The 226,991-nt window shown below is 58.7% G+C and carries 211 protein-coding genes, 3 tRNA genes, 1 other RNA gene and 1 pseudogene (2 of these 216 cut by a window edge); 114 read left to right on the forward strand and 102 right to left on the reverse strand.

Going from position 1 to position 226,991, the window contains the following annotated elements; all coding sequences use genetic code 11:
* The 10 genes from GRI41_RS01010 to rimO form a co-directional block, all read right to left on the reverse strand.
* Positions 1-1,996, reverse strand: the 5' portion of a protein-coding gene (locus GRI41_RS01010; RefSeq protein ID WP_160602795.1) for a phosphoenolpyruvate carboxylase. The gene continues 779 nt to the left of window position 1, outside the view; the window shows 1,996 of its 2,775 coding nt (coding positions 1-1,996); it begins with the start codon at positions 1,994-1,996; its stop codon lies beyond the left edge, outside the window.
* On the reverse strand, positions 1,993-2,607 hold the full coding sequence (gene eda / locus GRI41_RS01015) for a bifunctional 4-hydroxy-2-oxoglutarate aldolase/2-dehydro-3-deoxy-phosphogluconate aldolase (RefSeq protein WP_160602796.1): 615 nt from the start codon (positions 2,605-2,607) through the stop codon (positions 1,993-1,995). Before eda ends, GRI41_RS01010 begins: the two co-directional genes overlap by 4 nt.
* A complete protein-coding gene (locus GRI41_RS01020) occupies positions 2,604-3,584 on the reverse strand; it encodes a glucokinase (RefSeq protein ID WP_160604563.1) in 981 nt (326 codons plus the stop codon). The genes eda and GRI41_RS01020 overlap by 4 nt, the downstream gene beginning before the upstream one ends.
* Positions 3,584-5,395, reverse strand: a complete 1,812-nt coding sequence (gene edd, locus GRI41_RS01025; RefSeq protein ID WP_160602797.1) for a phosphogluconate dehydratase — start codon at positions 5,393-5,395, stop codon at positions 3,584-3,586. Before edd ends, GRI41_RS01020 begins: the two co-directional genes overlap by 1 nt.
* On the reverse strand, positions 5,388-6,827 hold the full coding sequence (gene zwf / locus GRI41_RS01030; RefSeq protein ID WP_160602798.1) for a glucose-6-phosphate dehydrogenase: 1,440 nt from the start codon (positions 6,825-6,827) through the stop codon (positions 5,388-5,390). Before zwf ends, edd begins: the two co-directional genes overlap by 8 nt.
* 259 nt (positions 6,828-7,086) lie before the next feature.
* Complete coding sequence (locus GRI41_RS01035; RefSeq protein WP_160602799.1) at positions 7,087-8,301, reverse strand: YadA-like family protein; 1,215 nt, start codon at positions 8,299-8,301, stop codon at positions 7,087-7,089.
* 273 nt (positions 8,302-8,574) lie between these two features.
* Positions 8,575-9,312, reverse strand: a complete 738-nt coding sequence (locus tag GRI41_RS01040; RefSeq protein WP_160602800.1) for an anti-sigma factor — start codon at positions 9,310-9,312, stop codon at positions 8,575-8,577.
* Positions 9,305-9,874, reverse strand: coding sequence for a sigma-70 family RNA polymerase sigma factor (locus tag GRI41_RS01045; protein WP_160602801.1), 570 nt, complete (start codon positions 9,872-9,874; stop codon positions 9,305-9,307). The genes GRI41_RS01040 and GRI41_RS01045 overlap by 8 nt, the downstream gene beginning before the upstream one ends.
* A gap of 116 nt (positions 9,875-9,990) precedes the next feature.
* Positions 9,991-10,548, reverse strand: coding sequence for a hypothetical protein (locus GRI41_RS14210; RefSeq protein WP_202388624.1), 558 nt, complete (start codon positions 10,546-10,548; stop codon positions 9,991-9,993).
* Between the two features lie 399 nt (positions 10,549-10,947).
* Positions 10,948-12,333 carry a 30S ribosomal protein S12 methylthiotransferase RimO gene (gene rimO / locus GRI41_RS01055; protein ID WP_160602802.1) on the reverse strand — a complete coding sequence of 462 codons (1,386 nt, stop codon included), beginning with the start codon at positions 12,331-12,333 and terminating at the stop codon, positions 10,948-10,950.
* A gap of 79 nt (positions 12,334-12,412) precedes the next feature.
* On the opposite strand from rimO, the gene GRI41_RS01060 reads away from it, so the two are divergent.
* Positions 12,413-12,826 (forward strand): DUF1761 domain-containing protein, encoded by a 414-nt coding sequence (locus GRI41_RS01060; protein ID WP_160602803.1) that lies wholly within the window; start codon positions 12,413-12,415, stop codon positions 12,824-12,826.
* 18 nt (positions 12,827-12,844) lie between these two features.
* On the opposite strand, the gene GRI41_RS01065 is transcribed toward GRI41_RS01060, so the two are convergent.
* The 4 genes from GRI41_RS01065 to serS are packed head-to-tail and all read right to left on the reverse strand — an operon-like array spanning position 12,845 to position 16,760.
* A complete protein-coding gene (locus tag GRI41_RS01065) occupies positions 12,845-13,900 on the reverse strand; it encodes a potassium channel family protein (protein ID WP_160604564.1) in 1,056 nt (351 codons plus the stop codon).
* Positions 13,901-13,951: 51 nt separating this feature from the next.
* Positions 13,952-14,725, reverse strand: a complete 774-nt coding sequence (locus GRI41_RS01070) for a peptidoglycan DD-metalloendopeptidase family protein (RefSeq protein ID WP_160602804.1) — start codon at positions 14,723-14,725, stop codon at positions 13,952-13,954.
* A complete protein-coding gene (surE, locus tag GRI41_RS01075) occupies positions 14,722-15,480 on the reverse strand; it encodes a 5'/3'-nucleotidase SurE (RefSeq protein WP_160602805.1) in 759 nt (252 codons plus the stop codon). Before surE ends, GRI41_RS01070 begins: the two co-directional genes overlap by 4 nt.
* Entirely contained in the window at positions 15,480-16,760 is a 1,281-nt protein-coding gene (gene serS, locus GRI41_RS01080; protein ID WP_160602806.1) for a serine--tRNA ligase, read from the reverse strand. Before serS ends, surE begins: the two co-directional genes overlap by 1 nt.
* A 61-nt stretch (positions 16,761-16,821) precedes the next feature.
* On the opposite strand from serS, the gene GRI41_RS14215 reads away from it, so the two are divergent.
* Entirely contained in the window at positions 16,822-17,082 is a 261-nt protein-coding gene (locus GRI41_RS14215) for a hypothetical protein (RefSeq protein ID WP_202388625.1), read from the forward strand.
* Here GRI41_RS14215 and GRI41_RS01085 read toward each other — a convergent pair.
* Positions 17,079-19,424 carry a TonB-dependent receptor gene (locus GRI41_RS01085; protein ID WP_160602807.1) on the reverse strand — a complete coding sequence of 782 codons (2,346 nt, stop codon included), beginning with the start codon at positions 19,422-19,424 and terminating at the stop codon, positions 17,079-17,081. The two genes, GRI41_RS14215 and GRI41_RS01085, sit on opposite strands and share 4 nt — an antisense overlap.
* A gap of 100 nt (positions 19,425-19,524) precedes the next feature.
* On the opposite strand from GRI41_RS01085, the gene GRI41_RS01090 reads away from it, so the two are divergent.
* Positions 19,525-20,178: a TetR/AcrR family transcriptional regulator gene (locus tag GRI41_RS01090; protein ID WP_160602808.1), complete on the forward strand. Its 654-nt coding sequence runs from the start codon at positions 19,525-19,527 to the stop codon at positions 20,176-20,178.
* Positions 20,179-20,231: 53 nt separating this feature from the next.
* Here the strand turns inward: GRI41_RS01090 and sppA are convergent, their stop codons facing one another.
* A complete protein-coding gene (gene sppA / locus GRI41_RS01095; protein ID WP_160602809.1) occupies positions 20,232-22,121 on the reverse strand; it encodes a signal peptide peptidase SppA in 1,890 nt (629 codons plus the stop codon).
* 112 nt (positions 22,122-22,233) lie between these two features.
* Between sppA and GRI41_RS01100 the strand changes: the two genes are divergently transcribed.
* Both GRI41_RS01100 and GRI41_RS01105 read left to right on the forward strand, forming a co-directional pair.
* Positions 22,234-23,280 carry an aspartate carbamoyltransferase catalytic subunit gene (locus tag GRI41_RS01100; RefSeq protein ID WP_160602810.1) on the forward strand — a complete coding sequence of 349 codons (1,047 nt, stop codon included), beginning with the start codon at positions 22,234-22,236 and terminating at the stop codon, positions 23,278-23,280.
* Positions 23,277-24,509 carry a dihydroorotase gene (locus GRI41_RS01105; RefSeq protein ID WP_160602811.1) on the forward strand — a complete coding sequence of 411 codons (1,233 nt, stop codon included), beginning with the start codon at positions 23,277-23,279 and terminating at the stop codon, positions 24,507-24,509. The genes GRI41_RS01100 and GRI41_RS01105 overlap by 4 nt, the downstream gene beginning before the upstream one ends.
* Here the strand turns inward: GRI41_RS01105 and GRI41_RS01110 are convergent.
* Entirely contained in the window at positions 24,499-25,791 is a 1,293-nt protein-coding gene (locus GRI41_RS01110; protein ID WP_160602812.1) for a DUF418 domain-containing protein, read from the reverse strand. The genes GRI41_RS01105 and GRI41_RS01110 overlap by 11 nt on opposite strands.
* Positions 25,792-25,843: 52 nt before the next feature.
* Positions 25,844-27,061 (reverse strand): SPOR domain-containing protein, encoded by a 1,218-nt coding sequence (locus tag GRI41_RS01115; protein ID WP_160602813.1) that lies wholly within the window; start codon positions 27,059-27,061, stop codon positions 25,844-25,846.
* A 232-nt stretch (positions 27,062-27,293) separates the two neighbouring features.
* Here GRI41_RS01115 and GRI41_RS01120 point away from each other — a divergent pair, with 232 nt between their 5' ends.
* The 5 genes from GRI41_RS01120 (at position 27,294) to bfr (ending at position 31,080) form a co-directional block, all read left to right on the forward strand.
* Positions 27,294-28,010, forward strand: coding sequence for a ParA family protein (locus GRI41_RS01120; protein ID WP_160602814.1), 717 nt, complete (start codon positions 27,294-27,296; stop codon positions 28,008-28,010).
* A gap of 24 nt (positions 28,011-28,034) precedes the next feature.
* On the forward strand, positions 28,035-28,673 hold the full coding sequence (locus GRI41_RS01125; RefSeq protein WP_160602815.1) for a hypothetical protein: 639 nt from the start codon (positions 28,035-28,037) through the stop codon (positions 28,671-28,673).
* 21 nt (positions 28,674-28,694) lie between these two features.
* Entirely contained in the window at positions 28,695-30,095 is a 1,401-nt protein-coding gene (locus tag GRI41_RS01130; RefSeq protein WP_160602816.1) for an SPOR domain-containing protein, read from the forward strand.
* 168 nt (positions 30,096-30,263) lie between these two features.
* Entirely contained in the window at positions 30,264-30,455 is a 192-nt protein-coding gene (locus tag GRI41_RS01135; RefSeq protein ID WP_160602817.1) for a (2Fe-2S)-binding protein, read from the forward strand.
* 136 nt (positions 30,456-30,591) lie between these two features.
* Positions 30,592-31,080, forward strand: coding sequence for a bacterioferritin (bfr, locus tag GRI41_RS01140; protein ID WP_160602818.1), 489 nt, complete (start codon positions 30,592-30,594; stop codon positions 31,078-31,080).
* Here bfr and GRI41_RS01145 read toward each other — a convergent pair whose 3' ends face one another.
* On the reverse strand, positions 31,081-33,099 hold the full coding sequence (locus GRI41_RS01145) for an acyltransferase family protein (RefSeq protein ID WP_160602819.1): 2,019 nt from the start codon (positions 33,097-33,099) through the stop codon (positions 31,081-31,083).
* An 18-nt stretch (positions 33,100-33,117) separates the two neighbouring features.
* Positions 33,118-34,614 carry a ribosome biogenesis GTPase Der gene (der, locus tag GRI41_RS01150; protein ID WP_160602820.1) on the reverse strand — a complete coding sequence of 499 codons (1,497 nt, stop codon included), beginning with the start codon at positions 34,612-34,614 and terminating at the stop codon, positions 33,118-33,120.
* A 150-nt stretch (positions 34,615-34,764) separates the two neighbouring features.
* Between der and GRI41_RS01155 the strand changes: the two genes are divergently transcribed.
* Positions 34,765-35,523, forward strand: coding sequence for a CHAP domain-containing protein (locus GRI41_RS01155; protein WP_328600493.1), 759 nt, complete (start codon positions 34,765-34,767; stop codon positions 35,521-35,523).
* A 269-nt stretch (positions 35,524-35,792) separates the two neighbouring features.
* Here the strand turns inward: GRI41_RS01155 and GRI41_RS01160 are convergent, their stop codons facing one another.
* A complete protein-coding gene (locus GRI41_RS01160; RefSeq protein ID WP_160602821.1) occupies positions 35,793-36,107 on the reverse strand; it encodes a DUF3297 family protein in 315 nt (104 codons plus the stop codon).
* 193 nt (positions 36,108-36,300) lie between these two features.
* Here GRI41_RS01160 and GRI41_RS01165 point away from each other — a divergent pair.
* Together GRI41_RS01165 and tig are read left to right on the forward strand one after the other, a co-directional pair.
* Positions 36,301-36,385 (forward strand) — tRNA-Leu (locus GRI41_RS01165).
* A 58-nt stretch (positions 36,386-36,443) separates the two neighbouring features.
* Positions 36,444-38,015, forward strand: a complete 1,572-nt coding sequence (gene tig, locus GRI41_RS01170; protein WP_160602822.1) for a trigger factor — start codon at positions 36,444-36,446, stop codon at positions 38,013-38,015.
* A 59-nt stretch (positions 38,016-38,074) separates the two neighbouring features.
* Here the strand turns inward: tig and GRI41_RS01175 are convergent, their stop codons facing one another.
* Positions 38,075-39,601, reverse strand: a complete 1,527-nt coding sequence (locus GRI41_RS01175) for an amidase (RefSeq protein WP_160602823.1) — start codon at positions 39,599-39,601, stop codon at positions 38,075-38,077.
* A gap of 42 nt (positions 39,602-39,643) precedes the next feature.
* The gene (locus GRI41_RS01180; protein ID WP_235901018.1) at positions 39,644-41,770 is read right to left on the reverse strand and encodes a TonB-dependent receptor plug domain-containing protein; all 2,127 of its coding nucleotides are present in this window, start codon (positions 41,768-41,770) and stop codon (positions 39,644-39,646) included.
* 274 nt (positions 41,771-42,044) lie between these two features.
* Here GRI41_RS01180 and GRI41_RS01185 point away from each other — a divergent pair, with 274 nt between their 5' ends.
* From GRI41_RS01185 to GRI41_RS01195, 3 genes are all read left to right on the forward strand, one after another.
* A complete protein-coding gene (locus GRI41_RS01185; RefSeq protein WP_160602824.1) occupies positions 42,045-42,752 on the forward strand; it encodes an ATP-dependent Clp protease proteolytic subunit in 708 nt (235 codons plus the stop codon).
* 224 nt (positions 42,753-42,976) lie between these two features.
* A complete protein-coding gene (gene clpX, locus GRI41_RS01190; RefSeq protein WP_160602825.1) occupies positions 42,977-44,245 on the forward strand; it encodes an ATP-dependent Clp protease ATP-binding subunit ClpX in 1,269 nt (422 codons plus the stop codon).
* Positions 44,245-44,604 (forward strand): hypothetical protein, encoded by a 360-nt coding sequence (locus GRI41_RS01195; protein WP_160602826.1) that lies wholly within the window; start codon positions 44,245-44,247, stop codon positions 44,602-44,604. The genes clpX and GRI41_RS01195 overlap by 1 nt, the downstream gene beginning before the upstream one ends.
* A gap of 68 nt (positions 44,605-44,672) precedes the next feature.
* On the opposite strand, the gene GRI41_RS01200 is transcribed toward GRI41_RS01195, so the two are convergent.
* From GRI41_RS01200 to GRI41_RS01215, 4 genes are all read right to left on the reverse strand, one after another.
* On the reverse strand, positions 44,673-45,614 hold the full coding sequence (locus tag GRI41_RS01200) for a cation diffusion facilitator family transporter (RefSeq protein WP_160602827.1): 942 nt from the start codon (positions 45,612-45,614) through the stop codon (positions 44,673-44,675).
* A 208-nt stretch (positions 45,615-45,822) separates the two neighbouring features.
* The gene (gene mtgA / locus GRI41_RS01205) at positions 45,823-46,491 is read right to left on the reverse strand and encodes a monofunctional biosynthetic peptidoglycan transglycosylase (RefSeq protein ID WP_160602828.1); all 669 of its coding nucleotides are present in this window, start codon (positions 46,489-46,491) and stop codon (positions 45,823-45,825) included.
* A 141-nt stretch (positions 46,492-46,632) separates the two neighbouring features.
* On the reverse strand, positions 46,633-47,535 hold the full coding sequence (gene rpoH / locus GRI41_RS01210; RefSeq protein WP_160602829.1) for an RNA polymerase sigma factor RpoH: 903 nt from the start codon (positions 47,533-47,535) through the stop codon (positions 46,633-46,635).
* Positions 47,536-47,645: 110 nt separating this feature from the next.
* A complete protein-coding gene (locus tag GRI41_RS01215; RefSeq protein WP_328600494.1) occupies positions 47,646-48,599 on the reverse strand; it encodes an RluA family pseudouridine synthase in 954 nt (317 codons plus the stop codon).
* Positions 48,600-48,727: 128 nt separating this feature from the next.
* On the opposite strand from GRI41_RS01215, the gene GRI41_RS01220 reads away from it, so the two are divergent.
* The 4 genes from GRI41_RS01220 (at position 48,728) to rnpB (ending at position 51,049) form a co-directional block, all read left to right on the forward strand.
* Entirely contained in the window at positions 48,728-49,117 is a 390-nt protein-coding gene (locus tag GRI41_RS01220; RefSeq protein WP_202388627.1) for a Mov34/MPN/PAD-1 family protein, read from the forward strand.
* Between the two features lie 150 nt (positions 49,118-49,267).
* The gene (locus tag GRI41_RS01225; protein WP_160602832.1) at positions 49,268-49,927 is read left to right on the forward strand and encodes a histidine phosphotransferase family protein; all 660 of its coding nucleotides are present in this window, start codon (positions 49,268-49,270) and stop codon (positions 49,925-49,927) included.
* The gene (locus GRI41_RS01230) at positions 49,928-50,632 is read left to right on the forward strand and encodes an N-acetylmuramoyl-L-alanine amidase (RefSeq protein WP_160602833.1); all 705 of its coding nucleotides are present in this window, start codon (positions 49,928-49,930) and stop codon (positions 50,630-50,632) included.
* Positions 50,633-50,639: 7 nt separating this feature from the next.
* An RNA gene (gene rnpB, locus GRI41_RS01235) (RNase P RNA component class A) lies at positions 50,640-51,049 on the forward strand.
* A gap of 182 nt (positions 51,050-51,231) precedes the next feature.
* Here rnpB and GRI41_RS14495 read toward each other — a convergent pair.
* A pseudogene (locus GRI41_RS14495) lies at positions 51,232-52,347 on the reverse strand (FMN-binding glutamate synthase family protein); the annotation flags it as partial.
* A gap of 414 nt (positions 52,348-52,761) precedes the next feature.
* Between GRI41_RS14495 and aqpZ the strand changes: the two are divergent.
* The 3 genes from aqpZ (at position 52,762) to GRI41_RS01255 (ending at position 55,653) form a co-directional block, all read left to right on the forward strand.
* Positions 52,762-53,475, forward strand: a complete 714-nt coding sequence (gene aqpZ / locus GRI41_RS01245) for an aquaporin Z (protein ID WP_160602834.1) — start codon at positions 52,762-52,764, stop codon at positions 53,473-53,475.
* A gap of 79 nt (positions 53,476-53,554) precedes the next feature.
* Positions 53,555-54,208: an aquaporin gene (locus GRI41_RS01250; protein ID WP_202388628.1), complete on the forward strand. Its 654-nt coding sequence runs from the start codon at positions 53,555-53,557 to the stop codon at positions 54,206-54,208.
* Positions 54,208-55,653, forward strand: a complete 1,446-nt coding sequence (locus tag GRI41_RS01255) for a flavin-containing monooxygenase (protein WP_160602836.1) — start codon at positions 54,208-54,210, stop codon at positions 55,651-55,653. Before GRI41_RS01250 ends, GRI41_RS01255 begins: the two co-directional genes overlap by 1 nt.
* Here GRI41_RS01255 and GRI41_RS01260 read toward each other — a convergent pair.
* Entirely contained in the window at positions 55,633-56,943 is a 1,311-nt protein-coding gene (locus tag GRI41_RS01260) for a UDP-glucose dehydrogenase family protein (protein ID WP_160602837.1), read from the reverse strand. The two genes, GRI41_RS01255 and GRI41_RS01260, sit on opposite strands and share 21 nt — an antisense overlap.
* 6 nt (positions 56,944-56,949) lie before the next feature.
* Complete coding sequence (locus GRI41_RS01265) at positions 56,950-57,762, reverse strand: metallophosphoesterase family protein (protein ID WP_160602838.1); 813 nt, start codon at positions 57,760-57,762, stop codon at positions 56,950-56,952.
* A 272-nt stretch (positions 57,763-58,034) separates the two neighbouring features.
* Between GRI41_RS01265 and GRI41_RS01270 the strand changes: the two genes are divergently transcribed.
* Positions 58,035-58,784, forward strand: coding sequence for a TorF family putative porin (locus tag GRI41_RS01270; RefSeq protein ID WP_160602839.1), 750 nt, complete (start codon positions 58,035-58,037; stop codon positions 58,782-58,784).
* A 157-nt stretch (positions 58,785-58,941) separates the two neighbouring features.
* Positions 58,942-59,379 carry a VOC family protein gene (locus GRI41_RS01275; RefSeq protein ID WP_160602840.1) on the forward strand — a complete coding sequence of 146 codons (438 nt, stop codon included), beginning with the start codon at positions 58,942-58,944 and terminating at the stop codon, positions 59,377-59,379.
* Positions 59,380-59,391: 12 nt separating this feature from the next.
* Here the strand turns inward: GRI41_RS01275 and nhaA are convergent, their stop codons facing one another.
* Positions 59,392-60,603, reverse strand: a complete 1,212-nt coding sequence (nhaA, locus tag GRI41_RS01280; RefSeq protein WP_160602841.1) for a Na+/H+ antiporter NhaA — start codon at positions 60,601-60,603, stop codon at positions 59,392-59,394.
* Between the two features lie 103 nt (positions 60,604-60,706).
* Here nhaA and GRI41_RS01285 point away from each other — a divergent pair, with 103 nt between their 5' ends.
* From GRI41_RS01285 to GRI41_RS01305, 5 genes are all read left to right on the forward strand, one after another.
* Complete coding sequence (locus GRI41_RS01285; protein ID WP_160602842.1) at positions 60,707-62,104, forward strand: glycosyl transferase family protein; 1,398 nt, start codon at positions 60,707-60,709, stop codon at positions 62,102-62,104.
* Entirely contained in the window at positions 62,101-63,225 is a 1,125-nt protein-coding gene (locus GRI41_RS01290; RefSeq protein ID WP_160602843.1) for a hypothetical protein, read from the forward strand. Before GRI41_RS01285 ends, GRI41_RS01290 begins: the two co-directional genes overlap by 4 nt.
* Before the next feature lie 46 nt (positions 63,226-63,271).
* Positions 63,272-64,186 carry a sulfite exporter TauE/SafE family protein gene (locus GRI41_RS01295; protein WP_160602844.1) on the forward strand — a complete coding sequence of 305 codons (915 nt, stop codon included), beginning with the start codon at positions 63,272-63,274 and terminating at the stop codon, positions 64,184-64,186.
* Positions 64,183-64,938, forward strand: coding sequence for a TIGR02186 family protein (locus GRI41_RS01300; protein ID WP_160602845.1), 756 nt, complete (start codon positions 64,183-64,185; stop codon positions 64,936-64,938). The genes GRI41_RS01295 and GRI41_RS01300 overlap by 4 nt, the downstream gene beginning before the upstream one ends.
* A 105-nt stretch (positions 64,939-65,043) precedes the next feature.
* Positions 65,044-66,864: an ATP-binding protein gene (locus GRI41_RS01305; protein ID WP_235901021.1), complete on the forward strand. Its 1,821-nt coding sequence runs from the start codon at positions 65,044-65,046 to the stop codon at positions 66,862-66,864.
* A gap of 259 nt (positions 66,865-67,123) precedes the next feature.
* Here GRI41_RS01305 and GRI41_RS01310 read toward each other — a convergent pair whose 3' ends face one another.
* From GRI41_RS01310 to GRI41_RS01320, 3 genes are all read right to left on the reverse strand, one after another.
* Positions 67,124-67,861: a 7-carboxy-7-deazaguanine synthase QueE gene (locus GRI41_RS01310; protein ID WP_160602846.1), complete on the reverse strand. Its 738-nt coding sequence runs from the start codon at positions 67,859-67,861 to the stop codon at positions 67,124-67,126.
* 396 nt (positions 67,862-68,257) lie between these two features.
* Positions 68,258-69,136 (reverse strand): M90 family metallopeptidase, encoded by an 879-nt coding sequence (locus GRI41_RS01315; RefSeq protein ID WP_235901022.1) that lies wholly within the window; start codon positions 69,134-69,136, stop codon positions 68,258-68,260.
* Positions 69,137-69,224: 88 nt separating this feature from the next.
* Complete coding sequence (locus GRI41_RS01320) at positions 69,225-72,068, reverse strand: valine--tRNA ligase (protein ID WP_160602847.1); 2,844 nt, start codon at positions 72,066-72,068, stop codon at positions 69,225-69,227.
* 90 nt (positions 72,069-72,158) lie between these two features.
* On the opposite strand from GRI41_RS01320, the gene GRI41_RS01325 reads away from it, so the two are divergent.
* Genes GRI41_RS01325 through GRI41_RS01340 form a run of 4 tightly spaced genes read left to right on the forward strand, consistent with a single transcriptional unit; the run spans position 72,159 to position 75,736 of the window.
* Positions 72,159-73,271, forward strand: a complete 1,113-nt coding sequence (locus GRI41_RS01325; protein WP_160602848.1) for an ABC transporter permease — start codon at positions 72,159-72,161, stop codon at positions 73,269-73,271.
* The gene (locus GRI41_RS01330) at positions 73,271-74,140 is read left to right on the forward strand and encodes an ABC transporter ATP-binding protein (protein WP_160602849.1); all 870 of its coding nucleotides are present in this window, start codon (positions 73,271-73,273) and stop codon (positions 74,138-74,140) included. The genes GRI41_RS01325 and GRI41_RS01330 overlap by 1 nt, the downstream gene beginning before the upstream one ends.
* Before the next feature lie 22 nt (positions 74,141-74,162).
* Entirely contained in the window at positions 74,163-75,113 is a 951-nt protein-coding gene (locus GRI41_RS01335) for an MlaD family protein (RefSeq protein WP_160602850.1), read from the forward strand.
* Positions 75,114-75,145: 32 nt separating this feature from the next.
* A complete protein-coding gene (locus GRI41_RS01340; RefSeq protein ID WP_160602851.1) occupies positions 75,146-75,736 on the forward strand; it encodes an ABC-type transport auxiliary lipoprotein family protein in 591 nt (196 codons plus the stop codon).
* A gap of 6 nt (positions 75,737-75,742) precedes the next feature.
* Here GRI41_RS01340 and GRI41_RS01345 read toward each other — a convergent pair whose 3' ends face one another.
* From GRI41_RS01345 to crcB, 6 genes are read right to left on the reverse strand one after another with little or no spacing between them, the layout of a single operon-like run.
* Complete coding sequence (locus GRI41_RS01345; protein WP_160602852.1) at positions 75,743-76,438, reverse strand: ATP12 family chaperone protein; 696 nt, start codon at positions 76,436-76,438, stop codon at positions 75,743-75,745.
* A complete protein-coding gene (locus tag GRI41_RS01350) occupies positions 76,435-76,659 on the reverse strand; it encodes a hypothetical protein (protein WP_160602853.1) in 225 nt (74 codons plus the stop codon). The genes GRI41_RS01345 and GRI41_RS01350 overlap by 4 nt, the downstream gene beginning before the upstream one ends.
* Complete coding sequence (locus GRI41_RS01355; RefSeq protein ID WP_160602854.1) at positions 76,656-77,309, reverse strand: HAD-IA family hydrolase; 654 nt, start codon at positions 77,307-77,309, stop codon at positions 76,656-76,658. The genes GRI41_RS01350 and GRI41_RS01355 overlap by 4 nt, the downstream gene beginning before the upstream one ends.
* Positions 77,306-77,905 carry an FMN-binding negative transcriptional regulator gene (locus GRI41_RS01360; RefSeq protein WP_160602855.1) on the reverse strand — a complete coding sequence of 200 codons (600 nt, stop codon included), beginning with the start codon at positions 77,903-77,905 and terminating at the stop codon, positions 77,306-77,308. The genes GRI41_RS01355 and GRI41_RS01360 overlap by 4 nt, the downstream gene beginning before the upstream one ends.
* A complete protein-coding gene (locus GRI41_RS01365) occupies positions 77,905-79,125 on the reverse strand; it encodes an RluA family pseudouridine synthase (RefSeq protein ID WP_160602856.1) in 1,221 nt (406 codons plus the stop codon). The genes GRI41_RS01360 and GRI41_RS01365 overlap by 1 nt, the downstream gene beginning before the upstream one ends.
* Positions 79,122-79,532, reverse strand: coding sequence for a fluoride efflux transporter CrcB (crcB, locus tag GRI41_RS01370; protein ID WP_160602857.1), 411 nt, complete (start codon positions 79,530-79,532; stop codon positions 79,122-79,124). The genes GRI41_RS01365 and crcB overlap by 4 nt, the downstream gene beginning before the upstream one ends.
* 141 nt (positions 79,533-79,673) lie before the next feature.
* Between crcB and GRI41_RS01375 the strand changes: the two genes are divergently transcribed.
* The 10 genes from GRI41_RS01375 (at position 79,674) to GRI41_RS01420 (ending at position 88,316) form a co-directional block, all read left to right on the forward strand.
* Complete coding sequence (locus GRI41_RS01375) at positions 79,674-80,216, forward strand: DUF4287 domain-containing protein (protein WP_160602858.1); 543 nt, start codon at positions 79,674-79,676, stop codon at positions 80,214-80,216.
* A 153-nt stretch (positions 80,217-80,369) separates the two neighbouring features.
* Complete coding sequence (gene rpsU, locus GRI41_RS01380) at positions 80,370-80,573, forward strand: 30S ribosomal protein S21 (protein WP_160602859.1); 204 nt, start codon at positions 80,370-80,372, stop codon at positions 80,571-80,573.
* A gap of 157 nt (positions 80,574-80,730) precedes the next feature.
* Complete coding sequence (locus GRI41_RS01385) at positions 80,731-81,321, forward strand: FKBP-type peptidyl-prolyl cis-trans isomerase (protein ID WP_160602860.1); 591 nt, start codon at positions 80,731-80,733, stop codon at positions 81,319-81,321.
* Between the two features lie 39 nt (positions 81,322-81,360).
* Positions 81,361-83,091, forward strand: coding sequence for a DUF4153 domain-containing protein (locus GRI41_RS01390; protein ID WP_160602861.1), 1,731 nt, complete (start codon positions 81,361-81,363; stop codon positions 83,089-83,091).
* A 58-nt stretch (positions 83,092-83,149) separates the two neighbouring features.
* Positions 83,150-83,452, forward strand: a complete 303-nt coding sequence (gatC, locus tag GRI41_RS01395) for an Asp-tRNA(Asn)/Glu-tRNA(Gln) amidotransferase subunit GatC (protein ID WP_160602862.1) — start codon at positions 83,150-83,152, stop codon at positions 83,450-83,452.
* Positions 83,453-83,571: 119 nt separating this feature from the next.
* Positions 83,572-85,056, forward strand: a complete 1,485-nt coding sequence (gatA, locus tag GRI41_RS01400; RefSeq protein ID WP_160602863.1) for an Asp-tRNA(Asn)/Glu-tRNA(Gln) amidotransferase subunit GatA — start codon at positions 83,572-83,574, stop codon at positions 85,054-85,056.
* Positions 85,057-85,065: 9 nt separating this feature from the next.
* Positions 85,066-85,362, forward strand: coding sequence for a hypothetical protein (locus tag GRI41_RS01405; RefSeq protein ID WP_160602864.1), 297 nt, complete (start codon positions 85,066-85,068; stop codon positions 85,360-85,362).
* Positions 85,359-86,855 (forward strand): Asp-tRNA(Asn)/Glu-tRNA(Gln) amidotransferase subunit GatB, encoded by a 1,497-nt coding sequence (gene gatB / locus GRI41_RS01410; RefSeq protein WP_160602865.1) that lies wholly within the window; start codon positions 85,359-85,361, stop codon positions 86,853-86,855. Before GRI41_RS01405 ends, gatB begins: the two co-directional genes overlap by 4 nt.
* Before the next feature lie 136 nt (positions 86,856-86,991).
* Positions 86,992-87,705, forward strand: coding sequence for an OmpA family protein (locus tag GRI41_RS01415; RefSeq protein WP_160602866.1), 714 nt, complete (start codon positions 86,992-86,994; stop codon positions 87,703-87,705).
* Positions 87,706-87,815: 110 nt separating this feature from the next.
* Positions 87,816-88,316 (forward strand): hypothetical protein, encoded by a 501-nt coding sequence (locus GRI41_RS01420; RefSeq protein ID WP_160602867.1) that lies wholly within the window; start codon positions 87,816-87,818, stop codon positions 88,314-88,316.
* Between the two features lie 74 nt (positions 88,317-88,390).
* On the opposite strand, the gene GRI41_RS01425 is transcribed toward GRI41_RS01420, so the two are convergent.
* From GRI41_RS01425 to GRI41_RS01445, 5 genes are all read right to left on the reverse strand, one after another.
* Complete coding sequence (locus GRI41_RS01425; RefSeq protein ID WP_160602868.1) at positions 88,391-89,428, reverse strand: hypothetical protein; 1,038 nt, start codon at positions 89,426-89,428, stop codon at positions 88,391-88,393.
* Positions 89,403-90,104, reverse strand: coding sequence for a hypothetical protein (locus tag GRI41_RS01430; protein WP_160602869.1), 702 nt, complete (start codon positions 90,102-90,104; stop codon positions 89,403-89,405). The genes GRI41_RS01425 and GRI41_RS01430 overlap by 26 nt, the downstream gene beginning before the upstream one ends.
* Before the next feature lie 252 nt (positions 90,105-90,356).
* Positions 90,357-90,659, reverse strand: a complete 303-nt coding sequence (locus tag GRI41_RS01435) for a hypothetical protein (protein WP_160602870.1) — start codon at positions 90,657-90,659, stop codon at positions 90,357-90,359.
* Positions 90,660-90,691: 32 nt separating this feature from the next.
* Positions 90,692-93,643 carry a M16 family metallopeptidase gene (locus GRI41_RS01440; protein WP_160602871.1) on the reverse strand — a complete coding sequence of 984 codons (2,952 nt, stop codon included), beginning with the start codon at positions 93,641-93,643 and terminating at the stop codon, positions 90,692-90,694.
* Positions 93,644-93,696: 53 nt separating this feature from the next.
* On the reverse strand, positions 93,697-95,949 hold the full coding sequence (locus GRI41_RS01445) for a penicillin acylase family protein (RefSeq protein ID WP_160602872.1): 2,253 nt from the start codon (positions 95,947-95,949) through the stop codon (positions 93,697-93,699).
* 134 nt (positions 95,950-96,083) lie between these two features.
* Between GRI41_RS01445 and clpB the strand changes: the two genes are divergently transcribed.
* Positions 96,084-98,663, forward strand: a complete 2,580-nt coding sequence (gene clpB, locus GRI41_RS01450; protein WP_160602873.1) for an ATP-dependent chaperone ClpB — start codon at positions 96,084-96,086, stop codon at positions 98,661-98,663.
* Between the two features lie 5 nt (positions 98,664-98,668).
* Here clpB and GRI41_RS01455 read toward each other — a convergent pair whose 3' ends face one another.
* On the reverse strand, positions 98,669-99,235 hold the full coding sequence (locus GRI41_RS01455; protein ID WP_160602874.1) for a hypothetical protein: 567 nt from the start codon (positions 99,233-99,235) through the stop codon (positions 98,669-98,671).
* A 246-nt stretch (positions 99,236-99,481) separates the two neighbouring features.
* Here GRI41_RS01455 and GRI41_RS01460 point away from each other — a divergent pair, with 246 nt between their 5' ends.
* Entirely contained in the window at positions 99,482-102,427 is a 2,946-nt protein-coding gene (locus GRI41_RS01460; RefSeq protein ID WP_160602875.1) for a TonB-dependent receptor domain-containing protein, read from the forward strand.
* A gap of 114 nt (positions 102,428-102,541) precedes the next feature.
* Here the strand turns inward: GRI41_RS01460 and GRI41_RS01465 are convergent, their stop codons facing one another.
* Genes GRI41_RS01465 through GRI41_RS01475 form a run of 3 tightly spaced genes read right to left on the reverse strand, consistent with a single transcriptional unit; the run spans position 102,542 to position 105,890 of the window.
* Positions 102,542-103,456 carry a class I SAM-dependent methyltransferase gene (locus GRI41_RS01465; protein ID WP_160602876.1) on the reverse strand — a complete coding sequence of 305 codons (915 nt, stop codon included), beginning with the start codon at positions 103,454-103,456 and terminating at the stop codon, positions 102,542-102,544.
* Positions 103,453-105,150, reverse strand: a complete 1,698-nt coding sequence (locus GRI41_RS01470) for a tetratricopeptide repeat protein (protein WP_328600495.1) — start codon at positions 105,148-105,150, stop codon at positions 103,453-103,455. Before GRI41_RS01470 ends, GRI41_RS01465 begins: the two co-directional genes overlap by 4 nt.
* Positions 105,147-105,890: a 2OG-Fe(II) oxygenase gene (locus tag GRI41_RS01475; protein ID WP_160602877.1), complete on the reverse strand. Its 744-nt coding sequence runs from the start codon at positions 105,888-105,890 to the stop codon at positions 105,147-105,149. The genes GRI41_RS01470 and GRI41_RS01475 overlap by 4 nt, the downstream gene beginning before the upstream one ends.
* Before the next feature lie 196 nt (positions 105,891-106,086).
* Here GRI41_RS01475 and GRI41_RS01480 point away from each other — a divergent pair, with 196 nt between their 5' ends.
* From GRI41_RS01480 to GRI41_RS01495, 4 genes are all read left to right on the forward strand, one after another.
* Positions 106,087-107,259 (forward strand): acetyl-CoA C-acetyltransferase, encoded by a 1,173-nt coding sequence (locus tag GRI41_RS01480; protein WP_160602878.1) that lies wholly within the window; start codon positions 106,087-106,089, stop codon positions 107,257-107,259.
* Between the two features lie 77 nt (positions 107,260-107,336).
* Entirely contained in the window at positions 107,337-108,122 is a 786-nt protein-coding gene (locus GRI41_RS01485) for an SDR family NAD(P)-dependent oxidoreductase (protein WP_160602879.1), read from the forward strand.
* Positions 108,123-108,194: 72 nt separating this feature from the next.
* Positions 108,195-109,067 (forward strand): crotonase/enoyl-CoA hydratase family protein, encoded by an 873-nt coding sequence (locus GRI41_RS01490; RefSeq protein ID WP_160602880.1) that lies wholly within the window; start codon positions 108,195-108,197, stop codon positions 109,065-109,067.
* Between the two features lie 61 nt (positions 109,068-109,128).
* Positions 109,129-109,566, forward strand: a complete 438-nt coding sequence (locus GRI41_RS01495; RefSeq protein ID WP_160602881.1) for a MarR family winged helix-turn-helix transcriptional regulator — start codon at positions 109,129-109,131, stop codon at positions 109,564-109,566.
* A gap of 101 nt (positions 109,567-109,667) precedes the next feature.
* Here GRI41_RS01495 and GRI41_RS01500 read toward each other — a convergent pair whose 3' ends face one another.
* From GRI41_RS01500 to GRI41_RS01530, 7 genes are all read right to left on the reverse strand, one after another.
* A complete protein-coding gene (locus GRI41_RS01500) occupies positions 109,668-110,672 on the reverse strand; it encodes a type II secretion system F family protein (protein WP_160602882.1) in 1,005 nt (334 codons plus the stop codon).
* Positions 110,673-110,688: 16 nt separating this feature from the next.
* On the reverse strand, positions 110,689-111,660 hold the full coding sequence (locus GRI41_RS01505) for a type II secretion system F family protein (protein ID WP_160602883.1): 972 nt from the start codon (positions 111,658-111,660) through the stop codon (positions 110,689-110,691).
* Between the two features lie 99 nt (positions 111,661-111,759).
* Positions 111,760-113,043 (reverse strand): pilus assembly protein CpaE, encoded by a 1,284-nt coding sequence (locus GRI41_RS01510; RefSeq protein ID WP_160602884.1) that lies wholly within the window; start codon positions 113,041-113,043, stop codon positions 111,760-111,762.
* 3 nt (positions 113,044-113,046) lie between these two features.
* The gene (locus GRI41_RS01515; RefSeq protein ID WP_328600496.1) at positions 113,047-113,697 is read right to left on the reverse strand and encodes a CpaD family pilus assembly protein; all 651 of its coding nucleotides are present in this window, start codon (positions 113,695-113,697) and stop codon (positions 113,047-113,049) included.
* An 11-nt stretch (positions 113,698-113,708) separates the two neighbouring features.
* Positions 113,709-115,283 (reverse strand): type II and III secretion system protein family protein, encoded by a 1,575-nt coding sequence (locus GRI41_RS01520; protein WP_160602886.1) that lies wholly within the window; start codon positions 115,281-115,283, stop codon positions 113,709-113,711.
* Between the two features lie 80 nt (positions 115,284-115,363).
* Positions 115,364-116,458 (reverse strand): Flp pilus assembly protein CpaB, encoded by a 1,095-nt coding sequence (cpaB, locus tag GRI41_RS01525; RefSeq protein ID WP_160602887.1) that lies wholly within the window; start codon positions 116,456-116,458, stop codon positions 115,364-115,366.
* Positions 116,459-116,543: 85 nt separating this feature from the next.
* Positions 116,544-117,035: an A24 family peptidase gene (locus GRI41_RS01530; RefSeq protein ID WP_160602888.1), complete on the reverse strand. Its 492-nt coding sequence runs from the start codon at positions 117,033-117,035 to the stop codon at positions 116,544-116,546.
* A 123-nt stretch (positions 117,036-117,158) separates the two neighbouring features.
* Here GRI41_RS01530 and GRI41_RS01535 point away from each other — a divergent pair, with 123 nt between their 5' ends.
* The 3 genes from GRI41_RS01535 to GRI41_RS01545 all read left to right on the forward strand — a co-directional run bounded on the left by GRI41_RS01535 (position 117,159) and on the right by GRI41_RS01545 (position 119,461).
* A complete protein-coding gene (locus GRI41_RS01535) occupies positions 117,159-118,106 on the forward strand; it encodes an alpha/beta fold hydrolase (RefSeq protein WP_160602889.1) in 948 nt (315 codons plus the stop codon).
* Entirely contained in the window at positions 118,103-119,203 is a 1,101-nt protein-coding gene (locus tag GRI41_RS01540) for an NAD(P)/FAD-dependent oxidoreductase (RefSeq protein ID WP_160602890.1), read from the forward strand. The genes GRI41_RS01535 and GRI41_RS01540 overlap by 4 nt, the downstream gene beginning before the upstream one ends.
* A 78-nt stretch (positions 119,204-119,281) precedes the next feature.
* Complete coding sequence (locus GRI41_RS01545; RefSeq protein WP_160602891.1) at positions 119,282-119,461, forward strand: YegP family protein; 180 nt, start codon at positions 119,282-119,284, stop codon at positions 119,459-119,461.
* 62 nt (positions 119,462-119,523) lie between these two features.
* On the opposite strand, the gene rnhA is transcribed toward GRI41_RS01545, so the two are convergent.
* From rnhA to ispH, 3 genes are read right to left on the reverse strand one after another with little or no spacing between them, the layout of a single operon-like run.
* On the reverse strand, positions 119,524-119,958 hold the full coding sequence (gene rnhA, locus GRI41_RS01550; RefSeq protein WP_160602892.1) for a ribonuclease HI: 435 nt from the start codon (positions 119,956-119,958) through the stop codon (positions 119,524-119,526).
* A gap of 18 nt (positions 119,959-119,976) precedes the next feature.
* On the reverse strand, positions 119,977-120,969 hold the full coding sequence (thrB, locus tag GRI41_RS01555) for a homoserine kinase (protein ID WP_160602893.1): 993 nt from the start codon (positions 120,967-120,969) through the stop codon (positions 119,977-119,979).
* A 13-nt stretch (positions 120,970-120,982) separates the two neighbouring features.
* Entirely contained in the window at positions 120,983-121,957 is a 975-nt protein-coding gene (gene ispH / locus GRI41_RS01560) for a 4-hydroxy-3-methylbut-2-enyl diphosphate reductase (protein ID WP_160602894.1), read from the reverse strand.
* A 111-nt stretch (positions 121,958-122,068) separates the two neighbouring features.
* Here ispH and GRI41_RS01565 point away from each other — a divergent pair, with 111 nt between their 5' ends.
* From GRI41_RS01565 to tatC, 9 genes are all read left to right on the forward strand, one after another.
* Entirely contained in the window at positions 122,069-122,719 is a 651-nt protein-coding gene (locus tag GRI41_RS01565) for a hypothetical protein (RefSeq protein ID WP_160602895.1), read from the forward strand.
* A gap of 76 nt (positions 122,720-122,795) precedes the next feature.
* Positions 122,796-124,556: an arginine--tRNA ligase gene (gene argS, locus GRI41_RS01570; RefSeq protein WP_160602896.1), complete on the forward strand. Its 1,761-nt coding sequence runs from the start codon at positions 122,796-122,798 to the stop codon at positions 124,554-124,556.
* A complete protein-coding gene (locus tag GRI41_RS01575) occupies positions 124,556-125,284 on the forward strand; it encodes an SPOR domain-containing protein (RefSeq protein WP_235901023.1) in 729 nt (242 codons plus the stop codon). The genes argS and GRI41_RS01575 overlap by 1 nt, the downstream gene beginning before the upstream one ends.
* 109 nt (positions 125,285-125,393) lie before the next feature.
* Positions 125,394-126,413 carry a beta-N-acetylhexosaminidase gene (gene nagZ, locus GRI41_RS01580; protein WP_160602897.1) on the forward strand — a complete coding sequence of 340 codons (1,020 nt, stop codon included), beginning with the start codon at positions 125,394-125,396 and terminating at the stop codon, positions 126,411-126,413.
* Positions 126,410-127,228, forward strand: coding sequence for a segregation and condensation protein A (locus GRI41_RS01585; protein ID WP_160602898.1), 819 nt, complete (start codon positions 126,410-126,412; stop codon positions 127,226-127,228). The genes nagZ and GRI41_RS01585 overlap by 4 nt, the downstream gene beginning before the upstream one ends.
* A gap of 11 nt (positions 127,229-127,239) precedes the next feature.
* Positions 127,240-127,932, forward strand: a complete 693-nt coding sequence (gene scpB, locus GRI41_RS01590) for an SMC-Scp complex subunit ScpB (protein WP_407985539.1) — start codon at positions 127,240-127,242, stop codon at positions 127,930-127,932.
* Between the two features lie 40 nt (positions 127,933-127,972).
* The gene (gene tatA / locus GRI41_RS01595) at positions 127,973-128,215 is read left to right on the forward strand and encodes a twin-arginine translocase TatA/TatE family subunit (protein WP_160602900.1); all 243 of its coding nucleotides are present in this window, start codon (positions 127,973-127,975) and stop codon (positions 128,213-128,215) included.
* 25 nt (positions 128,216-128,240) lie between these two features.
* Positions 128,241-128,651, forward strand: a complete 411-nt coding sequence (gene tatB / locus GRI41_RS01600; protein WP_160602901.1) for a Sec-independent protein translocase protein TatB — start codon at positions 128,241-128,243, stop codon at positions 128,649-128,651.
* Positions 128,652-128,654: 3 nt separating this feature from the next.
* Positions 128,655-129,446, forward strand: coding sequence for a twin-arginine translocase subunit TatC (gene tatC, locus GRI41_RS01605; RefSeq protein ID WP_160602902.1), 792 nt, complete (start codon positions 128,655-128,657; stop codon positions 129,444-129,446).
* A gap of 105 nt (positions 129,447-129,551) precedes the next feature.
* On the opposite strand, the gene GRI41_RS01610 is transcribed toward tatC, so the two are convergent.
* From GRI41_RS01610 to GRI41_RS01620, 3 genes are all read right to left on the reverse strand, one after another.
* The gene (locus GRI41_RS01610) at positions 129,552-129,779 is read right to left on the reverse strand and encodes a hypothetical protein (protein ID WP_160602903.1); all 228 of its coding nucleotides are present in this window, start codon (positions 129,777-129,779) and stop codon (positions 129,552-129,554) included.
* A gap of 322 nt (positions 129,780-130,101) precedes the next feature.
* Complete coding sequence (locus GRI41_RS01615; protein WP_160602904.1) at positions 130,102-131,757, reverse strand: amidohydrolase; 1,656 nt, start codon at positions 131,755-131,757, stop codon at positions 130,102-130,104.
* A gap of 19 nt (positions 131,758-131,776) precedes the next feature.
* On the reverse strand, positions 131,777-132,667 hold the full coding sequence (locus tag GRI41_RS01620) for an NAD(P)-dependent oxidoreductase (protein WP_160602905.1): 891 nt from the start codon (positions 132,665-132,667) through the stop codon (positions 131,777-131,779).
* Between the two features lie 99 nt (positions 132,668-132,766).
* On the opposite strand from GRI41_RS01620, the gene GRI41_RS01625 reads away from it, so the two are divergent.
* The 4 genes from GRI41_RS01625 to GRI41_RS01640 all read left to right on the forward strand — a co-directional run bounded on the left by GRI41_RS01625 (position 132,767) and on the right by GRI41_RS01640 (position 141,458).
* Entirely contained in the window at positions 132,767-134,041 is a 1,275-nt protein-coding gene (locus GRI41_RS01625; protein WP_160602906.1) for a threonine ammonia-lyase, read from the forward strand.
* A gap of 214 nt (positions 134,042-134,255) precedes the next feature.
* Positions 134,256-135,116 (forward strand): arginyltransferase, encoded by an 861-nt coding sequence (locus tag GRI41_RS01630; RefSeq protein WP_160602907.1) that lies wholly within the window; start codon positions 134,256-134,258, stop codon positions 135,114-135,116.
* Positions 135,117-135,126: 10 nt separating this feature from the next.
* Complete coding sequence (locus tag GRI41_RS01635; RefSeq protein ID WP_235901024.1) at positions 135,127-137,268, forward strand: autotransporter assembly complex protein TamA; 2,142 nt, start codon at positions 135,127-135,129, stop codon at positions 137,266-137,268.
* Positions 137,268-141,458, forward strand: a complete 4,191-nt coding sequence (locus GRI41_RS01640) for a translocation/assembly module TamB domain-containing protein (protein ID WP_160602908.1) — start codon at positions 137,268-137,270, stop codon at positions 141,456-141,458. Before GRI41_RS01635 ends, GRI41_RS01640 begins: the two co-directional genes overlap by 1 nt.
* Here GRI41_RS01640 and GRI41_RS01645 read toward each other — a convergent pair.
* From GRI41_RS01645 to GRI41_RS01680, 8 genes are all read right to left on the reverse strand, one after another.
* The gene (locus GRI41_RS01645) at positions 141,452-141,829 is read right to left on the reverse strand and encodes a hypothetical protein (protein ID WP_160602909.1); all 378 of its coding nucleotides are present in this window, start codon (positions 141,827-141,829) and stop codon (positions 141,452-141,454) included. The two genes, GRI41_RS01640 and GRI41_RS01645, sit on opposite strands and share 7 nt — an antisense overlap.
* A complete protein-coding gene (locus GRI41_RS01650; protein ID WP_160602910.1) occupies positions 141,826-142,476 on the reverse strand; it encodes a lysozyme in 651 nt (216 codons plus the stop codon). Before GRI41_RS01650 ends, GRI41_RS01645 begins: the two co-directional genes overlap by 4 nt.
* A gap of 220 nt (positions 142,477-142,696) precedes the next feature.
* Positions 142,697-143,740 carry a hypothetical protein gene (locus GRI41_RS01655; RefSeq protein ID WP_160602911.1) on the reverse strand — a complete coding sequence of 348 codons (1,044 nt, stop codon included), beginning with the start codon at positions 143,738-143,740 and terminating at the stop codon, positions 142,697-142,699.
* A gap of 313 nt (positions 143,741-144,053) precedes the next feature.
* The gene (glnA, locus tag GRI41_RS01660; RefSeq protein ID WP_160602912.1) at positions 144,054-145,463 is read right to left on the reverse strand and encodes a type I glutamate--ammonia ligase; all 1,410 of its coding nucleotides are present in this window, start codon (positions 145,461-145,463) and stop codon (positions 144,054-144,056) included.
* Positions 145,464-145,514: 51 nt separating this feature from the next.
* Positions 145,515-145,853, reverse strand: coding sequence for a P-II family nitrogen regulator (locus GRI41_RS01665; RefSeq protein ID WP_160602913.1), 339 nt, complete (start codon positions 145,851-145,853; stop codon positions 145,515-145,517).
* A gap of 230 nt (positions 145,854-146,083) precedes the next feature.
* Positions 146,084-147,016, reverse strand: a complete 933-nt coding sequence (gene argC / locus GRI41_RS01670) for an N-acetyl-gamma-glutamyl-phosphate reductase (RefSeq protein ID WP_160602914.1) — start codon at positions 147,014-147,016, stop codon at positions 146,084-146,086.
* Positions 147,013-147,363, reverse strand: coding sequence for an SH3 domain-containing protein (locus GRI41_RS01675; RefSeq protein ID WP_160602915.1), 351 nt, complete (start codon positions 147,361-147,363; stop codon positions 147,013-147,015). Before GRI41_RS01675 ends, argC begins: the two co-directional genes overlap by 4 nt.
* A gap of 96 nt (positions 147,364-147,459) precedes the next feature.
* Positions 147,460-148,845, reverse strand: a complete 1,386-nt coding sequence (locus GRI41_RS01680; RefSeq protein WP_160602916.1) for a leucyl aminopeptidase family protein — start codon at positions 148,843-148,845, stop codon at positions 147,460-147,462.
* Positions 148,846-148,917: 72 nt separating this feature from the next.
* Between GRI41_RS01680 and map the strand changes: the two genes are divergently transcribed.
* Positions 148,918-149,745: a type I methionyl aminopeptidase gene (gene map / locus GRI41_RS01685; protein WP_160602917.1), complete on the forward strand. Its 828-nt coding sequence runs from the start codon at positions 148,918-148,920 to the stop codon at positions 149,743-149,745.
* Positions 149,746-149,840: 95 nt separating this feature from the next.
* On the opposite strand, the gene GRI41_RS01690 is transcribed toward map, so the two are convergent.
* Both GRI41_RS01690 and ccmA read right to left on the reverse strand, forming a co-directional pair.
* Positions 149,841-150,506 (reverse strand): heme exporter protein CcmB, encoded by a 666-nt coding sequence (locus GRI41_RS01690; RefSeq protein WP_160602918.1) that lies wholly within the window; start codon positions 150,504-150,506, stop codon positions 149,841-149,843.
* The gene (gene ccmA / locus GRI41_RS01695; protein WP_160602919.1) at positions 150,503-151,087 is read right to left on the reverse strand and encodes a heme ABC exporter ATP-binding protein CcmA; all 585 of its coding nucleotides are present in this window, start codon (positions 151,085-151,087) and stop codon (positions 150,503-150,505) included. The genes GRI41_RS01690 and ccmA overlap by 4 nt, the downstream gene beginning before the upstream one ends.
* 63 nt (positions 151,088-151,150) lie before the next feature.
* Here ccmA and GRI41_RS01700 point away from each other — a divergent pair, with 63 nt between their 5' ends.
* Positions 151,151-151,453, forward strand: a complete 303-nt coding sequence (locus GRI41_RS01700; protein ID WP_160602920.1) for a 4a-hydroxytetrahydrobiopterin dehydratase — start codon at positions 151,151-151,153, stop codon at positions 151,451-151,453.
* 11 nt (positions 151,454-151,464) lie between these two features.
* On the forward strand, positions 151,465-152,613 hold the full coding sequence (locus tag GRI41_RS01705) for a hypothetical protein (RefSeq protein ID WP_160602921.1): 1,149 nt from the start codon (positions 151,465-151,467) through the stop codon (positions 152,611-152,613).
* 7 nt (positions 152,614-152,620) lie between these two features.
* On the opposite strand, the gene GRI41_RS01710 is transcribed toward GRI41_RS01705, so the two are convergent.
* Positions 152,621-153,424 (reverse strand): SDR family oxidoreductase, encoded by an 804-nt coding sequence (locus tag GRI41_RS01710; protein ID WP_160602922.1) that lies wholly within the window; start codon positions 153,422-153,424, stop codon positions 152,621-152,623.
* A 149-nt stretch (positions 153,425-153,573) separates the two neighbouring features.
* On the reverse strand, positions 153,574-155,511 hold the full coding sequence (locus GRI41_RS01715) for a S9 family peptidase (RefSeq protein WP_160602923.1): 1,938 nt from the start codon (positions 155,509-155,511) through the stop codon (positions 153,574-153,576).
* An 869-nt stretch (positions 155,512-156,380) separates the two neighbouring features.
* Between GRI41_RS01715 and GRI41_RS01720 the strand changes: the two genes are divergently transcribed.
* Positions 156,381-156,707, forward strand: a complete 327-nt coding sequence (locus GRI41_RS01720; RefSeq protein WP_160602924.1) for a hypothetical protein — start codon at positions 156,381-156,383, stop codon at positions 156,705-156,707.
* A 12-nt stretch (positions 156,708-156,719) separates the two neighbouring features.
* Here GRI41_RS01720 and GRI41_RS01725 read toward each other — a convergent pair whose 3' ends face one another.
* Entirely contained in the window at positions 156,720-157,337 is a 618-nt protein-coding gene (locus tag GRI41_RS01725; RefSeq protein ID WP_160602925.1) for a DNA-3-methyladenine glycosylase family protein, read from the reverse strand.
* A 94-nt stretch (positions 157,338-157,431) separates the two neighbouring features.
* On the opposite strand from GRI41_RS01725, the gene GRI41_RS01730 reads away from it, so the two are divergent.
* From GRI41_RS01730 to GRI41_RS01865, 28 genes are all read left to right on the forward strand, one after another.
* Complete coding sequence (locus GRI41_RS01730) at positions 157,432-157,749, forward strand: 2Fe-2S iron-sulfur cluster-binding protein (RefSeq protein WP_160602926.1); 318 nt, start codon at positions 157,432-157,434, stop codon at positions 157,747-157,749.
* Between the two features lie 77 nt (positions 157,750-157,826).
* Entirely contained in the window at positions 157,827-158,837 is a 1,011-nt protein-coding gene (locus tag GRI41_RS01735) for a cysteine synthase A (protein ID WP_160602927.1), read from the forward strand.
* A gap of 46 nt (positions 158,838-158,883) precedes the next feature.
* The gene (locus GRI41_RS01740; protein ID WP_160602928.1) at positions 158,884-159,228 is read left to right on the forward strand and encodes a hypothetical protein; all 345 of its coding nucleotides are present in this window, start codon (positions 158,884-158,886) and stop codon (positions 159,226-159,228) included.
* Positions 159,229-159,267: 39 nt separating this feature from the next.
* A complete protein-coding gene (locus GRI41_RS01745) occupies positions 159,268-160,014 on the forward strand; it encodes a Gldg family protein (RefSeq protein ID WP_160602929.1) in 747 nt (248 codons plus the stop codon).
* A gap of 376 nt (positions 160,015-160,390) precedes the next feature.
* Entirely contained in the window at positions 160,391-160,855 is a 465-nt protein-coding gene (locus GRI41_RS01750) for a division/cell wall cluster transcriptional repressor MraZ (protein WP_235901025.1), read from the forward strand.
* The gene (gene rsmH, locus GRI41_RS01755; protein WP_160602930.1) at positions 160,852-161,829 is read left to right on the forward strand and encodes a 16S rRNA (cytosine(1402)-N(4))-methyltransferase RsmH; all 978 of its coding nucleotides are present in this window, start codon (positions 160,852-160,854) and stop codon (positions 161,827-161,829) included. The genes GRI41_RS01750 and rsmH overlap by 4 nt, the downstream gene beginning before the upstream one ends.
* Positions 161,826-162,362, forward strand: a complete 537-nt coding sequence (locus tag GRI41_RS01760) for a hypothetical protein (RefSeq protein ID WP_160602931.1) — start codon at positions 161,826-161,828, stop codon at positions 162,360-162,362. The genes rsmH and GRI41_RS01760 overlap by 4 nt, the downstream gene beginning before the upstream one ends.
* Positions 162,359-164,071 (forward strand): peptidoglycan D,D-transpeptidase FtsI family protein, encoded by a 1,713-nt coding sequence (locus GRI41_RS01765; protein WP_160602932.1) that lies wholly within the window; start codon positions 162,359-162,361, stop codon positions 164,069-164,071. Before GRI41_RS01760 ends, GRI41_RS01765 begins: the two co-directional genes overlap by 4 nt.
* Positions 164,071-165,546 carry a UDP-N-acetylmuramoyl-L-alanyl-D-glutamate--2,6-diaminopimelate ligase gene (locus tag GRI41_RS01770; RefSeq protein ID WP_160602933.1) on the forward strand — a complete coding sequence of 492 codons (1,476 nt, stop codon included), beginning with the start codon at positions 164,071-164,073 and terminating at the stop codon, positions 165,544-165,546. The genes GRI41_RS01765 and GRI41_RS01770 overlap by 1 nt, the downstream gene beginning before the upstream one ends.
* On the forward strand, positions 165,543-166,997 hold the full coding sequence (locus GRI41_RS01775) for a UDP-N-acetylmuramoyl-tripeptide--D-alanyl-D-alanine ligase (RefSeq protein ID WP_160602934.1): 1,455 nt from the start codon (positions 165,543-165,545) through the stop codon (positions 166,995-166,997). Before GRI41_RS01770 ends, GRI41_RS01775 begins: the two co-directional genes overlap by 4 nt.
* 21 nt (positions 166,998-167,018) lie before the next feature.
* Positions 167,019-168,089, forward strand: a complete 1,071-nt coding sequence (gene mraY, locus GRI41_RS01780) for a phospho-N-acetylmuramoyl-pentapeptide-transferase (protein WP_160602935.1) — start codon at positions 167,019-167,021, stop codon at positions 168,087-168,089.
* Entirely contained in the window at positions 168,086-169,420 is a 1,335-nt protein-coding gene (gene murD, locus GRI41_RS01785) for a UDP-N-acetylmuramoyl-L-alanine--D-glutamate ligase (RefSeq protein WP_160602936.1), read from the forward strand. Before mraY ends, murD begins: the two co-directional genes overlap by 4 nt.
* Positions 169,417-170,643, forward strand: a complete 1,227-nt coding sequence (locus GRI41_RS01790) for an FtsW/RodA/SpoVE family cell cycle protein (RefSeq protein ID WP_160602937.1) — start codon at positions 169,417-169,419, stop codon at positions 170,641-170,643. The genes murD and GRI41_RS01790 overlap by 4 nt, the downstream gene beginning before the upstream one ends.
* The gene (gene murG, locus GRI41_RS01795; protein WP_160602938.1) at positions 170,640-171,818 is read left to right on the forward strand and encodes an undecaprenyldiphospho-muramoylpentapeptide beta-N-acetylglucosaminyltransferase; all 1,179 of its coding nucleotides are present in this window, start codon (positions 170,640-170,642) and stop codon (positions 171,816-171,818) included. Before GRI41_RS01790 ends, murG begins: the two co-directional genes overlap by 4 nt.
* Complete coding sequence (gene murC, locus GRI41_RS01800) at positions 171,815-173,218, forward strand: UDP-N-acetylmuramate--L-alanine ligase (protein ID WP_160602939.1); 1,404 nt, start codon at positions 171,815-171,817, stop codon at positions 173,216-173,218. Before murG ends, murC begins: the two co-directional genes overlap by 4 nt.
* Positions 173,215-174,147, forward strand: a complete 933-nt coding sequence (gene murB, locus GRI41_RS01805) for a UDP-N-acetylmuramate dehydrogenase (RefSeq protein WP_160602940.1) — start codon at positions 173,215-173,217, stop codon at positions 174,145-174,147. The genes murC and murB overlap by 4 nt, the downstream gene beginning before the upstream one ends.
* Positions 174,144-175,130, forward strand: a complete 987-nt coding sequence (locus GRI41_RS01810) for a D-alanine--D-alanine ligase (protein ID WP_160602941.1) — start codon at positions 174,144-174,146, stop codon at positions 175,128-175,130. Before murB ends, GRI41_RS01810 begins: the two co-directional genes overlap by 4 nt.
* Positions 175,117-176,022: a cell division protein FtsQ/DivIB gene (locus GRI41_RS01815; RefSeq protein ID WP_160602942.1), complete on the forward strand. Its 906-nt coding sequence runs from the start codon at positions 175,117-175,119 to the stop codon at positions 176,020-176,022. Before GRI41_RS01810 ends, GRI41_RS01815 begins: the two co-directional genes overlap by 14 nt.
* Positions 176,022-177,302, forward strand: coding sequence for a cell division protein FtsA (ftsA, locus tag GRI41_RS01820; RefSeq protein ID WP_160602943.1), 1,281 nt, complete (start codon positions 176,022-176,024; stop codon positions 177,300-177,302). The genes GRI41_RS01815 and ftsA overlap by 1 nt, the downstream gene beginning before the upstream one ends.
* Positions 177,303-177,424: 122 nt before the next feature.
* Positions 177,425-179,119, forward strand: a complete 1,695-nt coding sequence (gene ftsZ / locus GRI41_RS01825) for a cell division protein FtsZ (RefSeq protein ID WP_160602944.1) — start codon at positions 177,425-177,427, stop codon at positions 179,117-179,119.
* A 115-nt stretch (positions 179,120-179,234) separates the two neighbouring features.
* Positions 179,235-181,100 carry an SPOR domain-containing protein gene (locus tag GRI41_RS01830; RefSeq protein ID WP_160602945.1) on the forward strand — a complete coding sequence of 622 codons (1,866 nt, stop codon included), beginning with the start codon at positions 179,235-179,237 and terminating at the stop codon, positions 181,098-181,100.
* 150 nt (positions 181,101-181,250) lie between these two features.
* Positions 181,251-181,757: a type III secretion system chaperone family protein gene (locus GRI41_RS01835; RefSeq protein WP_160604573.1), complete on the forward strand. Its 507-nt coding sequence runs from the start codon at positions 181,251-181,253 to the stop codon at positions 181,755-181,757.
* 29 nt (positions 181,758-181,786) lie between these two features.
* Complete coding sequence (locus GRI41_RS01840; protein WP_160602946.1) at positions 181,787-182,587, forward strand: pyrroline-5-carboxylate reductase family protein; 801 nt, start codon at positions 181,787-181,789, stop codon at positions 182,585-182,587.
* Between the two features lie 129 nt (positions 182,588-182,716).
* The gene (locus tag GRI41_RS01845) at positions 182,717-183,463 is read left to right on the forward strand and encodes a Bax inhibitor-1/YccA family protein (protein ID WP_160602947.1); all 747 of its coding nucleotides are present in this window, start codon (positions 182,717-182,719) and stop codon (positions 183,461-183,463) included.
* 156 nt (positions 183,464-183,619) lie between these two features.
* Positions 183,620-184,702: a hypothetical protein gene (locus GRI41_RS01850; protein ID WP_160602948.1), complete on the forward strand. Its 1,083-nt coding sequence runs from the start codon at positions 183,620-183,622 to the stop codon at positions 184,700-184,702.
* 51 nt (positions 184,703-184,753) lie between these two features.
* Positions 184,754-185,809 (forward strand): GTPase ObgE, encoded by a 1,056-nt coding sequence (gene obgE, locus GRI41_RS01855; protein WP_160602949.1) that lies wholly within the window; start codon positions 184,754-184,756, stop codon positions 185,807-185,809.
* A gap of 54 nt (positions 185,810-185,863) precedes the next feature.
* Positions 185,864-186,997 (forward strand): glutamate 5-kinase, encoded by a 1,134-nt coding sequence (gene proB / locus GRI41_RS01860; RefSeq protein ID WP_160602950.1) that lies wholly within the window; start codon positions 185,864-185,866, stop codon positions 186,995-186,997.
* On the forward strand, positions 186,994-187,902 hold the full coding sequence (locus GRI41_RS01865; RefSeq protein ID WP_160602951.1) for an NAD-dependent epimerase/dehydratase family protein: 909 nt from the start codon (positions 186,994-186,996) through the stop codon (positions 187,900-187,902). The genes proB and GRI41_RS01865 overlap by 4 nt, the downstream gene beginning before the upstream one ends.
* Here GRI41_RS01865 and GRI41_RS01870 read toward each other — a convergent pair.
* The 9 genes from GRI41_RS01870 to GRI41_RS01910 form a co-directional block, all read right to left on the reverse strand.
* Complete coding sequence (locus GRI41_RS01870; protein WP_160602952.1) at positions 187,899-188,684, reverse strand: phosphoadenylyl-sulfate reductase; 786 nt, start codon at positions 188,682-188,684, stop codon at positions 187,899-187,901. The genes GRI41_RS01865 and GRI41_RS01870 overlap by 4 nt on opposite strands.
* A complete protein-coding gene (locus GRI41_RS01875; protein ID WP_160602953.1) occupies positions 188,677-189,153 on the reverse strand; it encodes a DUF934 domain-containing protein in 477 nt (158 codons plus the stop codon). The genes GRI41_RS01870 and GRI41_RS01875 overlap by 8 nt, the downstream gene beginning before the upstream one ends.
* Positions 189,146-190,774 (reverse strand): nitrite/sulfite reductase, encoded by a 1,629-nt coding sequence (locus GRI41_RS01880; protein ID WP_160602954.1) that lies wholly within the window; start codon positions 190,772-190,774, stop codon positions 189,146-189,148. The genes GRI41_RS01875 and GRI41_RS01880 overlap by 8 nt, the downstream gene beginning before the upstream one ends.
* A gap of 1 nt (position 190,775) precedes the next feature.
* Positions 190,776-191,072: a DUF2849 domain-containing protein gene (locus GRI41_RS01885; protein WP_160602955.1), complete on the reverse strand. Its 297-nt coding sequence runs from the start codon at positions 191,070-191,072 to the stop codon at positions 190,776-190,778.
* Complete coding sequence (gene cobA, locus GRI41_RS01890; protein WP_160604574.1) at positions 191,069-191,881, reverse strand: uroporphyrinogen-III C-methyltransferase; 813 nt, start codon at positions 191,879-191,881, stop codon at positions 191,069-191,071. Before cobA ends, GRI41_RS01885 begins: the two co-directional genes overlap by 4 nt.
* A gap of 129 nt (positions 191,882-192,010) precedes the next feature.
* Positions 192,011-193,141 (reverse strand): mechanosensitive ion channel family protein, encoded by a 1,131-nt coding sequence (locus GRI41_RS01895; protein ID WP_160602956.1) that lies wholly within the window; start codon positions 193,139-193,141, stop codon positions 192,011-192,013.
* Positions 193,138-194,346, reverse strand: a complete 1,209-nt coding sequence (metC, locus tag GRI41_RS01900) for a cystathionine beta-lyase (RefSeq protein WP_160602957.1) — start codon at positions 194,344-194,346, stop codon at positions 193,138-193,140. The genes GRI41_RS01895 and metC overlap by 4 nt, the downstream gene beginning before the upstream one ends.
* A gap of 2 nt (positions 194,347-194,348) precedes the next feature.
* The gene (locus tag GRI41_RS01905; RefSeq protein WP_160602958.1) at positions 194,349-195,197 is read right to left on the reverse strand and encodes a sulfurtransferase; all 849 of its coding nucleotides are present in this window, start codon (positions 195,195-195,197) and stop codon (positions 194,349-194,351) included.
* Positions 195,198-195,224: 27 nt separating this feature from the next.
* Positions 195,225-196,481 carry a hypothetical protein gene (locus GRI41_RS01910; protein ID WP_160602959.1) on the reverse strand — a complete coding sequence of 419 codons (1,257 nt, stop codon included), beginning with the start codon at positions 196,479-196,481 and terminating at the stop codon, positions 195,225-195,227.
* A gap of 120 nt (positions 196,482-196,601) precedes the next feature.
* Here GRI41_RS01910 and queF point away from each other — a divergent pair, with 120 nt between their 5' ends.
* Positions 196,602-197,081, forward strand: coding sequence for a preQ(1) synthase (gene queF, locus GRI41_RS01915; protein ID WP_160602960.1), 480 nt, complete (start codon positions 196,602-196,604; stop codon positions 197,079-197,081).
* A gap of 12 nt (positions 197,082-197,093) precedes the next feature.
* On the opposite strand, the gene GRI41_RS01920 is transcribed toward queF, so the two are convergent.
* The 4 genes from GRI41_RS01920 to GRI41_RS01935 form a co-directional block, all read right to left on the reverse strand.
* Complete coding sequence (locus GRI41_RS01920) at positions 197,094-197,885, reverse strand: hypothetical protein (protein ID WP_160602961.1); 792 nt, start codon at positions 197,883-197,885, stop codon at positions 197,094-197,096.
* A 134-nt stretch (positions 197,886-198,019) separates the two neighbouring features.
* Positions 198,020-198,095, reverse strand: a tRNA-Thr gene (locus GRI41_RS01925).
* A gap of 53 nt (positions 198,096-198,148) precedes the next feature.
* On the reverse strand, positions 198,149-199,036 hold the full coding sequence (locus GRI41_RS01930; protein ID WP_160602962.1) for a hypothetical protein: 888 nt from the start codon (positions 199,034-199,036) through the stop codon (positions 198,149-198,151).
* Positions 199,033-200,355, reverse strand: a complete 1,323-nt coding sequence (locus GRI41_RS01935) for a replication-associated recombination protein A (protein WP_160602963.1) — start codon at positions 200,353-200,355, stop codon at positions 199,033-199,035. Before GRI41_RS01935 ends, GRI41_RS01930 begins: the two co-directional genes overlap by 4 nt.
* Positions 200,356-200,478: 123 nt before the next feature.
* Here GRI41_RS01935 and GRI41_RS01940 point away from each other — a divergent pair, with 123 nt between their 5' ends.
* From GRI41_RS01940 to GRI41_RS01955, 4 genes are all read left to right on the forward strand, one after another.
* On the forward strand, positions 200,479-201,093 hold the full coding sequence (locus tag GRI41_RS01940) for a PadR family transcriptional regulator (protein ID WP_235901026.1): 615 nt from the start codon (positions 200,479-200,481) through the stop codon (positions 201,091-201,093).
* Positions 201,094-201,212: 119 nt separating this feature from the next.
* A complete protein-coding gene (locus GRI41_RS01945; protein ID WP_160602964.1) occupies positions 201,213-202,073 on the forward strand; it encodes an SEL1-like repeat protein in 861 nt (286 codons plus the stop codon).
* 100 nt (positions 202,074-202,173) lie between these two features.
* Complete coding sequence (locus tag GRI41_RS01950; RefSeq protein ID WP_160602965.1) at positions 202,174-202,596, forward strand: hypothetical protein; 423 nt, start codon at positions 202,174-202,176, stop codon at positions 202,594-202,596.
* Positions 202,593-203,024, forward strand: a complete 432-nt coding sequence (locus GRI41_RS01955) for a hypothetical protein (RefSeq protein WP_160602966.1) — start codon at positions 202,593-202,595, stop codon at positions 203,022-203,024. The genes GRI41_RS01950 and GRI41_RS01955 overlap by 4 nt, the downstream gene beginning before the upstream one ends.
* Here the strand turns inward: GRI41_RS01955 and GRI41_RS01960 are convergent.
* Positions 203,021-204,175, reverse strand: a complete 1,155-nt coding sequence (locus tag GRI41_RS01960; RefSeq protein WP_160602967.1) for a glycosyltransferase family 4 protein — start codon at positions 204,173-204,175, stop codon at positions 203,021-203,023. The genes GRI41_RS01955 and GRI41_RS01960 overlap by 4 nt on opposite strands.
* 185 nt (positions 204,176-204,360) lie before the next feature.
* Between GRI41_RS01960 and GRI41_RS01965 the strand changes: the two genes are divergently transcribed.
* The 3 genes from GRI41_RS01965 to GRI41_RS01975 all read left to right on the forward strand — a co-directional run bounded on the left by GRI41_RS01965 (position 204,361) and on the right by GRI41_RS01975 (position 208,389).
* Positions 204,361-205,512 (forward strand): phosphoserine transaminase, encoded by a 1,152-nt coding sequence (locus GRI41_RS01965; protein ID WP_160602968.1) that lies wholly within the window; start codon positions 204,361-204,363, stop codon positions 205,510-205,512.
* Positions 205,513-205,610: 98 nt separating this feature from the next.
* Complete coding sequence (gene serA, locus GRI41_RS01970; protein WP_160602969.1) at positions 205,611-207,194, forward strand: phosphoglycerate dehydrogenase; 1,584 nt, start codon at positions 205,611-205,613, stop codon at positions 207,192-207,194.
* A gap of 55 nt (positions 207,195-207,249) precedes the next feature.
* Positions 207,250-208,389 (forward strand): ATP phosphoribosyltransferase regulatory subunit, encoded by a 1,140-nt coding sequence (locus GRI41_RS01975; protein ID WP_160602970.1) that lies wholly within the window; start codon positions 207,250-207,252, stop codon positions 208,387-208,389.
* On the opposite strand, the gene GRI41_RS01980 is transcribed toward GRI41_RS01975, so the two are convergent.
* Positions 208,386-209,402 (reverse strand): alpha/beta hydrolase, encoded by a 1,017-nt coding sequence (locus tag GRI41_RS01980; RefSeq protein WP_160602971.1) that lies wholly within the window; start codon positions 209,400-209,402, stop codon positions 208,386-208,388. The two genes, GRI41_RS01975 and GRI41_RS01980, sit on opposite strands and share 4 nt — an antisense overlap.
* A gap of 85 nt (positions 209,403-209,487) precedes the next feature.
* On the reverse strand, positions 209,488-210,954 hold the full coding sequence (locus tag GRI41_RS01985) for a spinster family MFS transporter (protein ID WP_160602972.1): 1,467 nt from the start codon (positions 210,952-210,954) through the stop codon (positions 209,488-209,490).
* 272 nt (positions 210,955-211,226) lie between these two features.
* On the opposite strand from GRI41_RS01985, the gene GRI41_RS01990 reads away from it, so the two are divergent.
* Both GRI41_RS01990 and GRI41_RS01995 read left to right on the forward strand, forming a co-directional pair.
* On the forward strand, positions 211,227-212,516 hold the full coding sequence (locus GRI41_RS01990) for an adenylosuccinate synthase (protein ID WP_160602973.1): 1,290 nt from the start codon (positions 211,227-211,229) through the stop codon (positions 212,514-212,516).
* On the forward strand, positions 212,516-213,025 hold the full coding sequence (locus GRI41_RS01995; protein ID WP_160604576.1) for a L,D-transpeptidase family protein: 510 nt from the start codon (positions 212,516-212,518) through the stop codon (positions 213,023-213,025). Before GRI41_RS01990 ends, GRI41_RS01995 begins: the two co-directional genes overlap by 1 nt.
* Here the strand turns inward: GRI41_RS01995 and GRI41_RS02000 are convergent.
* Both GRI41_RS02000 and GRI41_RS02005 read right to left on the reverse strand, forming a co-directional pair.
* A complete protein-coding gene (locus GRI41_RS02000; RefSeq protein ID WP_160602974.1) occupies positions 213,015-213,404 on the reverse strand; it encodes a DUF6768 family protein in 390 nt (129 codons plus the stop codon). The genes GRI41_RS01995 and GRI41_RS02000 overlap by 11 nt on opposite strands.
* Positions 213,401-213,982: an RNA polymerase sigma factor gene (locus GRI41_RS02005; RefSeq protein ID WP_160602975.1), complete on the reverse strand. Its 582-nt coding sequence runs from the start codon at positions 213,980-213,982 to the stop codon at positions 213,401-213,403. The genes GRI41_RS02000 and GRI41_RS02005 overlap by 4 nt, the downstream gene beginning before the upstream one ends.
* 129 nt (positions 213,983-214,111) lie before the next feature.
* On the opposite strand from GRI41_RS02005, the gene GRI41_RS02010 reads away from it, so the two are divergent.
* Entirely contained in the window at positions 214,112-215,113 is a 1,002-nt protein-coding gene (locus tag GRI41_RS02010) for a helix-turn-helix domain-containing protein (protein WP_160602976.1), read from the forward strand.
* A gap of 11 nt (positions 215,114-215,124) precedes the next feature.
* On the opposite strand, the gene GRI41_RS02015 is transcribed toward GRI41_RS02010, so the two are convergent.
* The 4 genes from GRI41_RS02015 to argH are packed head-to-tail and all read right to left on the reverse strand — an operon-like array spanning position 215,125 to position 218,787.
* On the reverse strand, positions 215,125-215,898 hold the full coding sequence (locus GRI41_RS02015) for a precorrin-2 dehydrogenase/sirohydrochlorin ferrochelatase family protein (RefSeq protein WP_160602977.1): 774 nt from the start codon (positions 215,896-215,898) through the stop codon (positions 215,125-215,127).
* The gene (gene lysA / locus GRI41_RS02020) at positions 215,895-217,154 is read right to left on the reverse strand and encodes a diaminopimelate decarboxylase (protein ID WP_160602978.1); all 1,260 of its coding nucleotides are present in this window, start codon (positions 217,152-217,154) and stop codon (positions 215,895-215,897) included. Before lysA ends, GRI41_RS02015 begins: the two co-directional genes overlap by 4 nt.
* 5 nt (positions 217,155-217,159) lie before the next feature.
* Positions 217,160-217,402, reverse strand: coding sequence for a hypothetical protein (locus GRI41_RS02025; protein ID WP_160602979.1), 243 nt, complete (start codon positions 217,400-217,402; stop codon positions 217,160-217,162).
* A complete protein-coding gene (gene argH / locus GRI41_RS02030; RefSeq protein ID WP_160604577.1) occupies positions 217,399-218,787 on the reverse strand; it encodes an argininosuccinate lyase in 1,389 nt (462 codons plus the stop codon). The genes GRI41_RS02025 and argH overlap by 4 nt, the downstream gene beginning before the upstream one ends.
* Before the next feature lie 16 nt (positions 218,788-218,803).
* Between argH and GRI41_RS02035 the strand changes: the two genes are divergently transcribed.
* The gene (locus GRI41_RS02035) at positions 218,804-219,388 is read left to right on the forward strand and encodes a TlpA family protein disulfide reductase (RefSeq protein WP_328600497.1); all 585 of its coding nucleotides are present in this window, start codon (positions 218,804-218,806) and stop codon (positions 219,386-219,388) included.
* An 84-nt stretch (positions 219,389-219,472) separates the two neighbouring features.
* Here GRI41_RS02035 and GRI41_RS02040 read toward each other — a convergent pair.
* Positions 219,473-219,548: transfer RNA gene (locus GRI41_RS02040), tRNA-Val, on the reverse strand.
* A 101-nt stretch (positions 219,549-219,649) separates the two neighbouring features.
* Here GRI41_RS02040 and GRI41_RS02045 point away from each other — a divergent pair.
* Complete coding sequence (locus tag GRI41_RS02045) at positions 219,650-220,630, forward strand: asparaginase (protein WP_160602980.1); 981 nt, start codon at positions 219,650-219,652, stop codon at positions 220,628-220,630.
* 9 nt (positions 220,631-220,639) lie between these two features.
* Here GRI41_RS02045 and GRI41_RS02050 read toward each other — a convergent pair whose 3' ends face one another.
* From GRI41_RS02050 to fmt, 4 genes are all read right to left on the reverse strand, one after another.
* Positions 220,640-221,749 carry a zinc-binding dehydrogenase gene (locus GRI41_RS02050; protein WP_160602981.1) on the reverse strand — a complete coding sequence of 370 codons (1,110 nt, stop codon included), beginning with the start codon at positions 221,747-221,749 and terminating at the stop codon, positions 220,640-220,642.
* Between the two features lie 79 nt (positions 221,750-221,828).
* Complete coding sequence (gene truA, locus GRI41_RS02055) at positions 221,829-222,578, reverse strand: tRNA pseudouridine(38-40) synthase TruA (RefSeq protein WP_160602982.1); 750 nt, start codon at positions 222,576-222,578, stop codon at positions 221,829-221,831.
* Between the two features lie 27 nt (positions 222,579-222,605).
* On the reverse strand, positions 222,606-223,100 hold the full coding sequence (locus tag GRI41_RS02060) for a hypothetical protein (protein WP_160602983.1): 495 nt from the start codon (positions 223,098-223,100) through the stop codon (positions 222,606-222,608).
* A 38-nt stretch (positions 223,101-223,138) separates the two neighbouring features.
* Positions 223,139-224,044, reverse strand: coding sequence for a methionyl-tRNA formyltransferase (fmt, locus tag GRI41_RS02065; RefSeq protein WP_160602984.1), 906 nt, complete (start codon positions 224,042-224,044; stop codon positions 223,139-223,141).
* A gap of 113 nt (positions 224,045-224,157) precedes the next feature.
* Between fmt and recR the strand changes: the two genes are divergently transcribed.
* The 3 genes from recR to rmuC all read left to right on the forward strand — a co-directional run.
* Entirely contained in the window at positions 224,158-224,754 is a 597-nt protein-coding gene (gene recR, locus GRI41_RS02070; RefSeq protein WP_160602985.1) for a recombination mediator RecR, read from the forward strand.
* Positions 224,755-224,792: 38 nt separating this feature from the next.
* Entirely contained in the window at positions 224,793-225,371 is a 579-nt protein-coding gene (def, locus tag GRI41_RS02075; protein ID WP_160602986.1) for a peptide deformylase, read from the forward strand.
* A 415-nt stretch (positions 225,372-225,786) separates the two neighbouring features.
* Positions 225,787-226,991, forward strand: the 5' portion of a protein-coding gene (rmuC, locus tag GRI41_RS02080) for a DNA recombination protein RmuC (RefSeq protein WP_160602987.1). The gene runs 199 nt beyond the window's last position; the window shows 1,205 of its 1,404 coding nt (coding positions 1-1,205); its start codon is at positions 225,787-225,789; the stop codon falls past the right edge of the window.

Below are 226,991 nucleotides of genomic sequence, written 5' to 3' on the forward strand. Positions count from 1 at the left end.
GGCGCAGATTCATATCGCGGTCGGCGCTAAGATCGCTTTGCCGGCGCGAAACGCGGCTGCCGGTGCTGTTGAGCAGGCCCAGTCCGAACGCGGTCAGCGCGCGGCTGTATGTCTGGCTTTCCAGATGGTGGCGCTGGTGCGAACGGACCGCGCGGTAGAAATCGAGGCTGAGATCGGTGCGCCGGTAGAACGGATCGGTCGGCGCGTCGGGATCGGTCAATTCGGGATTGACCGTGGCAATGCGGGTGAGCGTGGCCAGCGCCAGTTCGGGCGTGGCGAAATGCAGATATCCGTCACCGCCCTGGAAGCTGACTTCGGGCTCCAGACGGATGCCCGCGCGGACAAAGCGCCGCCGCGCCCACGGGCTGAGCGGCCATGCGAGCCGGTCGGCAAATCCGCCCGGATGCGCGCCGCGCCCCATGCTTTCGCCATGGGTGTTGAAAATCAGCGCGGCGACATCGGTCATGGCGTTATCGCGCATCGCATCGGCCAGCCGGCCTTGCAGCCGCTCGATCGCGAGGCTCGCCGGAATTTGCCCGACAAAGCGGCCCGCATCGGAAAAGCCGGTCTGGATCGCCACGCGGCCGCGCGTGCGGGCATAGTCCTGATACACCGGCTCTGCCAGCAGCGCGTCGAGGAAGCGTCCGCCATGCTCCAGCGCGCTTTCGGTTTCGAACAGCGGTGAAACATCGACTTTGTCGGCAATCCCGAACAGCTTGGAGAAATAGAGTGCCGCGAGAATGGTCGATGGCTGTTCGCATTCGGCGATCAGCATCCGGATCGGCGCATCGCCATCGATATGATTGATGATCTGCGCCATCGCGAGAAATTGACGGATCGCGGTGCTGCTTTCGATAGCAAGTGCCGCGAAATTGGACCGCAATGGCTTCACCTTCTCCAGCAATTCGCGCAATGTCGCCATCGCGCCCTTGCTGCCCAGATCGAGCGTATTGTCGGGGTCGATCCGGCGGCGGATTGCGTTGTGAAGCTGGCTGGAATTGACCCGGAAATGGATCCAGCCCATCCCCAAGCCATCTGCCCGCATCGCTGCGGCGAGCGTCTTGAGGCCGATTGCGCGCTTGGCATCGGCGCCCACCGCCTCGCCCTCGAGCAATTCGATGATCGGGGTGAGCGACAACAGCTTGTAAGGGTGGTCAGCTGTGAGCGTGTTTGCTGCCGCCGATAGTGCCGCGGGGTCGGACAGGTCCTCGCGGAAATCGGCCGCGCGCTCTTGCGCATAGCCGAGCGCGTTGCGCAACGTTTCGAGCAGCGGATGCGTGTCGTCTATGGCTTCGAGCGAAGCGACATAGCGTTCCAGCCTTTGCGCCTTTTCCGCCAGACGAAAGCCGATGGAATCGAACCATTTGATATCGGTCCGGCCATCCATGTCATAGCCGACCCAGCTGGCGAAGCGGAACGGCAGCGGCTTTGCAGCAAGCCATTGGTCGGGAAAGCGGTCGGACGCTTGCTGCAAAGCATTGCCGACGATCCGGTCGCGCGCGTCCTGCGCATTGGCAATCGCCATCATTGCGCGATCATGTTCATAGCCGAGCGAAATGGTCGGCCGCTGCGATGCGGCGACGCAGGTGTCATCGGTGATATCGGCATCGCTGCTGGCTGATCTTGCCACCGCTTCGGTTTGTTCGGGCGTCAGCAGGAATGTGGGATGCGCGGTGAACACCGCATGCATTCCGGGATTTTCCCACTGCGCACGAAAGGCGTCGAAATCGTCACCGCCCAAACCGGCAATCGCGGCGTCGTTTGCTTCGGGTGCGACCGGCGCGAGGTTGCTGCGCAGCCGTGTTGCGCGGCTTTTGAGCGAACCGCATTCGAGCTCGGCAACCATGTTCTCGATATCGTCGAGACTGATCTCTTTGGCTTCCAGTTTGCGCGACAGATCGAGCGATAGCTGGAACACCGGATTGAACAGCGGTGTTTCTTGTGTCCGCTGGTGCAAATCGCGCAGCCGCGCGGTCAGTTCGGCAACTGTTTTCATGCTTTCAGCCCTGCTGCCTCGCGCGCCATTGCTTCGATCATCGCGGTATCGGGTTCACCCTTGGGCGCGACCCAGCTGCCGCCGACGCACAGCACCTTGTCAAAGGCCAGCCATTCGGGCGCATTCTCCAGATTGATGCCGCCTGTCGGGCAGAAACGGCATTGGCCGAAAGGAGCCGCCATGGCTTTCAATGCAGGCAGTCCGCCTGCCGCCATTGCCGGGAAGAATTTGAAATGCGTCAGCCCCAGATCGAGCCCGCGCATGATGTCGCTCGAACTGGCGATGCCGGGTAGAAACGGGACATTGTGTTTGACCGCGGCCTTGCCCAGCGTGTCGGTAAGCCCCGGCGAAACGATGAATTCGCAGCCTGCCTCCAGCGCATCTTCCAGCTCTTCTTCATTGGTTACAGTACCTGCGCCCATGATCGCGCCGGGGACCTGCTTCATCAGCTTGATCGCCTCCAGCGCTTGCGGGGTGCGCAAGGTCACTTCGAGACAGCGCAGACCGCCCGCGACCAAAGCCTCTGCCAAGGGCACGGCATGTGCGACATCCTCTATCACGATGACCGGGACTACCGGCGCAGTGCGCATGATTGTTTCGATATCGGTCATTGATTGTCTCCGTGATATTTGGCGGCAAAGGCAGCGGCGGCGCCAAACAGGCCGGGCTGCGGATGGATGATAAGTTTGACGGGGATCGCGGCCATCATCGCGGCAAAGCGCCCCTTGGCGCAGAACCGCTCTGCAAAGCCCGATGCGGCGAGTGTTTCGCGAATACGGTAGCCCAGACCACCAGCGATAACGACGCCCGCCGCGCCTTGCGCCAGTGCAATGTCGCCCGCGACGCTGCCGAGCGACAGGCAGAAGCGGTCAACCGCTGCAGCTGCGATGCTGTCGCTGCCATCCTGCCCGCGTGTCCAGATGGAAATGTCATCCTCTTCGGGGACTGCTTTGCCTTCGAGTGCGGCAAGCGTTTGATAGATATCGGTGATTGCCGGGCCTGACACAACGCGCTCTGCCGATACGCGGTTGTGCCGCTTGCGCAGGCGCGCAAGGATCGCGTCCTCGATCGTGTCGAGCGGGGCAAAATCGATGTGCCCGCCTTCGGTGGCCTGAACGCGATATTCGCCCGCCTGTTCGCGATAAAGATGCGCCACGCCAAGCCCGGTGCCGGGGCCGAGCACGCTGATCCTGCCCGTTGGCGGAAGCGGTGTGTCGGGGCCGGTCAGATGGACGAATTGTTCTTCATCCGCGCGCGCAACGGCATGCGCGACCGCTTCAAAATCATTGACGATGGTGAAACGGTTGCAGCCCAGTTTCTCCCCGATCAGCGCGGGCCGGATGGTCCAGGGGTTGTTGGTAAAGCGGATAACATCGCCATCGGCGCGCCCGGCGATCGCCATCGAAACGGCATCGGGCAAGGAGCCGCCCTTGCGGGCGCGGAAATCTTCCCACGCGGTCTGGAAACTGACGTGATCGCTGGTGTGCAGCGTTTCAGGCTCCTCAAGCGTGATCGCGCCATTGTGCCCGATGGCGGCGATGGCAAAGCGCGCATGCGTGCCGCCAATATCGACCGCAACAAGCTCCATCACAGCCCCGCTTGCGCGAGCATTGACGATCCGCCTTGCTCAGCCCCATCGGCATGCGTGCGGAACATGGCGAACAATTCGCGCCCGAAACCGTCATCGCTGACCGGATCGGGCATGGCTGTCCGGCTATCCAGATCGGCGCTGGTCGATAGCGTGCCGGTTTTCGCGCACAGCTTCACCACATCGCCGGTCTGCAACTTTGACAGCGGGCCGCCGCCCAAAGCCTCGGGAGTGCAGTGGATCGCCGCCGGGACCTTGCCAGATGCGCCCGACATCCGCCCGTCGGTTACCAGCGCGACCTTGTAACCGCGATCCTGCAGCACCGCGAGCGGCGGGGTCAGCGAGTGCAATTCGGGCATGCCATTGGCGCGCGGCCCCTGGAAACGCACGACCACGACAATATCCTGGTCAAGCTCGCCGGCCTTGAACGCCGCGCTGACATCTTCCTGACGGTCAAAAACGCGGCATGGCGCCTCTATTGTGTAGCGTTCTTCGGAGACCGCGCTGGTTTTGAAACATGCGCGGCCCAGATTGCCTTCGACCAGCTTCATTCCGCCGTCGGGCCGGAACGGATCGCTGGCGGGGCGCAGCATGGTGTCATCGCCGCTCGGGCCAACCTCGCGCCAAGCCAGCGCGTCTTCATCGAGGCCCGGCTCCTGCGCATAAAGGCCAAGGTCGCTTTCGCAGACGGTCAGCACATCGCGATGCGCCAGCCCTGCGTCCAGCAATTCGCCGATCACATATCCCATCCCGCCGGCATCGTGGAAATGGTTCACATCGCCCGCACCGTTGGGATAAACATGCGCGAGCAGCGGGACAGCGGAAGACAATTCGGACAGGTCGTTCCAGTCAAACTGGACACCCGCCGCGCGCGCCATTGCCGGAATGTGGATCGCATGATTGGTGGATCCGCCCGTCGCGAGCAGGCCGACTGCAGCGTTGATAATCGCCTTTTCATCGACGCAGTGGCCGATGGGGCGGTAATCATTGCCGTCGATCCCGATCGCCGCAACACGGTGCACCGCCTCGCGATCGAGCGCCTGACGCAGCTTGGTGCCCGGCTGGATAAAGGCCGCGCCCGGAATGTGCAGCCCCATCATTTCCATCATCATCTGGTTGGAATTGGCAGTGCCGTAAAATGTGCAAGTGCCGGGCGAGTGGTAAGAGCCAAGCTCGCTGGCGAGCAATTCGGCGCGCGTCGCCTTGCCTTCGGCATAAAGTTGCCGCGTGGCCTGTTTCTGCTTGTTCGAAATGCCGCTGGGCATCGGCCCGCTGGGTACGAAGATCGTCGGCACATGTCCGTAACGCAGCGCGCCGATCAGTAATCCGGGCACGATCTTGTCGCAAATGCCCAGCATCAGCGCGCCGTCATACATCGCATGGCTGAGCGCGATACCGGTGGACAGCGCGATCACGTCGCGGCTGAACAGGCTCAGCTCCATTCCCGTTTCGCCCTGCGTCACGCCGTCGCACATCGCCGGCGTCGCGCCCGCGACTTGCGCCGTGGCGCCCACTTCGCGGGCATAGATTTTCAGCCGTTCGGGATAGCGTCCATAGGGCTGATGCGCGGACAACATATCATTATAGGCGCTGACGATCCCGATATTGGGCCCGCGATGCGCCATCAGCGCTTTCTGGTCCTCCTCTGCCCCGGCATAGGCATGGGCGAGGTTGGAACAGCTGACCTGACCGCGATCGGGCTGGTTCTCCGCTTCCCGCTTGATCAGTTCCAGATAGCGCGCGCGGCTGTCGCGCGAATTCTCGATCACCCGCTGGGTAACGCGGTGGAGCGTGTCGTGAAGGCTATTCATGCCAGCTCACCCCGTCCTTTTCGGCCAAGGCAATCGCCGCGCTCGGGCCCCAGCTTCCGGCGGTGTAGCTTTGCGGGGACAGCGCCTGATCGGCCCATCCGGCACGGATGGCATCAACCCAGTCCCATTGCGCCTCTACCTCGTCGCGGCGCACGAACAGCGTCTGGTCACCTTCGACCAGATCGAGCAGCAGCCGTTCATAGGCGATCCGCCGTACCGTTCCCGAAAACGCATCGGGCATCGCGATATCAAGCGGGACGGAGCGCAGACGGATCCCGTCGCGGTCCAGGCCGGGCACTTTGGCCATCATCGAAAGCTGGACATTTTCCTCGGGCTGGATTCCGATCACCAGCCGGTTGGGGATCATCCGCGCGCCTTTATCGGCAAAGATCGAATGCGGCACATCGCGGAATTGCACGACAATCTCCGTCACCCGTTCGGGCAGACGTTTGCCGGTGCGCATATAAAAGGGCACGCCTTTCCAGCGCCAATTATCGACATGCGCCTTGATCGCGACAAAGGTTTCGGTGCCGCTTTCCTTGCCCAGCTCGTCATCATAGCCGCGCACGGCCTCGCCATTGATCGCGCCCGCGCGATATTGGCCGGTTACCGTTTCACCCGCCTGCACCTGGCGCAGCGCGCGCAGCACTTTGACCTTCTCATCGCGCACCGCAGTCGCATCAAAATTGCCCGGCGGTTCCATCGCCACCAGCGCGAGCAATTGCAGCATATGGTTCTGCACCATATCGCGCAGCGCCCCGGCATCGTCATAGAAATCGACGCGGCCTTCCAGCCCGACCGTTTCGCTCACGGTGATTTGCACATGGTCGATATGCGCCGCATTCCACAGCGGTTCGAACATGATATTGGCAAAGCGCAGGGCCAGCAGGTTCTGCACCGTTTCCTTGCCCAGATAGTGGTCGATGCGGAAAATCCGGTCTTCGGGGAAAGCGGCGGCAACCGCATCATTGATCGCGCAGCTGCTTTCCAGATCGGTGCCGAGCGGCTTCTCCAGACACATCCGGACATTTGCGCCGTCCAGCCCCGCGTGCTGCAGCCCCTTGATCGTGGGTTCGAACAGGCTGGGCGCGGTGGAGAGGAAAATCGCCAACCCGCGATCGGGCGTGCCGACTTTCTCCGCCAGCGCGTCAAATCCTTCCAGCGTGGTCGCATCGAGCGGTTGGTAGCTCAGCCGGCCCAGGAATTCGGCCATCCCGCTGCGCCGGTCAGCGGGGAGGAATTTTTCCAGAGCTTCACGCGCAAAGCTGCGGAATTCGGCATCGGTGAGTTCAGAGCGCGCGGTACCGATAATTTTCACATCTTCGGCCAGCAATTCATCCGCATGCAGCGCCGCGAGCGAGGGCAACAGCATCCGCTGCGACAAATCACCGGTCGCCCCGAATAGTAACAGCTTGTCCGCTGTGAATGTCATGCGCGCGTTTCTCCCAAGGAATATCTCCCAATAATCGCTTGTGGTTACCGCACGACCCTAGCAGCGGGCAGCGCACCATGCACGCGGCATGATGCCCGATTCAGCCTGCCGCATATGTATTCATTGGGGGTGGGGTCGGGGGAGTCTGTGCGCGGTGACTGGTCCTGGCCCCAGAAGAAAGGGAAGGAGCAATGCGCTTTAGCCGAAAAAAATGGGGCCGGACACAAGGCCCGACCCCATCCTTCCGGTCCAATGGAAGTTACCAGGCGACTTGGAAACCGCCGCGCGCACCCACTTCACCGCTGTCAAAGCCGACACCTACGCCAGCCGAGAACGCCGCGTTTTCACCTGCGCGAACGGTCATGGCGATCGTTCCAGCCCCTTGATTTTCAAAGTAGCCAACACCGCCCGAAAGCGCGAAGCTGGTGCCGGGTGGCAGCATGGGCGATTCCATTGCTAGCGCCATCGCAACACCTTCATTGGCCCGATCGATAGCGGCGCTATTCGCCGCAGTCCGACCGAACAGATCATCGATCCGTGCGGATTGATTGGCTGTCAGCGTTTGTAGAGCCGTAATGTTGGCGGAGTTCGCACTCACGGCCGCATTGCTGGCGAGGCCGGTTGTCAGGCCGAGCGTTCCGTTCTGGTCAGCGGTAACGACCGAAATCGGTCCCATCTGGCTGGCGGTGCTTGTTCCCAAATTGGCAATTACCACTTGCCCATCATTTGTCGCCGTGGCCCCGTTACCAATTGCGATAGAGTCGACTCCGTCGGCACTGGCCTCGTTACCAATCGCGATTGCGCCATCGGCACCGGCCCCAGCCGCTTCGCCGACCGCAACCGAGCGAACGCCATCAGCTTGCGCCAAATGACCTAGAGCCGTGGCGCGTTCGGCATTTGCGCCGGAACGCCAGCCAAAGGCAGTCGCTCCCGGACCGGTGGCGACACTTTCACCGCCAACCGCTGTGGTCGAATTGCCGGTGGCATTCGCCGTGTCACCAATCGCAAGCGCATCGATGCCGTTCGCGATCGATTCATTGCCGATGGCCGTCGAGAAGTCGGTTTGCGCATCGGCATTCTCGCCAACTGCAAGAGAGCGGATACCCTGCGCGGTTGCCAAATGCCCGAATGCTTGCGCGCGTTCAGCGGTGGCCATCGCACGCCAGCCTATTGCGGTTGCGCCCGGACCGGTTGCAACGCTTTCGCCGCCAACTGCCGTTGTGGAGTTTCCGTTGGCGGATGAATCGGTGCCGACTGCCAATGCGTCTATGCCATTGGCTTCGGCAACCACACCGCACGCCAGCGCTGTTGGATTGTCGCTTGTTGCTAGGCCATCGGTGTCTAGCGGATCGGCAACGCCGTTATCATTGGTGTCGAGAATACACTCAGTTGCTGCCGCCGGCGAAGAGAACGCGATTGTTGCGCTGCCTGCCAGTAGTACTGCTGCGATCGGCTTTGAAAATTGCTTTATCATTTTGTTTTCCTTACCCATTTTTTGGACCAGAGTGCCGATCTACGTTGGTTCCTCTCCAATGGATCCGAGCGGTGCAATCCGGAAATGGATGGCGCTCAAACCCGCGTCCCAGACGTTTAGCGGCCTGTCATCCTGATTGATGACGGGAGCAGCTACCCAGCAGCACCCCGATTGGATGCAGGGGGGACAGGAATTTTTTTGGAATTGGCTTCGATAAACCAGTAGTTACTGATTTATCGATAAACAAACTTCAGAATTTGGCTGTTGATCAGCTCAAACGGTGTCCAATGGACCGACAAGAACGATCGGCAGGGTCGGCTGGGTGTGCAGCCTGCCGGTGTCTTCTTCGAACGTCACCGCCAGCGACGCGCCCTCGACAAGCATGGCGGTTTCGGAGTCCGTCAGATCGCGCGTAATCGATCCTTCTGCTGGCAAGTAGCCAAGCGATCGGGGTGCGCCCTCGGCTGGAACAACCCAAAGTTCCGCAGTCTTGCCGGCTTCTGCGTCCAGTCCGGAGGTAGTGACCGTGATCTTGCCTTGAGCACTGTCGATAATGCTGGCAATTTTCCGGCCTGACGTCTCGTCGGCAACCTGTGCGATCAATTGCGGTGCAGGTACGGTTTGCACGGGCGCTTCGACCGCAGGCGTGGCCAAGAACAGTACCAAAGCTGCTGCGGCGGCGGTTAATCCGAATGTTGCCAAGCCGATGCTCCACCGCGACGCAGTGCGCGGGCCGTGAAGGACAGGCAAAGATCCCGCTTCACCATGCTCCAACAGGTCGAGCCGAGCATGGACTGCGCTCAGCAAACCTTCCGAAGGATAATAGCTTCCTGCGGTTTCGCTCGTGGCCGCTAGTGTATGCTTCCACCATGTAACGGCATCGGCAAGGGGCGGTGACGACAATTGCATCCGCTGTGCAGCAGTCAACTCTTCCCCTTCAAGCACACCCAGAGCCAATTCGCCCGCAGTCAGGAAATCATCTTCGGAAAGGCTTGTATGCAGATCAACCATTGAGACACCTTTTCAGTCCTTTCAGACCGCGCCGAATCCAACTCTTCAAGGTGCCGAGCGGAACATCGACTTTTTCAGCCAGCTCGGAATGACTTAGCCCGTCGAAAAAGGCCAAAAGGATCGATTTGCGATGGTCTGCTTGCAATCCTTTAAGGCAGCGATGCAATGCTTCGGCTTCCTGAGAGTCGCACAGCCAATCTTCGGCCTGTTTTGTATCGTCGGGGATCTGGTCAATCGCATCATCAGAAATTTCATTGCTGCGACCTGTGCGGCGGACTTCGTTCAATGCGGTGTTTCGGGCAATGGTGCACAGCCATGCAATGGGGCTGCCTTTCGCCGGGTCAAAGCTGTCAGCGCGCCTCCAAATCTTGACATAACTGTCCTGAAGTATGTCTTCGGCCCGTTCGCGGTCCCTGGCAATTCGGATGATTGTTGCAAACAATTTTGCAGATGTCAGTTCGTAAACAGTATCAAGCGCCTGACGTTTTCCCACGGCCATCTCGGTCATGGCATTGGCGAGCGCCTGCTGCCTGTTCTTCCGAGAAGATGTCGCTTTTGCCATTATATCAGTTGGTTGCCACGCCCTGTCTCTAAGAGCAAGCGCTACTCAAGGCAATCGGGCTTTGAGTCTCTCGCGCACTGGAGCATGCTCGATCTCATCCTTCTCACATCGGGCCGCTAGTCCACTGTTACAACAACGCGGTTTCCAGTGTCGCCTTCGCCGTAGATTTCTACGAAGACCACCGCGCCACCCCTGACAAGGCGGTTTTTGGCGACAGGAGAAATCGATCCGCTGCGGACCAAGCGTTCCATGATTTCTCGGTTGCGACCGCTGGCGAAGAATTCGTCAGAAGTATCGCCGCGTTGCGAAACGCCGAAGCGGTGAAAATTCGCGCGGTCCTGACGCAGGATTTGCCACGGTTGGTCGAGACGCTTGCCACTGCTGTTATACAAATCATCCCTGCCGATAAAGGCACGGTAGCTGCCGATACGGCGTTCATTCGCACGGACTGTGCTCGCAGATGTTTCGCGAACAGGGGCATCTCTTACGACTTCAGCTTCCGGCTTGGTTTCCGCTTCATCGGTTGAATTCGCAAGGCTGTCGTTGCGCGCTTTCTCTTCTGCCAGCCGTTCTTCGGCGTATTTCAGCCGTTCCTCTGCGCGAATTTCGCCTTCGCTCTTGCCGCAGGCGGTTGTCATCAGCAGTGCGGTTCCAAGAATGAGAATTCTTTGCATTTAAATGGCCTCCCTCGACGCTTGTTTTAGCGCGCCAATCGCGCGTCGCAACCTGTCAATGGAGAGGAAGTTGCTCCCCGCCTGTGCAGCGACGGCTGGGCGTTTTCCTACATCACGTCCGCTTGCTAGCACCGCATTGCCTTTGTTTGCGCAGGGCATGCTCTTTCTCACTGTCGATCCAATTCCCGCGCTTTCGTGCATTGCGGGTGACAGAATGGCCTCCGGTTCCCTGTCCGTCCGCCTGTTGAAGCTGCTATTATTCCCGGCAATATCAGCAGGGCAGGCGGCAAAAGCGAAAGTGACGCAGTGTCACCTTTGTCCGCTTTTTGGTGCTTGGACCGTGGTCCATGTGGTCCATGTGTTCAAGGTTTTGGCCGCGAAGCTGAACGCGCCGCCTGTTCAGCAAGGCACGCCGAACAAATCATGCGCATCGGCATCTTCGATGGTCACATCCGCGAAATCGCCCGGCTTCATTTCCGCCGAGACATTGCGCAGATAGACCGCGCCGTCGATTTCGGGTGCGTCGGCCTGACTGCGGCCGGTGGCACCGATATCGCCGTCTTCGTCCGGCTCGCCCACTTCATCGACGATGACCGGCAATGTCTTGCCGATCTTGGCTTGCAGCTTGGCCGCGCTGATGCGCTCGGTCACTTGCATGATCCGTGCGTAGCGTTCTTCTTTCACTTCTTCGGGTACCGGATCGGGCAGGGCATTGGCCTGTGCGCCTTCGACCGGTTCGAAACGGAACGCGCCGACACGGTCAAGCTGCGCTTCTTCCAGCCAATCGAGCAGATAATGGAAGTCTTCCTCGGTCTCTCCGGGGAAGCCAACCACGAAACTGCTTCGCACCGCGATTTCGGGGCAGATTTCGCGCCAGTTTTTGAGACGTTCCAGAACCTTTGCCTCGTTTGCCGGGCGCTTCATGCTTTTGAGAACCGCCGGGCTGGCGTGCTGGAACGGAATATCAAGATAGGGCGTCAGCAGGCCTTCCGCCATCAGCGGGATCACCGCATCGACATGCGGATAGGGATACACATAGTGCAGCCGGGTCCACGGGGTGTCGCCTTCGGGCGTGCGCAGCTTGCCCAATTCGCGCGCCAGATCGGTCATATGCGCGCGGACGGGGCTGCCTTTCCAGTCGCGTTCCTCGTGCCTTGTGTCGACTCCGTAGGCTGAGGTGTCCTGGCTGATCACCAGCAGTTCGCGCGTGCCCGCGGCAACTAGCTTCTCCGCCTCGCGCAGCACCGCGTCGATCCGGCGGCTGGCAAGCTTGCCGCGCAAATCGGGAATGATGCAGAACGAACAGGAATGATTGCAGCCTTCGGAAATCTTGAGATACGAATAATGGCGCGGGGTGAGCTTGATATCGGGCTGCGGGATCAGGTCCACGAACGGGCCTTGCGATGGCGGGGCGTGGGTATGCACCGCTTCGACGACCTGTTCATACTGATGCGCGCCAGTGACTGCGAGGACTTGCGGATGCGCGGCGCGGATTGCGTCGGCTTCCTCGCCCATGCAGCCGGTCACGATCACGCGGCCGTTTTCGGCAATCGCTTCGCCAATCGCCTGAAGGCTTTCTTCCTTTGCGCTGTCGAGGAAGCCGCAAGTGTTGACCAGCACCACATCCGCACCGGCATAATCGGGCGACATGGCATAGCCGTCTGCGCGCAATCGGGTGAGGATGCGTTCGGAATCGACCAGGGCCTTGGGGCAGCCGAGACTGACCATGCCGACCTTCTTGGCTTCGGGCAGGTTCTTCGGGGGAAGAGTGGTTGTAGCGCTCATGATGGGCGCGCCCCTACACCCGAATGCGGCTTTGCGCTATAGAGAGCGTGTAGGGTCGCTTCTACGGGGAGAGGAAACGATGTTTGAAGTGAACTGGTTGGCCATCGTATTGGCCGCAGCATGCGGATTCATTGTCGGCGGGATCTGGTACGGCCCGATCATGGGCAAGAAATGGATGGGCGCGGTCGGCCTGACCGAAGAACAGATCAAGCAAGGCAATATGGGCCTGATCTATGGCGGGGCGTTTGCGTTCTCGCTGCTCGCAAGCTGGACGCTGGCGCATACTTTCGCGACTTATGATTTCTGGGGCGATCCGGTCTCGTTCCAGGGCAAGGTTCTGACCGCATTCGGTGTGGCGCTGGGCTTTGTCATTCCGGCGATCGGGACGAATTACCTGTTCAGCCAGAAGAGCAAGACGCTGTTCTTCATCGATGCCGGATATTGGCTGCTATTCTATATCGCGATGGGCGTGGTTCACGCCTATCTGCCGTAACGCACTGGGGCGCGCGGCCTATTCTTCGCCATTATGGCCATCGCCGCGCGCTTCACCATTTTCGGTCGGGACGATTTCGACCACGATATCGCCCGGTCGAAGACTTTGGCATTCGTCCTCCCAAAATCCGATGACTTTGCCGCCGCGATAGACGCGCAATCCGCGACCGCCGGTTTTGAGGTCGGAAATAGACTGCCCGCATTCTTCGGTGGTCACTTCGCGCTCGACCAATTGAACGCGGCCGGTGACCGAAGCGAGGTCGGCCAGATAGTCGGCAATATGCGCGCCTTTGGCTGAACCGGCGAGCAGCAATCCGGTAAAACGCACCGGGTTGATGACATTGTTTGCCCCAGCCTGCCGGGCGAGAAACTCGTTATCGTCGGCGCGCACGACCACGCTGATCGGAACATCGGGCGCAAGGTGGCGCACGGTCAACACGATCAGGATCGAAGTGTCATCGCGGCCGGCGGAAACCAGAACGTTCTGCGCCTTGTCGATCCGCACATTGTTCAGCGTGTCATCGCGCGTTGCATCGGCGGCCATCACATTGCAGCCGAGCTTCTCTGCATCTTTGAGCCGGTCCTCGGACGGATCGATCACGACAATATTCTGCGGATCGGTGCCGCGTTGGATCAGTTCGTCAACCGACTCTGATCCCGACACACCATAGCCGAGCACGACAATGTGATCGGACAGCTTTTCCTGAATGCGGGCCATCCGGAACTTCTCCCAACTGCGCTTGATGATAAAATTATAGGCTGTCCCGACGAAAATGAAAAACACTGCAAAGCGTATCGGCGTCACGATAATCGCTTCTACCATGCGTGCCCTGTCGGTGATCGGCACGATGTCGCCAAAGCCGGTTGTGGTGACCGAAATCAGCGTGAAATAGACGACGTCAGAAAAGCTCACTTCGCCATCGAGATTGTCAACCAGTCCGCCCCGATCCCACCAGTGGATCATGATCACCAGGAACAGCAGGAATATGGCTGATCCCAGCCTGATCGAAAGATCGCCCCAAATCGGCACCTGAACCGTGCGGCGCAGCGGTTGGAATGTCGATTTGCGCTGCATGATCTCTGCCGGCGCGTTCGACTTTCGGTTTCGGGAGCTACTCATTGAGGCCTAACGTTGCGGCAGCTTGCTCGCCGGGTCAATCCGCTTGTTATCCTTCATGATTTCGAAATGCAGTTCGGGCCGCGTAGCCACGCCCGCATCGCCGGCCAACCCGATGCGTTCGCCGGTTTTGACCACATCGCCCAGCTTGACCGTAATCCGCGCCAGATGGCCATAGCGGGTGCGCCAGCCATTGCCGTGGTCGATAACCACCAACCGGCCAAAGCGCTTGGGTTCGTCATCGGCGAACACGACCGTTCCTGAAGAGGAGGCGCGGACCATGTCGAGCCGGTTGGCTTCGATGTCCAAACCGTCATGGCCCTTGCCATCGTCGCGCAGGCTGAAACCGGCCATCACGCGGCCGTCATGCGGCCAGCGGAAATAGGGCTCTGTCCGTGCAGGTTGCGCCGGTTCGGGCGCGGCCTTCAACACGGCAGGGATGATCAGCCGCTGACCGGTAGAGATTGCATACGGTGGTTTCAGACCGTTGGCGATTGCGATGTTGCTGAAAGGCACGCCGTAACGCTGGGCTATGCCAAATCCGGTATCGCCGTCCTTCACAATGTGGATGCGCTGGCGCGGTATCTGCAGGACTTGGCCAGCGCGCAGATTGTAAGGTTCCTGAAGGCCATTGGCCGCAGCAATCACAGCAGCCGGGACTTTGGCGCGATTGGCAATCCCGCCCAGTGTTTCACCTTCTTCGACCGTGTGTTCGGTTTCGGTCGCAGGGTCGCCTGCAGCAAGCAAAAACGGCGCGGCGAGCAACAATGCCCATTTCTTCATGACGAGTATCTCCCAGCCAAGGCTTCGAGAGAAGAATGATGGGTGAGGTCGAGTTGAAGCGGCGTCACCGACACAAATCCCTCGTCAATAGCCTCCAGATCAGTCCCGTGATCAAGCGTATGCTCGATCGCGTGCAGCCCGAACCAATAATAGGGAAAGCCACGTGGGTCTTTGCCCTCGACTACCGAGCCGCGCGAATAGTCATGGAAACCTTGCCTGACTGCGCGAATCCCCGCAACTTTTTCACCCGGAAGTGGTGGAAAGTTTACATTTATTAATGTCCGTTCGGGCAGCGGCGTATCAAGCAAGGGCGCGATTGCCTTTGCCGCCCAGGCGCGTGTCGCAGCGAATTCCTCATGCGGAGCTTTGCGATCCAGAACCTGGCTAAGCGCGATCGAGCGGATCCCCGCCAGCGCGCCTTCGATGGCCGCGGAAACGGTGCCCGAATAGGTGATGTCATCGCCCAGATTGGCCCCGCGATTGACGCCCGAAAGGATCAGGTCGGGCGGACTGTCCATCACTTTGCGCAGGCCCAGCGTAACCGAGTCAGTGGGCGTGCCGGTAACCGAAAAGCGCCGGTCGTTATGCTTGTGCAAGCGAACCGGTGCGTTGAGAGTTAGAGAGTGCCCAGCACCCGATTGTTCTTCATGCGGCGCGCAGACCCACACATCATCGCTAAATTCCGCTGCGATATCTTCCAGCACCTTTAGGCCCGGTGCAAAAATCCCATCGTCATTGGTTACCAGAATGCGCATCAAACAGGGGGCTCCAGCTTCGTTGTTCCGCCCATAGAGGGATGCAAAACATCGGGAATTGTGACACTGCCGTCAGCCTGTTGGTAATTCTCCAACACCGCCACCAAAGTCCGCCCGACCGCAAGGCCCGAACCGTTGAGCGTGTGCGGGAACTCAGTCTTCTTTTCGCCTTCGGGACGGAACCGCGTGTTCATCCGCCGGGCCTGGAAATCGCCGGTATTCGAGCAAGAGCTGATCTCGCGATAGGCGCCCTGTCCGGGCAGCCAGACTTCCAGATCATAGGTCTTACGCGCGCCAAACCCCATATCGCCGGTGCACAGCAGTACCTTGCGATAGGGGAGCTTCAACGCTTGCAAAATGCGTTCGGCACAATCGGTCATCCGCTCGTGCTCGGCCTCGCTCTCTTCGGGGCGGACAATGCTCACCAGCTCGCATTTTTCGAACTGGTGCTGGCGGATAAAGCCGCGCGTGTCTTTGCCTGCAGAGCCTGCTTCGCTGCGGAAACATTGGGTGAGCGCGGTCATCCGCATCGGCAGCGCGCTGTTGTCGATGATTTCGCCTTGTACAGAGGCAGTCAGGCTGACCTCAGCGGTCGGGATGAGCCAGCGGCCATCGGTGGTCTGAAAACTGTCTTCTGCAAATTTGGGAAGCTTGTCGGTCCCGTACATGGCTGCATCATTGACCAAGACCGGGGGGGCGCATTCGGTATAGCCGTTCTCGCCCGTTTGCTGGTCGAGCATCCATTGCCCCAGCGCGCGGTGCAGCCTCGCCATTCCCCCGCGCAGGAAAGTAAAGCGCGCACCGGAAAGCCGCGCACCGGTTTCGAAATCGAGCCCCAGCGCGGGCCCTAAATCGGCATGTTCCAGAGGCTCGAAATCAAATTCGCGCAATTCGCCCCATTTTGTGATCTCGACATTGTCCGCTTCATCTGCGCCATCGGGCACATCGTCGGCGGGGATATTGGGGATGATGGCCAGCGCCTGTTGCAATTCCACAGAAAGTTGGCGGTCCTCTTCCTCCAGTTCGGGCAACACTTTCTTGAGTTCGCCGACTTCGGCTTTCAGCGCTTCGGCTTTCTCTGTATCGCCTTGGCCCATTGCCTGACCGATGGCTTTGGACGCTTCATTCCGGCGGCTTTGCGCCTGCTGCATTCGGGTGGCGACGGCGCGTTTGCGCTCGTCCAGTTCCAGTATCGCGGCAGAGGCAGGCTCTGCCCCGCGTCGCTTCAACCCGGCGTCGAAAGCCTCGGGATGTTCACGGATATATCGGATATCATGCATAGGCGCGGCTATGGACTCGTTTTGGTTTGGTCTCAAGCATCGCGGTGGCTAACGCGTGAATATGTCCAGGGTGCTCGTCCATTTTGTTGGTTTTCGCGACGACCGCTATTGGAATGCAGTGCGTATTTGGGGCCTTCCCGATATGATCCACGAGGCGTGGGATCGCTATGCTGCCGACGACACCTTGGCGGGTGATATGGTGATCTTTGCCGAAGGTGAGTGGAACCAAAAACCGCGCAGCTTCACTGTGGAAGCCGCGCGGTCTCGGGAAACCAGACGCATCGGGAGAGAAACGTCCGGCAGAGAGTGTCCCTTGGTCTAGAAGCGGACCTCGCCGGTCACGTAAAACCGGCGCGGATCGCCGTAAAACCCGGTCAAAGACCCTTCGAGGCCGAGCGTTGACGTAAGCGGCTGTCCGTTTGTTCCGCCCGCGGCAAAGGCATAGCCTGCGACAATATAGCGTTTGTCAGTCAGGTTCTTGCCATGGATACCGATGCTGAACCGGTCGCTATCATCAGTATAGACGATGCTTGCATTCAGAAGCACGAACCCGTCCTGATCGAGGAACGGATTGGGTGTTTCGAACTGGCTTGCGTCCGACCGCAAGCTGGCAGAGCCGATGAAATCGACCAGACCGCTTGCCACAGGCAGACCCAGATCAAAGCCCATATTGGCGGTAATGTCCGGGGTGTTCTGGAACACCCGCTGGTCAGCTACATCGACCCCGAATGCGTCGATGAACGTCTTGTACTTGGCATCGACATAGCCAAGCGCCCAGTTCACATTGAAACGGCTACCGACACCGGCAAAGTCCTTGCCGACCAGCGCGTTGCCTTCAAATTCGAACCCGTTCACATCGGCATCGCCAGCGTTTGAAGTGATCCCGACAAAGCTGTCATTGACGCCGTCATTATTCGTGTCGATCCCCACCGATCCGGGGATCTGGATGTCGGTATAGTCACCTTTGAAAGCCGCGAAACTGAGATTCAGCCGGTTATCGAGCAGCGAGGCTTTCCAGCCCAATTCGTAGCTGTCTACCATTTCCGGATCGAAGCTGAGAAATGCGAATTGATCGTCGAAATCAATGTCGCCGTCGCCATCAAGATCGGGTGCCGCGGTGGTTTGGCCGCGCGGATCGAAACCGCCGCCTTTGAATCCGCGCGAGTAGGAGAAGTAGATATTGTGGTTCTCATCCGGCTTGTAGCTGATCGAAGCGCGGGGCGTGAACTCTTTGAAAGTCCGGCTGCCATTGAAATCGGATGTTACCGCAATCGGAACCGCTGTCGACGGGCCGAACAAGTCAGAAAAACCGCCGATAAATGTGGTGCGAAGCACACGGCTGGTCCGCTTGTCACTGGTGTACCGGCCGCCGACCGAAACACTCAGCTGGTCATTGATGTCGTAAGTGAAATCGCCAAAGATCGACCATGTCTTGGTGTTTACGTCACCCAATGTTTGCGCATTCAAACCGGGCAGGCTGATCAGGCTGCCGGTTGTGAACAGTGCCACATCGAATGCAGTGAACGCGTTGGCGTCAAGGTAATAGGCGCCGACAACCCCGTTCAGATTGTCACTTTCATACAGCAGCTGCAGTTCCTGGCTGAACTGGTCATTGTTATAGATCGCGGGAACATCGAGGTCGGCTGCGGGCAGGCTGTCAAAATCAATCGGTGTGGTTGATTTGTCTTCGCGGTATCCGGTGATGCTCTTGAGAGTGATCATATCGCTGACTTCAACCGCGATATTGAGCGCGCCGCCATAGGCTTCGACCTCTTGGTCGACGACGTTGAGGCCGGCGCGTGTATCATACACATTGTCCAGAACCGGCGCGCCCGAAAACAGGCCGGGGATCAAGCGGTGCCCCTGACGGGCTTCGCTTTTATCCTTCACATAGTCACCCGACAGGCGGGCAAAGACCGGGCCATTGTCAAATTCCAAAGTGGCGCGGCCCGCCCAAACATCCTTGTTGTAATTTTCAACGCCTTGCAGGTTGAGATTGTCGCCGAAACCGCCGCGGCTCAGCCGTGCGGCGCTCGCTCCGAAGCGAAGCGTGTCGGAAAGCGGGGCGGAACCGCTCACCACAAGGTCAGCCTGATCGTAGGACCCGTAAGTCCCGCGCACTTTCAGCTCGAGATCATCGGGAAGGCGGCGCGTTACATATTTGATCGCGCCGCCAATCGTATTGCGGCCATAAAGCGTGCCTTGCGGACCGCGCAGGACTTCGACCCGTTCGACGTCGTAAATGTCCAGCACTGCGGCCTGAGGGCGATTGATGTAGACGTCATCGACATACAGGCCGACACCAGCTTCGAAACCGGCGACCGGATCCTGTTGACCGACACCGCGAATGAAAGCGGTAAGCGTGGTATTTGTACCGCGCGATACCTCCAGCGTGAGGTTGGGGACTTCCTGCGCAACTTCGGTCAATTCCAGAGTTCCGGTTTTGGCCAGATCCTCTCCACCAATTGCGGTTACCGACAGCGGTACATCGAGCAACCGCTCTTCACGCCGCCGTGCGGTAACTGTGATGATGTTGTCATCATCAATAGCTTCGGCAGCTTCTTCGGCCCCGGCGGTCTGCGCCATGGCCGGTGCAGCCGCAAATGCGAGCAGCGCCGTACCCGACAGCAAAGTTAGATTAAGCGCATTTTTGGTGGTTCGCATTGATCTTCTCCCAAGTGTTATTGAACCCCCAATATTGAAACCTGAACCAACTTTCAAGTTTTGTATTGCGCATTTTGTGTTTGACGCCTAACTGACGCTCATGGGAGCAGGGGACTTAGCCAGAAAACCGAACGGATTGCCGGGCACTTTGGATGCTTCGGGCAAGCGGCCGCGGACAGAGCGGGGGCGCAAGACGCTGCGCAAACTGCTCGATGCCGCAACGGTCGAATTCGGTGAGAGGGGATTCCACGAAGCCTCGATCAGCGGGATTACCCGCCGCGCGGGGGTCGCGCTGGGCAGTTTCTATACCTATTTCGATTCAAAGGACGCCATTTTCCGCGCGCTGGTCGCCGATATGAGCGATTCGGTAAAACACGCCGCACGAGAAGCCATTGCGGGAGATTTGTCCGCGCTTGAGGTCGAACGCGCGGCTCTGAAAGGATTTCTCGACTTTGCGGCAAAGCACAAGGAAATCTACCGGATCATCGACGAGGCGGAATTTGTCGATCCGGCAAGTTACCAATCGCATTATGAAACGACCGCAGAGCGCATCCTCGACCGGCTCAAGGAAGGCGCCGCAAAGGGACAATTTCGCGCCGATCCGCAGGAAGTCCATGCGTGGGCACTGATGGGCATGAACGTGTTTCTTGGCCTGCGATTTGCGATTTGGGGTAGGGACGGCGACTTGCCGTCAGACGAAATTGCAGCCGCCGCCAATTCGCTGCTGGCAAACGGCATTTCCGTTTCCAAATAACAGCGCGCTAAAACCGCCATTCACTGGCCATAGCTAGGCCAGACACCGACGCTTTATTGCGCGAAAAACGCCGCTGCTTTCGCCAGCCATCCTGTCGGCGCTGTGTTCCTGGCCGCAGTAACATTGGGGGAGACCGGGCATTCGAGGCAGTAAGCCTGCATCCCGCGTACCGACAATAGCCGCTCGAGATCCATCTGGACCTGGCCCATCAGCGCCTGCTGTCTGCCCGCGACCATCGCGAACAGATCGCCATTCTGCCGCGCCGCTTCGGTATCGTCGCCGCTCAGAATATCGCGAATGAGCGAATTGTACGGATCAATGTCGCCGCCCAGATATTGGGCATGCCAATCCCCTTCTTCGAGGCCTGCCTTTTCGGCAGCAAATGCGAGCGCGTCGTCAATTCCGCCATATTGGTCGACCAGACCCAACTGGCGCGCGGTCCCGCCGTCCCACACGCGGCCTTGGCCGATTTCGTCCACCTGCGCAGTGGTGATCCCGCGCGATTCCGCAACGCGTTCTAGGAAGTTGTTATAACCGTCTTCAATGGAGCTTTGCAGAATTGCGTCGACTTCGGGTGTGAAGCCGGAAATCAGATCGGGCTGGCCCGATAGCGGCGTGGTGCGCACGCCATCGCCATTGACGCCCCATTCCGCCGCGGCCTGTTCAAAGGTTGGAATCACCGCGAAAATGCCGATCGAACCGGTGATCGATTCCGGTTCGGCAAAGATGTGGTCAGCCGGCGTGGACACCCAATAGCCGCCGCTGGCCGCGACATTGCCCATCGAAACCACGATCGGGATGTCTTTAGCCTTGTGACGGAAAATGGCCTGACGAATTTCTTCGGATGCCGTAACCGAGCCGCCCGGAGAGTCCACCCGGACCACCAGCGCTTTCAAATCGTCGTCCAGCGCATCGTCGAGCAGATCGGCAATCCGGTCTCCGCCAGCAACGCCCGGTCCGGCATCGCCGTCAACGATTTCGCCAGCGATGGTGATAACCCCGATTGCCTCGCCCGAAGTGTCGGAAGGATTGTCTGCCAGCCATGGGTCAAGTTCGGTATGCGCGAAGCTGCCGGGCGCTTCATCCCAATTGTCTTCGCCTGCAAGTTCCGCAACGCGCTTTCCGAATTCAACTTTGGTCCCCAGCTTGTCGACCAACCCTGCGGCCAGCGCGGCTTTTGCCAGATCGCCCTGGCTTGCTTGGACCCATTCGGCCGGAGTTTTCGTAACAAGGTCGAGATCGAGCTTCGGGCGCGCTTTCTTGACGTTTGCCTGCCATTCTTCCCACAAAGAGCCATAAAGCGCGGTGTAATTTTCCCGTGCTTCGGGTGACATGTCGCTGCGCGAATAGGGCTCTACAGCTGATTTGTAAGTGCCCACCTTATAGACGCGGGCATTGATGTTAAGATTGTCGAGCAATTCGCTGTAATAGAGCCGCGAACCGCCAGGGCCGGCAATCACGGCTCCGCCAAGCGGATCGACCCAGACCTCGCTGGCATGCGCCGCGAGCATCATTGCATCGTCGCCATAACCCAACGCGTATGTCAGCACCGGTTTATCGGCAGCTTTCACGCGGTCCAGCGCTTCGCCAATTGTTTGCATATGCACATGGCCGCCGCCCATAAAGCTGCTCAGATCGAGCACGACCGAGTTGATCCGGTCATCGGTTGCAGCCTGATTCAGCGCGTGAACCAGATCGCGCGCTTGAAATTCGGTGACCGGGGTCTGGCCGGTTACAAGAGCTTCGAAGGGATCAACTTCGCTTTTTTCCTCAACGACGATCCCGTTGAGATCGAGCAGCAGCGCACCATCATTGACCTGAGCGGGGCTGGGCCGGCCGGTCATCACGGCAAACAGGACCATGAAGAAGAGCAAGAGGAAAATCAGCGCCAAGCCGTCCTTGATGCCAACCAACAATCGCCAAACTTTGCCCGCAAATGCCATATTCAAACCGCCTTCAAGCCTTGATTTGAATTCTAGTTAGGGACAGATTGCCTTTCGTACCAGTCGAAACCGCTTGAGCGACCGATAGGGTTCGACTAAGGGCCTCACTTTAATGACATCGACGACATCCCCACAGGGCAGCAAGCGCGAATATCCCGCCGGCTCGCTCGCCTTCCCGCATCGCGACCTGCTCGGCATCGGCCAGTTGGAGCGGCACGAGATACTGTTCCTGCTCGACGAGGCAGAGCAATGGGTGGATCTCAATCGCCAAACCACAAAACATTCGGATGCGCTCGCCGGTCTTACGATCATCAATGCTTTCTTTGAAAATTCCACACGAACGCTGTTGAGTTTCGAAATCGCGGGCAAGCGATTGGGAGCGGATGTGGTCAATATGCATGCGGCGCAATCGTCTGTAAAAAAGGGCGAAACGCTGATCGATACTGCGATCACGCTGAATGCCATGCGCGCCGATGCGATTGTTATCCGGCATGGCTCCAGCGGCGCTGTCGATCTGATTGCAAGCAAAGTCGATTGCCCGGTTTTGAATGCCGGGGACGGGCAGCACGAACACCCGACACAGGCTTTGCTCGATGCGCTTGCTTTGCGCCACGCCTTGCGCGAGCGAGGCCATAAAGCCGATGATTTCACCGGGCTGACCGTGACCATTTGCGGCGACATTCTGCACAGCCGCGTTGCCCGATCAAACATTCTGTGCCTGACAGCATTGGGCGCCTCTGTCCGAATATGTGCGCCGCCAGCGCTGATGCCCGCCGAGATCGAAGCAATGGGCGCTAAGCCGTTCCACGATTTCGATGCGGCTCTGGAGGGAACCGATGTGGTGATGATGCTGCGCCTGCAGACCGAGCGGATGGAGGGGCAATTCATCCCCTCCGCACGCGAGTATCATCATCTGTTCGGGCTTTCGAAAGACAGGCTTCAACGCGCAGCGCCCGATGCCTTGGTGATGCATCCCGGGCCGATGAATCGCGGCGTGGAGATCGATAGCGAAGTTGCCGACATGATAGGCCGGTCGATCATTACCCGGCAGGTTGAAATGGGTGTCGCGATCCGGATGGCGGCGCTTGATGTCCTGACGCGCAGGACGCGCGGAATTGATGGCTGGACCAATGATGGATCGGGAGTGACCTGGGCATGAAGCAAGTCGCGCCTTTGACGATTATCAATGGCTCATTGGTTCTGCCCGGTGGCACCGCGTGGGGCGGGCTGCGCTGCGTGGACGGACATATCGAAAGCGTTGGTGAGGTTTCGGCGCGGGACGGCGACACGGTTATTGATGCAAAAGGCAAATTGATTACGCCCGGCATTGTCGATTTCGGCGTGTTTGCGGTCGATAAGCCTGCGTTTCATTTTGGCGGAATTACCCGCGCTGCGGTGATGCCTGACCAGAACCCGCCGCTCGACTATCCGTCGCGCGTGCGGCTCGTCGCCTATAGCGGGAAGCCCGATCTGTGGGTCCACCCGCTTGCCGCGGCGACCAAAGGTCTAGACGGGAAAGAATTGGCAGAGATCGGCCTGATGAAGCAGGCTGGCGCGCGCGGCGTTGCGACAGGGCGCGGCTGGATCGCCGATTCAGGGGCCATGCTGCGGTTGCTGCAATATGCTGCGATGCTCGATCTCGTGGTTGTTTCGCACGCCGAAGATAGCGGCCTAGCCGGTGCGTCAGCGGCCACCGCTGGCGATATGGCGACGCGCTTGGGCCTGCCCAGCGCCCCCGCAGAAGCGGAAGCGCTGGCTGTGGCGCGCGACATCACTTTGGCGGAAATGGCGGGTGCGCACCTGCACATCCGGCAGGTAACGACCAAACCGGCTCTCGATTTGGTCCGCGCTGCGAAGGCGCGCGGCGTGACAGTGACGGCGGGTGTAACGCCCGCGCATTTCATGTTGTCAGACCTCGCCACCGCAGAGTTTCGCACTTTCGCCCGGCTGTCACCGCCTTTGCGCAGCGAAGCTGACCGGCAAGCGGTCATCGAAGCGATCGGTGATGGAACAATTGACGTTGTTGCTTCGGGCCATGATCCGCGCGGTCCGGAAGACAAGCGCCTTCCGTTCGCAGATGCAGAACCGGGAATGGCGGGGGCGGAGACTTTGCTTGCCATGACGCTGACATTGGTTCGTGACGGTGCCATCGACATAGCCCGCGCATTTGATCTGCTTGCAGCGGCGCCTGCGCGTTTGCTTGGCGTATCTTGCGGTAGGTTGGAGACCGGGCAAGAAGCGGATATCTGCATCATTGATCCCGAAAAACCGTGGATCGTCGATTCAGCCCATATGGCCGCAACAGCCGGCAACACGCCGTTCGACCATCAGCCCACGCAGGGCAGAGCTTTGTCGGTCTTCAAAGGCGGCGTGGAACTTACTTCCTGAGCGGGAATAGCCGCCCATAAGTGAGGCAGCGCCACAGCCATTCGAGCGGGCCGAAGCGGAAGCGTTCAAGCCATGGTTTGGACCACAATAGCATGATGGCCCATGCTGCCAGGACGACCAGATACAGCTCCGGCCGGGTCAGCTTGCCCCACATTCCGCCAGCCCATCCGTGGAAGACCAGCATCATCAATATCGAAGTGCCAAGATAATTGGAGAATGCCATTCGGCCTGCGGCGACAAATCTCGTGCCAAGCCAACCGGTTGCTTTCTCTCCCCAAAGCGCCAGCAACATGGCCATCCCAAGCACCATGAACAGCCGGGGCAGGAAGGAAAAGCCCATGAAGGCGGCAAGAGTGCCCCAATAGGTCAGGCCGTTGTTGAGCGCCCAAAGCGCGACGGGGATCGTCAGCGCCGTTCCCACAAGCAGGAGGCCCCAGCCAAGTTTACGCTGTCGCCCCGGATCAATTCCGCCGCTGAAATAGCCACGCCGGAACAGCCCCATGCCCAACAGCATCAAAGGCAATGTTTCGAAAATGAACATGAAGACATTGATAAAGGGCAGCGCCCCATGTTCCTGAAATCTGTGCGCCACAAGATCGACATAGGATCCATCGGCGTGGATCGCTGTCTCCTTCGCCTCGATCGCCATTTGCCGGTCGACTTCCTTTTGCATTTCGACGCGCTGTTCCAGCATCGGGCCTTGCTCACCGAAAGACGTTTCCGCGATGAAATAGGGGAAAGTCATGAACGCACCGAACATGATCGTTCCGGCCAGATAGCCCAGGATGCCCACCACGATTTGCGTCTTTGCCGCCCATCGCAAGCAAGCCATCGCGATAAAACCGACAAGCGAATAAAGGATCAGAATGTCACCATGCCAGATCAAGTAGAAATGGATCATGCCGAACATCAGCAGGAACAATAGCCGCCGTGCCTGAAGCCAACGCGTGTGCCCTTTCTCCCACGCTTTTTCCATGAACAGGACCAATCCCGCGCCGAAGAGCAGAGTGAACAGGCCGCGCATCTTTCCGTCGATCAGGACAAATTGCACAACCCACATCCAGTTGGATGTTTCGCCATGCGGTGTGAGAAAGGCTTCGGGCCACATATAGGCCGACATTGGCTGCCCGAAGGCAACGATGTTCGCGGCCAGAATGCCCAGCACGGCAATTCCGCGGGTAAAATCCAGGCCCAGCAATCGCGGCGTTCCGCTGGCTGATGCGGGCACCACCTGATCAGGAGTGCCGCCTGCCGCCGGTGCGCTGCTTTGCTGTTCGCTCATATCCGTTCCCCCTTTTCGCAGTGATAGCACCGCGATGATTAGGGGGAAACGGCTATTTTGTTACGAGACAGGTTTGGCCGCTACGTTTGAGCGCGTTGCAAGCCGATTGTGCTGCGTTCCGGCTGGCGAATCCGCCTGCCTGAAGGCGAACAAGCCGGCCGGCCGGAACCACAAATTTTTGCTTCCCGCTCAACGCTGAATTTCCTGACAGGCGCGACCAAAGACGGTCCGCATTTCCGCGTACCGAGAATGCGCCCAGCTGCACGCGCCACGGGCCGTTCGCGCTGGTTTCCGCACGCGGCGCGGGCGTGGCAGGTGGCGGAGCAGCGCGGCGCGGGGCCGGAGTTGCTGTGGCCGGAGCCTGCGCGACCCGTACCGGAGCGGTTCGGACCGGCGCAGCGGCGGAAGGTGCAGCGTTGGTGGGGGCAGGGGCGGCTTGGCTTGGCCCGGCGAAATCAGCGCCTGCACGCGCCGGGCTTTCCGTACCGGTCACACGCGCGGCCTCCGAAACAGCCGCCTGTGCTGCTGCGACTGAGGGCGGAACTGCCATTGACGGAATTGGCTGCGGGATGCGCGTTGCCGCGCTGGGCAGCGGGGCGCGAACCGGTGCGCTTGAGGTTCTGGCAGGGGCGGGGCGGGCCACTGGATCAACCGTTACGCCAAGATCGCTGGCTGCAAGTTGCGCGGCCAGGTTCGAATCTGCAGAGCGCTTCAGTTGCTGCGCCAGCACTTGCGCTTGCTGCCGCTGGTCGAGCGGGATGAAATCGTCCATTTGCGCGATTGCGGGCTTGGCCTGGGCAAAGCCGGAAGAATTGGACAATGTCATCAGCGCATAGGCGCGGACCCAGTCCTTCGCGACCAGATCGCCGTTAAAATGACCGATGCCGAGCAGATATTGCGCGCGCGGGTTTCCGCGTTCAGCAGCTTTGATCACATAGGGCATTGCTTCTTCGCGGCGGCCGCTTTGGAACAGCAGCAGGCCGTAAGTGTCGGTTGCCTTGATGTGGCCCTGGGCTGCGGCTTTCGCGATCAAAATCTCTGCCTGCGCGGAGTTTTGCTCGACACCCCGTCCCAAGCGATAGGCCTGCGCCATATTGAATTGCGCGTCGGCGTTTCCCTCTGCCGCTAGGTCGCGCCATTCGCGCACGGCCGTTGCATAATCGCCGCGGTTCCATGCGTCATAGCCCGCATTTAGTTCGGCCAAAGCGGGGGCTGCGACGCCGAATGTTAGCGATGCGGCAAGATAGCAAATTGCCCGGGAAATTTTCATGGTCTTGTGCAAACCTTCTGTGTTCGGGTCATGGCCCAGTTGTGGCGAGCTTATAGTGAACAAGGCGTTAGCAATTAGTTTCCGCCCAATTCCCCTGCCCGCGCAATAACATAGTTAACAAAACCGTCATGGCACACGAACGGCGTTAACTCAAAATTAGCGATATCCTGCGATCTCAACCATCGACCCGCAATAGTGCGGGATATGTAAATGGATTCAGGGGGACCAGACCTTGCGAGTACTGGCATTAGCATCGCAAAAGGGTGGATCGGGTAAAACCACGCTTTCCGGACATCTGGCTGTTCAGGCGCAGCGCGCAGGGGCCGGCCCGGTTGTTTTGATCGACATCGATCCGCAAGGTTCGCTCGCCGATTGGTGGAACGAACGCGAGGCGGAATATCCTGCATTCGCGCAAACCACCGTTGCGCGTTTGGCCAACGACCTTCAGGTTCTGCGTCAGCAGGGCTTCAAACTGGCTGTTATCGATACGCCGCCGGCCATTACCCTGGCCATTCAATCGGTGATTGGTGTGGCCGAACTGATCGTTGTTCCAACACGCCCGAGCCCGCACGATCTGCGCGCCGTTGGTGCCACCGTTGATCTGTGCGAACGCGCCGGCAAACCGCTGGTCTTCGTGGTCAACGCCGCAACGCCAAAGGCCAAAATCACCTCAGAGGCCGCCGTCGCGCTATCGCAGCACGGCACGGTTGCCCCGATCACTCTCCACCACCGCACTGACTTTGCAGCCAGCATGATTGATGGCCGCACGGTTATGGAAGTGGATCCGGAAAGCCGCAGCGCAGCCGAAGTTACCGCGCTGTGGAACTATATGGCCGATCGTCTTGAGAAGAATTTCCGCCGCACAGTGTTCGCGGCACCAGGTTCGGTGTCTCAAGTGGCACCAGCGCACCGTCCATCCGGAGGCTTCGGCCGCCGGGTAGCTCAGTAATCGGGAGAGGACGGGACAAGCGCAATGGACGAAACAAATTTTGCCTCTCTCAGCCCGACGCTGCTGGCGCGTAAAGGCGGCGCAAAGCCTGCCATGCGTCCGCAGATCACACCGCTGAATGTGGGCAGCGCAGCCGAAAGTCTGGAAGATCTCGGCTGGAACGACATGGGTGAAGAAGACGCGGCGGCCAGGCACGATGCAGAAGTCGCCCATCTGACACCGGCCCCGGCAAATCCGGACACCGCAGCAGAGGCGCAGGCGCTCGATCAGCAATCGCAGGCAGCTCTGGCAGATGCTCCGGTCAAAACGCCCGAAGTTCACCGCCAACAGCAGGCGCTTTCGGAAAAACTCACCAGCACGAATGACACGGCCCAGCCCAGGTCAGCATCGTTGCTCGCTGACAAGAAACCTGCCGCGCAGCCGCCGCTCCCAACATCCAGCGCGCCTGCACGGAAACGCCGGTCGGCACTTGATCGCGGCAAACGCGCGGCATTCACGCTCCGGCTCGACGCCGAGCGCCATTTCAAGCTTCGCCTCGCCTGCACTTTGCGCAGCCGCAGCGCGCAGCAATTGGTGACAGATGCACTCGACGAACTGTTGGGCGAAATGCCCGATGTAGATTCACTCGCCGCCCAATTGCGCGGCCAAGGCGAAACCGCCTGATTTTGTAAGGGGAAACGGACGATGTCTACGATAGCCAAGAGAAACCGGGCCATCACGCTTGCCGTGACGACCGCACTGGCCACCACCGCGCTTGCAGGTTGCGCAACACAAGCGGCACCGCGCGCTGATTTTTCTGCTGACAAAGCCCAGGTTGCATTGGCCAATGGACAAACCAACAAAGCGGTCACGCTTGCTGAGGAATCGGTTTTGGCCGAACCGCGCAATGCAGGATACCGGGCGATGCTCGGCGCTACCTATATGGAAGCGGGCCGCTTCCAATCGGCGGCAACCAGTTTCAAAGATGCAATGTCGCTGGGTGACAGTAGCGCGCGCACTGCATTGAGCTATGCGCTGGCAGAGATCGCCGCGGGCAATAATGCCGCTGCGGTTGCCGTTTTGAATGATCGTCGCGATTCGATTGATCCGGCCGATCTGGGCCTGGCTCTGGCGCTTGCGGGCGATCCGCAACAGGGCATCCACGTTTTGGGTAACGCGCTTCGCAATGGTCAAGCCACACCGAAGGTTCGCCAGAATCTGGCTTACTCATATGCACTGGCGGACAATTGGCGCGCAGCGCGGCTGATGGCTGCAGAAGACGTGCCTGCCGACAAAGTCAGCGACCGTATCGCAGAATGGGCGCAAACAGCGCGTCCTGAGCATTTCCAAGCGCGCGTTGCAAAGCTTTTGAACGTGCCGCTTGTGGGTGACGCGGGCCAGCCGGCGATGCTGGCCTTGTCCAACCACTCGACTGCGGAACAACTTGCCGCAGAAGCTACGGCGGATGCACCAGCACAATTTGCGCAAGCGCCCGCTCCGGTTGCCTCACCGAATTATGCTCTCCCGCCAATGGGTGGTGGTGAACTCCCGCCAGCAAATGCCGCTGCTCCGGTTGCACCGGTACAGCCTGTAGAAGCTGTTGCGGCCTATTCTCCGCCGCCAGTGGCGCAGCCGCAGCGGTTTGAAGACGCTTTTGTTCCAGCAACAATGGCCGAAAATCCTAGCCCGCAACGCGTTGCGCAAACTGCGGTCCGTTTCGTGTCTGAACCGGTTATCCAGCGTATGCCTGCCCGCGCGGCAGCTGCGCCAAAGGCTGAAGTCGCCGGAACTCCTGACGCAACAGTCGCGGCAAATGGCGATCATCTGGTCCAGCTTGGTTCGTTCTCGAGCGAAGCCAGTGCCAAACGTGCTTGGGATATCTATACCAAACGCTATCCCGAACTGGGCCAATATAGCCGGGTAATCACCAAAGCGCGTGTGCGCGGAAAAACCTATTTCCGTGTCTCTGCTGGTGGTTTCCGCAGCGCGAGTGCCAAGAGCATGTGCTCTACGGTCAAATCGCGCGGTCAGGGCTGCATCACATGGGCGGCCAATGCGCCTCTTCCCGGTGCGGTTGATCGCGGTGTCCGGATGGCCAGCCGCTGATTCGGGCGGATGGTTTCCACCGTTTCGAAAAAAACTGAATAACAGCGAAGCGCCCTTCCGGTTTCGGGAGGGCGTTTTTCGTTACCAAAACCTTGCAAATGATTCTCAAAAGCGCTTGCTATTGCGACTAATTCGCATTACCTCCTGTGTATCGAGGAGATTGCCCGCGTGTATATCTGCATTTGCAACGCCATCAGGGAAAGCGATTTGCGCCGCGCTGCGTGCACGTCCGATGGCGATGTAGAAGCTATTTATGCCTGCATGGACAAGCGCCCCGATTGCGGACAGTGCCTCGAAGATGCGCAGGCGATTGTCGAAGAAGAGCGCGAAATGGCGCTGATGCCGGCCTTCGCCGAGTAGTTTTTCCTACTAACGCAAATCACTCGCAAGTGGCGGAATTCCGCCATTTTTTCGTGTTTCCCCCTTGCTAAACGGACCCGTGCAAGCGCATAGGATGCGGCAATTCCCAATCTGGATTGCAAGCAGGAGACATGCCGTGAAGGGCGACGAAAAAGTCATCGAATTCTTGAACAAGGCGCTGACCAACGAGTTGACCGCGATCAACCAGTATTGGCTCCACTACCGGGTGCTCGATGATTGGGGCCTTTCCAAACTGGCCGAATATGAGCGGCACGAATCAATCGATGAAATGAAGCATGCGGACCAGCTGGCTGAACGCGTCCTGTTCCTCAACGGGCTTCCCAATTTCCAGGCAATCCACAAGCTGAAAGTCGGTGAAACGGTTGAGGAGATTCTCAAGGCCGATCTCGCGATGGAAGAAGAAGCGATTCCTCTGCTGCGCGATGCCATCGAATATTGCGAAAGCGTGCGCGACTATGTCAGCCGCGATCTATTCGCCAGCATCCTCGACAGCGAGGAAGAGCATGTCGACTTCCTCGAAACCCAATTCGATATGATCGAACGCATGGGGCTTGAAAACTACGTCCAATTGCAAAGCCAGGCTGCTGGTGAGGGCGAGGGCTAATCAGTCCTCAATTTTGGAGCTAGCGGCGATCAGGTCCCGCGAGCCAAGATCTGCGGTCAAGATTCTTCGCATTGTTTCCGTGGCGATTTCGCGATTGAGCTGTTTGGTAGCGTGGTCGTCATCGAAGTAAAGTGGACTGCCGTTTCGCTCATTGAGACATCTGCGTGTTTCCTTGTCGCAAATTAGTGGCGCTGTGCGGACGACGTTGATTCGCGGGTTGCTTGCCAGCCTGTCAAACATGGCGATATTTTCCGCATTGGAAGACAAATATCGGTCGTAGCTGGTGGAGAGGCCATCCTTTGGCCGGCTGCCAAGTTGCGTCCGACGAATCATCATCTTCGGCACATGCCAACCCGTTTCTGGAATTTGATCGACGACAATGAGCGGCGCCGATCTAGAGAGCATCGTCAATTCCGTCTCAACATTCTCGTAGATCGACGCATATTCTTGGGCGTCAAATTCGGTCTTTCTAATCTCGCCGGGCTCGATTCCTCCTTCACCATTGTCATACCTCTCACCGGTCAGATGCAACCGCCAGCGGGTGATGAAAACTGCCGGAGCAGGATGTTCAGACAACAATTTCGGGATTAGCCTCACAAGGTTTTCGCAAAACGGACGGTCCAATCTACGGGTACCTGGGATAGGGAAACATCCAGGCGATGTGATCGACACGAGCTTGAAACCATTTGCGCGAGCTGTGATGTAGAATTCGCGTTGAAACTCCCGCGCGTGCGAATCTCCAAAAAGATAGAGCGTTTTCCCCTCGACATAGCAATCGGTCGCATCAACGAGCGCTTGCGCCTGGTCATCCGACTCCAGATCACATGGCCCGCTTTCGGCATCGGACCTGTTTGCCGCAATCGTGCTCAGTTGGTCAGGTGAAAACCGTGTGGGATATCCCTCTTTATGATTCATCCAGAGCGCTACGCCCGCAAGTGTCAGTAAGCAGACAAAGCAACCGAGAATGAAAGGCCGCGTGCGAATTTTCTCTCGATCGCGCGTTGGCTGTTCTACAAATCTGTAACTGCCCAGCGCCAAGGCGAATGTTGCGGCAATCAGGCTGGCGGTTTGGACCGGGCTCAGTTCGACGACAGTCAGGGTTCTGGCAAATGCAAACAGTGGCTGGTGCCACAGATACGCGCTGTAGGAGAGCAATCCGATCCACACCATCGGCCGTGCCGTAAAAATTTTGGCAATCAGGTCTTGCTCACTGGCAAAAACCAGGAGGCACATCGTACCCAGAATGGTCGGGAGAGTATAAAAGCCCGGCAGCGCCATCGATTCGTCAATCAAAGCAAATGACAGCAAGATTGCTGTCAGGCCAATGGCTGTCCCGCCCTCGCGCACGGCTCTGGACCATTGCGGATCATGCTTCGTCATCATCCACGCGATGAGCGATCCGGCAACCAACTCCCAAGCGCGCATGGGCAGCAAATAAAATGTTGCGGCGGGGCTGGCCAGATTCAGCCATTCAGCAAGTACTAAACTGGACGCAAAGATCAGAAGCAGACTGGCCAGCAGGAACTTGCGGAACCAACGCCACATAACGATCATAAAAATTGGAAACAGCAGGTAAAATTGCTCTTCGATACCAAGGCTCCAAAGGTGGATCAGCGGTTCGAAATCAGCTCTTTCTGAAAAGTAATTGGCGCTCATCCACAATCGGATGTTTGATACGAAGACTGTCGCCGCAGCGAGATCAAGGCCAAACAATTCCAGTTGTCTCGGGAACAGCAGAAGCCAAGCCGGGACTATGGTTGCGGTTAGCACCAGAATTAGCGCGGGCAATATTCGTCGCGCCCGGCGGTTCCAGAAATCTAGAAGGGAGAAGCGATCGTTTTCTAGGTCCTTGATAATCAGGGACGTAATTAGGAAGCCGCTGATGACGAAGAAGACATCGACCCCGAGGAAACCGCCCGGAATGATTGCGAAGCCTGCATGAAACAATATGACGGAAACTACCGCGATGGCACGTATGCCATCTATCTCAGCCCGATATTTGAGCGCGGTGCTACTCATAAACCTAGCTCTGACAAATCACCGATTGGTCCGCTCTTGTTTACTCGCCTGCTGGCGGACGTGATACGGGTTCTTCGCGCTTTTCAGATTGACCCGCACCGGCACCGCTTCAAACCCCAGATTCTTGCGGATGCCGTTGACCAGATAGCGTTCGTAGCTGGTCGGCAGAGAATCCAGCCGCGTGCCGAAAATCACAAAACGCGGCGGGCGGGTGCCGACTTGCGTGATATAGCGCAGCTTGATCCGTTTGCCCCCGGGGGCTGGCGGCGGATTTTGGTCCAGCGCATCGTCGAACCAGCGATTGAGCGCAGAGGTGGGCACGCGTTTCGACCAGCTGCTGCGGATCTCGAAAGCGGCTGAGAGCATGGTGTCGAGCCCTTTGCCGGTTTTCGCCGAGACCGCGAATAGCGGGAGACCGCGAACTTGCGCCAGCCCGTCATTGAGCGCAGCGCGGATACCGTTGAACAGGCTGGAGGCGTCCTCGGTTCCTTCCTGCCCCGCAACGTCCCATTTGTTGATCGCGACCATCAACGCGCGACCTTCTTCGAGAACCTGCGAGGCGATTTTGAGGTCCTGATGCTCCAGCCCCTGCGTGGCGTCGAGCAGCAGTACCACGACTTCCGCAAAATCGATCGCCAGCTTGGCGTCCTGCACCGCCAGCCGCTCCAGCTTTTCGGTAACTTTCGCGCGTTTGCGCATACCGGCGGTGTCGATCAGGCGGATATCGCGCTCTTCACCGCTTTGCGGATCGAGCCATTTCCAATCGACCGCAATGGAATCGCGCGTGATCCCTGCTTCGGGGCCGGTCAGCAGCCGGTCTTCGCCCAGCAGCCGGTTGATCAGCGTGCTCTTGCCCGCATTGGGCCGCCCGACAATCGCAAGCTTGAGCGGGCCGGTATCGGGTTCATCCTCTTCGAAAAACTCTTCACCCGCAGCTTCGGCCGCGGCGCGCGCTTCTTCCACCGCCACTTTGCGCTCATATTCGGCTTGCGCTTTTTCCGCAGCAATCCGCGCCTCGCTGTCGCCGATAATTGGCCACAATGCGCCGAACAGATCGGCAATGCCTTCGCCATGTTCGGCCGACACAGCGATCGGGTCGCCAAATCCCAGCGCATAGCTTTCGTAAATGCCCGCTTCGGCGGCTTTGCCTTCGGCCTTGTTGCACACCATCACCACAGGAACTTTCTGGTTGCGCAGCCACAAGGCGATTTCTTCATCCAGCGTGGTAACGCCGGCGCGCGCATCGATTACCATCATCGCAGCATCCGCGCCGGTCAGGCTGACTTCGGTCTGTTTGCGCATCCGGCCCGGCAACGTATCGGGATCATCATCTTCCCAACCCGCGGTATCGACCACTTCAAATTTCAGTCCGGCGATTTCTGCTTCGCCGCTTCGGCGGTCGCGCGTGACCCCGGGCTGATCGTCCACGAGCGCCAGTTTCTTGCCAACCAGACGGTTGAAAAGCGTGCTTTTGCCGACATTGGGACGGCCGATAATGACAACTTGGGGTAGCATGATGCGGGGCAGTTGGGCCTTTATTGGACGAATGGCAAGCTGTGACCGTTTCACCAGCGTGTAACGTACCGAGGGCGGGAAGGTATGGTTAGTGTCAGTTAACCTAAGAAACGAAGACGTTCTCAACCCTAACAGCGCATTAGTGACGGCATGTTACGTCGCTATACAAAATTTATAATCGTCGCAGTCATGGCCGGATCGGTCCCTGCATTGGCTGATAGCGTTCAGGCGCAGAGCCGGACCAGCCAATCGCGCGAGCTTGCGCCATACCTTCAATGCGTCCCCTATGCACGCCAGCAATCGGGGATCGCGATCTATGGCGATGCGCACACGTGGTGGGAACAGGCCAAGGGTCGTTTCGACCGTGGGCGCAAACCGCGCGTTGGCGCTGTGATGGCGTTCCAGCCGCATCGGAATATGCAGCTCGGCCATGTGGCTGCGGTCAGCAAGATTATAGATAGCCGCACGGTTTTGCTGCGCCATGCCAACTGGTCGCCGATCAATGGGCGCCGCGGCCAGATCGAAAATGATGTTCGCGCGATCGATGTGTCACCCAACAACGATTGGAGCAGCGTGCGCGTGTGGTATGATCCGATCAAGAAATTGGGCAAGACCGCGTGGCCGATCCACGGATTTATCTATTCCGACAAGTCGCCGAATTTCCAAACGCCGCAATTCGACCGGCCCGTTCGCATAGCCAAGGCACCGGCCGCACGCGTAGAGCCCAAACAGCCCCCCGTTTCGCGTGCTCCATCGCGCCGGTTTACCAGCGCCTTTGCCGATCTGGGGACGACTACGCCTCGCCGGACAGTCCGCCACAACGTTGCTGCGCGTCCCGCACCCGCTCCCCGCCGCAGCCGCCCGGCAGCGCGCGATCAAGTGTCCCGCGCGGTATCACTCTACGACTGAGGGGGCTATTTGATTTAGGCCCTCAGTCGCCGGGCGCGACGCGTCCGCGTCGCTTGGCTATCGTCGCTTTCGCTCCCTGACGGTCGCTTCGCTGCGGGCGGCCGGTCGGCCTTGCGGTCAGCTAGTCGCTGACCGGATCAGCGCAATACTGACATGGCTTGGAATGGTCCGACCCGACCCAGACGGGTCGCAAGCGCAACCGCGCGTCGCCCGGTAGGGCGGAAGCCTAAGGGAGCGGATGCGACCGCCGGCGCTTGAGGCTAAATAAATTACGCCTTGGCGATAGGCGGTTCGTCACCCAGATCTTCGTACCAGGCTTCGACAGGGCCCTTCAGCTTGATGGTGAGCGGCTGTCCCTTGCGGTCCAGCGTTTTGCCTGCCTGCACGCGGACCCATCCTTCGGAAATGCAATATTCCTCGATATTGGTCCGTTCGGTGCCTTTGAAGCGGATTCCGATCCCGCGTTGCAGTTTCTCGCCATCGAAATGTTCGTGGCGCGGGTTTACCGAAATGCGGTCTGGTGGCACGTCGGGGCCTGCCTTGGTGTCGGCCTCGGGTGCTTGCTCTGTATTTTTGTCGCTCATGATCGCCCCCTAATCTGCCGCGCGCGGGCAGGCAAGACGGCATGTTACGGTGCGCGGTTTGGCGCGGTATTTGGTTGGGCCCAATGGCATTAGAATCGCGCCAAACGCATCGCGCGCTTGCCCTTTTGCCTCGGGCCTTTTATGGGCGCACCCTTGCTCGCGAGTTAGACACTTGTGCGGCTTCGTTCAGGTTGCGGGCGTGGCGGAATTGGTAGACGCGCTGGTTTTAGGTACCAGTATCTTACGATGTGGGGGTTCGAGTCCCTTCGCCCGCACCAGGACGCTGCTCTTGTCACTTGCAAAAACGTGATTTTATAAAGGTTTAAGTAGCGCATCATGCAAATCAAAGAGACCACAAATGAAGGCCTCAAGCGCGCCTATACGGTGACCCTTCCTGCTGCCGATATCGCAGCCCGAGTGGATACAGAGATCAAGAAGATCGCCCCACAGGTTAAAATGCCCGGCTTCCGCCCCGGAAAAGTTCCGGCGAATCTGGTCAAGAAAATGCATGGCGAACAGCTGCATGCGCAATCGCTCAACGACATGATTCGCGAATCTGTCGACGGGTTGATGAAAGAAAAAGAACTGCGACCGGCTATGCAGCCGGCGATCGAGCTGGAAGACGGCTACGAAGAAGGCAAGGACGCATCGATCACTGTCGATCTGGAAGTTCTGCCCGTGATCGAGACTCCCAATATCGAAAAGCTTAAGCTGGAACGCCTGACGGTTCCAGTCAGCGACGATGCGGTAGACGAAGCAGTCAAGAATATTGCCGACCAGCAAAAGACCTACAAAGATGCGCCCAAGTCGAAGAAGGCGGGTGACGGCGACCAGCTGATTATCGATTTCGTTGGCAGCATCGACGGTGTCGAATTCGAAGGCGGCAAAGCCGAAGGGGCGCCGCTGGTAATCGGTTCGGGCCAGTTCATTCCCGGTTTTGAAGAGCAGCTGAAAGGCGCCAAAACGGGTGACGAGAAGACCATCACGGTGACTTTCCCCGAGAACTATCAGGCCGAACACCTGGCGGGCAAGGACGCGCAATTCGCGATCACTGTCCAGCAGGTCAAAGTCGAAGGCGAAAGCAAGGTCGACGATGATTTTGCCGCCTCGCTGGGTCTTGAAAGCCTCGACAAGCTGAAAGAACTGCTGCGCGGCCAGCTGGAGCAGGAAACCAATGGCCTCACCCGTACGCAAATGAAGCGCCAGCTTCTCGACCAGCTTGCTGCGGGCCACGATTTTGATGTTCCCGGAAAGATGGTCGATGCCGAATTTGACCAGATCTGGGCGCAGCTTCAGCAGGAAGCGGCCAAGGACGAAGATCCCGATGGCGCGCTGAAAGAAATCGAAGCCGAGAAGGACGATTACCGCAACATCGCCGAACGCCGCGTGCGTTTGGGCCTGTTGCTCAGCGAAATCGGCCAGAACAACGGTGTCGAAGTCAGCCAGCAGGAAATGAGCATGCTCATCCAGCAGGCAGCGCAGCAATATCGCGATGAAGATCGCCAGCGCTTCGTGGAATATATCAATTCCGAACCAATGGCCGCCGCACAGCTGCGCGCGCCGCTATACGAAGACAAGGTTGTCGACTTCCTGTTCGGGAAAGCCGACGTGACCGATCGCGAAGTGACCCGCGAAGAGCTTGAAGCCGCTATCGAAGCGGATGAGGCGGCGGAGGAAGCTGCGGCCAAGAAGGGCGCGAAGAAGAAAGCGCCGGCCAAGAAGAAAGCGGCTCCTAAAAAGGCCGCTGCGAAGAAGGCCCCGGCAAAGAAGGAAACAGCCAAGAAAGCTCCGGCCAAGAAAGCCGCTGCGAAGAAAACTCCGGCAAAGAAAGCAGAACCTAAAAAGGCGCCCGCCAAAAAGCCGGCAGCAAAGAAGGCTGCACCCAAGAAAGCTGCCAAGAAGAAGTAAGCGCCTGAGCTTACGATCAAAGGGGGCCGCGCGGATATTCCGACGCGGCCCTTTTTGTATCAGTCGCCGCGTACGAGATCCCACCGCTCGAATGAGGGCGTGGGCAATTTGGCGCTGCGCGCCGTTTCATATGCCGCGCCGGCTTTCAACACCTCGTGATCGTTCCATTTCGCGCCGAAGAAGCTGATCCCGACGGGCAGGCTTTCGACCGCCCCCATCGGCACGGTCAGATGCGGATAGCCCGCAATCGCTGCCGGGCTGCCAAAGCCGATGCTGCCGTTAAAGCTGTCTCCGTTGACCAGATCGCTGACCCATGCCGGACCGCGCGTGGGCGCAATCAGGAACCGGACATCGTTGTCCGCCAACAGCTTGTCGAGTGTTTCCGCGCCCGCAATCCGCACCGCGTTTTCGCGCGCTGTCTCATAGACCTCGCGATCGGTGGTTTGTTCGGCCTGCTCAAACAGGCTTTGACCGAACCAGCGCATTTCACCGGCGGCGTTCTGTTTGTTGAAAGCGATCAGGTCGGCCAGGCTGTGCGGCACGTTTGCATCGCCCTCCTTCGCGGGCAGGCTTTGCAGATATTTGCCCATTCCCTCGCGCAATTCAAACATCAGCACGGTGAAACTGTCGCGGTACATTTCCGGATCGGGTTCAATCTCGATATCGACCAGAATCGCGCCCGCGCGCTGCATATCGGCCAATGCTGTCTCGAACACCGCGGCAACATCTTCGCGATTGCCGATCTGGTTGCGCATGACACCAATGCGGATGCCTTGCAGATAATTCGCGGCCTGAACCGGCATCAGCCCCTGCGTGTAATCTTCCTGCCGGGAAACACCCAAGGTCGCTTTGTCCGCCGCGTCTTCACCTGCCATCGCGGTGAGCAGCAGAGCCGCGTCATAGACGGTCCGGGTCATCGGCCCTGCGGTATCCTGGGTACTGGAAATCGGTACAATATGGGTCCGGCTGACCAGCCCCACGCTGGGCTTGAAGCCGACCACGCCATTGATACTGGCGGGGCAGGTGATCGAACCGTTGGTTTCGGTTCCGATCGCGGCCCAGGCAAATCCGGCGGCAATCGCCGCGCCGCTGCCCGAAGATGATCCGCAGGCATTGCGGTCGGTGGCATGCGGGTTTTTGGTCAGTTCGCCAATCGCGCTCCACCCGCTGGTCGAATTCCGGTCGCGGATATTGGCCCATTCGCTGAGATTGGTCTTGCCCAGAATAACGCCGCCCGCAGCGCGGATATTCTCGATCAGCGGCGCATCGCGGCCCGTGTTGTTGTCTTTCAAAGCGAGACTACCCGCAGTGGTTGGAAATTCGCTGGTTTCGATATTGTCTTTCACCAGAACAGTGCGACCGCCAAGGCGGGTTGTCCCGCGCATTTCAGCGGCGATTTCCGGCGCTTCGGGATTATAGACAATAACCGCGTTCAGTTCCGGCCCCGCATCATCGAGCGCTTCGATCCGCTCTAAATAATGCCGCGCTTCCTCAGGAGTATTGCGGATCGAATCCGCCGAAGCGGAAGGGGCACCCAAGGCCGTAGCGAGCAGAAATGCCGTCGCGGTCAATTGTCTGATAGTCATGCGCGCACTGTGCCACGCGCCCGGCAAAGCGCAAGCGCGGGGTCAGAAACTTCCGCTTACGCTGAAGCGGAAGATTGGCCCGATCCGGCGGTTCATTCGTTCGACAAACAGGATCGGAGCATTGGGGCGCGATCCGTCAAACACCGTGCGTTCGAACTTGTTTCGCGCGCCGGGCACATTGGCGTAAGTCGCGTTGACGGTCAGGCCGAACACATCCTTGTGCTCGACAAACAGCCGCGCAAAGGTTGGCCCTTCATAATCGCGCCCGACTTCGAATCTGCGGGAAAACGGCGCCTTGTCTTCGGTGAACAAGCCGCCACCCCAGGCCCAATCGCTGCCGGGAATATCGTGCCGGAAGTCGATATCAAGCAGATCATTCAGATCGTTCGAAAAGGGGCGGTCCAGCCCGGTAAACGGATCGATCACGCTCATCCAGCGTTTGATCGCGCGCACTTCAAGGCGGGCACCATCGAAACCCACGGGTTCGCCGTTGAGCGTTGTGTTGAGCTCCAGCTGGGTGCGTTCTGCATTGCCGATATTGCCGCGCGCTTCACCGCCCGATGCCAGCGGGAAGAAATCCACGAAATCTTCGAAGCGGGCATGGCGGAATTGCAGCTTGGCAGATCCCCAATCGCCCAGACCCTTGTTAATCTCGACATCGAAATTCCAGCTTTGGTCGGGCTGCAGCGTGTTGTTGCCGTCATTCTGGTTGTTGTCGTTCAAGGACACGCTGGCAAGGAAATCGCCAAAGGACAATTGCCCCACGCGGCGGCGGATCTCGAATGAGATATCGAAATCGTCCTCTGGCTTCCACGTAATCGAGGCCGCGCCTTTGGGGCGCTGGAAACTGCGCGAATTGGCGGCGACGCCGGTTTGTTCGATCTTTGAATATTCCCCGCCCAGCGACAGCTGGAAAGACAGCGTGTCGGAAAGCTGGCTCGAATAGCTGGCAATGGCTTCGAAGCGGTCTTCGGTTACCCCGCCGGTCCCTTCGGGAAAGGCGAGCTCGATGAACTGTTCATTGGCGTCCAGTTCAAACAGGCGCGATGCCCGATCCAGCCGGTTGAACGCGGCTTCGCCCGAAACCTGCCAATCCCCGCCAAACATGGGCCAATTATATTCCAGCCGGCCTATCCGCTCGCCGGCTTCGTTGACTTGCAAAAAGCGGAAGCCGGTTGATTGCGTGTTGTCGTCAAAGCGATCGATCAGGATGCTTTCGCCATTATCGCGTTCAAACCGTTCGAGCCCGATTAGTTTCAGCTTCCCCGGGCCCAGCGGAAACTCGATATCGCCGCCGATCTCATATTCGGGGCCGGTTTCTTCGAATGTGGATTCGCGCGTTCGCAATGGCCCGCCCGGCGGCAAACCGGTTTCAGGCTGGTTGCGCATGAAGAAGTCCGAACCATAGCTGAGATTAAGATTGGCGGTTGTCTCTCCGCCAAAATCATAGGTGAAATTGGTCGCCAGTTTGGGATTGTCGAATTTGCCCGAGAATTTGCTGTATTGTTCCTCGATCAGCGAACCGTCCGCGGCTGTGATCAGGGTAGGGCCGTCAGCGCCGAAGCGGTTGTTCTCGTTCGATAGAGAGATCGTATAGCCAAGCGCGCCCGAAGTGCCCGTCAACGAAATCTCGCCGCCAAACAGCTGCGCTTCGGTGTTGTGCGCGCGAAAGCCTGTGCGCCAGCGAAACTGGCCGGACGTGCCGCTGCTGTTGCGGACGATATTGGCGACTTGTCCGGTCAGGCCGGGAATATCGAGCGATGTCCCGTCGAGTATCTCGATCCGGACAACATCGGCTGCGGGAATGCGCTGCAACTGGTCGCGGATGCTTTCCGACTTGCTCGAAAAGCGCTCTCCATTGACGATCACATTCTGGTTGGCTTCACCCAGTCCGCGCTGGCCGCGATTGCCATCGTCGATGGTAAATCCGGGTATGCGCGCAACCATGTCGAGCGCGTTGCGCGGGGCGAATTGTTCGAAAAAATCGGGATTATAGACCTGGCCGCGCATTTCAGTGCTGCTTGTTTGGATAGCGCCCGATTGATCGGCAGTTGGCCCGGTCGTTTCTTCGCCCGCTTCTTCCTGCGCTGCAACCGGCGCAGCAATGCAAAACGCCGAACCTGCCATCAAATAGCTGAAAAAACGCGAAAATACTGGATTTTCAACCATAGTTGGTCCCTCCCATAAGCACCAGTTTCGCAATTGCGCGCTGACGGAAACAGTTTGCTTCGACCGGGAGTCGTTCCTGCACGATAAACAACATTAATGTCAGACAACGAAAGATAATCCGTTTACTTTTGTAGACGAGCCGATCTTTCCAGCGATCCGGGCGGGTGCGCGCCATTCACTCCACAGGAGAATGCGCGCCAATGATTAACGCCCTTGAACATCGCGCCTGCAGTCGCGACATAGGCTTTCAAAACTAAATCAGGTTAGGAAGATCATGATCGACGTCTCACAACAGCTCGGCGACACTTATGGCTCTCAAGGCCAATTTACCCGTGATCCGGTAACCGGCGCGATGGTGCCGGTGGTGGTCGAACAAACCACGCGCGGCGAACGCAGCTTCGATATTTTCAGCCGCCTGCTGCGCGAACGGATCGTTTTCGTGACCGGTCAGGTTGAAGACGGGATGGCATCGATCATCACCGCGCAATTGCTGTTCCTTGAAAGCGAAAACCCTTCCAAGCCGATTTCGATGTATATCAATTCGCCCGGCGGGGTGGTGACTGCGGGCATGGCGATCCACGACACCATGCAATATATCAAGCCGCGCGTTTCAACCGTTTGCATCGGTCAGGCAGCGTCGATGGGCAGCTTCCTGCTCGCAGCCGGTGAACCGGGCATGCGCGTTGCATTGCCCAACAGCCGGATCATGATTCACCAGCCATCGGGCGGTGCACGCGGCATGGCGTCCGATATCGAGATTCAGGCGCGCGAGATCCTGCGGATCAAGAAGAGCATGAACGCGCTTTACGTCAAATATACCGGCAAGAAATTGTCCGAGATCGAAAAGGCGATGGATCGCGATACGTTCCTCGAGGCCGAAGAAGCGATGAAATTCGGTCTGGTCGACAAGGTATTTGAAACGCGCCCCGAAACCGACGAATCCGGCGATGACGCCGATGGATCGGGCGGCGCGCCGAAGTAATCCACGCTTGCTTGGCCCTTGGATGGGCCATAGTTTGCCCACAATATGCCCGGTAAATGTACCCCTTCGGGACGTTAACTGTAGCATTTCAGCAACCTTGTCGCTTCAGCAGGCTGTAACTGGCACCTGCTAGCAATGGCTGGTTGATTATCAATAATCCGGCCTTAGAGTCGGTCAAAACCACGTGCGAACGGTGATTGTGCGCGGATTTTGGAAGACGGGATATGACGAAATTGAGCGGAACCGACTCTAAATCTACTTTGTATTGCAGCTTCTGCGGCAAGTCCCAGCACGAAGTGCGCAAGCTGATTGCTGGCCCGACCGTGTTCATTTGCGATGAATGCGTGGAGCTGTGCAACGATATCATCCGCGAAGAAGCAAAAGCCGGAATCGCCGGCAAGGGCGAAGGCGATGTCCCGACCCCGATGGATATTTTTTCGACGCTCAATGACTATGTGATCGGTCAGGACCGCGCCAAGCGCGTTCTCTCTGTTGCCGTGCACAACCACTATAAGCGTTTGAAGCATGGCGGCAAAGCGGGCGAGGTTGAACTGGCCAAGTCCAACATCCTGCTGGTTGGTCCGACCGGTTGCGGTAAGACGTTGCTCGCGCAGACTTTGGCGCGGACTTTCGATGTGCCTTTCACAATGGCCGATGCAACGACGCTGACCGAAGCGGGCTATGTCGGTGAAGATGTCGAGAATATCATTCTGAAGCTGCTGCAAGCGTCCGATTACAATGTCGACAAGGCGCAGCACGGCATCGTCTATATTGACGAGATCGACAAGATCACACGCAAGGCGGAAAACCCCTCGATCACGCGCGACGTATCGGGTGAGGGCGTGCAGCAGGCGCTGCTCAAGCTGATGGAAGGTACCACTGCCTCGGTTCCGCCGCAGGGCGGCCGCAAGCATCCGCAGCAGGAATTCCTGCAAGTCGATACGACCAATATCCTGTTCATCTGCGGCGGTGCGTTTGCGGGGCTTGAGAAAGTCATCGCCGACCGTCTGCAAAAGCGCAGCATCGGCTTTGGCGCGCATGTCGCCGATCCTGACAAACGCCGCATCGGCGAACTGCTGGAGAAATGCGAGCCGGAAGATCTGCTGAAATTTGGCCTGATCCCCGAATTTGTCGGTCGTCTGCCGGTTATCGCCACTCTGCGCGATCTGGATATCGATGCGCTGGTGGAAATCCTCAGCGAGCCGAAAAACGCGCTGGCGAAACAATATATGAAACTGTTCGAGCTGGAAGATGTCGCTTTGACATTCCAGCAAGACGCGCTGGAAACCATCGCGCAAAAAGCGATCGAACGCAAAACCGGCGCACGCGGATTGCGGTCAATCGTCGAAGGCATTCTGCTCGATACGATGTTCGATCTGCCCGATATGGAAGGCGTGACCGAAATCGTGATCGACAAGGACGTGGTCGAAGGGAACAAGGATCCGATCCGCGTTGTCGGCGGCGAAAATGCGAAGAAGGACGAAGCTGCCTAATGGCGGTTGGGGTGGGGCCCAGCACGGCATCACTCGCCGTTGCAGTGGCCTCTATCCTGTTGCTGCTGCTGTCAGGCTGGTGGACCAACTCCACTTATGCCCGGTTTGACAAGCTGCCTGCCCATTATGACTGGAAAGGCCGTGCAACCCGCATGGAACGCCGCGCAGTGATGGCGTGGCTATTACCGGTGATGTTTAGCATTATTCTTGTCACGATGATTGTGCTTCTGATCGCGCTTTCGCCAGACATGGTGAACGGCGATCCTTCGGTGGGCCTGTATCTTGTTTCGGCGACACTTCTGGCTAGCCAGGCATCGGTCCTGTGGATGCTGTCCCGCTGGGCGAAGTCTCGGATTTAGCGGCCTGCTCTGGCCAAGATATGGTCCCAAGGCGCCAATTTGGCGTTCTCTCGTTAACTCCGTATTGATTAGGCCCCGCAGCCCTTCCCATGCAGTGCGCATTCGCGGCTCAGTTCGATCTGGACCGTCGCGTGGTGGATGCGGTGATGATGCTCCAGCTCATGCGCGATTTCATTGAGAAACGCATCGCCGGGATGGCCGGCGGGCATAACCAGATGCGCGGTCAGCGCGGTTTCGGTGGTACTCATTGGCCAGATGTGGAGCTCGTGAACCTCTTCGACACCGCCAAGGCTGGAAAGGTAGCTGCGCACTTCGGCCTCTGAAACGCCCTCAGGAACGCCGAGCATGCCCATCTTCACACTGTCTTTCAGCAGGCCCCAAGTGCCCCAGGCGATCACGGCAACGATGACCAGGCTGGTGACCGGGTCGATCCAGCTCGCGCCGGTCCACAGGATCGCGAGGCCGGCCAGCACAACGCCCGCCGAAACCAGCGCATCGGCGGCCATATGCAGATAGGCGCCGCGGATATTGAGGTCGTCCTTCCTGCCTTTCATGAACAGCATCGCCGTGCCGGCATTGATCAATATGCCGATGCTGGCAACGATAACCACTGTCATCCCTTCTACCGGGGCGGGTTCGGCGATGCGGTGGATCGTCTCGTACAGGATCGCGCCAATCGCGATCAGCAGCAATCCCGCATTGGCGATGGCGGCGAGGATGGTCGAGCTTTTGAATCCATAGGTGAAGCGATCCGTCGGCGCGCGCTTGGCGGCGATGCTGGCTCCCCATGCGAGGAGCAGGGCGAGCACATCGGATAGATTGTGGCCCGCATCCGCCACCAGCGCCATCGAGCCGGAGAGAAACCCATAGGTTGCCTCGACAATGACGAATGCGGTGTTGAGGACGATGCCAATGGCAAAAGCGCGGCCAAAGTCGGCGGGCGCGTGCGAATGCGCGTGTCCATGCCCGTGCCCATGGTCGTGGCCATCATGTGAATGCGCGTGCCCCAAACTCTACCCCACTGCAAACCCGTTATCCGGCGACGATTCGCCGCTGTGTGAACAAGGCGTCAAACCATTGGCAAATAAGAAAAGCAAATAAATTCAATATGATATAGAATAACACGACAATGTAATGGTACAACATAACGTTATGCCCGGGCGATGCAAGCATTTGTGATTGCGCAGGATTTCACGAAGGGGACCGTTTAAGATCGGCTCAGTGGTATACGCAGGCGTCGAGCCCGTCGCGGCTCACCACGCCGATCCGCGCTGCAATTGTATTGCCATAGCGGCGCATGAAGCCGGTCGGGTTGGTGACCGAACGCTTCTTGGGCAAAGGCAGCGCGGCGGCCATGCGTGCGGCCTCGCTCGGGCTCAATTGCGCGGCGGAATGGTTGAAATATCGCTGCGCCCCCGATTCAGCGCCATATGTGCCGATGCCGGTCTCCGCGACATTGAGATAGACTTCCATGATCCGCCGCTTGCCCCAGATATTTTCGATCAGGAAAGTAAACCACGCCTCGAAACCTTTGCGGACATATCCGCCACCTTGCCACAGAAACACGTTCTTGGCGGTCTGCTGGCTGATGGTGGAGCCGCCACGGATACGCCCGCCTTTCGCATTACGCTCGATCGCTTTCTCGATCGCCTCGCGGTCAAACCCGTCATGGCTGCAGAATTTGCCGTCCTCCGCAGCAATCACCGCGCGCACCAGATTGCGATCAATGTTCGAAAGCGGCTCCCAGTCCTTGGTAATCCCGTTTTCGTCCATCAGCATCGTCGCGGTAACGGGCGGCGGAACGAATTTAAGCAGCAACACCAAAACCAGGCTGAGGCCGACAAACCACAGCACGATCTTGGCGAGGATTTTGAGGATGCGGGTCATATGCCTTCCTTAATTCCTCCCCGTCGCGAAGCAATAGGGAGGGATGGCAAATCACTCCCAGCGACCGCCGCCGGCAAACGGCAAAGAAAAACCCCGCCGGTATTGCTACCGGCGGGGCCTCGGTGATTGTTATGCGAGCGTCTACACCGGGTTCGGCATAAACCGTTCGCCGGCAATCGCTTTCATTGCTTTTTGCAGCTTTTCAAACGCGCGCACCTCGATTTGGCGGATGCGTTCGCGGCTGACGTCGTAAACCTGCGACAGCTCTTCGAGCGTTTGCGGGTTTTCGGTCAGGCGGCGTTCGGTCAGAATGTGCTTCTCGCGGTCATTCAGACTTTCCATCGCCTCGCCCAGCATTTCGTGCCGCACTTCAGCCTCTTCGGCGTCAGCCACGGTTTCATCCTGCAGCGGCCCGTCATCGACCAGCCAATCCTGCCACTGGCCGCTTTCGCCTTCGTCACCGCGCATCTTGGTGTTGAGCGAGCCATCGCCACCCATCATCATCCGGCGGTTCATATTGATGACTTCCTGCTCGGCCACGCCCAGCGTGGTCGCGATTTCGGTCACATCATCGGGATGCAGGTCGCTGTCTTCGTAAGCTTCCAGCTCTTTCTTCATCCGGCGAAGGTTGAAGAACAGCTTTTTCTGCGCCGCAGTGGTGCCCATTTTGACCAGGCTCCAGCTGCGCAGGATAAATTCCTGCATGCTCGCCTTGATCCACCACATTGCATAGGTGGCGAGGCGGAAGCCGCGCTCCGGCTCGAATTTCTTGACGCCCTGCATCAACCCGACATTGCCCTCTGAAATGAGGTCAGAAACGGGGAGCCCGTAGCCGCGATAACCCATCGCGATTTTCGCGACGAGACGCAGGTGACTGGTCACCAATTGTGCAGCTGCTTCGGGGTCTTCATGCTCCGCATAACGCTTGGCGAGCATATATTCCTGCTCGGCGGTCAATACGGGGAATTTCTTGATTTCCGCGAGATAGCGGTTGAGGCTCTGCTCGCCGCCCAGCGCGGGGACTTTGGTCGTTACGTTACTCATTTCCCTAACCTTTCTTCGCCAACCTCATGCTCGTGGACCCCTGATGGGCATCCGCGATTTCGGGTCGCTTGGTTACATATAGACGCACATTTCGCGTTTTGCAGTGTTATTCATCGATCAGAACGAGCGGTTTGGTCGATTAGTTCCCGCATATCGGCCGGAATTTCGGCCTCAAGCGTGACTTTTTCGCCCGTCAGGGGATGGTCAAAACCCAAAGATGCCGCGTGCAGCGCCTGCCGGGTAAAGCCCAATTCCTTCAAAACCGCTCTCAATTTGGCTGGTGTACGTCCATATATCGGATCCCCTAATAGCGTATGGCCGATTGACCCAAGGTGAACCCGTATCTGGTGCGTCCGCCCGGTTTCCAGACGGCACTCTATCAGACTGCAATGATTAAGTTTTTCTAATATTTTGTAATGCGTAATGGCATGTTTCCCGCGCGCCGATGTATCGGGCAGAACCGCCATCTTTTTGCGGTTACTATCCGATCTTCCGATGCGGGTTCTGATCGTTCCGCTGGCGGGATTGGGGTGGCCGCCACAAATGGCGAGATAACGGCGTCTGATCGAATGGTCAGCAAATTGCGCTGCCAGCCCTTCATGCGCGGCAGTAGATTTTGCTACAACCAGCAAACCAGAAGTATCCTTATCGATCCGGTGAACGATGCCCGGGCGTGCAACACCGCCGATTCCGGATAATTGGCCTTTGCAATGGTGGAGCAGCGCATTGACCAGCGTGCCGTCAGGATTTCCGGCGGCAGGGTGCACGACCATACCGGCGAGCTTGTTGACGACAATCAGATGCTCGTCCTCGAACGCGATATCGATCGGGATATCCTGCGGCTGCGCCTCTGCTTCGGCGGCGGGCGGAACCGTGATCGAAAAAGCGCTGCCAGCTTTTGCCTTGGCGGAGGGATTGGTCGCGGGTGTGCTGTCGACGGTGACCGCGCCATCGGCCATGAGCGCCTTAACCCGCTCGCGCGAAAGGGCCGATGCCTCGGCCAACGCCTTATCCAGGCGGCCGGAAAGGGCGAGGGTGCCGGTTAGGGTTTGCGATTCTGCCACACTAGCTCCGTACCCTGTCTCGTCATTCCCGCGAAAGCGGGAATCCAGCTTAATGAGATATTCGCTTGCAGAATAGCTGGATTCCCGCATTGACCTGAACGGTCTGCTACGCAACCGCGGGAATGACGATGAAGATTAAGGCAGATCTTGTTGAAACATTGGGAATTGAGGCTTCTAACGCCCAACCAAACGAATGCTGCGGTATCCTGTTTGGCGAAAACGAGACCATCACGCACATCCAACCCACACAAAACGTCCACCCAGCACCCGCAACGCATTTCGAAATCGAACCCGCCGCTCTGATCGCGGCCCATAAGGCTGAGCGGGAAGGCGGGCCAAAGATTGTCGGCTATTACCACTCGCACCCCAAGGGTCCGCCCGAACCGTCCAGGACCGATCAGGCATCGGCCGCTGGCGACGGGAAAATCTGGGCGATCATTGGCCGTGGCGAGATCCGGTTCTGGCTCGACCAGCCGGACGGTTTCAAACCGCTTTCCTACTCGGTCACCGATCCGTAAAGATGCGCGCATGGAACCCCGCACCCACAGCCCAATTTTGCGTTTCGATGCCGCCCAACGCGTGTTAGAGTGCGCCCCAAGATTTTTTCCTTTAGACAGTGGTCCATGTGGTCCATGTCTCCCAATCTGTTCAGGAATTGCTGAAACCCGATGAACGACACCCCTTCACCCGATCTCGCCGCTTTGCTGTGTTCGCGGCTGTGCCATGATTTGCTCAGCCCGGTTGGCGCGATGAGCAACGGGCTGGAACTGCTTGCTGACGAAAACGATCCGGCGATGCGGCAGCAATGTATGGAATTGCTTGTGCAAAGCGCCAAGACAAGCACGGACAAGCTCAAATTCTTCCGCCTCGCCTTCGGCGCCGCGGGCGGCTTTGGCGAAATGGTGGAAGTGGCCGAACCCAAGGCAGTGATCGATGCGCTGATCGGCGATGCCAAACGGGTTGAAGCCAATTGGTCGATGGATGCGGTGAAACTGCCCAAGGATGCGGTGAAAGTTCTGCTCAATCTCGCGCACATCGCGCTCGATGCGCTGGTGCGCGGCGGGACGCTGGACATCGGCGCAGAGATGACCGGCGGAAATACCGAGATTGTCGTGCGCGCGGCGGGGGACAAGATCGCCTTTGACGAGACTATCGGGCAGGCACTGCAAGGCGAATTGCCGGAGACCGAATTGAGCAGCCGCACGGCACCCGCCTATATGATCGCGCAGCTGGCGGCGAAGGCGGGCGGCGGTCTGCAATATCAGCTTGGTGACAAGGCGTTGGTGCTGGGCGCGGTATTGCCGCAACCAGACGGGCTGATCGGATAAATGGCAGACGAGCTCGTCCATCACACCCGGCTTTCGCCCAATTGCAACGAGCGAAAATTGCCGGTCTCGATGGTCGTGCTGCATTATACCGAAATGAAGCCGGTCGAGACCGCTCTCGACCGGTTGTGCGATCCCGAAGCGCAGGTCAGCGCGCATTATCTGATCAGCGAAGAGGGCGAGGTGACACTGCTGGTACCTGAGGAAAAGCGCGCGTGGCATGCGGGCGCCTCCTATTGGCGCGGAACAAAGGATGTGAACTCGGCCAGCATCGGGATCGAGCTCGATCATCCGGGGCACGGGCTGGGCTATCGCCCGTTCGAGGACGCGCAGATCGAAGCGCTGATCCCGCTGCTTCACCGGATCGTGCAGACCTACGACATTCCCAGGGCCAATGTGATCGCGCATTCGGATGTCGCCCCGGCGCGCAAAACCGATCCCGGGGAACTGTTTCCGTGGGACAGGCTTGCCGATTATGGCCTTGCAACGCCGGTCCCGAAGATCGAACTGGGCGATCCATTTGACAATGACGGGGCGTTCTATCTCGCGCTTGAACGCTATGGATATGACATCACCGACGGCCACAAGGCTGTCGAAGCGTTCCAGCGCCGTTGGCGTCCGCGCAAGATTGATGGTGAGATCGACGGAGAAATCCGCGCGATCCTGTTCCAGTTGTTGCTTGATCGCGACAGGGGAGCCGCTAGGTAAGCATCCGCCAGGGGGCCGGGCAGCTGCGTTATCTTCGGATACCGAGGAAAGTCCGGGCTCCACGAAACAAGGGTGGCGGGTAACGCCCGCCGGGCTTCAAACTCCGCGTGGGGGCGAGGTCAAGGGACAGTGCCACAGAGAGCAAACCGCCCCGCTTGCGGGGTAAGGGTGAAAGGGTGCGGTAAGAGCGCACCGCGTGACCGGCAACGGAAACGGCATGGCAAACCCCACCCGGAGCAAGGCCAAATAGGGGCGGCGCGCTGCTAGTCAGCAGGTCTGTTTCGGACCGTGATCGCCCGGGTTGGCTGCTTGAGCCGCATGGCAACATGCGGCCTAGAGGAATGGCTGCCTCTGCGTGACGGGTCCGTCAGGAAACCACGCGCAGGACAGAACCCGGCTTACAGGCCTCCTGGCGTTTTCCCTTCGGTTGCGGGTGTGTTGACCGCCACCGGCGGATACAGTTCGTCGACCGGACGGGAGCGTCCGTCTGCACAGACAATCCGCACGTGATGGCGGCGGAGCTGGCGCGGTTCGCCAACGCCGCAGCTATGCGCGATGATGCCCACTTCCTTGCGCATGCCCTCGACGAAACGCGCGACCCGTTGGGCCTTGTCAGCCGGATCCAACCCGCGCTGCAGGCGCTTGTCATGCGTGGTAATGCCGGTGGGGCAGGTGTTCTTGTTGCACTTCATCGCCTGAATGCATCCCAAGGCAAACATGAACCCGCGGGCAGAAGATATGAAATCCGCACCGGTGCACAGCGCCCATGCAACGTCGCCGGGAGTAATAAGCTTGCCCGAGGCGATGATCCGGATGCGGTCCTTGAGGCCGTGCCTGTCGCGCAGATCGACCAGCATGGGCAGCGCCTCGCGCAGCGTCAGCCCGACATTGTCGATCAACGGCATCGGGGCGGCGCCGGTCCCGCCGTCCCCGCCATCAACCGTGATGAAATCGGGCGCCGATGCGCTTCCCCGCTTCTCGATCAGGTCAAACAGCTCGTCGAGCCAGGCATGTGTCCCGATCACGGCTTTGAAACCGACCGGTTTGCCGGTCACGCCGCGAATATGCGCGATCATGTCGAGCAGATCTTCGCAATTGGTAATCTCCGGGTGGCGATTGGGGGAAATCGAATCCTCGCCCTCGGGAATGCCGCGAATTTGCGCAATTTCGCTGGTCACTTTCGCGCCGGGCAAAATGCCGCCTTTCCCCGGTTTCGCCCCTTGCGAGAGCTTCAGTTCGATCATTCTGACCTGTTCATGCGCCGCCACTTCGCGCAGCTTTTCATCGGACAAGCCGCCATCGGCATTGCGCACGCCATATTTGGCCGTGCCGAACTGGAAGACGATATCGCAGCCCCCTTCAAGATGATGCGGCGCCAAACCGCCTTCGCCGGTATTCAGCCAGCATCCGGAAATCTGTGCTCCCTTCGACAGCGCGCGTACAGCAGGGGCCGAAATGGCCCCGAAACTCATCGCCGAAACGTTGAACAGCGAGGGGGCGTCATAGGGTTTCGCGCAATGCGGGCCGATCTGCAGCGGCGGGGCAGCGACCGTGTCGCTGTCCAGTGTTGGCCACGGATCGTTGACGAAAATGGGTGTACCCACGGAATCGAGATTGCGGGTCGAGCCAAACGCCACGGTGTTCCCTTTGCCCTTGGCGGCGCGATAGACCCATTCGCGCTGCGCCCGGTTGAAAGGCATTTCCTCGCGGTCCATCGCAAAGAAATATTGGCGGAAGAATTCGCCCAGCTCGCTGAAAATGGAACGCAGCCGCCCGATGACGGGGTAATTGCGGCGCACGGCATCCTGCGTTTGAGCCCGGTCGATGACGTAGAGCACCGCCAATATCACCAACAGAACGCCGACAGCGAAAATGAAGATGTTGGCAAGCAGATTTACCAGATCAAGCAAGGCAGGCTCCCGATATAAACTACGCGAAGTCTAGGTGCAGTTGCGGGCGCGAACAAGCCGTGCCCGCCGCCGTAGGTGGCGCAATTTTACATGTTACCGACTTTTACATCGGAAAGCCTGGCAATCGCGTAGAGCAAGGGCAGCCAAATTGGCCGCCCACGGAATTTTCGGCCGAAACGCGACGCGATCAACGCATCCATTCAAGCGGAGGAAAGACATATGATACGCAAATTGAGCGCCGAGGCTTTCGGCACATTCTGGTTGGTCTTTGGCGGCTGCGGGGCGGCTGTCCTGGCTGCTGGTATTCCTGATCTTGGGATCGCCTATGCGGGCGTTGCGCTGGCATTCGGTCTGACAGTTCTAACCATGGCATATGCTGTCGGCGGGATTTCGGGCGGGCACTTCAACCCGGCGGTATCGGTCGGTCTGGCTATGGCTGGTCGGTTCGCTTGGAAAGATCTGCCCGGCTACGCTGTGGCGCAGGTTTTTGGCGCATTTGCGGCCGGTTTCGCACTTTATGCAATTGCATCGGGCGTGGATGGTTGGTCACCAGGCGGCTTCGCGTCGAATGGATTTGGCGACCTTTCGCCGCATGGCTACTCGATGCAAGCGGCGCTGCTGATCGAAATCATCCTGACCGCCGGTTTCCTGATCGTGATTCTCGGCTCTACTTCAAAAGCGGTGCCGGGCGGTTTCGCCCCGATTTCTATTGGCTTGGCGCTGACGCTTATCCATCTGGTTTCGATCCCGGTGACCAACACTTCGGTCAATCCGGCGCGCTCGACCGGCGTGGCGTTTTTTGCCGAAACTGGTGCCACGGGCCAGCTGTGGCTGTTCTGGGTTGCGCCAATCGTTGGCGCGATAATCGGTGCATGCATTTGGCGCTACATTCTGTCGCCGGGCGAAACGCTGGAAGATATTGGCGGCGAGTAACCGCCAAATCAAATTTGGGCTTTGTTCCAAGACGAACCCCCACTATCCCGAGCCAATCTGGATGACAGTGGGGGACTTGATGAGACGTAGACTTCTGGCGGAAGCGATTGGCAGCTTCTTTCTATTCGCTTGCGTTATCGGGTCGGGGATTATGGCCGAAACACTCGCCGGCGGGAATGTGGCGATTGCGCTGCTCGGCAATACGCTGGCGACCGGTGCAATACTGGCGGTCCTTATCGCAATGCTGGGTCCGATATCGGGGGCGCATTTCAATCCGGCGGTGACGCTGGCCTTCCGGCTGCGCGGTGAGATCGCGACAAAAGAAGCTCTGCTTTTCGTAGCGGTCCAGTTGGCCGCAGGTATCATCGGTGTATGGGCGGCGCATGCAATGTTCGACCAACCGCTGATGCAATATTCGATCAAGCCGCGGACCGGCGCGGGGCAATGGCTGGGTGAAGCGATTGCAACATTCGGCCTGGTGCTGACGATACTGGGCACGATCAAGGTCAACAAGGCGTGGGTCCCCGCCAGCGTCGGGCTGTATATCAGCGCTGCCTATTGGTTCACTTCCTCCACCAGTTTCGCGAACCCGGCAATTACCGTTGCGCGCAGCCTCAGCAACACTTTTGCCGGCATCGCACCGGTGGATGTGGGCGGGTTCGTATTGGCGCAGTTTGTAGGTGCGGTGATTGCAGTGTGGGTGGCGAAATGGCTGTATGAGGGAACACGCTGATGCGCGTTGCGATCATCGGATCGGGCGCGTCGGGGCTCGCCGCGGCATACTATCTGCGGCAAGCGGGGATCGATGATTTCACCCTGTTTGAAAAGCATGACGATCTGGGCGGTACCTGGCGCGACAACCGTTATCCCGGCGTCGCTTGCGATGTGCCTTCGCATCTTTATCGGTTCACCTTCGCGCCCAATTCGGAATGGACGCGGCGTTGTTCCCCCGGCGCGGAAATCCAAGACTATATGCGCGATATCGCGCGGAAAATCGGCGCTGCAGACAAGATTGCCTACGGCCATGAAGTGACCGAAGCATCCTATTGCGATGGCGGCTGGGATGTGACCACCAGCAAAGGACCGCAAGGGCGCTTCGATGCGGTCATTTCCGCCAGCGGCGCGCTGCATCATCCCAAAATGCCAGAAATTGAGGGGATCGACAGCTTTGCCGGCCGTTCCTGCCATTCTGCGGCGTGGGACGAGGGTACCGATGTCTCGGGAAAGCGCGTCGGCATCATTGGCAGCGGTTCAACCGGCACGCAAATCACTTCCGCTCTGGCCGGGATTGCCGGTTCGCTCACACTGTTCCAGCGCACGCCGCAATGGATCATGCCGCTGCCCAATCATCCGATCAGCGAGGAAAAGCGGCAGGAATTCCGCGACGATCCGGCCAGCATGGACAGCTATTACCATTATCTCGCGGGCCGGTTTAACGACGTGTTTGGCGATGCCGTTTCGGGCCACAATCCGGAAGCCTATGCTCAGATGGTCGATGCATGCGAAGAGAATTTGCAGACGAGCATCACCGATCCGCAATTGCGGGCCAAGCTGACCCCCGATTACAAGGTGGGATGCAAGCGGCTGGTGCTATCGGACAGTTTCTACGAGGCGATCCAGCGGCCCGATGCGGCTTTGGAAACCGGCGCGATCAAGCGGATAGAGCCGGAGGGCGTTCGCATGGCCGACGGCACGCTGCAAGAATTGGACTATCTGATCTTTGCAACCGGTTTCCATGCCCACAGCCTGTGTCATCCCATGCGCATAGTCGGGCGTGGCGGACGGGTGCTGTCCGAAGAATGGGCCGAAGGCAACTATGCCTATCGCTCTGTCGCGGTCCCGGGATTTCCCAACTGGTTCATGATCGGCGGCCCCAACAGTCCGATCGGCAATTTCTCATACCTGATGACCGCAGAACATCAGGCGCAATTTGTTGTCTCGCTAATCGCGAAAGCGCGCGAGGGCTTGGCCGTAGAACCCCGAGCAGATGTGACCGATGCTTACAACAAAGAGCTACGCGAAGCGATGCACGGCACGATTTGGGTATCGGGCTGCGACAGCTGGTACTTCGACCCGCAAGGCCGCGTTGCATCCTATCCTTGGCAGTTCAGCCGGTTTCAGATGGACATGAAACGGCCCGATTTTGCAGATTTCAAATTAAGCCCGGCCAATGCTTGAATATTCAAACCCTGCCGCGCGGACATCGCCCGGCTGATAGATATTGCGCAGATCGACCAGCACCGGAGCATTTGCCAGCTCTTTCACACGGTTCAGGTCTAGCGCGCGGAATGCATCCCATTCGGTTACGATGGCAATCGCGTCGGCGCCTTCAATGGCGGCATAGGGATTTTCCATCATCGAAACCTCGGGCATCAGCGGGGCGGCGATTTCCATACCCTCGGGATCGTAGGCGGCCACTTTCACACCCGCATCGTGCAGCGTTTGCGCGATGGCGATGGCGGGGCTGTCGCGCATATCGTCGGTATTGGGTTTGAACGTCAGGCCCAGCAGCGCGACTTTCTTGCCGCGCGCCTTCTTCGACCCGCCAAGCGCATCAACCACCTTGCGGCCCATCGCGCGCTTGCGGGTATCGTTGGTTTTGACCACTGCTTCGACAATGCGGACCGGGCTTTCATAATCTTCTGCCGTCTTGAGCAATGCGAGCGTATCTTTGGGGAAGCACGAGCCGCCATAGCCGGGCCCGGCATGCAGAAATTTTGCGCCAATCCGGTTGTCGCTGCCGATACCGCGGCTCACATCCTGCACATCGGCGCCGACTTTTTCGCACAGATCGGCCATTTCGTTGATGAAAGTGATCTTGGTCGCAAGGAACGCATTGGCGGCATATTTGATCAGCTCTGCGCTGCGGCGGCTGGTGAACAGGATTGGCGATTCGTTGAGGAAAAGCGGGCGATATACTTCACGCATGATTTCCCGCCCGAAATCGCTTTCGGTGCCGATGACGATGCGGTCAGGGCGTTTAAAGTCCCCGATTGCAGCGCCTTCGCGCAAGAATTCGGGGTTGGAGACGACCGCAAACTGATGCGCGGTACCGCTGTCGCCCAAAATGCGTTCGACTTCGTCGCCCGTTCCGACCGGCACGGTCGATTTGGTGACCACCACCGCATCATTGGCAAGGTTCTCGCCCACTTCCTTGGCCACTGCATAGACAAATGACAGGTCGGCGTGGCCGTCACCGCGACGGCTTGGTGTGCCAACAGCGATAAAGATTGCCTGCGCGTCCTTGATTCCTTCGGCCAGATCGGTGGTAAAAGTCAGCCGGCCTGCCTGCACATTTGCGCCGACCAATTCCGCCAAACCGGGCTCATAAATCGGCATCACGCCTTCGTGAAGGCGGTCGATCTTCGATTGGTCCTTGTCGATACAAACAACATCGTGCCCGAAATCGGCGAAACATGCGCCAGACACGAGGCCGACATAGCCCGATCCAACCATTGCGATTTTCATCGTGTCTTATCCTTCATCATTCGGGGCTGTCTTCACGATCTTGATCTTGCCCTTTTTGGTAACAGCGGTTTGAATATACCGGCGCGTGTCATCCTCCAACACCAGAGCGGTCAGAGTGCCGGATTTGTATGCGCCAGTGTCGACCCCGATGCGGTTTTTTCGCTCGTCAATCTTGCGCGTGATCGTGTGGCCATGGACCACAATATGCGTGTGCCGGTCCTTGTGCTGCAGGAACGGATCGCGGATCCAGCGCAGCTCGCGCGGTTTCTGTTCATCCAGCGCGCGCTTGGGGTTGATCCCTGCGTGGACAAACAAATAGTCGCCCATGATGATCATGTCCTCAAACCCTTTGAGGAACTTCTTGTCTTCCTCGGGGACCATCTCGGCCATCATCGCCTGCAGCTCTTTGGCTGTCGCGTTGTTGAACTCCTTCGATTTCACTCCGTAGCTCAAAATTGTCTCGCGGCCGCCATGTTTGAGAAAATGCCGCATGATGTCCAAATCGGTGAACGCATCGAGGAACATCTCTTCGTGATTGCCAAATAGATACCGGACATTGCGGTATTCTTCCCAAAGCCGGGCAAGCTTTATGACGCCAGCGCTGTCGGGGCCGCGATCAACCAGATCGCCCAGCAAAATGATAACCGTGTCGGCTTCGCCCGATTCCTTGTCGTCTTCTTCGATGGCATGGATCAGCGCATCGAACAGGTCGCGCCGGCCATGAATGTCGCCGATCACATAGGCGCGTTGCCCCTTTGGGAAGCGGGCGCGCTTCTTTTCGGACTTGCCTTTAAATATCTTCAGGAACGGTTTTAGCATGAAATCGGGAATAGGGTCGGTTCTTTGCGGCGGACATAGGAGCATCAGAGAAAGGCCGCAATCGCTGTGATACGGCGCGGCTAAACGCCACCTGATGCATAAAATCAACAGAAGGCCGATGTTTAACCGGCATTAGTATATTTGTCTTGTGCGATGCAGCATCGCATGGCAAGATTATTTCATATTCACACGCGATCGCACATTAAAACGAGGCGTCCGGTGGATTTGCAGGTGGGACGTAGCACTTTTCACCAACCAAGGAATTTTTTGGTATGCTTACGTCCATTCGCGGTTTGACCGCCGTTTCTATCGCAGCTTGTGCTGCACTTTCGTCTGTTCCTGCTGTTGCGCAGGACGATGAATCCGGTTCTTCAGTAGAAGTTTCTGCAAACGTTGCCTTGACCAGCGAATACCGCTTTCGCGGTGTTGACCTGTCTGGCGGCGAACTCGCTGTGCAGGGCGGGGTCGATGTTGCCCACGAATCGGGTTTCTACATCGGAACCTGGGCTTCTTCGCTTGACGAAACGACCGTTGGTTTCGGCAGCACCGAACTCGACATCTATGGCGGCTGGGGCGGCGATGTCGCCGAGGGCGTCGCGATTGATGTTGGCGTAATCCAGTACATCTACCCAGACGCTGGCCCGGGCGATTTCGACTATACCGAATTTTACGGTTCGGTCGGTTTCACTTTCGGCCCGGCAGAGGCGACTCTTGGCGCGGCTTATGCGCCCAAGCAGGATTCGCTGCTCGGGTTTGATAACACCTATGTCTATGCCGATCTTGGAATTGGCGTTCCTGACACCCCGATCTCGGTGACCGGTCATGTCGGCTACACGGACGGCTTCCTGACATTCACCAATGACGGCAAAGCGTTTGACTGGTCGATTGGCGCAGAGGCGTCCATTCCTGACACGCCTCTGACTCTGGGCGTCGCTTACACCGGTGCTGAGGGAGACATTCCGGTGGGTGCGTATGACTTTGTCGACGACGCATTCGTCTTCACGCTTAGCGCGAGCTTCTAAGGCCCTCAGGCCTTAAGGCATCTGCCAAGCACGATAGGGCCCGCGCTGTCGAGGGGGAAAGCGCGGGCCCTTTTTTGCGTGCGCTGCGCGGCAAGAAACCGCTAGAGGGCTGCCAAAGACAATTGAGTCAGTGCCAGAAAAGGAAGTATCGCCAGCCATGACAAAATATCTTCACAGCATGATCCGCGTCAGCGATCCCGATGCAACGGTTGCGTTCTTCAAATTGATCGGATTGGAAGAAGTCCGCCGGTTCGATGTGGAAGCGGGCCGGTTCACGCTGATCTTCCTTGCCGCTCCGGGGCAGGAAGGCGTTGCCGAGGTTGAGCTGACTTACAACTGGCCCCCGGAAGATGGCAGCGAAGCGGAAGATTATGATGGTGGCCGCAATTTCGGGCACCTCGCCTATCGCGTCGACAATATTTACGAGACATGCCAGCGGCTGCTGGATGCGGGTGTCACGATCAACCGCCCGCCGCGTGACGGGCATATGGCTTTCGTGAGATCACCCGATGGTATTTCCATCGAATTGCTTCAGGACGGCAACCTGCCCGCTCAAGAACCTTGGGCGAGTATGGAAAACACTGGCAGCTGGTAGACCGGCTGGCGGCTAGCCCAGATAGGGTGACTTCTGGTCGTCCGGGTGATCGGTGGTCAGACGCAGGATCGTATAGCCGACAATCGCCGACAATATCGATCCGAGAAGGATGCCGATCTTGGCTTCTTCAATCAGCAATGCCTGCCCTTCGAAGGCGAGGCCGCTGATGAATAGCGACATCGTGAAGCCGATCCCGCACAGAATCGAAATGCCCCAGATTTCGGGCCAGCTGGCGCCGTCAGGGCGCTTTGCAAAGCCGATCTTGTCAGCGGCATAGATGGCCGCGAAAATGCCCACTTGCTTGCCCAGGAACAGGCCTGCGGCAATTGCCACCGGAAGCGGTGCCAATATGCCTTCCATGCCCATCGCCTCCAGCGAAACACCGGCATTGGCGAAACCGAATACAGGAACAATCAGATAGGCGCTCCACGGGGCGAGGCTGTGTTCCATTTTTTCGACCATCGTTTCATCATCTCGGCCGCGCATCGGGATGGTCAGCGCGGCGACAACACCGGCGATCGTCGCATGGACACCGGAGTTCAGCACGAAGTACCAAAGAACCAGCGCAAGCAGGATAAAGGGCCAGTAACTCGACACCTTCATCCGGTTGAGCGCATACATGACCCCGACTGTCACCAGAGACAGCACCAGCCACATCAGCTCGATATTGGCTGTGTAGAACACCGCGATAACCAGAACCGCACCGATATCGTCGACGATGGCGACGGTTAGCAGAAACAGCCGCAAGGATGCCGGGGCGCGGCTACCCAACAGCCCAAGCACGCCCATGGCAAAGGCGATATCGGTTGCTGCCGGAATCGCCCAGCCGCGAACGAGCGAAGCGTCGCCATCGATAAAGGCAAGATAGACAAGCGCCGGAATGGCCATGCCCGCAATTGCTGCGAGGATCGGCAAGCGTCTTTCCTCTGCACTGGAAAGCTGCCCTTCGATCCATTCGCGTTTCACTTCCAGTCCGACGACGAAGAAGAAAATCGCCATCAGTCCGTCATTGATCCACAAATGCAGATCTTTGAGCTTGGCAATCGGGGTCCAGCTCAATGTGCCGTAAAACAAATCCCGATATTCGCCGGCGAAGGGGCTGTTGGCGGCAATGATCGCCGCGGCGGCAACCAGGATCAGCAATATACCCGCAGACGCATCGCTGACGAACAGCGCGCGGACAGGGGCAAAGACTAGACGAAGTGGTGATTTGTTTTCGGACATGATTACCCGCCCCATATTGGCAAATCATTGCCCGTTGCAAGCGCTGCCTGCCTTCGATACGCTGTTTTGTGATGAGGACCTCGCTTTGGGGGGTCAAAATTCCATGACATACTTTACCGCAGGGGAATGGCTCGTGCTGATCCAGCAGGAGCTGTTGTTGTTCGCTGGCGTGTTTTTCCTGATCGGAATGATCGACGAAATGGCGATTGATCTGACGTGGGTCTGGTTGAAACTTACCGGCCGCAAGAAAACCCGATCCATCGGCCAGAATGTTGCGGGAACGACACCGCTACGCGGGAAGGCCGCCATATTCATTCCCGCCTGGCAAGAGGCGGCGGTGGTCGGCACCACGATCGCGCATATGCTGTCCGTTTGGAAGCAGGCACAGTTCAGCATTTATGTGGGGTGTTACCGCAATGATCCCGAGACGATGGATGCGATCACCCGGTCTGCCGGCGGTGATGCGCGGTTGCGACTGGTGCTACATGATCGGGCCGGGCCCAGCACCAAAGCCGACTGCCTCAACCGGCTATTCGCCGCACTCGAAGAGGATGAAACCCGGCAAGGCTTCCGCGCGCGGATGATCGTGCTTCATGATGCGGAAGACATGGTCGATACCGCCGAGCTTGCCCTGCTTGACGAGGCGATGGACCAAGCCGAGCTGATCCAGTTGCCCGTCCTACCGGTCCCGATCGCCAAATCCCGGTGGATCTCGGGCCATTATTGCGAGGAATTTGCCGAGGCCCACGGCAAAACGATGATCGTTCGCGATGCGGTTCGTGCGGCTATGCCGCTGGCCGGTGTGGGCTGCGCGGTGGAACGTGAAACGCTGGCCCGTCTTGCCCAAAGCAAGCGCCACAAGCGCCCGTTCTCCGCCGAATGCCTGACCGAAGATTACGAGTTGGGAATCGGAGTGGCGGAACTCGGCGCAAGGGTTAAGTTCATCCGGATGCGCGATGCAGATGGCAGATTGGTGGCAACGCGCGCCTGCTTTCCAGCAGAACTTGCCCAAGCTGTCCGGCAAAAAACCCGATGGGTGCACGGAATTGCCTTTCAAAGTTGGGACCGGCTTGGCTGGTCAGCGCGTCCGACCGAATTGTGGATGCGCCTGAGGGACCGCCGGGGCCCGCTGACCGCTCTGGTTTTGGCCGCAGCCTATCTGTTGCTGGTTCTTTCGACCATTGGCTGGGTGTTGGGCGAACTTGGCTATGGCGTCTCGTTCGAACTCACGACCGGCCTGAAAATCATCCTGATCCTGAATGTCGTAAGCTTGGTGTGGCGCGCGGCGTGGCGTTTCGCATTTACATGGCGCGAATATGGCTGGCGCGAGGGGATACGGGCGGTCCTCAGAATGCCGGTCGCCAATATTATCGCGATCATGGCCGGACGCAGAGCTTTGGGGGCATATGTGCGCAGCCTGTTCGGGCAATTGCCGAGTTGGGATAAAACCGAGCACGTCGCCCATCCGGTCTTGATCCGCGCGCAAAGCGGTGCGGCGTGAGCAGGATTGCGGGCGCGAGCGCCAAACGTCGCCGCGGACAGCCGATAGTGGTTCTGGCTGCACTGTTATTGCTTTGGGCAATCGGGCGCGCCGCTTTGTGGGAGTCGCCCTTTGCCGGTTCTTCGCCGATATTCGAACTTCCGGGCTACGTTGCGCCTGCACCGGCTGCACTGCCCCGAAGCGTTGAAGCAGCAACGCCGGATTGGCCAGCAGGCTCAAGAAGTCGCGAATATCCGACGTTCCACTCTGCGCAATCGGCTGATGTTTATGCGCTTGCGGATCTGTACCGCGCGGGAGTGAACATTAGTTTGCGTGAGCGCGAAAAGGATACTGCACTGCAGGCCATGCCGAAATCTTTGCGCTATCCCGCCACGATACCCAATGAACGGTCGAGGCCGTCTCGACCGGGAAGCGAATTTGTGCAGCATCCCCCTGTCCTGACCGGTGCCGATCAACGCCAAACGGCAAAGCGTTGGTCGCTCGATAGCTGGCTATTTATCAGGCAAGGCGGGCAGCGCGATGTGACGATTGGCCCAGCGCCAGCAACCTATGGCGCCAGTCAAGCAGGCGCGGTGCTACGCTATCGGCTGGCGCCGCATAGCGGGAACAGGCCGGCCGTGTATCTTCGCGTCAACAGCCCCTTGGCACAGACCGCTGAAGCCGAAATCGCTTCGGGACTTGCGGCGCGGCCAATCGCGAGCCTCCCGCTTGCAGCGCATGGCGAAGTACGCGTGAGCCGGCCAAATGGGAAGGTGAGGGCGCGACCTGCCGCATTTGTCGTCACCGAGCTTCCCCGTGTCAGATTGCCGCTCCAGAGCCGGCTCGAAGCCTATGCGCAGGCAGGATATGTCGGCGGTGATTTCGCGACAGGGTTTGTCGATGGACATTTGCGGCTCGATCGCGAAGCTGTGGCATTCGATCTCGGGTCACTTCGCCTTGGCGGCGGTGTCTGGGGCGGGGCGCAGAAAGGCGCCGCGCGGCTCGATGCGGGGCCGACCGCAAGCCTCGATATCAAGATCGGTGAAACGCCCGCGCGCATATCGATGGACTATCGCCACCGTCTTACTGGTGACGCAGAGCCACAGTCCGGGGTCGCAATTACAATTTCGTCGGGTTTCTAGGCTCCACCATCTTTAATCGGCGGCCCGCGTGGTTTAGGGCGATGGCATGGACCTCTACCTTCCCATCGCAAACCTTTCGGTCAACGGGTTGTTTATCGTCGGGTTGGGTTTGCTGACGGGTGTTTTGTCCGGCCTGTTCGGTGTGGGCGGAGGTTTCCTCACCACACCGCTGCTGATCTTTTACGGGGTTCCGCCAACGGTTGCTGCGGCGTCGGCATCGACGCAGGTGACGGGGGCCAGTGTTTCGGGCGTGCTCGCGCAAAGCAAGCGCAAGGGCGTTGATTACAAATTGGGCGGCGTGACGGTAGTCGGCGGGATATTTGGTGCAGCGATCGGGGCGATCCTGTTCCGCTTCCTTCAGGCGGTCGGGCAAATCGATGTGGTGATTAACATCCTCTACGTGCTCATGCTCGGCGCGATCGGGTCGCTCATGGCCAAAGAAGCTTTCCAATCGATCAGGCCATCGGAAAAAGCGGTCGAGAAGAAAGTGGCCAAGCGGCGGCATCACCCGCTTGTCACGGCACTGCCGCTGCGATGGCGCTTCTACGGGTCCGGTCTGTATATTTCGCCCTTCGCGCCATTGATACTCGGGGTTGTGGTCGGGATTTTGACCATGCTGATGGGGGTCGGCGGCGGTTTTATCATGGTTCCCGCGATGCTCTACATCCTCGGAATGAGCGCCGGTGTTGTCGTCGGGACATCTTTGTTCAACATCCTGTTTGTGACCATGGCAACAACGATGATGCATGCGCTAACGACGCAGGCGGTTGATATCGTGCTTGCGGCCTTCCTCTTGATCGGTTCGGTAACCGGCGCGCAAATGGGCACCCAGATCGCGCAAAGGGTGAAGGCCGAGTGGCTGCGGCTTGCGCTGGCGGCGATCGTGCTGATTGTTGCCGCCGTCATGCTGTTCGGGCTGGGAGTCCAGCCGAACGAGATTTACACGGTGACGGTGCAATGAAGCGTCTGCTGTTTCTTGCCCTGTGTTTCTTTGGCCTGACTGCACAGGCAGATCCGATTCTCGTGCCCGAAGTCTCGCAACATGAAGTGCAGGTCCGACAAGGCTTCACCGGTACAGAGCTGCTCTTGTTCGGGGCGATCCTTGATCCGACGGGTGCCCGGGCGGGCCAAGACTATGACATCGTCGTCGTGCTCAAAGGCCCGACCCAGCCAATCGTTCTGCGCGAGAAGGACCGCATCGCGGGCATCTGGATGAATGCCGACAGCAGCGCTTTTCAATCGGCGCCATCCTTCTTCGCCGTCGCTTCTTCTGCGCGGGTGCTCGACATTGTCGATGAACGGACCGCGGCGATTTACGAGCTTGGTCTGGATTTCATCCAGCTCTCGCCAAGCGGGACCATCGATCCTGACGAGCAAGCGCGTTTGACGGCCGGCTTGGTCGATTTGCGCAGCAGGCAAGGCCTCTACAAGGAAGTTGTCGAGGGTGTGCAGATCAGCGAACAGGTTCTGTATCAGGCGAGGATATCGCTGCCTTCCAACGTGCAAACGGGCGTCTATACCGCCGAAACATTCGCGATTGCGAAAGGGCGGGTGATCGATTCCGCGATTGCTGAAGTCGAAGTGAAAAAGGTGGGTTTCGAACGCTTTATCGAGATATTTTCGCAGCGTTATGCCTTTTGGTACGGCTTGCTCGCGGTTTCTCTTTCGATCTTTATGGGCTGGGTCGCGGGCCGGCTTTTTGCCCTGATCTAGCGAAATTATACGGCGATCTGCGCCGCAAAGTTGACGCGAAATTAACCCTTTGTCGCGTAACGCAATTCCGACCAAAATCAGGAATTGGGCGCGATCATGGGTGATATGAGCAATCGGAACTTTCAACAGGGGCAAGCTGCGGGGCACGCAGAAGGGCATGCTCAGGGCCATGCTGCGCAAGCTGCGCCCGGCCAAGCAGCGCCCGGCCAAGCAGCGCCCGTGAGGCAGGCTCCGGCCCAACCCGCACCTGCACCCGCTGCCGCACCGGCTGCTGCCGCGGCGCCCGCCGCTCAGGCCAAAGCTCCGCAAGCAGCCCCTTCCAACAATTCGACCCAGCCAATTGGGGTAGTCCTCGAGATTGCCGGTTCGGGATCGCAAATCGCGCTCGATCTGGAGCGGCTCAACCAATGTATGGCCGACCAGGATCCCTCGATTGCGCTTGCCGGTCAGGTTGGTAGCCAAATCAAGATTCGCGTCGGCAGCAGCTGGCTTCTCGCCAATGTCCGCAACCAGAAACAGGACCGCCGTACCGGCGGCGGGATCATCGCCAATATCGACTTTCTTGGCGAAGGCAGTGAAGAGAAGCTGACGGGCAAGATTCATGGCTTCCGCCGCGGTGTTACCCGCTACCCCGTGCCAGGCGCCTTGATCTATCCGGCGACCACTGCCGATCTCAAACAGATTTACGCCAGCGATGGCCGCGCCAACATCCAGATCGGCACGGTCTACCCCACCAAGGATATCCGCGCAGGCATGTATATCGATGCGATGCTGGGCAAGCACTTCGCGCTGCTCGGTTCGACCGGTACCGGTAAATCGACTAGCGCGGCGCTGATTCTCCACCGGATTTGCGAGGCCGCCCCGGATGGCCATATCGTGATGATCGACCCGCACGGCGAATACTCGGCGGCGTTCAAGACCAATGGCGAAATCCTCGACGTATCCAATCTGAACTTGCCCTACTGGCTGCTCAATTTCGAGGAGCATTGCGAAGTTCTGCTGACATCGGATGGCAATGAACGGCAAGTTGATGCAGACATTCTCGCGCGCTGCCTGCTCAGGGCCCGCTCGAAGAACCGCCTTGCGGAATCGCTTGGCAAGATCACCGTGGATTCGCCCATTCCCTATCTTTTGTCGGACCTTTCCAACGAGATCCAGAACGAGATGGGCAAGCTCGACAAGGCAACATCTTCGGCTCCGTTCATGCGGATCAAGAACAAGCTTGAAGAGCTGAAAAGCGATCCGCGCTACCAATTCATGTTCTCCGGCATGCTGGTGGGCGACACGATGGCAGAGTTCATTTCCAAAGTGTTCCGCATGCCCGGCGATGGCCGGCCGATCTCGATTATCGACGTTTCGGGCGTTCCATCGGATATCACATCCACCGTTGTTGCGGTGCTGAGCCGCCTGGTGTTCGACTTTGCAATCTGGGGCCGCGACGAGAAGACGCGCCCGATCCTTCTCGTCTGCGAGGAGGCTCACCGCTATGTTCCGAACGAGGCGAATGCTGATGGTTCGTCGGTCGGTAATATCCTTGGCCGGATTGCCAAAGAGGGCCGGAAATACGGAATCTCGTTGGGCCTGATTACCCAGCGCCCGTCAGACCTTGCCGAAGGCGTGTTGTCGCAATGCGGCACGATCATTTCGATGCGCCTCAACAACGATCGCGACCAGGCCTTTGTGAAAGCCGCCATGCCCGAAGGCGCGCGCGGCTTCCTCGATTCAATCCCCGCGCTCCGCAACCGCGAATGCATCATCTGCGGCGAGGGTGTGGCCATTCCGATCCGCGTCAGCTTCGACAATCTCGAAGAGATCAAGCGCCCTGCTTCGGAAGATCCGAGCTTCGTCGATCTGTGGAACGGTACCGGCGGCGAGGAAGAAGCGGTTCATCGCACTGTGCAGAGATGGCGTTCCCAAGGGGTTTGATTTGCTGAGTCCCTCAGTCGCCGGGCGGAATGCCTCCGCATTCCTTGGCTACGCCTAACGGCGACGCGCGGTCGCGCTTGCGGTCCGTCCGTCGGCGGACCGGTCCATTCCCAGCCATCAACATCAGGTCTGAACCTTGGTCGCGGCAGCCATAGGGCCAAGCGGCCCGCCCGCAGCGAAGCGACCGTCAGGGAGCGGAAGCGAGGAAAGCCAAGCGAGCCGGATGGCTCGCGCCCGGCGACTGAGGGCTTCAAACAATTCACGTTCCGCGCGTATCACCGAACAGATGGATATGCAGCCGGTCTGACATGCGCAGACCATGTTCGAGACACACCTCTATCAGCCATTTTTCGCGAGTCCGCAGCGTTTCGCTGTCGGTACCTTCCGGCATCAGGAACAGACGCTTTTTGGGCAAGCCATGCGCGCGGACTAGTTCGGCGGCCTCGGCCACGTCAGCCTGTGACGCGACGACAAATTTGAAAAAGGCCCGTTCGTCGAGCGAATAGCTGCGCAGCCGCTCTGCGATCAGCGCCAGTTCTGCCGGATTGCCGCTATGCGCCAGTTTGGGGCTGACATTATACTGGTCCACGCGGATATCGAGCCGCGGCGGGGCGGTGGTGGTGCCGTTGGTTTCGACCTCAACAAGCAAATCGGGCAGTGCTTCGAGCAGCTCGGCGAGCGGCCCCGCTTGCAACAATGGCTCTCCGCCGGTGATGATCAGCCGACCTTGGCCAAGCTGCATTATCCGCTCCGCCACATCGGCCACATCAAGCGTGATCTGGTTGGCCTTGCGCTCGAACGTTTCACCGTCACGATGCGGGCGTTCGTCCCCTGCAAAGTGCCAAGTATAGGCCGTGTCGCACCACACGCAGGCGAGGTTGCAGCGCGAAAGGCGTATGAAGGTGCAGGGCGTACCCGCGCTCGGCCCTTCGCCCTGAACCGAGGCGAAAATCTCCGGCTCACCGGGCGCTTGCGTGGCGAGGATTAGCTTGGCCATGACACACCGGCTCGGTTGGTCGCTGCTGAAGAACAGATGGACCGCATGGACCACTGTTCAAACGCTAAAATCGCTTCGATCACAGACGCACCTTTTGATCGGCTGAATCGATCAACGCGGTTGCGGCTCGTGAGTGAAATCTGGTTCATGCCGCCTCTTTGCCTCAAAACTGATAAGTAGGACAATCCTATCATAGCGCCCCTCTTCTTTAGAGGAGGGGCAGCGAGACTTGGCGAACCGCAGGTGAGCCTAGTCGCAGCGGGGTGGTATCTGGGCGCGAACGACGCCGGCGCACCACCACCCCCAAACCCCCTCCTCTGAAGAAGAGGGGGCTTTATAGTCTCTACGCAACGCTGCGCAGCAGCCCAATCACAACCTCCCCGTTTCGGGGAGGATTTAACCCCACGCCGCAGGGTCCAGTGCAAGCAGCTCTGCCAGTTGCGCATAAAGCGCGGGCTCTTCGCGGCGCAACGCAGCGGGTCGTTCAAAGAAAGTGACAATCGCTTCGGCGAAAAATTCTTCGTGATTGGTCGCGCCGTAGGGATCGATCAGCGTGTGCTCCCCGCGCTCGAGCCGTTCGACATGGTCGTGATAGGCATCGAGCATGGCCGTTTCCCACCCGGCATAGGCCTGTCCCTTGCGCAGGATCGGGATGCCATTGGTATGCCCCGAAAGGCCATCCAGCTGGTGCGCAAATTCGTGGATCACGACATTGTGCCCGTCCGTCGCATCAAGCCCTCCATGCAGCGCATCATCCCATGACAGGATCACCGGCCCGCGCGCCCAGCTTTCGCCCAAAGTCGCGTGATTGTTTTCGTGGATCAAATGCCCGTCATGCGTGCCGCGATGGGTGAGGAAGGCAGAGGGATAGATGAGCACATTGCGCAGCGTATCGTACCACACCGGACTGTTGACGATCAGCAGGCAGGCTTGGGCAGCGATCGACAGCCGCGTTTCCTCGCCAACTTCGAGCCCGTTTTGCCCGTGAAAGGTGACCTGGTCGAGAAAGCGGTTCATTTTTCCTTCCAGCGTCAACCGCAGGTTTTGCGGCAGTCGGCGCACAAGCGGCACCAGCCTCTCGACCACCACGCGCTGCTGAGGGGTAAGCGGCGTCGCAAGCAGGGCCTTGCGCTTCTGCGCGCGCGCGTACCAGCGATACAGCAGAAGTGCTGCGATCAGCAGGGCGGCGGCAAGAACGATCCAAGGCGACATATTGTTCAGGTAGGGTCGCGTCGGATAGTTTGGTAGTGCCGAATACAGACAGGTACTCGTCATTGCGAGTGCAGCGAAGCAATCCAGAGTGAATCGCAATACGTCCTGGATTGCCGCGCGACCTGTCGGTCGCTCGCAATGACAGAAATACCTATCCCAACCGCTCCAACGCCGCCGTCAGCCGCTCGACTTCGGCGCCGTGATGCGCGTGGTCGGCTTTGGCTTTCTCCACCGCTTCGGGCTTGGCGCGTTCGACGAAGTTTGCATTGCCGAGGCGGCCTTCGAGTGATTTCACTTCCTTGGTCGAGGCTTCGAGCGCTTTGGTCAGGCGTGCTTTTTCTGCGTCGATATCGATCAGGCCTTCGAGCGGTATGACCAGCGTATCGGTGCCGGCACCGATCTGCATTGCCGCGCCTTCGGGGGCAGTGGAGGTGTGGATCGTGCTGATCCGCGCGAGGCGTTCGATAGCAGCTGCATTGCGGGCAATCGCATCGGCGGCGAGCGCGCTGGGCGCTTCGCAATAGGCGTCCAGCTTTTGACCCGGAGGAATACCGAGCTCGTTCTTCGCGCCGCGAACCGCACCGGTCAGGCCGATCAGCCATTCGACTTCGGCTTTGGCATCCGCATCAACGCCCGCGTCGAAATCGGGCCATTTCGCGGTGATCAGCGGGTAGTTCGCCCGATCACCCTGTGCGCCCCAAAGTTCCTCGGTGACGAAGGGCATGAAGGGGTGCAGCATCACCAGAATCTGGTCGAGCACCCAGCCGGCGACGGCTTTGGTTTCCTCGTCAAAGTTGCCTTTGATGAGCTCGATATACCAGTCGCAGAATGTGTCCCATGTGAAGTGGTAGATGATGTTGGCCGCCGCGTCGAAGCGCAGATCGGCCATCGCTGTATCGAGCTTGGCCAGCGTTTCCGTCACTTCGCCGATGATCCATTTGTTGACCGCGTGGCCCGCAGCGGGGGCTTCCAGAGTGGTCGATGCGGTGATGCCGTTGGCTTGGCAGAAACGGGTGGCGTTCCACAGCTTGGTCGCAAAATTGCGGTATCCTTTGACCCGCTCATCATCCATTTTGATGTCGCGGCCCTGGCTTTCCATCGCGGCCATAAAGAAGCGCAGCGCATCGGCGCCATATTGGTCGATCAGGCCCAGCGGATCGACGACATTGCCCTTTGATTTGGACATTTTGGAGCCATCCGCCGCGCGGACCAGGCCGTGCAGATAGAGCCGTTTCCACGGCGCCTTGCCGGTGAAATGCATCCCCTGCATCGCCATCCGCGCATCCCAGAAAAACAGGATGTCGAACCCGCTGATCAGCAGATCATTGGGATAATGCTTCTGGTAAAGCGGCGCATTCTCATCGGGCCAGCCGAGCGTCGCGAAGGGCCACAGGCCGGAGGAGAACCAGGTGTCGAGCACGTCGGAATCGCGACGAAGAATAACCGTGTTGGATGGCGAGGGAGTGTCGCTAGTGTCTCGAGCCTCCCCGACCCAACCGATTTCCTTGTTTCCGTGCTTAACTGAGGCAGCTTCCAACACTTCGACGGTGAGTGACCGTCCAGCTTCGGCATTGTAGTGTTGGAGTGCAAGATCGATCGCTTGCTGCTCGGTTTCCGCAACAAACACCTCGCCGTCCGGACCAAACCACGCCGGAATCCGGTGCCCCCACCAAAGCTGCCTTGAAATGCACCAAGGCTGGATATTCTCCATCCAGTGGAAGAAGGTTTTCTCCCAGCTTTGCGGGATGATCTCGATATCGCCGTCGCGGACCGCCTGCATCGGGGCCTGCGCCAGCTTTTCGGCATCGACATACCATTGATCGGTCAGCCATGGCTCGATCACCACCCCGCCGCGATCGCCAAAAGGCGTCGCGATGGTGCGCGGTTCGGAATCGAGTTCGACTTCCTCACCCTTCTTGGTCTTGGTGACGTGCGGGATCAGGAAGCCCTGTTCCTTGAGCCGCTGGATCACCAGTTCGCGTGCGCCATCGACGCCATCGCGCTTGAAGCGGTGCAGTCCGAGATATTCCTCGGGCACCAGCCCGTCCGCCGTCTGGCAAACATTGGCTTCGGCATCGAGCATGTTGAGCATGTCACCCGCGGCGATGCCTGCGCGCTTGCCGACTTCGAAATCGTTGAAATCGTGGCCCGGGGTGATTTTCACCGCGCCGCTGCCCAGCTCGGGATCGGCGTGTTCATCCGCGACAATCGGAACCTTGCGGCCGGTAATCGGCAGAATAACTTCCTTGCCGACAACCGACTTGTAACGATCATCATCGGGATGCACCGCAACCGCCATATCGGCGAGCATGGTTTCGGGGCGGGTGGTCGCGACTTCGATATAATCGCGGCCATCATCCAGTTTTATACCGTCGGCGAGCGGATATTTGAAATGCCAGAACTGGCCGGGAATATCCTGCGTCTCGACTTCCAGATCGCTAATCGCGGTTTTCAGCTTGGGGTCCCAATTGACCAGCCGCTTGTCGCGGTAAATCAGCTTGTCATTGTAGAGATCGACAAAGACCTTGAGCACCGCATCGCTGAAATGCGGGTCCATTGTAAATTGCTCGCGGCTCCAATCCATTGAGCAGCCGAGGCGGCGCAGCTGGGTGGTGATCGTCCCGCCGCTTTCCTCTTTCCATTCCCAGACTTTCTTGACGAAGTCTTCGCGGCTGTAATTGGTGCGCTTGTCCTGCCGTTCTTCCAACTGGCGCTCGACAACCATTTGCGTCGCGATGCCCGCGTGATCGGTGCCGACCACCCACAAGGCATCCTTGCCGCGCAGCCGTTCGTAACGGATCACAATATCCTGCAGCGTATTGTCCAGCGCGTGGCCGATATGCAGCGAACCGGTGACATTTGGCGGCGGGTTCACGATGGTGAAGGGCTGCGCATCGGGGCGCTCGGGCCGGAACAGCCCGTTATCTTCCCAATGGCGGTACCAACGCGCTTCGATGGAGGCGGGGTCGAAAGTCTTTGAAAGCTCGCTTGTCATATCAAAACGCCTTTGCCAGCGCCTTTCGCGGTAAGCAACTTACTCTTAGCGGCTTGTAGTATCAGAGTTTTCACCGCATAGCTTGCGGCCATGAGTGAAGGGGCAGATTTTTCCCTAGAGGAAGCAGAGGGCGGCGGCATCCGGTTGGCGCTGTCCGGGGCCTATCTCGTTTCAACCATTGGAGAAATCGAGCAGGAACTGCGCGAACTCGATGACGACATAACGCAGGTCGATTTGTCCGGTGTTGACGCAATAGACACCGTCGGGGCATGGATCGCATGCACGCTGGCGGCGGGGCATGAGGCAGAGATTGTCGGCGCCGGGTCGCGGGCAAAGCGGTTGCTCGACGCGGTCGAATCGTCGGGCAATGCGGCCGATATCGAACCCGAACGGCTGCCATTCTGGACGCGCGTTCCGGCGGGTATGGGCGAACTGGTCCGCGATTTCGCATTCGGGCTGGCCGGAGTGATCGGCTTCCTCGGGCAGATCATCACCGGCTTTGCTACATTGATCCGTCATCCCGGGCAATTCCGCGGAAAGGCGCTGATCCGCCAGCTGGAACTTGTCGGGATCAGCGCGCTGCCGATTGTCGGCTTGATGAGCTTCCTGATAGGCATCGTGATTGCGCAGCAGGGCGCGGTGCAATTGCAGCAATTCGGCGCGGAGACGCTAACGGTCAATCTGGTCGGGCGCATTACCTTACGCGAATTGGGCGTGCTGATGACTGCGATCATGGTCGCGGGTCGCTCCGGCTCGGCCTTCGCCGCGCAGATCGGCACGATGAAACTGACCGAAGAAGTGGATGCCATGCGCACAATCGGTATTTCGCCGATAGGCGCGCTGGTGATCCCGCGCATTCTCGCCTCGGTCCTGATGATGCCGCTGCTGGGGTTCTATTCCGCTGTGGTCGCCATTATCGGCGGCGCGGTGATCGCCGATGTCGCTCTCGACATTCCCTTTCTGACATTCCTGTCGCGAATAAAGGACGTGGTTCCGCCGCATGATTTGTGGGTCGGCCTGATCAAGGCGCCGGTATTCGGCCTGATCATCGGCATGGCGGGCTGTTATCACGGGATGCAGGTGAAGGGCGATTCGGAGCAAGTCGGGCGGCGCACCACCATGGCGGTGGTCTCTGCGATCTTTGCAGTAATCGTGCTCGATGCCTTCTTCGCCGTATTCTTCACATCGGTCGGGTGGGGCTGATGGCTGCGGACAATCACGAATTCACCCGTTTCGAAGACGAATACCCTATTGTGGTCGAGGGGCTGGTCAATCGCTTTGGCGACCAGACGGTGCATGAAGATCTCTCGCTCAAAGTCCGGCAGGGCGAAATTCTGGGCGTGGTCGGCGGGTCGGGCACCGGCAAATCGGTGCTGATGCGATCCATCATCGGGCTGCAACGGCCCAGCGAAGGCGAAATAGAGGTCTTCGGCAATTCGATAACCGATGCCGAACCTGACGAGGCAATCGGCGTGCGCAGCCGGTGGGGCGTGTTGTTCCAAGGCGGAGCGCTGTTTTCAACGCTTACCGTGGGCGAAAATGTTCAGGTTCCGCTGAAACAGTTCCATCCCGAAATCGGCCCCGATCTGCTCAAGGACATTGCGCGCTACAAAGTGATGCTGTCGGGGCTGCCCGAAGAAGCGGCGAACAAATATCCTTCAGAATTGTCGGGCGGGATGAAGAAACGCGCGGGGCTTGCGCGGGCGCTGGCGCTCGATCCGGAGCTGCTGTTTCTTGACGAGCCGACCGCGGGGCTCGACCCGATCGGCGCGGCCCGTTTTGACCAGCTGACTCTGGAACTGAAGGAAACGCTTGGCCTGACTGTATTCCTGATCACGCATGATCTCGATACTTTGTACGAAATTTGTGACCGTGTCGCGGTGCTGGCGGACAAGAAGGTTGTTGCCGTGGGGACAATTCCCGAACTGCTGGAAACCGGCCACCCGTGGATAGAGGAATATTTCAACGGACCGCGCGGGCGCGCTGCGCAGGCCAGCCAGGCACGCGACGAACGCCGCAAGGCGCAGAGCCGGTCACGGTCGATGGACAAACCCACACAGGGCAAGGCATAAGGCCCAAGACAAGAGGAAGCATATGGAAACGCGGGCAAATCATTTGTGGGTCGGGGCGATAACGCTCTTGCTGCTTGGCGCGCTTGCGGCGTTCATCATCTGGCTGGCGCAATTGGGTCAGGGCGAACAGAAAGAATATGACATTCTCTTCGGGCAGGATGTCTCGGGCCTTGCCATCGGTTCACAAGTTTCTTTTGCCGGCGTTCCGGTGGGGCAGGTCAGCGAGATCAAGCTCTATGAGAAAAATCTCGAGTTCGTGCGCGTGCGTATCCAGGTGGATAAGGAAGTGCCGATCCTGATCGGGACCACCGCAACAATCCAGGGCTCGTTTACCGGCCTTTCGACGATTTTGCTCGAAGGTGCGCGTCAGGGCGCACCCCCGATCACGTGCGAAACGACCGCGTGCTTTGCCGAAAATGTTCCGCAAATTCCGCCCAAAGCGGGCGGATTGGGTGCGCTGCTATCCAGTGCGCCGGTCTTGCTTGAAAGGCTGGCCACTCTGACCGAACGGCTGACTTTGGTCCTGTCCGACAGAAACCAGTCGGAAATCAGCGCGATTCTAGCCAATACCAATCGTATGACCGACGAGCTGGCCGATACCGGCCCGCAATTCCAGGCAACAATGGCAGAACTGGAAAACACGCTGAGCGAGGCGAGCCAGGCGCTGGACGCGTTTGAAAAGGCCACTCAGTCGACCGATGCGCTGATCAATCAGGAAGGCGCGCAGCTTGCGTCCCAATTGCGCGAAACGCTGGACGGTGCAGATGCGGCGGCCCGTTCGCTAAGCGCCACGCTGGAAGATGCGCGGCCCGCGGCGCGCCAACTGGCAACCGAAACGCTACCCGCGGCCGAGGCAACAATGGAAGATTTGCGCGCCACCAGCAAAGCGCTTCGCAATGTTACCGAACGGCTGGAAACCGAAGGGGCAAGCTCCTTGATCGGATCTCAGCCACTGCCGGATTATGAACCATGAAGCTGGTGACACACAGACAGAAGGATTTCTCGATGACAGGGACAACTCGCGGCAGTCTGGCACTTGGCGCTGCGTTGCTGCTCGCGGGCTGCATCAGTTTCGGGGCAGAGCCGCCGCCAAGCCTGTTGACGCTGACCGCAACAACGCCGGTTCCCGCCGGGGCCGCCGCCAGCGGCACTGCGGACACCGCGATCAAGATTATCGAACCGGAAGCGCCGCAGCGTCTGGGTGTGCCGCGGGTGCCGGTACAGATCAACGATACCGAAATCGCTTACCTCAAGGATGCAACATGGGTGGAACGGCCAACCCGCCTGTTCCGCCGCTTGCTTGCCGAAACCATCCGTTCACGCGGCAACCGGCTGGTCATCGATGGTGATGATCCGGGCGTGGTTGCCAATGCGCAATTGCGCGGGACCCTGCGCGATTTTGGTTATGATGCGCGCACTTCTTCGGTGGTGGTCCGATTTGATGCCATCCGCGCTTCATCAGAAGGCGGTGTCGAAACGCGGCGTTTCGAAAGCATTCAGCCGGGTGTGATTGCAGAAGCTGGCGCTGTCGGGGATGCGCTCAATCGCGGGGCCAATGATGTTGCCGGCCAAGTTGCCGACTGGATCGGTTCCTGATCGGGATCAGGCCCCGGCGAGCTTCGCGAAATTCCATGCGCTGAGGAAATCTGCGTGCCGATTCGCGCGGACGTCTGCTGCCTCCGCATCCTCGCCCCATAATTCGATCTGCCAATCTTCTTCTAGATTGGCTGCGCGCCACAGCGCATCAGGATCGGCGTCTTTTTCGAGCGCGGATAGTCCTACGGTCAGCGATGCGGCCAAGGATGTCATGGTCTGTAACGCGGCGAGAGAAAAACAGTCGAGCGAGGTTAGTCTTTCAGACAATTTCTCATGCGTTTCCGGCGCTTGCGGTTTGTGCATGATGCCGCTGATCCGCTCAATCGAAACGCTCTCCCGCTCTTCAAACGCCGTTAGAAGCGGGTCCCAGATTTCCTGCTGTTTGCGATAAAGGGGCTCTTCGGGATCGGCGCGATAGCACAGCGTATCGGTTTCGATGAAACCCAGCAGCTTTGTCACCGTGGCATCCGGATCAGGGGCCACCATATCGATCGCAAAATCGGCAAGATCGCGAAAGCGGAACCGGGCGGGATCAATTTTGTCGCCTTGTTCGCTCCATTCAGCGGCCATCGCTTCCGCCAAGCCTTGCGTTGGCAAAAACTGCGGCTTGCCAAGCTGCGTCTTTACCGCCCGCCCGTCGAGCAGGACACGGAATTGGTCATCCGCTGCATCGACAGTGACATCCTTGAAGAAGCGTTTCACTCGCCGCCGCTCCGCCATACTTTGACCAACAGGCGCGGGATAATGATTGTTTCGGCAGCGCCAATGGCAATCAGGACATATCCGACAAATTGCGGCCACTCGATCCTGCCGGCCAAGATCAGAGAGCCGACAACAATCATCGCCAATCCGATCAGGCGAGTAAAGCTGATAAACAGCAGCCGGTTGCGCGCCGTGGTGACGTCATCGGCAGGGACGGTCATAGCAGCAAATCTCCGATAGCTTGCGGGGTGCTTGCGATGGCGCTTGCGCCTTCCGCGATCAGCTCGTCCGGCGTGTGATAGCCCCAATCGACCCCGATAGCGCGGACATTGGCGGCCCCGGCCATGGCGATGTCAAAAGTCGTATCGCCAATCATTGCGGTGTTTTCCGGCTCTGCCCCGGCATCCGCCATCGCGGCTTCGAGCATGGCCGGATGCGGCTTTGACGGGTGCCGATCCGCAGTCTGGAGCGAGACGAAATGTTCGCTCAATCCGTGCATGGCGAGGCAGGAATAGAGCCCTCTGTCCGATTTTCCTGTGGCCACTGCCAACTGCCAACCGGTATCGCGCAGCCGGTCTAGCAGAGCTGAGATGCCGTCAAAAAGCGGTTCCTGGATGCGGCCTTGCAGCCTGCTGGTGCGGAACGCTTCCTTATAAGCTTCAACCGCGTGAATGCGCTGGTCGTCGCTCGCATCGGGGGCGAGGTGGCGCAGCGCCTGCGGCAGGCTGAGCCCGACAATCCGGCGGATCTGGTGCCGGTCAGGCGCGGGCAGGCCGGCTGCGGCGAAGGCAGTTTCCATCGCTTCGCAAATGCTCGCCTGACCATCGACCAGCGTGCCATCGCAATCGAACACGGCTAGCTTGACCGTCATGGCACCAATGTCCGCATCAAATGGGCAAGCGCGCTTGAGCCGGCTTCATCCAGACCACTGGCAATCCGCTCCCGGTCCTCAGACGATTTCTTTTGCGACATTTTCAGCGTCGGGCGCCATGCCAGAATTTCCATTTCGAAACCGGCAATGCCCTTGAACAGGCTTTGCCAGACAGAATCGGGCGTTTCCTGCGCGGACCATTGCTCGCCGCCAATGCGCGTCTCGTGCTTTTCGATGAAGGAATGGAGCAAGGCTTCCAGCCCTTCATCATTCATGCGCCGGATTCTGCCTTCCAGCTCTACCGAAATATAATCCCATGTGGGCACCGTGCCGCGTTCTTCATACCAGCGCGGGCTGATATAGGCATCGGGTCCGTTGACGACGATCAGGCCGTTGGTGCCATCGAGCGTCTTGGTCAGCGCATTGCCGCGCGCCAGATGAAATTGCACTGCGCCATCGCCGGTCGACAGCAGCGGAGTGTGCGCCACGCGCGGGCCATCGGGCGTTTGGGCAAAGACCATGCCGAAGCCGATCTGGTCGATCAGCGTTTCCAGCAAGGCGCGGTCTTCGCTGCGAAAAGTGGGGTTGGGATGCATCAGCGCCTGCCCCTCTTATTGGGCTTGCCACCTTTGGGCGGCGGGCCGCCTTTGGCGAATTTTGCTTTGGATTTCTTGCCCAGCTTGCGTTTGCCGGTGCCGCGGCTCTGCCGTTCCTCGCGCTGGTCCTTGCGGATTTTCTTCGAATGCTGCTTCGCGACTTTCTTCTTCAGCGCCTTGCCCATCGGCTCGCGATCCGCTTCGGGCGCGGCGTCGCTGTCATTCTCGTCAAAGCCGAGCTGTTCCATGCTTTGCGCGAAATGTTCGGGCAGGCTGGCGGTGGCATCCAGAGGCGCGCCGCCGGGGTGCTCGATAATCAGGCGCCGCGCGTGCAGATGCATCTTGCGGCTGATGCTGCCGGTGAGAAACGCGTCAGGCCCGCCATATTTGCCGTCGCCGACAATCGGGTGGCCGATCGCCGCCATGTGGACTCGCAATTGGTGCGTGCGGCCGGTGAAAGGCTGCAGTTCGACCCAGGCCGCACGATTGCCCGCGCGATCGACCACGCGGTACCGTGTCTTCGCGGTTTGCCCGCTTTGCTCGTCGACATGCATTTTCTCGCCGCCGGTGCCGGGCTGTTTGGAAAGCTTCGCGTCGATTATGCCGTCTTGCACTTCGGGTACGCCAACCACCAGCGCCCAATAGACTTTCTTCGCATCGCGGCCCGAGAACCGTTTGGAGAAAAACGCCGCGCTGCCCGGTGTCCGCGCGGTCAGCAAAACGCCGCTGGTGTCCTTGTCGAGCCGGTGTACCAGCCGCGGGCGCGGATCGTCGGGCCCGGCAAAAGCATCGAGCAAGCGGTCAACATGATCGCGCGTGCCGGTGCCGCCCTGTGTCGCCAGGCCGGGCGGCTTGTTGAGAACAATCGCCGCCTTGTCCTGCGTGATCAGCATTGCTTCGGCGCGGTCGATATCCTCGTCAGACAGCTCTTCGCGTTTTCGCGGCCCGCGCTTCTGGCTCTCGCCCCCGGGCGGTACACGCAGAACTTGCCCCGCTTGCAGCCGCGTGTCGGGTTTGACGCGGCCACCATCGACCCGAACCTGCCCGGTGCGCGCCCAGCGGCTGACCGTTGCGAAACCGATTTGCGGGAGATTGCGCTTGAACCAGCGATCAAGGCGAATGTCGTTATCGTCCTGCCCGATCGTGTACTGCCGGACATTGGCAGAGGATTTTTCCGCATCCCACGGATTGGCCGATGATCCGGCTTCCTTGTCACTCATGCTGCAAGCCTCATCACAATCAGACCGATATACAGCCCGACCAGCCCCGCCAGGACCGATACCAGGGCATAGGTCAGCGCCAGACCCGATTGGCCGCGTTCGATCAGCAGCATCAGTTCCAGACTGAAGGCCGAAAATGTCGTAAATCCGCCAAGCAGACCCACACCGATCAGCAAGCGCCATTGTTCGTTCTGCAATCCGCCATGGCGCGCGAGCCATCCGGCAAGCAGCCCCATTGCCATGCTGCCGATAACATTGACCGTCAGCGTCGCCCACGGAAATGCCATCACCGTTTTCGGGCCCAGCAAGGCGGTAATCCCGCGACCCGCCTGATACCGCAACACAGCGCCCACCGCGCCGCCAATGGCGACGTTGAGCGTGGCTGCGAGGGGAGAAAGCGTGGACATGGCCGCCGCCTTAGCCGCCCCGGTTGCTGCTTGGAAGTAGCTTGGCTGCGGAGTTAACATCTGGCGGCACGCTTTATATTGCCGCCGCGCATCGAGCGACCTAGGCTGGGTTCCATAACAGAGGCGAAAACGGAGCGGAACATGGCGACACCCGAACAACAATTGGCGACAATGCTTGCCAACATCCCGGAAAAAACGGGCAAGCCGCTGGAAGAATGGCTGGCGCTGATCGCCGCGCAAAATTTCGCCAAGCACGGGGAAATCATGGCGTTTCTCAAAGGCGAGCATGGCATTTCGCACGGCTTTGCCAATCTGATCGCGGCCAAAAGCAAGGAAACTGGGGAGGAAGTCGATCAGGTCGCCGAACAATATTCCGGTGCCAAAGCCGGACTGAAGCCGATCCATGATGCTATTGTCGAATTTGCCAAGTCACTGGGCAGCGATGTTGAAATTGCCCCGAAGAAAGCGAGTGTGAGCCTGCGCCGGAAGAAACAATTTGCGCTGATCACCCCCGCAACGAAGACGCGGATCGACCTCGGCCTTGCGCTCAAAGGCGATGATGCCACGGGCCGTCTGGAAAGTTACAACGCGATGTGCAGCCACCGGGTCCGGCTTGAAACAGCCGCCGATTTTGATTCCGAAGTTCAAACATGGATGCGCGAGGCCTATAACAGATCGGGCTAATTGCACCTTCGCACTTGCCAAAACACCGATGATTCGCTAGTTGCGCCCTCGTTCGAGCCGATCCCTCGCGGATTCGGCCCATTTTCGTTGATTTTACGGGGTCTGACCGCGTTGTTGCGGCCCAAGACCTTTTGCACTGAGGTTTTTGAATTTATGCAAATCATGGTTCGCGATAACAATGTCGACCAAGCTCTCCGCGCTCTCAAGAAGAAGCTGCAGCGGGAAGGCGTGTATCGCGAGATGAAACTGCGTCGTCATTACGAAAAGCCAAGCGAAAAGCGCGCGCGTGAAAAAGCCGCTGCCGTTCGCCGCGCTCGTAAGATGGACCGCAAGCGGATGGAACGCGACGGGGTATAAGGGACGTCATTCCCGCGAAAGCGGGAACCCAGCTCTACAAGAAACGCAATACTCGCTTGAACACAGTTCTGTGATAAGCCATCAGGGCGCGGAGAAATCTGCGCCCTTTTGTTTTGGTGCGTAAGAATCCGCACAGAGACAGTATCAGGATACCTACATGACCGAAGTCACCCGCGTTCCTCTCCAACCCATAGCAAAGGGTTCGCTTACCAAATTGTGGCTGGGCGTCATTGTCGCCGCACTGATCGGCGCGGGCATTGCGTGGGCTGCTGTACCGCCCAGCATCTCGGTCGAAACCGTGCAAGAAGGCACCGGAGAAACGCCAAATATCGGCGATATGGTGTTCGTCAAATATACCGGCAAACTGGCTGACGGGACGGTTTTTGAAGAATCGCAAAGCCCGCCAATTCCGCCTGGCATCTTCCCCGAAGGCACACCGTTCCCGATTGAAGAAGGCGCAACCGTAGCGGGCTTTTTCGAAGGTCTGCAAAAGATGCGCAAGGGCGGCCGCTATGTTCTGCATATCCCGTCGAACAAGGGTTACGGAGACAGCGTTCCTCCCGGTTCGCCGATCCCCCCGGGTGCGGATTTGATTTTCGAGATCGAAGTGATCGACTTCATGGGCCGCGCCGATTTCGACACGCGTTTGCAGGCATTGCAGCAGATGATGCAGATGCAGCAGCAGGGTGAAGAAGGCGGTGCCGGCGGGCCAGCGGGCGCTCCGCCACAGGCGCAACCGGGCAATTAATCACCGCGCACATTACAACCGGCTTCGAGGAGAGACACGATGAGTGACACAACCTTGGAGCCGGATGCACCCGATACAGGCTCCATGCCTGAGGATTGGTCGCTGCGGCCATGGGCGCTCGCGGTATTGCTCGGCATTGCTGCTCTGGGCGTGCATCTCGCCAGCGACAGCGCGGATGACGAGCCATGGCGCATGGCGCTCACCGCGTTTTTCTTTTTCGGCGGGGGCGTTTTGGCGTTCACGCTGGATCGCGATTACCTGATCCCGCCAGCGATTTTCGCGGGGCTGTCCGGGCTGGTTATGGCGGGGATCGCGTGGCGGGCAACCAGCGCGAGCGATTACTATTCGGATGAAGCATTCTGGGTTGCCGCCGGGGCGCTGGCGGTCACGCTTTCGCTGCCGCTGTTCCAGTCGGGATTCCACCACAAGCGTTTCAAAACATCCTATGCCGATACGCATTACTTCGTCTGGACCGACGCGATTTGCGGGGCCGGTGCGCTGGCCTTTACCGGTTTGAGCTGGGCGGTCATTGCGATGCTCGCCGAATTGTTCGAACTGCTGCAGATTACTTTGCTCAGCGATCTGCTGAATCAGGAATGGTTCGGCTGGGTATTTTCGGGCGTCGCATTCGGTGCGGCGCTGGGCGTTTTGCGCAACCAGCTCAAGATACTTTCCACGCTCAAATCCGTGGTGCTTCTGGTCTTGTCTTTGCTCGCCATACCGCTTGCCATCGCCTTGGTTTTGTTCCTGCTGGCGATGATCGTTTCCGGGCCCGATGTGCTTTGGGAAGCGACCAGAAGCGCGACACCCGTTCTGCTTGCCTGTGCGGTTGGGGCATTTGTGCTGACCAATGCGGTGATCCGCGATGATGATGCAGACATGTCCGGGTCCAAAATCCTCCGCTGGGCTGCGTTGGTGCTGGCGCTGTGCATTCTGCCGCTGACCGTATTTGCGGCGGTTTCTGTTGGCGCGCGTATTGCGCAGCACGGTCTCTCGCCCGAACGGATATGGGCCTTGGTTTCGATTGGCGTCGCCACCGCATTTGGCATTGCCTATTTCGCGGCAGTTGTTCGCGGGCGCATGGCCGGGTGGCGCGATGCGCTGCGCCGGTCGAACCTGCATCTGGCGGTGATTGTAACGGGCATTGCGCTGCTGCTGGCGATGCCGGTTTTCGATTTTGCGGCGATCTCCACGCGCGATCAATTGTCGCGTCTGAAGAGCAATGTGGTCAGCGCGGAGGATTTCGATTTCTCTGCCCTGCGCTGGGATTTCGGGGAAGCGGGCCGGACTGCGCTCAACCAGCTGGCGAAATCGGAAGATGATGCGGTTGCCAAAGGCGCCAAGACCGCGCTTGCCGAAGAATACCGGCAATATCGCCATGTCAGCGAGGATAAGGACGAGAAGCAGGAACGGCTGGCAAATCTGCGGATCGATTTTGACAATCCCGCGCTGGCCGAGCGTCTTGAATATCACGTCGGTGGTAGCCGGTGGATGTGTTCCGATGCCTGTGTTGCGCTCGATACCGGCCGCGTAGAGCGGGGACACAGGATCGCCTTGATTCAGGGCCGCCATGTGTCTTTCGTCGTCCTCGACCCGGCGAAGCCGCTGCCGGGCGAAGAACAACAGGACGAAGTATTCATTGATGAGGTGGAAAGTGCGGAGGCCGAAGAAGCGGGCGAAGTGACAGCCACGTCACAAGTCGAAATCCGCGAATATCGCGGGCGGCAGATTTACGTCGATGGCAAACCGGTGGGCGATCCTTTCGATTAATTTGTGCAGCGCACACGAGATGCTTGAAGCCGCCCGCGCGCGCGGCTAAGCGCTGCCTATGTCTGTAAACAAAGAAAACGTGGCCAAGATCGCCTCTCTGGCCCGCATCAAAATGAGCGATGCAGAGCTTGAGCGCATGGTGCCCGAACTCAACCAAATTCTCGGCTGGGTCGACCAGCTGGGCGAGGTTGATACGAGCAATGTCGAGCCTATGACCGCGGTCATTCCCAACACGCTTCGCCTGCGCGCGGACGAGGTAAACGCCGATCCCAAAACCGGCGGCGACCGGCGCGATGATGTGCTGGCCAATGCGCCTGCTGCCGAGCACGGGTTCTTTGGCGTTCCGAAAGTGATCGAATGAAAACCGTACGGTTTCATTCGATCATCCCCGACAGCCGCGCAGCGGCGACCGATCGGGGATCCAGTAACAAAAGTTCTAGCTGGATTCCCGCTTTCGCGGGAATGACGGGGGAAGTTTAAGTGACCGAACTAACCAACCTAGGCGTCGCAGCCATCCGTGATGGCGTTGCTTCCGGCGAGTTCACCGCGCGCGAAGTGGCGGAGGCGTTTAACGCCAATGTCGCTGCAGCGGCGGACCTCAACGCCTTTATCGTGACCACTCCCGATGCCGCGCTGGAAGCTGCCGACAAAGTCGATGCTGACCGCGCTGCGGGCAAGGATTTGGGCAGCATGGCGGGCGTGCCTATCGGCATGAAGGATCTGTTCGCCACCAAAGGCGTGCAGACCACCGCCGCGAGCCATATCCTCGAAGGCTTCACGCCCCAATATGAAAGCACCGTCTCGCAGAACCTGTGGGATGCGGGCGCGGGGATGTTGGGCAAGCTCAATCTTGACCAGTTCGCGATGGGTTCGTCGAACGAGACCAGCTATTTCGGCAATGTCACATCGCCATGGCGCAAGCCCGATGGCTCGAATACGCCGATGAGTCCGGGTGGTTCCTCGGGCGGTAGCTCTACCGCTGTCGCCGCGCGCTTGGCGCCTGCTGCAACGGGAACCGATACGGGCGGTTCGATCCGCCAGCCTGCGGCCTTCACCGGCATCACCGGCGTCAAACCGACCTATGGCCGCTGTTCGCGCTGGGGCGTGGTCGCCTTTGCCAGCTCGCTCGATCAGGCAGGCCCGATGGCGCATGATGTGCGCGATTGCGCGATTATGCTCGGCGCGATGGCGGGTTTTGATCCGAAGGATTCGACCAGCCTTGACCTGCCCGTTCCCGATTGGGAGGCGAATCTCAATTCGGATATGAAGGGCAAGAAGGTCGGCATTCCCAAGGAATACCGGATGGACGGCACCGATGCCGAAATCCTCAAAAGCTGGGATGATGGCATTGCGTGGCTGAAAGATGCGGGCGCTGAAATCGTCGATATCAGCCTGCCACACACCAAATATGCGCTGCCTGCGTACTATATCATCGCACCTGCCGAGGCATCGTCCAACCTCGCGCGCTATGACGGTGTGCGTTACGGTCTGCGCGATCTGCCCGATGGGGCTGGGCTGCAGGATATGTATGCCGAGACTCGCGCCGCCGGTTTCGGTGACGAGGTCAAGCGCCGCGTGCTGATTGGGACCTATGTGCTAAGCGCGGGCTTCTACGATGCCTATTACAATCAGGCGCAAAAGGTTCGCGCACTGGTGGCGCAGGATTTCGAGAATGCATGGAACGAGTGCGACGTGATCCTCGCCCCGACCACGCCCACCGCCAGCTTCGGCCTTGGCTCGCTGTCGGACGATCCGCTGACGATGTATCTCAACGATGTGTTCGCCGTGCCTGCGTCGCTGGCAGGTCTGCCCGCGATGAGCGTACCGTGCGGCGTGAACAGCGATGGTTTACCGCTGGGCCTGCAAGTGGTCGGCAAGGCTTTTGACGAGCAAGGCGTGATGAACGCTGGTTTGGCGATTGAAGAACGCGCCGGATTCACCGCGAAGCCGGAGAAGTGGTGGTAGTGATTTGAAATGGTGAGAATTACACCGATAGATGGATGGGGTTACAGCGAGACCATTGATGGTCGACTGGCACGTCCATTTGAGGCCGAAATTCTCGAAGAGGGTGTTGAGTTTGCCGCAGACGTCATAGGTTGGGAAGCCAGGGCAGTGAGCGGGAAATATGCCGGACGGCTTCTGAAGATGACGCCGCGCCATGTTGAGTGGAGGCAGGTCATCGTACTCGAAGTCTTTGCTTCGGACGATCGCAGTAAAATGATCTTCTCTGGAATGGCAAATACGACTGGTTTGGAGTGTAATTGGAAATGAGTAACTACCGCATCCAGGGCGCAACGGGCGAATGGGAGGTCGTGATCGGCCTTGAGGTCCATGCGCAGGTCACGTCGCAGTCCAAGCTGTTTAGCGGCGCGGATACAACTTTTGGCGCAGAGCCGAATACGCAGGTCAGCCTCGTTGATGCGGCGATGCCCGGAATGCTGCCTGTGCCCAACGCCGAGTGCATCCGTCAGGCGGTTCGCACCGGCATGGCGATCGAGGCGCAGATCAACAAATATTCGCGGTTTGACCGCAAGAACTACTTCTACGCCGATTTGCCGCAGGGCTACCAGATTTCGCAGCTCTACCACCCCATCGTCGGCGAAGGGCAGATCCTGCTGGAGAAGGACGAGAAAGCGGGCATTCCCGAGGACAAGATCATCGGGATCGAGCGGATTCATGTCGAGCAGGATGCGGGCAAGCTGATGCATGACCAGCATCCGACGATGTCCTATGTCGACCTCAATCGCTGCGGCGTCGCTCTGATGGAAATCGTTTCCAAGGCCGATATGCGCAGCCCTGCCGAAGCCGGTGCCTATGTGCGCAAGCTGCGCTCTATCCTGCGCTATGTCGGATCGTGCGACGGCAATATGGAGCAAGGCTCTATGCGCGCCGACGTGAACGTTTCGGTTCGCAAGCCGGGCGAGGAACTGGGCACGCGCACAGAGACCAAGAACGTCAATTCGGTCCGCTTTGTGATGGCGGTGATCGAGGGCGAGGCGCGCCGCCAGGTCGATCTGATTGAGGATGGCGGCACGGTGGTGCAGGAAACGCGCCTCTACGATCCTGACAAGCACGAAACGCGTTCGATGCGGTCCAAAGAGGACGCGCATGATTACCGCTACTTCCCCGATCCGGACTTGCTGCCGGTCAATCTTGAGGATGATTTCCTTGAAGAATGCCGCGCCAGCCTGCCCGAACTGCCCGATGCCAAGCGCACGCGCTATATCGAGGAGCTGGGTCTGAGCGAATACAATGCCGCGGTTCTAACCGCAGAGGTGGAAACCTTCGCGCGGTTTGAAACGCTGCTCGGCATCACTGCCAAGCATCTTGGCAAGCCCGAAAGCGAATTGGCGACCACGGTTGCGAACTGGTCAATGTCGACCGCGCCGGGCGTGGTGAAGTCGCTGGGTGACGAAGCCAATCTCGAATACGCCACTGCCGAAGCGCAGGCCGCGATCCTCGGTATGCAGGGTGCGGGCGATATTTCGGGCGGTCAGGCCAAGGAAATCTACGAGATTGTCCTCAAAACCGGCCGCGATCCGGAAGAGATCGCCGACACCGAAGGCCTTAAGCAGGTCAGCGACACCGGCGCCATCGAAGCAGCAATCGACGAAATCCTCGCCAATAACGAGGACAAGGTCGAACAATATAAGGGCGGCAAGGATAAGCTGTTCGGCTTCTTCGTCGGCCAGACGATGAAAGCGATGAAGGGGCAGGCGAACCCGCAGGTTGTAAACCAGATCCTCAAGGACAAGCTGGGCTAAGCAGAGAGTTGATTCCATCGATTTGGTTGCCAAGCAACAGGCAGCCAATTGCGCCCGAATGCGATTTTACATTTGGTGCATTTGCTATTCGCCGGACTCTCGGTAGTTTCCCGTCAACCAATGGGAAGGGGCCGCTATGTCGAAATGGGTTAAGCTATTGATAGGTGGGGGAATTACCTCACTTTTGGCGTGGGGAAGCCACGCCGCAACGGGCGAGCGATTCGTCGAAGGGCTGGGGTCCGACGCGAGTCAGGCGCTTGCTGCTACCGGCATCGAAGGCGCATCGGTTGAAATGAAAACCGCTGGTGCACTGACCAGAACCGCGATCCTGTTTGGCGATCTGAGCGACGCAGACCGGGCCAAGGCAGAGCAGGCGGTGCTCGCATCCAATCCGGCAATTTCATCGGTGGTCTGGGCCAGCGACAGGGAAGACGGCGAAGCCGGTGGAGAGGCATCGCAAGCTGCGGTTGCCGATTGCCAGAAAAATGTCGACGAAGCGATTGCCGGCAAGACGATCAATTTCAAAAGCGGCAGCGCCTATATGCCCGATTCCTCGCTGGCGATTGTGACCGAAGTCGCTGACGTGTTGAAAGCCTGCGAAGGTTTGAGCGTCGCCGTTGGCGGGCATACCGATGCGACCGGCAGCGCCGAAGTGAACAACAATCTTAGCCAAGGCCGCGCGGATGCGGTTGCTGCGGCTTTGACCGAACGCGGTATTGCTGCGGACCGGATCAGCGCCAAGGGTTTCGGATCGAGCAATCTTAAAGTTCCGGGCGACGGCGCCAATGAGGCGAACCGCCGGATCGAGTTTACAGTGAGCGGTACAGCCGCCGCCAAAGAGGGGGAATAAGGCGATGCCATTGCTTATGGAATCATGGATTTTGTTGATCCTCTTTTTCGCGATCGGAGTGGTCATCGGCCGCTTCATCTGGAAGCGCAGCTGAGGCCGGGGGAACAGACATGCTATCACTCATAACATCCAATCCGATCCCGTTTATTCTGGCGGTAATCATTGGCCTTGCCACAGCGTGGTGGATTTGGGGCACTGTGCCCGATGCGGATGCTGAAACAGGCGATTACGATGCTGAACCTGCCCCCGAGGCAGAGCCTGCTCCGGCTCCAGCCCCGGCACCGGCTCCCGTCCCGGCACCAGAGCCTGCTCCGGCACCAACTCCAGCACCGGCTGCGGCGCCTGTCCCGCTAGCAGTTGCCGAAATTGACGGGGCCAAGCCGAACATCGCCGCCGCGGTTGGCGAACCTGATGATCTGACCCGAATCAAAGGTATCGGGCCCAAGCTCAGCGATTTGTGCAACTCGCTGGGCGTCAGCCGGTTTGACCAGATTGCCGATTGGGGCGCGCGCGAAATCGCCGAAGTCGACGCGCATCTGGGCAGCTTCAAAGGCCGCATCACGCGCGATGACTGGGTAGGGCAGGCGAAAGTTCTGGCCGCGCGCGGATAGCGCCGGCAATTATATCCAATATGCAAAAAGGCGGGCCGACAAATGCGGCCCGCCTTTTCTGTTTCTGCTTTGGCTTAATTGCGGATGGTTTGCACCGTCACGAATGCTTTCAGACGCTGGTCACCGTCACGGGCATAGAAAACCGGCCCCTTGGCGTCGCGCATCAGGACAGGGCCATGGAAGCCTGCAGATGTCGCGGTTTCACTGTCCTTCTTGCTGATCGCGTCCTTGTACCCGCCTTCATCTAGCGCGAGAATCGCGGGCAGAACTTCTCCTGCGCGGGCAAAAGCCATTTCCAAGGCACGCCGCGCCAGCGCGCCATCATTGGCCGCCCATAGCGCGACATTTTCCTCTTCGACGAATGAAGGTCGGCGAAGTTTCACAATGCTGATCAATTGCTGTTCATAGAGCCGTACGGACGAGTTTTGCCGCCTGATTGCGAGGTCGGCAATGACCTGCATATTGGTGAAATCGGCAGAGAGCTGATATCGCCAGGTGACGAGGGCCAGCTCCTTGGCATCGGGGTGCTGCGCCGCGAATTCTTCTTCGAGCTGCTGCCTTTCCTGCTCCCAAGTCAATGCGCCGACAGTATCATTTGCCTCGGTCGCAAAAGCGCCGATCCAATATGTCATGCTGACCGTGCTATCGGCGCGGCCGCTCTTTTCGTCATTCAGCGTGGCCGCCATGGACGTTCCGGCATGGAGCGCGGGCTCGCCTGCTCCAAACCATACGGTTTGCGCCACTGCTTGCGAGGTTGCCGAACTTGCCAGTGCGTTCGCATCAAAACCGTCAAGGGCATCACGCAAAGGGGCGAAAAAACCGTCAGCCTTTGCCGCTGCATTCTGGGCGAGTTTTTCAGGAGTGCGGTCGATCAGCGCACCGATCAGACCGCCTTCATTGGGAATGATCCTGCCGAGATCGATGCTGCTCGCGATTTGCTCTTGCGGAACAATCGATCCGACAGGGCGAGCCGGTTCAACTTGGCGGGCCGATTCAGCGACATATCGCTCGGTCTGCGCGTGAACCGGCTGCGCGCCGGATGCCAGCAAGATCGCAGGCGCCAGGATTGAACTGAGCGCCCGCATCTTAGCGAAAACGTTTTGAATATTCATCGAAATTAGCCAAAAATGCCTTGCGCAGATCCGCGTCTGCAGCTGGGCGATCTTCAACGGTATCAGGCGGGAAGTGCGAAAGCCCGTTACCACCACGCCCTTTGACCATATTCGCTTTCTCGATTCCGCCGCGGAAATCCTTGAAAATGAAACGGTTGTTCAGCGAGCGACCATAGATCATTTTCTTCTGGTACAGGTTCTGGGTCACGATCAGTTCGGCATAACATTCATGCTCGCTGTCGCTCAGCCGTGTTTTCACCTTGGTGGTGATATCGCGGTCGCTGATCGGTGTCTGGTAAACGACCTCGGTCCCGTCGGGCATGCCTACCGAAGCCGCGACGTCGATTGATCGGAATGCTTCAACCTGGAATCGCGGGCTGAGAGCCTCGCGCATATATTCAGCATTGGAGACATTATTGTCGGCGTTAATTGCCGAATTTATGAGACCGGGGCCAAACAGACCAAAATTCTGCGCTTGGCCCTCTGTTGTAGGGAACACGTGAAGCTCGCAAGGCGCTTCGGCGGCTTCCTCAGCCACTTGCACAGCCTCGGTCGCGACCTCTTCTACTGCAGTTTCGACAGCCTCTTCCACCTGGGAAGCTGCGTCCTGCGCAAAAACCGGATAGGCCATCGCGCTTGCAGCCGCGCAACCCAAAAACACCGCCAGATTTTTCATAATTTATACGCCCCTGAGTAAAAGATCCGCCCAAGATCGGACGGATCAAATTGAGAGCCGCAATGCGAAAAGCATTAACGGCAATGCATCCTCTGCCAGACGTGTTTAATCTAGTTGTTGCCGGGCGCAAGCCCCTGATTTCAATGGGTCTATGGCGGGGTAGGGCGCGGGCCAAAACAAGCGGTGGAAACGCAAAGAAAAAGGCCACCGGATCGCTCCGGCGGCCTTCTTTTTTGTTCCAGAGAACTGGGTTTAGCCGGTTTTGGTGCCGGTCATGGCCATTTTGCCGAATGCGCCGGCATTGACTTCACCGGTCAGCGTGTCGCCTTCTACGGTGGCTTCGCCCTCCAGCTTCATCGGCATCGGGACGGTCATATTCATCGTCCAGGTCAGCTTGTTCCCGTCGATCTTGCCGTCTTCCAGATCCATGCTGCCCATTGCGCCGGCATTGGTGCCGGAGAATGTGCCGTCGCCATTGTCGACGATGGTGACGGTGCTCTTCTGGTCGCCCATCGGGCTTTTGGTTACGCAATCATAAGTGCCTGCTACGGACATGTGTCTTCTCCTCTCAAATGTTCAAGAACGGGTTATTCACCTGTTGCTTCGCGGACTTCCACAGGAAGCCCCAGCGCGTCAAGTTGCGGGCGGACGACTTCGGCATCGCCAACGATGACAAAAACAAGGTCATCGCCCTTGAAAGACTGCAATGCCGCAGCGTCAAGTTGCTCTGCAGACAGTGCGGAATATTTTTGCGCCAGCGTCTCATAATAATTGTCGGGACGGTCATAGGTGATGATATTGATCATCCCGCCCAGAACATCCCGGCTGGTTTCAAACTGCCCCGGCAATTCGCGCACATTGCCGTTGATGAGCCGGGTCAGCTCTTCTTCGGTAACGCCATTGCCGCCGGTATAGGAAGCCAGATCCTTGCGCAGTTCGGCCAGCGAGTCCCCTGTCCGGTCCGCCTGCACAGGCGCGTAAAGAAGGAAACTCGACCGATCGAGCGGAGCCTGCAAAATGCTGCGCACGCCGTACGACCAACCCTTTGTCTCGCGCAGGTTCATATTGATCCGGCTCAGGAAACTGCCGCCGAACACTTCATTGGCTGCACGCAGGACGGTCAGATCATCGGTACCCTTCTGGTCAAGCACATGCGCGCCGAAAATGATCGATTGCGGCGAATTGGGCCGGTTGATCAGGACGATTTTCTGCTGCGGCGCGGGAATTTCCGCGTCATAGCTTTTGACCGGGGCGGGCACATTGGGCGCGTTCCAATCGCCAAAGCTCGCTTCCAGCAGCTTGACCGTTTCGTCGAGCGATGTGTCGCCAACCACAAACACCCGCGCCAGATCGGGCCGCAGCCATGCGCGGTGGAAATCGGAAATTTCCTCCCGCGTGACCGAGGAAACAACGTCTGCATTGCCGGTTCCGCTTGGCGGAATGCCATAGGGGTGATCGCCGAACAGGATCGGCGCCAAGGCGCGTTGTCCGATCTGTGCGGGGCTATTGAGCTCGCTGGTGATCCGGGTCAGCTGCTGCGCGCGGACACGCTCCAGCTCGCTCGCGTCGAATGCCGGGTTGCGGATGTAATCGGCAAGCAAGTTGAGCGACGCGAGTAAATTGGGCGAGACCGCGTCGAGACCGAACGAAGTGGTATCCGCGTCCGCCGAACCCCAGACCGATGCGCCCAGTTCTTCGCGGCGGACCGACAAAGCAGCCGAATCGAGGCTAGTGGTTCCTTCATCCATCAATTGCAGCATGAGCGACTGGAGGCCGAGGCGATCGCGCGGATCGGCGGCATAGCCGGCATTGAACTGCACGCGGACGCTGACGACCGGTACCGCGTCCCGTTTGGCAAAATAGACTTCCATACCGTTCGACAGCGTGGCGCGTTCGATCGCCGGGAAATCCAGCGGTTTGAGCTCGCCGATATCGGGCAGTTTGGACCTGTCGGCCTCGACCGCAGCCATGGCCGAACGCTGCATCGTAAGCGGGTTGATATAGAACTGCGGCTGATTGCCTTCACCCTCCGGCGAAACCACAAAGCCGCCGCGATCCTCGCCGCCTTCCTTGCGTTCGCCCGGCTCGACAGTCAGCTCGAAAACGGGCCGCGAAAGCCATTTCGCGGTGGTATCGCGCACTTGGGCAGGGGTTAGCGCTGCGGCGCGCTGCAGAGTGCTCTTATAGGCAGCTGGATCGCCTTGATAGAGCAGCCCTTCGGCCAATGTCGGGGCTTTGCCGCTGAAACCGCCCACTTGCTCCAGACCGCGGATCTGGCCCGCGGCATAGACCGTGGTTGCGCGCTGGATTTCGGCAGGTGTTGGTCCTTCGGCGACAAATTTGGCGATTTCGGCATCAAGCGCAGCCGCAACAGTTTCCTGATCCACACCCGGCTTCACGTCGGCATAGACAACGAATTGGCCCGCCTGCGCAAAGATTTGCGCATTGGCGACGACGCGCACGGCAAGCTGCTGTTCGCGCACCAGGCTGTTGTCGAGCCGCGATGAGGCAAGGCCGCCAAGCACGGTTGCGCCCATCGAAAGCGGCAGGAAGTCCGGATTATCGAGCCCGGGCACCGCCCACATCCGGTATAGCCGCGTTGTGGCCACCTGATCGTAAATGGTTTTCGCTTCGGGCGCGTCGAGCGTCGGCACCGGCGCGACGACCGGCTTGGTTTCGGGGCCGCGCGGGATGGCGCCGAACCACTTGTTCATCTTCGCTTTGGCGGTCGCGGTGTCGATATCACCCGCCAGCACGATCACCGCATTGTTGGGGCCGTAATTGTCACGGAACCACTGCTTTACATCTTCCAGCGTGGCGGAGGAAAGATCATCCATCGAACCAATAGTCGAGTGGTGATAGGGGTGGCCCGAGGGATAGAGGTTTTCCAACTGCTCATATTCGGTCAGGCCATATGGCTGGTTGTCTCCCTGACGTTTCTCGTTCTGGACGACGCCGATCTGGTTATCGAGTTTTTCCTGCGTAACTGCGCCGAGCAGATAGCCCATCCGGTCGCTTTCCAGCATCAAAGCGCGGTCAAGCGCGCCCGTAGGAACCGTTTCAAAATAGTTTGTCCGGTCGAACCATGTGGTGCCGTTGAAATCGGTCGCGCCCACTTGCTGGAGCGGTTCGAAGAAATCGTTGGGCGCGTTCTCGCTGCCGTTGAACATCAGATGTTCGAACAAATGCGCGAAACCCGTTTTGCCTTCTGGCTCGTGCTTTGAGCCGACATTGTACCAAACCGAAACCGCAACGACCGGCGCTTTGCGGTCTTCGTGGACCAACACGGTCAGGCCATTGTCGAGCTGGAACTGGTCGTAGGGGATCGAAACCGCTTCGATCAGTTCAGCGACCGATGCCGGCGCGACTTCGGCTGCTTCGTCTTGTGCGGGGGCCGCATCGTTCACGATGTCGCTGTCGCTGACCGGCGGCGGGACTGTGGCTCCGGCGACAGGCTCTGTCCCAACGGTGGAACAGGCCGCCAGTGAAAGGGCGACCAGGCTGGCCGAAGCGAAACGGGTAAAAGGTGAAATGCGCATAGTGAAGTTCCCTGTTGGTATTCGAATAGCTTGGCAGAATTTGGCTGGCTTGGCTAACTTGCCGGGCGGTTGGTCACCGTCTTGCGGCTGGTGGATTTTTTCAGTGCATCAACGCGCCAGAAATGAACCGGTTTCAATTCATGCCTGACGAACAGCGCTGCCTGATCGGTGAAATGCTTGCTTGCAGGCCGGGTGGTGGCGGCACCGAAGGGCTGGATGGACTGTGAACGGACGCGTTCACCCGGTTCCCATTCGACAAACATCAGGAAACTGTCGCCGTGACGCACCGCCAACCGGCCGTCGGGTTCGACATCCCACAATGTCGATGCGCGCAAGGTGTCGCTCCCGCCATCGAGTGGAAGATCGACCGCATACTCACCGGGGCCCTGTCGCAAGCGCAGCAATTCGGACATTGGCGGATCAAGCCTGCCGAAATACGTTTTCAAATGCTCGACCGAACGTTCCAGTTCTTCCCTGGGATCGGGCAGCGGCTTGTTCTGATATTCCGCGCTCATCCATGGACGGATCATCAGCAGCGCGATGGAATCGCCCGAGCCGACGCTGTCGGCATTCATATCCCATTCGGCGAGCAGTTTCTGCGCTTTTGCAAGTTCCGGTTCGTCAGACAGGTCGAGCGCTTCCACCCCGTCCATCATCAGATCGACGTAGCTCTCGCGGACATAGCCGGTGTCATATTTGATTTTCTCCAGCGTCGCCCGATCGATGATGTCATATTGCGCCATCAGTTGTTCGGTCCGGCGCGAACGGTTGGTCATTTTCAGCTCTACGCCCATTTCGGGCGGCACGCTGTCCGGATCGATATCATCCGCCGGTCCCGCCGCCGAATAGGGCATGTTGTTGGCGTTATAGACCCAGCCGCTAGAGGGGTTTTCCACTTTGGGTATCGCATCGAAATCGACAGTTCCCTGCCAGATCAGCGAACTGTCATTGCCGGGCAGAATGCCGCGCCAGTTCGGACCTTTGGGCCGGTCCGGGATCGCGGCGTTATAGACATAGGCGATATTGCCTTGATTATCGCCATAGATGAAATTGGTGGAGGGGATGTCCATCCGCGCAAGGATGCTCTTCCATTCATCAAAGGTGCTTGCCTTGTTGAGCCGGTAATAGGCGTCCAGCTGGCCGATATTGTCCATGCCGCCATAGCGGATCGCGAATGCGCCTTTGTCATTCTTGATCACCGGACCGTGGACGCTGCGATAGACAGTTTGCGGAACAGGAATAACCAGCGGTCCAAACCTGACCGGCAGGATCACCCGTTTGGATGCCAGCGGTTTCCACTCTCCATCCAGTCTGTAATTTTCGCCGTTATCGTCCAGTTCCAGCTGGTAAATATCGGTCATGTCAGGGCGGTTGACCGTGTTCGTCCAACCCAGATGTTCATTGTGACCCAGAAACGGAAACGGACTGCCGGGGAAGTTCGCGCCGGCATAGTGCCAGCCTTCATTGCTCTCCACCACCAGTTCGTACCATGCGACGCCGCCGCGCCATGGCTGGTGGCTGTTGGAAACGAGCCGGGTCACCCCGTCGCCCGATTTGGCCGGGGCGATGGCCCATGCGTTTGAACCGGACAATGCGCCATCTTCGCCGAAATAAATCGGGTGGGCACGGGCGACATTGGCGGGTTCTTCTTTCTCAGGATCCTGCATGATTGCAGGTGCATTTTCGCTGGGTTCAACAGCTTCTCCTGCTTCGGGAATTGGTGGTCCGAATTCGGGATTCAGCGCCTCGCCCGCAACCAGTGGCCCGATAGTATTGCCAAGGCCGAAAAAGAACGGCTGCCGCAGGGCAAAACCGGTGGCGATATCTTCGCCATTGACCGGGAACAGATTGGCCAGCTTTACTTCGTCCGGATGTTCCTGCGCAAACTGGTTGAGGCCTGTCGCATAAGCTTCGAAAAGTGCGCGAGTGTCTTGGGGAAGTTTGCCGTAATGCCGCTCAGCCGTGCCGCGCGCATCGAGCAGGTGATAGGCATAATCGATCTGCGCGCCTTCTTCGCCTGCAATCGCGCCATAGCGACCCCGCGCCATCGCAACGACATCTTGCAATGTGAAGAAATCATCCTCTGCATGTGCGATGGCCACACCATAGGCAACATCGGCATCGGTCTCTCCGTAGATATGCGGAACGCCAAATTCGCTGCGGAGGATTTCTGCCTGATAGGTCCGGTCTTGTCCGGGGGCGGCGCCCTTTTGCGCAGCAAACGGCTCCCACACCATCAGCCCGATCAGGACCGTGAATGTAACACCAAGCAGCAACCACGCGCCGCGAACCAACCATCGCTTCATATATATTCTCTCCGGACGCGTGCGTAGCGGGAAATGCGGGCCTGGTGAAGTGCGAACAGACTGCCCCTTCAAACGCGCCGCACGGGTCCTATATGTGAGTAACACACCTACGAGTAGGATTTGAGGACCAAAGGATGAACCTGGAAAAATTCACCGACCGCGCCAAAGGATTTTTGCAATCTGCTCAGACGGTTGCGATCCGCAACAGCCATCAGCGCATATCGCCCACGCATCTACTCAAGGCTCTGCTGGAAGATGATCAAGGCATGGCAGCGGGCCTGATCCAGCGCGCCGGCGGTCAGGTGGCGACAGCGCAGGACATGGTCGATGAAGCGCTCGCCAAGATTCCTGCTGTTTCGGGTGGCGGCGCGCAGCAAACGCCGGGCCTCGACAATGATGCGGTTCGGGTTCTCGATTCTGCTGAAACTATCGCGGAAAAGGCGGGCGATTCCTACGTCACCGTTGAAAGGCTGCTGGTGGCTTTGGCGCTCGCATCGACCACGCCTGCGGGGCAGATCCTGAAGGAAGCCAATGTCGATCCCAAAGCACTCAACGAAGCGATTGTGGAACTGACCGGCGGCCGCGCGGCAACCACCGCCAGCGCCGAAGACGCTTATGACGCGATGAAGAAATATGCCCGCGATCTGACGCAGGCAGCCAAGGACGGCAAACTTGATCCGGTTATCGGGCGCGACGAGGAAATCCGCCGCACAGTGCAAATTCTTGCGCGGCGGACGAAGAACAATCCCGCGCTGATTGGTGAACCCGGCACGGGTAAAACCGCGATTGCCGAAGGCCTCGCGCTGCGTATTGCCAATGGCGATGTCCCCGACAGCCTTAAAGGGCGCACGTTGATGTCGCTCGATATGGGCGCGCTGATTGCCGGCGCGAAGTATCGCGGCGAATTTGAAGAGCGGTTGAAAGCGGTGCTCGATGAAGTGAAGGGTGCCGATGGCCAGATCATCCTGTTTATCGACGAGATGCACACGCTGATCGGGGCAGGGGCGAGCGAGGGCAGCATGGATGCTTCCAATCTGCTCAAGCCTGCTTTGTCGCGCGGTGAACTGCATTGCATCGGCGCGACCACGCTCGATGAATATCAGAAATATGTCGAGAAAGACCCAGCGCTGCAGCGGCGTTTCCAGTCGGTCTATATCGATGAGCCGACCGTCGAAGACACGATTTCGATCCTGCGCGGGTTGAAAGAGAAATACGAACTGCATCACGGCGTCCGGATTACCGATGGTGCGCTGGTGGCCGCCGCGACGCTTTCCAATCGTTACATCCAGAACCGTTTCCTGCCCGACAAAGCCATCGATTTGATGGACGAAGCGGCGAGCCGCATCCGGATGGAAGTGGAAAGCAAGCCGGAAGAAATCGAAGGGTTGGACCGCCGGATTATCCAACTGAAGATCGAAGAATCCGCGCTTTCCAAAGAAACCGATAAGGCAGCAAAGGATCGTCTCAAAACGCTTCGCGAAGAGCTTGCCAATCTGGAGCAGCAATCGTCCGAACTGACCACGCGCTGGCAGAACGAGCGCGACAAGATCCAGGCCGAAAGCAAGCTGAAGGAAGATCTCGATCACGCGCGGCTGGAACTGGAACAGGCGCAGCGCGAAGGCGATCTCGCGAAAGCAGGCGAATTGTCTTACGGGAAAATTCCCGAGCTTGAAAAAGCGATCGAGGCAGCGTCCGACAACAATGAGAACGCGTTGCTGCGCGAAGAAGTCACCGAAGATGATATCGCCGGTGTGGTGAGCCGTGCGACCGGCATTCCGATTGATCGGATGATGGAAGGCGAGCGCAAGAAGCTTCTCCAGATGGAGGAAATGCTCAGCAAACGCGTGATCGGGCAGCGGCAGCCGATCGAGGCTGTGTCCAAGGCAGTACGCCGCGCGCGCGCCGGATTGCAGGACCCGAACCGGCCGCTCGGTTCATTCCTGTTCCTCGGCCCCACCGGCGTCGGCAAAACAGAGCTGACCAAAGCGCTGGCCGAATTTATGTTCGACGATGACGATGCGATGGTTCGTATCGATATGTCTGAATTTATGGAGAAACACGCGGTTGCGCGGTTGATCGGCGCGCCTCCCGGCTATGTCGGCTATGACGAGGGCGGGGTGCTGACCGAAGCGGTCCGCCGCCGGCCCTATCAGGTGATCCTGTTTGACGAGGTTGAAAAAGCGCATAGCGACGTGTTCAACGTGCTGCTGCAAGTGCTCGACGATGGCCGCCTGACCGACGGGCAGGGCAGAGTGGTCGATTTCTCGAACACGCTGATTATCCTGACGTCGAACCTCGGCAGCCAGTATCTCGCCAATATGGAGGACGACCAGAAGGTCGCCGATGTCGAGCCGCAAGTGATGGATGTGGTGCGCGGGCATTTCCGCCCCGAATTCCTCAACCGGCTGGACGAGATCATCCTGTTCCACCGCCTGGCGATGGAACACATGGCTCCGATTGTCGAAATTCAGATCAAACGCGTGCAAAAGCTGCTGAAAGACCGCAAGATCGAACTCGATCTGACCGAAGCGGCGCTGCGCTGGCTCGGGCGCGTGGGCTATGATCCGGTTTACGGCGCGCGACCGCTCAAACGTGCGGTTCAACGTTACCTACAGGATCCGCTGGCAGACATGATTTTGCGCGGCGATGTGCCCGATGGTGCGACCCTGAAAATCGACGAGGGCGACGGCGAGTTGAAAATGGAGGTCGCGTAAGCGATTCAGCGTATCCGGCGGCCTTTCACGCCGATCTGCCCGTTGATCCTGATGAAGTAGCTGCCCAAGGATGCTTCCTTGAAGACGACTTTATCGCCCGGCTTCGCATTCATTGTCCGCTGTTTCGCACCGGGTATACGCCACACCGCATCGCCATCCTCGATGGTGATGAGAACGGTGTTGCGGCCGGAAATCGCGACACTGGTAATGGTCGATTCAAACAGTTCGTCGTCATCGTCACCGCCGAAAATGCCTAGATCGGGCAGCGAAAAGCCAAACAGGCTCCGGCGGGTCTTCTTTGCTTGCTCCCGGTCGACGATCTGGACCTCGCCCTCGTCGCTGGCTTCCACCACTTTTCCGACTGCCGCGTCATAGCAGGCAAGCCGCTCGGCTGCTTCGCTGATTGATTGGCATGCTTTCAAGCCGGCAATGTAGGCATCATCCTGTTTTTCATCGCTTTCCTGAGCAAAAACCGGGGTGGTTCCGAATGCCAATAGCGCGGCTGCGAAAGCTGCGGTGGTGGCTGCCTTGGGCAGCAAATTTGAAGCTTCTGGTGTGCCGTGGCCTGACATATGTATTTCTCCCGGCCTGCAATGGCCTAAAAATCGCGAAATTTCGCCCGCTGGTTGGCACAGGAATGGCCTTTCGCCAACTGTAACACGAATGCCACAGTTTACATCTTACCCGCGCATTAACCGATCACTGCGATTGCGAATGTGGTTTCCTATGGCTTAGAGGGCGTCCATTCGAGCTCTTTGCTCGTTGAATTTACCTACTCACATGAACACCAAGGGGGTGTTCAGATTAAGGGGATTGGAATGTCCAACCGTTTTAACAAAGCCGCACTATTGGCGGGTACGATTATGGCAGGCGCCATGGTCGCTACTCCGGCATATGCACAAGAGAATACCGATGGCGCTGACGCCGATGATGGTTTCATCGTCGTTACCGGTTCGCGTATTCAACGTCGCAATGTTGATAGCCCTGCTCCTGTAGCAGTCGTCGACAGCGAAGAATTTGAACTTTCGGGTACAGTCAACGTTGAGAACGTGGTCAACACGCTTCCTCAAGTTGTTCCTGGCACCACATCGTTCTCGAACAACCCAGGTAACGGTACCGCTACACTGAACCTTCGTGGTCTCGGTTCGCAGCGTACTCTGGTTCTGGTTAACGGCCGTCGCTGGATGTCTTACGACACCGCGCAAATCGTCGACTTGAACACCATCCCATCGTTCCTGCTCGACTCGGTTGACGTTGTGACCGGTGGTGCTTCGGCTGTTTACGGTTCGGACGCTCTGGCTGGCGTTGTTAACTTCCGTCTGAAAGACGTTGATGGCATCGAAATGGGCGGCCAGTACTCGATCACCGAACGTGGCGACGCAGCTCGTTACGAAGTTCACGGTGCAATCGGTACTTCGTTCGACGATGGCCGCGGTAGCGCGACTGTCTACGCCGAATACTACAACCGTGACTCGCTGTTCCAAGGCGACCGTGCGTTCTCGAACTTCGCACTCGGTGGTGAAACCGATGGCGATCAGCAGTACCAGTTCGGTTCTTCGACTCTGCCAAACGGCGTTCTGCGTTATCTTGGTGGTGCGAACGGCAACACCGGCCTTCCAGCCGGCACCGAATTCGGCCCTGCAGGCGCTAGCGGCTTCGGCACAGGCGTAGTTTTCGACAACACACCTGGTGATTTCCGCCAGCGTGCAGGCGACCTGTACAACTATGCACCGGTTAACTACCTGCAGCTCCCGCAAGAGCGGTATCTGATGGGCGGTTACGCTGATTACGAATTCAGCGACGGTCACGAGTTCTACACCGAAGTGTCGTTTGTGAATAACCGCGTTGCACAAGAACTTGCTGCTACTCCGGTGACCGGCAACTTCAACATCGATCTGGCAACTCAGCTCCAGTTTCTTGTTCCTAGCGACCAGCAGCAGCTGCTCGACATCGACGCGGCTGAAACCGCTCAGAACGCGCTTGACGGCGTGGCTGACGATCCAGGCGTAGTTAACTTCTTCGTACAACGTCGTACGATCGAAGCTAGCCGTCGTAACAGCCTTGATGAGCGTAGCGCATTCCGCGTGCTCGGTGGTGTTCGTGGTGCGATCAACGACAATCTGAACTACGACGCGTACTACATGTTCGCCCGTACTCGGAACTCGAACATCCAAGCTGGTAACATCTCGCGTTCGGCATTCCAGGCCGGCCTCGACGGTACTGCGACACCGATCAACATCTTCGGTCTGAACACGCTGACTCCAGCGATGTTCCAGCAAATTGCAATCCAGGCGCAGAACAGCGACATCTCCAGCATGCAAGTTGCTTCGGCTTCGATCAACGGTTTCCTCGGAAACCTTGGTATGGGCGGTGACGATGTTGGTTTCGCTGTAGGTGCTGAATACCGTAAGGTTGCATCGCAGTTCATTCCTGACACTGCACTGTCTTCGGGCGACGTGATCGGCTTTAACGCTGGTCTGCCGACCGAAGGTTCTTACGACGTACGTGAACTCTTCGCAGAGCTTAACATTCCGATCCTCGGCCCCGATGCTGGTGTTGAGAAATTGGATGTGACCGCTGCGGCGCGTTACTCTGACTACTCGCTGGACGCTGTTGGCGGTGTTTGGACTTATGCCGGTGGCATCGAGTTCGCTCCAGTCCCAGACATCACGCTCCGTGCTCAGTATCAGCGCGCTGTTCGTGCACCAAACGTTGGTGAACTGTTCGGTGGCCGCGCAATCGGCTTCCCGCCAGCAACCGACCCTTGTAACCTCGGCACCGGTGCGGCTTTGACTGCAACTTGTGTGGCTTCGGGCGTTCCTGCGAACGAAGTTGGTCAAGGCAACATCCAGCCAAACGGCCAAATTCCAGCAACCTTTGGTGGTTTCGCTGGCTTGGGCGAAGAAACTTCGGACAGCTACACCTTCGGTGTTGTTCTTGAGCCGCAGTTTGTCCCTGGTCTCGTGATCACGGCTGACTACTTCAATATCTCGATCGATGACTCGATCTCGGTATTTGGTGGCGGTCTGAACAATGCTCTGGATCTGTGCTTCAACCAGGTTCAGGACATTAACGATCCGATCTGTGCTCCGTTTGCACCAGGCACCGGCGCTCGTTCGCCAGGTGGTGCGATCACCACTGCGAACAACCCGCTTATTCTGGCCGCAAACATTGCGAACCAGGAAGTTTCGGGCATCGACCTTCAGGTCAACTACGGAACAACCATTCCGTTCTCGCTCCTGACTGACAGCGGTGAGCAGCAGCTTAACCTTTCGTTCCTGGGTACTTGGACTGAAAAGTCCAACTTCACTCCGGTGCAAGGTTTTGCGACTGTCAACGAATGCGCTGGTCGTTTCGGCACAACCTGCGGTGAGCCAACTCCGAAGTACAAGTGGACCAGCCGTGCGACATTCGTCGACGGTCCTCTGACCACTTCGTTCCGCTGGCGTCACCTGAGCGGTGTTCGTGATGACAACGATGGTGTTGATTACAGCCAGTTCAACGGCGTTGAGCGTATCAATGCTTACGACCTGCTCGACATCTCGTTCTCGTTCGAAGTGAACGAAAACCTGACCATCGCGATGGGTGTAGACAACGTGTTCGACACGCTGCCACAAACACCTAGCTTCGATGCAGCGGGTAACGTTACGACCACAAGCAACGGCACGCTCCTCGGTGACAACCAAGAGCAAGCCAACACATACCCAAGCACATACAACGTGCTCGGCCGTGACTTCTTCGTATCGGCGAACGTCAAGTTCTAAGTTCGAAGAACAGCGAAAGCTAAAAAGAAGGGGCGGCGGACTTCGGTCCGCCGCCCTTTTCTTTGCGCGACTAAGAAGTAGCTGGCGGCGGTAGAACCACCGCCGGCGGTCCGGTCAGGATTTCTTACGCAGCAACCTGAAATCGGCAAATGGCTTGGTCGATACATTGTCGATCAACGCATCGACGCTGACTTGCTCCAGCCCGCCTACGTCAATCGCTTCGGCAAAGCCCGCAGCATCGGCTGTCTGCTTACACGCCGCCTCAAGCGAATTGATCCGCCCGATCTCGTTAAGAGCATGATCGCGGATTGTATCGAGCAGCCGCGAAACATTGTCTGGATGGTCGCGCGTGCTGAGCGCGAGCGTTTGCCGAACCGCTTCGGCAATTTCCCATGCTGCAGACCCTTGGCCAAAGCGGGCCGCGCCGGCTGCAGGGGCCTGCATAATCTTGGAGGAAACGGTCTGTAAGCCGCTCGCCCGCAGCTTGAGATTGCCCTTGGCAACGGCAACCAGATCATGTTCTTCGATTGCCCACAAAATCTGTTCGCGCCGCGCGACGTTGTGGGCCAGAATCGGCCCGTCAATGCGGTGTGTAATCAGACCGATGCTGCCTTCCGGCCGCAGGACGCGCGCAATTTCCGTTGCGGCAGCGCTCAGATCGCCATATTCAAACCCGAATTGGCTGGTCACTGCGTCGAATTTGTCGTCGGGGAAGGGCAGTTCTTCCATCCTCACGCCGCCGCGGACTTTCGTTCCTTTGGGCGGGGCTGGTAATTCGGGCGCCATATCGACGCCGACCGGCTTCAGATCGGGTCGTTTTCCCAAGATCCAGCGCATCACGCGGCCATCGCCGGTGGCTATGTCGAGCAACGCGGCCTTGCGCGGAAGCGATTTTGCAAAGCCGTGCCAAACCGCGCGCTGCGCCGCATCAATCCCTTGATACTTTGCGGGCAGGCACCCACCATCTTGGCCCGATTGGGTGTTCTGTGCCCAGAAATCGCTCCAGGCTTTGTCATGTGAGGAGCTCATCGCGGCGTTCCTTGGGTCAGTGTCACATCAAACGCGACTGTCATTCGCTGTCCTTCCGCGAAGGGGCGCGTTCCGTGATAGAGCGTGCTCGGGAACAGTGCCATATGGACGGGCTTCGGCTCAATTATGCGGATCGGTTCGAGATCGAGCGCGAGATCAGCCGCAGGGCGTCCAACTTCAAGCCATCCCGCTTTGTCCGTGTCCCCCGGCTTTGGTGCGGGCATTTCGAGGTACAGCGCGGAGGAAACAATCCCTTGCGGATGGATATGAGCCGTATGAAAGTCACCGCCGCCGCTCAAACGGACCGACCAAGAGCCTGCGAGCGACCAGGCATTGTCGCGGTGGCGCAGGAGCGGATGCGTAGGATCTGCGGGCGGCAGTTTGCTGCGGTAATCTTCAACACTCGCCGCAATGGCATCGTGCAGTTCGGCAAATTCGGGCTCTGTCCGGTCGAACAGAATTCCCCTCGTTTGCGATCCGCCGCGCAGCGACTGGCCGAGCGGCAGCGGTGATCCATCGTGCAGCCCGTGCAATAGCGGGATCACTTTCGGCAGGATCCTATCCGCATCGTGCAGCGGAACAAGGTCAACCAACTTGTCGCCGCCGTGGAGCCAATCGGAGCGTGCATCTCCGATCATTCGCCAGACGACTCCGCGCAAAGCCCAGGCTGAAATGCTCCACGGATCCGCTTCAATAATTTGTCCGAGCAAAGTGTCCGCACGGTCAAATTCCCCGCGCCGGATCCGGTGGCGCGCCTCGTGCAGCCAGCGTTCGGGATCGTCGCGCTCCAGTTTTGCGAATAGCCGTTCGGCGCGATCATTGTCCCCCATTGCCCCCGCATTGATGGCTTCTTGCAATGTGAAATGATTGATATGGGGGAATATCGCTTGCGCCCGCGAAGCCAAAGAAGCCGCGCGCTCGTTAAAGTCGAGACCTGCTAGGACCGATATCCATTCGGCAAAGATGTTCGGGTCCTGCGGGACCGCCTTGGCCGCGTCGCCATAATGCGAGGTGAAATCTTCCTCACCTTCCGCCAGGCGGAGCTGCGCGAGGAAGCGAAGGCCTTCGGTCCAACCGGGCGCCTGCTTGACCAGTGCTTCGGCAATTTCCCTCGCGCCCGATTGATTGCCCTGTACATCAAGCGCCTGCGCCTTGCCGAGCCACAAATCCGCATCGCCATTGTTGAGATTCAGCGCCCGGTCAAAGCGTTGCAGCGCGGTTTCTTCGCCGCGATCGAGCGCTACACGCGCCCGCCCGTGGAGCGCTTTGATCCGCCCCGGTTCCAGCGATATCGCAAGATCGTACCAGAATGCCGCCTCTTTGGGATTGCCCAGTCCGCGCTCTGCGGTTCCGCGTGTCGAACAATAAACTGCAGATGTCCGGCCCTGTTCGGCAAAGCGGTCAAGTTCTGCAATGGCATCCCTGTGCCGGTTTGCCGCCGACAGCGCTATCGCCCCGTTGATTGCGAATTCCATATTGGCCGGCTGAAGTTCGGCCGCTTGCGCGAAATGTTCGACTGCCTCTGCGGCATCGCCCAGCCGAAGGAGCATTCCCCCCGCGCTGTTCCACAGCGGGGCCTCTTGCGGGTATTGGACCAGAGCGTCGCGCATCGCCTGTCGTGCCGCCTCGGTATTTCCGCTGCGTTCAGCGGATACTGCGCGATCACGCCATTGTTGCGGCGTCAGTTTGTTCACTGATCGCGCAGCCAGCCGGTTATTGCCAACCGTCCCAGCGGCGCGAATGGCGGGACATAGGATACGCCATGTGCCTGCGGTACGGCGAACAGGTTCAGCGCGTTAAACCGCGGCTTGAACCCTTGGATAATATCGCCATCCTCGTCGAAGAAGTTGAGGTAACCGCCCCAATCTGGCTTCCAGTCGTCGATTGCGAAGTTCATCACATAGGCCACGCGCCACCCTTCGCCGACATGGCTGTCTGTGTGCTGCGCAAGGAAATGCTGCGGCGCATATAGCGTGGCCTGGCCGTCGGCTTTGATCAGTTCGTTGATCCCGGTAACTTCGCGGACAAGCTGCAGAAAATCCTCTGCGTTGAGATATTCGAGGATCAAGTCGTGCGGGCCGCCTTCATTCCATTTTTCCAGATAGGCTTCGACCAGCGAATAATGCGCATAGCGGAAGGCGTAATCCCCTTTCGCCGCCGCTTCGTGAGAGGCTTGCGCCAATTGCTGTAACTGCTGCTGGCCCTCTTGTGTCTTAAGCGCCTCGGCGCGGACCTGATCTGCCCCGGTCGGATTGTCCGACCCTGCCTTCATCGCCATGCCCCATTGCGTCTGCTTCGACAGGATCATGCGGATTTCTTCGGCGGTCTCCCGCGTCAGGACATCGCGGATCTGTATCCGCTTGTTGACCGCAAACTGCTTGGCCAATGCCTTGCGGTCCAGATCGGGATTAATCTCGAAGAGTTTCTGCGACATCGGCCTATTGGTTTTGCAATTCTGAGGAATGGAAGCTGTCCAGCCAATAGGCGGTTGAGGGCGCCTTGTGCAAGCTGTTGGGCGATGATTCGGGTCCGCTTGACGTGAACGTAAGCGGCAAGCTTTGCTTGACCCGCTCCGTGCCGCTGCTAACTGACATAGCTAACTAAGTGAACCACCTTCGGGAGAATTGATCATGGCCACAGCCTATATTGTCGATGCAGTCAGAACAGCCGGGGGCAAGCGCGGCGGGCGTCTCGCGGGCGTCCACCCGGTGGACCTTGCGGCGAAATCGCTCGATGCCTTGATGGAACGTACCGGCGTTGACCCCAATGCCATCGATGATGTGGTAATGGGCTGCGTGACACAGGCCGGCCAACAGGCAATGCAGGTGGGCCGCAATGCCGTGCTGGCGTCGAAGCATCTGCCGCAGTCAACCCCGGCGGTGACAATTGATCGCCAATGCGGTTCTTCTCAACAGGCGATCCAGTTTGCCGCGCAGGCGGTCATGTCGGGCACGCAGGATGCAGTCATTGCTGCCGGGATCGAGAGCATGACGCGCGTGCCTATGGGCACCAATGCCAAGTTTCACATGGCGGAAGGGCTTGGCCACTACAAATCACCCGATCTCGAAGAGAAATATCCCGGCGTGATGTTTTCGCAATTTATGGGCGCGGAAATGATCGTGCAGAAGCACGGTTTTACTAAGGATGATCTCGACCGGTTTGCACTAGAAAGCCACAAGCGCGCGATCGCCGCGACCGAAGCGGGGGCGTTCAAGAATGAAGTCGTTCCCGTCACCGTCGAAACGCCCGACGGCGAAGAACAGCATATCGTCGATGAAGGCATCCGCTTCGATGCGACTTTCGAAAGCATTGCTTCGGTGAAACTGCTCGACGAGAAAGGCACCATCACCGCTGCCAGCGCAAGCCAGATCTGCGACGGTTCAAGCGGCGCTCTGGTTGTATCGGAACAGTTCCTCAAAGATCATAATCTGACGCCTATGGCGCGCATTCACAATCTGACCGTGACCGCCGGCGATCCGGTTATCATGTTGGAAGAACCGCTTTTTGCGACGGACAAAGCGCTTGAACGCGCCGGTATGAAGATCGACGACATCGATCTGTATGAAGTAAACGAGGCGTTTGCGCCGGTTCCGCTGGCATGGCTCAAGCATACTGGCGCGGACCCGGACAAGCTCAATGTCAATGGCGGGGCGATTGCTCTGGGCCATCCGCTGGGTGCATCGGGCACCAAGCTGATGGCGACTTTGGTGCATGCACTGAAAGCGCGCGGCAAAAAATACGGACTGCAGACGATGTGCGAAGGCGGCGGTGTCGCCAACGTCACGATTGTCGAGGCGCTGTAATCGCTCCCCGTATAGTTGGAAATTATTGAACACGATCCCGGCCTTCGCCGGGATGACCATAGAATGGAGAATATCACATGGAAGTAGGCGCAAACACACCCGCAGTGGTCACCGGCGGTGCATCGGGGCTGGGCGAAGCAACGGCGCGGGCGCTGGCCGCCAAGGGCGCGAAAGTGGCGATTTTCGACCTTCAGGAAGAAAAGGGTCAAAAGGTTGCGGCCGATATTGGCGGCATCTTCTGCGAAGTGAACGTAACCGATGATGCATCTGTCGATGCCGGTTTTGAAAAAGCACGCGCGGCCCACGGGCAAGAGCGCATCCTGGTCAATTGTGCCGGCACCGGAAATGCGATCAAGACCGCAAAGCGCGACAAGCAGACCGGCGAGATTTCGCATTTCCCGCTCGATGCGTTCAACTGGCTGATCCAGATCAACCTCGTCGGCACATTCCGCTGTATTGCAAAATCGGCCGCGGGTATGATGACTCTCGATCCGCTCAGCGATGATGGTGATCGCGGGGCGATTGTGAACACGGCATCGGTGGCTGGCGAAGATGGCCAGATCGGTCAGGCAGCGTACTCCGCATCGAAAGGCGGGGTTATTGGCATGACACTCCCGATCGCGCGCGACCTGATGAATGAAGGCATTCGCGTGAACACGATTCTGCCGGGCATTTTCAACACGCCGCTGATGGCAGCAGCTCCGCCGCAGGTGAAAGACGCGCTCGCAGCGTCCGTCCCGTTCCCCAAGCGGCTCGGCTATCCGGAAGAATATGCGCATCTCGCCATGACCATGATCGAGAACGGCTATTTCAACGGGGAGGATGTCCGCCTCGACGGGTCGATCCGCATGGCGCCGCGTTAAGCCGAACTGACCGAAGGGCTCCGCGATTGCGGGGCCCTTTTTCTTACTACCATTGATACTCTGGAGAGAGTGATGAGCGACTATACCCAAATCCTGCTTGAGAAAGATGGCCCGGTCGCCACGATCACTCTCAATCGCCCGGAAAAGATGAACGCTTTTACCCGGGTGATGATGACAGAAATTATCGATGCGCTCGACAACACTGATGCGGACGATGATGTGCGTGCTGTGATTGTCACCGGATCGGGCGACCGCGCCTTTTGCGCCGGGGCCGATCTGACGCCCGATGATGGTTCGCGGCCCTTTTCCAGCGAGACCGAAGTTGCCGATTTGTCGGACGAAATTGTGCGCGATGGCGGAGGGCGTTTGACGCTCAGGATGTTCCAATCGACCAAGCCGCTGATCGGTGCCTGTAATGGCGTGGCTGTGGGCGTTGGCGCGACAATGCAGCTGCCGATGGATATTCGCCTGGCGTCAGACAACGCCAAGTATGGTTTCGTGTTTGCCCGGCGCGGGATCGTGCCGGAAGCATGCTCGAGCTGGTTCCTGCCGCGGCTTGTGGGGCCGCAGCAAGCGCTCGAATGGTGCATGACAGGCCGGGTATTTGACGCTGAAGAGGCACTTGGTGGTGGCCTGATCCGATCTATCCATCCGATCCCCGATCTTATGGATGTAGCGCGCGGGCTGGCGCATGAGATTGCCGACAACACGTCAGCCATTTCAGTCGCGATGACCCGCGCGATGTTGTGGCGCCTGCCTTCGGGCGACCACCCGATGATGGCGCACCGCGTTGACAGCCGGTCAATCTATATGCTGTCGCGCGGCAAAGACGCGCGGGAAGGCGTTGCAAGTTTCCTCGAGAAGAGAGAGCCGAACTATCCGGGCAAAGTTTCGCAGGACATGCCGGAGTTTTACCCCTGGTGGAACGAGCCTGAATACGAATGATCGGTTGGCCCAAGATGGCAACCACTTGCCAAGCGACGTAGTTGCATTAGTAACCAGTTGCATGAGTAACGCCCCGTTCCGCCTTGCCGAATTTCTGCCCTATCAATTGTCGGTCGCATCGAACGCGGTCAGCAACCGGATTGCGGCGGCTTATCACGATGCATTCGGCCTCAAAGTCACCGAGTGGAGAGTGATGGCAATGCTGGGCGATGCAGGCGGCCTGACCCAGCGCGAGCTGACCGAGAAAACGCTGATGGACAAGGTTGCGGTCAACCGTGCGTGCAAGGTGCTGGAAAGCCGTGAACTGGCGGTGCGTTTGCCCAATTTGCAGGACGGCCGTTCGCACCATCTCGAACTGACCGAAACGGGGCGAGCGATGCATGACAAGATCGTCCCCATGGCGCGCGAGATTGAAAGCAGCCTGCTCGAATCGATGAGCGATGATGAACAGCAGATATTCCGCGATCTGCTCGAAAAGCTTCGCCTGCAAGCGGGATAAGCTGCTTCACAACGAAATCGGCCCCGAAGCGTTTAGACTTCGAGGCCGAACTCGGTGGGTTGGTGGACCTTGCGGCCCGGGTTTTACGGCGAAACTTGGTCTTACCGACCGGGTTTCGCGGCAAAGGCGTCGCTGATCGAGCAAGCCGCTGGTCCCAAAATCACGATGAACAGAACCGGTAGAATGAACATGATCAGCGGAACAGTCATAATGGCTGGCAAACGTGCGGCCTTTTCTTCGGCGCGCATCATCCGCTCGTTACGGAATTCGGCCGAGAGAACGCGCAGCGCAGAGGCCAGCGGCGTACCATAACGTTCGGTTTGGACCATGGTGGTCACCACGCCGCGAACCGATTCCAGATCGACGCGGTAAGCAAGATTGTCGAATGCCTGCTTGCGTTCGGTAAGGAACGACAGCTCGATTGCGGTCAGCGCAAATTCGTCACCCAGTTCAGGGTAAGCGCGGCCCAATTCCTTGGCGACGCGATTGAACGATGCGTCAACGGTCAGACCGGCTTCAGCGCAAATAACCAGCAGGTCGAGCGCGTCTGGGAGACCCTTGCGGATCGCATCGGTACGCTTGTTGGCTTTGTTCTTGAGGAAAATCTCCGGCCCTTTGTACCCGGTGAAGATCGCGGCACCCATGGCCATCACTTTTTTCATTTCCCAATCGGGATAGATTTCAATGACATAGAGCGCGATGAAAGTGATCAGGCCGAGCACGATCGGCAGCACCAGACGTGCGGCAATGATCAGAACTGCAAGTTCCTTGTTGCGATAGCCCGCATGCGCCAGCTTTTGCTGGATTACTTCGATTTGGCTTTGCTGGAGGACTTTCATCCCCTGCAGCGTGTCCTTCATCTTTTCGGTCTGGTCGGTCTTGCGGACCAGACTTGCGCGTTTTTTTGCGCTCGATGTGACAATACCTGCTTTCAGCTCGTCGCGCCGCGCATTGAGCGCTTTGACGCGTTTTGCCATCGGATCTTTAACCGTCACCGCCGCATAGATTGCGAGGATAACGGCCAGCGTAGCGACGCCCGCCAGAATGGACCCGATGAAGATAACATCGAAGCCGAGGAGCGTTGGTCCGGAACCTTGATTTAACATATCCGTCTGTCCCCGCTCAAATCTCGAAGCTGACCATTTTGGCCATAATGAATGCGCCGATGCTCATCCAAACCATGCCGCCAAGCCCGGTTGCGATCAGGCGATCATCTTCAAAAAAGCCGCCAATATAGCCCGGGTTGATCCAGTAAATCATGCCAAACACGATGAAGGGCAGGGCACCAACGATGTATGCCGATGCTTTGGACTCAGAGCTCATCGCGCGAATTTTCAGTTTCATCTGCATGCGTTTGCGAAGCACTTCGGCGAGGTTCGACAGCGTCTCTGCCAGGTTACCACCGGTCTCACGCTGAATGGCGAGCGTGATGCAGAAGAAGTTGAATTCCGGAATGCCAAGGCGGTCGGCTGTTTCTTGGAGCGATTCTTCCATCGTTCGACCGATTTTGATCCGCTCGACGATGCCTTTGAACTCGATCCCGACGGGGCCGGGCAATTCCTGCGCAACAACCGAAAGCGTTTCGGTCACCGGAAGTCCCGAACGAAGGCCGCGAACCAGCAGCTCGATTGCGTCGGGAAACTTCGCGTTGAACTGCGCGGTCCGGCGTTTGATGAAGAAATTGACGACCAGATGGGGCAGGCCCAGTCCGATAAATCCGCCGATGCCCAGGGCCATGAATGCCGCGCCAGAGCGCAGATAGATCAGCACCGCGATGGCCAGTGCCAAGCCCAATGAAGAGTAGAAATATTGCGACAGCGACCAGCCTTTGCCGGTGCGGTCGAGCCGGATCGCGAGCGCATCGATACGCGATGTCGAACCCGCAACTTTGTGCCGCATGGGTTTGCGGTTGGCGATCGCCTTCTTGAGCTGCGATTCCACTTTCGTATCGGTGCTTTCCGAGTGACGAAAACGGAGCGCTTCAAGACGGCGCTGGCTCTCTTTTCCGGCAGACGGACCAGCCATGAGCGTATATCCGATGACCATCAGGGCCATCAGTCCGCCAGCGATAAGCAGGAGCTGAAGTATGTCCATGCTCTGGGTCTGCCTTTCCTATATCAGTGCGATTGGTCGCACGCAAAAGTTTGGTGGGGCCGCGCCCGATCAAATGGGCGCGGCCGCACGGATTTTTTGTTAAGCCTCTGCCGGTTCTTCAGCGGGCTTTTTCTTCTTGGCGAGCAGCGACTTCAGATCGAAACTGCCGAGCAAAGATTTCTTCGCTGGCTCTTCGCCATCGGCTTCTTCTTCGCTGGCGCCCAGAACACGATCGGCCAGTTGTTTGACAACCGAGGTGGCCTTGGCCGAACCGTTTGCATCGACAAATGTCTGGCCAAGCTTGGCAGCATTGGCAGCGGCTTTGCTGTCGAAAGGAACGGTGAAGTCGATCTTGCGTTCGATCGATGCTTCGAAATCAGACTTGCTGATTTCCTGCACGCCGCCCTGAACCTTGTTGGCAACAACGATAGGCTGCGCATGTCCGGCATTCGTTTTGAGCCAAGACAGGATGCGGATCGTATCGCGTGCCGAAGCAAGCGTCATTTCGCACGCCAGAACCACCACATTCACGTCTGTCAGCAAATGCGGGAAGTTGATCAGCATGTTACGCGGCAGATCGATCATCGTCATTTCGAAAGCCTGGCGGAATTCTTCCTCCAGCTGAACGAATGCCGATCCATCGGTCATAAGCGGCGAGTTGATCGGTGCCTCTGCCGACAGAATGGCCAGATTATCATTCGCCCGGATCATCGCGCGTTCAATAAACAGTCCATCAATCCGGCTGGGATTGTCGATTGCATCGGTCAGGCCGCGGCCCGGTTCCAGATCGAGCGCAAGAGCGCCGGTGCCGAAGTGGACATCAAGGTCCAGAAGGGCAGTAGGCAATTTGTGCTCGTCGCTGAAAATCCATGCCAGCGAAGTTGCCAGCATTGAAGCACCCACACCGCCGCGTGTGCCGACAACTGCGGTCGAAACATGGCGCTTGGCTGCTTCCGGATCGCTTGTGCGCGGTGCAGAAAATACAGCCTGGGCCTGGTTGAGCGAATCGCGCAATTGACCGGCCGAAAGCGGTTTCAGCAGGTAATCGTGGATGCCGCTGGCGAGCAGATCGCGATAGAGGCGGACATCGTTTACCTGTCCTACTGCGATCACGACTGTGCCAGGTTCGCAAACCTCTGCCAGTGCGTTGATGTCGTTCAGCGGATCTCCGCTTTCGGACAAATCGACCATCAGGATATTGGGGCTTGCGGCCACCGAAAGCGACTGGACGGCATTACGCAGGCCGCCTTTGGCGCATTTTTCGGGCTGCCAGCCCATTTCGATTACGACCGGGCGCAGAGCATCCAGAGCGGCTTCATCGCAGATGAAAGCGGCGAATGGATCGCGGTTACCCGCACCGCCTTGTTTCCATGGAGCATTCATGACTTATCCTCCTCCTCCGGTGTCGCCTTGGGCAAGACCGCCTTCTCCGGTCGGAGCTTGGTTACGGTAGCTGTCGATGGCTTTGTTGGATGTCGAAACAACTGTCTCGCCGGTGCCTTCCTGACCTTTGATCAGGTCTTCAGGATTGGCGACCATTGCGGCCAGATTGCTGTTGTTCGCGCAGCCATAGCCGGGGCTTGCCGCGTTGTTGTAATTCATGTCGGATTTGGCCGACCAGTCCGGGCAACCGGGCACATAGGCTTCCGAACGCGTGATCACGATCCGGACATTTCCGGGTTGGACATAACCAGCGGTTACCGGCGCACCGTTATTGATCAGGATGCCGTGGCGTCCTGCCAATTTGGAAATTGCTTCGCGGGTAGCGCCGCTTGCCATCGGATCGTCGATAGAGACGCGGTCTCCGTAACGCAGATCCATTGCTTCGAACCAGCCCGCTACGCGTTGCTGTTCGGGAATGGACAAGCCGCCGGCACCAGCACGCACATCGAGCGTGAAGTTGGTGCGTTCGACCACCGGCTGCTTGACGCTGTCAAGGCTGCGGTTGGTCGGCATTCCGCCGCAAGCACCGAGCGTGAGCCCGATAGAAAGGGCGAGAACGCCGGCTAGTTTGCGAGTATTTGCAATAGGCATCATCTTCACCTTTCTCACTTGAGGCTGAAACCGGGAACAGCAGCGGCATTTGCGGTGCGTTCATTGTTCCGGTTGGCATCGTTGTTTTGCGCGTTTTGAGGCGCTGATGGCTCGTCAGACGGGAGCACATCAGCCGGATCAATCCGCGAAACTTCAGGGGCCGAACCATCCTGATTGCGCGCGGTTGGACCGGGGCGCTGCTGGCCTGAGACACCATCATTTTCGCGATAACCGATGAAGCTCTGCAATTCTGTTGCAGCGCGGAAACCGTCGGTCGGGAGCTTGATGTCCGATGCGTTGACCGGCTTGACCAGATACGGGGTCACCACGATGACCAGCTCGGTCTCGCCCTTACGGAAAGAGCGCGAGCGGAACAGGTTGCCGAGGATCGGAATGTCACCAACACCCGGTGCCTTGTCGATCGTGTTTTGAGCATTGTTGCTCATCAGACCGGCGATCATGAAGCTCTGGCCGGAGCCGAGTTCAATTGTCGTTTCTGCACGGCGGATGGTCAGTGCCGGGATTTGGAAGCCGTTGAGCGTAACCGCCCCCTGGCTCGACAATTCGGACACTTCAGGACGCACACGGAGCGAAATCCGTCCATTCGCGAGAACCGTTGGTGTATAGGCCAGGCTGACACCGAATTTGCGATATTCAACCGCGGTGGTGCCTAGACCCTGACTGATCGGGATCGGGAATTCACCGCCGGCCAGAAAGTCGGCTGTTTCGCCCGAAAGAGCAGTCAGATTGGGCTGCGACAATGTGGTGACAAGACCCAAAGTCTCGCCTGCATCAAGTGTGCCCAGAAGATCGAGGCCCAACAGGCGCCCCAGTCCAGCAACAGTCGCGCCAGTCCCGCTTCCGGTAACAACGGTGGTTCCGTCGGCTCCTGCGGTAACACCAACGCCGACAGCACCGCCAGGTGTCCATTGCGGACCGCTGCTTCCGCGGCCGGTGGTTACACCAAACTGGAAACCGTCACTCGTGTCAGCAGTTGCCAAATTGGAACTGATGTTTCGCGCCAGCGAGCGGCTGACTTCGGCAAAACGCACTTGCAAGTTCACTTGCAGCGGAGTTGCCATTTTCAGCCGGCTGATCACATTGGCGTTCTCGCCGACAAATGCCTGAACCAGACGCTCGGCTTCGGCGGCGTCTTCAGGTGCTGCGACCGTGCCGGTCAAAAGCACCGTATCGGTACCCATTGTCGCGACAGAGATTTTCGCTTCTGGCATGGCCAGGGCGAGCATCTGATCGACGCTGTCAATGTTCGAACCAACGCGGATATTGGCAGACCAAACGATGTCGCCTGCAGCGTTGCTGGCGTAAATTGTGGTCTCGCCGCCTGCTTTGCCGAAGACGTAAAGCTGACGCTGCGATTTGATCTGCACGTCGGCGATGCCGTCATTGGCGATGAAAACATCAGCCATCGTGCCCGGCACGGTAATCAGCTGTCCGCGTCCGATCGACAGAACAATGTCCTGCGACGGGCGGGAAACCGATTGCGCGTTGGCCGTTCCGGCTGGAATTCCGGCCAGCGGTGCGACGGCCAGACCGGCCAGAAGCAGAGTTGCAGTAAGGCGGCGTTTCATTGGCTTGCCCCTAGGTTGAGTGAATGCGGATGTGTGGCCGCGCGGATCGCTAGGCGATGTTTTGCTGTTCATGGATAACCTCACCGGACGAGCCCGCCTGCGACTGCAGGGGCCTTGCTACCGCCGTCTGGCAGAGCATCTTGTGTTTGGCCGACCATGGCTGCCACACCGCCGCCCACAGGAACTTCTGATGTGTTCTTGCCGCGGGTTACGCGAACAGTCGGGCCGCGACGTACCGGGGCGCCATTTCCGCCCGATGGAACACCCAGACTAGGCGGAGCTGGCGGGGCTTTGGGCCCGGCTTGTGGTATACTCCGGCGCTGGAAGCGCGAGACATCACCGCCGGTTACAAAGGTTGTTGCCTTGTCAATCGGGCGCGACATTGCGGCCTTGAGCAAAGCTTCTTCTTCTTCAGGCGTTGCATCATCGGGAACTTTAATCTCGCCCGATGCGATTGCTTTCTCCAGCTCGCTCTGATTGTCTGCGATAGAGCGGAGCGACAGGCTGAGCGTACCGATCGTTTGCGATACGGCGACTTTCTCTGCAATCCGCGGGGTCACTTCCAGAGTAACCGTGCGGAAAGCGCGCACAACGGTTTTTCCGTCGACGGTTTCTTGAGTCGTCGATTGGTCGGTTGCGAGAACGCGAATGTTGCGAAGAATGGTTTCCGACGCTTTTAGGGGTTCTCCCTCATCGCCTTTCACCGTCTGGGTCAGAACCAGGTCAACCCGGTCGCCCGGAAAGACAAAGCCGCCGACGCCGGTTTTGGCCGACACCGGAACAGTGACTGCGCGCATGCCGGGGCCCAGCGCTGCTGCGAGGAAACCACGATCGCCCGGCTTGACCAGCGACCCTTGGGTTACCGGCTCGCCAGCAGTGATCTGGTGACGGACAACCGTACCAAGCAATTTCGTGACATCCGATTCACCATCGATGAAATAGGCGTCCTGGACGAGTTCTTCGGGCCACATCTGATAGCTGATCGCATCAGCGGTGATAATGGTACCCACTGGGAGACCGCGTTGTGCCACTAGAACCTTCGGTCCTTGGGGTACAGGTGCGGCAGCTTCCGCTTCTGGAGCAGATGCTCCTGCAAACATGCTTCGTGCTGCCAGTGCAGTACCGATCGCGATGACCAGTGCTCCGATCAGCAGAGCCAGCTTCTTCCTATCCATGGCTAATCTAGCCCCCTATCTCGCCCTACGGTATTGTGGGCTTGGTTGAATTTCATGGTTACGACCCGAATGGTTAAAATCAGGTTCACCCCGCGCCGAATGCCTGCGCAGCGGTCGGATAATGATGAATTGAAAGGACCCACAGGCCGCCGGCGGAGATCGCCACACCATAGGGAATTGCGAGGCGTTCTTTCTGGCGGCGCATCACATGCCACGCGCCCATCAGGATGGTCAGAACGCCACCAACCAGCGCCATCACCACCAGCAGCTCGAAGAATTGGCCAAAGGGAACCCACAGCGCGAGCGCGGTCAGCAGCTTGACGTCACCGCCGCCCATCGCGCGAAGGGCGAACAGTCCGGCAAGAATGATGAAGGCGCCAAAGGCAACGGCAATCTGCAGCGCAACATCGGGCCACAGATCCAAACCGCTTGCCCACCAGAATAGTGGTGCAGCCAAGGCAATCGCGGCATTGAGCCAATTGTCGATTTGCCGGTGCCGGATATCGGTAAACGCCGCAAAGAGCAGCGCGATTGCCAATGCAACCAGCAGTCCGTATTGGAAATATTCGCCCAGCATAATTGCCCCCAGAGGTCCCCGTGAACCACTGGTGCTACAGCCGAGTGCTTACCAAATAGTAACCAAACGCAGGAGGACGGTATTAGCCAACCACAACATACCAATGCCGACGGCGGCAGTGCGGTGCCTGAATTTGATCGGCGGGCGATACCGGCAGAGGCGGCAGAGAGCGTGTGGAACGCCCCGGATGGCCATGCGATCCGCCGGATAGACTGGCCGTCAGATGATGCCGCACCGCGCGGTTCAATCCTGTTCTTTCCCGGCCGCGGCGACAATTATGAAAAATATCTGGAGGCGCTGCACCAATGGCATCAGGCTGGGTGGAACGTCACCGCCGCCGATTGGCGCGGACAGGCCGGATCGGGCCGGCTGGGCGATGATGCGGTAACCGGCCATATCGATGATTATGGAACGTGGATCGACGATCTGGCCGCCTTTTGGGCCGATTGGTCGGCCACTACACCTGCCCCCCATGTGATCGCAGGCCATTCGATGGGCGGGCACCTGGTGCTGCGCGGGATGGTGGAAAAGCGTATTGCACCCGATGCTGCATTCCTGATTGCACCGATGCTGGGCTTTTTCGGCAATTTTCTGCCACGCGGTTTGATGCATGGGGCCGCCAAGTTGCTCAAGCGTTTCCGCGGCGCGACAATGCGCGCGTGGAAATGGAGCGAAAAGCCCGGCGAAATCCCGGTTGGGCGTATCAATCTCCTGACTCACGACAAGGACCGGTACGAGGACGAACTCTGGTGGCGTGAAAAGCGCCCGGAACTGGTCATGGGGCCGGGCAGCTGGGGCTGGGTCGAACGGGGTTATGCATCGATGAATGTGATTTTCGCGCCGGGTGCGCTGGAGGCTGTGACAACGCCGATCCTGATGGTCGCAACTTCGAATGACAAGCTGGTCGATATGAAGGCGATCACCAAGGCCGAAGCACGTCTCCCGAAAGCGGAATTGATCGCCTTTGGCAAAGAGGCCCATCACGAAATATTGCGCGAAGTTGACCCGGTGCGCGATCGGGCGATGGATGGCATCAGCGAATTTCTCGACAGGACTGCGCCGAAGACGTGAACGACACACGGTTTGACTTCGCAATTGTTGGGGCTGGGATGGCAGGCGCAAGCCTGGCCGCCGAGCTGGCGCCGCATGCCAGCGTACTGCTGCTCGAAGCGGAAGATCAACCCGGCTACCATGCGACAGGCCGCTCGGCCGCATTCTGGGACGAATGCTATGGCGGGCCAGATGTCGTTCCGCTGACGCTGGCGTCGGGCGGGTTCCTGCGTGAACACGGCCTGTTGTCGCCGCGCGGTGCATTGCATCTTGCGCGGACGCAAGATCGGGCGAAAGTAGATGCGTTCCTTGATACATTTGGCCCCACGGGGGCTTCTATCGAGCGGCTCGATCGCGACCAGATCGATGCCAAACTTGGCGGATTGCGCGATCATTGGGTCGAAGCGATTTGGGAACCGGCCTGCGCCGATATCGATGTGGGCGGCCTTCATGCCCTGTATCTTTCCAAGGCAAAAGCGGCGGGCGTGGAGCTGGCTGTTCGCGCACGTGTCGAACAGGCAAAGTCTAGCGCAAAGGGGTGGCACATCCGAACCGCCGATGGCCGCGAGTTCCGCGCGGACAAGCTGGTCAATGCAGCCGGCGCATGGGCTGATCCCGTCACTGAGATGGCGGGATGCCGGCCATTGGGAATTACTCCTTATCGCCGCACCGTTGCGCAATTGCGGACAACCCCCGCACCGGCATCGGACCAGCCGCTGGTTCTCGACATATCGGGCCGGTTCTATTTCAAGCCCGAGTCGGGCCGCATTTGGCTGAGCCCGCATGATGAAGAAGCCTCGCCGCCATGCGATGCGGCGCCGGAAGAGCTCGCTGTAGCGACCGCGATTGACCGCTTGCAGGATGTCGTTACCTGGCAAGTCGACCGCGTGGAAACAAAATGGGCTGGGCTGCGCAGCTTCGCGCCCGACCGGCTCCCCGTATATGGGCCAGATCCGTCCAACTCTGATTTCTTCTGGTTTGCCGGGCAGGGCGGGTTCGGGATCCAGACTGCGCCCGCCGCAGCGCAAATCACCGCCTGCCAGCTTCTGGGCCATTCTGTTCCCGATCATCTCGCCGGGATAAATGTAAAAAAGTATGCAGCGACAAGGTTTGCATAACGCTTCGGCTAGATTTTCTCGGCCCAGCCTATAGTGTGCCTTCAACACCACCACCAATCGTCATGATAGGAGAGGCCGATGGCACACCGTTTTGAAATCCGTAACAACAAGAAGGGCGAATTCGTCTCTTACTTCATCTACAATTCGGAAACGATTTGGTGGACCGAAGGCTACAGCTCCAAAGCCGCCGCAAAAAATGCGATCAAGTCGGTGTTGAAGAACGGTCCGAATGCAGAAGTGGTCGATACGACCAAGTAATCCAAAACAGATTTGCAAAGGGGCGTGGTCGATGACCGCGCCCTTTTTCTTTGCACGGCGTTTTAGCGAACAGAATCGGCCTGGTCGCTCGCCAGCTTGTCAGCGCGTTCGTTTTCGGGGTGGCCGTCATGGCCTTTGACCCAGTGCCAATGCATCGTGTGCCGTTCAGCAGCGGCGATCAGCTCGTGCCATAAATCGGCGTTTCGCACCGGCTTCTTGCTGGCATTCACCCAGCCGCGCTTTTTCCAGCCGTGCACCCACTTGGTGATCCCGTCGAGCACATATTTGCTGTCAGAATAGAGATCGACTTCGCATGGTTCGATCAAGGCTTCTAATCCCTTGATCGCGGCCGTCAGCTCCATCCGGTTATTGGTTGTATCTTCTGCCGATCCGGACAGTTCTTTCTCATGCTGTCCCATCCGCAGGATCGCGCCCCAACCGCCGGGGCCGGGATTGCCTTTGCAGGCACCATCGGTGAAGATTTCTACGCGTTTCATGAGCTCTATAATGCCCGATCAGGCCAGCGGCGAAAAGGCGCTGCCGCCCAGTGCGTCATAATGGTGCAACCGTCTGACGTAATCCATCGGGTCTTTTCGCATAACCAGCGCGTCTGCGGGCGTGTTGATCCAGTCATAAGTCCGGGTGGCGATAAACCGCATTGCCGCCCCTTTGGCCAGAATTGGCAGCGCCGCGATCTCCGGCTCGCTCAATGCGCAAATCGAAGAATATGCCTCGATCAGCGCATTGGATATGTCACGATTGAACTCGCGTCCGTCGGGCGTGAAACACCATGCCGCATGCGTCACGGCCAGATCGTAGGCCACGAAATCGGTACACGCGAAGTAGAAATCGATCAAAGCGCTCACCTGATCACCCAGCACCAGCACATTGTCGGGAAACAAATCCGCATGGATTGTCCCAACCGGAAGATCGGTCGGCCATTCTAAGAGAAGCTGCGGCATGTGTTTGGAAACCGATTGAGCGAGGTCAGAATTGATCGCCGCAATCGCTCCATCGCCGCATTGATCGAACAGCTTCCGCCAATCTGCAGGGCGCAGATCATTCTTGCGCTGCATCGGGAAATCGGCGGACGCGACGTGAATTTGCGCAAGCGCCTCGCCAACCGCACGGGCTTGCTGCGGGGTCGGTCGGTCAACCGAAACCCCGGGCAGAAATTCGATCAGCGCAATGCATTTGCCGTCCAGTTCGCGATAGGCATTGCCTTCGCGGTCATGGATAGTGGCCGGAACGGGGCATCCCTTCGCGGCCAGATGGTCGAGCAAATTCAGAAAGAAGGGCAGCTGCTGCACATTGATCCGGTATTCGTACATCGTCAGGATGAACCGCGCGCCGGCATCCCCCGCACCATTTTTTCCGGTCGTTTCGATCAGCCAGTTGCTGTTCGATATTCCCTCGGCAATGCCTTTTGCCGAGATCACCTCACCGACATCATATTCAGCGATCAGATCGCCGAGTGTTTCTGCACTGAGATGGGTATATACGGCCATCGCTGACGCTGGCTTATTCGGTTAGCTGACGCGGCAATTTGAAGACCATCTTTTCCTCGGCCGTCACCAAGGTATGCTCTTCGACATCGCGCCATTCGGATAATTTCTCGACGACTTCCCGCACCAATTGCTCGGGCGCAGATGCGCCTGCGGTCAGCCCGATTGTGCCCACACCATCGAGCCACGCCGGATTGATATCGCTCGCTCGTGAAATAAGCTTGGCCGAGGTCCCGCATCGTTCGGACACCTCGACCAATCGCAGAGAATTCGAACTGTTGCTTGCGCCAATTACCAGCACCAGATCGCTGCCCGGGGCAATCTCTTTGACCGCTGCCTGACGATTGGAAGTGGCATAGCAAATGTCTTCGGCTTTCGGCCCGACGATCTGGGGAAATCTGGTCTTCAAAGCCGATACGATTTTTGCAGTGTCATCGACCGACAATGTGGTTTGCGTGAGGAAGGCGAGATCATCTTCCGGGGTGTATTCCAACGCTGCGACATCTGCCACCGTTTCCACCAAGGTCATCTGGCCCGCAGCAACCTGACCCATTGTGCCGATTACTTCGGGATGTCCGCGATGGCCGACAAAAATGATGTGCCGGTTTGCTTCGATCTGTCGCTCAGCCTGACGGTGTACCTTGCTGACCAGCGGGCAGGTTGCATCGAGATAGTCGAGGCCGCGTTTCTCCGCTTCGGCGGGTACCGATTTGGGTACACCATGCGCGCTGAATACAACCGGCGCGCCATCGGGAACCTGATCCAGCTCCTCGACAAAGATCGCGCCTTTTTCTTTCAATCCGTCGACGACGAATTTGTTGTGGACGATCTCGTGACGGACATACACCGGCGCGCCATAGCGATCGATTGCGCGTTCGACGATTTCGATTGCGCGATCTACACCCGCGCAAAAGCCCCGCGGGGCCGCGATTAGCAGGGTAAGCGCCAGTTTTGTTTCCGGCGAATTGGTTGGCTGCAAGGGGGCGTTCATATCCGGCCCTCTAGCGCTTTGCTGCACGGGCCGCTAGGGCCGCAAAAAGTGAAATTGGCTGCTGGCCCGATTTGGGGGCTGCCAGAATGCGAATTTGAAGGACCAAGCTGCATGAAACTCCGTCGTTCGATTGTATCTGCCATGGTGATGGCCGCTGCTTTGGCCGGTTGCTCGAATGAAGGGCAATTGGTTCTGGATCAAGGGGTTGGCGTGCAAGCGGTCCGTTCTGCTTGCCCTGCTGTGGGTGTGCCTGACTACACCGGAGATATCACGACTTTCCGTTCGGCCAATTTGACCACAGCCGACCAGATCGATGTAGTTGCCGCGATCACGAATGTGCGCAGCGGTTGCAACGAAGCAGGCGAAAACGTCTATTCGGAAGCGACATTTGATGTGCTCGCCCGCAGAACCGATACGCGCGGCGCGCGCCAGGTGCAGCTGCCCTATTTCTCGACCGTCCTTCAAGGCGGATCTGCGATTCAGGCCAAGCGGATTGGCACAGTGACGCTCAACTTTGCCGATGGTCAGGAACGCGCGCAGGCGACCGGACGCGCGGGTGCCTTTGTCAATCGCGCGGCAGCAACGCTTCCGCCTGATATCGTTGAGAAAATCACACGCCGTCGCAAAGCAGGTGATCCCGATGCCGCACTCGATCCCTTGGCGGATCCGGTGGTCCGCGCGGCGCTCAATCGCGCGACATTCGAATTGCTGGTCGGATTCCAGCTGAGCGAAGATCAATTGGCGTACAACGCGACTCGGTAAAAGGTCGCAGGCATCGATGCGGGCTGTGAACCGCGTCACCCCTTGCGATTTTGGCCAATTCGGCTAGGCGCGCGGCATGTCTGATACCACGCCCGAAATGCTTACTTTGCACGCTGCTTTTGCGGCGAAAATCGATGCTGTTCTTGCTGAGTTAGAAGCGGACGGCGCATTGCCGCCCGAAACACCGCGACACAATGTCACTGTCGAGCCGCCACGCGACTCTTCGCATGGCGATCTGGCAACCAATGCGGCAATGGTGCTGGCCAAGCTGGCCAAGACAAATCCGCGCGAGCTTGCGGGCAAAATTGTCGACCGGCTGAACGCCGATCCGGACATCATCGAAGCGACCATTGCTGGCCCCGGCTTCATCAATCTGCGCCTGTCTGACGAGGCGTGGCTTAACGAACTCGGCGCCATTGCCCAATCGGGATCAGATTACGGAAAATCCGCGATTGGTGGCGGATCGACCGTCAATGTCGAATATGTTTCTGCCAATCCGACCGGCCCGATGCATATGGGCCATTGCCGCGGGGCGGTTGTGGGCGATGCGCTGGCGTCGCTGCTGGAATTTGCCGGGCACAAGGTCGTACGCGAATATTACGTCAATGACGCGGGCGGGCAGGTCGATGTGTTGGCCCGGTCTGCGCATTTGCGATACCGCGAGGCGCTGGGCGATACTATCGGTGACATACCCGAGGGGCTCTATCCGGGCGATTATCTGGTGCCCGTTGGCGAACATCTGGCGCGGGAGCTGGGCGACCGGTTCAAAGACTCCGATGAAGCAGACTGGTTGCCGGTATTCCGCGCGGAATCGGTCGAGAAGATGATGGATTTGATCAAGGCTGACCTGGCCTTGCTCGGCATTCATCATGATCTGTTTTCCTCCGAAGCTGCGCTGCAGGCAGCGGGCAAGCCTGAAGAGGCCGAGAAATGGCTGCGCGCGCATGATCTGGTCTATGATGGCGTACTCGAAGCACCGAAGGGCAAGGCCCCGCCGGATGATTGGGAACCGGTTGAACTGCCGCTGTTCCGCTCGACAAAATTCGGTGATGACCAAGACCGGCCGATCAAGAAATCGGACGGAAAATGGACCTATTTCGGGGCCGATCTCGCCTATCATATGCAGAAAGCGGAAACCGCCGACGCGTTGATCGACATCTGGGGGGCAGATCACTCAGGCACGGTCAAACGCATCAAAGCGGCCGTATCTGCGCTCGCTGAAGGCGAAGGCAAAGCAATCCCGTTCGACGTCAAACTGGTCCAGATGGTCCAGCTGATGCGCGATGGAGAGCCGCTGAAAATGTCCAAACGCTCGGGCAATTTCATTACGCTTGCGGAAATGGTCGAAGAAGTGGGCAAGGATGTGGTCCGCTTCACCATGCTCACGCGCAAACCCGAAGCGCAGATGGAATTCGACTTTGCCAAAGTCGTCGAGGCGTCGAAGGATAATCCGGTGTTTTACGTGCAATATGCGCATGCCCGGATCAGTTCGACCATGCGTAAAGGGGCGGCAGAGGGGTTGGAGCCGTCTGCCGACGGAATTGCGCAATTGGGCGAGGCAGAGCTTTCGCTGGTCAAGCAAGCTGCCCAATTCCCGCGAATCGTCGAAGCCGCTGCAAAAGCGCGCGAGCCGCACCGGATTGCGTTCTTTCTCTACGATCTGGGCGGTGAATTCCATTCCTACTGGAATTTGGGGAATGACAAGCCTGAGAAACGGTTCATCGTGGCACAGAATCAGGAATTGAGCCGCGCAAGGCTTTTCCTGGCGGCGCAGATCGGGCAAGTTATCCGAAACGGGCTCTCCATATTAGGGGTGGAAGCCGTCGAGGAGATGTGATGATGACTGTCCATGAAACCGGACGCGACGGTGAAGAACCGTTTGAAGATGGCGAAGGCTTCGCTGAAGATGGAGCCGTAGAGACCGAAGAACTCGCTCTGGTTGATGATGACGAGCCGCTGCCTTGGCTCGAATCCGACTATGGTGAAGAGGATGAGTCTTACAATCCGGGCAACATCGCAGGATTCATTTTCTTGGCGCTGCTCGCACTGGCGGCGATCATTGGCCTTGTCTGGTGGCTCAGCAATCCGGGTGCCGATCCCGAGCTGGTTGCCGATGGTAGCACGATCGAAGCGCCTGACGGACCGACCAAGGAGCGCCCGGAGGACCCGGGCGGCAAGGAGTTTGAAGGAACTGGCAACGTGGCGCCCGGTGTCGGGCAGGGTGAGACAACCGAGGGCCGGCTCGCCGGAGACGATTCGGCGCGTCCCAGCATCGATACCGCAACGCCCAATAATGCCGGTCAAGCTGGAGCGGGCAACGCATCTGGCGGCGCTGTCGGCGTGCAAGTCGGCGCCTACCGTTCGAAAGATAGCGCGACCAAGGCGTGGGGCACGCTGAACGGCCAGACGCAGGCGCTGAACGGTTTCAAATACCGCGTGGTTGAGGGCGAAGTCGATGGCGGCACTGTCTTCCGCTTGCAAGCTGTTGCAGGCGATACCGCTTCAGCAAACCGGCTTTGCAACGCGCTGAAAGCCGACGGAATCGAGTGTCAGGTCAAGAATTGAGCCGAACGGAGCCTTCCCTGCAAAGGTGGCTCCGTTTTCGCTCTGATTTTCCACACCGCCGGGCGGCGTTGCGCTTGCCTATGCCGTGCCAGACTGCGACTTTCGCTCTATGACACCCGCAATCTTCGGACTGGCCGGAGCCGAATTGACAGCCGACGAGCGTGCCTTTTTCAAAGAGGCCGATCCGACGGGGTATATTCTGTTCGCGCGCAATTGCGAAAATCCCGAACAGATGCGGGCTCTTACCGATTCGCTGCGCGAAATTCACGGGCGCGAACGCTTGCTGATCTCGATCGATCAGGAAGGCGGACGGGTCGCGCGGATGAAGCCGCCGCATTGGTCGGCCTTTCCGGCGGGTGAAGTGTTCGACAAGCTCTATCAGATCGCCCCGGCCAGCGCGATCGAAGCGGCGCGTGTGAATGCTCAAGCCATGGGGCTTGAACTCGCACAAATGGGCGTCACGGTGGACTATCACCCGCCGGTGGATGTCAGGCAGGCAGGCGCGAATGATGTGATCGGTGATCGCGCACTGGGTTCGGAGCCAAAGCAAGTAGCCGCGCTGGGACGGGCCATCCTCGACGGACTGGCCTCTGCCGGTGTGGCGGGCTGCATCAAGCATATGCCCGGCCATGGTCGCAGCCTGTGCGATACGCATAAGGAAATGCCCACGGTGACCGCCAGCGATGAAGAGCTGGAATGGGATATTGCGCCTTTCCGCGCGCTCTCCGATGCTCCGATCGGAATGACCGGTCACTTGCTGTTCGCGGCGTGGGACAAGGCCAATCCGGCAACGCTTTCTTCCTTTATTATCAGCGAGATCATTCGCAAACGGATCGGCTTTGATGGCCTGCTGCTAACCGATGATATCGATATGGAAGCGCTTGATGGTACGGTCCCGGAACGCAGCAAACGCGCGATTGCCGCGGGATGTGACATCGTCCTCAATTGCTGGGCAAAAATGGACGATATGATCGGCATTGTTGACCGGATCCCGACTATGTCTGCTGGGGCGGCAGAGCGTCTTGAGCGAGCGCTCAGCGTCGCGGATCAGGCGAAAGCCGGTGGCGACAAGGCGGAGCTTCTTGCCAAACGCGATGCACTGCTCGCGATAAAGGGAGCGGCCGCATGAATGTCTCCCAAAATGAAGGCGGGTTGATGTTCGAGCAGGAGGGCAATTCTGCCGATTCGGACTGGATTGCACCCGCAACCGCTGAAACTGACGATAGCGCGCTGTATCTTGAGCTAGAGGGGTGGGAAGGGCCGCTTGATCTGCTGCTCGATCTTGCCCGCCGGCAGAAGGTTGATCTGCGCGCGATTTCGATCCTTTCATTGGTCGATCAATATCTCGACTATATCGAGCGGGCGGAAGCGCTGAAGCTGGAACTTGCAGCGGATTATCTGGTGATGGCGGCGTGGCTGGCCTTCCTGAAATCCTCGATGCTGCTGCCCAAGGAAGAGCAGGAAGATCCAAGCCCCGAAGAACTCGCGCTCAAATTGCAATTGCGGCTCCAGCGATTGGGCGCGATGCGCGAATCTGCGGCACGCCTGATGGCGCGCGACAGGATCGGGCGCGACGTATTCTTGCGCGGAGCACCCGAAGGGCTACGGATCGATCGCAAGACGCAGTGGCAATGCGATATGTACGGGCTGATCCAGTCCTATGGTCAGGTGAAAGCGCGGACCGCACCGGCCATTCATATGGTCCGCGAACGCCCGGTTATGACGCTTGAGAGCGCGCTCGACCGGGTATCGAACATGCTGGGTGTTACGCTGGACTGGATGCGGATTGAAGAATTCCTGCCGCCGCACGCAGAGGCTGGCCTGCGCCGGTCCGCGCTGGCATCGAGCTTCGTCGCAGTGCTGGAACTGGCGCGGATGGGCAAAGCAGAGATTGCGCAGGACGAGGTCTTCGGACCGCTGAAATTGCGGAGAATCAGGGCATGAGTGCTTCGGACATGGATGATCTGCAGCGCGCGGTAGAGGCAACGCTTTTCGCCAGCGAAGAACCGATGACGGTCGAAGCCTTGGCCGGACATCTGGGTGACGCAGAGGTCCCTTTGGTGCGCGAAGCGGTCAAGAATCTGGCTGACCATTACGCAGAGCGCGGGGTTCATCTGGTCGAGCGCAACAAGCGATGGCATTTCCAGACCGCTGCGGATCTGGCGCATTTGTTGCGGCGCGAACGCGAACAAGTCCGCAAATTGTCGCGCGCGGCAACCGAAGTTCTGGCGATTGTTGCCTATCATGAACCTGTCAGCCGCGCGGAGATCGAATCCATTCGGGGTGTGCAAACGGCGAAGGGTACGCTTGATGTGCTGATGGAAGCCAGCTGGATACGGATAGCGGGGCGGCGCGAAGTCCCGGGGCGCCCGGTGATTTACGCGACAACGCCCGATTTCCTGCAGCATTTCGGCCTGCAATCGCGGCGCGATTTGCCCGGGCTGGATGAATTGCGCGCCGCCGGCCTGCTTGATCCGGTCGATGACGCCTATGAGGCGCTAACCGGCTCAGACGATGAGGAAAATGAAGAGAGCGCTGCTGACGAAGAAACCAGCGATGAAGCGGATGACCTAACCGAAGCGCCAGAGGACGTAGAAATTGAGATCGATGGTGATTTGTCCGGTCATGCTGGTGTAGAGCCATCTTAGTCACTATATTGGCGCTAATCGCAGCTTTGAGAGAATTTCCATGGGTATTGGTTGGCCGCAGCTTCTGGTTATCGCACTTGTCATCCTCGTCCTGTTCGGACGCGGGCGCATTTCCGAAATGATGGGTGATTTTGGCAAAGGCATCAAAAGCTTCAAAAAGGGCATGAATGAGGACGAGTCGGCAGACACGCCCAAGCCCGGCGGAAAGATCGAAGGTCCGGCGGCGGCCGCCAGCGATGATCAATCCGCGAAGAACCCGGCCAAGACTTCTGACAATTCCTGATCCTGCCTGAGGCACTGCTCGAGACATGTTCGACATTGGTGCCCTTGAACTTTTGTTGATCGTAGTCGTGGCGGTGATCGTCATTGGCCCCAAAGACATGCCCGCTGCGCTGCGCGTTGCAGGGCGATGGGTGGGCAAGCTTCGCCGTGCTTCCGCGCAATTCCGCAGCGGCTTCGATTCGCTGGTTCGCGAGGCGGAGCTGGAGGAAATGGAGAAAAAGTGGAAAGAGCAAAACGCCAAGATCATGGCGGAAACGCCCGAGGGTGAAATGGGCCCGTTACCGTCAGCTGATTACGGGCAGGCTCCGGCAGGCGACGGACAGCCTGATGATTTGCTTGCCGATGTGCAGGGGGCTTCTGCAGCAGACAAGGCCACTGATGAGCCCACACAGACGGATGAGCCGACACTCCCGCTAGAAAAGCCGGGGAAGCCCTGAACCATGGCGCTGGGCATATCCGATATCGATGAAACGCAGGCCCCGCTGCTCGATCATCTGGTGGAGTTGCGCGCGCGCCTGGTCCGCTGCGTGTTGGCTCTGGTGGCGGCGTTCGGAATTTGCCTTTATTTCGCCGACCCGATTCTGGGCTTTCTGATCCAGCCGCTCAAAAGCGCCTTCCCCGATGGGGAGGGGCAGCTGATCTTCACCAAATTGTACGAAGTGTTCTTCGTGCAGCTCAAGGTCGCCTTGTTCGCCGGGTTCTGCATCAGCTTCCCCTATATTGCCAACCAGCTTTGGGCGTTTGTTGCCCCGGGGCTCTACGCCAAAGAGAAGCGCGCATTTCTGCCGTTTTTGCTGCTGACACCGCTGCTATTTATCGCGGGGGCCAGTCTGGCCTATTATGTCGTCATGCCGACTGCATTCCGTTGGTTCATCGGCTTTGAAGGAACAGTAGGCGGTCTGGAAATAGAAGCTCTGCCCGCTGCCAATGAATATCTCGGCCTGGTGATGCAGTTCATTCTGGCTTTCGGAATATGCTTCCTGCTGCCGGTGCTGCTTCTGCTGCTGCATCGTGCGGGAATAGTGACGCGAACACAGCTTGCCAGCGCCCGCCGCTATATCATCGTAGGTGTGGTGGCGCTGGCTGCGATCGTTACGCCGCCGGACCCGGGATCGCAGCTGATTCTGGCTATCCCGCTCTTGTTGCTGTTTGAAGGATCATTGCTGATCATGCGGCTGACCGAACGCAAGGCCGCCAAGGACGCTACCGAGAAGCCGGTTGAAGAGGCTTAACAGGCCGGCGAATCGGCCTGGCGACAGCCAAACCACATTTGCAACACGCACAAAAAAGGCGAGGCCCGCAGGCCTCGCCTTGAATGTTTTCAACTCAGACCGTTGTTACGGGCTGGTTGGTGCGTCGTCTTCGTTACCACCGGCGATGATGATGCCAGCGATAATTGCCGCAGCAGCAAGAATAGCGAGGATGATGCCAGCGCCGCCCGAATCTTCACCGAGATTGCTTTCTTCAGCAGTCGGTGCAGCAGCACGGTCAGCGTTCTGTGCGAGAGCTGGCGATGCTGCCAGCGAAACTGCTGCAGTAGCAGCCAGTAGATTACGGAACTTCATTTCAAACGTCTCCTCAGAGCTCTAGTTTTGTTCAAACTCTCCGCTTCACTAGGGCAGTCAGCGTACCGAGGCAAGCCCAAAGTTCGTAACGGTTTGTCAAATATGTTACCGGATTGTAACACTTATCCTAGTTAATCGTCACCACAAATGTGGTCGGCGCGATGCTTCTATTCCCAAAAACTCAGGTGCCGAAGCGAACCTCGTCACCATCTCGGGCTGCTTTGCGTAGATATCGTTACGGTAGGGTTAACGTCCCCATAAATTTGGGTTTTTAGGATAAGCCGTGGGATTCTGCGGATATTCCGAGTGATATTCGGGCGGATCAATCGGCCGCGAAGACCTCTTTCCCGCCGACCCAGGTCGACAGCACCTTCGTTTCGCGGATGGATTCGGGGGAAGCGAGCATCGGGTCGCGGTCGATCAGGACAAAATCGGCGCGTTCACCTGCCACCAGCCTTCCGAATCGCCCTTCGGCGAATCCGGCAAATGCGCCCGAGGATGTGAATCCGGCCAATGCCTGCTCGCGGCTGACGGCTTCTTGCGGGCGCCATCCACCAAATGGTTGACCGTCCGGACCTGTACGAGAGATTGCCGCGGCAATCCCGGCAAAAGGATCGGGCGATTCGACCGGCGCGTCTGAACCAAACGCCAATGGAGCCCCGGTCGATTGAATTGTGCGCCACGCATAGGCGCCTTCCAGCCGAGGTGGGTCTAGCCGTGCCTCTGCCATTGTCCGGTCGGACGTCTGGTGAACCGGCTGCATCGAAGCAATGATCCCGTGATCGGCAAATTTCGCGAGATCGGCTGGGTCAACCACTTGCGCATGTTCGATACGCCAGCGGCGATCACCGTCATATGTTCCGGACAATTCGCTGACCGCGCTCAAAACTTCAGCATTTGCCGCATCGCCGATTGCGTGGATCGCCAGCTGGAATTTGTCGAGCGCGGCGCGGCTCATCAAATTGCGCAGCTGAGCGCCGGTTTTGAGCGGCAGTCCGGTGTTGCCGGCTTCATCAGCATAGGGTGCTTTGAGCCACGCCCCACGAGAGCCCAAAGCTCCGTCGAGATAGAGCTTCACCCCGTTGATCCGCAGCTTGTCGTCATAGAGCCACTGGCTGGGGCCAGGGCCGCCGATCAGTTCCATTGCCTCAACGCCCGAAGCGTACGACATGATCCGAAGCTGCAGCCAGCCACCATCGCCAGCGCGGCGGAAGGATTGCCAGTCTTCGATGCTGGTGCCCATATCGGCAACCGCGGTCACCCCCATCGAAAGCAGGATTTCCTGCGCTTTGGACAAGGCCAGATCGCGATCTTCGGGCCGCGGGGCGGGAACTACGCGCTGTACAAGCTCGCTCGCATTATCGACAAATATTCCGGAAGGTTGACGGCTTCCGCCGACGCGTTCGATCCGCCCACCGGCGGGCGCTTGAGACGAAGCGCTAACACCGGCGATTTCCATCGCCCGGCTATTCGCCCAGCCAGCATGGCCATCTACTCTTTCCAGCCAAACGGGACGGTCCGAGACAACAGCATCCAATTCCGCAGCGGTAGGGAAACGGCCAAGGCCCCATTTTTCCTGATTCCATCCGCGTCCGATAATCCAGCGACTGGCTGGATTGGCGGCGGCGTATTCAGCGATCTTGGCTTGCGCTTCTTCGAGCGATCCGGTGTCCGACAAATCCAGCGTCAACGCGCCGAAGCCAATACCCATTACGTGCAAATGCGAATCGATCAGCCCGGGAATGACATATTGCCCTTTTCCGTCGTAACGAAAATCGGTGACGGGCAACTTGTCGCCGTGATCCAGCACTTGCTTGATCCTGCCGTCATCGTCGATCCACAGCGCGACGAACCGCTGCAACTTGCCATCTTCGCCGATGGTAATGCCCTGAATATTGTCGACGATTATGTCAGCCGAAGCAGGGCTTGCAAATAGCGCTGCAGCGGCGGCGAATGCCGTGAAAATGCGTTTGATCATTTATTCTGTTCCGTCGATTCTAGCGTGGCAATCTGCGTATCAGCGAACTGGTATCCTGTCGCCCGCCATCCATTTCCTGAATGTCTTTATAGAAGCTATCGACCAATCGCGACACCGGGCTGTCGAGGCCCAGCCGGTCCGCTTCTTCCAGCGCATAGGCCAGATCCTTGCGCATCCAATCGACCGCAAAGCCGAAGTCAAATTCATTCCGGACCATCGTGTGCCAGCGATTTTCCATTTGCCAACTTTGTGCAGCGCCGCCCGAGATCGCTTCAAAAACCTTGTCGGCGTCAATGCCCGATGCCTGCGTCAGGCGGATCGCTTCGCTTAGCCCGCCTAGGACACCGGCAATGCACATCTGGTTGGCCATCTTGGCAGTCTGCCCGGCACCGGCGCCGCCAACATGAACGATCCGCTTGCCATAGGCCCGTATGACCGGATCGGCGCGGGTGAATGCTTCTGCCGTCCCGCCGCACATGATCGCCAGCGCGCCATTTTCAGCGCCCGCTTGCCCGCCGGAGACCGGCGCATCGATCGCCAAGACTCCGTGCTTCTGGCTGGCTTCGTCGATTGTGCGCGCCATTTTGGCGGAGACTGTTGTGTGGTCGATCAGCAGCGTCCCTTCTGCCATCGATTGCAGCGCGCCGTCGCTGCCCGTCAGCACTTCGGCGACATCATCGTCGTTTCCAACGCATGAAATGACCACATCGACACCCGATGCAGCTTGCGCCGGAGAGCTTGCTATGTCGGTGCTCAGCCCGGCGGCGGCTTGCTTGGCCTGCCATGCCTCTGCGCGCGCTGCCGTGCGGTTGAATGCGATGACGCGGTGGCCTGCGCTGGCAAGATGGCCGGCCATTGGCCCGCCCATCACACCCAGCCCGATAAATCCGATTGTCAGTTTTTCATCCATGGCCACGGATTACGGCGTTTGCCGTGCAAAGCAAATGCATAGCGGACACAAACCAAACCAGTGTTCCCCACAGCCGCGTTTTCGCCTAACCCGCGATGCATGACCGACAAAGCTTCCGATCTTCTGACGCTCGACCATGTGCGGGCAGCGGCTGACCGCATCAAGGGCGCGGTTGTCCGCACGCCGACGATGCATTCGCGAACTTTGTCGGATATTACCGGCGCCGAAGTCTGGCTGAAGTTTGAAAACCTGCAATTCACTGCGGCCTATAAGGAACGCGGGGCGCTCAATGCCTTGTTGCAATTGCCCGAAGAACAGCGGTCACGCGGTGTCATTGCTGCGTCGGCCGGAAACCACTCGCAAGGACTTTCGTATCATGGTCGGCGGCTTGGAGTGCCGGTGACAATCGTCATGCCGTGCCCCACGCCAACGGTCAAAGTCATGCAAACCGAAGCCGTTGGCGGAAACGTGGTTTTGCATGGAGAGACCTTCGACGATGCCTATGCCCATGCACGCAAGCTGGAGACCGAACGCGGGCTGACATTTGTTCATCCGTTTGACGAACCGAATGTTGCGGCGGGGCAGGGGACAGTCGGGCTCGAAATGCTCGAAGATGTGCCCGATCTTGATATGATCGTCGTGCCTGTAGGCGGCGGGGGATTGGTGTCCGGTGTTTCAGTCGCGGCCAAAGGGCTGAAATCCGACATCAAGGTGATCGGTGTGCAGACGGCAGAATTCCCCGCGTTTTACGAGCTGTTCACCGGCAAGCAGATTTCCGGGCGAGGGCTGACATTGGCTGAAGGCATCGCGGTCAAAGAACCGGGCTTTTTCACCCGCGATATCGGCAAGCAATTCATCGACGAAATGCGCGTCGTCAAGGAATCGGCCATCGAAGAGGCCATCTCGCTGCTTCTCGATATAGAGAAAACCGTGGTAGAAGGGGCCGGTGCTGTCGGGCTCGCGACTTTGCTTCCGCCCGCCAATGGCGTGCCCCGCAAAGAATTTGAAGGCAAGAAAATCGGCGTCATTCTGACCGGCGGAAATATTGAACAACGCTTTCTCGCCAATGTAATCCTGCGCAACCTTGTGCGATCCGGGCGGATTAGTCGGGTCAGCATGATCCTTGATGATCGCGCGGGCGCGCTGCAGCAAGCGACCGGGATATTTGCCGAGCACAATGCCAATATCATCGAGGTTACGCACCAGCGGATTTTCGGCAATTTGTCGGCCAAGAACATTCAAACCGACATCGAGTTTGAAGTGCGGGACAAGGCTGCGCGCGACCGGCTGCTTCAGGCATTGGGCGAAGCAGGCTACCGCTTTGACCTGATCAAACTGCAAGGCAAAACTGCGAGCAAGTTCAGCAGCAATTGATCTGCAGCACGATTTTCTGTTCTGTCCGTTAGCTTTGTCCCGGCGAGTTGGCACAATCCGGCACAGCTTTTTTCCGGCCCGAGAAATTGTGCAAAATAATCAATCGTTAACCGAGTTATTTGGTTAAGGACCTTTTACCGACCGTCCTGCGCATGCATAAAGAGAGGCCTAGATTATCCGACCGATTCTAATGCTTGAGGACAGATAAACCGTCGTGACGGCCCCCGTTCGCTTTCCCCGTTTCTTTGTGACAACGCCTGCGCCTTGCCCGTATTTGCCGGGAAAGAGCGAGCGCAAAGTGTTCACCGAGCTCAAAGGCGACAATGCCGATCAACTGAACGAAGCGCTGGGGCGGATCGGATTCAGGCGCAGCCAGACGGTGGCCTATCGGCCAAGCTGTGCCGATTGCAATGCGTGCGTTTCGGTTCGCGTAGTGGCAGACGAGTTCACGCCCAGTTCAACACAGCGCCGCAATTTGCGCCGCAACGGAGATCTGGTCGCAACCGAATGCCGTCCATGGGCGACCGAGGAACAATTCGAACTTTTGCAGCGTTATCTGGGCGTGCGCCATCCGGGCGGCGGCATGGCCTCGATGGATGAAACTGACTACGCAGATATGGTTGAGCATACCCCGGTATCCAGCTATGTCATTGAATATAGGGAACCCTCTGACGGTGAAGAGCCCGGCCGATTGGTCGGAGCTTGCCTCACTGACAGGCAGGGTGACGGGTTGTCGATGATTTACAGCTTCTACGACCCTGAACATGAGTCGCGATCTGGTCTTGGTAATTATATCATTCTTGAACACATTCGCCGGGCGGCGGAACAAGGCTTGGCCTACGCCTATCTCGGCTATTGGGTCGAAGGATCAGACCGGATGCGGTACAAGGTGCGTTACCGGCCGCTCGAACGGCTTACCCGCGAAGGGTGGCGGCGCCTCAGCCGTGAAGAGCAGGACGCGCTTATCTCTGACACAGCGAGCAAGCAGCGCGCTGAACGAAGCGCCGGTGGCACCGCCTCGAAAGATGGAGACCGGGCGCAGTACTCCGCGCAAAGCGACAGCGCAGCCGGTTAACAAGCCTCGCTTGGACCAGGCCCAAGCGATTGGGCAATGGTTGGCCTATGCTGCTGCGGGATCCCTGATGTTGGCGGCGCAGCCTGTTTTCGCGCAAGACCCGACAGGGATGAGCCTCGACGATCTTATTCCCGAAGAAGCAGTCGAAAACCCCGAGGAGTGGGCAAGCGACCCCGAAGCAGAGATTTCGCCAGAGACTGATGAGACGCCGCTTCAACCCGATACGCCGATGACCGAAATGCCGTCTTTGACGGTTGAATGGCCAGACGATCTTGACTTGCCGCCGCTAGAGCGGCTGGAGCCCGATGTTGATGTCCGCTTCGCTGACACAGATTTGCCTCCGCTTCCCGAACTTCCCGATGCGACGCTGGTCAAAGTCGGCAGCGACCTGGTGTTGGCATTTCCAAATGACACGCAGAACTTCTCTGTTCGAGAGGAGTTTATTGGCCGGTTCCGCTCGCTTTCGACCGTCGCGGATTTGTCCAACGGAGAGGAGAATATCGCCCAGCTTGCGGCGCGCGCGCGAGCCGATCAGGAACTGCTCGACGAAATGCTGCGCGTCTATGGCTATTACGATGCGCAAGTGATCCGCACCGTTGGCGGACTGAGGCCGGGGCAGGACACCGCCGATACCGATCCGGTGGTCCGTTTCGACATTATCCCCGGGCCCCGTTACCGTTTTGGTGCGATTGATCTGGGCAATCTCGACGCGGCACCGGACTATCCGATGCTGCGCAGCGTTTTCGAGATTGAAACCGGCGATCCGGTGTCGAGCGACAAGATCGTCGAAGAACAGCTCGATCTCGACATGGCGCTTGGCGAAAACGGTTATCCCTTTGCCGAAATCGGTGAGGCCGATCTGCTGATCGACCACAGCGAAACGCGCGGCGATCTGACGCTGCCGGTCGAACCGAAGGGCAAATACCGCTTTGGCGAGGTGGTGAGTTCGGATCCCGATTTTCTCTCGGGCAGACATCTGGCCTCGATTGCGCGTTTCGAAGCGGGGGACATCTTCCAGCGCAGTCTAGAGCTTGACTTGCGGCGGGCAATCACCGCCACCGGGCTGGTTTCTTCGGTTTCGGTTACACCGCGTGAAGTCCAGCCGCCCTCCGGGGCCGAACCGGGCGTGGTGGCGCTCGATGTGGCGATGACCAAAGCGCCGCTGCGGACCATCGCCGGGGCCGTCGGCTATGGTTCCGAAGAAGGCTTCCGGATCGCGGCAAGCTGGGAACACCGCAATTTCTTCCCGCCCGAAGGTTCGCTGAAATTTCGCGGGATCGCCGGTACGCGCGAACAATTGGCAGGTATTACATTCCGCAAGAACAATTTTGGCGGGCGCGACAAGATCCTGACGCTCGATGCCTATGCCAGCACGATCGACAGCGATGCGTTCGATGCGCGCACAGCCGCCTTTGTCGCGACATATGAGCGGACATCCAATCTGCTTTTCCAAAAGCCACTTAGCTGGAGCGCGGGTTTTGAGGCGATTGCAACCAGCGAGCGCCCGGCCGCAGTGAACGGTGTAGTCCAGCCGCGCCAGACATTCTTCGTCGGCGCTTTGCCAGTCAGCGCCTTGCTCGATTCGACCGATGACCTTCTCAACCCCAAGGAAGGGTTCCGCATCGGAGGGCGGCTCTCGCCCGAAATTTCGCGCAGCAACGGGACCGAGAGTTTCTATCTGCGCGGCCAGTTTGACGCGAGTTACTATCAATCCGTAACCGACAAAGTGGTTGTGGCCGGGCGCACGCGCTTTGCCAGCATCCCCGGTACCGATCTCGCCAATATCGCACCGTCGCGCCGTCTCTATGCAGGCGGAGGCAGTTCGGTGCGTGGATATGGTTTCCAGGAAATCGGCCCGCGCGACGTTTTGGGGGAGCCAAGCGGCGGGCGTTCGCTGGTCGAATTCTCGCTCGAGGCGAGAGTGCAGACCGGCTTTATGGACGGTGCGGTGTCGGTAGTACCCTTTGTCGACGCGGGATCGGTCGGGCGCGGGACAACACCCGATTTTGACGAGATCAAATTCGGCGCGGGACTTGGCATTCGCTACGATACCGGCTTCGGCCCAATCCGCGTCGATGTTGGAGTGCCGCTCAATCCGGGGCCCAATGACAATCCGGTGGCGGTATATGTTTCGCTTGGGCAAGCTTTCTGATGAGCGAGCGGGACGCAGCGGCCGCAATCGACGAACCATCCGTCGAGCCCACGCGCAAACGGCGAAGGCTGCTCAAAGTGCTGGCCGGCTCGGTGGTTGGACTGTTCGTCTTGCTGGCCCTGGCAGTAGCATTCATCAACAGCCCGTTCGGCAAAAGGTGGATCGCCGACGAAATTGCCAAAGTCGCCCCGGCCTCAGGCCTGCGCTTTGAAGTTGGCCGGATAGAGGGTGACATTTTTGGCGCAGCGACATTGCACGATGTCACGGTTTCCGATCCCAAAGGCGAATTTCTGACCATTCCAGAAGTCGAACTCGATTGGCGCCCGCTCAGCTGGCTCACCAGCGGGTTGGATGTCCGAACACTCGTTGCGCGGCGGGGAAATTTGCTGCGTACACCCGAATTGCTGCCCGGCGATCCGGATGCGCCGATATTGCCTGACTTCGATATCAGGGTCGATCATCTCGAGATCGACAGCCTGACCGTCGCGCGCGGGATTGTCGGAGACAGCTCTCCGGTCATCGATTTGGTCGCCAAAGCCGATATCCGCGATGGTTTGGTGTTCCTGGAAACCGAAGGTGATTTGGGAGAACAAGACAAACTTTACGCTCTGATCCATGCCGAACCCGATGGTGACCGATTTGATCTGAAGCTGGACTATGATGCGCCCCAAGGCGGTGTGCTGGCCGGATTGATTGGCGCGGAATCTGGCTACTCTGCAAAAATAGTCGGCGACGGCACATGGAGCGCGTGGGACGGAGCTTTTCTCGCAAAGCGCGATGAAGAACGAGTCGCCGCATTCAAGATCAGCAACCAGCAGGGCCGTTACAAAATTCTGGGTCAGGCCTATCCCGGGGGTCTGTTCGCCGGGCTTACCGCCGATGCTTTGGGAGATACCGTTTCGCTGAGCGTGACCGGCACTTTGGAAGAAAGCGTCGCGGCAGGTTCGCTTGCCTTTCGCACTGCATCGCTGCGCGGCAAGGGTGCGGGCAGCATCGATCTGGCGAATAACAGCGTTGCTGATTTTGAACTTAGTTCGCAGCTGACCAAACCGGCCTTGTTCGGCCAGAACATCCGGCTCGATGGCGCAGAACTGACTGCGACCGTCGATGGCGCGTTTCGCGATTTGACAATCGATCACTTGCTCACGCTCGATGCCTTCCAGACCGGCGAGACACGGATATCCAACGTTACCCAGCGAGGCGAAGCGACATATGATGGCACGCGCTGGACCTTGCCGCTCAATGCCACGCTGGCACGGATCGAAACCGGCAATGTGCTGGCCGATCCGCGTCTGGTTGATGGCACTGTCTCGGGAACGCTTGTCTATAGCGGTTCGCGGCTGCTGTCGGACGATCTGGCGATCGACTTCCCCGATGCGAATGCGCGACTGGCGCTTGCGGGTGACACAAGCCGCGGTGCCTATGCATTGCTCGGCCCGATTTCCCTGCGCGGACTTCCGCTGGAAAATATCGGCGCGGTCAGTGGTTCTGCGAAGATCGATTTCCGCATTGGCAACAATTACCCTTGGACGTTGAAAGCGGACTTTGACGGGCGGATCCCGCAGGTGACCAATGCCACTCTCGCCAATCTTGCCGGGCCCAATATCAAGCTCAGCGGCGGTGTTTCTCTCGGTTCGGTTGCGCCGCTTGATTTCAGGAATGTACAGCTGAGCGCGCAGAAACTGTCGCTCTCGCTCAACGGCAAGGTGCGCGGCAGCACGACCAGCGTTGCCGGCCGGGGCAGGCATGTCGATTACGGCGCGTTCACGGTAGAAGCCGCGATGGCCGACGCGGGCCCCACCGCTGTGCTGGTCTTTGCAAGCCCGCTCCCCGCTGCAGGTCTCAAAGATGTTCGTGTTGCGATTGCCCCCACCAAAGACGGCTTTGCGATCGACACCGAAGGACAATCGATGCTCGGCGCGTTCAATGGCCAGCTCGGCCTGATTTCGCCCGCGAATGGCCCGACCGAGATTGCCATCCAGGAACTGAACATCTGGAAGACTTCGGTCGCTGGCAGCCTGACGTTGGGCGATGGCGGCGTTGACGGCGGGCTGATCTTGTCCGGCGGCGGGCTTGACGGACGGATCGGCCTTGCCTCGCGCGGGGGCGGGCAGGGGTTCTCATTCGATATTACTGCACGCAATGCCAGCTTCGCCGGCGCAACACCGATTTCGATTGCCAAAGCCGATCTGGAAGGGCGCGGCTATCTGAAGGATGGCAATTCCAATGTGGAAGCCAGCATGACCGCGCAGGGCCTCAGCTACGGGACGCTGTTCATCGGCAGAGTTGCGGCAAAGGCAGAGCTTGAGAATGGCACCGGTACGGCCATCGCCTCTCTCGCCGGGCGTCGCGGAAGCCAGTTCAATATGCAGCTCAATGCCGGATTTACCCCTGATCGCATTGCCATTGCCGGACGCGGAGACTTTGCGGGCAAACGGGTGACCATGCCGCGGCGCGCGGTGCTGACGAGACAGGGCGATGGCGGCTGGCAGCTTGCCCCGACGCAGGTTTCCTATGGCGACGGGGCAATGGTTGCCTCGGGTGAGTTTGGCGGCGGATCGGTTGCGATGGATCTCGCTCTTGACGATATGCCGCTGTCGCTGGTTGATCTGGCGGTTGCGGATATCGGATTGGGCGGCACGGTTTCGGGCAAGGTCGATTTCCGTTCCTCCGGTTCGGGCGCGCCAACCGGCAATGCCCGGGTGGTGGTCGACGATCTGACCCGTTCCGGGCTGGTACTCTCTTCGAAGCCGATAGATCTGGCGCTGGTCTCGCGTTTGACCGCTGACCGGCTTGATCTGCGCGCGGTGGTCAAGGAAGACGGCACTCGGCGCGGACGTGTGCAGGGGCGGATCACCGGCCTCGGCCGGTCGGGCGATCTGACCAGCCGGTTGCGACGCGGATCGCTGTTTGCGGAACTGCGCTATAACGGACCGGCAGCTGCGATATGGCGTCTTGCCGCGATCGAAGCGTTCGATTTGACCGGACCGATGGGCGTTGCTGCCAATGTCACCGGCACTTTGGCCAATCCGCAAGTTCGCGGGTCGCTGACAAGCGACAATCTGCGCGTGCAAAGCGCGCTGTCGGGTACCGATGTGCAGAATGTGTCGGTGCGCGGAAGCTTTGCCGGATCAAGGCTGCGGCTTACGCGTTTTGCGGGCACGACAGCAAATGGCGGTACGGTTTCGGGCAGCGGCACGGTCAATCTGGAAAACCTTGGCGAGCGCGGGCCTGCGCTGGATATCCGCGTGGCGGCAAAGAACGCGCGGCTGCTCAATGCCAACGGGATCGATGCGACGGTGACCGGCCCGCTCAGGCTGATCTCCAACGGCATCGGCGGGACCATCGCCGGACGGGTGCAGATCAACCGTGCGGCCTGGTCGCTTGGCACGGCGGCGGATGATGCCAGCCTGCCGCGTATTCGCACGCGCGAGATCAACATACCTGCCGATATCGCCCCGCGCCGCGCGGGCTACCGGCCATGGCGCTATATGATCAATGCCAAGGCCGACAGCCGCGTCGATGTCGACGGGATGGGGCTCGACAGCGAATGGCGCGCCGACATCCAGCTGCGCGGCACCACCGATGATCCGCGTATCGGCGGCAATGCGCGGGTGGTGCGCGGCTATTACAGTTTTGCCGGCACGCGATTTGAACTGACACGCGGCCGGATCGATTTCGATGCCAACGTCCCGATCGATCCGCGGCTTGATATTATCGCCGAGACAGATCGCGACGGCTTGAACGTCGAAGTCGCGGTGCAGGGCAATGCGCTGCAGCCCGAAATCACTTTCAGCTCAACCCCACCGCTGCCCGAAGAAGAGATCCTCTCGCGCCTGCTGTTTGGCGGATCAATTACCCAGCTCTCCGCCACAGATGCACTGCAATTGGGCACAGCGCTGGCCAGCCTGCGGGGCGGGGCGGGGCTCGATCCGATCAATGCGCTGCGCACCGCAATCGGCCTCGACCGGCTGCGGATTGTCAGCGCCGATCCCGCACTGGGCCGCCAGACCGGCGTCGCTTTGGGCAAGAATATCGGGCGGCGTTTCTACGTTGAAATCGTCACCGACGGACGCGGCTATAGCGCGACCGAAGCCGAATTCCGCATCACCGGTTGGCTGTCCTTGCTCGGAAGCGTGTCGACCATCGGGCGGGAAAGCGCATCGCTGGAAATCAGCCGCGATTATTGATGCGCTTCCAGGGCTTTCAGCCGCTGGTCATGCTCCTGATCTTTCAGCCGCGATTGTTCTGAATACATATCCTGCCCGTCCATCCACCCGCCGCGCTTGGTCAGCTCGGTCTGCATGGTTTGCGATGCCGCCACAAGCAAAGTGACATTCTCCGTAAGCCGGTCAATCTTGTCGCTATTGGCGTTGGCGGTGCTGCTGGCCTGGGTGATCTGCGCCATGATCAGCGCGAACCCGCCAATCAGGACGATGCTGAATGTCGCAACGCCCAGCTTGATCCATAAATCGGCCTGCGTTTTGGCACTGATCGCTGTGGCTTCCGGCTTCAAAGCCTCGAGAATGGCCTTGGCATCGGGGGAAAGCGGCCTGTTCATGCAGCCGCTCCGTACAGCGCGGCTTCGGCCGTGCGGCGCCGAGTCAGACCCTTGAGCACCCGGCCTCCTGCGCGGTTCCAGCGGGCAAATTCGCGCAAGGCACCGGCGTAGTCACCCTGCTTGTGGCATTTGCTCAGCGTGGCGCGGCCAATGGCGCCGGTGTTATAGTGGAAGCTGACCAACGCATCGAACTGGTTTTGCGTGGTTGCGCAGCCGTCCAGCGCGCGCGCAACATCATCGGCATAACGCACAAGATCGCTTTCCAGCCGGGCATCGCACTGGGCGCGGGTCCAAACGGTGCCGGGGCCGATCCGCCCCATGCCATCCAATCCGCGGCCGGTCGCGCCCCAGCCGATGGTCCATGGATCGCCGCCGGTCCCGGGGTCGGGATAGGCTTCCACCAATCCATCGGTGCGCAGCCGGGCACAGCCTTCGAACTGTTTGATCAGGGCAATACCTGCACTGCCGATGGCGGTAGGGCAGAGACATGGACCACTTGGACCACTGTCCTGACCAGAATTTTCTTCGCTGCCGAGCGCCTGGTCGAGCGCGCCATCCAGCGCGTCAACTTCATGCTGTTTGAATCCGCGTCCAAGCATTTTGCGGACGGTATCGAAAATAGGGGTGCGTTTGGTCGGGGAAGTCATATCGGGGCCTCGCTTTAGGGGGGAATCGAGACCGGACAATTAGGCACGAAGACGCCGAGTAGGAAAATGGTTTTTGCAATCCCCCCGCGGCGCGGCGGCGTGTGGAGCGGGTCCTGAAAACGCGGATGTGTAGAGGGCTGCGTAGCTTGTCCCTTCGCGACACGTAAATTGGGAATGTGGGCTGGTTGCCTTGCTGGCTGGCTCGCTTTTGTACGCTCAGTCAGTTGGAGCGGTTGTGACGTCCCAAGTAAATTCCCTCGATGGCCTCTGGGAAAAAGCCATCCTCTCCGGCGATTCCAGTCTGCCGCCAAAAAATTTGCTGGGCGAATGTTGTTCGGTAAGTCTTCTTGAACGCGTCTTGATAAGACAAGTAGCCCCACACGTAGAGTGCATTCTCGATTCCAGCCTTAATCTTGGGAATGGCATCGTCGTGAACACGATCATCAATGCTCGCATACATGTCGCCAGTTTGCCCGGGGCCAATAGTGTTACTACCTCCACGACCACTTTCCGGCAGCCAGAACTTAAAATCCTGGGGCAGCAGGGCGGGCAAAATGGACGCCACGATCCGAAAGCGGACATTCTTGGCAGCAGAATTCCCAGTATTTCGAATAATGGGGCAGACAGAGAAGTTGTGTCGGCTGTCTTGATACGTGGCGCGTCCGATCAGGACCGAAAGGATGGGCCTCATTTGCATTCGCCCAATCACCATCTGCTGGTCAGCAACTCTTTTGCTGGCCTCAACGCTTTCTTTGATGTGAGTGGCGTTGTTTTCCATGGACTCCGCAACCCGCGTCATGGCCTCTGCGCTTTGCGAGCCGTATTTCAACGCCTCGGTTGTTTCCGCAGATTGCGAGATAGAGCGGCGGGTCGCGGCGGCCCTGTCTTTTTGAGCGAGCCTCAGAGATTTGTTAGTTTGACGCAACGCATAGATGACGAGCAATACACTGAAAAACGAGAGTATGGTACTGGCCCAATCAGCGCCCACGCCCCACCATGCAGCGTCCATGGATTCTTCAGTCCTCGGTGCGACCTCAGTGTGGGACTGAAGACCTAGGTCGCCACGCTCATTACTTTGGTTGGCGCTTTCGGTTTGTCCTTGGATACTGGAGGGATTGTTCGAAACAGGCGCCGGTGCTTCCTCTGGTTGAGTTTCGGGTTGTTGACCTTCGTTGGTTTCGCGCTTCCGAGCGCCCCGATTTAGATTCATTTTGCCCTCGTTTGTATTGAGGGTCTTTATGAGCGATACTAGCCAGATGAACAATAATCAGAGTAAATTCGACAAAATCCTAGGCTCCGTGGCCAGCGGTGATCCGCCGACTAGCGCGCGAAAGTAGTCATCAACTCATAAAGCATCACTAGCGGTCAGTTGTAACGATGGTGATGAAACTCGAATTCTCACAGGTTATCCGAAGGCTTTTTACACCTAACTGAATCAAGACCCCGCTTGTTCTGCGTCTGAGGGTGTCGCAAAACCTTCCATTGGTCAGTCAATGCTCAGATCAATTTCCCTAAAGAAAAAAATGGCGCCCGGATCGCTCCGGACGCCATTCTTTGTTCGTATGTCCAATATGTAATTACGAGCTGTAATACATATCGAATTCGACCGGGCTGGGGGTTGTTTCGAAGCGCATGACTTCTTCCCATTTGAGTTCTGCATAAGCGTCGATCTGGTCTTTGGAGAACACATCGCCTTTGAGCAGGAATTCGTGATCGGCTTCGAGAGCTTCCAGTGCTTCGCGAAGCGAACCGCATACGGTCGGCACGTCGGCCAATTCGGCTGGCGGCAGATCGTACAGGTTCTTGTCCATCGCGTCGCCGGGGTGGATCTTGTTCTCGATCCCGTCGAGGCCAGCCATCAGCAGTGCAGAGAATGCGAGATAGGGGTTGGCCAGCGCATCGGGGAAGCGGAATTCAACCCGCTTTGCTTTGTCGCCTGCACCGTAAGGAATACGACACGACGCCGAACGGTTGCGCGCCGAATAAGCGAGCAGAACCGGCGCCTCGAAGCCAGGTACCAGACGTTTGTAGCTGTTGGTGGTGGCGTTGGTGAAAGCATTACATGCCTTGGCGTGCTTGATCACACCGCCAATGAAGTGGAGGCAGGATTCGGACAGGCCGCCATATTCATTGCCGGCAAATGTCGGCTTGCCGTCTTTCCAGATCGACATGTGCGTGTGCATGCCGCTGCCGTTATCTTCCTTGATCGGCTTGGGCATGAAAGTCGCGGTTTTGCCATAGGCATGGGCGACTTGATGCACGACATATTTGTACACCTGCACGCGGTCAGCAGTTTCGGTGAGGCTGCCGAAGGTAATGCCCAGCTCGTGCTGCGCGGCGGCGACTTCGTGGTGATGCTTGTCCATGGGCAGGCCCATTTCCATCATCGTCGAAACCATCTCGGCGCGAATGTCCATTGCGCTGTCGACAGGTGCCACAGGGAAGTAACCGCCCTTGGCGCGCGGACGGTGGCCCATATTACCCGCGTCATAATCGCGTGCGGTGTTGGTCGGCAGTTCGATGTCGTCGATCGTGTAACCTGACCCCGCATAGCCGTCTTCGAAACGTACATCGTCAAACATGAAGAATTCAGGTTCCGGTCCGACATAGACAGTGTCGCCGATGCCGGTCGATTTCAGGTAAGCTTCTGCGCGTTTTGCGGTTGAACGCGGATCGCGCGAGTAGAGCTGGCCGTCCGAAGGTTCGACAATGTCGCAGAACAAGGTCAGCATCGGGGTGGCCGAGAACGGATCAATTACGGTCGCATCCAGATCAGGCTTCAGGATCATGTCCGACTCGTTGATCGCTTTCCAGCCTTCGATCGAAGAACCGTCGAACATCAGTCCGTCTTCCAAAGCGTCCTCATCCATCGCGCTGGCGCACATCGAAAGGTGCTGCCATTTGCCTTTGGGATCGGTGAAGCGCAGATCGACCCACTCGATCTCGTTGTCCTTGATCTGTTTTACGATGTCTTTTGCTTTGGCCATTGTCGTTCCTCTTGTGGTTGCCCGCACTTTGTCGGGAAGGGTTGGTTGGATTTAAATCGCGTCGTCGTTCTTTTCGCCGGTACGGATGCGCAATGCGCTTTCGATGGATGAGACGAAGATTTTGCCATCGCCGATACGGCCGGTTTGCGCCGCAGACGCAATTGCTTCGACCACATTCTCTGCAATCGTGTCTGGCACGACCACTTCGAGCTTAACTTTGGGCAGGAAGTCGACAACATATTCCGCGCCGCGATACAGTTCGGTGTGGCCTTTCTGGCGGCCAAACCCTTTTGCCTCTGTCACGGTGATGCCCGACACGCCGACTTCGTGGAGCGCTTCCTTCACTTCGTCCAGTTTGAACGGTTTGATGATTGCTTCGATCTTTTTCACATTTGCCCCCTGATAGGCGCTGGTGCCGATGCAGTTGCGTCGGCTTGTTGAATATCATTTTCTATCCAAGAACTGTGCCAATTTTCGCAGGCGCGCGGAATCTTGGCACGGTGCATGCAGGACTCGCGTAGTTGAGCCGTTTTGAGCGATCCGCACGGCAAGGTCCGCCTCGGCGGAGGGTTTCGTTTACCCAAATTCCGACCAAATTTTAGGCAGCGCGTGCTTAAAAATTAGGCAGAGAGGTTGAGCCCGGCTTCTTCAGGCAATCCGCACATCAGATTGAGCGACTGCACCGCCGCGCCGCTCGCGCCTTTGCCGAGATTGTCGAGCCGCGCGATCAGGCGGGCATTCCACCCGCCTTCATTGCCAAAGACCGACAATGTCATACCATCAAAAGGCGGATCGCCATCGCGCAGCAACAGCTCGCCGGGCGGTGCGGCTTCGCTCACGTTCACAATGTTCGAACCAGAATAAAACTCACGAAGCGCGTCGCGCAGCTGGTCGGCTGCCGGATTATTGCGCATCGCACCGAGATGGAGCGGCACGTCGACCAGCATCCCGCGATAGGCAGGGACGACCGAGGGCGCGAACAGCACGCCATGTTTCAGGCGTGCGTGGCGCTGCATTTCCGGCTGGTGCTTATGCGCCAGATCAAGGCCATATGTGCGGAAAGCGAGGTCAGGTTCAGCCTCATACCGTTCGATCAACGCCTTTCCGCCGCCCGAAAATCCGCTCACCGCATTGACCGTGAAAGGCCAATCATCGGGAAGCAGCCCTTGGCGGACCAACGGCGCGACGAGGCCGAGAAACCCGGTGGGATAACACCCCGGATTGCTGACGCGTTTTGCACCGGCCACCACTTCGCGCCCGACCAATTCGGGGAAGCCGTAAGTCCACCCTTCGGCAACGCGATGCGCGGTGGAGGCATCGATCACCTTGGTGCGGTCATTATCGATCAGCGCGACCGATTCACGCGCGGCGTCATCGGGCAGGCACAAGATTGTGACGTCGCAATCATTGATTGCCTCGCGCCGGGCACCTGCATCCTTGCGCAGATCATCGGGCAGGGTGACGAGCGTAAACTCGCTCCGCGCGGCCAGCCGGTCGCGGATTTCCAGCCCGGTGGTCCCGGCTGCACCATCGATGAAAACGGAAATCGTCATGCCGCGTCGGGCGTAACCGCGTCCCTTGGCACATAGCCGCTGGGCCCCTTGGCGCTGACGCAGCCCCAATACCAGTCGCCAACATGGTCGAGCACTTCGAAAGTCGATCCCGATGCCAGCGTTGCCAGCGTATCTGATCCGGCATTGGCATCCAGCTTTAATTCGACCGGATCATCGCCCACCGTATAGAATTGCGGGATGACGTAATGCGGGACCAGATGGCTTTCGGCGAGCGCGATATGCGCCAGATCGCCGCGCAATGGCAAAGTACCCGGCGCAGGGCGGGTCATTGGCCCTTTCAGGCCAAGTTTGCCCTTGGGCAATTCGTACTGCACTGTGTCGCTCACCTTGACTGTCTGCCCCTATTGCACCGCGTCTTCAAGCGGGTTGGCGCGCTTATAGTCGTGAAAATGTCATGGGCAAGTTTCTGCGGTTGTGAACGCTCAACCGGAGTAGCGTTCGCAGAGCATATGGAATGCTGCGCGCAGCCCGTATGCCGCACCGCCTTTGGGGCGGCCGGGTTTGGCGAATGGGCGCCAGGCGAATGTATCGAAATGCGCCCAGTCGATGCCGTCGCCCACAAACCTGTCGAGGAACAGGCCAGCGACGCTGGCTCCGGCATAGGCATTGCCATGCGCGTTGTTCATATCGGCAATGTCTGAATTGAGCCATTCGGCATAGGCTGCCGGAAGCGGCAAGCGCCAGGGTTCATCATCATGCGCGCGGCCGGCGGCGATCAGCTGCTCTGCGGTGCTATCCCGCCGCGTCATCAGCGCGGGAAGATCGGGGCCAAGCGCCACGCGCGCCGCCCCGGTTAGCGTGGCAAAGTCGATAATCAGTTCGGGATCATCCTCGCTCGCGCGCGTCAGCGCATCGCCCAGAATCAAGCGTCCTTCGGCATCGGTATTGCCAATCTCGACTGTCAGGCCTTTGCGCGTTTGCAGAACGTCACCCGGGCGGAAGGCATTTCCCGAAATGGCATTTTCCACCGTGGGTACCAACAGATGCAGGCGAACATTGAGGCCCGCCCCCATAATCAAACCTGCCAAGGCAATCGCATGTGCCGCGCCGCCCATATCTTTCTTCATCAACTTCATACCGGCGGCCGATTTCACGTCGAGACCGCCCGAATCAAAGCTCACGCCTTTGCCAACGATGGCAACGCGCGGGTGCTTTTCATCACCCCATTCCAGCTGGATCAGACGCGGGGCGTGCTGGCGCGATGCCGCGCGGCCCACCGCATGGATCATCGGATAATCGTTTTCCAGCGCATCACCCTTGGTGACCTTGATATCTGCGCCGAATTGCTTGGCGATACGCTCGGCCTCTGCCTCGATCGCGGCTGGGCCCATATCTTCGGCGGGCGTATTGACCATATCGCAGACCAGATTGACCGCCTCTGCCTCTGCAATTGCCGCGTCAATATGTTTGGCCTGCTTGCTCAGCAGGATACGCGGGCCTTGGGCGTCATCGTCTTTCCGGTAGCGATCAAACACATGTTGCGCTGTGACCCAGCCGTGCATGGCCGCTTTCGGATCACCTGATGCCAGCCGGTACATACCCTCGGGCAAGACTTCGGCCAGTTTGGCTAGGCAATAGCTTGAAAGCTCTTCCGGATCGGCAACGCCGCCAACCGCAAACCAGTTCTCGCCATCGGGAACAATTGCGACCTGAAACGCGCTGCCATCAAATTTCTGTGCTTTGAGCGCGTTGCGCTGACCTGCGTTCAAATCCTTCGCAAAAGCATCGAATCCGCTTTTGTCGGTCAGGTGGATGGCAACCGCGTCTTGCCCGCGGTCCGGCTCGATCAAATCAACTTTCTGGCTCATAGGCCCTATCTAGCGATTGCGCCGCGCGTTCCAAGCTCGCAATTTCATCGCGCGGTCGCTATGTGGACTTGCATGAACGAATATCAGCATATCGAAGGCACAGAGACCGTCATTCGCGACGGCACAATCAAGCTGCACGGACCGGCGGGTTTTGAAGGGATGCGCAAGGCTGGGAAGCTTGCAGCAACTATTCTCGATGAAATTGCCCCGATGGTACAGCCGGGTGTGACCACTGCGGCGATTGACGACAAGATCCGCCAATTGATGCTCGACGGCGGATCGGTCCCGGCGACTCTCGGCTATCGCGGCTACACGCATAGCTGCTGTATCTCGATCAACCATGTGATCTGCCACGGTATTCCCAGCGAGAAGAAGTTGAAGGATGGCGATATCGTCAATATCGATGTCACCCCTCTGCTCGACGGCTGGCATGGCGACACCAGCCGCATGTATTTTGTCGGCGATGTCCCGCTCAAAGCGCGCAAACTGGTCGATGTGACTTATGAATGCCTGATGCTGGGCATCGAGCAAGCGCAGCCGGGCAACCGGCTAGGCGATATTGGCGCGGCGATTTTGGAACATGCGCAAAAGCACCGCTACGGAGTGGTCCGCGAATTTTGCGGGCACGGGCTGGGGCGGCTGTTCCACGATGCGCCTGAGGTTGTGCATGCGGCGAAGGCTGGCACAGGGCCAGAACTGAAGCCCGGCATGTTCTTCACCATCGAACCGATGATCAATATCGGCAAACCATGGGGCAAAATGCTCAGCGACGGCTGGACCGCCGTGACGCGCGACAAGTCACTCAGCGCGCAGTTCGAGCATTCGCTGGCGATTACCGAGACCGGCAACGAGATTTTCACGACGAGCCCGAAAGGGTTGCATCAGCCGCCTTATTCGTAGGCTGTCATTGCGAGGCGACGCAGTCGCCGCGGCAATCCAGAGTTAGCGCGATCCACACTGGATTGCCGCGCTTCGCTCGCAAAGACGTGCGTTCTTCACCCCTCCCGCGCTGCCCTGATCGCCGCACCGCCGGCAAAGGGAGCAATCGCCACCAGCAGCAGACTAAACGCCCCCGCATAGGCGATGCCGTTCATATCGCCGCGGGCGAGACTGCCGGCTCCGAAAATCAGGATCGGGATGGCGAGCGGGATCAGCATGAGGCCGGACAAAGCTGCGCCGCCTCGCAGGCTCGCCGTTAGCGCTGCGATCATCACGCCAATGGCGGCGAGCCCCGGTGTTCCGGCGAGCAGGCCGATCATCACCAGCCGGACCGTTTCACTTCCCAAGCCGAGCAGCGCTGCAGCGGGCAAAGTCGCGAGCAGCAGCAGCGGGGCGAAGCTGAGCCAATGGGCGAGTATCCGGATCGCAACAACCGCCTCCTCCGACACGCCGCGCAGCGCCAATTGGTCGAACACGCCCAGCTCCAAATCGGGCGCGATCAGGCGGTCGAGGGGCAGGATCGCAGCGAGCAAGGCCGCTATCCAAATCACCCCGCCGCCGGTACGCGCGAGCAAGGGGGCATCGGGGCCAACGGCGAACGGATAGAGGATCGCCACCGCGAGGAAAAACAGCAGCGGCAACATCGTGCCGCCACGCGCCCCCGACCCTTTGCCACCGGGCAGCAGCATCTGCAAATCGCGAAGGAGCAGCCTGCCGATCATGCGGCATAGTCCCGCAAAGCCAGCACCTTTGCATCGGGCAAGTCGATCGGCTGGTGCGAGGCAACCACGCAAATCCCTCCGCCGCCGCAATGGAGTGCAATCAATGCCTCAACCTTGGCGATACCATCTCCGTCGAGACCGTTGAGCGGTTCGTCGAGCAGCCAGATATTTGCACCCTGATTGAGCATACGAACAAAGGCTGCGCGCTTGCGCTGGCCGGTTGACAAATAGCGGAACGGGACGTCGAGCAGTTCGCCCAATCCCATCACATCACAATTCTGCTGGACGTTGTTGCAGCCGTCCAATCCGCCCCAGAATTGCAGCGCTTTTTGCAGCGGCAATTGCGGGTCGAGCGCGGGACGCTCGTCAATCATGGCCAGCGTTCCCTTTGCGCTGACCGCGCCATCAAATGGCCGCAACAAGCCCGCCAAAATCCGCATCAGGCTTGTCTTGCCGATCCCGTTGGTGCCGGTCACCTGCAGTGCATCGCCGCTTTGCAGTTCCAACTCCACCCCGCGAAACAGCACGCTGTCGCCTCTGCGGCATGCGAGATCGGTGGTGGAGATGCTGCAGTCTTGCATAGGCCCGCGCGATAGGGGAAAGGTTCTTTACGGACAAGCCAACCCAACCGGATGGAGAATGCCATGAGTGTCGCCCAACTAACCGAAGCCGAAGCGCAAGCCGCGCTTGCCGATCTTCCCGAATGGGCGCCTGCGCGCGATGGCACCGCAATCGAGCGGCATCTCAAATTCGACGATTTCGTCGAGGCCTTCGGCTTTATGACCAGCATTGCGATCCTCGCCGAGAAACACGATCATCATCCTGAATGGTTCAACGTTTACAATCGCGTAGAAATCACCCTGACCACGCATGATGTGCCGGGCGATGGCAATGGATTGTCGCAGCGCGATGTCGATCTTGCCAAAGCGATTGACGGGCTGGTTTGACGATGCGGATTTTGGCAATTCTTCTCGCGGCTCTGACCGGCGCAACGCAAGTTTCGGCTCAGGAAACGATTGGTGGTATGGAAGGCGTGTGGCGCGGGACTGTCGGCGAACAGCCGATCCATGCGTGTTTTAACGACGACACCGGCGTCTATTATTACGATCGCCATCTCCGCCCGATATTCCTGCGGCCCGACGGAGCCCGCTTTGCCGAACGGATCGGTTGGGACAAAGAGACGTCGGCGCGATGGAGCATCACCTATTCCGGAGCTGACCGGGTAGAAGGCGAGTGGAGCGATGGCGAGCGCCAGTTGCCGATCCGCTTGCGCGCGGTCCCGTGGACAGTGGCGGACAGGCATGCCAGCGCGTGCGAATCGCAAGCCTTTATGGGGCCGCGTTTGGCTGGCGGGCAGATAGAGACAGAGCCTGCCACTCTGGGAAAGGCCGGTTACACGAAGCTCACATTTGTGCCGCCCGCGCATTTCAGCGCTGACGATCTTTCGATCCAGACAATCGCACTGGATGGAACCCGCTATGGCGACATTTCGATCAACTATGCGCTCGCTTTTCACTTGCCGCGCGGCACTATCGGCGATGCCTATGCAGAGTGCTTTGCGCGGCCGATGGCGTTTCGCGGTGTCGATGGATATTTTCACAAATTCGTCGAACCCGAGTTGATCACGCCCCGCTGGCTCGGGGTGATTGAAAGCAATTCGGTCGAATGTGGCGGCGCGCATCCGTCGCATTGGCAATCACGGCGCGTGTTTGACCGAAATTCGGGCAAAGAGATCGAAGTAACCTCGTGGCTAAGCGACCAAGCGATGGATCGAGAGATTCTTGCCGAAGACACTCCCGATGCGGACGTGCATACGACTCTAAACCAGCGCTTCGTGGATGTGCTGCTGCGCCATTGGCAGCCCATCACTGATTCAGCTTCCGAAGACGAGCGCGAACATCGCGACAGCTGCATGCAAGCTGCGGGTGAACAATCTTACTGGAATGTCGGGCTGGCGGCGCAAAGCGAAGGGCTGGCGTTCATTCCCTCGCTTCCGCATGTCATCGCGGTATGCGCGGAAACCGTCGTGGTTCCGTGGGGTGAACTGGCGCCCTTCCTAACAATGGAAGGCCGCGCCGCCATGCTTTCGTTACAAGCAAACGACTGAAACACGCCTAGTCGCCCAGCAGCTGCATTTGCCCGCGCATCCGTTTGCGGACCCGGCCGGGCATCCAGCGGGCTGCAAAGGCGATACTTCTGGCGGTCTTGCCAACCGGCCAGTGCATCTTGTCTTCGTGCACCGCGCGCCATGCCGCGTCGGACACTTCCTCGACCGGAGTAATCTCCAGCCCTGCCTGTTTGACGCGCGCGCGAACATGCTCGTTGGTTTTGGCATTGGGCACCATGTCGAGAAGCGGAGTTTCGATGAAGCTGGGCATCAGCGAGCGGACTTTGATCCCGTCGGGCGCCCATTCACCGTCAAGCGATTCCGTAATTCCGCGAACCCCGAACTTGGTTGCGCAATAAACCGACCCGCCAGCGCTGCCGTAAATTCCGGCTGCGCTCGCCGTGTTGAGCAGGCATGAATCGGGCGCGGTTTTCTTGAGATGCGGATGCGCCGCCTGCGCGCCGAACAGCACGCCTTTCAGATTGATATCGAGGCAGCGGGTGATTTCGTCTTCGCTGTTCTCGATAATCGATCCGCCAACCGGAATGCCTGCGTTGTTGGCGAGTACGTCCATTCTCCCGCTGACCGCGACAAAGGCGTCCAGCGCTTCGTCCCACGCAGCCCGATCGCGCACATCGAACACATGGCAAAAAGCATTGTCCTCACCGATCAGCGCGGCGGTTTCTTTCATCCCGCTTTCGCTGATATCGCCAAGGCCGACGAACCAGCCCTCCTGCGCGAATTTTTGCGCGATGGCCCGGCCAATTCCCGATCCGCCGCCGGTAATGAAAATTGCTTTGCGCTCGCTCACCCGATCTCTCCCTGAGGTTTTGAGGTGAGGTAGCGGTTACTTACACGCTTGTCAGCACCACAATGTACGTCATCCCAGCGAAGGCTGGGATCGCTATCGGCGGGTGCTTGATTTGAGACCGATCCCAGCCTTCGCTGGGATGACGTACATTAGGAAGCCATCGCCTCCTTCAATCCCTTCACATGCTCCGCGCCTTCGACCAGATCGGCGGTCGAACCTTTTACGGTGTCGCCAATCGGTTCTGATCGTCCGCCAAGCCATTCGGCGAGGAAATTCTCGGTCACCGCGTTGAAAGCGATATTGTTGGCAGGATTGGCAAAACCGTGCCCTTCATCGGGGAACAGAACATATGTCACCGGAATGCCCGCGTCTTTCATCGCGCCGACAATCTGGTCGCTCTCCGCCTGGTTGACGCGCGGATCGTTCGCGCCTTGGCCGATCAGCAATGGGCGCACGATGTTACCCGCTGAATTGAGCGGGCTGCGCTCTTTGAGCATCGCCAACCCTTCGGGCGTGGCAGGATTGCCCATCCGTTCATGGAACTGCGCAATCATCGGTTCCCAATAGGGCGGTATCGTGGCCAGCAATGTCTCGAGATTGGATGGCCCGACAATGTCGACGCCGCAGGCAAAGACTTCGGGCGTGAATGTCAAACCGGCCAATGTCGCATAGCCGCCATAAGAACCGCCCATTATCGCGATCTTGTCTTCCTGTGCGATGCCCTCTTCGACTGCCCAGCGGACCGCATCAATCAAATCGTCATGCATCTTCTTGCCCCATTCGAGGTCGGCGGCGGAGATGAAATCCTTGCCGAAGCCGGTGGAGCCGCGGAAATTGACGCTAAGCACCGCATAGCCGCGATTGGCGAGCCATTGGTGGTGCGAGTTGAACCCGTATTCATCGCGCGCCCAAGGGCCGCCATGAACCAGCAGAACCATCGGAACAGGGCCTTCTGCATCGCCCGGGACGGTCAGGTAAGAGGGCAGGGTGAGGCCATCACGCGCTTTCAATTCCAGCGTCTGCATCGGTTGTAATGGTGCACCGACAAGTTCCGGTCTACCCGTGTAGAATTCGGCCAGAGTCTCCGCATTCCGGTCATAGATGAAGGTTTGCGCTGGCGCGGTTAGAGGATCATTCCAGACGATCCAGGTCTGGTCATCTTCGGTCCGGCTGGAAACGCCGAAATCGCCCTCCAATTGCTTGCCGAGCCAGTCGAGCGAGGCACCGATGTCAGGATCGGTCGCGGTCCATTCGGCGGTCAGATAGGTGAAGGAATATGCCTGCACTTCGCCGGTTTTGGGGTGCCCCATAACGCCGCCGATATCGGCTTTTTCGTTCTGCGCGATCAAGGTGCGTTCGCCGGTCTGGGCATCCTGCGCGAAAAGCGCGGCGGTGTTACGTCCGCGGCTATCAATCCAGTACATGATCGAACCGTCGGTAGTCAAGCCCGCGGGCTGGGTGGTGAGCGAGTCCGCAAGATCGGTGCTGTCGCTAGGTTCTTCGGCGATCGCACCATCGACAATCGGGAAAAAGTCCATTCCGCCTGCCGCATTGGGGGCAACCGCAAGCCGCAGGTCCAGGTTATCATCCGCCATGAACCCGGCATAGGCATCGTTCTGCTGGACCAGAGCCAGGTCCCCTGAATTGAGGTCGAGTAGATAGGCATCGTGAAACCGCGCATCGCGGTTGTTGAGGCCAATCAAAATCCTGTCACGAATGGTTTCCGACGTGCCGATAATATCGACGCGGGTATTCTCGAAATCGGTCAGCGTGCGCTCTTTACCGGTGGCGATATCGACGCCGTAGAGCAGGAAGTTCTCGTCGCCACCTTTGTCCTGGATATAAAGCAGGCTCTTTGAATCCGGTGCCCAGAAATATTGCTGGATCGGCCGCTCACTCGCCGTTGTCATCGCCTTGCCGGAAGCCGGCTCTTCCACAGGTGCCATCCACACATTGAGCACGCCTTCGAGTGGAGCAAGCCAGCTTAACCATTTGCCATCGGGGCTGATTTGCCCGCCCGCTTTGGTTGGATTGCCAAACAGATGGTCGCGCGCGATCAGGGGGATGGGCGTGGTGGATGCTGGCATGCGGCTATTTTCTCCGGGATGTTTGTTCCGCAATTATGCGGCACTTTTCAAGTTCCCTGCAAGATAAGGTCGCACCCTTCCAAATTGAACAGCGGCAAGCAAAGAATTGTCTTTGCACTTGTAATTGCAATTTCAGCCAAGTTGAGACATGGTAAGTGTAGTTGGCTAACGAAGAGGGAAAGATTCGTGACGATCAAAGAGAAAAAGCCGATTGTTTCAAGACGTTGGAGTAAGCCGGAAGTTACTGCAGTAACTCCGGTTCAGGAAACGCGCGGCGGATTCATCAAGAAACCGACGGTCGAGAACGTAGTTTATTATCCGTCCTAAGCAGACGGCCTCCGGCTAAAGCGCCGGATCGTCTTGCCAATACCTTGCGAGATCGCGGCCACATTGTGGGCGCGCGAGCAATTGTTTCGCCCCTGCTGTGGGGGGTGGTGTTATCTGTAGATCATCGAAGAGGGAAAATTCGTGACGATCAATGAGAAAAAGCCGGTTGTTCCAAAGCGTTGGAGCAAGCCTGAAGTTACTACGGTAACCCCGGTTCAGGACACGCGCGGTGGTCCCTTGACCGTCAATCCCATTGAGGCTGCATTTTATACGCCATCGTGAGCTTCGAGAACTGAGCCTAGAGCGCCGGATCGTCTTGCCAATACCTTGCAGGGCCGCGACCACATCGTGGGGGCGAGAGCAATAGTTTCGCCCTTGCTGTGGGAATGGGTGTTATCTGTAGACCATCGAAGAGGGAAAATTCGTGTCTATCAAAGAGAAAAAGTTGATCGAATCGAAGCGTTGGACAAAGCTAAAAGTTACTGCGACAACGCCGGTGAAGGCAGCCTGTGGCGGGTTCATTTATAGTCCATCGGTAGAGAATGCGGTTTACTATACGTCTTGAGCTGTATTCTTCCGGCAAGAGCACCGGATTAACACAGAATCGCGAGCGAATGGTGCGTGTGCGAACGCTTACGCTCGACATTGTTTTCGATCAAAAGAGCTTGAAATTTCAATTGAAGAGGGACAATTTTATGCCAGATAAAGATTTTGAGGCAGTGAGTTTGACGCGCAATTCCGTCGCACCTGCCCCTAAGAAGGTTTGGGCGAAGCCAATTGTAGAGCGCACTGCGGCGGTCAGCCGCACCAGAGGTGGTATTGTCAAGGGTACACCGAAAGAAGCAGGATTTGTTTACGCCATGTCGTGATCGGGAACGGCCTTACAAAGCCGGATTGTCATAACAATGCCAACTAAAGATCGCGAGCGCGCCGCGATGCGGGCTGTAAGGCGCGGCAAGTACGCGCGCGTGTTTTTCTGATGGCCTCTCGGGCAATTCCATAATCTTGTGCATGGCCGCTTGTACGGCCAGATCGCCTGCGGGGAAGATGTCTGCGCGTCCTTCTGCGAAGAGCAGGTAAATCTCGGCAGACCAGCGCCCGATGCCTTTGATTTTGGTCAGCTCGGCAATCGCCTCCTCATCATCGGCGGGAAGATTATCAAGCTGTAACTCCTCGCTGACAACCAGCTCGCACAAAGAGCGGGCATAGCCTTGCTTTTGGCGCGACAGGCCGCAAGCACGCAGGGCATCGAAATCCCGCGACAGCAATTCATCGGGGGCGATGTCCTCTCCCAATTCAATTTCCAGCTTGTTCCAAACAGAAGATGCCGCGGCGACGCTGACCTGTTGCCCGACAATGGTGCGCAGCAGCGTGCGATAGCCGGTCGGGCGAATGCGCGGCTCGGGATATCCGCAGGCTTTCAGCGCTTCACCAAAGGCAGGATCGACGGAGGCTGCGTGGTCCACCCCTTGCTTGATCTGATCCTTCGTTAAGCCCATCTTGCTGTCCTATCGCTTGCAAAACGCGGCCCCGTCTTTTAGCAGCCGCGCAAATTGGCCATTTCCGGCCAGAACTTTTCGGAGCCTGCTCATCATGCCCAAGTTAGTCGTCGTCAACCGTGATGGTGAAGAATCGTCGATTGAAGTCGGAGACGGCCTGACCATTATGGAAGCAATTCGCGACAATGGCTTTGATGAATTGCTGGCTCTGTGCGGTGGTTGCTGTTCCTGCGCAACCTGCCACGTTCATGTTGACGCTGCATTCGCTGACAAGCTTCCCGCTATGTCAGAGGATGAAGACGATCTTCTCGAAAGCTCTGATCACCGTGCGGACAATTCGCGTCTGAGCTGCCAATTGCCGTTTACGGCGGAGCTCGACGGCCTGAAAGTCACGATCGCTCCTGAAGATTGAGGCTCCGCAACAAAAAACACTTTCTTTGAAAGTGCAATTGCGTTGAATGCTGGCGCTGCGCGACCTAGTTCACGCATATGATTACCAATATACCGCGCAAAGACGCGATTGAATTGATCGGCAATACGCCGCTGGTTTTGCTGCAAAGCGCGAGCGAAGCTGCGGGCTGCGAGATTTATGGCAAATGCGAATTCGCCAATCCCGGCGCGTCGGTTAAGGACCGCGCTGCGCTGGGCATAATCCGCGACGCGGAGGCGAGCGGCGAGCTCAAGCCCGGCGGTACGATTGTCGAAGGCACAGCTGGCAATACCGGGATCGGGATTGCGTTGGTCGCCAATGCCCTGGGCTACAAAACCATCATCGTGATGCCCGACAACCAGTCGCAGGAAAAAATGGATACGCTGCGCGCGCTGGGGGCGCAGCTGGTTTTGGTCCCGCCAACCAAATATTCCGACTGCAACCATTTCGTGCACACATCGCGCCGCTTGGCAGAGGAAACCGAGGGAGCGATCTGGGCTAACCAGTTTGACAACACCGCCAACCGCAAAGTCCATATAGAAACCACCGCGGCCGAAATCTGGGACCAGATGGAAGGCCGGATCGACGGGTTCACTTGCGCTGCCGGCACAGGCGGGACGATTGCAGGCGTTGGCCTTGGCCTCAAAGAGCGTGACGAGAATGTGCAGATCGCGCTGACCGATCCGCATGGTGCGGCGCTGTACAGCTATTTCGCAGAGGGTGAGCTCAAATCCGAAGGGACTTCGGTCGCCGAAGGGATCGGGCAGGGCCGGATCACCGGCAATCTGGAAGGCGCACCGATCGATACGCAATTCCGTATTTCGGATGAAGAGGGTCTCGAATGGGTCGCGCGGTTGCTGCGCGAAGAGGGGATCTGCCTGGGCCTGTCTTCCGGCATCAATGTGGCGGGTGCGGTTGCTTTGGGTAAGCAGCTGGTTGCGGACGGGCGCGAAGACCCGCGCGTTGTAACCGTGCTGTGCGACACTGGTTTTCGTTACCTTTCATCGCTTTACAACGCGAAATGGCTGGAATCGAAAGGCTTGCCGGTATTCGATTGGCTCAAGAGTTAAGCGAATTCTTCTTTGACTAAGCCGCACTGTCGGCTAGATTCCACCGATGGCCAATCGCTTTCTCTCGCGTATTTTGCACGGACCAACCGAAGCCCCCGACGTGCCGCTGGGCGGTACGCGCGCCGAGGCTGTTCAGCGCCTGCAAGTCGGGATTTCCGGCGTGGTGCTGATGATTATGCTGGTCTATCTGGCGGACGTCATTCGCGACCGGGCGGATGAAACCGAAGCTGCTGTGGCTCCCGAAGCGGTTGCCACTGTCGCGCCGGAGCCGACCGAAACGCCGAAAAGCGATCCCTTGGCCGAAGCCGGGGTGGTGCCCGAACTGCCCGCTGAACCGACACCGTCGCCAACGCCAACGGCCAGCGTCCTTCGCAATCAGAACGAGCAATAATTTGTGAAGGCGACGCGGATCGCTTTTTTTGCCGTTTGTGTGTCGCTGCTGATCGGCGCCGCGATCTGGGCATTTGCGGGTGAGCGGGCCGCACAGCCACAAACGCAATCGCAGCAGCCCAAATCTCGCGCCGGATTGATGACCTCGCTCCCGATCTACTGGAATGAAGCGGCCGGTTTGGAAGTTATGCTTTCGGATCAAACGGAGGTGCATTGGGTAAAGGCGCGGCTCGAAGACAGCTATGAGTTGGTACCACTGGATGCATTGGCCGGCGCCGATACAACCGAGCCAAACGGGGCGTTTGCCGAACTGGATCAATTGATCCTGGCGCAACCCTACGCCTTGCCGCCGGCTGATTTGGTGGCTTTGGACGAATGGGTGCGAGGCGGCGGGAAAGTGCTGATTTTCGCCGATCCCATGCTAACCGAACACTCCGATTTTGGCCTCGGCGACAGACGCCGGCCGCAGGATATTGCAATGCTAGGCCCCATTCTGGCGCGATGGGGATTGGAGCTTGTCTATGAAGACACGCAATCGGATGGGCCGGACACTGTTTCGCTCGGCTCGATCGATATACCCGTGCACAAATCGGGCAGATTGGAACTGGTGGAGAATGGCGGCTCTGATTGCGCCCAGTCGGCAAGCGGCGTGATCGCGCAATGCTCCATCGGACAAGGGCAGGCTGTGATAATTGCCGATGCGGCTTTGCTGGAACGCGATGCCGGCAGCCCCGCCAATGAAAAGGCGCTCAATTACATTGTCGCGAGAGCATTTGGCGGCAAGTGACTCAGATATGGGGAAATTCGGGGAATAGGCCGTCAATTCGGAGTCGTTTGTGGGGAAATCACGGGAAACCGCGCATTTTCAGGCATATTTCGGGCGAAAAGCCGCCACTATGGCAGAAATGTTAAGGATAATTATCACGTAATACCAATCATTTATCAATCAATCCCCACGAAACCCTTAATTTCCCCTTCCATCCCCGTATTTCACGGGTTATCACCGCTTTCCATCAGACAGTTTGTCTCGTGCTGCGCACCCAATTCCGGATGCGAGCCGCCCCTGCTTGCGCGCGGGCGGAAGCGGGCGAGGCTTGTCTGCGAAACGGGTGAGGATTGGGGATTTCGTGGCGGGAGTGCGGCACAGTTACAGCGGGCAAGCCTTGACCCTTCTGGGGGACAAGGACCGCTTTGTCATACCCTCCGACTTCCGCAAAATCGTAAAAGCTTCCAGCGATGACAAGCGTATCCTGTGCCTTGCCAAACATGATCGCTGGGATTGCCTGGTCGGGTTCGGCCTGTCCCGTCAGGAAGAGCTTGAAGCGCAACTGGACCGCGAAGAAGACGCCGCCCTGCGCCTTGGCCGCGATTATGACCGCGAACTGCGTTCCAATCTGCTGTTCGGATTCGAGCGGATTCCCTTTGACGATAGCGGCCGGTTCAACATGCCGGACTATCTCCGCAGCGACGGCCAGATTGAAGATATGCTGTTCTTCCGCGGTGCTGGCCAATCCTTCACGGTGTGGAACCCTGCCGTTCTGGATCAGCAAGGCAGCGACTGGAATCCGGTAAAATCCAGCTGCGCCGGTCTGGTCAAGGAAGTCGAAGCCAAGGGGAAGCGAAAATGACCCCGGCAACTTCGACAGAACCCTTCGTACCGCCGCATATTCCGGTTCTGCTTGATGAAGTGGTTGCCGCGCTTGCCCCACAGCAAGGTGATGTCATCATCGACGCGACATTTGGCGCAGGCGGATATACCCGCGCGCTTCTGGATGCAGGCGCGACGGTGCACGCATTCGACCGCGATCCCGATGCGATCGCGAGCGGTGCAAAATGGCCCGAGACCAAGGAAGAACCGCCACGTCTGGTTCTGCATCCGCGCCGATTTTCGGAAATGGTCGCTGCAATGGCAGAGGCCGGGGTGAGCCGTGTTGACGGCGTCACCATGGATATCGGTGTATCATCGATGCAGCTGGATCAGGCCGATCGCGGCTTTGCCTTTTCATCCGACGGGCCGCTCGACATGCGAATGTCGCAGGATGGCGAAAGCGCGGCAGACTTTCTCAACACTGCCGAAGAAAGCACGATTGCCGATGTGCTCTACCAATATGGGGAGGAACGCCAATCGCGCCGTGTTGCGCGGGCCATCGTCGCGGCGCGGCCGCTTTCGACCACCGGCGACTTGGCGCGGGTCGTGCGCAAAGCGCTGGGCTATCGCGCGGACGCGCAGTCAAAGCGCGCGCCCAAAGATCCTGCCACGCGCAGCTTTCAGGCGGTGCGCATCCATGTGAATGCCGAACTGGAGGAACTGCGCGAAGGGCTGACCGCGGCAGAGCACCTGCTGGGCGATGGTGGCCGTCTGGCTGTGGTGAGCTTTCACAGCCTCGAGGACCGGATCGTAAAGCGTTACCTCAAAGACGCATCATCGACTGGTGGCGGATCGCGCTATTTGCCAGAAGTAGAGCGGGCCCCCGCGATCTACACGAAGATTTCCAAGGCCATCAAAGCGTCGGATAACGAAGTGAACGATAATCCGCGCGCCCGTTCGGCGGTGCTGCGCCACGCCATTCGCACCGATGCGAAAGCGAGGGTAGCCGCATGATCCGGACCGGTAGCCGTCTCCGTCAAATCGGATGGGCCGTAGCGCTCAGCCTGTGCGTGACCGGATTTGTCGCGCTGACATTCCGTGTCAATGCGGTCAAAAGCGAGGTCCGCTTGGCAGAGCGCGAGATTGTCGCTTTGGAGCGCGAAAAAGAGATTCTCGAGATCGAGTTCCAAACCCGCGCAAGCCAGCAGCAACTGGCAAATTGGAATCGCGTGGAATTTGGATATCAGGCCCCCGAAGCCAGCCAATATCTCGAAAACGAACGCCAACTTGCCAGCCTGGGCATGCCGCGCAGCGCCGATGCACCCGATCCGATCCGCGTTGCGCTTGCGCCGGTGGAAGGCGAAGAAGGCGGATTTCCGGACTTTGTTTCGCCGATAACCGGCGAACCGGCGCAAGCCAAAGAGATCGAGCAATCGGGCGAAACCGAGAAGCCAGAAAGCAATCCGATGTCGGCGCCGCGTTCGCTGTCCGATCGTCTCGCCCGCGATAACCCGATTGGCCGGCAAATTGGCAGGGCCAAGGAATGAGTCTGGCCGCCGTCAAAACCGCATTTTCGGGCGGAGGAGTCAATCTGACCACGCTGCGGCAGCATTCGCTCAATGTTGCGCGCTTGCGGGTGCTGTGGGTGGCAATCATTTTTGGCTGCGTCGCGACAGCAGCTGTCGCTCGGATCAGCTATCTGGGGGTTAGCGACAACGTTACCCGCACTGCCTCGCTCGAAGATGCTTTACTGCCCCCGCGCGGCGAATTGACCGATCGCAACGATGTGCCCTTGGCGCGCGCATTTCCCGCCTATGCGCTGTGGTACAATCCCAAAGCCATGGGTGATCCGAAGGACCCACTCGTGCGAAGCGCGCGTGAAGTAGCGACCGATCTGGAGGCGATTTTCCCCGGGCTCGACGTTGAAGCGACAGCCGAGAAATTGGCGTCGGGCAAGCCCGGCTACCTCCAGCGCCGCGTTTTGCCAGAACAGGCCAACAAGGTTATGGCGCTTGGCGAGCTTTCGCTTGAGCTACCGCGCGAAACCGACCGTCACTATCCGCAAGGATCGATGGGCGCGCATGTTCTGGGCTATGTCGATGCCGAGGGGCGCGGCCAGGTCGGGATGGAGCAGGTTCTCGATGACCGGCTAATGGATCCCGCAATGCGCGGAACGCCGGTGGCTTTGTCGATTGATCTGCGTGCGCAAGGCGCGCTTGAGGACGAGCTTCGTCGCGGGATGCTGGCCACCAACGCAAAGGGCGCGGCGGGCATTGTCCTCGATGTGGACACGGGCGAAGTGATGGCGCTGGCCTCTCTGCCTGAATTCGACCCCAACAAGATCACGGCAGATGGCGCGAACCACATGTTCAACCGCGTCACCAATCAGGTGTATGAACTTGGCTCGACGTTCAAGCCGCTGACTGTTGCAGCGGCGATTGATGCGGGTGTCGTGCGCGATTTCGGGCGGCGGTATGACGCGTCTGACGTCAAAGTCGGCGGCGCCACGATCAAGGACGGGCACTTTATTGGCAATCATCTGAATGTTGCCGAGACCCTGATTCATTCGTCGAACACTGTTAGTGCCCGCATCGCGGACGAGTTGGGCGAACCGAAATTGCGCCAGTCGCTTGTCGATTTGGGGCTGAGCGAGCGTCCGGAAATCGAACTTCCGGCACGCGGCCATCCGATTTGGCATGAAAAATGGGGCCGGCTGCGGACCATGAATGTCGGCTTCGGCCACGGTATTGCAGTGACACCGCTCCATCTGGCCAGCGCATATGCGGCGATGGTCAATGGCGGAACCTGGCGTCCGGCCACCATGTACCGTTTGGCACCGGGCACTGCACCCAAAGGGCGCCGCGTTTTCAAAGCATCCACTTCGTCACGCATGCGCCAATTGCTGCGCATGATCGCCGTTTATGGCACGGGTAAGAATGCCGATGCCGAGGGTTTCCGCGTTGGCGGTAAAACGGGCAGCGCAGAGAAACCGGGGCGGGGCGGCTATCGCGAGACAACGCTGGTTTCGACTTTTGCAGCCGCCTTCCCGATGGATAAACCGCGCTATGTCGTGGTCGCTATGCTTGACGAACCCAAGGGAACCACAGCGAGCTCTTTCCAGCGCACCGCCGCTTGGAATGCGGCCCCTATCGTGGGCAAGCTGGTTCCGCGGATCGGGCCGATCCTTGGCGTGCGGCCCGATACCTCGCGCGATATCGATCTCAGCGATCTGCAACCCTTGATTGGGGCGAACTGATGGATCTCGCTGCGCTCGCATCGGCCGCAGGGGTGGACGTGACGGGCGGCAAATCCGTCTCCGTCTCCGGCTTTGCTATCGACAATCGCAAAGTTGCACCGGGAACGGTTTTTGGTGCTTTCCAAGGCGCGACGGTGAACGGGGAGGATTTCATCCCGGCTGCAATATCCGCAGGCGCGGTAGCGATTGTGGCGCGGCCCGAAGCATCGGTCGATGGCGCAATCCACATCGCTTCGGCCGAGCCGCGCAAGACTTTCGCGCATCTTGCGGCACAGTTTTTCAAACCCGTGCCAGAAACGATTGTTGCGGTCACCGGGACAAACGGAAAGACTTCGACGGTCGAGATGACGCGCCAGATATGGCGCATGATGGGTGAACGTGCCGCTTCCATCGGTACGCTCGGCGTGACCACCCCTGATGAAAGCGTGTCCACCGGCCTTACCACGCCGGATATCGTCACTTTCCATTCGAATATGAGCGGATTGGCGCGCGAAGGGGTGACGCATGTAGCCTATGAAGCATCGAGCCACGGCCTTTCTCAATATCGCAATGAAGGCCTGTCGGTTGTCGCTGCGGGCTTCACCAATTTCAGCCGCGATCACCTCGATTATCACAAGGATATGGAAGAGTATTTCGCGGCCAAGATGCGGCTGTTTGATGAAGTCGTAAATGATGACGCCACGGTTGTGGTCTGGACCGGAAATAGCGAGTGGACGGCCCGGGCACTGGAACATGCGCAGAAACGGAACCTGCGCGTGTTCACGGTGGGTGAGCAAGGCGAAACAATTCGTCTTCTCACCCATACGCCAACGCAATTGGGACAAACGCTGGAAATCGAACATCAAGGGGCAAGGCGGCAAATCAATTTGCCGCTGATCGGCGCGTATCAATCTGCCAATGCACTTGTCGCAGCGGGTCTTGCGCTGGCGACGGGCGGTGAAGCGAATATGGTGTTCGATGCGGTTGCCCGGCTCCAGCCCGTGCGCGGCCGGTTGGAACGCGCGGTGATCACACCTGCTGGTGCACCGGTCTATATCGACTATGCGCATACGCCCGATGCGCTTGAATCCGCCATCGAAGCGCTGCGGCCGCATGTCAACGGCCGGTTGATCACGGTGTTCGGTGCGGGCGGCGACCGCGACCAAGGAAAACGCGCGGAAATGGGACGCGTTGCTTCGGAAAAATCCGACCTGGCGATTGTTACGGACGACAATCCGCGCGGCGAAGATGCCGCTGCAATCCGCCGCGAAGTGATCGGTGACAGCTGCGGAATGCAGGAAATTGGCGACCGGCGCGAGGCAATTGGCGCAGCGATTGCCGAGGCAGGACGCGATGACATCGTGCTCGTCGCGGGCAAGGGACACGAACAGGGCCAGATTATCGGTGCAGGAGAAACCATGCGCGTATTGCCGTTTGATGATGTGACAGTGGCGCGTGAATGCGCCGCGCCACAAGGGCTGGGAGCTTTGGCATGAATGCGATCAAAGCCTTGCGCAGCTGGCCCGCCGACCGGCGCGATAGTTTGCGTCTTGCCCTTTGGACGGCCGCTGAAATCGCCGAGGCAACCGGCGGCACCGCAAGCGGGGATTTCCAGGTTGCAGGCGTTGAAATTGACTCGCGCGATGTTCGCTCTGGCGACCTGTTTTTTGCGCTCAAGGGCGAAACGATGGACGGTCATGTGTTCCTCGATAAAGCCTTTGCCAATGGCGCAACGGCAGCGGTCGTCGATCGCCCGATCGACCAACCGCACATCCTTGTGCCCGATACCAACGCTGCGCTGGAAGCCTTGGCAACGGCATCGCGGAAACGGTCGGCCGCGCTGCGGATCGGCGTGACAGGCTCGGTAGGCAAGACCGGCGTCAAGGAAGCGATCTTTGCCGCGCTAGACCGGGCCAGCCGCGGGGCAACGCATCGCTCGGTTCGCAGCTACAACAACCATGTGGGTGTCCCGCTCAGCCTCGCCAGAATGCCCGTCAGGTGTCATTATGGTGTGTTCGAAATGGGCATGAACCACGCCGGGGAAATCTCCGGCCTGGCCGCGCAAGTCAAACCCGACGTCGCGGTCATCACCACGATCGCGCCCGCGCATATCGAAAACCTTGGCAGTATCGAAGCGATTGCTGATGCCAAGGCCGAAATCTTTGAAGGCGTAACCAAGGGCGGAACGGCTGTAATCCCCGCAGATAGTCCGCAATTCGAGCAGCTGCGAGACGCTGCAATTGCGAAGGGATTGGTAGTCAGATCATTCGGCAAAAGCGCGCATGCCGATGTGCGATTGCTCGATGCGATACCGGCTGCCAATGGCGGCTCGCTCGTCACAGCCGATATGGGTGAAACGCGGCTGTGTTTTTCGGTCGCCGAACCGGGCGAACATTGGATCAGCAACGCTTTGTGCGTGATGGCGGCGGTACAGGCGGCCGGAGGCGATCTTGGGTCTGCGGGACTTGCCTTGGCCGAAATGGGCGGTTTGAAGGGGCGCGGTGCGCGCCACCAGATCGCAGCGATCAGCGGGAAGGCGCTGATGATTGATGAAAGTTACAACGCCAATCCCGCGTCGATGCGCGCGACTTTGCGTCAACTTGGGCAGACACCGGCCACGCGCCGCGTTGCCGTGCTGGGATCGATGAAGGAACTGGGTGACTTCGCCCCGCGCTTCCACGCGCAATTGGCCGAGCCACTGGCCAAGGCCAATGTCGATTTTGCCGTGCTGGTCGGCGCGGAAATGGAGGCACTGGTCCGGGACTTGGGGAAAGGTGCAGGCGGGGCGCTTGCCGCGGGACTCAGCTTTGCCCATTGCGACGGCCCTGCAGAGGCGATTTCGGCGCTGGAAGAGTTTGGCATTACCGCCGGTGATGCGATCCTCGTCAAAGGGTCGAATTCGGTCGGCCTTGGCAGGTTGGTCGCACATTTCACGGCCAGAAACTGATTTGAGGACGGGACCGCCTTCATGCTCTATCTGATCGCCGAATGGCTGAATTTCGAGGGGATATTTAACCTCATCCGCTACCAGACCTTCCGGTCCGGGGCGACCTTGATGACCGCGCTGGTCATCGGATTGATAATCGGTCCCCGCTTCATCAACATGCTTCGGGTCCGTCAGGGCAAGGGTCAACCGATCCGCGCAGACGGCCCGCAGTCGCATCAGGCCAAGGTCGGAACCCCGACGATGGGCGGTTTGATGATCCTCATCGCGCTGGTGCTCTCGATGCTATTGTGGATGGACCTGCGCAATCCGTTTGTCTGGGCCTGCCTTGGCGTGACAATCGGTTTCGGATTTATCGGCTTCCTCGACGATTATGACAAAGTCACAAAGGCCAGCCACAAAGGGGTGTCGGGCAAGGTCAGGTTGCTGTTCGAATTTATCGTGGCGGGGGTCGCCTCGTGGATTATCGTCAGCCAGATCAACACCAATCTCTACATCCCGTTCACCACCGGCCTGTCTATACCGCTTGGCCCGTTTTACTATGTCTTCGCGGCCACGGTGATTGTCGGTTTTGGAAATGCGGTCAATCTGACCGACGGGCTGGATGGGCTGGCCACAATGCCGGTGATCATTACGGCGGGTACGCTCGCCATTATCGCCTATCTGGTTGGGCGCGCTGACTTCTCCGAATATCTCGGTATCCCGCATGTCGCCGGCGCCGGCGAATTGGCGATCCTGTGCGCGGCGATCATGGGAGGCGGTTTGGCCTTCCTATGGTTTAATGCGCCCCCTGCGGCGGTGTTTATGGGCGATACAGGCAGTCTCGCCCTTGGCGGAGCTCTGGGTGCCATTGCGGTTGCAAGCCATCATGAGATCGTACTGCTGATTATCGGCGGGTTGTTCGTTGCCGAAACCGCATCGGTGATCATCCAGGTGTTCTGGTTCAAACGGACGGGCAAGCGGATATTCCGCATGGCGCCGATCCATCACCATTTCGAACAAAAGGGATGGGCGGAATCGACCGTAGTAATCCGCTTCTGGATCATCTCGATTGTCCTTGCTCTTATCGGATTGGCTACGCTCAAGATCAGATGATCACTTCGCCCGTCTTTAACGGCAAACGCTATGCCATTCTCGGTCTCGCCCGATCGGGCCTCGCTGCAGCGGAAGCGCTGCTGGCTAGCGGGGCGCAGATCACTGCGTGGGATCGGCAGGATGTCGCGCGTGAGAAGCTGGAAGGGCGGGCCGAGATTGCCGATCCGCTGGAAATTGACCTGACCGGTTTTGACGGTGTGGTGGTCTCGCCCGGTGTTCCGATTAATTCTCACCCAATTGCCGCACATGCGGCCAAATTCGGCGTGCCGATTATCGGTGATATCGAACTGTTTGCGCTCGCGAGAGCAAACCTGCCGCCGCACCGGGTTGTCGGAATTACCGGCACCAATGGCAAATCCACCACGACAGCGCTGGTCGCGCATCTTCTTGCCGAGGCAGGCATTCCCACGCGTGTGGGCGGCAATATCGGTGTGCCCGTCTTGGGCGAGGAGCCATTGGGCGAGGGCGGTGTCTATGTGCTGGAGCTGTCCAGTTACCAGATCGACCTGACGCGTTCGCTTGCATGCGAAGCCGCGGCGCTTCTCAATATTACTCCCGATCATCTCGATCGATACGCCGATTTTGACAGTTATGCGCGTTCCAAAGCCCGCTTGTTCGCTTTGCAGGGTGAAGGCCAGTTTGCCGTATTCGGATGCGGAGATGCCCCGACCAACGCTGTCAAGGCAGCCGAAGCAGCGCGCCGCGCGGATGGCCGCGTTGTCTGTGTGGACAAGCCGCCTCTGGCGCGGCTGCAAGACCGCGCACCGGCATTGCAGGGTCCGCACAATCTGGAAAATATTGCCGCTGCGATTGCGATCGTCGAAGAGCTGGGCGTCACCGCTGCGCAATGGCAAAAAGCGCTGGAGACATTCCGCGGATTGCCGCATCGTATGGAAGTTATCCGCGAGCATGACGGCGTGCTGTTCATCAATGACAGCAAAGCCACCAATCAGGCTTCGGCCGCACCGGCCCTTGCTGCATTTCCCCCTGCGCCACATGCGCGTATCCACTGGATCGTTGGTGGCCTGCCCAAAGAAGACGGGTTGGGGGAGTGCGCTGATCATCTCGGCAATGTGGCGGCCGCCTATACCATCGGCGAGGCCGGACCGCGCTTTGCGGAACTGCTCGATGGTGTGGTCCCCGTGCGCAATTGTGAATTGCTGTGCGATGCAGTCAAGCGCGCGGTGGCGGCTGCCAAAAGCGGCGACATCATCCTGCTCTCGCCCGCCTGCGCCAGTTTTGACCAATTCCGCGACTATGAAGTTCGCGGCGAACACTTCCGCAAGATTGTCGGCATGCTGACCAAGGAAAAGGGCGCGGCACAGACATGAACACAGCCCAGCCCTATATACCCCGTATCGGCGAACGCATGGCATCGGCGGACAGGTTCCGCGGCTCCAAACGCGCCGAACTCAAGATATGGTGGCGCGAAATTGACCGCGTACTGCTGTTTCTGATCCTGCTGCTGATGGCATTCGGAACTGCGGCGGTTGCAGCCGCGTCGCCTGCCAGCGCCCGACGCCTGTCGACGGCCACGGTTACGCTGCCCGACCTTTACTTCTATTGGTCGCATCTCAAATGGCAATTTCTCGGGCTCCTTACACTGCTCGGAGCGTCTCTCCTGTCGCGCGACAATGCGCGGCGGCTGGGCGTTTTGGTCGCCGCGGGTGCGCTGTTCCTGTTGGTGCTGGTGCCGGTGGTTGGATATGAAGTGAACGGCGCGAAGCGCTGGCTCAATCTGGGCATGCGCTTCCAGCCATCAGAGTTTCTCAAGCCCGGCTTCGCAATCGTGCTCGCTTGGATTTTGTCCTGGCGGCTGCGCGATCCCACATTGCCGGTGCTCGCAATTGTCAGCGGCCTGATGGGCTTCGTCGGCGTGTTTCTGATGTTGCAGCCCAATCTTGGCGCGACGCTGTTGTTTGGCGGCGTGTGGTTCGTCCTGGTGCTGCTATCGGGCGTTTCTATCCAGCGCATCGGCGCGCTGATCGGTCTGGGTGTTGCCGGATTTGTGACCATGTATTTCACATATGAAAATGGCCGTAACCGGATCGATGCCTTTCTCGGCGGCGGCACGGCGTTTGACCAGGTCGATCTGGCGCAGCGGACATTGCTAGCGGGCGGTTGGACCGGCAGCGGATTGTGGCTTGGCGTGCGCAAGCTCAACCTGCCCGAAGCGCATACCGACTATATCTTCTCCGTAATCGGCGAAGAATTCGGCTTGCTGGTCTGCGCGCTGATTGTGCTGATTTATCTGGCGATCATCGCCCGCGTTCTGGTGCGGTTGGCCGATGAAGAAAATCTGTTCACGCTGCTGGCGGGTGCAGGCCTGGCGACGCAAATTGGCGGTCAGGCGTTCATTAATATCCTGGTCAATCTGCAGCTGTTCCCGTCCAAAGGGATGACCTTGCCGCTGGTGTCCTATGGCGGTTCCTCAACCATTGCGGTTTGCCTCGCTGCCGGACTATTATTGGCAATAACCCGCAGAAACCCGTTCTTGACGCGCGAGACGCCGGGACTGCGTACCATTTTGCCTGAAAGAGGATCCCGCAAATGAGCGGTGCGAACAAACATTTTGTCCTGGCGGCTGGCGGCACGGGCGGGCATCTGATCCCCGCCTTTGTGCTGGCGACCGAGCTGGACCGGCGCGGGCATCACGTCGCCCTGATCACCGATGAACGCGGTGCCAATATTCCCGGCAAGCCCGATTGCCTTCCGGCGCATATTTTACCGGCCGGGCGGTTCGGCAAGAATCCGCTGAACTGGGTCAAGGGTGTCCGGGCTGTGTTGCAGGGCCGCAAGATGGCGCTACGCCTTTTCGAGAGTTTCGAACCCAGCGCGGTGATCGGCTTTGGCGGATATCCAGCTTTGCCAGCACTGCTGGCTTCAACCTCGGCAGAAATTCCCAGTCTGGTGCACGAACAGAACGCGGTATTGGGGCGGGTCAACCGCCTGCTCGCCGGACGTGTGCAGGCAATCGCGACGGCCTATCCCGAAATCAATCGATTGAAAGCGAAACATTTGGACAAGGTGCATCTGGTGGGCAATCCGGTGCGGGACGGGGTTCTTGGCCTTCGCGACGAGCCCTTTCCCGCGTTCACCGAAGACGGTTTGCTGCGTGTTCTGGTGACCGGCGGGAGCCAAGGGGCACGAATTTTGTCGGAAGTTGTCCCCGATGGTTTGGCGATGCTGCAACCGGCCTTGCGATCCCGCTTGCAAGTTACCCAGCAATGCCGCCCCGAAGATCTTGATGCGGTGCGCGAACGGTATCGCAATCACGATATACCTGCAGAACTGGGCACATATTTTGAAGATATGGCGGCGCGGCTTGCTGACGCGCATCTGTTCATCGGACGGGCCGGTGCTTCGACGGTTGCTGAGCTGACTGCTGTTGGCCGCCCGGCAGTTCTCGTCCCGCTGCCGATTGCGACCGATGATCACCAAACGGCCAATACGCGCGAAATGACCAAGACCGGCGGCGCGCGGGCAATCAAGCAGACACATTTCACGGCCAAAGAATTGGCCAAGCAAATTCAAGCCATGGCCCAGCGCCCTGAAACGCTTGCCACAGCGGCGCATGCTGCATGGAACTGCGGCCGGCCGAATGCGGTCAAAGATCTGGCTGATCTGGTCGAAAGCGCAGGCGGCGCCGATTTGATGGATGTCATCCGTTCCAGCGAAACGGACAAGGGCGCCAAGATGGTTGCTGCAACCGCAGGGATCGGCGCATGAAGGGCGTAGGCACCGATATCGGGACCATCCATTTCGTCGGTATCGGCGGGATCGGCATGTCCGGCATTGCAGAAGTGATGCACAATCTGGGCTACACGGTGCAGGGCAGCGATATGGCCGAAGGGCCGAGCGTGGTACGGCTGCGCGACAAAGGCATCCAGATCTTCATCGGCCATCAGAAAGAACATGTCGAAGGCGTTGCAGTCGTCGTAACCTCGACCGCGGTACGCCGGACCAATCCCGAAGTTGCGCATGCGCTCGAAAACCGCATTCCCGTGGTGCGCCGCGCAGAAATGCTGGCCGAACTGATGCGGCTTAAAAGCACCGTCGCGGTGGCAGGCACGCACGGCAAGACAACCACGACCAGCATGATCGCTGCTTTGCTCGATGCTGGAAAAGTCGATCCGACCGTCATCAATGGCGGCATTATCGAACAATATGGTTCCAATGCCCGCATGGGTGACAGCGACTGGATGGTGGTCGAGGCCGACGAAAGCGACGGCAGCTTCCTGCGCCTTGACGGAACCATCGCAGTTGTCACCAACATCGATCCGGAACATCTTGACCATTATGGCGATTTCGATGGCGTCAAAGACGCATTCGTAGAGTTCATCCACAATGTCCCGTTTTACGGAGCGGCGATCCTGTGCATCGACCATCCCGAAGTGCAAGCGGTGGTGGGCAAAGTCCGTGACCGCCGTGTGGTCACTTACGGTTTCTCGTTGCAGGCGGATATTTGCGGCGTGAACGTTCGCCCTGTCGATGGCGGGAATGTGTTTGACGTTGTGGTGCGCCAACGCGGAGAAGAAGACCGCCGTATCGAAGGTGTCAGGCTGCCGATGCCCGGCCGCCACAATGTTCAGAACGCGCTTGCAGCGATTGCGGTTGCGATCGAAATGGGGTGCGAAGATGCGGTCATCGTCGATGGCTTTGGCGAATTCACCGGTGTCCGCCGTCGCTTCACCAAGGTTGGCAGTATCGCGGGCGCGACGATAATCGACGATTATGCGCACCATCCGGTGGAAATCCAGGCGGTGCTTGGCGCGGCGCGCGAAAGCGCAAAAGGGCGCGTGATCGCTGTGATGCAGCCGCACCGTTACACCCGCCTCAACGATCTGATGGACGAATTCCAGAACTGCTTCAACGAAGCCGATCAGGTTTATGTGACGCCGGTCTATGAGGCAGGCGAAGATCCGATTGACGGTGTCAATTCGGAGGCGCTGGTATCCGGCCTCAAATCGCGCGGACACCGGTCTGCGGCGGCAGTTTCCGATCAAGCCGATCTTGCCCAAACCTTGGCAGGTGAATTGGCTCAGGGCGATCTGGTGGTGTGCCTGGGCGCTGGCGATATTACCAAATGGGCAGCAGGTCTGGCCGATGCGATTGAGGCGGCATCATGAATGCCGCGCTGAACCCAGAAATCGATGGCGCAGCGGTGCTGCCGGTCCCGTTGGAGGATGTTCGCGGCAAGCTGACTGCCAACGCACCTTTGGCGAAGCTGGTGTGGTTCAAGGCTGGCGGGAATGCCGATTGGCTGTTCGAACCCGCAGATATCGCCGATCTGCGCCTCTTTCTTGGAGAGCTTGCGGGGAAATTGCCGGTGATGGCGCTCGGGCTCGGGTCCAATATGATTGTCCGCGATGGCGGCGTTGCTGGTGTTGTGATCCGGTTGGGCAAGCCCTTCTCAAAAGCCGAGGTTCTTGAAGATCATGTCGTATCCTGCGGCGGCGGGGCGAGCGGTATTCTGGTGTCGTCCACCGCACGCGATGCGGGCGTGGCCGGGCTTGAATTTCTGCGCGGCATTCCCGGTACGGTCGGCGGTTTCGTGCGGATGAATGGCGGAGCCTATGGCCGCGAAGTTTCCGATATTCTGATCGATTGCGATGTGATCCTGCCAAATGGCGAACTGGTCACAATGCCGGCAGCTGATCTGCACTATAGCTATCGCCATTCGGCGCTTCCCGAAGGCGCGGTGGTCACCTCTGCACGGTTTCAGGGCACTGCGGGTGATTCTGTTGAAATCGGTGCAGAAATGGACCGTATCGCCGAGGCGCGTGAAAATTCGCAGCCGCTGCGAACCAAGACCGGTGGGTCAACTTTCAAAAATCCGGAAGGTCAAAAAGCGTGGCAGTTGGTCGACGCCGCGGGATGTCGCGGCCTGATGATGGGCGGCGCGCAAGTCAGCGAAAAGCATACCAATTTCATGATCAACACCGGTGACGCGACCAGCGCGGATATTGAAGGGCTGGGCGAAGAAGTCCGCCGCCGCGTCCTCGCGCATTCCGGCGTGGAACTGGAATGGGAAATTCAGCGGGTAGGCAGGACATGAGTAAACTTCCCAAACTTCATATCGCTGTCTTGATGGGGGGCTGGGCCAATGAACGGCCGGTCTCGCTCATGTCGGGCGAAGGCTGCGCAAACGCGCTTGAAGAACGCGGCCACAAAGTCACGCGGATCGATATGGACCGCAATGTCGCCGCGCGCATTGCCGAGGCAGCGCCCGATGTCGTGTTCAACGCCTTGCACGGCGTTCCCGGGGAGGATGGCACCGTGCAAGGGATGCTCGATCTAATGGGTATTCCCTATACACATTCGGGCCTCGCCACATCTGTCATCGCGATCGACAAGGAACTGACCAAGCAAGCGCTTGTCCCTGCCGGGATTCCTATGCCTGGCGGGCGGGTCGTGCAGAGCAAAGAGCTGTTTGAAGGCGATCCCTTGCCGCGCCCCTACGTGCTCAAGCCGGTCAATGAGGGCTCTTCGGTTGGCGTCGCCATTGTTACTGACGACAGCAATTACGGGAACCCGATCCAGCGCGATGCAGCCGGGCCTTGGCAGCAATTTGAAAGTCTGCTTGCCGAACCCTTCATTCGCGGGCGCGAATTGACGACCGCGGTGATCGATAGTGCTGAAGGGCCGCGCGCGCTGACCGTTACCGAGCTTGTGCCCAAATCGGGTTTCTACGATTTCGATGCCAAATACACCGATGGCATGACCGATCATATCTGTCCGGCGGACATTCCTGACAACATCGCGGCATTGTGCCTCGATTACGCTGTGGGCGCGCATAAGGTTCTGGGCTGCAAGGGCACCAGCCGCACCGATTTCCGCTGGGACGACGAGCTGGGCGAACAAGGCCTGTTCATACTCGAAACCAACACGCAGCCGGGTATGACGCCGCTCAGCCTCGTTCCCGAGCAGGCGAAATATTGCGGCATGGATTACGGCGATCTGGTCGAAGCCATTGTATCAGAAGCGCTTCGGGTGGCCGAGGCATCCAAAACCGAAGGACACGCCGATGGCGACAGTTAAGCGCAATGCAAAGGGTGTGCGCCGCTCTGCAGCGGCGAAAGGTCGCGCCAACACCGCGCGTAAGGCGAAAGCACGCACCAGCTCGGCAATGGACTCGGTAATGGCAATACTGCCGTTTACCGAAGAACAATTGCAGCGCGTGTTTCTTGCGATCATTCTGGGCGGCGGCGTTGCGCTCGCATGGTTTGTTGCCAGTCTGGCTGGTGTTCCCGCGATGGCGCAGCAACAGATTGCCGGCCTCGCGACCAGCGCGGGTTTCGAAGTGCGCCATGTCAGCATCACCGGCGTGGACCGGATGAACGAACTCAAAGTCTACAATCAGGTGCTTGGCGAGCAGGACCGCCCGATGCCACTCGTCGATATCGAAGCAATCCGTGCAGATTTGTTGGCGCTTAGCTGGGTCGAAGATGCGCGTGTCTCGCGCCAATTGCCTGACCGGCTGGTGATCGACATTGTCGAGCGCACACCTCATGCGGTGCTGGCCAAAGCGGACCGGTTGGTTCTGATCGATCCCACAGGCGAAGAGCTTGAGCCAATCTCGCAAGCCAATGCGAAGGGAATGCTGGTCATTACCGGCCCCGGCGCGCGCAAGCAGGTTGCCCAGCTGACTGAATTGCTAGACGCAGCCCCGGCTTTGAAACCGCAGGTTGCAAAAGCCGAATGGATCGGCAACCGGCGCTGGAACCTGACTTTCTCGACCGATCAGGTTCTCGCACTTCCGCAGGGCAAAGGGCAGGCATCTTCGGCTCTGGTGGCTTTTGCGCGTCTCGACGGGAAAAGCCGCCTCTTGGGCGGAAAAGTCGCGACTTTCGACATGCGCGCGCCGGAGCGGATTTACATGCGTATTCCGGGCCGTTCCGAAAAATCGCTCGATGTCGGGGGAGGCAGCTAATGGCGCTTCCCCGCATCAGCAAAATCTACGGCGCGGTAAATGTCGGGTCATTCCGCATTTCTGCGATGATCATGGGTGTATCCGAAACCGGCGAGATGGTTGTTCTGGGCTCGGGTCACCGCGCGAGCCAGGGGATCAAGCGCGGTTACATCACCGATATGGCGGCGGCGACCTATGCCATCCGCGATGCGGTTGAACGCGCAGAGAAGAACGCGGGGACGCGCGTCTCCAGCGTGTGGATCGGTTGCGCCGGTGCAGGTTTGGCCAGCCAGATTGCCAAGGTAGAAATCGATATTGGCGGCCGCCGGATCGAAGAAGAGGACATTGAGCAATTGCTGGTCACAGCGCGCGACAGCGTAGAGCCCGATGGGCGGATGGTGCTGCATGCGCAACCGGCGCACTACACGCTCGACGGTGCGCATGGGGTGGCCAATCCCAAGGGGCTGCATGCAGAGCGTCTGGGCGTGGACATCCATGTGATGCTGGCCGACGGGGCACCTGTCCGCAATCTGATCGAGGCGGTCCAGAACGCGCATCTCGAGGTTGAAAGCGTTGTCGCCGCGCCGATTGCGGCGGGCCATGCCTGTCTCAATCCCGAGGAACGCGAGCTGGGAACGGCGCTCATTGAAATTGGTGGAGAAGTGACCAACGTGTCGGTCTATGCAGCCGGCATGCTGCTAGGCCTCAAGGCAATACCGCTTGGCTCTGCCGATATTACCGACGCCATCGCCTCCGCATTCGGAATTCGCCGGTTTCAGGCTGAGCGATTGAAATGTGTTGCCGGCTCGGCCATTGCCAGCCCGACGGACCACCGCGAAATGATCCCTCTTGGCGGCCCCAATGACGAGCCGACCGAACATACTGCTCGGGGTGCTGACGACAAAAACCGTATCCCCCGCGCAGAACTTGTGTCGGTGGTTACCGAGCAACTGTCGCGCATGACTGACGAAATCGGCAAGGCTCTTAAGGAAATGGGTTTTGCCGGTGCGCGCGGCAATCAAGTCGTCCTGACCGGCGGCGGAGCAGAATTGGCGGGGATCGCGGAATTTACGCAGAGCGCGCTTGGCCGCCCTGTTAGAATTGGCAAAGCGCCCTCGTTGCGCGGATTGCCGGAAGCGCATGCAACCCCCGGCTTCGCAACATTGTCGGGCCTATGCCTCTATGCCGCGGACGATCCGGTGGACATCCGTTCGATCGATCCGGCCTATCAAGAAACGATCAAGCCAGGCGGTTCGGCAATGGTGAACCGCATTTTCCGCGCGCTTAAAGAGTATTTTTGAGTGGGCATCGCCTTGTTAACCACTGTGGATAAGCGGGATTCTCCGATTCACCGCCGAATCGCTTTGTGCCAAGCCAATCACAGTCTTTCAAATTTGCGCACATTCCCTTGGAGGGACATCAAATGAGCATCAATATTGGTCCGGCAGCATCCGACGAGCTTCGCCCGAAAATCACCGTCATCGGTGTAGGCGGGGCTGGCGGCAACGCGATTGCCAACATGATCGCCGCGGAAATTGAAGGCGTTGATTTTATCGTCGCAAATACCGACGCGCAAGCGCTGAACAATGCAGCGACAGACTCGCGCATCCAGCTTGGCCCCGACATTACCGGCGGGCTTGGCGCAGGTGCACGGCCAGAGGTTGGCAAGGCAGCAGCCGAAGAAACCGTCCAGGAAATCGAAGATGCGCTCGAAGGCGTGAATATGTGCTTCATCGCTGCCGGTATGGGTGGCGGCACCGGCACCGGCGCTGCGGCTGTGATTGCCGAAGCTGCGCGGCGTAAAGGCGTTCTGACCGTCGGCGTGGTGACCAAGCCGTTCCTGTTTGAAGGCACGCGGCGCATGCGTGCGGCTGAATCCGGGATCGAAGAGCTGCAGAAGCATGTCGATACGCTGATCGTCATTCCCAACCAGAACCTGTTCCTGGTAGCGAAAGCCGACACCACTTTCAAACAGGCGTTCGAGCTGGCCGATGAAGTTCTCCAGCAAGGTGTGCGTTCGATCACTGATCTGATGGTCATGCCCGGCCTGATCAATCTCGACTTCGCCGATGTGAAGTCGGTGATGGAGGAAATGGGCAAGGCAATGATGGGCACTGGCGAGGGTGAAGGCGAGAACCGTGCGCTCGAAGCCGCAGAGCGTGCGATTGCCAATCCATTGCTCGATGGCGTTTCGATGCAAGGTGCCAAAGGCGTTATCATTTCGATCATCGGCGGCGAGGATATGAAACTTCTCGAAGTCGACGAAGCGGCAAACCATATCCGCGAATTGGTCGACGAAGATGCGAACATCATTTGGGGTTCCGCATTCAATCCCGATCTGGACGGCAAGATCCGCGTATCGGTCGTCGCAACGGGTATCGAAGCGGGTGCGGGTGCGGTTGACAGCACGGGCGAAACGCATTCGCTTTCGCTCGGCGCATCGCGCGCGCCCAAGCGTCCAGTGCTCGATCTGCCGGAAGAGGATGAAGCGGACGAAGAACAGTTTGATGCGCCAGCACCGGCATCGCTGACTGAACTTTCGTTGGATGATGAACTTGAAGACGAAGATTCCGAGGAGGGCGATGTCGATGGTATCGTCGATCCGCTCGCCGGACTTCGTCAGAATATCCCTGAACCCTACGAAGCGGACGAAGAAGAGAACGCTCCGGTTGAAAGCGAAGGTGCACTTTCCGGTGGTGCTTCGCTCGATGCGGCAGACGAGGCAGGCTCGGGCGGTGAGGACGACTGGGATGATGTGCCGGAAGCGACAGCGGAGGCTGCTTCGGAAGAGCCTCAATCCGACGAAGCTCCTCTCGATCTAACCGCCGAGGCGGACGGGGAAGAAAACGCGGCTGCTCAGGACGATCTGCTCAGCAATGCAGACAAGCTCGCCGATGACGATGAACCGCTTCAGGTACATACTGGAGGGAAACGTCGCGGTTTGGTCTCCGGCAATGATGGCGGCGGCGCGGGCAGCACTCTGTTCGAACGGATGGCCAATCTGTCCAGAGGTTCGAGCGGATCCGATTCTGACGACGAAGAAGACGAAGATGATGAGGGCGACGATGGCGGCGCGCTCAACATTCCACGTTTTCTGGGGCGTCAGAACAACCAGTAGCATCCACTGACATGCAGCCTTCAGGTTGTTCCGCCTTGGTTCAGCCCTTGCGTGACAAGGCACAGCCGATGTGCGGATATTTGAAACAGAAGGCAGGGTCGCTTTGCCACTCGTGATGCAGTCCCACCAACACCGGCATTTTGCAAAGCCGCATCGCAGAGGCGCGCTCACCGCCGGTCGCGCGGCTGCGGCTGTCCTTATTGCGGTTTCGTTCAGTGCGCCCGTTTCTGCGCAGCAATCTGGCGATCCCGTGTCACGCGCAGTGGTCCAGCCGCTTCCGCCGGAAGGAACCAGCCAACTTAACGAAGCGCTGCGCAGGCTTGCCCGCGACTCGCGTGATGTCGATGCCCTGATCGATGCGGGAAATGCATCGCTGACGATTGACGATGTTGAGGCCGCGATCGGGTTCTTCGGGCGGGCGCAGGAACTGTCGCCGGGAAATCCCCGAGTGAAAATCGGACTGGCTGGGGCCTATGTCCGGCGCCAGCGTCCGATTGATGCGCTGCGACTGTTCGACGAAGCGCAGGCTGCGGGCGCATCGACTGACTCGCTCGCGGCTGACCGGGCGATGGCCTATGATCTTGTCGGCGATAATGAAGCTGCGGCGAGCTATTACCGCGAAGCTCTGGCGCGGCGCGAAAATCCCGATACTCGCCGCCAACTTGCGCTCAGCCATGCGATTGCGGGCAATCGCGAGGCGTTTGAGGCGGTGCTGTATCCGCTGATCGAGAAAGAGGATTTCGCAGCCTATCGAACGCGCGCCTTCGGTCTTGCGATCCTGGGGGATGAGGACGAGGCAATTGCCATTACCGAAGCGGTGATGCCGCGCGATCTGTCCGCACGGATCGCGCCCTATCTGCGCTATATGCCGCGGCTGACCAAAGCGCAGCAGGCCGCTGCGGCCAATTTTGGTGTGTTTCCACGCGCTGCCCAGATCGGGCGCGATACGCCGCAAATTGCCCAATATGCAGGCAGAACGGGCAGCCGAAGCCCCGATGCCCGTCTTGCACCCCAGGGCGAACCATTGGGGCGGCGCACCGCTGACAACAGCAGTCCGCGCCGCCGCCCCGATCGTGGGAGCAGTTCGGTCGATGCTGAGCCGGCCATTACCGAAGCTGAAGCCGCGCGGTTGGCCAAAGCGGATCGGGCGGCGGCGTCTGACCCAATGGCCCGATCGCGCGCGCCAACGCGCGTGCGAGTCAGGCGGGACACCGAATCCGAGGAACCACAAGCTGCCATTCCGGTGCCTGCAACTCCACCCGCAACCGCGCCGACGAATCTGACGGAGAATGCTGCGCCGGCCAGAGCCGCTCGCGGCGAATTGGCGCCAACTGCTGCACAACCCGTTCCCACGGTTTCCCAGCCGGTTGTTCAACCCGCCGCGCCGGTGGTTATCGCTGCTATCGAGCCTGCTCAAAGTGGGAGAAGCGATCAGACAGATGCGGGCGCAACGACCGCCTCTCCGGCAGCGGCGAATTTCGATCTTGCGAATGTGGAGCGCAGCCCTGCACGTCCGGCAACTGACACTGCGGCTAGCCAGACGGCTGGTTCCGACGATTCCGATCCGGCACCGGCAAGCGTTGCCGATGCATTTGCGGATTTCTCGTTCGAGCCAAGTGCGGCTGAAGTTCCTGTGGGCGGGGTTGATATCACGACAATCAAGCCGCGCAGAGAGGTCGAAAGAGCGGCAACGGCGCAGCCGGAGAAACCGCAACATCCGCGTCGCTTCTGGGTGCAAATCGCAACCGGACAAGACCGTGACAGGCTAAAATTTGACTGGCGCAGGCTTAGCCGTAACGCCGATGGCGCGCTTGATGCATTCTCACCCCATGCGGCAACTTGGGGGCAGTCAAACCGCTTGCTCGCCGGCCCCTATGATAGCCAAAGCGCCGCACGTAACGCTGTGAATTCGCTCAAGAACTCTGGTGTGGATAGCTTCACCTTCACAAGCGCCGAAGGCGAAGTGGTCGATAAGCTCTGACCGCTGCGAGGGCGCCGATTTTGCGCCCAAGCCCGTTTTACACAAGCTTTGAACAAGCAAGATGACTTCTCCCCAGCGCTGCGATTGCGCTTCATTGCAACTCGCCCGCTGCCGCTTCATTCCGATGGGTATGATCAATGGCATCCCCCTATGCGCCTGACCACGCCCAGCTTCTCCGCAAATGATGACGCAGCACCGGTAGATATGCTGGCGGCCTTGTTCGAAGCGCGCGGCTGGCCGTTTACGACGCAATCCGGCGACGAGATTGTCGGCGAGATCCAAGGCAGCTGGGCAAAATACCAATTGCGCGCTGTGTGGCGCAAGGAAGACAATGTGCTGCAGGTCCTGTGCCTGCCCGATGTTCGCGTTCCGGCAGAAAAACGCGCCGCTGCGGTGGAATTGCTGGCGATGGTCAATGAACAGATTTGGCTCGGCCATTTCGATGTTTGGTCAAAAGGCGGTGTGCTGGTTTACCGCAACGGGGCGATGCTTGGCGGTGACGGGCTTCTTGGGCTGGATCAGGCACAGGCACTGGTCGAAACCGCAATCGAGGAATGCGACCGCTTCTACCCGGCATTTCAGTTCGTTCTGTGGGGTGACAAGTCGGCCAGCGATGCTCTTGATAGCGCGCTTGTGGACGCGCTTGGCGAAGCTTAGATTGATGCCTCGGCATTAAAGGCGCGGCTATGACATTTGCAAAAATCCTGATTGTTGGCTTCGGCACCATGACCGGGGCGATGGTCGATGGCTGGCTGGCGGCAGGCTATGCCCCTTCGCGTTTTGAAATCTATCACCCGCGCAAAAGTGAAGTTGCGCATGGATTGGCAGTCCACAATGACTGGCCAGAGGCGCATTTCGACGCGGTTTTGCTGGGCGTAAAACCGCATATGGTTGACGATGTGGCCGCCGGTCTTGAACCGCTTTTGGGCCCTGACACGATATTGCTATCGGTGCTCGCCGGTGTGGAATTGTCGAGTTACATCTCGCGGTTTCCGCGCACGGGCGGGATCGTGCGCTTCATGCCAAATCTTGCTGCCGCGCTGGGGAAATCGCCAAATGCGCTGATCGCCAATGGCTTGTCCGCCAGCGCTAAGGAGGCGGTTACGCAATTGGCCAGCGATCTCGGCACCGCGGAATGGGTTGAAGATGAGAGCCAGTTTGACCTGGTGACGGCGCTGGCCGGATCGGGCCCGGGATTTGTTTACCGGTTTACCGACGCTCTGGCAGCAGGTGCAGCCGCTCTCGGTCTGCCCGAAGATCAGGCACAGCGTTTGGCGGTTGCGATGGTCGATGGGGCAGGGGCGCTTGCCGCTGCGTCGGAGTTCTCGCCCGGAGAACTGGCGCAGCGTGTGGCGAGCCCCGGCGGTATGACCCAGAAAGGTCTGGATATTCTCGACGATCAGGGCGCGCTCAACCAATTGATGACCGAATGCTTGCGCGCTGCGCGCGATCGCGGCGCTGAAATGGCTGCCGAAGCGCGCGAATAACCGCAAAAAGTGGTTAATTATCAATGCCGGAATTTCTCCGGTTTTCCTTGAAAAACGCGCGGCAAAGCCCCATTATTGGAAAAGAGAGCCGGACCTATTGCGGTCCCGGAACTAAGGAGTTTGAATCAAATGGCTGATTGGAACCAGAACCAGCACGAAAGGCAGGGCTTTGGCACTGCACCTGACGCGCGGGGGGACGTCACCGATAACACTGTTATGGATCAAGGGCTGCGCAAGCACATGCTCTCGATCTACAATTACATGGCATCGGGTGTGTTGCTGACTGGCATCGTTGCCTTGGCTTCGGTTGCATCGGGAATTACCGGCGCATTGGTCGGATCGGGCATTTGGTTCGTAATCGCGCTGTCGCCAATCGCCTTTGTATTGCTGATGAGCTTTGGCGCGAACAAGTTCAGCGCTGGCGCTTTGCAGGTTATGTTCTGGTCTTACGCCGCTGTAATGGGCGTGGCCCTGTCGACGATTTTCCTGATCTATAGCCCAGGCTCGATTGCGGTGACGTTCTTTGCGACGGCGGGTGCATTCGCAGGGCTTAGCTTGTGGGGATACACCACCAAGAAAGACCTGTCCGGCATGGGCAGCTTCCTGATTATGGGTGTTGTCGGCCTGATCATCGCATCGCTGCTCAACGCGTTTCTGATCGGTTCGCCCGGTCTGGAACTGGCAATTGCCGCGCTGGGTGTGCTGATTTTTGCCGGTCTTACCGCCTACGACACGCAGCGCCTGAAAGCGGAATATTTCCACTTCCGCGGCACCGAATGGGCGAAGAAGTCGATCATTCTTGGGGCGCTCAGCCTGTATCTCGACTTCATCAATATGTTCATGTTCTTGCTGCGCTTCCTCGGAAGCCGCGAATAACGAACCACCGCATATTTGACTCAACTGAACCTGCCCGGAGTGCAAAGCGCATTCCGGGCATTTTCTTTGCGCGGCTTGCGCATTAGGGTGGCGCTTCATGCCAGCGTAATGCAGGGTGTGGGAATGCTTTGGATCGGCTTTGGAGGGCCCCACTGAATGTTCGTAGCGAACAAAACGAAAATTCGCCTTGTTGCAGTAACTATGGGGCTCGCGATGCTGGCCGGGTGTGTAACACCGCCGCCACCGCCTCCACCGCCGCCACCGCCTCCGCCACCGCCGGTTGAAATCATTCCGCCGCGCCCCACACCTCCGGGCGGTGCAGCGGATAATATGTACATCCCGCCACGCGGGCTCGACGGGATTCGCAGGACTGTGAATTACGGGATTTCGACGTCGCAATCGATCTGGAACCTGCGATCGGCAATCAATGTCGCAACGCTGAATTGCACCGAACCGCAATATGCAGGATTGCTGCCAGCCTATTCCTCGTTTCTGGAACGCAACCGCACCGCGCTGAGCCGCACGAACAACGCCATCCAAAGCGAATACCGCGCGAATTATGGGTCGTCCTATCGCGATGCATTTGATGGCTATATGACGCAGGTTTATAATTACTTCGCGCTCCCCCCGGCCAAGACCGCTTTTTGCGATACAGCGCTGCAGGTGGCCACCGATGCTATGGTTGCCGATCCGGCAAATCTGGAATTCTTCGCGCTCAACAATCTCCCGCGCCTGGAACAGGTGTTTGACGGCTTCTACACCAGTCTGGAGCAATACCGCGTAGACGTGGCTGCGTGGGATGCACGCTATAACCCGAACCGCGCGGTCGTTTCTGGGTTTGCTCCGTCCACTACTATAACCACCGTGCAGCCAGTTGGACCAACCACTGCTCCGGTAACCGGACCGGCAGTTGGATCGGTGACGGGACCGGTTACGGGGCCAGTGGCTGGCCCTTCGATTGAGCCGAGTAGTTCGATTTTCGATGTCGAGGTTGCGCCCTCGGAAAGTGCAGCTGAGCCTGTGATTATCGCACCGCCCGCAACAACCAGCAGCGATCCGATACCCGGCTTTGCGGTCGATCCGACAACAGGAACTGCACCCGCACCCGCGCCGGTCATTACGCCTGCCCCGGCGCAACCTGCCGTCCGCTTTGTAAGCGAGCCTGTCGTGCAGGGCACAGACGAAGGCTCCGGCGATTCTGCTGACGAAAGCGGCGGGGTTGGCAACGGCGACCAATAGACCTGCGAGTACTTCTGGCTTCTGCGGGGCATAGGCCCTAAAGGCGCAGCCATGCATTTTCTCGACCAAGCCAAGATCTACATCAAGTCCGGCCAAGGCGGCCCGGGGGCTGTCAGCTTCCGGCGCGAGAAATATGTCGAATATGGCGGACCAGATGGGGGCAATGGCGGCAAGGGCGGAGACATTGTTTTCGAAGCTGAGCAAGGCCTCAATACCTTGATCGACTTTCGCTATGCGCAGCATTTCAAAGCGAAGCGTGGCGGGCACGGCATGGGCCGCGATCGGACGGGCGCCGGGGCCGATGATCTGGTGATCAAAGTCCCCGTTGGCACGCAGATTTTGTCCGAAGACAAGGAAGATATACTCGCGGACTTTACCGAAGTCGGCCAGCGTGTTGTGTTTCTGGAGGGCGGCCAGGGCGGCCGCGGCAATGCCAGCTACAAAAGCTCTACCAATCGCGCTCCGCGCCAGCATCAGCCGGGCGAACCGGCGGAGGAAATGTGGGTCTGGCTTCGCCTGAAATTGCTGGCCGATGTGGGTTTGCTGGGCCTGCCCAATGCCGGCAAATCGACCTTCATCAACCAGATCACCAATGCCAAGGCGAAGGTCGGCGACTACGCTTTTACCACGCTGGTGCCCAAACTTGGCGTGGTCCACCACAAAGGCCGCGAATTTGTGATCGCGGATATTCCAGGTCTGATCGAAGGTGCATCGGAAGGAGCGGGGATTGGCGACCGGTTTCTTGGCCATATCGAGCGTTGCCGTGTGCTGATTCATCTGGTTGATATCGCCGGCCCTGATCCGGCGGACGCCATGAAAACGGTTCAGGACGAACTTGCAGCGCATGGCGAAGGCTTGGTGGACAAACCGCAACTCATCGCGCTTAACAAAACCGATTTGGCCGATGACGAGTTAGTTGCAGGCTTCGCAGAGGAGCTTGCAGATGCGGGCGCAGAGCGCGTCTTTGCGGTGTCAGGCGCAACCGGGGACGGGATGGAGGAATTGCTCAATGCGGTGCTTTCCTATCTGCCCGACCGGACATCGACCGAAACCAACGCGGTGGAGGAAGAGAATGTCGATGAAGCGAAGCCTTGGTCGCCCATCTGATTTCTTCGCGGCGCGATGCTTCAAAAAAGCCGCGCTGCCCGCTAATCCCTTCCAATGGCGATTGAGCATATCCATCACCTGACAGAGGCAGACCATTGCCAGACGCTGGTCCTGAAAATCGGATCGGCGCTGTTGGTCGATGGCGATGGCCATCCGCGCAAGGATTGGCTCGATGCGCTGGTTCGTGAAATTGCCGGTTTGCGGGCGGGCGGTCAGAAAGTGATTGTTGTCAGTTCTGGGGCGATCGCGCTGGGTGCGGCGCGGCTCGACTTACCAAAAGGAGGGCGCGCCAGTCTGGCCGATGCGCAGGCGGCGGCATCTGTGGGGCAGATTGCATTGGCAGGGCTTTGGTCGGGCCTGCTGGAAGAACATGGCGTGCAAGCGGCGCAAATGCTGGTGACGCTGGACGATCTGGAAGACCGCCGCCGCTATCTCAATGCCTCATCCACGTTGTCACGCCTACTGGATGCGGGCGTGGTGCCCGTCGTGAACGAGAATGACAGCGTTGCGACCGAGGAAATCCGCTTTGGTGACAATGACCGGTTGGCCGCCCGGGTAGGGCAGGCGGCTGGCGTGGACGCGGTGCTGCTGTTGTCTGATGTCGATGGATTATACGATGGCGATCCGAAGGATTCTGGCGCAAAGCTGATTGAGCGGGTCGAAGGCGTAACGCCGGAGATTATCGCAATGGCGAGCGACAATTCGTCTTCCGGAATGGGGTCCGGCGGGATGCTGGCCAAATTGCAGGCCGCGCGGATTGCAGAGCGTGCCGGAATTACGCTGGCGATCCTCAACGGCACCGGCAATGCACCAATCGCGCGTGCTGTCAAAGAAGGTCGCGGAACGCTGTTCATGCCCCGGCGAAGCGACACTGCGCGCAAGGCGTGGCTTGGCGGCCGGATCGCGCCCGAAGGCGTGTTGACGGTCGATGCCGGATGCGCAGAGGCGCTGGGCAATGGCGCAAGCCTGCTCGCACCTGGACTGATCGAGGTTGAAGGCGCATTTGATCGCGGCGCGTTGGTGAGCATTCACGGCCCCAAGGGCGAGCGCATGGGGCAGGGGCTGGTCGAATATTCGGCCGATGAATGCCGCGCGATACTGGGCCTGCGCGAAGGCGATCAGGCGGCGAAACTAGGCTACACCCCGCGTGCCGCAGTCGTGCATCGCGATCATATGGTGCAGCTATGACCATCGCGATCACCGGGGGAACAGGCTTTGTTGGGCAAGCGGTGCTCGATGCGGCCAAGCAGCAAGGCGTCAAGGTCAGAGCCTTGGCGCGCAAAGTACCCGATGACCGGCCTGAAGTGGAGTGGGTGCAGGGTGATTTGGCCAATCAGGCTGCGCTCGAGCAATTGGCCGCGGGCGCCGGGGCGATGATCCATATTGCAGGCCTGACCAACACACCCGATCCGGGGGAATTCGAAGAAGCCAATGTCGCGGGCACGCAGGCAGTGATTGACGCGTGCAAGGCGGGACAAGTGAAGCGGTTGATCTTCGTGTCCTCGCTTTCGGCGCGCAAGCCGGAATTGTCGCGCTATGGTGCGTCAAAACTAGCGGCTGAAAAGCTCGTCGAGGCGAGCGGAGCCGACTGGACCATCGTAAGGCCGCCCGCCGTTTATGGCCCGCGCGACAATGACATGTTCGAACTGTTCAACAGCGCGCGGTTTGGCGTGGTTCCGTTGCCGCCGGGCGGTGCAACCTCGTTGATTCACGTCGATGATCTGGCCGAATTGTTGCTGGCATTGGTGCCATCGTCACCCAAGATCCGGCGCAAGTTGTTTGAGCCCCATGATGGCCGCGTCGGCGGCTGGTCACACAAGGAAATGGGCAAGGCGATTGGTGAGGCCATGGGACGGCGTGTGTTTGCGCCGCATTTGCCCAAATTCGTGCTGTCCAGCGCGGCAAAAGCAGACCGGTTGCTTCGCCGCGACAAGGCAAAGCTCACCGCCGACCGAGTCGGCTATATGTGCCATCCCAACTGGGTTGCGCGTACGGACCGCGCCGTGCCTAAGGATCTGTGGAAGCCGAAAATTCCCTCTCGCGAGGGGTTGAACGAAACTGCCCAATGGTACCGCGCGCAGGGTTGGTTCTAGAACGCCGGATCGTAACCGGGCGGCAATTCGCCTTCATCGGTAAGCGGCGTGTGGATGCCGCATTCGGTTTTGTCCCAGCCTTTCCAGCGGCCCGATCGCGGGTCATCGCCGGGTGCAACCTTATGCGTGCAGGGGCTGCAACCAATCGATGGATAACCCTGCGCCACCAAGGGATGGCGCGGCAGATCATGCGCTTCGAAATAGGCTTCGATATCCTCTGCCGTCCAATCGATCAGCGGGTTGATCTTGAGACGACCTGCAGAGTCTGACGTATCCACTTCAAAACGGGGCAGATTGGCTCTGCTGGCATTCTGGAAGGCTTTGCGCCCGGTTAGCGTGGCATCATAGTCTGCCAGTGCATTGGCGAGCGGAATAACCTTGCGGATTTCGCAGCATCCGTCGGGATCATAGGACCAGCGCAGGCCTGTTTCGTCCTTTGCAGCCAGCGTTTGCTGATCGGGCGTAAGATTGCGCAATCCGGTAAGGCCAAGCTTCGAAACAACCTCATCGCGATAAGTCAGGGTTTCGCGAAAATGCTTGCCCGTATCAAGAAACAGAACCGGAAGATCGGGCGCGACTTCGCTGATAAGGTGCAGCAAAACAGCGCTTTCCGCGCCGAAACTCGACACGGTGGCAAGCTCTCCGACTAATCCTTCTTCGATCAGTTCGCGCAGCATGTCCGTGGTATCGTGATCTTTGAAACGCGCGTTCAATCGTACCGCATCTTCTTGAGAGAAGCGCGGGCCTGTATCAATGCGATCGATGGCGCGCATATCATTCATTGCGGCCAGCACCGTGACGTAAATCCCAAATGGGTGTGCGCCCGTCAGTGGTCGCTTGATAGACTTCGGGCCAGGTTTCGAGCGCGGCCTGGGCGTCGGCCTCATTCATCGGGGTGTCGGGCTGGAAAGCGTCAAACCCGCAGCGGCGCATATTGTTGAGCTGATCAACCAGCACATCGCCCACTGCGCGGATTTCGCCCGTATAACCCGCTTCGCGCAGGATGCGGGCTGCAGAATATCCGCGTCCATCGCCGAAGACGGGGAAGTTCACTTCCACCAAGGCAATCCGGTCCAGAAGCGGCAGCAATTCACGCGCGTCGTCGCCCGGTTCGATGCGGACGGCAGAGGAATTCGATTGCTCAAGGAAAGAATCGACCGTGACGCTGGCGTGATCAACCGTTTCATCATCGCGGAAACGGAATTGCACGCCGTCTGGGCTGGAGCCGAGATCGGTTTGGGGATCAGTCATAAAGCGCCTCCTTGAACGGAGCCATACCGATGCGGTTATAGGTATCGAGGAAACGTTCCCCGTCCTCCCGCTGGGCCAGATAGACGTCGGTCACGGTGTCGACCGCATCGATTACCCCGGCCTCGTCAAAACCACGCCCGGTAATCTTGCCGAGGGAGGTATCCTCTGCCTCGCTTCCGCCGAGCGAGAGCTGGTAATTCTCGACGCCCTTCTTATCGACGCCCAGGATGCCGATATGGCCCGCATGGTGGTGACCGCAGGCGTTGATGCATCCGGAGATTTTGAGCTTGAGTTCGCCGAGCTTGTCCTGCTTGCCATTCGCCGCAAAGCGCTCGGATATCTTCTGCGCGAGCGGGATAGAGCGGGCATTGGCGAGGCTGCAATAATCGAGGCCGGGGCAGGCAATAATGTCACCGATCTGGTCGAGATTAGGCGTGCCCAGACCTGCCGCCTCGAGCTTGGTCCAAAGCGTGTGCAGATCCGCGATCTTCACATGTGGCAGGACGACATTCTGCGTATGCATCACACGGCATTCGTCGAAGCTGTAGAGCTTGGCGAGTTCCGCCATCAAATGCATTTGCTCGGCGGTCGCATCACCCGGTATTCCGCCAACAGGCTTCAGGCTGATCACCGCGCTGACATAGGAATCATGCTTGTGCCGGTGCGTGTTGCGATCAACCCACAGCGCGAAATCGGGATCGCTGCGGTCTACCGTTTTTGGGCCGTCTTCGAATGCCGGATCGGCGAAGTAAGGCTTGATCCGCTCCAACTCGGCAATTGGCGGCTCAATACCTTGCTCCAGCAGATGCGCGAATTCTTCTTCGACCTGGCGGGTGTATTCCTCTGCGCCCAATTCATGAACCAGGATCTTGATCCGCGCTTTGTATTTATTGTCGCGCCGGCCGTAGCGATTGTAGACGCGCAGGCAGGCTTCGGCATAGGTAATCAGCTGATCGAGTGGCACGAAGTCGCGGATATTCGGCGCGATCATCGGGGTACGCCCCATGCCGCCGCCGACATAGAAGCTCGCGCCAATTTCGCCGTCGCGTTCAACGATCTGGATACCGATATCGTGCAGACGCATCGCCGCACGGTCGGTGTCGCTGGCGATCACCGCAATCTTAAATTTGCGCGGCAGATACATGAATTCGGGATGGAAGCTCGACCACTGCCTTAGCAGCTCGGCATAAGGCCTTGGATCGACAACCTCATCCTGCGCAGCACCAGCGAAATGGTCCGAAGAGATGTTGCGGATGCAGTTTCCGCTGGTCTGGATCGCATGCATTTCGACCTTGGCCAGATCGGCCAGAATATCGCCTGCATCTTCCAGCTTGATCCAATTGTACTGGATATTTTGCCGCGTGGTGAAGTGGCCATAGCCGCGGTCATACTTGTCCGCGATATCAGCCAGCACGTGCATTTGCGTGCTATTGAGTGTCCCATAAGGAATGGCGACGCGCAGCATGTAGGCGTGGAGCTGCAGATAGAGCCCGTTCATCAAGCGCAGCGGCTTGAACTGGTCTTCGCTCAGTTTGCCTTCGAGACGGCGCTGAGCCTGATCGCGAAATTCGGCAACGCGGGCATCGACCATAGCTTGGTCGTATTGGTCGTACTGGTACATCTTAAATCACCCACTCGCCGATATCGGGATCGGCTGGTTTGAGAGTCAGATCGGGGCGGACGGTCGGGCCAAGCGCGCGCACGCGGTCCTTGATATGCGCGGGGCGCACACCGTTTTCGTCTTTGGTCGCCTCGATCGAATAGGGCACATTGACGCGGCGGGCTGCTTCCTCGCGCGCCATAATTGCACCCGCTTGATCGCCCACATCAACGGCGTTTTCGACATGGAGCGACCAGCTGACACCGTCCCACCAAACAACCGCGCCGGTCTTCAAATCATTGCCTGTCAGAATAATCATTCTTCTACTCCGTCAACCCAGCGGAAGCTGGGATCGCGAACGAGCTCGCGGACGATTTCGGACCGATCCCAGCCTGCGCTGGGATGACGCGACAGGCGCGCTGTTACTTCGCCAATCACGATTAAGGCGGGGCTGACCACCTGCTCACGCTCCACAAGATCGGGCAGAGCGGCAAGCGGCCCGCGCAGCACGCGCATTTCAGCACGAGCGGCGTTCTCTATGATTGCCACGGGCATATCGGGGGTCAGCCCGTCCTCGATCAGCTTTTCGGCGATCTGCGGTGCGGTTTTGACGCCCATATAGATTACCAACGTACGATTTGGTCCGGCGAGGCCAGCCCAGTTCTGGTCCTTCAGGCCTTTGCATTGGCCCGCAACGAAGCTGACAACGCTCGCGCTGTCGCGGTGCGTAAGCGCAATCTGCGCAGCGGCCGCCGCGCCATTGGCAGCGCTGATGCCGGGCACCACTTCGACCGGAACGCCCGCTGCCTGGCAATCTTCCATCTCTTCGCCGCCACGCCCGAAAATGAAAGGATCGCCGCCTTTCAGGCGCACCACGTCGTTTCCGGCGCGCGCTTCGCGGATAAGAAGCGCGTTGATCTGGTCTTGCGGCAAAGTGTGCTTTGACCGCTTCTTGGCGACCGAAACCAGCTTCGCATCGGGCCGTGCCATTGCAATGATTGCCGGATCGACCAGACCGTCATGCACGATCAAGGTGGCCGATTGCAGCAACCGCGCAGAGCGCAGCGTCAGCAGCTCCGGATCGCCGGGTCCCGCGCCGACGAGATACACTGTACCGATATTTTCCATGCGTCCGAAATGGACCCGGGGGCGATCCATCGCCAGCTAGAATGCTTGTCAGAGCAGGAAGGAAAGTTGTTGAAAGCGGATGTAACCAATGTGGAAGCGGAACTTTCGCGTGTCAGGCAGGCGGATAAATCACAATTTCTTCGGTTTGTCCTCGACCCGTTGGGCAATCGCCGCAACCAGTTGCTCCATCTGTTCGCTGCTGCGAATGTTGAGATCGCGTTGCGGGAATGGAATTTCGATTTCGCTTTCCTGAAACAGATCCCAAAGCCGCTTTAGCACTTCTGATTTAATGTTGCCGATCCCGCCTTCAGGATCAGTAATCCAGACCTGGATCACAAAATCGACAGAGCTATCTCCGTAACCGTCCAGCCAGCAAGTCGGCGGGGGCGACTTGAGCACCCGGTCGCTGTCTTTGGCAGCTTGCAGCATCAGTTTTTCGGCCAGCTTGATATCGCAATTATACGAAACCCCGACCGGAATTTGCATTCGCACATTCTTGGATGAATAGGACCAGTTCTCCACCTGATTGACCATCAGGTTTTCGTTTGGAATCAGATATTCTTTCTGGTCTCGCGTGGTGATTGACACGGCGCGAATGCCGATTTTGCGGATCTGGCCGAACGTCGTTGCACCCGCTTGATCGGCAACAGCAATTACGTCCCCCGGTTTGATCGACTTGTCCATCAGCAGGATGATTCCCGCGATCAGATTACCGAAAGTCTTCTGCAGACCGAAACCGATCGCCAAACCGAATGCACCGGAAAACACCGCGAGCGCTGTCAGATCAATTCCCAGCAGATCGATGCCTAGGAAGAACGCAGCACCCCAAATTGCGATGGTGGTCAGTTTTTCCGCCAGTAAACGCTGTGTGTCGTCAAACTTGGTTGCGCGCTTGAGCAAAGAGCCGGAAAGGCGGGTCGCGATCCATGCGAACATGATGACGAGGAAAATGACGCCGATCACGACCAAGCCGTCCCACAGCGAGATACGCATGTCGCCGACGCTAACGGCCATGGCATCGAGAGTGTCGACCATGCTGCCTACAGTCTCGCTTTTCTCTGCGACCGCGTCTTTCAGATCCCCCGCCGCATCGATTGCTTCTACCGGCTCCGCTGGTTCGGCCGTGCTCGGCGCGGTACCCTCGGCAGCGCCTCCTTCACCACCTTCAACGGGTTGCAGAACGACAGTGTCGCCTGCTTGCAGAGTTTCCTCTGCAGGCGCATCTACACTGGCAGGAGGCAAGGTGGTCCCGGTGGTCATGAATTCTCCATTGCCGCAAAGCCGTTTTCCAGATCTTCGATCAAATCGGCGGCGTGTTCCAGCCCTACCGATAGGCGAATGCCCAGATGTTCGCCAGTGCCCCATTGGACGGGCGGCCAAGTCGATGCGGTGCGGATATGTCCGGGGTCGAACGGCAAGGCCAGACTTTCAAACCCGCCCCAGCTATAGCCGATACCGAACAGGTCGAGCGCGTCCACGAAGCGTGCTCTTGCCGCCTTGTCGGCATCGCGCAGAACAAAGCTGAACAAACCGCAGCCGCCGGTGAAATCGCGTTGCCACACTTCGTGGCCGCGTGTTCCCGGCAGCATAGGGCACAGCACGTGTGAAACTTCCTTTCGGTCTTGCAGCCACCGCGCGATCTGCAAGGCGCTTTGCGAAGATCGCTCAAGCCGCAGCGCCATCGTTGGAAGTCCGCGCATGACCAGCGCCGCATCATCGGGCGAAACCACATGCCCAAGTTGCTGCGCGGTCCGGCGCAACCTGCGGTAATATCGCTCTGCGGCAGAGGCGCTGCCCATCATTACATCGGAATGTCCGCCGACATGTTTGGTCAGCGCCATGATGGATATATCGCAGCCGTGCTCCAGAGCCGCAAAACCGAGTGAACTGGCCCAAGTATTGTCGATCAGGCTGACCGCGCCCTTCTCTCGCGCTAGCCGGGCAAGGGTGGGAATATCGCATAGCTCCATCGTCAAGCTGCCCGGATTTTCGAGCATAACCGCCTTTGTCCGGTCGCAGAATTTGCTGCGATAATCATCGAGATCGAGCGGATTGAAGAAACGCGTTTCGACGCCCATTTGCTTGAACAATCCGTTCGCCATGCCGCGCGTCGGATCGTAGATATTGTCGGCCATCAACAAGACATCGCCCGCTTTCAAAACCGAAAAAAGCGCGCCGGCAAGTGCCGCGGTGCCGCTGGGGTAGAGGACCGTGCCGAACGCGCCCGGTTCCAACTTGGTCAGCGCGTCGCAAAGCGCCCACTGCGTCGGCGAGCCGCGCCGCCCGTAAAAGAACCGGCCATCCTCGTTGGTCGATTTGCCGGCTTCGAGCGCGGCAACGTCGCTATAGAGATGCGTGCTCCCGCGCCAGATAGGTGGATTGACCACTTGTCCGGTCCACTCTTCTTTGCGTCCGGCAGTCGTAACGCGCGTTTCGCGATGGTAGTTTGGATTGTCTTTTGACATAGTCAGCGCGCGTATCCTGTTTCCTTTGGGGTGTCTGGATCGGCACCCCACTCGCTCCAGCTCCCATCATATAGCGCGGTTTGCTCATGGCCCAGTAGATCGAGAGCAAAGAGCAAAACGGCGGCAGTCATGCCGCTGCCACAACTGGCGGTGATCGGCCGGTTCAGGTCGATGCCGGCTTCGTCGAACAAGGCGCGCATTTCGGATTCCGTCTTGAATGTACCATCGGGCCTAAGCAACCGCGCGAAATGCAGATGGCGTGATCCGGGAATATGGCCGCCGGGTAGGCCGTGCACGCTATCCTCGCTTTCGCCCGAAAATCGGTCTTCGTCGCGCGCATCGACAAGCTGTTCTTGCCGTGACGCGCAATTGGTCAGGACGCTCGCCTTGTCTCGAATCCGCGACAGGTTGGCGGAGAAGGCAACATGCGTAGAGGTGCTGCACTTCGTTTCACCGGCTTCCATCGGGCGGCCCTCCGCCCGCCATTTGGCCAAACCGCCATCGAGAACCGCGACATTGCCAAACCCAAACATCGTGAAGATGAAAAAAGCGCGGGCTGAACTGCGCAAGGCGCTGTCATCATAGAGCACGACGCGGTGGTTTGGCGTGATACCCAATTGCTGAAGCCTCAACCCGAACTGCTCGGGTGAAGGTAGCGCCGATGGTACAGCCGAAGATTGGTCTGTCAGCGTCGGGAGATCCAAATACCGGGCATCGGCAATATGCTCGACGAGAAATTCGTCCGCGGCACTGCGCGCGGCAGAGGGCAAATGCCCGGACGCATCGAGTATTACCAGATCATCCGCAGCAAGCTGCTTGTGTAAATCTTGCGTCGAAACCAGTTTGTCCATCCGCGATGCGTAGCGCCGCGCAGAGTGTCAGTCGAGAGCGCGAAGGCTGATCGCGCGATAGGTCTGGGCCATTTCGTCTAGGCGGAATGGTTGCAGGCGGTCCGCATTCGTTTGCGACCTTGTACCGACCACGAATGTCCGAATGATCGGGTCGAGACCGGCAGCTTCTATCCGGATGCGCAGCAAGGGAACGTAAAGCTGTGCATTGCGCTGAGGAATAAGCTGGATCGATCCAACCGGCATTGTCGCATTGAGTTTTGCTTCATGCGTTTCGCGCGCCGGGATTTCGGGAACGAATGTGACATAGTCGAGATAGGTTGCCTCGCTCGCAACCTGCTCGTTCACTGGCTTTCTTCCATGCGCGGTGATGATATCTGCCTTGATCGACAGGTCTTTGATTGGCTCCCCGCCGCGATTGACCAGATCGAGTTGGTAAGACAGTTGGACATTCATCAGGCTGCGGCTGAGCGATATTGCCTGCGCCCTGATCTGGATATTGGCATTTGCTTTGGCCGGAACCGGCTCTGGGCGGGTTTTCGTTTCCGGTGGCGCAACCGTTTCGGCAACAGGCTGTGCCGATGCGCTTGGGTCGAAAGAGGCATCGTCGGCATCGGGAGTTTCGCGAACCCACTTGGTCGGCGCCTCGATCTGCGGGACGCCTGCCGCAACCGGCTGTCGCCTGCGCCAGAACACCATTGCCCCGCCGATCAGAACGATGAATCCGGTCAAGAGCGCCAGCCACATCACATACCCCGAGGAACTGCTGTCTGCACTATCGGCTGCGCCGCTTTGCGCCTGAACCGGACCTACGCCTGTCGGCAAACTCGCTTGCCCGGTGGGTAGCAAGTCGGTGGCCGAAGACGATGTGTCATCCTGAATCTGTGACGGTGTCAGGGAATCGGTTGCGACCGCGCCGGGTACGGTTGGAGCCTGGCTTGAAAGCGAAGGTTGCTGTTGCGGCCTACGCGCTGCGCTTTCAGTCGCCGACGGGACAGGTGCCGGCCGCGCGCTCGATGTCTGGGAGGGTGTTGGCGTGGCTGTTGGCCGGGGCGTTTGCGTTGATGCCGGAGCCGGGCTGGGTGTCGGCGTTGGAATAACGCGCGGAGCGACTGGAACTGCGCCTTCGGTGTCGACCGGGCCTTGCACCCGCGGAGACGGCGTCGGCGTTGGCGCTGGGGGCAACTGAAAATCGCGCACCGAACCGGGATTCGGGCTGGCGGGCAGCGCGGTTGCCATTGCAAACAGCGACGCAGAGGTCAGATATAAGGCGGTTTTGGTGCTCATATTCACGGGTATATGGGGTACAACAGATCGCTCCAGACAGCGCGGCGCTGAATAGGGACTGAATTCGCGATATACCACAGGTGACTTGTGCATGCGCGTCGATCACGGCATCAGCGCGGCATGAGTGACACAGTTTCCAACGAATCCGGCGGCAACGGTCCGCAATTTCTGGGCCAACAAACACCGCTACCTTCATCGCCCGAAGAGGCGGTTCTCGATTACGTGCCCAATCCGCGTGCTGGTGCGCTTTATCTCACGCGCTTTGCGGCGCCCGAATTTACGTCGCTGTGCCCCGTAACCGGCCAACCCGATTTCGCGCATCTGGTTATTGATTACGCGCCGGGCGAGACGATCGTGGAATCAAAAAGCCTCAAACTGTTTCTCGGCAGCTTCCGCAATTATAACGGTTTTCACGAAGATGTGACGGTGGGAATCGGGCAGCGATTGGCCGAAGAGATGAGGCCGCTCTGGCTGCGGATCGGGGGCTATTGGTATCCGCGCGGTGGCATTCCGATCGATGTGTTCTGGCAAACCGGCGCGCCGCCGGAAGGGCTGTGGGTTCCCGATCAGGGCGTGCAGGCCTATCGCGGGCGCGGGTAAGCCACCCTCCGATTATTTTTTGACTCGCCAATCGCGGGCGTAAGTCGACTCTTCGTGATATTTACGCTGCTTCGCAGCGGCTTGTTCGGCCAGCTCATCTGGCGTTGAAGCGCGCGCATTGGTCTGTTTGAGCAAAGCGTCGCGCTTTATCGGGATGCATTGCGCAATCGGCGTACCTGCGGGAAGGAAGTGGTCACCAATCGGGCCGGACCAGACGAAGGGGATATTGACCGTGGTATCGAAGCGGTCGCAGTCCACCATCCCGCTAAAGCACGTAAAGGGCAGCTCGGGCCGGCTAAGCGGCTGAGAGAACAGCACCGAGTAACCCTCAGGCACTTTGATCCGCCACGGATTGATGAATTTTAGCGGCATTGTGCTTTCAAACGGAGGGTTCGGCGCGCCAATCTGGGCGGGATGATGTTGCTCAATCGGTTGGAAGGGAACATCGGGTGCCCAGCCCATCTGGATCGAAACACGGTCTTCCGGAATACGCAATTGCACATCGAACGGCAGCGGGATCATATAACCGAGCGAGAATGTGTCGGTGACGGGAAGGCAGGCCTTCACCGTCAATCCGGGCAAGCCATGCGCGTCTTTTATTCCCATTTCGCGATCAAGCTGCTTGAACCATTCGGGCGCTGACCGGATCGACCGTTCCGGTGCGGGAATCTTCCCTAGCAGGGCAGGGTCGCAGAGAAATTCCATCGTGTCGTCAGGCGCGGGACCGGTTGCCTCTGGCGGAGTTGCTTGCGCAGGCGTCTTGTCAGGCTGCGTGAATCCGAAGCTGACTTTGAAATCTGACATCGCGCACTCCCAATTGCCGAGCCGCCGCGATGTCGGAAAATCACGATGCTTGCAATAGAGGCATTCGGATCATGGTCGCGGCATCCAGAACGCGACCGCCGGGTGACTAGCGCACTAGGAAAAAGAAGTTTCGATGGTGCCGGCTGCAGGAGTCGAACCCGCGGCCTGATGATTACAAATCAACTGCTCTACCAACTGAGCTAAGCCGGCCCATCTACAGCAATCACGCGGTCGGTCCGTCGGATTGCGGAGCGCCCTTTGGCTCAAAATGCGCCGAAGGTCCAGCCCTCAGTTACGGCAATTTGTTTAGTTAGTCCTTTCGGCGACCAAAATTGTGGATTTTGCGCCGCATTGCGCAGCCATGCCGCAGTCAATATCGCGTCTGAACTGTGATCGTCGATCGGGCCGCGGCCTTTGACCGGCGGCGATCCCAACGTGGCGAGCGCTGAATTCAACGCGTCATAATCACGAATTTTGCTGCGACCGGCAGTGCGCCCCGCAGCAATCGCGGCGAGCCCGGTGTAAATTTCGACGATCACAGAAGTGGTTTCTGGCAGAGGATCGACCGGCCAAACGGGTATTGCGCCGCCCAACTGGTGCAACATGCGCATGCCCGTTAGGCTTGATTTCCCAACCTGTGCGGCGCCGACCAGATTGAAATTGCTGTAGGGCTTGCACCCCAAATTTTGCTGGGCAAGCTCGGTCACGCGCAGCCTTCCGCGTTTGTCAGGCGCACCGGCGGCGAGAAAACGGTCGCCTTCGCGGCCACCGTGCCGGCGGAAATAGCGGGATAGTTCGGGGTGATCGATGAAACCGGTGGCTTCGCAATTGGGTTGGTCGGTGCAGATTAGATCGATCAATGCCCATAACTGTTTGGCGCTGGCGGGGCTTTCTGGCCAATCGGGAAAGAATGCCCCGCAATCGGCAAAGGGCAGCGATATGCCGAGGTCCATCCCGATCAGCGTGTTGGCCGGCAATTGATCGCGCAAAATGGACAGCACTTCTTCGCGCGACCACGCGGAACCGCGCTGCACCAACACCGGGGCCCCGCCTTCCGCCTCGCATATGGCCATCGCAATGCCCGGCTGGCGCGGACCGGCGGCGCCTGACCAATCGATCGCGACAAAGTGATCGAATTTGCGCAGGCTCATTCGCCGCGCAATTCTGTCCGCTTGCGATCCCACCAATCCATGCGTTCGCGGACCTTGCGCTCAAAACCCCTTTCGACAGGTTCGTAATAAACCTGCGGTTCCATTTCGTCGGGCCAGTAGTCATCGCCCGAAAAGCCATCTTGGGCGTCGTGATCATAGGCGTAATTCTTGCCGTACCCGATATCCTTCATCAGCTTGGTCGGGGCATTGAGGATTTTTTGCGGCGGCATCAGGCTGCCGGTTTCCTTGGCCGCTTTGAACGATGCCTTTTGCGCGACATAGGCGGCATTCGATTTGGGTGCTGTGGCAAGGTAAAGGCACGCTTGGACAATAGCCAATTCGCCTTCGGGGCTGCCGAGAAATTCGTAAGCGTCCTTGGCGGCAAGGCATTGGGTGAGCGCTTGCGGGTCGGCGAGGCCGATATCCTCGCTGGCAAAGCGAACCAGCCGGCGCAGCACATATAGCGGCTCCTCCCCCGCTGTGAGCATCCGCGCCATGTAATAGAGCGCTGCTTGCGGGTCCGATCCGCGCAGGCTTTTGTGCAGCGCACTGATAAGGTTGTAATGTCCGTCGCGATCCTTGTCGTAGACGGCGACGCGGCGCTGGAGAAACGCGCCGAGGCCTGCGGGGTCGAGCGGCTCCGGTATATTGGCCGCGTAGAGCGTTTCCGCCTGATTGAGTAGGAACCGCCCATCGCCATCGGCCGATGCGACCAAGGCCTCTCTTGCTTCTTGCGTTAGGGGCAGGGGGCCTTCCAATTTCTCTGCCCGGGCAAGCAACGTGCCCAAAGCGTCTTGATCTAGCCTTTGCAGGATCAGGACCTGTGCGCGGCTGAGCAGGGCAGCATTCAGCGCAAAGCTGGGGTTTTCGGTGGTTGCACCTACCAGCGTGACCGTTCCGCGCTCTACAAAGGGCAGGAAGCCGTCTTGCTGCGCACGATTGAAGCGGTGAATTTCATCCACGAACAACAGTGTGCGTTGGCCCGCCTCTGCGGCCTTGTCTGCGGCGGCAAATGCTTTCTTCAGGTCGGCAACGCCGGAGAATACCGCGCTGATCGCTTCGAAGCGCATTCCCACCGCATGGGCCAGCAAACGTGCCGTCGTGGTTTTTCCGGTCCCCGGCGGTCCCCACAAGATCATCGAGGAAAGTTTGCCGGCGCCCACCATCCGCCCGATCGAGCCGTCGGGGCCGGTCAGATGGTCCTGCCCGACAACTTCATCCAGCGCGCGAGGCCGCAAGCGGTCAGCCAGCGGCGCGTCGTCCCTCGGGGCATCACGCGGGGTTTCGGGCACAAGGTCATCGGCAAACAGATCTGTCATTCGTCGGATCAGATAGGCGCTTTGCCGAAGGATTGCATCAATCGCTTGCAATCGGTTGATTAAGATATATCGTAGACCTATCATAAATATATCGAAAGGAAATGAGCGATGAGAGCTCACAAAATGAGAAAGATGCGCCGGAAAGGGTTTCCGATAGAGGCGATGCTTGCTTCGGGAAGCTGGGGCAATTGGGGCGGCGATTTCGGCCGAGATGGCCCGTTCGGCCCGGGCGGCCCGTTTGGCGGGGGTGGGCGCGGCCATAGGCGCAAACGGCGCGTATTCGGGAGCGGTGAACTGCGCCTCGCTTTGCTGATGCTGATCGGCGAAAAACCGCACCATGGCTATGAACTGATCAAAGCCATCGGCGAAATTACCGGCGGCAATTATGAACCCAGCCCTGGCGCGGTCTATCCGACTCTGCAGATGCTTGCCGATGAAGGCGTGATCAAGGAAGCCAAGCCGAAAAAGGGCGAAGAGGCCAAGAAAGCCTTTGAAATCACCCAGGCGGGCAAAGACGAACTGGCCGAACGCGAGGACGAAATCGCCAAGATTGTGCAAAAGCTCACGGCGATGTCGGGCACTGAAGAGCGCAACCGCGCACCCGAATTGTTCCGCGCCATGGGCAATCTTGCTGGCGTTCTCAAGAACAAGTACCGTAGCGGCGGCTTTGACGCGTCAGATGTCGAGGAAATTGTCGATATTATCGATGATGCCGCAAAGCGGATCGAACGTCTTTAGGCGGGTCTTTGCGCATGATCGCTGCGCACATGAGCAGTGGACTTTTGACGCGTTTTTCCAAAGCATTTCGTGGCCATATCGCCTAATCTGCGACTCACTCGATAACATTGGGGTAGGTCATGATGGGTCGTTTGGTGTCAAAAAGTCTGGCTTTGATGTGCGCAGCGCTGATTGCATTGTCCGGTTTCTCTGCTTCCGCAGGGGCACAGACAATCGACTGCAAAGAGGCCTACAACCTTATCTTCGGGGCGCTGAACGGCTCGCGGGCCGATGGCCAGCCTGCCGTCAAACGAAACGACGTGCCCGACGGCGCAATCAGTTGGGCGCTCGCTTATGAGAAACGCGTCAATTCCGGAGTAACCGCTTGCACTCCGCCGGATGGAATCCTGGGGGCATATCTTGGATTGGTGCAGGCGGATAATCGCAGATATGCCTCTCGCGCTGCGAACACCGCACCAAAACCGGGTTACTCGACCGGAGGGACGGCCGCAGCGGGGGCCGAAACATACTTCCAGTTGGGCGAAACCGAAGTGTTGCTGGGCAACATCGAGAAAGCCCACGCCTATTACACTTTGTCCTGTAATCAGGGCCATGCGCGCGCGTGTTATGAAGCGACTGGGCAGTTTTCTGGCGGCAAAGGCGGAAAAGATGGTGGTGAGCGGGCACTTGCGATGCTGGCTGACGGATGCAGGCGCACGGACCAGCGCGCCTGCGACAGCCTGAATACGATCAAGGCGGGAATGTCTATGCCCGGACTGGTCAATGCCGTTCGTCTGGGCGTGGCACAAAAGGCTGAAGCACGCGGTGATCGGCCCGAGGCAAAGCGTGTCTATTCCGGCTTGTGTGACGAGGACAATCGCCGTGCATGCTATGAATTGGCGCGCATTCTGGAAACCAATGAAAAGAGCGCTGACACGGCAAAGATCAAAGCGCTGTACCGTCGCAGCTGCCAGCTGGGTTACGAAAAGGCCTGCCGATAAAATCGTCTGCCTGATGCGACCTTTTTCAACCTAGGCTTATTTGGCTTAGCTGCTTTGGGATGCTAACTCTCTTCCATTCAATCTGGTGGAGGGAAACATCATGACAGTTAATGGTAAAACGCCTTGGCATATTTGGGCGGTCGGCGGATTGACGCTGCTTTGGAACGCTGTCGGGATTTACAGCTATATGATGACCCGGTTGGGCAAGCTGGAATCGCTTGGCATGTCTGCCGCGGATATCGCTTATTTTGACAGCTTTCCGGCATGGTCCAATGCCTTGTGGGCAATGGGTGTGTGGGGCGCATTCGTTGGGTCGATCTTGATCCTGCTGCGCTCTCGCTGGGCCGTTGCATCGCTGATTATTTCAGTGATCGGTTTGATTGGCACGACCTATTTTCAGCGTTTCATGACCGATATTCCGACGAACCTCGATAGCATCGGGCTCGCGGCATCTATCTGGGTCATTACGCTGTTTATGTTGTGGTATGCCCACAAAATGAAGAATGCGGGTGTTCTGCGTTGAGCGCGAACAGGACTGCGCCATGGCATCTTTGGGTCGTGACCGCGCTCGGCCTGCTGTGGAATGCCTATGGCTGTTATGATTACTACATGACGGTTAGCGGGAACGAAGCTTATCTCGCGCAAATGCCGCCTGGATTTGTCGCGATGATGGAGGCCAAACCGGCATGGACGCTTGGCCTCTGGGCGATCGGCGTTTGGGTGTCTTTGGCAGGATCATTGCTACTCTTCGCACGGTCACGCCACGCAGCGACTGCTTTTTTTATTGCGCTTTTCGCCGCGGTGATCAGCTTCGCCCAGCAATTTTTGCAGGGACCGCCGCAAGGATATCCGACCGTCATGTTCTATATCATGCCGTTCATAATCACGGCGGTGATTGCGCTGCAATTTTGGTATTCGCGCCGGCAATCGGCAAATGGCGTGCTTCGCTAGGCTTTATTCTGACGCGCTTCGATCAGGCGGATGTAAGTATCAGCCACCGCCTGATTGATCGCGTCCCAGCTATATTCGAGACTGCGCTTTTCGCCCGCGGCGCCATGCTTCGCGCGCAATGCGGGGTCTGTGCAATAGGGTGCTAGCGCTTCGGCGAAGGCTTCCGCACCGGTGGGCGGCACCAGCGTTCCGGTCTCCCCGTCAAGCACAAGACTGGCCGCACCCGTTGCGCCCGCAGCCACCACCGGCAGTCCGCAGGCCATCGCTTCCAGCGTTACATTGCCAAAAGTCTCGGTAATCGATGGATTGAAGAAGATGTCCCCGCTTGCCAGCGCACGGCCAAGATCCGGGCCGGTTTGGAAGCCGGCAAAGATGCCGCCAGGCAGGGCCTTTTCGAACCATTTTTGCGCGGGCCCTTCGCCGATCACCAAAACCTTGTGCGGCACTTGCCGTTTGCGCAATTGGACGATGGTTTCGGCAAAAATGTCGAGGCCCTTTTCCATGACCAGACGGCCCAGAAAGACGATGGCGATATCGCCATCCTCGATGCCCAGAGAACGCCGCCAGGCCAGATCGCGTTTCTCGGAGGCGAATATTGCCCGGTCCACGCCGCGCGACCAAATGCTGATATCCTCATGCATGCCCTGTTCGCGCAGGGTTTCGATCTGGCTTTCCGACGGTGCGACCAAACCGTCGCAGCGCCGGTAGAAACGGCGCAGAATGGATTCGAGCCACGGCTCGGTAAAGCCCAATCCATAGTAACGCGGGTAGGTTTCAAATCGCGTGTGGACCGATGCGAGAATGGGAAGCCCCTTCTTCCGGGCCCACGTTACGGCCCGATGTGCAGATACATCGGGTGAAGAAACATGCAGGATATTCGGATTAAATGCCTCGATATCCGCTTTCACATCGGCGGGAAGACCCAAAGGAAAGCGAAACTCGCTGCGTCCGGGTATGGCAACAGAGGGCAAGCTGACCAAATCACCCTGAGGTTCAAATGCTGGAACCGGAATTGTCGGCGCATAGACGCGCACATTTGCGCCCTGACGCAGCAAATATTCGACCAGCCGGTTCAGCGCCTGATTCGCGCCGTCGCGGACGTAATTGTAATTGCCGCTAAACAGGGCAATGCGAAGGTCAGTCATTTGCATTGTGATGCGCTTTATCGGCCCACACGCTCTTTGGCGAGAGGTGAGTTGGTCGCGCAATAGCTGCAATCCACCGCTCTTTTCCAAAGAAATACCAATGCAGCTTGACATGCTGCGGCGCAACATTAGTGCGGCACTTGGGCCACGCGGTCCCAACGCCGCGCGTGCTCTCTGTAAGGAGAGAATACATGACTGAACAACCATCGCTCAAACCTGAGCGTCCTTTCTTCTCGTCCGGGCCAACCGCCAAACACAAAGGCTGGTCGGCGAGCAATCTTGAAACCAAAGCATTCGGCCGGTCGCATCGCAGCGCCGTGGGCAAGGCGCGTCTGAAATACGCCATCGATCTTACGCGTGAACTGCTCGGTGTGCCTGACGATTATCTGGTTGGCATTATGCCGGGCAGCGACACAGGCGCGCTCGAATGCGCGATGTGGACCATGCTGGGCGCGCGTCCCGCGACTGTCGCTGCTTGGGAAAGTTTTGGCAATGTCTGGATTCAGGATGCGGTCAAACAGCTGAAGCTGAAAGACTTGACTGTTCTTGACGCCGATTATGGTGAAATCCCTGACCTTTCCAGCATCCCGCAAGACAATGATGTGGTGTTCACATGGAATGGCACAACATCGGGTGCCAGAATCAAGAACACCGATTGGCTCGCCGATGATCGCGAAGGCATCACGATCAACGACGCCACCAGCGCAATTTTCGCGCAGGAAATGGATTGGGCAAAGCTCGATGCCACGACTTTCAGCTGGCAGAAAGTAATGGGCGGAGAGGCGCAGCATGGCATGCTGATCCTTAGCCCGAAAGCGGTAGCGCGGATCGAAAGCTATGATCCCGAATGGCCGCTGCCCAAATTGTTCCGGCTGAAGAAAGGCGACAAGGTCAATCGCGCGATCTTTGAAGGCGCAACGATCAACACGCCCAGCCTTCTGGCGACAGAGGATTACATTCTCGCGCTGGAATGGGCGAAGTCGATTGGCGGGCGTCAGGCGATGTTCGAACGCGCCAATGCCAATGCCAAGATCGTAACCGACTGGGTCGAATCAACACCTTGGCTGCGCAATATGGTTTCCGATCCGCAGCAGCGCACCAATACCGGTGTGTGCTTCGTGTTCCAGGGCGACTATTATGACAGCCTCTCGCCTGAAGATCAGGCTGCGGTGCCCAAGACTATCGCGGCAAAGCTCGACGAGCTTGATGTTGGCTATGATTTCAACGGCTATCGCGATGCACCACCAAGTCTGCGCATCTGGTGCGGCGGTACGGTGGAGCAAGAAGATCTGCGACGTCTGCTGCCGTGGATTGAATGGGCCTACGCCGAGCTGCAGAAGTAGGACGTCATCCCAGCGAAAGCTGGGATCGTTCTCCTCATATTCCGACTTAATTTGATAGCGGTCCCAGCCTGCGCTGGGATGACGAAGGGACAATTCCCATGAGCAAACCCAAAGTACTTATTTCCGACAAGATGGACCCAAATGCCGCGCGTATATTCGAAGAGCGCGGCTGCGATGTCGATGTCATCACCGGCGAAACACCCGAGGAATTGATCGCGCGCATTGGTGACTATGATGGGCTAGCCATCCGGTCTTCGACCAAAGTGACCAAGGAAATCCTCGACGCGGCGACCAATTTGAAAGTCATCGGCCGCGCCGGCATTGGTGTTGACAATGTCGACATTCCCTATGCCAGCGGCAAAGGCGTGGTGGTGATGAACACGCCGTTCGGCAATTCGATCACCACGGCCGAGCATGCGATCGCGATGGTGATGGCGCTCGCGCGGCAAATCCCCCAGGCCAATGCACGCACACAGGCGGGTGAATGGCCCAAGAAAGACTTCATGGGCATCGAGCTCACCGGCAAGACGCTGGGCCTGATTGGCGCTGGCAATATCGGCTCGATCGTCGCCAGCCGCGCGCTTGGGCTGAAGATGAAAGTGATCGCTTTCGATCCCTTCCTGACCGAAGATCGCGCAGTGGAAATTGGCGTGGAGAAAGTCGATCTGGATGGCCTGCTGGCGCGGGCGGACTTTATCACGCTCCACACGCCGCTGACCGACCAGACGCGCAATATTCTCAGCCGCGAAAACCTTGAAAAAACCAAGGCCGGCGTGCGGATCGTCAATTGCGCACGCGGTGGCTTGATTGACGAAACCGCTCTCGCCGATCTGCTGGAAAGCGGCCATGTTGCTGGTGCCGCGCTCGACGTTTTCGAGACCGAGCCTGCGACCGAAAGCCCGCTATTCGGCAAGGAGAATTTCATTTGCACGCCGCATCTGGGTGCGTCGACCACCGAAGCGCAGGTCAATGTTGCGCTGCAAGTGGCCGAACAGCTTTCTGACTACCTCGTCAATGGCGGTGTGACCAACGCGCTCAACATGCCCAGCCTGAGCGCGGAAGAAGCGCCCAAGCTCAAACCCTATATGGCGCTGGCGGAAAATCTCGGCTCGCTGGTCGGGCAGCTTGCCCACGGCAATCTTACCAAGATCAGCATCGAGCGCGAAGGTCACGCTGCAGAGCTCAATGGCAAACCGATCACCGGCGCGGTTCTGGCGGGCTTCATGCGCCGATATTCGGATAGCGTGAACATGGTCAACGCACCTTATCTGGCCAAGGAACGCGGCATGGAAGTGCGCGAGATCCGCAACGAGAAAGAGGGCGTCTACCACACGCTGCTGCGCGTGACGGTGGAGACAGAGCAGGGCAATCGCTCTGTCGCCGGTACTTTGTTCGGCAGCGAGGCGCCCCGTTTGGTGAACATCTTCGGCATCGGGATCGAGGCCGATTTGCAGGGCAATATGCTGTATATCGTCAACGAAGACGCGCCCGGCTTTATTGGCCGGATTGGTTCGTTGCTGGGTGAAAACGGCATCAATATCGGTAACTTCAACCTTGGCCGGCGCGATGGCGGCGGTGAGGCTGTGTTGCTGCTGTCGGTGGACCAGCCGATACCGCAAGAGGTCGTCGATCAAGCTTGCGCGCTTGAAGGTGTGAAAGTGGTAACGCCTTTGGCATTCTGAGACCGGGCGTCTTCCCAGCTTTCGCTGGGGGGACGACTTGGTTATGGGGCAGGTTATGACCACAAACACAAACGATCTCCTGCCCGTCGGCCTGTCCGACCGTCTCCCGCGCGAAGCGGCGGCATTAACGCATGCAATGCGCGGTGCTCTGTCGGTGATGGACAGTCACGGTTATGATCGCGTGCGGCCTCCGTTGATCGAGTTTGAAACATCGATGGCGGAGCGGATGGCCAAAAGCGGAGACGGTGTTCAGCCACGCCGCATGTTCCGCTTTGTTGACCCGGTCAGCCTGCGCACAATGGCGCTGCGCAGCGATATGACGGTGCAGATCGGGCGCATTGCGGCAACTTCGATGGCAGCCGCGCCGCGCCCGTTGCGGCTCTGCTATGCGGGCGAGGTTGCGACAATAACTTCCGATCAGCTCGATCCCGCGCGGCAGCGGCTGCAATTGGGGGCCGAACTGATCGGCAGCGACAGCGTGGCGGCGGCGGGCGAAGTGGTCGCTTTGGCGATTGAATCGCTCGAAGCTGCGGGCGCCACAGGCATTTCGGTCGATTTCACGCTGCCCGATCTGGTTGATACGCTGGCCGAAAAGGCGTTGCCGCTTTCGGTTGATCAAATTGCTTCCGTGCGCCGCGAGCTCGACACCAAGGATGCGGGCGGCCTGAAACAGGCAGGCGGTGAGGCATATTTGCCGCTTCTCTACGCGACCGGTCCGTTTGAAGTGGCGATCGAACGATTGGCCGCAATTGATGCCGGCGGTGCATTGGCCTCTCGCATAGAAGGATTGAGGACCATCGCTGCTCGCGTGTGTGACAAGGCGCGTGTGACGCTCGATCCAACCGAGCGGCACGGCTTCGAATATCAAAGCTGGTTCGGTTTCACGATCTATGCAGAGGGTGTTCGCGGCGCGATGGGGCGGGGCGGAACATATTCGATCAGCGGCGCGACTTCTGCGCAAGACGGGGCCGCAACCGGTTTCTCGCTATATATCGATCGACTGCTCGATACGCTGGACAAAAACAGCACCCGTAAAGCCGTGTTTCTGGCGCTGGAGCACGATGCAAAGGTCGCTGCGCAATTGCGAAGCGACGGGTGGCGAACTATTGCAGCGCTGAGTGAAAACGACGATCCGGAGCAGCTCGAGTGCACGCATATCCTCAGCGCAAACACGCCCGAGAAACTGCCTGGCTAGCGAAACAGCCCGGCCAGGAACGAATCGACCTTACCGGTCGCGATGTCACCATCGGCGCCGAGATTGCGGTTGAGCTTGCTGTGAGAGGTGTTGCTGACAGCGACCACTTCCACATCGGCTCCGGCCTCGCGCAATTTTTCACCGAGCGCATTCGACTGCTTGGCGGAATCGGCGCGGTTCGCGACATGCAAGATTATCCAATTGGGCGCATCATCACCGCCGGTATGGGTAATAGGTGAAAGTGCCGCTTGCCTGGCGGGGTCGGTTCCGAACGCGTCCTTGTAAAGCTTCGAAACCAAGTGGATTTTTCCGCTCATCCGCGCGGGGACGTCGTATCCGGCACCATCTAGCAGAACCACTGCGCTGATGGCGTCCATATCGCTGCCGGCGTAGGAAGGATCGGTGGCGACAAGCGCAGCCAGATGCGCGCCAGCGCTGTGTCCCATTAAAACAATTCTGTCACGGTCGAAGCCAAGTTCATCGGCCTCGCTTCGCAATTTTGCGATTGCTGCGGCGACATCGCGTGCCTGATCTTCGACCGGGGCATCGGGCAACACGCGATACCCCGCAGAAGCGAAAGCGTATCCTTGGCCGGTGAAATATTCCGCTTTGGCATGGGTCGATCTGGTCCGGTCGCCCATCGCCCAGCCGCCGCCATGGACAAACAGGATCAGCGGTGGCGATCCAGCGCCTCCTTCTGCCCGGTGGAAATCAACCGCCTGCCTCAAATGGTCGCCATAGGTGATCACGTCGAACTTCTGCGGCGGCAGTTTTGTCGACTGCCCGCTTCGATCCGATCTGCGCTGCTTCATACGTTCGCGCAATTCGCTAGAGCAGGTCTCGCTCAGCTCGCTATGGTTCTCGCGCAGGCACGCCCGAATATTGCCGCGATCGCCCCCGCATAATGCGCGAATTTCTTGGCGGCATTCGGCCTGTAGGCGCTGCTGCGCAGGGGCGGCAGTGGCGCCCACCATCGCCGTGACAATACAGGTTGTGATCAAAGCCGAACGCATGGCGATCTCCTATTCTGGCATGCGCGCGAAGCTGGCTTTCTTCGGCGGGCGAGTCCAGTCGCGCATTGTCACAAAATGTCGCGGCTTACTCGCGCCCCATGTCGCGCTGGATCGTGCGGCTGGCCATGAAGAAATGGAACACCGCCCAGATATACATGCATTTGAAGATGACCATCGACCATTGCAGCCCGTCGGCATTGGCGGTGTCGCAAGCTGACCGGGCTGCCGCTGTCAAATCGCTGGCCTTGCAGGCTTCTAGGCTCAGCGATGGATCAATACCGGACAAGAATGAGGCGTTCAGTATCGATGAAAGCCCGCCAATCAGCGGAGGCCCAAGGCCGTAACCCAGCAAATTGACGATGAACAACGTCACCGCAACGGCGGTCGCGCGCATGCGGCTGTCAACGACACCGCTGGGCACGGCATAAAGCGGGCAAAGATAGGTGTAGAGCAGCATTTGCCCCACCATCAGCAGCGGCACTGCGACCCAAAGCGACTCAACCAGATAGCCCGTGACATGAAGCGGTATCACGCCGGCCACCGCAAACATCGGGATATAGGCCAGTGCTTTTGGAAATCGCTCTGCATATTTGTCGGCCAGATAACCTGACATATAGGTCCCGATAGAGGCCATCACGGCCAACACCATGGCGATCTTTACCGATGCGTCGAAGATCGACATTTCATGCGTGCGGATCAGGAATGAAACCATGAACTGGCCGACACCGTAATTGACGAATGACGCAATGGTAACGCCCATGGTGACATGCCAATAGGCGGGCTTGGTCGCGAGAATTTTGAGAACTTCCTTGAACCCCACATGCTCCTTGTCTTGCATATGAGCGGGATCGGTATAGCCGCGCGGCGGCTCTTTGATGGTCATTTTGACCAGGAGAGCGACCAGCACACCAGGCAGGCCGACCACAATGAAGGCGATGCGCCAAGCCTCGATATTTTGCCAGTCGAGCGCGTTAGCCGCCCAAGTCCAGCCCCAATTGCTGAACATGGCGGCCACGTTTGCTCCATCGAGACTGCCAACGACATATCCGCCAAAAACATACGCGGCCATTCCCCCCAGCGGGATGCCTAGCGCATAGACAGAGACAGCCGTCGAACGTTCTGCGGGGACAAAATAGTCGGCAATGATCGAATTGGCCGGCGGCGAACAGCCTGCCTCACCGATGCTCACCCCGATGCGGAATATGAACAGCGCGATGAAACTCATCGCGAAGCCGCAGAAAACCGTCATCAGGCTCCACAATGCTATCGAAAGCGCGATGATCCAGACGCGGTGCTTCTTCTCTGCAAGCCGGGCGATGGGAATGCCGACAAAGGTATACAGGATTGCGAATGCCGGGCCGCCCAGCAGCCCCATCTGCCAATCCTCGACACCAAACGTCTCTTTGATCGGCTCTGTCAGAATATTGATGATCGTGCGGTCGATGAAATTGAAAATATAGACCGTCAGCAACACGCCGAGGACATATTTGCGGTAATTCTTTGTCCCGAAACCCGCTTCCGGCGAACTGCCATTCGCAATTGCATTGGCCAAATCTCAACTCCCAAAATTCCTGTGACCTGTCTTGCGCAGGCTGATGCGGTGCACGTTACGCGGTTTTCGGGTTTTGTATATCTGCTTGTCACAGGGGGATCGGCAAAGGCGACCAATCCGGGGGCCAAGGGCCTTGCAATGCTTGACTCGACTCCCGCCTTCTCTCTAACGCTCCACACGCATTCCGGGCCCGCGGCCCGTTCATTCCATCCTAACGTCGAGTCCTGTCGAAGGACGTTGAGGATCCCCTTGGCAGGGGTGAAGGTATATCTATGTCCAACGTAACTGTGATCGGTGCCCAATGGGGCGATGAGGGTAAGGGCAAAATCGTTGATTGGCTCGCCAGCCGGGCTGATGCGGTTGTCCGTTTCCAGGGCGGTCACAATGCCGGCCACACGCTGGTAATCGACGGCAATGTTTTCAAACTAAGTCTTCTGCCAAGCGGGATCGTTTCGGGTACTTTATCGATCATCGGCAACGGGGTGGTGCTCGATCCGTGGGCGCTCAAGGACGAAGTCGAAAAGCTCGAATCGCAAGGCGTCGAGATTTCAGATGACAATTTCGCGATTGCGGATAATTGCCCGCTGATCCTGCCGATCCACCGCGATCTGGATGGGCTGCGCGAAGCAGCTGCAGGCTCGGGCAAGATCGGCACGACCGGACGCGGCATCGGCCCTGCCTATGAAGACAAGGTCGGTCGCCGCGCGATCAGGGTGTGCGATCTGGCGCATCTTGACGGGCTGGAGCCGCAGCTTGACCGGCTTTGCGCCCATCACGACGCCTTGCGCGCGGGGTTCGATGAACCGCCGGTCGATCGCGAGCGGCTGCTCGATGATCTGCGCGAAATTGCTCCCTTTGTCCTGCGATTTGCGCAGCCGGTGTGGAAACGGCTGAAGAAAGTCCGCAAGGCTGGCGCGAAAATCCTGTTCGAAGGGGCGCAAGGGGTGCTTCTCGATGTTGATCACGGTACCTATCCGTTCGTCACCAGCTCGAACACGGTCAGCGGCACTGCGGCAAGCGGCAGCGGGCTGGGCCCCAATTCAACCGGCTTCGTTCTGGGTATTGTGAAGGCATATACCACGCGCGTCGGTTCCGGCCCGTTCCCGACAGAGCTTGACGATTCCGATGGCCAGCGACTGGGCGAACGCGGGCATGAATTCGGCACCGTGACCGGCCGGCAGCGTCGTTGCGGCTGGTTCGATGCGGTGCTGGTCCGCCAAAGCTGTGCGATCAGCGGGGTAACCGGGATCGCGCTGACCAAAGTTGATGTCCTTGACGGGTTTGAAACGGTCAAAGTCTGCACCGGATACCGGTTGCGCGGGAAGATCTTGGATTATTTCCCCAGCCATGCCGCTGATCAGGCGGAAGTCGAACCGATTTACGAGGAAATGGAAGGCTGGAGCGAAAGCACAGCAGGGGCGCGTAGCTATGCCGATTTGCCCGCCAACGCGATCAAATATATCCAGCGCGTGCAGGAGCTGATCGAAACGCCTGTGGCGCTTGTGTCGACCAGCCCTGAGCGCGATGATACGATCTTGATGAAGGACCCGTTTGTGGATTGATGATACGGTTTGGCCGCCTTGCCCTGTTTCCGCTTCTTCTGGCAGCCGCAGCCTGTCAGCCCAAGCCCCAGCCTGTTGCCGTCGTTCCGACCGAGATTGATTTTCTGCTGGTCGACAAGTCCGACCGGACGCTTGCCGCCTATCTCGATGGCAAGCTGATCAAGACCTATGAGAATATCGGATTTGGCGATGCGCCAGCCGGTCACAAGCAATTCGAAGGCGACGAGCGGACACCGGAAGGGCGCTACACAATTGATGCGCGCAACCCCAACAGCGCCTATCATCTCAGTCTTCGGATATCCTATCCGAACGCGGAAGATCGAGCCTTCGCAGAGAGTTTGGGGCGCTCACCCGGCGGTGATATTTTCATCCATGGGCAGCCCAACAGCCTGCCCGTCGGGCGTATTCCTGGCGATTGGACAGACGGATGTATCGCCGTGTCCAATGCCGAGATTGAAGAGCTGTGGAATGCGGTTCCCAACGGCACGCCGATAGAAATCAGGCCTTAGGTCCGGTATTGGCCTGACTTTCGTCCAGCATCGCAACCTGAAGCTGAAGCCGTTTCACTTCGCGCAATACGGCCAGCAGGTTCATCCGCGCGAACATCCACTCCTTCAAAAAGCCCTGCATGATCAGAAGTGCCAGGCAGATCAGGCCCCAGCCAAGCATCGCATCCCCGTCTGCGGTCATTGCGCGGTAGAAGCTGAAAGCAAGCCCGATGCCCACCGCGATGGCGATGGCAAAGCTGAATTTGGCCCAACCGCCGAGCGGTCCGGAAAAGCTGTCGCCGATTTGCCGGAACATGCCGCGGTCGGCTTCAAGGGAAGCAAGAAATTCCTTGTCATCGGCATCGAGCGCGCCGCGAATTTGGTCATCGATAGTGGTCATTGGTCATCTCCTGGTGGTGGATCGCTCAGCGCCGTTTTCAATTGCCGGCGAGCGTGGAACAGGCGCGATTTGGCGGTGCCAAGCGGCACCTCTTGCGCCTCGGAAATTTCGGCAAGGGTCAGCCCCTCGACGAAGAATAGATGCGCGGCGAAACGTTGATCGGCTGGCAAGGCGTTGAAAGCGACGCGGATCGCGACACCATCAAGCGGCTTCGTGACTTCACTCGAGTCGCCGTCGGCAAGTTCGATTTGCACCGAACGCCGATTGGTCGCCTTGCGGATCATATCGGCGCATCGCCTGCGCAAAATGCCGTATGCCCACGCGGCAAAGCGCGCCGGATCCTTGAGGCCGTGGATCCCCTTCAGAATGGAAATCCACGCCTCTTGCACCGCGGCATTGGCATCTTGCCCGCTCCCCAAATAGCGGGAGGCGGTCCGGATCAGCCTTGGCTGCCAGCGCGCGGCAAGCCGGTCCATCGCGCGGCGGTCACCCGCCCAGATCATCGTGACGAGCAACTCGTCATAGATGCGCTCCGCGGCACCTGCCGGCGGTTTGGATATGGGGCTTCGCTGCGTCATTTGGTCCTATAGTCGCGGCAAGTGGCCGAAAGGTTCAATCACTACTGTCGCTTTCGCAAATATTCTCAACTATTCTTGACATGAACCCTATTTGTTCTAGCTTTGTACCGATCATTCGGGAGTCGGAACATGACGCAGGCAGATTTTCAATACCAACCGACAGGCGTGGTTGATGGCGCTGCCAATGACGCGGCCGGTCTGCCTTTGGTGGTGTCGATCTTTGCTGATCGCGCGCATATTCGCGACACGATTCGCGATGATGCGCTGGCCACAGGATTCCGTATGGGGCAAATTGGCACAGTGGCGGATCTGCTCGAAGGCAATGCCCAGCCGTTGGGAGAGGTTGTTATGCTCGACTGTCCGGTGGTCGATGGCGGCAAACTCGCAGCGATTGCGCGCCTTGACGAAAGAGCAGCCAATAGCGGGGCGCATCTGATCGTGTCGACTTCGGTCGATGTTTTGGACGATGTCTTCGGGTGCCTTGATCGATCAAACCCGCAGCTGATGGTCGATCCGGGTAGGGCAGAACGCGTAATTGCCCTTGGCCGAATATTATCCAAAATGCCCAATATGCGGCTGCGCGAACTTACCAATGATGACCGGCTGACATTGATCCGGCTGACCGAGCAGGTCGGGCAACTCGCGGAACGGCTAGAGAGAATGGGCGCGCGGGGCAAAGCGGCGGATGGCGGCGCCTTTCGCTTTGAATCGCCGAAGCCCGGCTTCAACAGGGAAGTGAGTGACGAGGGTTCCAAGCGATTGGTCCGCGCTGCGCGCCCCCCGCTGCCCGACCCGCGGTTGGTGCGCCGGATCATCCGCCAGCGCCAATTGCGCGCACGGTTTTTTGACGGCGAACTGTTTGCGGATCCCGCTTGGGATATTCTCCTCGACCTAACTGCGGCAAGGGTAGAGCACACGCGCGTCTCGGTGACATCGCTATGTATCGCATCGGGCGTGCCGCCGACCACCGCTTTGCGATGGATCAGCCAGATGGTCGAGGCAGGGTTGCTCGTTCGGGTTGAGGATGAAACCGACAAACGCCGTGCATTCATTGCGCTGAGTGACACGGCTGCGGACGGGATGGCGCGTTACTTTGCCGAACTTGGCAAAGATGCCGTGCGAACGGTCTGACAGGCCGATTGCTATTTGCGGCGGAGGATAATGGTCAAACCGTCGCGCTCATTCGCGTCGAATGGCAAAGTGCAGCGCAATGCATCGGCCCTTGCTCTATCCAGAATGGCAGAAGCCACTTCGGTGTCATGAAGTACCACATCTGCGGTTCCAAGGAGGCGCGCCTGACGCAGCGTCAGATCTTCGGGATTGTCACTGCTCAGCACGATCTCGATTGTCTCAGGCTTGGCGTGGGAAACATCGCCTTGAAGCCAATCCTCGACTCGATCTGGAGCGGATGGATTAAGCGGATCGAGCAAGCCGCCTTCGCCAAGTGCATCGTCCAGCGCGCGGCGCCGGTCAGACGGATCGGGGAAAGCTGACCGCATGCTTTCCCGGCCTGCAGCCAGCTTGCTTGCCAATGCCCCAAGCGATTGCGGCAACAGCTTTTCGAGACGGAGGCGCAGTTGTTTGGCCAGACCTGCCGATGCCCCTGACGTGCCAATTGCGATCAGCACCGGCTCGCGATCGAGAATGCTTGGCGTTGTGAAATCGCACAGATCGGGACGGTCGGCCACATTGACCAACAATCCCTTGTCGCGCAGGCGCTTGGCCGTGGCGCTCGCCGCTTTCTCATCCTCCAAAGCAATAAATGCCAGGCTGGCCTGATGGGCCTCTGTTTCGCTGCAGGGAATGCCCCCCGCACGTTCAACCAGCCGGCGTTTTGCTTCGCCCATTTCGCCTTCGCCGATCACGACAACCTTCTTGCCCGCGATCCGGTGAAGCAAGGGAAGCGAGCTGATCATAGCCAGTCGGGAACCGTTTCCGCGTCCATGATAGCTGCTGCCGCAAGGCGATCTGCGACAACAGCGAACTTGTCACCATCAACCAGCACTTCGGCCACAAAACCGCGCGAATTATAGCTGGAGGCCATGGTCGCGCCATAGGCGCCAGCGGTACGGAAAATCGCAAGATCGCCCGATTCAAGCGTATCCATTTCGCGGTTCATCGCGAATGTGTCGCCGGTTTCGCAAATAGGGCCGACAATATGCGACACGCTCTTCGCGCCGCTTGGCTGTACGGCCTCAATATCGTGCCACGCGCCGTACATAGCCGGGCGGGCAAGATCGTTCATCGCCGCATCGACCACGACAAAGGGGCTGGCATTGGAGCTCCGTTTAACACGTATCACGCGCGTTAGCAGCACACCGGCATTGCCTGCGATCACGCGTCCCGGTTCGAAGGACTGCGCAACATCCCAAGGCTTTGTCACGCGCGCCACCATTGCGCCATATTCGGCCGGCGAAGGCAGAATTTCGCCAGTTTTATAGGGCACTCCCAATCCGCCGCCGAGATCGGCGTGAGTGACTGTCTGACCTTGCGCGCGCAATTCTGCAATCAGATCGCCGACCTTGGCGAAAGCGGTCTCTAGCGGCTCGAGCGAAGAAAGCTGGCTTCCGATATGCACCGCAATTCCGCGCATATCGAGGCCGGGAAGCGCGGCCAACGTCGCGTAGATTTCGGCAGCGCGATGGATCGGCACACCAAATTTGTTTTCCGCTTTGCCGGTGGAGATTTTCTCATGCGTGCGTGCATCGACATCGGGGTTCACGCGCAATGCACAGCGTGCGATTTTACCATGGCGGCTCGCAATCGCGGCAAGCTCGCGGCCTTCTTCCTGCGATTCAATGTTGAATTGACCGATATCGGCTTCGAGGCCTTGAAGCAGCTCGGCATCTGTTTTGCCAACGCCGGAGAACACGATGTCTTTGGGTGCCATATCGGCTTCCAAGGCGCGGACAAGTTCGCCGCCTGATACGACATCTGCGCCATATCCTTCGCGGCTCAGCACTTTGAGCACGGCAAGGTTCGGATTGGCCTTCACGGCAAAGGCGATGTGCGGGTCTTTGACCCCGCTCAATGCCTCGCGAAAGACCCGTGCATGGCGCACCAATGTCGCGCGTGAATAGACATAGACTGGCGTGCCGACTTCTTCCGCGATGCGGGTCAGCGGAATATCCTCGGCATGCAACACGCCGTCACGAAGTTGGAAATGGTCCATCGACTTTACTCGGGCGGCGGAAGATCAAACGGGTCGTCTTCGCGCTCTTCGCTGCGGCGGCGCAGCTCTACGCTCCGCTCTGGCGCGGCTTGCGGATCGGGGGTCAGCAGTTCCTGTGCATTGGGCGGGGCTTCGGCGCCGGTTGGCGCGACGGGCAAGCTGCTGCCTTCGGGAGGCGTCAATTCACCAGTCTGTGCGCAGGCACCCAAGGCAAACAAGCCGACAACTGGCAATAATCCGCGTATCATGCTGTCGCTCCATCATTCAGGCCCAGCGCTTTGCGCGCAGCTGCGACTTGCTGCTTTACCTGTTCGGGCGCGGTTCCGCCATAGGATGCGCGCGCCGCGACCGATGCTTCGACCGATAGAGCTGAATAAACGCCATCATCAATCCGTTCATCGATAGCTTGGAGCTCGTCCAGCGAAAGCTCGTCCAGCGCGACACCTTTTTGCTCCGCCAGTTTGACCGCTGCACCGGTTATGTGATGCGCCTCGCGGAACGGGATATCGGCTTCGGTCACCAGCCAATCTGCAAGGTCGGTTGCCGTGGCATAGCCCAGCTCGGCAGCCTCGCGCATGCGGTTGGTGTTGAAAGTGCTGTCTGCAACCATACCGGTCATCGCCGCAATCGACAGCGCCAGCAGACCAGCCGCTTCGAACACCGGCGGTTTGTCGTCCTGCATATCCTTCGAATATGCCAGCGGCAGGCCCTTCATCGTAACCATCAGTGCGGTGGTGGATCCGATGACACGCCCGGCATGCCCGCGCACAAGCTCGGCTGCATCAGGGTTTTTCTTCTGCGGCATGATCGAACTGCCCGTCGAAAGGCTGTCCGCCATTCGCACGAAACCGAAGGGCTGGCTTGCCCAGATGATGAACTCCTCGGCAAGGCGCGAGAGGTGCAGTGCAATCTGGCTGGCTGCCATCAGATAATCGAGCGCGAAATCGCGATCGGATACTGCATCGAGACTGTTGGCAGTTGGCCGGTCGAATTGGAGCGCAGCCGATGTCACATCGCGGTCTATCGGGAATCCGGTTCCCGCCAATGCGGCTGAACCCAGCGGGCTTTCATTCATCCGCATCCGCGCGTCGGCCAGCCGCGAACGGTCACGCCGCAGCATTTCGTAATAGGCCATCAGATGATGCCCCAAAGTGACTGGCTGCGCGGTCTGCAAATGGGTGAATCCGGGCATTATGCTGTCCGCATGCGCACCGGCCTGCGTAACCAGCGCGCGCTGCAAAGCTGCCAATCCGTCATCGGTCTGGTCAATCGCCGTTCGCACCCATAATTTGAAATCGGTTGCCACCTGATCGTTGCGGCTTCGCGCGGTGTGAAGCCGCCCCGCAACCGGACCGATCAATTCGGCGAGCCGGCTTTCTGTGGTCATGTGAATGTCTTCGAGATCCCAATCTTCCGGGACCCCGTCTGCTTCATATTCCGCAGCGACACGGTCCAGCCCTTCACAAATTGTCTTGGCATCTTCGGCACTGACGATTCCTTGCGCGCCCAACATCGTGACATGCGCTTTGCTGGCAGCGATGTCTTGGCGCCACAGCGCCTTGTCGAACGGGATAGAGGCGTTGATTTCGCGCATGATAGCGCTAGGTCCCTCAGCGAACCTACCGCCCCACATCTGATTGGAGCCTGCTGTGTTGTTACCGTCTTCGCTCACGCGCACTGCCTTGATGCTTGCCGGATTGTCTCTGGCTTTGAGCGCCTGCGATAGTGGGGCAGAGGCTCCGGGGCAAGAACAGGCCGATTTGGCAGCGCAGAAGGCCAGCTTGTCGGGAGAGATTGATGATAGCCGCGCGGGTGACCTGATGCCCGCGATCAATGTCAGCGATCCCGATGGGAAGAAGATCAATCTGGGCGCACTGCAAGGGCAGCCGGTTTTGCTCAATCTGTGGGCGACCTGGTGCCCGCCATGCAAGGTGGAAATGCCGATGCTGAACGCGCTCGCCGCGGAAAATTCAGACTCGCTGAGAGTGATCGTTGTCAGTCAGGAATTATCCAAACCGGAAAATGTCCTGGCCTTCTTCCAGCAAAAGCAGCTCGACAATCTTCACCCGTGGATGGATCCGGAAGGGCTGATCGGCAAAGCGCTGGGTGCGAATGTGCTTCCGATAACTGTCCTGTATGACGCATCCGGCCGCGAGATTTGGCGCGTGCAAGGCGAATATGATTGGTCGAGCGCGGAAACGCAGGAGGCGATTGCGGCGGCTTTGGCTGAATGACCAAGGAAAGTTGTTTACCCTCCCTTGCGGTCGGGAGCATTTTGGCCAAATTCATCCCCCGGATGAATTTGCGTCTCAAAATGCTGGTGGGCGATGACAGGCTCGAACTGCCGACCCTCTCGGTGTAAACGAGATGCTCTACCAACTGAGCTAATCGCCCGATCCGTGTTCGGAAGCGCTCTAATAGCGTCCATAAGTGCAAAAGCAATTACCAATATGGAATTCTTTGTGCCTTTTTCGACTCCGCGCTAAGGGCGCGGCATGGCTCAAGGTTATATTTCCATCTTCGCAACCGGCGGTACGATTGCGGGAATCGCGGGGTCAGCGACACGGCGCGACTATCGGCCGGGACAGATTGGGATCGACCAATTTCTCGATTCGCTGGCCGAACTGGACCTTGGGGTTGAACTGCGCGGGCAGCAATTCGCCAATATCGGATCGGAAGATATCGGCCCGGAGCTGTGGCAGAGGCTGCATGATGCAGCGCTGGCCGCGATGGAAGACGGCGATTGCCAGGGCGTGGTTATAACGCATGGCACTGACACCGCTGAAGAAACCGCATTTCTGCTCGATCAAACGCTACCCACTGCAAAGCCGGTTATTTTGGTCGGAGCAATGCGGCCTGCCGATGCAGTTGGAAGCGACGGACTGCGCAATTTCGCCAATGCAGTACGCGTCGCCAGCGATCCGCAAGCTGCGGGGCGGGGCGTTGTGCTGGTGATGAGCGACCGCATTTTTGCCGCTCGCGATGCGCGCAAGGCGCACACCGAAATGACCGACGCGTTCAAAGGCTTTCCGCGCGGCCCGATCGGCCATGTCACGCCAACTTCTCTCGAATGGTTTGGCCCCGCCTGGCGTGTGGGTGAGGGCTCGCGCTATGAATTCCATCTTGATATGCCGAAAGTATCGATCCTCTATGCCTATGCCGGAATGTCGGCAGACAACGTCAAGCAGGCGGTAGAAGGCGGCGCGAAGGGAATTGTGCTGGCTGGCTTCGGCCACGGCAACGCGCCGCGCGCAATCCGCGATGCGCTGGCCCAAGTGGTGGCCCAGGGCGTGCCGGTTGTTCGCGCGTCGCGGGTGGACGAAGGATTGGTCGATCGCGAGCCCGAAGATGACAGCGCAAATTTCGTTGCTGCACGCGCGCTCGGCCCTGCGCGCGCACGGATATTGCTGCAATTGCTGCTGGCAAACGGGATCAGCGATCCGGCTCGGATTCAGGATGAATTTAGCCGGCGATAACGCGGTGAGTTAGCCCCAAGGCGTGACCAGATATTTCTCGCCGGTTTTCATGGCGCGATAATCAAGCACGGCATCTTTCTCCAGCATTTGCTCAAGGTTGACCTTGGCTTTGTAGCTGCTGGCAAAAGTGGTGGTGAGGTTGTCGAGAACGCGCTGGCGCATGCGCATGACCGTTTCCATGCCCGCATTGGCAAGGAACGGCGTCAGCAGCCAGCCGGACAGCGTCCAGCCAAAACCGTAGCTTGGCGTCAGGATCGTAGGGCCAAGGTCCAGACGGCCATAGATAAACATCCGCTTTTCCTGATTCGACCCGTAACGATTATACTCGGTCATCTTGCTGACCGCGACTTGCTCCATCGCTTTGAACACAGTGTCGGTCGCTTGGCCCCCGCCGATTGGGTCAAAGCCATAGAACGCATCGGTTTCGTCAATCGCGGTGCGCAGCTGTTTCATAAAATCATCGTCGGATGAATTGACGACATATTTCGCGCCAAGCCCTTTGAGCATTTCGACATGCTCTGCCTTGCGCACGATATTGACCAGATTGATGTCGTCTTCCTGACAGATCTTGATTAGCATCTGACCCAGATTGGATGCTGCCGCGGTGTGGATGATGGATTTCTTGCCATCCATCTTGGCGTTTTCGACAAAGCCGAGTGCGGTCATCGGATTGACAAAGGCGCTGGCCCCATCCTCGGATGAGTGATCACCCAGCGGCACACACATCGCAGCATCGGCGATGCAATATTGACTGTAAGCACTGCCCGGTACGCAGGCGACACGCTGCCCGTCGAGCGCTTTGGCCATATCGCTGTCGCCGGTCGCGACCACGGTGCCTGCGCCTTCATTGCCGGCTGGCAGCTTTTGACCATGACGCGCTTTTGCGCCCGAATTGAATGGTTCGGGCATCTTGGCGACAAATTTCCCCGGCGTGTATTCGGCATTTTCAAGGTCCGCCGCGCTGGTCAGGATGGCGAGGTCCGATGGATTGATCGGCGCAGCTTCCATTTTGACCAGAACCTGGTTTCCTGTGGGTTCGGGGAAAGTCACTTCCTCGACTCCAACCGTCAATGTGCCGTCGCTGGTGAGGGTGGTGAATAGCTGCTTGCCGGTTGTCATCTGGTACTCTCCATAAATTTGGTGATCGCGGACCGATGCCGCGCTTGGTCACTTAGCTAGCTACGCCGCAGCAGCTTGGCTAGGTTTCATTTGGATACTTAGCTGCAACGAAATAGAGACCGTGCGGCGGGGCATTACGGCCGAGTGCCTGCCGGTCTTTGGCCTCCAACGCGTCTTTTAGGCGCGCCTTGGACCATCGGCCCATCCCAACATAGGCAAGGCAGCCGACCATCGAGCGGACTTGATGGTGCAGGAAGCTAAGCGCCTCTGCCTCGATATAGACCCATTCGCCCTCTCGCCGGACATCCAGCCTGTCGAGCGTTTTGACCGGGCTTTTCGCCTGACAGTTTACCGACCGGAAGGTGGTGAAATCATGCTGCCCGACCAGCAACTGAGCCGCATCGTGCATGGCCGCTTCGTCAAGCTCTTGCGGCACCTGCCACGCACGATTGCGCTCTACCGTCAGCGGCGCCCGGCGGTTGCAAATGCGGTAGAGATAGCTGCGCCCAACGCAGTCAAACCGCGCGTGCCAATCGTCGGGTTTCACCTCGATATGCGTGACCGCAACCGGATGCGGGCGGAGCTGCGCATTGATCGCTTCCATTACGCGAAACGGCGTCAGTCCGGTGTCCACATCGACATGGCTGCGCATTCCGTAAGCATGCACGCCCGCATCGGTTCGCCCGGCCGACTGCATCCGCACCTCCTGCCCGGAAAAAGCGAGCACGGCTTCTTCGACGGCTTGCTGGACGCTTGGCCCATGCTTCTGCCGCTGCAGCCCCATGAAGGGAGTGCCGTCAAATTCCAGAGTGAGCGCGAAACGGGTCATGCGTGGTAAACCGGGCAGCAAACCCGGTCAGTCGATTGTCACGCCTTCGGGGAATGGGCCGCTTTCGCATTGGAAAGTGAATTCTTCAACGCCGCTGGTGTCTGAGGTGAGCCGCTTCTCCATCGTCAGCGTCTCGATATCGAGCAGCATCTGGTTCACCGCACCGCTGGCTGTTTCGAAATACAGGCCGACCTTTTCGCCCTGCCAGCCCAGGCCGCAGCCCGGCTGCCCCGGATCGCACATATCGCGGGCGAAGTTCTGCATCCGCGAATAGCTTTTCACTGCGCCGTCGGTGATCAGGAAGAACTGGGTCGAGGTGATGCCATTGTCCTGTTTTTCGGTACAAGTGATGAATTGGTCGTCCACCGGCTGGCTGCGCGTTGCGGCCAAGCTTTCCACCGTGACTGCCGCAGCACCGGACAGCGCATCACCACTGTTTCCATCCACTTGCGCGTCTTCACCAGAGGCCGAGCATGATGCCAGCCCGATCAGACCCAAAGTCAAAGCCGTGGTGCGATACATATTCGTTTCTCCTCAAGACAATCTAAGATATCAATTCACTAGCGCAGCGAAACGCCCGATGCGATTGTTTGCCCGCGCAGGAAATCCGCAGCGTCCATCTGCGGCTTGCCGGCACGCTGGATTCGCGCAATGCGCAGCGCCTTTGTCCCGCAGGCGACTGTCAGGCAATCGTCCAGAGTGACGCCAGCTTCCCCTTCCGCATCAACCACTTCTGCTTTCAACAGCTTGACCCGTTCACCTTCCAGTTCAAACCATGCGCCGGGGAATGGGGCAAGGCCGCGGATTTTCCGTTCGATCACCTGCGCGGGTTCGTTCCAGTCGATGCGCGCTTCGGCCTTGTCGATCTTGGGCGCATGCGTTGCCTCGCTGTCGTCTTGCGGGACGGGAGTGTGGTTCTTCAATTCGCGCAAAGTGCCAACCATCAGTTGCGCGCCCAGCTCGGCCAGTTCCTCGGTCAATTCGCCGGTGGTCTTGTCCTCTATGGGGGTTCGCAACATTGCCAGCATCGGGCCGGTGTCCAATCCTGCTTCCATCTGCATGATGGTAACGCCCGTGCCCGGATCGCCCGCCATGATCGCGCGGTGGATAGGGGCGGCGCCTCTCCAACGCGGCAGGATAGAGGCATGGACATTGAGGCAGCCGTGCTCTGGAATGTCGAGAACCGCCTGTGGCAGGATCATCCCATAGGCCGCGACCACGGCGATATCGGGCTTGAGTGCGGCGAAGCCTTCCTGTTCTTCCGCCTTCTTGAGCGAGGTCGGGCAACGGACTTCGATGCCCAGTTCCTCCGCTTTGATCTGCACGGGCGAGGGCTGCAATTTCTTTCCCCGCCCTGCGCGGCGCGGCGGCTGGGTGTAGACAGCGACAATCTCATGCGCGGCCTCGTGCAGAGCGGTCAAAGTCGGCACCGCAAAATCCGGCGTCCCCATGAAAATAATGCGCATTCTAGAAAAACCCGTTCACCCTGATCCTGTCGAAGGGTTGTCCTTACTTTTATTCCGAGCAAAAGAAAGGGCAGGGCTTCGACAAGCTCAGCCCAAGCGGATATTGGGTCACAATGGCATCGCAAGAGATCGAGACATTGGCATCGGCATTGGCGCGGCTTCCCGGATTGGGACCGCGTTCGGCGCGGCGCGCGGTGTTGTGGTTGGTCAAGCGCCGCGAAAATGCACTCGGGCCGCTTCTCGATGCACTGGAGGCGGTGCGCGACAAGCTGGTCGAATGTGAAATTTGCCACAATGTCGACACGCAAAACCCCTGCGGCATCTGCGCCGACCCGCGCCGCGATCAGCGGTCGCTTTGCGTGGTGGAAGATGTCTCCGACCTGTGGGCGCTCGACAGGGCAAAGCTGTTTACCGGGCGCTATCACGTGCTGGGCGGAAAGCTATCGGCGATGGACGGCGTGCGGCCGGAAGATCTGAATATCGGTTCGCTGCTGGAGCGGGTTGATGCGGGCGAAATTGACGAGATTGTGCTGGCGATGAATGCCACTTTGGAAGGGCAAACCACCGCACATTATATCGCCGAACGGCTGGAGCAGCATCCGGTGCGCATTACCCAACTGGCGCACGGACTGCCGGTGGGCGGCGAACTGGATTATCTGGACGAGGGCACTCTGGCGCAGGCGCTCAGGGCGCGGAGGCCGGTGGACTAAGCTTGCAGCAGCGTACAACGCGCACTAAGTGAACCCGCATGGCTATACGCGAAATTCTTGAAGTGCCGGACCCCCGGCTGAAAACCGTCTCGACCCCCGTCACCGAGTTTGATGACGAGCTGAAAACGCTGGTCGAGGATATGTTCGAGACGATGTATGACGCGCCCGGTATCGGTCTTGCGGCGATTCAGGTGGGCGTGCCCAAGCGGGTGCTGGTCATCGATCTGCAAGAGCCGGATATGGATGCCGAACCGGAGGAATGCGGCCACGATCACGGCGACGGGAAAGGCGCGCACAAACACTATCCGATCAAGCGGGAGCCGCGCGTTTTCGTCAATCCGGAAATCCTTGATCCGGCAGAGGAGCTGGCGACCTATCAGGAAGGCTGCCTTTCGGTTCCTGAAATCTACGCCGATGTCGATCGTCCGGAAACGTGCAAAGTCCGTTACCAGGATCTGGACGGCAAGACGCATGAGGAAAAACTCGACGGTTTGATGGCGACTTGCATCCAGCACGAGATGGATCACCTCGAAGGTATCCTGTTTATCGACCATCTCAGCCGTTTGAAAAAGCAGATGGCGCTGAAAAAGCTAAAGAAACTGCGCAAAGCCGCCTGATTCGTTTTCACAAAAATCACCGCCAATCCGCCCGGATCGGGCGGGTTAGTTGATGAAGTACATCCGCTGCGCCGCATCCATGGGCGTGTATTTGCGGCTGTTTATTTCTGACGATGAGAAAGAGCTGCAGCGAAGCTAGCGGCGCTTTGGCCTGTAGGAAAATGGTTTGTGAATGCGCCGCGTTCCGGCTATGTTCTGGGCATGGATTGCATTGGAGTAGTCACCGGCTAGGCCATCGATCTCCTCAGAATCACGCGCTAATAGCGCCGCCAGCCTCTGTCATTCCCGCGAAAGCGGGAATCCAGAAAACCGCGCGCTAGGCCATCCTAGGTTCCCGCCTTCGCGGGAATGACGAATATGTGTGTATCGGCAGTATCCCCTAGCGTTCTTGCTCCGTTCCGCTTAAACTAGGCGGATGGATAGCACTCTAGTTTCAATTCTCATTTTGCTCTTTGGCTTAGTCGTGGGCGGCGGCGCAGGCTGGTTTTTCGGCTCACGACCCGTGGCCGAATGGCGCGAGCGCTTTGCCGAGCGTGATGTTGAAGCGAAGGACGCAACTGAGAAAGTCAGCCGGATGGCGCCTGAGTTGGCGACTATGAGCGACCGTGCGGCGCGCGCGGATGGGCTTGCAGCGCAACTCGATTCTGCCCGCGAAGAGCTGACCGGCTTGAAAGCACAGGCTGCTGGCTTTGCCGAGCAGAAACGTCTGCTCGAAGAATCACGCGAGAAGCTGCTTAAAGAGTTTGAAAGCACGGGCGCACGGGTGCTTGGAAAGGCTCAGGAAGCATTCCTCAATCGTGCGAATGAGCGATTCAAACAATCTGAGAACGAGGGAGAAGCAAAAATAAAGGCGTTGCTTCAGCCTGTTGAAGAATCTCTCGGTCGGTATGAAAAGTCAGTCAAAGAGATCGAGGCAGATCGTAAAAAGGAATACGGCAATATCTCGAGTCTGATTGATCAAGTTAGGCTAGGCCAAGAAGCGGTGAAGCTCGAAGCTTCCAATATAGTTAGTTCGTTGAGAGCCGCTCCGAAAACAAGTGGCCGTTGGGGAGAGCAGCAGTTCGAGAACCTGCTCGACATGGCTGGCCTTTCGAAGTTCACGGATTACCAGTCAGAGGTATCGGTCCGATCGGATGATGGCCTTTTACGGCCGGATTTTGTCATAAACCTACCTGGCGGGCGTCAGCTCATCGTCGATATAAAGTGCCCATTAGATGCGTATCTGTCGGCGACTGATTTGCTCGACCCTACCGAGAGAAAGGCGGGGTTCAAAAGATATTCCGACACAGTTTGGGGGCATGCCAGTGCGCTTTCGAAGAAGTCCTACTGGTCTCAGTTCAAGGACGCGCCAGACTTTGTAATTCTCTACATTCCAGGCGACAACTTTCACTCGGCTGCGTTGGAGCATCGCCCAACGATGTGGGAGGAAGCTGCTAAGAACCGTGTAATCATTTCAGGCCCTGCCACTTTCCTCCCGTTGGCCCGAACAATTGCCTCGATGTGGGATCAGGAAAAACTGACAGACAAAGCTCAGGAAATCATCGATTTGGGTCGCGAGCTTCACCACAATCTGTCGTTGATGACCGAACGAATTCGTACACTTGGTAGCCGTATCGATGG

This window comes from Pontixanthobacter aquaemixtae (assembly GCF_009827395.1).
GTDB classification, from domain to species: domain Bacteria; phylum Pseudomonadota; class Alphaproteobacteria; order Sphingomonadales; family Sphingomonadaceae; genus Pontixanthobacter; species Pontixanthobacter aquaemixtae.

What these genes read in the sequence shown, in the direction of transcription:
- tatA (WP_160602900.1), top strand. Translation starts at nt 127,973, where the DNA reads ATGGGTATTGGTTGGCCGCAGCTTCTGGTTATCGCACTTGTCATCCTC.
- GRI41_RS01430 (WP_160602869.1), bottom strand. Translation starts at nt 90,104, where the DNA reads ATGAAAAATCTGGCGGTGTTTTTGGGTTGCGCGGCTGCAAGCGCGATG.
- eda (WP_160602796.1), bottom strand. Translation starts at nt 2,607, where the DNA reads ATGACCGATATCGAAACAATCATGCGCACTGCGCCGGTAGTCCCGGTC.
- GRI41_RS01130 (WP_160602816.1), top strand. Translation starts at nt 28,695, where the DNA reads ATGTCTACGATAGCCAAGAGAAACCGGGCCATCACGCTTGCCGTGACG.
- rnhA (WP_160602892.1), bottom strand. Translation starts at nt 119,958, where the DNA reads ATGAAACGCGTAGAAATCTTCACCGATGGTGCCTGCAAAGGCAATCCC.
- GRI41_RS01810 (WP_160602941.1), top strand. Translation starts at nt 174,144, where the DNA reads ATGAGTAAACTTCCCAAACTTCATATCGCTGTCTTGATGGGGGGCTGG.
- GRI41_RS01145 (WP_160602819.1), bottom strand. Translation starts at nt 33,099, where the DNA reads ATGAGTAGCACCGCGCTCAAATATCGGGCTGAGATAGATGGCATACGT.
- GRI41_RS01950 (WP_160602965.1), top strand. Translation starts at nt 202,174, where the DNA reads ATGACAGTTAATGGTAAAACGCCTTGGCATATTTGGGCGGTCGGCGGA.
- GRI41_RS02000 (WP_160602974.1), bottom strand. Translation starts at nt 213,404, where the DNA reads ATGACCACTATCGATGACCAAATTCGCGGCGCGCTCGATGCCGATGAC.
- tatC (WP_160602902.1), top strand. Translation starts at nt 128,655, where the DNA reads ATGGCGCTGGGCATATCCGATATCGATGAAACGCAGGCCCCGCTGCTC.
- gatB (WP_160602865.1), top strand. Translation starts at nt 85,359, where the DNA reads ATGAGTAACTACCGCATCCAGGGCGCAACGGGCGAATGGGAGGTCGTG.
- GRI41_RS01265 (WP_160602838.1), bottom strand. Translation starts at nt 57,762, where the DNA reads ATGCTAAAACCGTTCCTGAAGATATTTAAAGGCAAGTCCGAAAAGAAG.
- clpX (WP_160602825.1), top strand. Translation starts at nt 42,977, where the DNA reads ATGACGAAATTGAGCGGAACCGACTCTAAATCTACTTTGTATTGCAGC.
- GRI41_RS01390 (WP_160602861.1), top strand. Translation starts at nt 81,361, where the DNA reads ATGAGTGACACAACCTTGGAGCCGGATGCACCCGATACAGGCTCCATG.
- argC (WP_160602914.1), bottom strand. Translation starts at nt 147,016, where the DNA reads ATGACGATTTCCGTTTTCATCGATGGTGCAGCCGGGACCACCGGGCTG.
- GRI41_RS01610 (WP_160602903.1), bottom strand. Translation starts at nt 129,779, where the DNA reads ATGAAGTTCCGTAATCTACTGGCTGCTACTGCAGCAGTTTCGCTGGCA.
- GRI41_RS01735 (WP_160602927.1), top strand. Translation starts at nt 157,827, where the DNA reads ATGATTACCAATATACCGCGCAAAGACGCGATTGAATTGATCGGCAAT.
- rpsU (WP_160602859.1), top strand. Translation starts at nt 80,370, where the DNA reads ATGCAAATCATGGTTCGCGATAACAATGTCGACCAAGCTCTCCGCGCT.
- GRI41_RS01620 (WP_160602905.1), bottom strand. Translation starts at nt 132,667, where the DNA reads ATGGATGAAAAACTGACAATCGGATTTATCGGGCTGGGTGTGATGGGC.
- argS (WP_160602896.1), top strand. Translation starts at nt 122,796, where the DNA reads ATGTCTGATACCACGCCCGAAATGCTTACTTTGCACGCTGCTTTTGCG.
- GRI41_RS01340 (WP_160602851.1), top strand. Translation starts at nt 75,146, where the DNA reads ATGACAGGGACAACTCGCGGCAGTCTGGCACTTGGCGCTGCGTTGCTG.
- GRI41_RS01175 (WP_160602823.1), bottom strand. Translation starts at nt 39,601, where the DNA reads ATGACTATCAGACAATTGACCGCGACGGCATTTCTGCTCGCTACGGCC.
- GRI41_RS01500 (WP_160602882.1), bottom strand. Translation starts at nt 110,672, where the DNA reads ATGTTAAATCAAGGTTCCGGACCAACGCTCCTCGGCTTCGATGTTATC.
- GRI41_RS01980 (WP_160602971.1), bottom strand. Translation starts at nt 209,402, where the DNA reads ATGCGTTCGGCTTTGATCACAACCTGTATTGTCACGGCGATGGTGGGC.
- GRI41_RS01255 (WP_160602836.1), top strand. Translation starts at nt 54,208, where the DNA reads ATGCGCGTTGCGATCATCGGATCGGGCGCGTCGGGGCTCGCCGCGGCA.
- GRI41_RS01835 (WP_160604573.1), top strand. Translation starts at nt 181,251, where the DNA reads ATGCGCCTGACCACGCCCAGCTTCTCCGCAAATGATGACGCAGCACCG.
- GRI41_RS01680 (WP_160602916.1), bottom strand. Translation starts at nt 148,845, where the DNA reads ATGAGCCAGAAAGTTGATTTGATCGAGCCGGACCGCGGGCAAGACGCG.
- GRI41_RS01230 (WP_160602833.1), top strand. Translation starts at nt 49,928, where the DNA reads ATGGCAGACGAGCTCGTCCATCACACCCGGCTTTCGCCCAATTGCAAC.
- GRI41_RS01565 (WP_160602895.1), top strand. Translation starts at nt 122,069, where the DNA reads ATGAAACTCCGTCGTTCGATTGTATCTGCCATGGTGATGGCCGCTGCT.
- GRI41_RS01895 (WP_160602956.1), bottom strand. Translation starts at nt 193,141, where the DNA reads ATGACCACCGGGACCACCTTGCCTCCTGCCAGTGTAGATGCGCCTGCA.
- GRI41_RS01160 (WP_160602821.1), bottom strand. Translation starts at nt 36,107, where the DNA reads ATGAGCGACAAAAATACAGAGCAAGCACCCGAGGCCGACACCAAGGCA.
- GRI41_RS01405 (WP_160602864.1), top strand. Translation starts at nt 85,066, where the DNA reads ATGGTGAGAATTACACCGATAGATGGATGGGGTTACAGCGAGACCATT.
- GRI41_RS01965 (WP_160602968.1), top strand. Translation starts at nt 204,361, where the DNA reads ATGACTGAACAACCATCGCTCAAACCTGAGCGTCCTTTCTTCTCGTCC.
- murC (WP_160602939.1), top strand. Translation starts at nt 171,815, where the DNA reads ATGAAGGGCGTAGGCACCGATATCGGGACCATCCATTTCGTCGGTATC.
- rimO (WP_160602802.1), bottom strand. Translation starts at nt 12,333, where the DNA reads ATGAGCGCTACAACCACTCTTCCCCCGAAGAACCTGCCCGAAGCCAAG.
- GRI41_RS01995 (WP_160604576.1), top strand. Translation starts at nt 212,516, where the DNA reads ATGATACGGTTTGGCCGCCTTGCCCTGTTTCCGCTTCTTCTGGCAGCC.
- GRI41_RS01110 (WP_160602812.1), bottom strand. Translation starts at nt 25,791, where the DNA reads ATGAGCGAACAGCAAAGCAGCGCACCGGCGGCAGGCGGCACTCCTGAT.
- GRI41_RS01700 (WP_160602920.1), top strand. Translation starts at nt 151,151, where the DNA reads ATGAGTGTCGCCCAACTAACCGAAGCCGAAGCGCAAGCCGCGCTTGCC.
- GRI41_RS01775 (WP_160602934.1), top strand. Translation starts at nt 165,543, where the DNA reads ATGAATGCGATCAAAGCCTTGCGCAGCTGGCCCGCCGACCGGCGCGAT.
- GRI41_RS01545 (WP_160602891.1), top strand. Translation starts at nt 119,282, where the DNA reads ATGGCACACCGTTTTGAAATCCGTAACAACAAGAAGGGCGAATTCGTC.
- GRI41_RS01220 (WP_202388627.1), top strand. Translation starts at nt 48,728, where the DNA reads ATGAAGATTAAGGCAGATCTTGTTGAAACATTGGGAATTGAGGCTTCT.
- GRI41_RS02005 (WP_160602975.1), bottom strand. Translation starts at nt 213,982, where the DNA reads ATGACGCAGCGAAGCCCCATATCCAAACCGCCGGCAGGTGCCGCGGAG.
- map (WP_160602917.1), top strand. Translation starts at nt 148,918, where the DNA reads ATGAACGAATATCAGCATATCGAAGGCACAGAGACCGTCATTCGCGAC.
- GRI41_RS01310 (WP_160602846.1), bottom strand. Translation starts at nt 67,861, where the DNA reads ATGGCCAAGCTAATCCTCGCCACGCAAGCGCCCGGTGAGCCGGAGATT.
- GRI41_RS01425 (WP_160602868.1), bottom strand. Translation starts at nt 89,428, where the DNA reads ATGAATATTCAAAACGTTTTCGCTAAGATGCGGGCGCTCAGTTCAATC.
- GRI41_RS01350 (WP_160602853.1), bottom strand. Translation starts at nt 76,659, where the DNA reads ATGACCGTCCCTGCCGATGACGTCACCACGGCGCGCAACCGGCTGCTG.
- glnA (WP_160602912.1), bottom strand. Translation starts at nt 145,463, where the DNA reads ATGGCCAAAGCAAAAGACATCGTAAAACAGATCAAGGACAACGAGATC.
- recR (WP_160602985.1), top strand. Translation starts at nt 224,158, where the DNA reads ATGGCATCGCAAGAGATCGAGACATTGGCATCGGCATTGGCGCGGCTT.
- GRI41_RS01720 (WP_160602924.1), top strand. Translation starts at nt 156,381, where the DNA reads ATGCGGTTTACTATACGTCTTGAGCTGTATTCTTCCGGCAAGAGCACC.
- GRI41_RS01960 (WP_160602967.1), bottom strand. Translation starts at nt 204,175, where the DNA reads ATGCAAATGACTGACCTTCGCATTGCCCTGTTTAGCGGCAATTACAAT.
- GRI41_RS01765 (WP_160602932.1), top strand. Translation starts at nt 162,359, where the DNA reads ATGAGTCTGGCCGCCGTCAAAACCGCATTTTCGGGCGGAGGAGTCAAT.
- GRI41_RS01415 (WP_160602866.1), top strand. Translation starts at nt 86,992, where the DNA reads ATGTCGAAATGGGTTAAGCTATTGATAGGTGGGGGAATTACCTCACTT.
- fmt (WP_160602984.1), bottom strand. Translation starts at nt 224,044, where the DNA reads ATGCGCATTATTTTCATGGGGACGCCGGATTTTGCGGTGCCGACTTTG.
- GRI41_RS01715 (WP_160602923.1), bottom strand. Translation starts at nt 155,511, where the DNA reads ATGCCAGCATCCACCACGCCCATCCCCCTGATCGCGCGCGACCATCTG.
- GRI41_RS01880 (WP_160602954.1), bottom strand. Translation starts at nt 190,774, where the DNA reads ATGTACCAGTACGACCAATACGACCAAGCTATGGTCGATGCCCGCGTT.
- GRI41_RS01645 (WP_160602909.1), bottom strand. Translation starts at nt 141,829, where the DNA reads ATGAACAGGCCGCTTTCCCCCGATGCCAAGGCCATTCTCGAGGCTTTG.
- GRI41_RS01845 (WP_160602947.1), top strand. Translation starts at nt 182,717, where the DNA reads ATGGCTGATTGGAACCAGAACCAGCACGAAAGGCAGGGCTTTGGCACT.
- GRI41_RS02025 (WP_160602979.1), bottom strand. Translation starts at nt 217,402, where the DNA reads ATGATACGCGGATTATTGCCAGTTGTCGGCTTGTTTGCCTTGGGTGCC.
- GRI41_RS01225 (WP_160602832.1), top strand. Translation starts at nt 49,268, where the DNA reads ATGAACGACACCCCTTCACCCGATCTCGCCGCTTTGCTGTGTTCGCGG.
- GRI41_RS01920 (WP_160602961.1), bottom strand. Translation starts at nt 197,885, where the DNA reads ATGTCAGATTTCAAAGTCAGCTTCGGATTCACGCAGCCTGACAAGACG.
- GRI41_RS01320 (WP_160602847.1), bottom strand. Translation starts at nt 72,068, where the DNA reads ATGACAAGCGAGCTTTCAAAGACTTTCGACCCCGCCTCCATCGAAGCG.
- ftsZ (WP_160602944.1), top strand. Translation starts at nt 177,425, where the DNA reads ATGAGCATCAATATTGGTCCGGCAGCATCCGACGAGCTTCGCCCGAAA.
- GRI41_RS01365 (WP_160602856.1), bottom strand. Translation starts at nt 79,125, where the DNA reads ATGAGTGACAAGGAAGCCGGATCATCGGCCAATCCGTGGGATGCGGAA.
- rsmH (WP_160602930.1), top strand. Translation starts at nt 160,852, where the DNA reads ATGACCCCGGCAACTTCGACAGAACCCTTCGTACCGCCGCATATTCCG.
- GRI41_RS01885 (WP_160602955.1), bottom strand. Translation starts at nt 191,072, where the DNA reads ATGATTATTCTGACAGGCAATGATTTGAAGACCGGCGCGGTTGTTTGG.
- GRI41_RS01125 (WP_160602815.1), top strand. Translation starts at nt 28,035, where the DNA reads ATGGACGAAACAAATTTTGCCTCTCTCAGCCCGACGCTGCTGGCGCGT.
- GRI41_RS01740 (WP_160602928.1), top strand. Translation starts at nt 158,884, where the DNA reads ATGGCCAATCGCTTTCTCTCGCGTATTTTGCACGGACCAACCGAAGCC.
- GRI41_RS01935 (WP_160602963.1), bottom strand. Translation starts at nt 200,355, where the DNA reads ATGACAGATCTGTTTGCCGATGACCTTGTGCCCGAAACCCCGCGTGAT.
- GRI41_RS01840 (WP_160602946.1), top strand. Translation starts at nt 181,787, where the DNA reads ATGACATTTGCAAAAATCCTGATTGTTGGCTTCGGCACCATGACCGGG.
- GRI41_RS01440 (WP_160602871.1), bottom strand. Translation starts at nt 93,643, where the DNA reads ATGCGCATTTCACCTTTTACCCGTTTCGCTTCGGCCAGCCTGGTCGCC.
- GRI41_RS01090 (WP_160602808.1), top strand. Translation starts at nt 19,525, where the DNA reads ATGGGAGCAGGGGACTTAGCCAGAAAACCGAACGGATTGCCGGGCACT.
- GRI41_RS01990 (WP_160602973.1), top strand. Translation starts at nt 211,227, where the DNA reads ATGTCCAACGTAACTGTGATCGGTGCCCAATGGGGCGATGAGGGTAAG.
- serS (WP_160602806.1), bottom strand. Translation starts at nt 16,760, where the DNA reads ATGCATGATATCCGATATATCCGTGAACATCCCGAGGCTTTCGACGCC.
- GRI41_RS01585 (WP_160602898.1), top strand. Translation starts at nt 126,410, where the DNA reads ATGAATGTCTCCCAAAATGAAGGCGGGTTGATGTTCGAGCAGGAGGGC.
- cobA (WP_160604574.1), bottom strand. Translation starts at nt 191,881, where the DNA reads ATGGAAAATATCGGTACAGTGTATCTCGTCGGCGCGGGACCCGGCGAT.
- GRI41_RS01035 (WP_160602799.1), bottom strand. Translation starts at nt 8,301, where the DNA reads ATGATAAAGCAATTTTCAAAGCCGATCGCAGCAGTACTACTGGCAGGC.
- GRI41_RS01770 (WP_160602933.1), top strand. Translation starts at nt 164,071, where the DNA reads ATGGATCTCGCTGCGCTCGCATCGGCCGCAGGGGTGGACGTGACGGGC.
- scpB (WP_407985539.1), top strand. Translation starts at nt 127,240, where the DNA reads ATGGATGATCTGCAGCGCGCGGTAGAGGCAACGCTTTTCGCCAGCGAA.
- GRI41_RS01865 (WP_160602951.1), top strand. Translation starts at nt 186,994, where the DNA reads ATGACCATCGCGATCACCGGGGGAACAGGCTTTGTTGGGCAAGCGGTG.
- GRI41_RS01070 (WP_160602804.1), bottom strand. Translation starts at nt 14,725, where the DNA reads ATGAAGAAATGGGCATTGTTGCTCGCCGCGCCGTTTTTGCTTGCTGCA.
- obgE (WP_160602949.1), top strand. Translation starts at nt 184,754, where the DNA reads ATGCATTTTCTCGACCAAGCCAAGATCTACATCAAGTCCGGCCAAGGC.
- GRI41_RS02060 (WP_160602983.1), bottom strand. Translation starts at nt 223,100, where the DNA reads ATGTATCGCACCACGGCTTTGACTTTGGGTCTGATCGGGCTGGCATCA.
- murD (WP_160602936.1), top strand. Translation starts at nt 168,086, where the DNA reads ATGATCACTTCGCCCGTCTTTAACGGCAAACGCTATGCCATTCTCGGT.
- clpB (WP_160602873.1), top strand. Translation starts at nt 96,084, where the DNA reads ATGAACCTGGAAAAATTCACCGACCGCGCCAAAGGATTTTTGCAATCT.
- GRI41_RS01530 (WP_160602888.1), bottom strand. Translation starts at nt 117,035, where the DNA reads ATGCTGGGCGAATATTTCCAATACGGACTGCTGGTTGCATTGGCAATC.
- GRI41_RS01250 (WP_202388628.1), top strand. Translation starts at nt 53,555, where the DNA reads ATGAGACGTAGACTTCTGGCGGAAGCGATTGGCAGCTTCTTTCTATTC.
- GRI41_RS01295 (WP_160602844.1), top strand. Translation starts at nt 63,272, where the DNA reads ATGGACCTCTACCTTCCCATCGCAAACCTTTCGGTCAACGGGTTGTTT.
- GRI41_RS01480 (WP_160602878.1), top strand. Translation starts at nt 106,087, where the DNA reads ATGGCCACAGCCTATATTGTCGATGCAGTCAGAACAGCCGGGGGCAAG.
- GRI41_RS01270 (WP_160602839.1), top strand. Translation starts at nt 58,035, where the DNA reads ATGCTTACGTCCATTCGCGGTTTGACCGCCGTTTCTATCGCAGCTTGT.
- GRI41_RS01760 (WP_160602931.1), top strand. Translation starts at nt 161,826, where the DNA reads ATGATCCGGACCGGTAGCCGTCTCCGTCAAATCGGATGGGCCGTAGCG.
- GRI41_RS01930 (WP_160602962.1), bottom strand. Translation starts at nt 199,036, where the DNA reads ATGAGCCTGCGCAAATTCGATCACTTTGTCGCGATCGATTGGTCAGGC.
- GRI41_RS01275 (WP_160602840.1), top strand. Translation starts at nt 58,942, where the DNA reads ATGACAAAATATCTTCACAGCATGATCCGCGTCAGCGATCCCGATGCA.
- GRI41_RS01360 (WP_160602855.1), bottom strand. Translation starts at nt 77,905, where the DNA reads ATGCATCCCAACCCCACTTTTCGCAGCGAAGACCGCGCCTTGCTGGAA.
- tig (WP_160602822.1), top strand. Translation starts at nt 36,444, where the DNA reads ATGCAAATCAAAGAGACCACAAATGAAGGCCTCAAGCGCGCCTATACG.
- GRI41_RS01725 (WP_160602925.1), bottom strand. Translation starts at nt 157,337, where the DNA reads ATGGGCTTAACGAAGGATCAGATCAAGCAAGGGGTGGACCACGCAGCC.
- GRI41_RS02010 (WP_160602976.1), top strand. Translation starts at nt 214,112, where the DNA reads ATGACGCAGGCAGATTTTCAATACCAACCGACAGGCGTGGTTGATGGC.
- GRI41_RS01100 (WP_160602810.1), top strand. Translation starts at nt 22,234, where the DNA reads ATGACATCGACGACATCCCCACAGGGCAGCAAGCGCGAATATCCCGCC.
- mtgA (WP_160602828.1), bottom strand. Translation starts at nt 46,491, where the DNA reads ATGACCCGCATCCTCAAAATCCTCGCCAAGATCGTGCTGTGGTTTGTC.
- GRI41_RS01305 (WP_235901021.1), top strand. Translation starts at nt 65,044, where the DNA reads ATGAGCAATCGGAACTTTCAACAGGGGCAAGCTGCGGGGCACGCAGAA.
- GRI41_RS01465 (WP_160602876.1), bottom strand. Translation starts at nt 103,456, where the DNA reads ATGAGCTCCTCACATGACAAAGCCTGGAGCGATTTCTGGGCACAGAAC.
- GRI41_RS01510 (WP_160602884.1), bottom strand. Translation starts at nt 113,043, where the DNA reads ATGAATGCTCCATGGAAACAAGGCGGTGCGGGTAACCGCGATCCATTC.
- GRI41_RS01020 (WP_160604563.1), bottom strand. Translation starts at nt 3,584, where the DNA reads ATGGAGCTTGTTGCGGTCGATATTGGCGGCACGCATGCGCGCTTTGCC.
- GRI41_RS01300 (WP_160602845.1), top strand. Translation starts at nt 64,183, where the DNA reads ATGAAGCGTCTGCTGTTTCTTGCCCTGTGTTTCTTTGGCCTGACTGCA.
- GRI41_RS01575 (WP_235901023.1), top strand. Translation starts at nt 124,556, where the DNA reads ATGATGACTGTCCATGAAACCGGACGCGACGGTGAAGAACCGTTTGAA.
- GRI41_RS01870 (WP_160602952.1), bottom strand. Translation starts at nt 188,684, where the DNA reads ATGAATGATATGCGCGCCATCGATCGCATTGATACAGGCCCGCGCTTC.
- murB (WP_160602940.1), top strand. Translation starts at nt 173,215, where the DNA reads ATGAATGCCGCGCTGAACCCAGAAATCGATGGCGCAGCGGTGCTGCCG.
- GRI41_RS01905 (WP_160602958.1), bottom strand. Translation starts at nt 195,197, where the DNA reads ATGGACAAACTGGTTTCGACGCAAGATTTACACAAGCAGCTTGCTGCG.
- GRI41_RS01375 (WP_160602858.1), top strand. Translation starts at nt 79,674, where the DNA reads ATGGCGACACCCGAACAACAATTGGCGACAATGCTTGCCAACATCCCG.
- GRI41_RS01435 (WP_160602870.1), bottom strand. Translation starts at nt 90,659, where the DNA reads ATGTCCGTAGCAGGCACTTATGATTGCGTAACCAAAAGCCCGATGGGC.
- ftsA (WP_160602943.1), top strand. Translation starts at nt 176,022, where the DNA reads ATGGCGCTTCCCCGCATCAGCAAAATCTACGGCGCGGTAAATGTCGGG.
- lysA (WP_160602978.1), bottom strand. Translation starts at nt 217,154, where the DNA reads ATGGACCATTTCCAACTTCGTGACGGCGTGTTGCATGCCGAGGATATT.
- GRI41_RS01385 (WP_160602860.1), top strand. Translation starts at nt 80,731, where the DNA reads ATGACCGAAGTCACCCGCGTTCCTCTCCAACCCATAGCAAAGGGTTCG.
- GRI41_RS01790 (WP_160602937.1), top strand. Translation starts at nt 169,417, where the DNA reads ATGAACACAGCCCAGCCCTATATACCCCGTATCGGCGAACGCATGGCA.
- GRI41_RS01505 (WP_160602883.1), bottom strand. Translation starts at nt 111,660, where the DNA reads ATGGACATACTTCAGCTCCTGCTTATCGCTGGCGGACTGATGGCCCTG.
- nagZ (WP_160602897.1), top strand. Translation starts at nt 125,394, where the DNA reads ATGACACCCGCAATCTTCGGACTGGCCGGAGCCGAATTGACAGCCGAC.
- GRI41_RS01155 (WP_328600493.1), top strand. Translation starts at nt 34,765, where the DNA reads ATGTTACGTCGCTATACAAAATTTATAATCGTCGCAGTCATGGCCGGA.
- thrB (WP_160602893.1), bottom strand. Translation starts at nt 120,969, where the DNA reads ATGGCCGTATATACCCATCTCAGTGCAGAAACACTCGGCGATCTGATC.
- GRI41_RS01180 (WP_235901018.1), bottom strand. Translation starts at nt 41,770, where the DNA reads ATGGTTGAAAATCCAGTATTTTCGCGTTTTTTCAGCTATTTGATGGCA.
- ispH (WP_160602894.1), bottom strand. Translation starts at nt 121,957, where the DNA reads ATGAACGCCCCCTTGCAGCCAACCAATTCGCCGGAAACAAAACTGGCG.
- ccmA (WP_160602919.1), bottom strand. Translation starts at nt 151,087, where the DNA reads ATGCAAGACTGCAGCATCTCCACCACCGATCTCGCATGCCGCAGAGGC.
- GRI41_RS01420 (WP_160602867.1), top strand. Translation starts at nt 87,816, where the DNA reads ATGCTATCACTCATAACATCCAATCCGATCCCGTTTATTCTGGCGGTA.
- GRI41_RS02045 (WP_160602980.1), top strand. Translation starts at nt 219,650, where the DNA reads ATGGCTCAAGGTTATATTTCCATCTTCGCAACCGGCGGTACGATTGCG.
- GRI41_RS01490 (WP_160602880.1), top strand. Translation starts at nt 108,195, where the DNA reads ATGAGCGACTATACCCAAATCCTGCTTGAGAAAGATGGCCCGGTCGCC.
- GRI41_RS01105 (WP_160602811.1), top strand. Translation starts at nt 23,277, where the DNA reads ATGAAGCAAGTCGCGCCTTTGACGATTATCAATGGCTCATTGGTTCTG.
- argH (WP_160604577.1), bottom strand. Translation starts at nt 218,787, where the DNA reads ATGTGGGGCGGTAGGTTCGCTGAGGGACCTAGCGCTATCATGCGCGAA.
- queF (WP_160602960.1), top strand. Translation starts at nt 196,602, where the DNA reads ATGAGTGACACAGTTTCCAACGAATCCGGCGGCAACGGTCCGCAATTT.
- serA (WP_160602969.1), top strand. Translation starts at nt 205,611, where the DNA reads ATGAGCAAACCCAAAGTACTTATTTCCGACAAGATGGACCCAAATGCC.
- GRI41_RS02050 (WP_160602981.1), bottom strand. Translation starts at nt 221,749, where the DNA reads ATGACAACCGGCAAGCAGCTATTCACCACCCTCACCAGCGACGGCACA.
- GRI41_RS01445 (WP_160602872.1), bottom strand. Translation starts at nt 95,949, where the DNA reads ATGAAGCGATGGTTGGTTCGCGGCGCGTGGTTGCTGCTTGGTGTTACA.
- mraY (WP_160602935.1), top strand. Translation starts at nt 167,019, where the DNA reads ATGCTCTATCTGATCGCCGAATGGCTGAATTTCGAGGGGATATTTAAC.
- GRI41_RS01730 (WP_160602926.1), top strand. Translation starts at nt 157,432, where the DNA reads ATGCCCAAGTTAGTCGTCGTCAACCGTGATGGTGAAGAATCGTCGATT.
- GRI41_RS01690 (WP_160602918.1), bottom strand. Translation starts at nt 150,506, where the DNA reads ATGATCGGCAGGCTGCTCCTTCGCGATTTGCAGATGCTGCTGCCCGGT.
- GRI41_RS01325 (WP_160602848.1), top strand. Translation starts at nt 72,159, where the DNA reads ATGAGTGAAGGGGCAGATTTTTCCCTAGAGGAAGCAGAGGGCGGCGGC.
- GRI41_RS01515 (WP_328600496.1), bottom strand. Translation starts at nt 113,697, where the DNA reads ATGATGCCTATTGCAAATACTCGCAAACTAGCCGGCGTTCTCGCCCTT.
- GRI41_RS01195 (WP_160602826.1), top strand. Translation starts at nt 44,245, where the DNA reads ATGGCGGTTGGGGTGGGGCCCAGCACGGCATCACTCGCCGTTGCAGTG.
- GRI41_RS01085 (WP_160602807.1), bottom strand. Translation starts at nt 19,424, where the DNA reads ATGCGAACCACCAAAAATGCGCTTAATCTAACTTTGCTGTCGGGTACG.
- GRI41_RS01875 (WP_160602953.1), bottom strand. Translation starts at nt 189,153, where the DNA reads ATGACTGATCCCCAAACCGATCTCGGCTCCAGCCCAGACGGCGTGCAA.
- GRI41_RS01975 (WP_160602970.1), top strand. Translation starts at nt 207,250, where the DNA reads ATGACCACAAACACAAACGATCTCCTGCCCGTCGGCCTGTCCGACCGT.
- GRI41_RS01520 (WP_160602886.1), bottom strand. Translation starts at nt 115,283, where the DNA reads ATGAAACGCCGCCTTACTGCAACTCTGCTTCTGGCCGGTCTGGCCGTC.
- GRI41_RS01640 (WP_160602908.1), top strand. Translation starts at nt 137,268, where the DNA reads ATGAGCGAGCGGGACGCAGCGGCCGCAATCGACGAACCATCCGTCGAG.
- GRI41_RS01040 (WP_160602800.1), bottom strand. Translation starts at nt 9,312, where the DNA reads ATGGTTGATCTGCATACAAGCCTTTCCGAAGATGATTTCCTGACTGCG.
- GRI41_RS01625 (WP_160602906.1), top strand. Translation starts at nt 132,767, where the DNA reads ATGACCGACAAAGCTTCCGATCTTCTGACGCTCGACCATGTGCGGGCA.
- GRI41_RS01485 (WP_160602879.1), top strand. Translation starts at nt 107,337, where the DNA reads ATGGAAGTAGGCGCAAACACACCCGCAGTGGTCACCGGCGGTGCATCG.
- GRI41_RS01945 (WP_160602964.1), top strand. Translation starts at nt 201,213, where the DNA reads ATGATGGGTCGTTTGGTGTCAAAAAGTCTGGCTTTGATGTGCGCAGCG.
- GRI41_RS14210 (WP_202388624.1), bottom strand. Translation starts at nt 10,548, where the DNA reads ATGCAAAGAATTCTCATTCTTGGAACCGCACTGCTGATGACAACCGCC.
- aqpZ (WP_160602834.1), top strand. Translation starts at nt 52,762, where the DNA reads ATGATACGCAAATTGAGCGCCGAGGCTTTCGGCACATTCTGGTTGGTC.
- GRI41_RS14215 (WP_202388625.1), top strand. Translation starts at nt 16,822, where the DNA reads ATGTCCAGGGTGCTCGTCCATTTTGTTGGTTTTCGCGACGACCGCTAT.
- GRI41_RS01615 (WP_160602904.1), bottom strand. Translation starts at nt 131,757, where the DNA reads ATGATCAAACGCATTTTCACGGCATTCGCCGCCGCTGCAGCGCTATTT.
- GRI41_RS01355 (WP_160602854.1), bottom strand. Translation starts at nt 77,309, where the DNA reads ATGACGGTCAAGCTAGCCGTGTTCGATTGCGATGGCACGCTGGTCGAT.
- GRI41_RS01115 (WP_160602813.1), bottom strand. Translation starts at nt 27,061, where the DNA reads ATGAAAATTTCCCGGGCAATTTGCTATCTTGCCGCATCGCTAACATTC.
- GRI41_RS01065 (WP_160604564.1), bottom strand. Translation starts at nt 13,900, where the DNA reads ATGCAGCGCAAATCGACATTCCAACCGCTGCGCCGCACGGTTCAGGTG.
- GRI41_RS01495 (WP_160602881.1), top strand. Translation starts at nt 109,129, where the DNA reads ATGAGTAACGCCCCGTTCCGCCTTGCCGAATTTCTGCCCTATCAATTG.
- GRI41_RS01815 (WP_160602942.1), top strand. Translation starts at nt 175,117, where the DNA reads ATGGCGACAGTTAAGCGCAATGCAAAGGGTGTGCGCCGCTCTGCAGCG.
- GRI41_RS01260 (WP_160602837.1), bottom strand. Translation starts at nt 56,943, where the DNA reads ATGAAAATCGCAATGGTTGGATCGGGCTATGTCGGCCTCGTGTCTGGC.
- GRI41_RS01940 (WP_235901026.1), top strand. Translation starts at nt 200,479, where the DNA reads ATGAGAAAGATGCGCCGGAAAGGGTTTCCGATAGAGGCGATGCTTGCT.
- murG (WP_160602938.1), top strand. Translation starts at nt 170,640, where the DNA reads ATGAGCGGTGCGAACAAACATTTTGTCCTGGCGGCTGGCGGCACGGGC.
- def (WP_160602986.1), top strand. Translation starts at nt 224,793, where the DNA reads ATGGCTATACGCGAAATTCTTGAAGTGCCGGACCCCCGGCTGAAAACC.
- truA (WP_160602982.1), bottom strand. Translation starts at nt 222,578, where the DNA reads ATGACCCGTTTCGCGCTCACTCTGGAATTTGACGGCACTCCCTTCATG.
- edd (WP_160602797.1), bottom strand. Translation starts at nt 5,395, where the DNA reads ATGAATAGCCTTCACGACACGCTCCACCGCGTTACCCAGCGGGTGATC.
- proB (WP_160602950.1), top strand. Translation starts at nt 185,864, where the DNA reads ATGGCGATTGAGCATATCCATCACCTGACAGAGGCAGACCATTGCCAG.
- GRI41_RS01285 (WP_160602842.1), top strand. Translation starts at nt 60,707, where the DNA reads ATGACATACTTTACCGCAGGGGAATGGCTCGTGCTGATCCAGCAGGAG.
- cpaB (WP_160602887.1), bottom strand. Translation starts at nt 116,458, where the DNA reads ATGGATAGGAAGAAGCTGGCTCTGCTGATCGGAGCACTGGTCATCGCG.
- nhaA (WP_160602841.1), bottom strand. Translation starts at nt 60,603, where the DNA reads ATGTCCGAAAACAAATCACCACTTCGTCTAGTCTTTGCCCCTGTCCGC.
- surE (WP_160602805.1), bottom strand. Translation starts at nt 15,480, where the DNA reads ATGCGCATTCTGGTAACCAATGACGATGGGATTTTTGCACCGGGCCTA.
- GRI41_RS01830 (WP_160602945.1), top strand. Translation starts at nt 179,235, where the DNA reads ATGCAGTCCCACCAACACCGGCATTTTGCAAAGCCGCATCGCAGAGGC.
- GRI41_RS01315 (WP_235901022.1), bottom strand. Translation starts at nt 69,136, where the DNA reads ATGACGAGTACCTGTCTGTATTCGGCACTACCAAACTATCCGACGCGA.
- GRI41_RS01335 (WP_160602850.1), top strand. Translation starts at nt 74,163, where the DNA reads ATGGAAACGCGGGCAAATCATTTGTGGGTCGGGGCGATAACGCTCTTG.
- GRI41_RS01460 (WP_160602875.1), top strand. Translation starts at nt 99,482, where the DNA reads ATGTCCAACCGTTTTAACAAAGCCGCACTATTGGCGGGTACGATTATG.
- GRI41_RS02015 (WP_160602977.1), bottom strand. Translation starts at nt 215,898, where the DNA reads ATGATCAGCTCGCTTCCCTTGCTTCACCGGATCGCGGGCAAGAAGGTT.
- crcB (WP_160602857.1), bottom strand. Translation starts at nt 79,532, where the DNA reads ATGTCCACGCTTTCTCCCCTCGCAGCCACGCTCAACGTCGCCATTGGC.
- der (WP_160602820.1), bottom strand. Translation starts at nt 34,614, where the DNA reads ATGCTACCCCAAGTTGTCATTATCGGCCGTCCCAATGTCGGCAAAAGC.
- GRI41_RS01850 (WP_160602948.1), top strand. Translation starts at nt 183,620, where the DNA reads ATGTTCGTAGCGAACAAAACGAAAATTCGCCTTGTTGCAGTAACTATG.
- GRI41_RS01475 (WP_160602877.1), bottom strand. Translation starts at nt 105,890, where the DNA reads ATGTCGCAGAAACTCTTCGAGATTAATCCCGATCTGGACCGCAAGGCA.
- GRI41_RS01910 (WP_160602959.1), bottom strand. Translation starts at nt 196,481, where the DNA reads ATGAGCACCAAAACCGCCTTATATCTGACCTCTGCGTCGCTGTTTGCA.
- sppA (WP_160602809.1), bottom strand. Translation starts at nt 22,121, where the DNA reads ATGGCATTTGCGGGCAAAGTTTGGCGATTGTTGGTTGGCATCAAGGAC.
- metC (WP_160602957.1), bottom strand. Translation starts at nt 194,346, where the DNA reads ATGTCAAAAGACAATCCAAACTACCATCGCGAAACGCGCGTTACGACT.
- GRI41_RS01045 (WP_160602801.1), bottom strand. Translation starts at nt 9,874, where the DNA reads ATGGCAAAAGCGACATCTTCTCGGAAGAACAGGCAGCAGGCGCTCGCC.
- gatC (WP_160602862.1), top strand. Translation starts at nt 83,150, where the DNA reads ATGTCTGTAAACAAAGAAAACGTGGCCAAGATCGCCTCTCTGGCCCGC.
- rpoH (WP_160602829.1), bottom strand. Translation starts at nt 47,535, where the DNA reads ATGAGTAACGTAACGACCAAAGTCCCCGCGCTGGGCGGCGAGCAGAGC.
- zwf (WP_160602798.1), bottom strand. Translation starts at nt 6,827, where the DNA reads ATGACATTCACAGCGGACAAGCTGTTACTATTCGGGGCGACCGGTGAT.
- GRI41_RS01330 (WP_160602849.1), top strand. Translation starts at nt 73,271, where the DNA reads ATGGCTGCGGACAATCACGAATTCACCCGTTTCGAAGACGAATACCCT.
- GRI41_RS01060 (WP_160602803.1), top strand. Translation starts at nt 12,413, where the DNA reads ATGTTTGAAGTGAACTGGTTGGCCATCGTATTGGCCGCAGCATGCGGA.
- GRI41_RS01650 (WP_160602910.1), bottom strand. Translation starts at nt 142,476, where the DNA reads ATGACTTCCCCGACCAAACGCACCCCTATTTTCGATACCGTCCGCAAA.
- GRI41_RS01455 (WP_160602874.1), bottom strand. Translation starts at nt 99,235, where the DNA reads ATGTCAGGCCACGGCACACCAGAAGCTTCAAATTTGCTGCCCAAGGCA.
- tatB (WP_160602901.1), top strand. Translation starts at nt 128,241, where the DNA reads ATGTTCGACATTGGTGCCCTTGAACTTTTGTTGATCGTAGTCGTGGCG.
- GRI41_RS01185 (WP_160602824.1), top strand. Translation starts at nt 42,045, where the DNA reads ATGATCGACGTCTCACAACAGCTCGGCGACACTTATGGCTCTCAAGGC.